Annotated in this window: 175 protein-coding genes, 1 tRNA gene, 7 pseudogenes and 5 CRISPR repeat arrays (1 of these 188 only partly in view); of the genes and pseudogenes, 90 read left to right on the top strand and 93 right to left on the bottom strand. The window is 70.8% G+C overall.

What is annotated here, in order from left to right:
- Positions 1-1,350 (bottom strand): MurL-like N-terminal domain-containing, encoded by a 1,350-nt coding sequence (locus Q2K16_RS09995; protein WP_302744922.1) that lies wholly within the window; start codon positions 1,348-1,350, stop codon positions 1-3.
- An 86-nt stretch (positions 1,351-1,436) separates the two neighbouring features.
- Between Q2K16_RS09995 and murD the strand changes: the two genes are divergently transcribed.
- A complete protein-coding gene (murD, locus tag Q2K16_RS09990; protein WP_302744921.1) occupies positions 1,437-2,786 on the top strand; it encodes a UDP-N-acetylmuramoyl-L-alanine--D-glutamate ligase in 1,350 nt (449 codons plus the stop codon).
- A 70-nt stretch (positions 2,787-2,856) separates the two neighbouring features.
- Here the strand turns inward: murD and Q2K16_RS09985 are convergent, their stop codons facing one another.
- The gene (locus Q2K16_RS09985) at positions 2,857-3,873 is read right to left on the bottom strand and encodes an N-acetylglucosamine kinase (protein WP_302744920.1); all 1,017 of its coding nucleotides are present in this window, start codon (positions 3,871-3,873) and stop codon (positions 2,857-2,859) included.
- A gap of 201 nt (positions 3,874-4,074) precedes the next feature.
- On the opposite strand from Q2K16_RS09985, the gene Q2K16_RS09980 reads away from it, so the two are divergent.
- From Q2K16_RS09980 to Q2K16_RS09950, 7 genes are all read left to right on the top strand, one after another.
- Entirely contained in the window at positions 4,075-5,022 is a 948-nt protein-coding gene (locus Q2K16_RS09980) for a MurR/RpiR family transcriptional regulator (protein ID WP_302744918.1), read from the top strand.
- Entirely contained in the window at positions 5,019-5,768 is a 750-nt protein-coding gene (locus tag Q2K16_RS09975) for a sugar isomerase domain-containing protein (protein ID WP_208570897.1), read from the top strand. Before Q2K16_RS09980 ends, Q2K16_RS09975 begins: the two co-directional genes overlap by 4 nt.
- A gap of 25 nt (positions 5,769-5,793) precedes the next feature.
- Positions 5,794-7,230, top strand: a complete 1,437-nt coding sequence (gene ngcE / locus Q2K16_RS09970; RefSeq protein ID WP_302744914.1) for an N-acetylglucosamine/diacetylchitobiose ABC transporter substrate-binding protein — start codon at positions 5,794-5,796, stop codon at positions 7,228-7,230.
- Between the two features lie 20 nt (positions 7,231-7,250).
- On the top strand, positions 7,251-8,159 hold the full coding sequence (locus tag Q2K16_RS09965; protein ID WP_088645682.1) for a carbohydrate ABC transporter permease: 909 nt from the start codon (positions 7,251-7,253) through the stop codon (positions 8,157-8,159).
- Position 8,160: 1 nt separating this feature from the next.
- Entirely contained in the window at positions 8,161-9,081 is a 921-nt protein-coding gene (locus tag Q2K16_RS09960; RefSeq protein ID WP_302744912.1) for a carbohydrate ABC transporter permease, read from the top strand.
- 109 nt (positions 9,082-9,190) lie between these two features.
- Positions 9,191-10,870: a bifunctional 3'-5' exonuclease/DNA polymerase gene (locus Q2K16_RS09955; RefSeq protein ID WP_302744910.1), complete on the top strand. Its 1,680-nt coding sequence runs from the start codon at positions 9,191-9,193 to the stop codon at positions 10,868-10,870.
- Positions 10,871-11,131: 261 nt separating this feature from the next.
- The gene (locus Q2K16_RS09950; protein WP_302746424.1) at positions 11,132-11,725 is read left to right on the top strand and encodes a nucleotidyltransferase family protein; all 594 of its coding nucleotides are present in this window, start codon (positions 11,132-11,134) and stop codon (positions 11,723-11,725) included.
- A 74-nt stretch (positions 11,726-11,799) separates the two neighbouring features.
- On the opposite strand, the gene Q2K16_RS09945 is transcribed toward Q2K16_RS09950, so the two are convergent.
- The 6 genes from Q2K16_RS09945 to Q2K16_RS09920 form a co-directional block, all read right to left on the bottom strand.
- Positions 11,800-12,450: a hypothetical protein gene (locus tag Q2K16_RS09945; RefSeq protein ID WP_302744909.1), complete on the bottom strand. Its 651-nt coding sequence runs from the start codon at positions 12,448-12,450 to the stop codon at positions 11,800-11,802.
- A gap of 219 nt (positions 12,451-12,669) precedes the next feature.
- Complete coding sequence (locus Q2K16_RS09940; protein WP_302744908.1) at positions 12,670-13,479, bottom strand: metal-dependent hydrolase; 810 nt, start codon at positions 13,477-13,479, stop codon at positions 12,670-12,672.
- A gap of 102 nt (positions 13,480-13,581) precedes the next feature.
- Positions 13,582-15,105 carry a serine/threonine-protein kinase gene (locus Q2K16_RS09935; RefSeq protein WP_489671908.1) on the bottom strand — a complete coding sequence of 508 codons (1,524 nt, stop codon included), beginning with the start codon at positions 15,103-15,105 and terminating at the stop codon, positions 13,582-13,584.
- A gap of 209 nt (positions 15,106-15,314) precedes the next feature.
- Positions 15,315-17,231: a serine/threonine-protein kinase gene (locus Q2K16_RS09930; RefSeq protein ID WP_489671907.1), complete on the bottom strand. Its 1,917-nt coding sequence runs from the start codon at positions 17,229-17,231 to the stop codon at positions 15,315-15,317.
- A gap of 139 nt (positions 17,232-17,370) precedes the next feature.
- Positions 17,371-18,702 carry a glycosyltransferase family 4 protein gene (locus tag Q2K16_RS09925; protein ID WP_302744903.1) on the bottom strand — a complete coding sequence of 444 codons (1,332 nt, stop codon included), beginning with the start codon at positions 18,700-18,702 and terminating at the stop codon, positions 17,371-17,373.
- A 141-nt stretch (positions 18,703-18,843) separates the two neighbouring features.
- On the bottom strand, positions 18,844-20,784 hold the full coding sequence (locus Q2K16_RS09920) for an amylo-alpha-1,6-glucosidase (RefSeq protein WP_302744901.1): 1,941 nt from the start codon (positions 20,782-20,784) through the stop codon (positions 18,844-18,846).
- A 45-nt stretch (positions 20,785-20,829) separates the two neighbouring features.
- On the opposite strand from Q2K16_RS09920, the gene Q2K16_RS09915 reads away from it, so the two are divergent.
- The 4 genes from Q2K16_RS09915 (at position 20,830) to Q2K16_RS09900 (ending at position 26,233) form a co-directional block, all read left to right on the top strand.
- The gene (locus Q2K16_RS09915) at positions 20,830-23,568 is read left to right on the top strand and encodes an MGH1-like glycoside hydrolase domain-containing protein (RefSeq protein ID WP_302744900.1); all 2,739 of its coding nucleotides are present in this window, start codon (positions 20,830-20,832) and stop codon (positions 23,566-23,568) included.
- Positions 23,569-23,621: 53 nt separating this feature from the next.
- Positions 23,622-24,362 carry an HAD family hydrolase gene (locus tag Q2K16_RS09910; protein ID WP_302744899.1) on the top strand — a complete coding sequence of 247 codons (741 nt, stop codon included), beginning with the start codon at positions 23,622-23,624 and terminating at the stop codon, positions 24,360-24,362.
- Positions 24,363-24,389: 27 nt separating this feature from the next.
- Complete coding sequence (locus Q2K16_RS09905; protein WP_302744897.1) at positions 24,390-25,178, top strand: DUF4184 family protein; 789 nt, start codon at positions 24,390-24,392, stop codon at positions 25,176-25,178.
- Between the two features lie 356 nt (positions 25,179-25,534).
- On the top strand, positions 25,535-26,233 hold the full coding sequence (locus tag Q2K16_RS09900) for a L,D-transpeptidase family protein (RefSeq protein ID WP_302744895.1): 699 nt from the start codon (positions 25,535-25,537) through the stop codon (positions 26,231-26,233).
- A gap of 10 nt (positions 26,234-26,243) precedes the next feature.
- Here the strand turns inward: Q2K16_RS09900 and Q2K16_RS09895 are convergent, their stop codons facing one another.
- Together Q2K16_RS09895 and Q2K16_RS09890 are read right to left on the bottom strand one after the other, a co-directional pair.
- A complete protein-coding gene (locus tag Q2K16_RS09895; RefSeq protein ID WP_302744893.1) occupies positions 26,244-26,519 on the bottom strand; it encodes a hypothetical protein in 276 nt (91 codons plus the stop codon).
- 47 nt (positions 26,520-26,566) lie between these two features.
- Complete coding sequence (locus Q2K16_RS09890) at positions 26,567-26,998, bottom strand: RusA family crossover junction endodeoxyribonuclease (protein WP_302746423.1); 432 nt, start codon at positions 26,996-26,998, stop codon at positions 26,567-26,569.
- 533 nt (positions 26,999-27,531) lie between these two features.
- On the opposite strand from Q2K16_RS09890, the gene Q2K16_RS09885 reads away from it, so the two are divergent.
- Genes Q2K16_RS09885 through Q2K16_RS09870 form a run of 4 tightly spaced genes read left to right on the top strand, consistent with a single transcriptional unit; the run spans position 27,532 to position 31,767 of the window.
- Positions 27,532-28,821 carry an ABC transporter substrate-binding protein gene (locus tag Q2K16_RS09885; RefSeq protein ID WP_302744892.1) on the top strand — a complete coding sequence of 430 codons (1,290 nt, stop codon included), beginning with the start codon at positions 27,532-27,534 and terminating at the stop codon, positions 28,819-28,821.
- The gene (locus Q2K16_RS09880) at positions 28,818-29,717 is read left to right on the top strand and encodes a carbohydrate ABC transporter permease (protein ID WP_302744890.1); all 900 of its coding nucleotides are present in this window, start codon (positions 28,818-28,820) and stop codon (positions 29,715-29,717) included. Before Q2K16_RS09885 ends, Q2K16_RS09880 begins: the two co-directional genes overlap by 4 nt.
- Position 29,718: 1 nt before the next feature.
- On the top strand, positions 29,719-30,552 hold the full coding sequence (locus Q2K16_RS09875; protein WP_302744888.1) for a carbohydrate ABC transporter permease: 834 nt from the start codon (positions 29,719-29,721) through the stop codon (positions 30,550-30,552).
- Positions 30,553-30,561: 9 nt separating this feature from the next.
- The gene (locus tag Q2K16_RS09870; protein ID WP_302744887.1) at positions 30,562-31,767 is read left to right on the top strand and encodes an ABC transporter ATP-binding protein; all 1,206 of its coding nucleotides are present in this window, start codon (positions 30,562-30,564) and stop codon (positions 31,765-31,767) included.
- Positions 31,768-31,839: 72 nt separating this feature from the next.
- Here the strand turns inward: Q2K16_RS09870 and Q2K16_RS09865 are convergent, their stop codons facing one another.
- Positions 31,840-32,958, bottom strand: coding sequence for a winged helix DNA-binding domain-containing protein (locus tag Q2K16_RS09865; protein WP_489671870.1), 1,119 nt, complete (start codon positions 32,956-32,958; stop codon positions 31,840-31,842).
- Positions 32,959-33,216: 258 nt separating this feature from the next.
- Positions 33,217-33,708, bottom strand: a complete 492-nt coding sequence (locus tag Q2K16_RS09860; RefSeq protein ID WP_302744886.1) for a GNAT family N-acetyltransferase — start codon at positions 33,706-33,708, stop codon at positions 33,217-33,219.
- 86 nt (positions 33,709-33,794) lie between these two features.
- Here Q2K16_RS09860 and wrbA point away from each other — a divergent pair, with 86 nt between their 5' ends.
- Positions 33,795-34,412, top strand: coding sequence for an NAD(P)H:quinone oxidoreductase (wrbA, locus tag Q2K16_RS09855; RefSeq protein ID WP_145920769.1), 618 nt, complete (start codon positions 33,795-33,797; stop codon positions 34,410-34,412).
- A 94-nt stretch (positions 34,413-34,506) separates the two neighbouring features.
- On the opposite strand, the gene Q2K16_RS09850 is transcribed toward wrbA, so the two are convergent.
- Positions 34,507-36,426 carry an anthranilate synthase family protein gene (locus Q2K16_RS09850; protein WP_302744883.1) on the bottom strand — a complete coding sequence of 640 codons (1,920 nt, stop codon included), beginning with the start codon at positions 36,424-36,426 and terminating at the stop codon, positions 34,507-34,509.
- A gap of 229 nt (positions 36,427-36,655) precedes the next feature.
- Here Q2K16_RS09850 and Q2K16_RS09845 point away from each other — a divergent pair, with 229 nt between their 5' ends.
- From Q2K16_RS09845 to Q2K16_RS09835, 3 genes are all read left to right on the top strand, one after another.
- On the top strand, positions 36,656-38,083 hold the full coding sequence (locus tag Q2K16_RS09845) for an FGGY family carbohydrate kinase (RefSeq protein ID WP_302744882.1): 1,428 nt from the start codon (positions 36,656-36,658) through the stop codon (positions 38,081-38,083).
- Positions 38,084-38,152: 69 nt separating this feature from the next.
- Positions 38,153-40,729: a sensor histidine kinase gene (locus tag Q2K16_RS09840; RefSeq protein ID WP_302744881.1), complete on the top strand. Its 2,577-nt coding sequence runs from the start codon at positions 38,153-38,155 to the stop codon at positions 40,727-40,729.
- Entirely contained in the window at positions 40,729-41,148 is a 420-nt protein-coding gene (locus Q2K16_RS09835) for a roadblock/LC7 domain-containing protein (RefSeq protein WP_240762273.1), read from the top strand. Before Q2K16_RS09840 ends, Q2K16_RS09835 begins: the two co-directional genes overlap by 1 nt.
- 75 nt (positions 41,149-41,223) lie before the next feature.
- Here Q2K16_RS09835 and Q2K16_RS09830 read toward each other — a convergent pair whose 3' ends face one another.
- The gene (locus Q2K16_RS09830) at positions 41,224-42,720 is read right to left on the bottom strand and encodes a GH1 family beta-glucosidase (protein ID WP_302744880.1); all 1,497 of its coding nucleotides are present in this window, start codon (positions 42,718-42,720) and stop codon (positions 41,224-41,226) included.
- Between the two features lie 894 nt (positions 42,721-43,614).
- Here Q2K16_RS09830 and Q2K16_RS09825 point away from each other — a divergent pair.
- On the top strand, positions 43,615-46,512 hold the full coding sequence (locus Q2K16_RS09825; protein ID WP_302746421.1) for a glycoside hydrolase family 48 protein: 2,898 nt from the start codon (positions 43,615-43,617) through the stop codon (positions 46,510-46,512).
- Positions 46,513-46,849: 337 nt separating this feature from the next.
- Here Q2K16_RS09825 and Q2K16_RS09820 read toward each other — a convergent pair whose 3' ends face one another.
- Entirely contained in the window at positions 46,850-47,473 is a 624-nt protein-coding gene (locus tag Q2K16_RS09820) for a DUF3159 domain-containing protein (RefSeq protein ID WP_302744879.1), read from the bottom strand.
- 320 nt (positions 47,474-47,793) lie between these two features.
- Between Q2K16_RS09820 and Q2K16_RS09815 the strand changes: the two genes are divergently transcribed.
- Positions 47,794-48,681: a phosphatase PAP2 family protein gene (locus tag Q2K16_RS09815; protein ID WP_302744878.1), complete on the top strand. Its 888-nt coding sequence runs from the start codon at positions 47,794-47,796 to the stop codon at positions 48,679-48,681.
- Between the two features lie 7 nt (positions 48,682-48,688).
- On the opposite strand, the gene Q2K16_RS09810 is transcribed toward Q2K16_RS09815, so the two are convergent.
- Positions 48,689-49,141 (bottom strand): YbhB/YbcL family Raf kinase inhibitor-like protein, encoded by a 453-nt coding sequence (locus Q2K16_RS09810; protein WP_302744877.1) that lies wholly within the window; start codon positions 49,139-49,141, stop codon positions 48,689-48,691.
- A 341-nt stretch (positions 49,142-49,482) separates the two neighbouring features.
- Between Q2K16_RS09810 and Q2K16_RS09805 the strand changes: the two genes are divergently transcribed.
- Together Q2K16_RS09805 and Q2K16_RS09800 are read left to right on the top strand one after the other, a co-directional pair.
- Positions 49,483-50,502, top strand: coding sequence for an LLM class F420-dependent oxidoreductase (locus Q2K16_RS09805; RefSeq protein ID WP_302744875.1), 1,020 nt, complete (start codon positions 49,483-49,485; stop codon positions 50,500-50,502).
- A 1-nt stretch (position 50,503) separates the two neighbouring features.
- Positions 50,504-51,313: an SDR family oxidoreductase gene (locus Q2K16_RS09800; RefSeq protein ID WP_302744873.1), complete on the top strand. Its 810-nt coding sequence runs from the start codon at positions 50,504-50,506 to the stop codon at positions 51,311-51,313.
- 184 nt (positions 51,314-51,497) lie between these two features.
- Here the strand turns inward: Q2K16_RS09800 and Q2K16_RS09795 are convergent, their stop codons facing one another.
- The 6 genes and pseudogenes from Q2K16_RS09795 to Q2K16_RS33195 all read right to left on the bottom strand — a co-directional run.
- Positions 51,498-53,864 carry a transglutaminase TgpA family protein gene (locus tag Q2K16_RS09795; protein WP_489671869.1) on the bottom strand — a complete coding sequence of 789 codons (2,367 nt, stop codon included), beginning with the start codon at positions 53,862-53,864 and terminating at the stop codon, positions 51,498-51,500.
- Positions 53,840-55,027, bottom strand: coding sequence for a DUF58 domain-containing protein (locus Q2K16_RS09790; protein ID WP_302744871.1), 1,188 nt, complete (start codon positions 55,025-55,027; stop codon positions 53,840-53,842). Before Q2K16_RS09790 ends, Q2K16_RS09795 begins: the two co-directional genes overlap by 25 nt.
- An 11-nt stretch (positions 55,028-55,038) precedes the next feature.
- Positions 55,039-56,037 (bottom strand): AAA family ATPase, encoded by a 999-nt coding sequence (locus tag Q2K16_RS09785; protein ID WP_302744870.1) that lies wholly within the window; start codon positions 56,035-56,037, stop codon positions 55,039-55,041.
- A gap of 35 nt (positions 56,038-56,072) precedes the next feature.
- Entirely contained in the window at positions 56,073-58,697 is a 2,625-nt protein-coding gene (locus tag Q2K16_RS09780) for a fibronectin type III domain-containing protein (protein WP_489671868.1), read from the bottom strand.
- Between the two features lie 184 nt (positions 58,698-58,881).
- Positions 58,882-59,373 carry a fibronectin type III domain-containing protein gene (locus Q2K16_RS09775; RefSeq protein WP_302746710.1) on the bottom strand — a complete coding sequence of 164 codons (492 nt, stop codon included), beginning with the start codon at positions 59,371-59,373 and terminating at the stop codon, positions 58,882-58,884.
- 2,220 nt (positions 59,374-61,593) lie between these two features.
- Positions 61,594-61,767 (bottom strand): annotated as a pseudogene (locus Q2K16_RS33195) (hypothetical protein); the annotation flags it as partial.
- A 209-nt stretch (positions 61,768-61,976) separates the two neighbouring features.
- Here Q2K16_RS33195 and Q2K16_RS09765 point away from each other — a divergent pair.
- Positions 61,977-62,060, top strand: a tRNA-Leu gene (locus tag Q2K16_RS09765).
- On the opposite strand, the gene Q2K16_RS09760 is transcribed toward Q2K16_RS09765, so the two are convergent.
- The 3 genes from Q2K16_RS09760 to Q2K16_RS09750 form a co-directional block, all read right to left on the bottom strand.
- Positions 62,042-62,830 carry a transposase gene (locus tag Q2K16_RS09760; protein WP_302746418.1) on the bottom strand — a complete coding sequence of 263 codons (789 nt, stop codon included), beginning with the start codon at positions 62,828-62,830 and terminating at the stop codon, positions 62,042-62,044. The genes Q2K16_RS09765 and Q2K16_RS09760 overlap by 19 nt on opposite strands.
- A 94-nt stretch (positions 62,831-62,924) precedes the next feature.
- Complete coding sequence (locus Q2K16_RS09755; protein ID WP_302744869.1) at positions 62,925-63,620, bottom strand: phosphotransferase; 696 nt, start codon at positions 63,618-63,620, stop codon at positions 62,925-62,927.
- A 178-nt stretch (positions 63,621-63,798) separates the two neighbouring features.
- Positions 63,799-64,266: a glycine-rich domain-containing protein gene (locus tag Q2K16_RS09750; RefSeq protein WP_302744867.1), complete on the bottom strand. Its 468-nt coding sequence runs from the start codon at positions 64,264-64,266 to the stop codon at positions 63,799-63,801.
- 156 nt (positions 64,267-64,422) lie between these two features.
- On the opposite strand from Q2K16_RS09750, the gene Q2K16_RS09745 reads away from it, so the two are divergent.
- Positions 64,423-65,763: a helix-turn-helix domain-containing protein gene (locus Q2K16_RS09745; RefSeq protein ID WP_302744866.1), complete on the top strand. Its 1,341-nt coding sequence runs from the start codon at positions 64,423-64,425 to the stop codon at positions 65,761-65,763.
- A gap of 40 nt (positions 65,764-65,803) precedes the next feature.
- On the opposite strand, the gene Q2K16_RS09740 is transcribed toward Q2K16_RS09745, so the two are convergent.
- On the bottom strand, positions 65,804-66,166 hold the full coding sequence (locus Q2K16_RS09740) for a hypothetical protein (RefSeq protein ID WP_302744865.1): 363 nt from the start codon (positions 66,164-66,166) through the stop codon (positions 65,804-65,806).
- A 42-nt stretch (positions 66,167-66,208) separates the two neighbouring features.
- Here Q2K16_RS09740 and Q2K16_RS09735 point away from each other — a divergent pair, with 42 nt between their 5' ends.
- On the top strand, positions 66,209-66,568 hold the full coding sequence (locus Q2K16_RS09735; protein WP_302744864.1) for a hypothetical protein: 360 nt from the start codon (positions 66,209-66,211) through the stop codon (positions 66,566-66,568).
- Here Q2K16_RS09735 and cas6e read toward each other — a convergent pair.
- From cas6e to Q2K16_RS09700, 7 genes are read right to left on the bottom strand one after another with little or no spacing between them, the layout of a single operon-like run.
- Positions 66,542-67,207: a type I-E CRISPR-associated protein Cas6/Cse3/CasE gene (cas6e, locus tag Q2K16_RS09730; protein WP_302744863.1), complete on the bottom strand. Its 666-nt coding sequence runs from the start codon at positions 67,205-67,207 to the stop codon at positions 66,542-66,544. The two genes, Q2K16_RS09735 and cas6e, sit on opposite strands and share 27 nt — an antisense overlap.
- Before the next feature lie 2 nt (positions 67,208-67,209).
- A complete protein-coding gene (cas5e, locus tag Q2K16_RS09725) occupies positions 67,210-67,911 on the bottom strand; it encodes a type I-E CRISPR-associated protein Cas5/CasD (protein WP_302744862.1) in 702 nt (233 codons plus the stop codon).
- Positions 67,908-69,032, bottom strand: a complete 1,125-nt coding sequence (gene cas7e, locus Q2K16_RS09720) for a type I-E CRISPR-associated protein Cas7/Cse4/CasC (protein ID WP_302744861.1) — start codon at positions 69,030-69,032, stop codon at positions 67,908-67,910. The genes cas5e and cas7e overlap by 4 nt, the downstream gene beginning before the upstream one ends.
- On the bottom strand, positions 69,029-69,706 hold the full coding sequence (casB, locus tag Q2K16_RS09715) for a type I-E CRISPR-associated protein Cse2/CasB (RefSeq protein ID WP_302744860.1): 678 nt from the start codon (positions 69,704-69,706) through the stop codon (positions 69,029-69,031). The genes cas7e and casB overlap by 4 nt, the downstream gene beginning before the upstream one ends.
- Positions 69,703-71,367: a type I-E CRISPR-associated protein Cse1/CasA gene (casA, locus tag Q2K16_RS09710; protein WP_302744858.1), complete on the bottom strand. Its 1,665-nt coding sequence runs from the start codon at positions 71,365-71,367 to the stop codon at positions 69,703-69,705. Before casA ends, casB begins: the two co-directional genes overlap by 4 nt.
- A gap of 31 nt (positions 71,368-71,398) precedes the next feature.
- Positions 71,399-74,230, bottom strand: a complete 2,832-nt coding sequence (cas3, locus tag Q2K16_RS09705) for a CRISPR-associated helicase Cas3' (RefSeq protein ID WP_302744856.1) — start codon at positions 74,228-74,230, stop codon at positions 71,399-71,401.
- The gene (locus tag Q2K16_RS09700) at positions 74,227-76,335 is read right to left on the bottom strand and encodes a UvrD-helicase domain-containing protein (RefSeq protein ID WP_302744855.1); all 2,109 of its coding nucleotides are present in this window, start codon (positions 76,333-76,335) and stop codon (positions 74,227-74,229) included. Before Q2K16_RS09700 ends, cas3 begins: the two co-directional genes overlap by 4 nt.
- A gap of 227 nt (positions 76,336-76,562) precedes the next feature.
- Between Q2K16_RS09700 and Q2K16_RS09695 the strand changes: the two genes are divergently transcribed.
- Entirely contained in the window at positions 76,563-77,873 is a 1,311-nt protein-coding gene (locus tag Q2K16_RS09695; RefSeq protein WP_302744854.1) for a serine/threonine-protein kinase, read from the top strand.
- A gap of 674 nt (positions 77,874-78,547) precedes the next feature.
- On the opposite strand, the gene Q2K16_RS09690 is transcribed toward Q2K16_RS09695, so the two are convergent.
- Positions 78,548-78,718 (bottom strand): hypothetical protein, encoded by a 171-nt coding sequence (locus Q2K16_RS09690; RefSeq protein ID WP_302744853.1) that lies wholly within the window; start codon positions 78,716-78,718, stop codon positions 78,548-78,550.
- 95 nt (positions 78,719-78,813) lie between these two features.
- Between Q2K16_RS09690 and Q2K16_RS09685 the strand changes: the two genes are divergently transcribed.
- Entirely contained in the window at positions 78,814-80,913 is a 2,100-nt protein-coding gene (locus Q2K16_RS09685) for an N-6 DNA methylase (RefSeq protein WP_302744852.1), read from the top strand.
- A 197-nt stretch (positions 80,914-81,110) separates the two neighbouring features.
- Here Q2K16_RS09685 and Q2K16_RS09675 read toward each other — a convergent pair whose 3' ends face one another.
- The gene (locus Q2K16_RS09675) at positions 81,111-81,647 is read right to left on the bottom strand and encodes a hypothetical protein (protein ID WP_302744851.1); all 537 of its coding nucleotides are present in this window, start codon (positions 81,645-81,647) and stop codon (positions 81,111-81,113) included.
- Between the two features lie 852 nt (positions 81,648-82,499).
- Between Q2K16_RS09675 and Q2K16_RS09670 the strand changes: the two genes are divergently transcribed.
- The 3 genes from Q2K16_RS09670 to Q2K16_RS09660 all read left to right on the top strand — a co-directional run bounded on the left by Q2K16_RS09670 (position 82,500) and on the right by Q2K16_RS09660 (position 84,853).
- Positions 82,500-83,084, top strand: a complete 585-nt coding sequence (locus Q2K16_RS09670) for an RNA polymerase sigma factor (RefSeq protein WP_302744850.1) — start codon at positions 82,500-82,502, stop codon at positions 83,082-83,084.
- Positions 83,081-83,842: a hypothetical protein gene (locus Q2K16_RS09665; protein WP_302744849.1), complete on the top strand. Its 762-nt coding sequence runs from the start codon at positions 83,081-83,083 to the stop codon at positions 83,840-83,842. The genes Q2K16_RS09670 and Q2K16_RS09665 overlap by 4 nt, the downstream gene beginning before the upstream one ends.
- A 168-nt stretch (positions 83,843-84,010) precedes the next feature.
- Positions 84,011-84,853, top strand: a complete 843-nt coding sequence (locus Q2K16_RS09660) for a hypothetical protein (RefSeq protein ID WP_302744848.1) — start codon at positions 84,011-84,013, stop codon at positions 84,851-84,853.
- Here Q2K16_RS09660 and Q2K16_RS09655 read toward each other — a convergent pair.
- The 15 genes from Q2K16_RS09655 to Q2K16_RS09585 all read right to left on the bottom strand — a co-directional run bounded on the left by Q2K16_RS09655 (position 84,818) and on the right by Q2K16_RS09585 (position 98,879).
- Positions 84,818-85,519, bottom strand: a complete 702-nt coding sequence (locus Q2K16_RS09655; RefSeq protein ID WP_302744847.1) for a hypothetical protein — start codon at positions 85,517-85,519, stop codon at positions 84,818-84,820. The two genes, Q2K16_RS09660 and Q2K16_RS09655, sit on opposite strands and share 36 nt — an antisense overlap.
- Positions 85,465-85,644, bottom strand: coding sequence for a plasmid pRiA4b ORF-3 family protein (locus Q2K16_RS09650; RefSeq protein ID WP_302744846.1), 180 nt, complete (start codon positions 85,642-85,644; stop codon positions 85,465-85,467). Before Q2K16_RS09650 ends, Q2K16_RS09655 begins: the two co-directional genes overlap by 55 nt.
- A gap of 272 nt (positions 85,645-85,916) precedes the next feature.
- Positions 85,917-86,522: a hypothetical protein gene (locus tag Q2K16_RS09645; RefSeq protein WP_302744845.1), complete on the bottom strand. Its 606-nt coding sequence runs from the start codon at positions 86,520-86,522 to the stop codon at positions 85,917-85,919.
- Between the two features lie 83 nt (positions 86,523-86,605).
- Positions 86,606-87,346: a hypothetical protein gene (locus tag Q2K16_RS09640; protein ID WP_302744843.1), complete on the bottom strand. Its 741-nt coding sequence runs from the start codon at positions 87,344-87,346 to the stop codon at positions 86,606-86,608.
- A 262-nt stretch (positions 87,347-87,608) separates the two neighbouring features.
- Positions 87,609-88,715, bottom strand: coding sequence for a hypothetical protein (locus tag Q2K16_RS09635; RefSeq protein WP_302744842.1), 1,107 nt, complete (start codon positions 88,713-88,715; stop codon positions 87,609-87,611).
- Positions 88,716-88,810: 95 nt separating this feature from the next.
- Complete coding sequence (locus tag Q2K16_RS09630; RefSeq protein WP_302744841.1) at positions 88,811-89,923, bottom strand: hypothetical protein; 1,113 nt, start codon at positions 89,921-89,923, stop codon at positions 88,811-88,813.
- Between the two features lie 138 nt (positions 89,924-90,061).
- Positions 90,062-90,865 carry a class I SAM-dependent methyltransferase gene (locus tag Q2K16_RS09625; RefSeq protein WP_302739758.1) on the bottom strand — a complete coding sequence of 268 codons (804 nt, stop codon included), beginning with the start codon at positions 90,863-90,865 and terminating at the stop codon, positions 90,062-90,064.
- A gap of 96 nt (positions 90,866-90,961) precedes the next feature.
- Positions 90,962-91,714 carry an ABC transporter ATP-binding protein gene (locus Q2K16_RS09620; RefSeq protein ID WP_302744840.1) on the bottom strand — a complete coding sequence of 251 codons (753 nt, stop codon included), beginning with the start codon at positions 91,712-91,714 and terminating at the stop codon, positions 90,962-90,964.
- Entirely contained in the window at positions 91,698-92,498 is an 801-nt protein-coding gene (locus tag Q2K16_RS09615) for an ABC transporter ATP-binding protein (RefSeq protein WP_302739755.1), read from the bottom strand. Before Q2K16_RS09615 ends, Q2K16_RS09620 begins: the two co-directional genes overlap by 17 nt.
- Positions 92,495-93,514: a branched-chain amino acid ABC transporter permease gene (locus Q2K16_RS09610; protein ID WP_302739754.1), complete on the bottom strand. Its 1,020-nt coding sequence runs from the start codon at positions 93,512-93,514 to the stop codon at positions 92,495-92,497. Before Q2K16_RS09610 ends, Q2K16_RS09615 begins: the two co-directional genes overlap by 4 nt.
- Positions 93,511-94,371, bottom strand: coding sequence for a branched-chain amino acid ABC transporter permease (locus Q2K16_RS09605; RefSeq protein ID WP_302739752.1), 861 nt, complete (start codon positions 94,369-94,371; stop codon positions 93,511-93,513). Before Q2K16_RS09605 ends, Q2K16_RS09610 begins: the two co-directional genes overlap by 4 nt.
- A gap of 14 nt (positions 94,372-94,385) precedes the next feature.
- Positions 94,386-95,600 carry an ABC transporter substrate-binding protein gene (locus tag Q2K16_RS09600; protein WP_302744838.1) on the bottom strand — a complete coding sequence of 405 codons (1,215 nt, stop codon included), beginning with the start codon at positions 95,598-95,600 and terminating at the stop codon, positions 94,386-94,388.
- Positions 95,597-96,205 carry a GTP-binding protein gene (locus Q2K16_RS09595; RefSeq protein WP_489671867.1) on the bottom strand — a complete coding sequence of 203 codons (609 nt, stop codon included), beginning with the start codon at positions 96,203-96,205 and terminating at the stop codon, positions 95,597-95,599. The genes Q2K16_RS09600 and Q2K16_RS09595 overlap by 4 nt, the downstream gene beginning before the upstream one ends.
- Positions 96,202-96,603, bottom strand: a complete 402-nt coding sequence (locus tag Q2K16_RS09590; protein ID WP_302744836.1) for a roadblock/LC7 domain-containing protein — start codon at positions 96,601-96,603, stop codon at positions 96,202-96,204. Before Q2K16_RS09590 ends, Q2K16_RS09595 begins: the two co-directional genes overlap by 4 nt.
- Positions 96,603-98,879: a sensor histidine kinase gene (locus tag Q2K16_RS09585; RefSeq protein WP_302744835.1), complete on the bottom strand. Its 2,277-nt coding sequence runs from the start codon at positions 98,877-98,879 to the stop codon at positions 96,603-96,605. Before Q2K16_RS09585 ends, Q2K16_RS09590 begins: the two co-directional genes overlap by 1 nt.
- A 336-nt stretch (positions 98,880-99,215) precedes the next feature.
- Between Q2K16_RS09585 and Q2K16_RS09580 the strand changes: the two genes are divergently transcribed.
- The 4 genes from Q2K16_RS09580 (at position 99,216) to Q2K16_RS09565 (ending at position 103,350) form a co-directional block, all read left to right on the top strand.
- On the top strand, positions 99,216-100,343 hold the full coding sequence (locus Q2K16_RS09580; RefSeq protein WP_302744834.1) for a hypothetical protein: 1,128 nt from the start codon (positions 99,216-99,218) through the stop codon (positions 100,341-100,343).
- A 77-nt stretch (positions 100,344-100,420) separates the two neighbouring features.
- A complete protein-coding gene (locus Q2K16_RS09575; RefSeq protein ID WP_302744833.1) occupies positions 100,421-101,293 on the top strand; it encodes an inositol monophosphatase family protein in 873 nt (290 codons plus the stop codon).
- Positions 101,294-101,561: 268 nt separating this feature from the next.
- The gene (locus tag Q2K16_RS09570) at positions 101,562-102,272 is read left to right on the top strand and encodes a hypothetical protein (RefSeq protein WP_302744832.1); all 711 of its coding nucleotides are present in this window, start codon (positions 101,562-101,564) and stop codon (positions 102,270-102,272) included.
- Between the two features lies 1 nt (position 102,273).
- The gene (locus tag Q2K16_RS09565; RefSeq protein ID WP_302744831.1) at positions 102,274-103,350 is read left to right on the top strand and encodes an NAD-dependent epimerase/dehydratase family protein; all 1,077 of its coding nucleotides are present in this window, start codon (positions 102,274-102,276) and stop codon (positions 103,348-103,350) included.
- Positions 103,351-103,537: 187 nt separating this feature from the next.
- Here Q2K16_RS09565 and Q2K16_RS33190 read toward each other — a convergent pair whose 3' ends face one another.
- From Q2K16_RS33190 to Q2K16_RS09545, 5 genes are all read right to left on the bottom strand, one after another.
- Positions 103,538-104,272 carry a DUF6518 family protein gene (locus tag Q2K16_RS33190; RefSeq protein WP_489671866.1) on the bottom strand — a complete coding sequence of 245 codons (735 nt, stop codon included), beginning with the start codon at positions 104,270-104,272 and terminating at the stop codon, positions 103,538-103,540.
- Positions 104,269-104,781, bottom strand: coding sequence for a hypothetical protein (locus Q2K16_RS09560; protein WP_302744830.1), 513 nt, complete (start codon positions 104,779-104,781; stop codon positions 104,269-104,271). The genes Q2K16_RS33190 and Q2K16_RS09560 overlap by 4 nt, the downstream gene beginning before the upstream one ends.
- A 106-nt stretch (positions 104,782-104,887) precedes the next feature.
- Entirely contained in the window at positions 104,888-105,328 is a 441-nt protein-coding gene (locus tag Q2K16_RS09555; protein ID WP_302744829.1) for a hypothetical protein, read from the bottom strand.
- An 836-nt stretch (positions 105,329-106,164) separates the two neighbouring features.
- Positions 106,165-106,497: direct repeats of the CRISPR family, unit length 28 nt; unit sequence GGATCACCCCCGCATGCGCGGGGAGCAG.
- Between the two features lie 372 nt (positions 106,498-106,869).
- Positions 106,870-107,193 (bottom strand): Imm1 family immunity protein, encoded by a 324-nt coding sequence (locus tag Q2K16_RS09550; protein ID WP_302746417.1) that lies wholly within the window; start codon positions 107,191-107,193, stop codon positions 106,870-106,872.
- A gap of 130 nt (positions 107,194-107,323) precedes the next feature.
- Positions 107,324-108,247: a pentapeptide repeat-containing protein gene (locus Q2K16_RS09545; protein WP_302744828.1), complete on the bottom strand. Its 924-nt coding sequence runs from the start codon at positions 108,245-108,247 to the stop codon at positions 107,324-107,326.
- Between Q2K16_RS09545 and Q2K16_RS33185 the strand changes: the two genes are divergently transcribed.
- Positions 108,240-108,590: a hypothetical protein gene (locus Q2K16_RS33185; RefSeq protein WP_489671865.1), complete on the top strand. Its 351-nt coding sequence runs from the start codon at positions 108,240-108,242 to the stop codon at positions 108,588-108,590. The genes Q2K16_RS09545 and Q2K16_RS33185 overlap by 8 nt on opposite strands.
- A 152-nt stretch (positions 108,591-108,742) precedes the next feature.
- A CRISPR array of direct repeats spans positions 108,743-109,197; the repeat unit is 28 nt; unit sequence GGATCACCCCCGCGTGCGCGGGGAGCAG.
- A gap of 402 nt (positions 109,198-109,599) precedes the next feature.
- On the opposite strand, the gene Q2K16_RS09540 is transcribed toward Q2K16_RS33185, so the two are convergent.
- The 3 genes from Q2K16_RS09540 to Q2K16_RS09530 form a co-directional block, all read right to left on the bottom strand.
- Positions 109,600-110,046: a SitI3 family protein gene (locus Q2K16_RS09540; RefSeq protein WP_302744826.1), complete on the bottom strand. Its 447-nt coding sequence runs from the start codon at positions 110,044-110,046 to the stop codon at positions 109,600-109,602.
- 15 nt (positions 110,047-110,061) lie between these two features.
- A complete protein-coding gene (locus tag Q2K16_RS09535) occupies positions 110,062-110,460 on the bottom strand; it encodes a CdiA C-terminal domain-containing protein (RefSeq protein WP_302744825.1) in 399 nt (132 codons plus the stop codon).
- A 194-nt stretch (positions 110,461-110,654) separates the two neighbouring features.
- Entirely contained in the window at positions 110,655-111,182 is a 528-nt protein-coding gene (locus tag Q2K16_RS09530) for a DUF6244 family protein (protein WP_302744823.1), read from the bottom strand.
- 609 nt (positions 111,183-111,791) lie between these two features.
- Positions 111,792-112,186: a CRISPR direct-repeat array (repeat unit 28 nt; unit sequence GGATCACCCCCGCGTGCGCGGGGAGCAG).
- Between the two features lie 1,057 nt (positions 112,187-113,243).
- Here Q2K16_RS09530 and Q2K16_RS09525 point away from each other — a divergent pair.
- Both Q2K16_RS09525 and Q2K16_RS09520 read left to right on the top strand, forming a co-directional pair.
- Positions 113,244-114,043 (top strand): IS5 family transposase gene (locus tag Q2K16_RS09525; protein WP_489671906.1). Its coding sequence is split into 2 segments (ribosomal slippage): positions 113,244-113,580 and positions 113,580-114,043, totalling 801 coding nucleotides; the frame shifts between segments, so codons are not numbered across the junction.
- Between the two features lie 193 nt (positions 114,044-114,236).
- Positions 114,237-115,607 carry a hypothetical protein gene (locus Q2K16_RS09520; RefSeq protein WP_302744821.1) on the top strand — a complete coding sequence of 457 codons (1,371 nt, stop codon included), beginning with the start codon at positions 114,237-114,239 and terminating at the stop codon, positions 115,605-115,607.
- A gap of 288 nt (positions 115,608-115,895) precedes the next feature.
- Here the strand turns inward: Q2K16_RS09520 and Q2K16_RS09515 are convergent, their stop codons facing one another.
- The gene (locus Q2K16_RS09515; RefSeq protein ID WP_302744820.1) at positions 115,896-119,432 is read right to left on the bottom strand and encodes a hypothetical protein; all 3,537 of its coding nucleotides are present in this window, start codon (positions 119,430-119,432) and stop codon (positions 115,896-115,898) included.
- Between the two features lie 131 nt (positions 119,433-119,563).
- Between Q2K16_RS09515 and Q2K16_RS09510 the strand changes: the two genes are divergently transcribed.
- Positions 119,564-119,881 carry a hypothetical protein gene (locus tag Q2K16_RS09510; RefSeq protein ID WP_302744819.1) on the top strand — a complete coding sequence of 106 codons (318 nt, stop codon included), beginning with the start codon at positions 119,564-119,566 and terminating at the stop codon, positions 119,879-119,881.
- Here Q2K16_RS09510 and Q2K16_RS09505 read toward each other — a convergent pair.
- From Q2K16_RS09505 to Q2K16_RS09465, 10 genes and pseudogenes are all read right to left on the bottom strand, one after another.
- Entirely contained in the window at positions 119,878-120,729 is an 852-nt protein-coding gene (locus Q2K16_RS09505) for a hypothetical protein (RefSeq protein ID WP_302744817.1), read from the bottom strand. The genes Q2K16_RS09510 and Q2K16_RS09505 overlap by 4 nt on opposite strands.
- A gap of 794 nt (positions 120,730-121,523) precedes the next feature.
- On the bottom strand, positions 121,524-122,468 hold the full coding sequence (locus tag Q2K16_RS09500; RefSeq protein ID WP_302744815.1) for an aminoglycoside phosphotransferase family protein: 945 nt from the start codon (positions 122,466-122,468) through the stop codon (positions 121,524-121,526).
- Positions 122,465-122,806: a hypothetical protein gene (locus Q2K16_RS09495; RefSeq protein WP_302744814.1), complete on the bottom strand. Its 342-nt coding sequence runs from the start codon at positions 122,804-122,806 to the stop codon at positions 122,465-122,467. Before Q2K16_RS09495 ends, Q2K16_RS09500 begins: the two co-directional genes overlap by 4 nt.
- A gap of 185 nt (positions 122,807-122,991) precedes the next feature.
- Positions 122,992-123,906 carry an IS3 family transposase gene (locus tag Q2K16_RS09490; RefSeq protein ID WP_302744813.1) on the bottom strand — a complete coding sequence of 305 codons (915 nt, stop codon included), beginning with the start codon at positions 123,904-123,906 and terminating at the stop codon, positions 122,992-122,994.
- Positions 123,903-124,196 (bottom strand): transposase, encoded by a 294-nt coding sequence (locus Q2K16_RS09485; RefSeq protein ID WP_302739765.1) that lies wholly within the window; start codon positions 124,194-124,196, stop codon positions 123,903-123,905. Before Q2K16_RS09485 ends, Q2K16_RS09490 begins: the two co-directional genes overlap by 4 nt.
- A gap of 106 nt (positions 124,197-124,302) precedes the next feature.
- Positions 124,303-124,636: direct repeats of the CRISPR family, unit length 28 nt; unit sequence GGATCACCCCCGCATGCGCGGGGAGCAG.
- A gap of 369 nt (positions 124,637-125,005) precedes the next feature.
- Positions 125,006-125,416 (bottom strand): Imm1 family immunity protein, encoded by a 411-nt coding sequence (locus tag Q2K16_RS09480; protein ID WP_302744812.1) that lies wholly within the window; start codon positions 125,414-125,416, stop codon positions 125,006-125,008.
- Positions 125,413-125,793, bottom strand: coding sequence for a DddA-like double-stranded DNA deaminase toxin (locus Q2K16_RS33000; protein WP_368052563.1), 381 nt, complete (start codon positions 125,791-125,793; stop codon positions 125,413-125,415). The genes Q2K16_RS09480 and Q2K16_RS33000 overlap by 4 nt, the downstream gene beginning before the upstream one ends.
- Before the next feature lie 101 nt (positions 125,794-125,894).
- A pseudogene (locus Q2K16_RS32995) lies at positions 125,895-126,248 on the bottom strand (DUF6244 family protein); the annotation flags it as partial.
- Between the two features lie 1,077 nt (positions 126,249-127,325).
- Positions 127,326-127,659: direct repeats of the CRISPR family, unit length 28 nt; unit sequence GGATCACCCCCGCATGCGCGGGGAGCAG.
- Between the two features lie 508 nt (positions 127,660-128,167).
- A complete protein-coding gene (locus Q2K16_RS09470) occupies positions 128,168-131,668 on the bottom strand; it encodes a tetratricopeptide repeat protein (RefSeq protein WP_302744809.1) in 3,501 nt (1,166 codons plus the stop codon).
- A 75-nt stretch (positions 131,669-131,743) separates the two neighbouring features.
- Complete coding sequence (locus Q2K16_RS09465; protein WP_302746709.1) at positions 131,744-132,121, bottom strand: hypothetical protein; 378 nt, start codon at positions 132,119-132,121, stop codon at positions 131,744-131,746.
- Between the two features lie 479 nt (positions 132,122-132,600).
- Here Q2K16_RS09465 and Q2K16_RS09455 point away from each other — a divergent pair, with 479 nt between their 5' ends.
- Together Q2K16_RS09455 and Q2K16_RS09450 are read left to right on the top strand one after the other, a co-directional pair.
- Entirely contained in the window at positions 132,601-137,025 is a 4,425-nt protein-coding gene (locus Q2K16_RS09455) for an AAA domain-containing protein (RefSeq protein WP_302744808.1), read from the top strand.
- An 8-nt stretch (positions 137,026-137,033) separates the two neighbouring features.
- The gene (locus tag Q2K16_RS09450) at positions 137,034-137,852 is read left to right on the top strand and encodes a hypothetical protein (protein WP_302744807.1); all 819 of its coding nucleotides are present in this window, start codon (positions 137,034-137,036) and stop codon (positions 137,850-137,852) included.
- 425 nt (positions 137,853-138,277) lie between these two features.
- Here Q2K16_RS09450 and Q2K16_RS09445 read toward each other — a convergent pair whose 3' ends face one another.
- Positions 138,278-138,622: a hypothetical protein gene (locus Q2K16_RS09445; RefSeq protein WP_302744805.1), complete on the bottom strand. Its 345-nt coding sequence runs from the start codon at positions 138,620-138,622 to the stop codon at positions 138,278-138,280.
- Between the two features lie 92 nt (positions 138,623-138,714).
- Here Q2K16_RS09445 and Q2K16_RS09440 point away from each other — a divergent pair, with 92 nt between their 5' ends.
- From Q2K16_RS09440 to Q2K16_RS09425, 4 genes are all read left to right on the top strand, one after another.
- The gene (locus Q2K16_RS09440) at positions 138,715-139,593 is read left to right on the top strand and encodes a hypothetical protein (protein ID WP_302744804.1); all 879 of its coding nucleotides are present in this window, start codon (positions 138,715-138,717) and stop codon (positions 139,591-139,593) included.
- Between the two features lie 298 nt (positions 139,594-139,891).
- Positions 139,892-141,256: a glycoside hydrolase family 6 protein gene (locus tag Q2K16_RS09435; protein WP_204959045.1), complete on the top strand. Its 1,365-nt coding sequence runs from the start codon at positions 139,892-139,894 to the stop codon at positions 141,254-141,256.
- Between the two features lie 249 nt (positions 141,257-141,505).
- Positions 141,506-141,847 (top strand): YciI family protein, encoded by a 342-nt coding sequence (locus tag Q2K16_RS09430; protein WP_204959044.1) that lies wholly within the window; start codon positions 141,506-141,508, stop codon positions 141,845-141,847.
- Between the two features lie 40 nt (positions 141,848-141,887).
- Positions 141,888-143,183 carry an RNA polymerase sigma factor gene (locus Q2K16_RS09425; RefSeq protein ID WP_368052546.1) on the top strand — a complete coding sequence of 432 codons (1,296 nt, stop codon included), beginning with the start codon at positions 141,888-141,890 and terminating at the stop codon, positions 143,181-143,183.
- Positions 143,184-143,191: 8 nt separating this feature from the next.
- Here Q2K16_RS09425 and Q2K16_RS09420 read toward each other — a convergent pair whose 3' ends face one another.
- On the bottom strand, positions 143,192-144,451 hold the full coding sequence (locus Q2K16_RS09420; protein ID WP_302744803.1) for a glycosyltransferase: 1,260 nt from the start codon (positions 144,449-144,451) through the stop codon (positions 143,192-143,194).
- A 368-nt stretch (positions 144,452-144,819) separates the two neighbouring features.
- Here Q2K16_RS09420 and Q2K16_RS09415 point away from each other — a divergent pair, with 368 nt between their 5' ends.
- The 6 genes from Q2K16_RS09415 to Q2K16_RS09390 all read left to right on the top strand — a co-directional run bounded on the left by Q2K16_RS09415 (position 144,820) and on the right by Q2K16_RS09390 (position 153,299).
- Entirely contained in the window at positions 144,820-146,247 is a 1,428-nt protein-coding gene (locus Q2K16_RS09415) for an ATP-grasp domain-containing protein (RefSeq protein ID WP_302744802.1), read from the top strand.
- 173 nt (positions 146,248-146,420) lie between these two features.
- On the top strand, positions 146,421-147,332 hold the full coding sequence (locus Q2K16_RS09410; protein ID WP_204959041.1) for a glycosyltransferase family 2 protein: 912 nt from the start codon (positions 146,421-146,423) through the stop codon (positions 147,330-147,332).
- On the top strand, positions 147,329-149,224 hold the full coding sequence (locus tag Q2K16_RS09405; protein WP_281895994.1) for an ABC transporter ATP-binding protein: 1,896 nt from the start codon (positions 147,329-147,331) through the stop codon (positions 149,222-149,224). The genes Q2K16_RS09410 and Q2K16_RS09405 overlap by 4 nt, the downstream gene beginning before the upstream one ends.
- Complete coding sequence (locus Q2K16_RS09400) at positions 149,221-151,005, top strand: ABC transporter ATP-binding protein (protein ID WP_302744801.1); 1,785 nt, start codon at positions 149,221-149,223, stop codon at positions 151,003-151,005. The genes Q2K16_RS09405 and Q2K16_RS09400 overlap by 4 nt, the downstream gene beginning before the upstream one ends.
- 167 nt (positions 151,006-151,172) lie before the next feature.
- Entirely contained in the window at positions 151,173-152,438 is a 1,266-nt protein-coding gene (locus tag Q2K16_RS09395) for a glycosyltransferase (RefSeq protein ID WP_302744800.1), read from the top strand.
- A gap of 108 nt (positions 152,439-152,546) precedes the next feature.
- The gene (locus Q2K16_RS09390) at positions 152,547-153,299 is read left to right on the top strand and encodes a VOC family protein (RefSeq protein ID WP_302744798.1); all 753 of its coding nucleotides are present in this window, start codon (positions 152,547-152,549) and stop codon (positions 153,297-153,299) included.
- Between the two features lie 518 nt (positions 153,300-153,817).
- Here the strand turns inward: Q2K16_RS09390 and Q2K16_RS09385 are convergent.
- The 4 genes from Q2K16_RS09385 to Q2K16_RS09370 all read right to left on the bottom strand — a co-directional run bounded on the left by Q2K16_RS09385 (position 153,818) and on the right by Q2K16_RS09370 (position 157,931).
- Positions 153,818-154,483 carry a helix-turn-helix transcriptional regulator gene (locus Q2K16_RS09385; RefSeq protein WP_302744796.1) on the bottom strand — a complete coding sequence of 222 codons (666 nt, stop codon included), beginning with the start codon at positions 154,481-154,483 and terminating at the stop codon, positions 153,818-153,820.
- A 409-nt stretch (positions 154,484-154,892) separates the two neighbouring features.
- A complete protein-coding gene (locus Q2K16_RS09380; RefSeq protein ID WP_302744794.1) occupies positions 154,893-155,606 on the bottom strand; it encodes a cyclase family protein in 714 nt (237 codons plus the stop codon).
- The gene (locus Q2K16_RS09375) at positions 155,603-156,844 is read right to left on the bottom strand and encodes an argininosuccinate synthase domain-containing protein (RefSeq protein ID WP_204959035.1); all 1,242 of its coding nucleotides are present in this window, start codon (positions 156,842-156,844) and stop codon (positions 155,603-155,605) included. The genes Q2K16_RS09380 and Q2K16_RS09375 overlap by 4 nt, the downstream gene beginning before the upstream one ends.
- Before the next feature lie 10 nt (positions 156,845-156,854).
- Positions 156,855-157,931 (bottom strand): TauD/TfdA family dioxygenase, encoded by a 1,077-nt coding sequence (locus Q2K16_RS09370; protein WP_204959034.1) that lies wholly within the window; start codon positions 157,929-157,931, stop codon positions 156,855-156,857.
- Between the two features lie 282 nt (positions 157,932-158,213).
- Here Q2K16_RS09370 and Q2K16_RS09365 point away from each other — a divergent pair, with 282 nt between their 5' ends.
- Entirely contained in the window at positions 158,214-159,059 is an 846-nt protein-coding gene (locus tag Q2K16_RS09365; protein ID WP_302744776.1) for a phytanoyl-CoA dioxygenase family protein, read from the top strand.
- Between the two features lie 149 nt (positions 159,060-159,208).
- Here the strand turns inward: Q2K16_RS09365 and Q2K16_RS09360 are convergent, their stop codons facing one another.
- Positions 159,209-160,306 carry an alcohol dehydrogenase catalytic domain-containing protein gene (locus Q2K16_RS09360; RefSeq protein ID WP_302744774.1) on the bottom strand — a complete coding sequence of 366 codons (1,098 nt, stop codon included), beginning with the start codon at positions 160,304-160,306 and terminating at the stop codon, positions 159,209-159,211.
- A 448-nt stretch (positions 160,307-160,754) separates the two neighbouring features.
- Between Q2K16_RS09360 and Q2K16_RS09355 the strand changes: the two genes are divergently transcribed.
- Both Q2K16_RS09355 and Q2K16_RS09350 read left to right on the top strand, forming a co-directional pair.
- A complete protein-coding gene (locus Q2K16_RS09355; protein ID WP_204959031.1) occupies positions 160,755-162,179 on the top strand; it encodes an amidase family protein in 1,425 nt (474 codons plus the stop codon).
- Positions 162,180-162,192: 13 nt separating this feature from the next.
- A complete protein-coding gene (locus Q2K16_RS09350; protein WP_302744772.1) occupies positions 162,193-163,551 on the top strand; it encodes a preATP grasp domain-containing protein in 1,359 nt (452 codons plus the stop codon).
- 148 nt (positions 163,552-163,699) lie between these two features.
- Here Q2K16_RS09350 and Q2K16_RS09345 read toward each other — a convergent pair whose 3' ends face one another.
- Positions 163,700-165,616, bottom strand: a complete 1,917-nt coding sequence (locus Q2K16_RS09345) for a PhoX family protein (RefSeq protein WP_204959029.1) — start codon at positions 165,614-165,616, stop codon at positions 163,700-163,702.
- Positions 165,617-165,659: 43 nt separating this feature from the next.
- Positions 165,660-167,060, bottom strand: a complete 1,401-nt coding sequence (locus Q2K16_RS09340) for an aldehyde dehydrogenase family protein (protein WP_302744769.1) — start codon at positions 167,058-167,060, stop codon at positions 165,660-165,662.
- 239 nt (positions 167,061-167,299) lie between these two features.
- On the opposite strand from Q2K16_RS09340, the gene Q2K16_RS09335 reads away from it, so the two are divergent.
- The 7 genes from Q2K16_RS09335 to Q2K16_RS09305 all read left to right on the top strand — a co-directional run bounded on the left by Q2K16_RS09335 (position 167,300) and on the right by Q2K16_RS09305 (position 173,568).
- The gene (locus Q2K16_RS09335) at positions 167,300-168,235 is read left to right on the top strand and encodes a 3-oxoacyl-[acyl-carrier-protein] synthase III C-terminal domain-containing protein (protein ID WP_302744767.1); all 936 of its coding nucleotides are present in this window, start codon (positions 167,300-167,302) and stop codon (positions 168,233-168,235) included.
- Positions 168,236-168,256: 21 nt separating this feature from the next.
- Positions 168,257-169,651, top strand: a complete 1,395-nt coding sequence (locus Q2K16_RS09330; RefSeq protein ID WP_204959026.1) for a preATP grasp domain-containing protein — start codon at positions 168,257-168,259, stop codon at positions 169,649-169,651.
- A 120-nt stretch (positions 169,652-169,771) separates the two neighbouring features.
- Positions 169,772-170,062, top strand: coding sequence for an acyl carrier protein (locus Q2K16_RS09325; RefSeq protein WP_204959025.1), 291 nt, complete (start codon positions 169,772-169,774; stop codon positions 170,060-170,062).
- Positions 170,063-170,141: 79 nt separating this feature from the next.
- A complete protein-coding gene (locus tag Q2K16_RS09320; protein WP_302744764.1) occupies positions 170,142-170,933 on the top strand; it encodes a hypothetical protein in 792 nt (263 codons plus the stop codon).
- The gene (locus tag Q2K16_RS09315; protein WP_302744762.1) at positions 170,930-171,610 is read left to right on the top strand and encodes a hypothetical protein; all 681 of its coding nucleotides are present in this window, start codon (positions 170,930-170,932) and stop codon (positions 171,608-171,610) included. The genes Q2K16_RS09320 and Q2K16_RS09315 overlap by 4 nt, the downstream gene beginning before the upstream one ends.
- Before the next feature lie 6 nt (positions 171,611-171,616).
- Positions 171,617-172,810 (top strand): acyl-CoA dehydrogenase family protein, encoded by a 1,194-nt coding sequence (locus tag Q2K16_RS09310; RefSeq protein WP_204959022.1) that lies wholly within the window; start codon positions 171,617-171,619, stop codon positions 172,808-172,810.
- Positions 172,807-173,568: a 4'-phosphopantetheinyl transferase family protein gene (locus tag Q2K16_RS09305; protein WP_302744761.1), complete on the top strand. Its 762-nt coding sequence runs from the start codon at positions 172,807-172,809 to the stop codon at positions 173,566-173,568. The genes Q2K16_RS09310 and Q2K16_RS09305 overlap by 4 nt, the downstream gene beginning before the upstream one ends.
- A gap of 65 nt (positions 173,569-173,633) precedes the next feature.
- On the opposite strand, the gene Q2K16_RS09300 is transcribed toward Q2K16_RS09305, so the two are convergent.
- The gene (locus Q2K16_RS09300) at positions 173,634-174,926 is read right to left on the bottom strand and encodes a type III PLP-dependent enzyme (RefSeq protein WP_204959020.1); all 1,293 of its coding nucleotides are present in this window, start codon (positions 174,924-174,926) and stop codon (positions 173,634-173,636) included.
- Between the two features lie 215 nt (positions 174,927-175,141).
- Between Q2K16_RS09300 and Q2K16_RS09295 the strand changes: the two genes are divergently transcribed.
- From Q2K16_RS09295 to Q2K16_RS09260, 8 genes are read left to right on the top strand one after another with little or no spacing between them, the layout of a single operon-like run.
- Positions 175,142-175,534: an acyl carrier protein gene (locus tag Q2K16_RS09295; protein ID WP_302744758.1), complete on the top strand. Its 393-nt coding sequence runs from the start codon at positions 175,142-175,144 to the stop codon at positions 175,532-175,534.
- A 13-nt stretch (positions 175,535-175,547) separates the two neighbouring features.
- A complete protein-coding gene (locus Q2K16_RS09290; RefSeq protein ID WP_204959018.1) occupies positions 175,548-177,014 on the top strand; it encodes a class I adenylate-forming enzyme family protein in 1,467 nt (488 codons plus the stop codon).
- 1 nt (position 177,015) lies between these two features.
- Complete coding sequence (locus Q2K16_RS09285) at positions 177,016-178,359, top strand: nucleotide sugar dehydrogenase (RefSeq protein ID WP_302744756.1); 1,344 nt, start codon at positions 177,016-177,018, stop codon at positions 178,357-178,359.
- On the top strand, positions 178,352-179,347 hold the full coding sequence (locus tag Q2K16_RS09280) for an NAD-dependent epimerase/dehydratase family protein (RefSeq protein ID WP_302744754.1): 996 nt from the start codon (positions 178,352-178,354) through the stop codon (positions 179,345-179,347). The genes Q2K16_RS09285 and Q2K16_RS09280 overlap by 8 nt, the downstream gene beginning before the upstream one ends.
- Positions 179,344-181,221: a beta-galactosidase trimerization domain-containing protein gene (locus Q2K16_RS09275; RefSeq protein ID WP_302744752.1), complete on the top strand. Its 1,878-nt coding sequence runs from the start codon at positions 179,344-179,346 to the stop codon at positions 181,219-181,221. The genes Q2K16_RS09280 and Q2K16_RS09275 overlap by 4 nt, the downstream gene beginning before the upstream one ends.
- Positions 181,222-181,270: 49 nt before the next feature.
- A complete protein-coding gene (locus tag Q2K16_RS09270) occupies positions 181,271-182,314 on the top strand; it encodes a methyltransferase (RefSeq protein WP_204959014.1) in 1,044 nt (347 codons plus the stop codon).
- A 7-nt stretch (positions 182,315-182,321) separates the two neighbouring features.
- Entirely contained in the window at positions 182,322-183,275 is a 954-nt protein-coding gene (locus Q2K16_RS09265) for a transglutaminase domain-containing protein (RefSeq protein WP_302744749.1), read from the top strand.
- Between the two features lie 50 nt (positions 183,276-183,325).
- A complete protein-coding gene (locus tag Q2K16_RS09260) occupies positions 183,326-183,781 on the top strand; it encodes a MaoC family dehydratase (RefSeq protein WP_281896029.1) in 456 nt (151 codons plus the stop codon).
- Between the two features lie 53 nt (positions 183,782-183,834).
- Here Q2K16_RS09260 and Q2K16_RS09255 read toward each other — a convergent pair whose 3' ends face one another.
- From Q2K16_RS09255 to Q2K16_RS09230, 6 genes are all read right to left on the bottom strand, one after another.
- A complete protein-coding gene (locus tag Q2K16_RS09255) occupies positions 183,835-184,110 on the bottom strand; it encodes an acyl carrier protein (protein WP_302744747.1) in 276 nt (91 codons plus the stop codon).
- Between the two features lie 75 nt (positions 184,111-184,185).
- Complete coding sequence (locus Q2K16_RS09250; RefSeq protein ID WP_302744745.1) at positions 184,186-185,346, bottom strand: DegT/DnrJ/EryC1/StrS family aminotransferase; 1,161 nt, start codon at positions 185,344-185,346, stop codon at positions 184,186-184,188.
- A 41-nt stretch (positions 185,347-185,387) separates the two neighbouring features.
- On the bottom strand, positions 185,388-186,485 hold the full coding sequence (locus Q2K16_RS09245) for a glycosyltransferase family 4 protein (RefSeq protein ID WP_281896033.1): 1,098 nt from the start codon (positions 186,483-186,485) through the stop codon (positions 185,388-185,390).
- Complete coding sequence (locus Q2K16_RS09240; protein WP_204959008.1) at positions 186,482-187,285, bottom strand: sugar phosphate nucleotidyltransferase; 804 nt, start codon at positions 187,283-187,285, stop codon at positions 186,482-186,484. The genes Q2K16_RS09245 and Q2K16_RS09240 overlap by 4 nt, the downstream gene beginning before the upstream one ends.
- A gap of 72 nt (positions 187,286-187,357) precedes the next feature.
- A complete protein-coding gene (locus tag Q2K16_RS09235; RefSeq protein WP_204959007.1) occupies positions 187,358-188,260 on the bottom strand; it encodes a hypothetical protein in 903 nt (300 codons plus the stop codon).
- A 17-nt stretch (positions 188,261-188,277) separates the two neighbouring features.
- Positions 188,278-189,192: a class I SAM-dependent methyltransferase gene (locus Q2K16_RS09230; RefSeq protein WP_302744741.1), complete on the bottom strand. Its 915-nt coding sequence runs from the start codon at positions 189,190-189,192 to the stop codon at positions 188,278-188,280.
- 166 nt (positions 189,193-189,358) lie between these two features.
- On the opposite strand from Q2K16_RS09230, the gene Q2K16_RS09225 reads away from it, so the two are divergent.
- The 3 genes from Q2K16_RS09225 (at position 189,359) to Q2K16_RS09215 (ending at position 194,177) form a co-directional block, all read left to right on the top strand.
- Positions 189,359-190,135: a phosphotransferase gene (locus Q2K16_RS09225; protein WP_302744739.1), complete on the top strand. Its 777-nt coding sequence runs from the start codon at positions 189,359-189,361 to the stop codon at positions 190,133-190,135.
- Positions 190,136-190,476: 341 nt separating this feature from the next.
- Positions 190,477-192,405, top strand: a complete 1,929-nt coding sequence (locus Q2K16_RS09220) for an ABC transporter ATP-binding protein (RefSeq protein WP_302744737.1) — start codon at positions 190,477-190,479, stop codon at positions 192,403-192,405.
- The gene (locus Q2K16_RS09215; RefSeq protein ID WP_302744736.1) at positions 192,402-194,177 is read left to right on the top strand and encodes an ABC transporter ATP-binding protein; all 1,776 of its coding nucleotides are present in this window, start codon (positions 192,402-192,404) and stop codon (positions 194,175-194,177) included. The genes Q2K16_RS09220 and Q2K16_RS09215 overlap by 4 nt, the downstream gene beginning before the upstream one ends.
- A gap of 31 nt (positions 194,178-194,208) precedes the next feature.
- Here the strand turns inward: Q2K16_RS09215 and Q2K16_RS09210 are convergent, their stop codons facing one another.
- Positions 194,209-195,072 (bottom strand): glycosyltransferase, encoded by an 864-nt coding sequence (locus Q2K16_RS09210; protein WP_302744735.1) that lies wholly within the window; start codon positions 195,070-195,072, stop codon positions 194,209-194,211.
- Positions 195,073-195,361: 289 nt separating this feature from the next.
- On the opposite strand from Q2K16_RS09210, the gene Q2K16_RS09205 reads away from it, so the two are divergent.
- The 11 genes and pseudogenes from Q2K16_RS09205 to Q2K16_RS09160 all read left to right on the top strand — a co-directional run bounded on the left by Q2K16_RS09205 (position 195,362) and on the right by Q2K16_RS09160 (position 208,447).
- Complete coding sequence (locus Q2K16_RS09205; RefSeq protein WP_302744733.1) at positions 195,362-195,832, top strand: GyrI-like domain-containing protein; 471 nt, start codon at positions 195,362-195,364, stop codon at positions 195,830-195,832.
- A 449-nt stretch (positions 195,833-196,281) separates the two neighbouring features.
- Positions 196,282-197,664 (top strand): aminotransferase family protein, encoded by a 1,383-nt coding sequence (locus Q2K16_RS09200; RefSeq protein ID WP_302744731.1) that lies wholly within the window; start codon positions 196,282-196,284, stop codon positions 197,662-197,664.
- A gap of 20 nt (positions 197,665-197,684) precedes the next feature.
- Positions 197,685-198,881 (top strand): epoxide hydrolase family protein, encoded by a 1,197-nt coding sequence (locus Q2K16_RS09195; RefSeq protein ID WP_302746415.1) that lies wholly within the window; start codon positions 197,685-197,687, stop codon positions 198,879-198,881.
- A gap of 50 nt (positions 198,882-198,931) precedes the next feature.
- Complete coding sequence (locus tag Q2K16_RS09190) at positions 198,932-200,566, top strand: GMC family oxidoreductase (protein WP_302744730.1); 1,635 nt, start codon at positions 198,932-198,934, stop codon at positions 200,564-200,566.
- A gap of 390 nt (positions 200,567-200,956) precedes the next feature.
- Positions 200,957-201,934 (top strand): annotated as a pseudogene (locus Q2K16_RS09185) (FAD-dependent oxidoreductase); the annotation flags it as partial.
- 384 nt (positions 201,935-202,318) lie between these two features.
- Positions 202,319-203,617: pseudogene (locus tag Q2K16_RS09180) on the top strand (FAD-dependent oxidoreductase); the annotation flags it as partial.
- A gap of 398 nt (positions 203,618-204,015) precedes the next feature.
- Positions 204,016-205,167, top strand: coding sequence for an epoxide hydrolase family protein (locus Q2K16_RS09175; protein ID WP_204959000.1), 1,152 nt, complete (start codon positions 204,016-204,018; stop codon positions 205,165-205,167).
- A gap of 216 nt (positions 205,168-205,383) precedes the next feature.
- Entirely contained in the window at positions 205,384-206,562 is a 1,179-nt protein-coding gene (locus Q2K16_RS09170) for an acyl-CoA dehydrogenase family protein (RefSeq protein ID WP_302746414.1), read from the top strand.
- A 64-nt stretch (positions 206,563-206,626) separates the two neighbouring features.
- A complete protein-coding gene (locus Q2K16_RS09165; protein ID WP_204958999.1) occupies positions 206,627-207,049 on the top strand; it encodes an SgcJ/EcaC family oxidoreductase in 423 nt (140 codons plus the stop codon).
- 272 nt (positions 207,050-207,321) lie between these two features.
- Positions 207,322-207,534 (top strand): annotated as a pseudogene (locus Q2K16_RS32990) (transposase); the annotation flags it as partial.
- A gap of 76 nt (positions 207,535-207,610) precedes the next feature.
- Entirely contained in the window at positions 207,611-208,447 is an 837-nt protein-coding gene (locus tag Q2K16_RS09160) for an IS3 family transposase (RefSeq protein ID WP_302739767.1), read from the top strand.
- Here the strand turns inward: Q2K16_RS09160 and Q2K16_RS09155 are convergent.
- From Q2K16_RS09155 to Q2K16_RS09145, 3 genes and pseudogenes are all read right to left on the bottom strand, one after another.
- Positions 208,436-209,668: an IS110 family RNA-guided transposase gene (locus Q2K16_RS09155; RefSeq protein WP_368052491.1), complete on the bottom strand. Its 1,233-nt coding sequence runs from the start codon at positions 209,666-209,668 to the stop codon at positions 208,436-208,438. The two genes, Q2K16_RS09160 and Q2K16_RS09155, sit on opposite strands and share 12 nt — an antisense overlap.
- Positions 209,669-210,659: 991 nt before the next feature.
- Positions 210,660-211,964, bottom strand: a pseudogene (locus Q2K16_RS09150) (IS256 family transposase).
- Between the two features lie 24 nt (positions 211,965-211,988).
- A protein-coding gene (locus tag Q2K16_RS09145) for an IS5 family transposase (protein ID WP_302746413.1) occupies positions 211,989-212,785 on the bottom strand; the annotation gives its coding sequence in 2 pieces (ribosomal slippage) (positions 211,989-212,452 and positions 212,452-212,785; 798 coding nt in all).
- A gap of 122 nt (positions 212,786-212,907) precedes the next feature.
- Between Q2K16_RS09145 and Q2K16_RS09140 the strand changes: the two genes are divergently transcribed.
- Positions 212,908-213,219, top strand: a complete 312-nt coding sequence (locus tag Q2K16_RS09140) for a hypothetical protein (RefSeq protein ID WP_302744726.1) — start codon at positions 212,908-212,910, stop codon at positions 213,217-213,219.
- Positions 213,220-213,571: 352 nt separating this feature from the next.
- Here Q2K16_RS09140 and Q2K16_RS09135 read toward each other — a convergent pair whose 3' ends face one another.
- Positions 213,572-213,943, bottom strand: a complete 372-nt coding sequence (locus Q2K16_RS09135; protein WP_302744724.1) for a hypothetical protein — start codon at positions 213,941-213,943, stop codon at positions 213,572-213,574.
- A gap of 733 nt (positions 213,944-214,676) precedes the next feature.
- Here Q2K16_RS09135 and Q2K16_RS09130 point away from each other — a divergent pair.
- The 3 genes from Q2K16_RS09130 to Q2K16_RS09120 all read left to right on the top strand — a co-directional run bounded on the left by Q2K16_RS09130 (position 214,677) and on the right by Q2K16_RS09120 (position 225,488).
- Positions 214,677-217,886: a LamG domain-containing protein gene (locus Q2K16_RS09130; protein WP_302744723.1), complete on the top strand. Its 3,210-nt coding sequence runs from the start codon at positions 214,677-214,679 to the stop codon at positions 217,884-217,886.
- A gap of 166 nt (positions 217,887-218,052) precedes the next feature.
- Positions 218,053-225,138 carry a polymorphic toxin-type HINT domain-containing protein gene (locus Q2K16_RS09125; RefSeq protein WP_302744721.1) on the top strand — a complete coding sequence of 2,362 codons (7,086 nt, stop codon included), beginning with the start codon at positions 218,053-218,055 and terminating at the stop codon, positions 225,136-225,138.
- Positions 225,139-225,146: 8 nt separating this feature from the next.
- Positions 225,147-225,488, top strand: a complete 342-nt coding sequence (locus Q2K16_RS09120) for a hypothetical protein (RefSeq protein WP_302744720.1) — start codon at positions 225,147-225,149, stop codon at positions 225,486-225,488.
- 76 nt (positions 225,489-225,564) lie between these two features.
- Here the strand turns inward: Q2K16_RS09120 and Q2K16_RS33180 are convergent.
- A pseudogene (locus Q2K16_RS33180) lies at positions 225,565-225,942 on the bottom strand (ISL3 family transposase); the annotation flags it as partial.
- Positions 225,943-226,096: 154 nt separating this feature from the next.
- The gene (locus Q2K16_RS09115) at positions 226,097-226,912 is read right to left on the bottom strand and encodes a transposase (protein WP_302746412.1); all 816 of its coding nucleotides are present in this window, start codon (positions 226,910-226,912) and stop codon (positions 226,097-226,099) included.
- Between the two features lie 512 nt (positions 226,913-227,424).
- Here Q2K16_RS09115 and Q2K16_RS09110 point away from each other — a divergent pair.
- Both Q2K16_RS09110 and Q2K16_RS09105 read left to right on the top strand, forming a co-directional pair.
- Positions 227,425-228,258, top strand: a complete 834-nt coding sequence (locus Q2K16_RS09110) for a polysaccharide deacetylase family protein (RefSeq protein WP_302744719.1) — start codon at positions 227,425-227,427, stop codon at positions 228,256-228,258.
- A 106-nt stretch (positions 228,259-228,364) separates the two neighbouring features.
- Positions 228,365-229,207, top strand: a complete 843-nt coding sequence (locus Q2K16_RS09105; RefSeq protein ID WP_302744718.1) for a glycoside hydrolase family 16 protein — start codon at positions 228,365-228,367, stop codon at positions 229,205-229,207.
- Between the two features lie 23 nt (positions 229,208-229,230).
- On the opposite strand, the gene Q2K16_RS09100 is transcribed toward Q2K16_RS09105, so the two are convergent.
- Positions 229,231-230,686 carry the 3' portion of a hypothetical protein gene (locus tag Q2K16_RS09100; protein ID WP_302744717.1) on the bottom strand. 758 nt of this gene lie beyond the right edge of the window, so only the last 1,456 of its 2,214 coding nucleotides appear in the window; its start codon lies beyond the right edge, outside the window; its stop codon occupies positions 229,231-229,233.

Genomic DNA, 230,686 nt, shown 5'->3' with positions numbered 1-230,686 from the left:
TCAGGTCAGGGTGTCCAGGGTTTTGGCGTAGGCGGCGGGGACGTGGTGGGGGCCGGCCGGGGTGAAGACGTCGGAGGTGGCCGCCGTCGACCAGGCGGCGGCGGGGACCGCGTCGACCAGGGCACGGACCACCGGGGCGTCGCGCCACTGGTCCTGGGCGGCCAGCAGGCTCAACGCCACCACCGACTCCTCCACCTCGCCGACGCACTCGAACGGCTTGTGCCCGTCCACGCCGAGCAGTTCCCGGTAGCCGGGGATCTGCGTCTCGTCGGCCAGCAGGTCACCGCCGAAGATGCCGACCACCCGCTCGCGGGTCATGAACGGGGCCATGGCGAGGAAGACGAACCGGCACTTCGGGCAGTCGCGGCACCAGCGGGCGCTGGCGTCACGCAGCTTGAACGCGGCGTTGCAACTGGTCACCACCGCGTCGTACCGGTCGATGGTGGCGAACAGCCGGGCGATGTGCAGCTCCGACAGCGGGCGCAGCAACGAGAAGTACGGTTCGGTGAGCCCCGCGTGCCCGGCCAGCGCCGCCCGCAGCAGCCCCTCGGCCTCGACCCCCTTGGACCACTGGTGGTTGATCTCGTGACCGTTCCAGATCAGGTTCGGGTCGGACGCGGAGCGCTCGTTGGACATCACCACCGGCCCGAGCCCGTGCAGCACGGCGGTGGCGACCGCGATCAGCGAGTTGATCGCGGTGACCGGGATGTGCCCGTTGCGCGCCCCGGCGGCGTTCAGGTCGAACAGCACCGGGTCGAGCCGTCGCCGGGCGGCCAGCGCCGGCAGCCCGGACGCCTCGTTCACCGCGACGATCACGTGGTTGGGGTTGACCGAGAACGGCACCGGGTCGAAGCCGCCCCGGCGCAGCGCCTCCAGGCTGACGATGGAGTCCTTGCCCCCGCCGACGGCCGACAGCGGTCGCCGGTCGGAGTCGTCGTACACCCGGGGTGGCGGGACCTCGCCGGCCGGCACCTCGGGACGCAGTTCCAGCACGTGCGGGAGTTGGTTGCGGTAGGCGTACTCGGCGAGGCCCTTGGTGTAGACGGCGGTGACCAGCGCGGTGGCGGCCCCGCCCAGCGGCGTCGGCAGCACCAGGCGCGGCGGGGCGGCGGCCTTGTAGTAGCTGACCCCGGCCACCACGTGCAGCAGTTCCAGGACCCGGCCCAGGGTGGCCAGCGTCTGCGCCGACGGCGGCGCGGCCGGCACCGGCAGCGTGATCACCTCGGTGAACCGCTGCTCGCCGTCGGGGCCGGTCAGGAGGTAGTCGAACGACGCCGCGCCGGTGGCGGGGTCGAACGAGTACGACGGGAAGGTGAAGGCGTCCATCCGCCGGAGCTGCTCGTTGGGCACACGCCATACTAGGCCCTGGTTCGTCCGGCCGGGTCCGCTGTGCCGGGAGCGGACCGGCCCGACCGTCGACATCCGAGGGAGAGTTCGTGCGCCTGTCCGATCTGCGCGGCCGTACCGTCGCCGTCTGGGGGGCCGGCCGGGAGGGCCGCGCCGCCGTGACCGCCATCGCCGCGCACGGCCCGGCCGACCTGGTCGCCGTCGACGACAGCGCGAACTTCCTCAGCGTGGCCTGGGAGGGTCCGCTCGCCGAGGCCGCGCCGCTGGTCACCGGGGAGGAGGGGTTCGCCCTGCTGGCCGCCGCCGAGATCGTCGTCCGGTCGCCGGGGGTGCCCAACACCCACCCGTGGCTGGTCGAGCTGCGGGCGCGGGGGGTGACCGTGACCCAGGGCACCGCCCTGTGGATGGCCGACCACGCCGACCGGACGATCGGGGTCACCGGCAGCAAGGGCAAGTCGACCACGTCCAGCCTGATCAGCCACCTGCTCGCGGCGGTGGACCGGCCCAACGTGCTGGGTGGCAACATCGGCGTGCCCACCCTCGACCTGCCCGAGGCCGAGTTGTACGTGCTGGAGCTGTCCAGCTACCAGTGCAGCGACCTGGCCGACTCGCCCCGGGTGGCGGTGGTCACCGCGCTGTTCCCGGAGCACCTGGACGCGCACGGCGGTGAGGCCGAGTACTACCGCGACAAGCTGAACCTGATCGCGTACGGCCCGCGCACGGTGGTGGTCAACGGCAACGATCCCCGCCTCGCCCTGGAGTTGGGCGACCGGGCGGCGGTACGCGCCGGCCTGCCCGACAGTGTGCACGTCGCCACCGGCCCGGACGGCACCGACTGGTTCCACCTCGGCGACCAGCCGCTGTTCGCCAGGGGGGTGCTGCCGCTCGTCGGCCGGCACAACGCGGGCAACCTCTGCGTGGCGCTCGCCGTACTCGACGCGGTCGGCGTGGACGTCGTCGCCCACAAGGACACCCTGGCGGTGGCGGTCGCCGGGTTCCACGGGCTGGCCCACCGGCTCACCGAGATCGTCGACCCGTCCGGCCTGACCTTCGTCGACGACACGCTCGCCACCAGCCCGTACGCGGCGATGCACGCGATCGACGCGTACGACGGGCGGCCGTTGACGGTGATCGTCGGGGGCACCGACAGGGGGTTGGACTACACGCCGCTGGCCACCCATCTGGCCGAGCGGGAGCTGACCGTGATCGGAATCCCGGACAGCGGCCCCCGGATCGTGGCGGCGCTGGCCGGGCTGCCGGCGGTGCGTACCGAGGTGGTGGACGACCTGGCGGACGCGGTCCGGTTGGCGCGGGTGGTGACCCCGCCCGACGGGGTGGTGCTGTTGTCCCCGGCGGCGCCCAGCTACGGCCGGTTCCGCAACTTCGAGCACCGTTCCGAGGTGTTCGCCGAGGCGATCCGGGCCACCGCCGCAGGCTGACCCCGCCCGCCCGCGCCGCCCGGTTGCGCCGGCCGGACCCGGCCGGGGCACGCTGCCTGACCGACAACGATCAGGGGGCAGGTCGACCGGTGGGGGGTCGGTCGGCCGACGGGACGAGGAGGGTGTGCAGGGCCACCGGGTCGGTGACCTCGGGCAGGGTGCGGGCGGCCAGCCAGGCGGCGCCCGCCGCGCCGTCCCCGGCCGGCTGGACCGGGGCGTCCGGCCAGCGGCGGCCGGCCTCGGTGCGGACCGCCGCGCCGAGCGGGGTGTGGCCGGTGAGCAGCCCGCCGCCGAGCACCACCGGGGTCGCCGCGTCGGCCGGGCGGACCCGGGCGGCGCTGTCGACCAGGTGGGCGGCGGCCCGGTGGAGCAGCCCGGTCGCCACCGGCTCACCGGCGACGGCGGCGTCGACGACCAGTGGCGCGAGCCGGGCCAGGGCGACCGGCGGCCGGCGGGTGACCGCCTGGACCACCGCGTCGACGGTGTCCCGGGGGCGGGCGGCCACCCCGGTCGCGCCGATCAGGTCGCCGAGCAGCCGCCGGCCGAGCGGGCCGGGTGCGGTGCCGGCGTCCAGGTCGGCCAGGAGCGTCCGGACCGCCTCGCGGCCCAGCCAGAAGCCGGAGCCGGCGTCGCCGAGCAGCCAGCCGTGCCCGTCGGCGATCCGGTCCAGCCGCAGGTCGCGCACCTGGGCGGCGATCGCGCCGGTGCCGGCGATCAGGATGGTGCCGTCGGTGGCGGCGGTGCCGGAGGCGTAGGCGACGAGGGCGTCGCCGTGCACCGCGTACGGGCAGCGTAGGCCGGCCTCCGTCCAGGCCCGGTCGAAGGTGGCCCGGCCGGCCGGGTCGGCGCGCAGCCGGCCGGCCCCGGCGAGCCCGATCGCCCCGGCGTGGACCCGGGCCGGGTCGACGCCGTGCAGCGCGCCGCGGAGCGCCGTCAGCAGTTCGGCGGCGGCCTGTTCCGCGCCGTGGCTGGTGGGGTTGCCGCCGCCGCCCCGGCCGGTGCCGAGGCGTTCGCCGGTGAGGGTCAGGGCGGTGGCCCGGGTGGACGTACCCCCGACGTCGAGGCCGACCACGACGGTGGCGGACATCCTGGCGGGCCTCCCCGGGGTGCGCTGGTGTGGGGGTGTCCATGCTGGTGGGTGCGGTGCCGCAGGGCAAGACCGGGGGTCGGCGGCGGGCCGTGCGGCAGGTAACAGTTTGAAAACTTCGCCCATGGTCTTGACAGGAAGGGGCCTTCAGTAAGAACTTTTACCACTAACAGTTAACACTCTTTTCCGAAAGGCGTGTCGATGGCCGAGCTCGAGACGGACACCACCGCGGCGACCGCGGTGGTCGATGCCGAGCCCGTCGACCGGCGCGGCGCGGACGGGGTGCTGGCCAGGGTCCGGGCCGGCGTCGGCGAGTTGACGGGAGCGTTGCGCCGGGTCGCCGAGCAGGTGCTCAGCGATCCGGAGGCAGCAGCCCGCGCCACCATCGTCGAGCTGGCCGAGCGCAGCGGCACCTCACCGGCGACCATCACCCGGTTCTGCCGGGCGATGGGCTTCGACGGCTACGCCGACCTGCGCCTGGGCATCGCCTCCGAGACCGGCCGGGCCCGGTCGGCCGGCTGGACCGTCGACATCGGCCGGGAGATCCAGCCCGGCGACCCGCTGGAGCGGGTGCTCGACCAGATCATGGCCGCCGACACCCGGGCCATGCACGACACCGCCAGCCTGCTCGATCTCGCCGAGGTCGAACGGGCCGCCGTCGCCATCGCCGGTGCCGCCCGGGTCAACATCTTCGGGGCCAGCGGCAGCGCGCTGGTCGGCGAGGAGATGCAGTTCAGCCTGCACCGCATCGGGGTCGCCGCCTGGGCCTGGAGCGACGTGCACGAGGGGCTGGCCAGCGCCGCGCTACTCGGCCCCGGCGACGTGGCGCTGGGCATCTCGCACACCGGGCAGACCCGGGAGACCATCGAGATGCTCGCCGAGGCGGGCAGCCGGGGTGCCGCCACCGTGGCGTTGACCGGGTTCCCGCGCTCGCCGCTTGCCGAACTGGCCGACATCGTCCTGCTCACCGCCAGCCAGGCCACCACCTTCCGGCCGGACGCGCTGTCCGCCCGGCACCCCCAACTCGTCGTGCTCGACCTGCTCTACATCGCCGTGGCGCAGCGCACCCACGACCGCGCCCACGCGGCCTTCCGGCGTACCGCCCAGGCCGTGCAGGGGCACAAGGCCGCGAAGGGGACCACCTCATGATCAGTGCCCAGGGGTACGCGCGGGCCGTCCGGCCCGTCCTCGACCGGCTGCTCGACACCCAGGCCGAGGCGATCGGCCGGGCCGCCGACCTGATCGCCACCAGCCTGCGGGCCGGCGGTGTGCTCCAGGCGTTCGGGGCCGGCCACTCCGAGGCGTTCGCCGCCGAACTGGTGGCCCGCGCCGGCGGCCTGGTCCCCACCAACCGGATCGGCCTGCACGACCTGGTGCTGCACGGCGACGCCCCGCGCGACGTGCTCACCGACCCCAAGCTGGAACGCGACCCGGCCGTGGCCCACCAGCTCTACCCGCTGGCCCGGCCCCAGCCGGCCGACGTCTTCCTGATCGCCTCGCAGTCCGGCATCAACGGCTCGGTGGTCGAGCTGGCGACGCTGGTCACCGGGCACGGCCATCCGCTGATCGCGGTCACCTCGGTCGCGCACACCGCACGGGTCGCGCCACGCCACCCGTCCGGGCGTCGACTCGCCGAACTCGCCGACGTCGTGCTGGACAACGGCGCACCGTACGGCGACGCACTGCTGCCGCTGGAGGGCGGCGGCGCGGTCTGTGCGGTCTCCTCGGTCACCTCCGCGCTGCTGGCGCAACTGGTGACCGCGGAGGTCGTCCGACGGTTCCACCAGGCCGGAGAGGTACCCCCTATCTACCTCTCCGCCAACGTCCCCGGTGGGGACGCGCACAACCTCGCCCTCGAGTCGCGGTACGCCGGGCGTCTCCGGCGGACCGCCTGACCCGGACACCCAAGGAGAGACGACGATGTCGAATACCCCCGAGACCCCCGCCGCGCTGAGCCGGCGCACCCTGCTGGGCCGGACCGCCGCGGCGGGCCTGCTCGCCACGCCGGTGGTCAGCCTGCTGGGCGCCTGCGCCACCAGCGGCTCCGACGAGACCCCCACCAAGGCCGAGGAGGGCGCCAAGAGCGCCGCCAACCCGCTGGGTGTCGCCGAGGACGCCCCGCTGGAGGTGGTCATCTTCAACGGCGGCTACGGCGAGAAGTACGCCACCGACGTGCACGAGCCGCTGTACAAGAAGGCGTTCCCCAAGGCGGAGATCAAGCACCAGTCCACCCAGGCGGTCTCCACCATCCTCCAGCCCCGGTTCGCCTCGGGCAACCCGCCGGAGTTCGTCAACAACTCCGGCGAGAAGCTGATCGACTTCGGGTCGCTGGTGGCCGACGGGCAGCTGATGGACCTCACCGAGCTGTGGGACGCCCCGTCGGTCGACGACCCGAACAAGAAGGTCCGCGACACCGTCGTGCCCGGCACGGTCGAGGCGGGCTCGTTCAACGGCAAGCCGTACGTGCTGTACTACGTCTCCACAGTCTTCGGCATCTGGTACTCGGGCAAGCTGTTCAAGGAGAACGGCTGGGCGCCGGCGAAGACCTGGTCGGAGTTCACCGCCCTGCTCGACGGCATCAAGGCCAAGGGCATCACCCCGTACGGCTACGCCGGGGCGAACGCGGCCTACTACCAGTGGAACGTGATCCTGACCCACGCCGCGAAGATCGGCGGCACCGACGTGCTCAAGAACATCGACAACCTGGAGGACGGCGCCTGGCAACAGGACGCCGTCAAGCAGGCGGCGCAGGCGTGGGAGGAGATCGGCGCGAAGTACGTCGACAAGAGCTTCGAGGGGCTCAAGCACACCGACGTGCAGCTCCGGCAGAACCAGTACAAGCTGGCCCTCTACCCCAGCGGCGACTGGCTGGAGGGCGAGCAGAAGAAGGACACCCCGGCCGGCTTCGAGTACCAGCTCATGCCGGTGCCGAGCCTGTCCGGTTCGGACAAGCTGCCGGCCACCGCCGTGCGGGCCACCGCCGGTGAGGGCTACTTCGTCTCGGCCAAGAGCAGGAACCCGCGCGGTGGCCTGGAGTACATGCGCCAGATGCTCTCGGTCGCCGGGGCGAAGGGCTTCACCGAGGTGGTCAAGGCCCCGACCGTGGTCACCGCCGGCAGCGCCGGCTTCGCCTTCCCGCCCGGCGTTGCCAGTTCCCAGGCCGCCCTCGCCGCCGCCGGCAAGGACGTGTTCAACCTGTACTTCGACGGCTGGTACAAGGAGTTGGACACCGAGGCGCGGACCGCCACCAACGAGCTGATGTTCGGCCGGATCAAGGCCGACGCCTTCGTGGAGCGGATCCAGAAGCGGGCCGACGCCATCAAGAAGGACAGCTCCGTCGCCAAGTTCACGCGCTGACCGATCGGAGAAGCGGGATCATGCGGCACGGCAAGTATCCATTCGTGATCGGGTTCCTGTTCGCCCCGGTCACGCTGTACGTGGTCTTCGTCATCGCACCGTACGCGCAGGCGTTCCAGATCTCGATGACCAACTGGCGGGGGTTGTCCGCCCCGCAGTGGGTGGGCTTCGACAACTACCGGCGGCTGCTCGACGACGGGCGCTTCTGGCAGGCGGTCCAGCACCACGGCGTACTGCTGCTTGCCCTGCCGCTGATCACGATCGCCATCGCGTTGTTCTTCGCCTTCCTGCTCAACGTGGGTGGGCGCAGCGTGGGTGGCCAGCGGCAGGGGGTCCGGGGGTCGAAGTTCTACCGGGTGGTGTTCTTCTTCCCCCAGGTCCTGGCGGTGGCCATCATCGCGGTGCTGTTCCAGATGGTGTACCGGCCCAACGAGTCCGGCCTGATCAACGGTGTGCTGATGAAGCTCGGGCTGGACCCGGTGCTGTTCCTGATCCGGCCGAACCTGGCCCTGTGGTCGATCATCGCGGTGCTGGTCTGGCAGGCCGTCGGCTTCTACGTGGTGCTCTTCTCGGCCGGGATGGCCTCCATCCCGGGGGAGATCTACGAGGCGGCCGAGATGGACGGGGCGAGCAAGGTGATGCTGTTCTTCCGGGTCACCCTGCCGCTGCTCTGGGACACCCTCCAGGTGGCCTGGGTCTACCTCGGCATCGCCGCGTTCGACGCGTTCGCCATCGTCGCGGTGCTCTCGGTGGACAGCGGCGGCCCGGACGGCGCGACGACGGTGCTGGCGGTGGAGATCTACCGCAACGCGTTCGTCTACTCGAAGTACGGCTACGCCTCGGCGATGGGTGTGGCGCTGTTCTTCCTCACCCTCACGTTCGCGGCGCTGACGCTGCGGTTGACCAAGCGGGAAAGCGTGGAGTACTGAGATGGCCACACAGACGACGCTGCCGCCGGCCGCGGCGGACACCCCGCCCGGCCGGCCCGCCCCCCGCACCCGCAAGGGCCGGGGCGAGCACCACGAGGTACGACTGTTCAGCGGGCTCGGTCAGGTGGCGCTCGCCGTCTGGGCGGTGATCGTCATCGTGCCGATCCTCTGGACGTTCCTGGCCGCGTTCAAGAACACCAGCGAGATCTTCAGCAGCCCGTGGACGTTGCCTGCGGAGCTGCGCTGGGAGAACTTCGGCCGGGCCTGGACCAAGGCGCACGTCGGCCGCTACTTCCTCAACAGCGTCTTCGTGGTGTCGTGCAGCACCTTCGGCACCATGCTGTTCGGTTCCATGGCCGCGTACGTGCTGGCCCGGTACAAGTTCCGGGGCAACCGGGCGATCTACTACCTGTTCGTCTCCGGGTTGGCCTTCCCGGTCTTCCTGGCGCTGGTGCCGCTGTTCTTCGTGGTCCGCAACCTGGGGCTGCTGGACACCCACACCGGCGTGATCCTGGTCTACATCGCCTACTCGCTGCCGTTCACCGTCTTCTTCCTGGCCGCGTTCTTCCGCACGTTGCCGAACTCGGTGGCCGAGGCCGGCATGATCGACGGCTGCTCGCACACCAGGCTGTTCTTCCAGGTGATGCTGCCGATGGCGAAGCCGGGCCTGATCAGCGTCGCGATCTTCAACATCATCGGGCAGTGGGCGCAGTACCAGTTGCCCCTGGTGCTGCTCTCCAACGCCAAGGACAAGTGGGTGCTCACCCAGGGCATCGCCGACATCTCGGTCAACGCCGGCTACGAGGCCGACTGGTCCGGCCTGTTCGCCGCCCTGACCATCGCCATCCTCCCGATGATCATCGTGTACGCGATCTTCCAGCGGCAGATCCAGTCCGGCCTGACCTCCGGCGCGGTCAAGTGACAGGTCGGGGTGGCGGGGTCACCGCACCCCGCCACCCCGCCGGTGGCCCGGAGCGCCCCGACGGGTGATCCGGGCCGGGTGTGTCACAGGGGCGGGGCACAATCGGGCCGTGGCGGTGCTGGCGGTGGCGGCGGGGGAGCGGGGCGGAGGTGTTCTCCAGCCCCTCGACGCCGCCGGTCACCCGGCCGGGCCCGGCGAGCCGGTCGACGACCTGCCCACCGCCGTGGCCGCCCGCGAGGCGGCCGAGCACCCCCGCTGGGTGTGGGCATCCGGTGCGACGCTCTACCCGGCCCTGCTGCGCGCCGGGGTGCGGGTCGAGCGCTGCCACGACATCGAGCTGACCGAGGGGCTGCTGCTGGGCCATGCTGGCCGGTGGGGTGAGCCCCGCTCGTTGGCCGCCGCGTACGCCCGGCTCACCGGGGCCGCCGTCCCACCCGACCCGCCGCCCCGGCCGGCCGCCCCGCCCGGCCACGGGCAGGCCGCGCTCTTCGAGGCCGTCGCCGGCCCGCCGGCCCCCGGCATCGACGCCCTGACCAGGGTGTACGCCGACCAGCTCGCCCGGGTCGCCGCCACCGCCCATCCCGGCCGGTTCCGGCTGCTGGTGGCCGCCGAGTCGGCAGGTGCGCTGATCGCGGTGGAGATGGCCGCCGTCGGGCTGCCCTGGCGCGCCGACGTGCACGACGAGATCCTCGCCGAGCTGCTGGGCGAGGCGTCCCCGATGGGTGGGCCGCCCCGGCGGCTGGCCGAGTTGGCCGCCCGGGTCGCCGAGGCGTTCGGCGTCCGGCAGCTGCACGTCGACTCCTCGGCGGAGCTGCTGCGCGCCTTCGCCCGGGTCGGTGTGCAGCTGCCCAACACCCGGGCCTGGGTGTTGCGCGGCGTCGACCATCCGGCCGTCCCGTTGGTGCTCGAATACAAGGAGCTGTACCGGATCTGGACGGCGCACGGCTGGGCCTGGCGGGACGCGTGGGTCTCCGGCGGCCGGTTCCGCCCGGAGTACGTCCCCGCCGGGGTGGTCTCCGGCAGGTGGGCCACCCGGGGCGGCGGCGCGTTGCAGATCCCCAAGGTGATCCGGCGGGCGGTGGTGGCCGATCCGGGCTGGCGGCTGGTGGTGGCCGACGCCGGTCAGTTGGAGCCCCGGGTGCTCGCCGCGGTCTCCGGTGACGCCCGGCTGGCCACCGCCGGGGCGGCCGGGGACCTCTACGCGGCGCTGGCCCAGGACTCCTTCGGCGGCGACCGGGCCCGCGCCAAGCTCGCCCTGCTCGGCGCGATGTACGGGCAGACCGGGGGTGGGGCGCTGCCGGCCCTGGCGGTGCTCAAGCGCAGCTATCCGACCGCCTTCGGCTACCTGGAGGCGGCGGCGCGTACCGGGGAGGCGGGCGGCCTGGTCCGGTCCTGGCTGGGCCGGACCTGCCCGCCGGGGACGGTCGGGTCCGGCGACGGTGACGACGCCCCGGTGGACCCGGACGCCGGGGCGGACCCGCGCTCGCCCCGGGCCCGGGCGGCCCGCTCCCGGGGCCGGTTCACCCGCAACTTCGTCATCCAGGCCACCGCCGCCGAGTGGGCCTCGACGCTGCTCGCCTCCCTGCGGGGGGAGCTGGCCGGGGTCGGTGGGGAGCTGGTCTTCTTCCAGCACGACGAGGTGATCGTGCACTGCCCGGCCGAGCTGGCCGACCCGGTGGCCGAGGCGATCCGCCGCGCCGGAGCACGCGCCTCGGCACTGCTGTTCGGCCCCACCCCCGTGCGCTTCCCCCTCGACCTCGCCACCGTGACCACCTACGCCCAGGCCTGACCCATCCCACCCCCTCAGCCGGCCCCGTTGCGACGCCCGCCCCCGGTGATCAAGAGGTTTGCGTCAACGCGAACGGCACATCTGACGCGAACCTCGTGATCACCGGGGCGAAACGGGGCGGGGCGAAACGGGGCGGGGCGAAACGGGGGGCGGGACGGATCGGGGAGGTGCGGGTGGTTGAGGGCATACGAGTGAAATATCCGTTTCGTGCCGACACTCATCTCTCGGGGGCTCGTTGCACCCGGTGTGCGTATCGCAGGAATGATCATCGCGGCGGGTGGGGGGCGTCGGCTCGGCGGCCCCGAGGCGTTGCTGCGCCAGGGGGGCCGGCTGCTGGTCAGCTGCATGATCGACACGATGGTCGCGGCCGGCTGTGAGCAACTGGTGGTGGTGCTGGGGGCGGCGGCCGACGAGGTTCGGGCGGCGGCCGACCTGAGTCCCGCCACGGTGGTGGTCAACCGGGCGTCGGGGGCCGGGGTCGGGTCGTCCATCCGGGCCGGCCTTGCCGCGTTGGCCGACGAACGGGTCGAGGCGGTGGTGGTGGTGCCCGTCGACATGCCCGGTCTCACCCCGGAGGCGGTCCGGCGGGTGGCCGCACTGCCGTACCCGGACGTGCTGGCCTGCGCCACCTACGACGGGCTGCGCGGGTACCCGATGCTGTTCGGCCGTCGGCACTGGGCCGGCATCGCGACCCTGGCCGGCGCCGACATCGGCGCCCGACCGTACCTGCTGGCGCACAAGGACCAGATCGTCGACATCGCCTGCGACTCGGTGGCCGACGGCAACCGGGTGGACACCCCGGAACTGATGGCGCTCTACGGCCTCACCGTGCCACCCCAGCGGGTCGGTGCCTGAGCGCTACCCCGCCCGGCAGCGCCACCCCGCCCGGCTGCGCCGGGTCGGGCGGTGGGCTGCCGCGCCGTCGACGGTCAGCCGTCGGGTGGGCGGCAGATGTCGACGGTGTGCCGGGGGCGCAGCTGCCCGTCGAACGCGACGGTGACCGCCGGCCGGTCGACCAGCGTGACCCGGACCGTCCGTTCGCCGACGAACTCGGCGTCGATCCGCCCCCGGGGGCGCTCGTAGCGGCAGGTGACCAGTTCCCGGTCGGCGTCGTGGCTGAGCAGCCCGGCCCGGGTGCGTACCCGCAGTTCGGTGTGTGGCAGGTCCTTCCAGTCGCGGGTGTCCAGCCGGACCACCGCGTACCGGCCGTCGGGGGAGACGGCCAGGGTGGAGTCCCGCTCGACGGTCGAGGCGAAGCCGGTGCGGGACATGCCCCACGCGCCGGTGCCCACGCCGAGCAGCACCGCGCAGCCGAGCGCGCCCGACCGTAGCGCCGTCGCGGCGGGCGGTTGCCGGGCGGCCAGCCAGCCGGCGAGCACCAGCGTCAGCGCGGCCAGGGCGGCGAGCCCGAGCAGGGGCAGCGGGCGGTGCAGGAAGCGTGCCGCCGGATAGAGCCGGGCGTACCCGGCGTCCCAGAGCACGCCCGCGAAGAGGGCCAACGACAGCAGCGTCAGCAGGCCGGCGAGGAGCCGTCCGCGACCGGACCCGGCGAGGGGGCGGGTCCCGGGGCCGGCGGACATGCTACGCATCGTAGGCGTGCGTGGCACTCCCGGTCCGTCCCACGTTCGGCTGGTCCCGGCGTTTCGTGCCCGCCGGGGACGACGTCCGCGCGCCGCCGGGGCGACATCCGCCGCGCCCGCGACGTCCGGAACGTCCCGGGCGGACAGTCGGGCCCGACGCCACAGCAGGCGAGATAGCGTCCGGAGGGGAAGGACGCCCGGAGGCGGAACGCCTGACGGTCAGACCTCGATGTTGAACCGTTGCAGCACCGAGGGGGCGACCAGGCCGACGGCGGCGAGCACGGAGAGCACCGTCAGCGCGGTCCGCAGCACCACCACCTCGGCCTTGCTGCCGGTACGCAACGCGATGCTGTTGGGTAGCCCGATCATCGTCCACATCCGGCGCTTGATCGGGATCGGCCAGAGGATCGGGACCCCGGCCTTGGTGATCATGTCGCCGAGGATGTGCACGAAACAGCCCACCCCGACGGCCAGCCCGATCATCGGATAGCCGCGGTCACCGGGCAGGTTGGCGAAGGTGAACCAGGCGGCGGCGGCCGAGACGAGGGTGACGATCACCCAGCCGGCCCGCTCGGCCCACTTGTCGAAGAGCCCGCGCAGGGCCAGCCCGATCATGAAGAACAGGATGCTGACCACCGCCCACTTGCCGTACGCGGTGCACAGCGTGGTGGTGCCCCACCCGACCAGCACGGTGAACGGGATGGTGTGGGTCAGGGTGCGGTGACCGTTGTTGCGGCGCGGGTCGCGGCTGAGCTTGGTGGCGTAGTAGACGCCGAGCGAGATCTTCTCCATCACCTCGGCGACGAACAGCGAGAACACCCCGAAGGTGCGGGCCACCGTCGCGCCGCCCTGGTTGCGGGTCACCTTGCCGGAGAGGTCGAGGTCGGGAAACAGTGCCCCACCGGCGCAGACGGCGGTGCCGACGGCCAGGGCCAGCGGTGACTGGTGGTAGTCGGCGAACTGGTCCAGCGCCCACGACCCGGTCAGCCACACCGCCGCGCCCGACAGCGCGTGGGACGGTCCCATCATGTCGCCTCGCCCCTCCCCGTTTTCTTGATCGACAACGCTACGCCACTGTGTCAGAACCGCCGCCGACAGGGCAACAACCCGATCGGTCCACAGGGGAGGGTGTCAGGCGGCGGCAGGGCGGAAACTCTGCCTGATCATCAGGAAGTATGTCGCGTTGACCTGCCAGTCGAACTGGTCTGTCAGCCATGAGACGGTGTAGGCCCGCTGCGGGGCGACCCGCACCAGCAGCCGGGCGGTGTGCAGCCGGGCCCCGGTCGGGCCGGTCCACTCGCACTCCCACAGCGCGCCGCCACGGAACATGTCCAGCGCGGAGATCTCCACCCGCCGGTAGCCGGTGAGCCGGCCGTCGTCGGTGAGCCGGCGTTCCTCGGCCCGCCAGTGCGCGACCGGGTCGGCCGGGGCGACGCCGGGGGCGATGCTGAGCGCCCGGGGGCCACCGGGCTCGCGCAGGCAGGTCGCCGGGCCGTCGGTGTAGCGCAGCCAACCGGTCGGCGCGGCGATCCGGAAGCCGTCCGGGTCGGTGTACCAGGTCCAGCCCGCGACCAGGCCGAACCGCTCACCCGGCGGCGGCGGTGCGGACCGGACCGGGGTGGCGTCGGCCGGCGCGGGCGCGGCGCACGGGAAGGCCGCCGGCCGGGACGCCCCGGTGCCGGCGCCACCGCCCGGCGTCGACGGCGGGCCGGGGCCGTTGCGCAGCGCGACCGTCGTCCCGGCCCAGGCCAGCAGCGTGCCCACGACGGCCACCGCGACCAGGGCGATCCGCCGCCGTCGGGGGCGCGGTCCGGCGACCGGCAACGGCGGGGTGTCCCCGCCGGCCGGCACCACCGTGGGGGGAGGCACGGCCGGGGCGGAGGGCTGCGGCGTGGCGGGCGTCGCCGCGAGTGCCACGCTCAGCCAGGCCTGCGTCTCGGCGGCGGTGAGCCGTCGTTCCGGTTCGCGGCGCAGCAGGCCCTCCAGCACCGGACGCAGCGCCCCGGCCCGACGCGCCGGGTCGGGCGGCTCGGTGGCCAACGCGCTCAGCGTCGCCATCGCGCTGCCCCGGGCGTACGGCGACCGCCCCTCCACCGCGGCGTAGAGGGTGGCCCCCAGCGACCACAGGTCGGTACGCGGGCTGGAGACCCCGTCGCGGGCGCGTTCGGGGGCGACGAACTGCGGTGAACCGAGCACCATCCCCGGCCCGGTCATCGCCCCGTCACCGCCGTCGAAGGTGGCCAGCCCGAAGTCGGTGAGCACCACCCGCCCGTCGTCGGCGACCAGGACGTTGTGCGGTTTGACGTCGCGGTGCAGCACCCCGGCGGCGTGGGCGGCGCGCAGGGCGGCCAGCACCGCCAACCCGATCCGGGCGACCCGGTGCGGGTCCAGCGGCCCCTCCGTGGTGAGCAGTTGTTGCAGCGAGCGGGACGGGACGTACTCCATCACGATCCAGGGGTTGTCCCCGTCGTGCACCACGTCGTAGATCCGGACCACGTTGGGGTGGCTGAGCCGGGCCGCGGTGCGGGCCTCGCGCAACGTGCGCAGCCGTAGCTCCTCGCGTTCGTGCGCGGCGAGCCAGTGGGGCGGCACGACCTCCTTGACCGCGACGTCCCGGTGCAGCATCTCGTCGCGGGCCAACCAGACCCGGCCCATCCCGCCGGTGCCGACCAGACCGAGCAGCCGGTACCGCCCGGCGACCCGCTGCTCGTGCACGACGTTTCCCCCTCGCTGCGCCCGCTACCAGGATATCCACGGTGACCGAGGTGTCTCGTGGCGGCGGATCGGGTGGGCCCAGGCGGGGCGGGCGGCCCGAGGGGGCCGGCAGCCGACGGCGGCGGAGACCGACGGTGGAGCGGGGCGGGTCAGGTCGGCGAGGTCAGCTCGGTCGACCGGCTCCGGAAACTCTCCCGGACCACCGCCAGCTCGTCGGTCGCGTCGTCCCAGTCCTCGTCCGCCGACGACCAGCTCAGCATGTATCCGGACAGGTCCCGGCCGGGGATCAGCCGGACCCCGTGCTCCCGGCCGCCGAACGGGGTGTCCCAACGGCACTCCCACTGGGCGCCGTCGCCGTCGGACGCCGCCAGCTTGATCTTGTCGTACCCGGGCAGGGCGCCGAAGCCGAGCTGCGTGCGTTCCTCGGCCCGGAGCCGCTCCAGCGCCCCGCCGCCACCGGCCAGGGGTTCCACGCTCAGCGTCCGCCGGCTGCCCGGGTCGCGGAAGCAGTCCACCTGCCCCTCCTGGCTACGCAGCCAGCCGATCGGGACGGCGAGCCGGTAGCCGGCACCGTCGTACCAGGTCCAGCCGGACGGGGGACGGAAACCGTCGTCCACGGTCGCCGGTCGGCCGGTGACCTTCGTACCGACCGGGTCGGGACGCAGGCACGGCAGCGGCGGCGGGGCGAGGCCCGACGCGCCGGGTGCCGGGCCCGGCCGGCCCGGATCACCGGCCGGCGGGCCGTACGGGCGGGTCGAGGGGGTGCTGTCGACGGCCACGTCGGTGTGCCGTGGCGCGGCCCCGTGCTCGTCGTCGTTGATCGCGACGGTGGTGCCGATGCCGGCCGTCGCCCCCACGGCGAGGGTCACCCCGGCCAGGATCCAGCCCCGGGCGCTCCTGGGCAGCCGGGCGAGCATTCCGGCCGGCCCGCCCGTGCCGGTCGCCCGCCGTGACCCCGTACCCGCGCCGGGGCGTCCCGGCCCGCGTCCGCCCGGCGCGGCTGCGCCCGGTCCTTGGCCGGTCACCTGCGGTCCGGTCGGCCCCGGGGCGGAACCTGCCGGGGCGTCGGCCGCAGCGCTGCCGCATCCGTCGGTGTCGCCAGGCCCCCGCAGGCAGCCTCCCGGCTCACCCGACCCGGCGGCGACCCGGCCGGGCGGTCCCCACTCCCGCTCGGCGTCGAGGTCCGCGCGGGTACGCGGTGGTGTCGGCCGGCCGGCCGGCGGGTCGTCCGCGCCGGGCGGCGGGGTCGGCCGGGCCACGCCCATCGGGCGGGCGACCGGCAGCACCACCGTGGGCGGCTCGGGCCGGGGCGTCGCCCGGGTCACCTCCTCCAGCCGGCGGGCGGCCTCGTCGTGGCGGATGCGGTGCCGGGGGTCGCGGGTCAGCAGCCCGTCGAGCACGGGGCGCAGCGGCCCGGCGTGCGGGGCCGGGTCCGGCGGGGAGGTGGCCAGGGCGGCCAGGGTGGCCATCGCGGTGCTGCGGGCGTACGGGGAGCGGCCCTCGACGGCGGCGTGCAGGGTGGCACCGAGCGACCACAGGTCGGCCTCCACGCTGGACACCCCGTCGGCGGCGCGTTCGGGGGCCACGAACTGCGGGGAACCGAGCACCATCCCGGGGCGGGTCATCAGCCCGTCACCGCCGTCGAAGGTGGCCAGCCCGAAGTCGGTGAGCATCACCCGGCCGTCGTCGGCGACCAGGACGTTCTGCGGTTTCACGTCGCGGTGCAGCACCCCGGCGGAGTGCGCGGCGCGCAACGCGGACAGCAGCGCCAGCCCGATCTCGGCGGCGCGGACCGGTTCGACCGGGCCGGTGGTGTCCAGCACCGTCTGCAACGACCGGGACAGGACGTACTCCATCACGATCCAGGGGCGTTCCTCGACCTGCACCACGTCGTAGACCCGGACCACGTTGGGGTGGTTGAGCCGGGCCGCGGTGCGCGCCTCGCGCAGTGTCCGCAGCTGCACCTCGTCGCGTTCGTCGTCGGCCAGCCAGGCGGGGGGCACCACCTCCTTGATCGCGACCTCGCGGTGCAACACCTCGTCGCGGGCCAGCCAGACCCGGCCCATGCCACCCCGGCCCACCAAGTTCAACAGGCGGTACCGGCCGGCGATCACTACCTGCTGCACCGTTCTCCTCACCATCGGCCGAGGTACACCGTAGCCAATGGATCGGGGCGGACCTATCGGTTGTCAGGTCTCGATCCGGTCAGCAGGCGGCACCGTCCCATGCCAGCAGGTTGCCCTCGGGGATGGTGATCGGTTGCCGCCCGCCGGCCAGCAGGCCCGCCGCCCGTCGGGCCTGGAAACCGCCGTGGTCGCGGCGGGCGGTGGCGTAGCTGCCCGCGGTACGCGCGGCGATGGCCGCCCAGCCGTACCGCTCGCCGACCATGGTGCGGGCCCGCCTGGCCACCCGGCGGGCGAAGACCTCGTCGCCGACGAGCCGGTCGACCGCGCCGGCCAGCGCACCCGGGTCGCTGTGCGGGAAGGTCACCCCGGTGACCCCGGGTTCGACGATCTCGGCGAGCCCGCCGGTGCTCGCCACGGCCAGCGGCGCGCCGGCCGCCGCCGCCTCCAGGGCGATCATGCCGAACGGTTCGTAGAGGCTCGGTACGACGGTCGCGTCGGTGGCGGCGAGCATCGCCGGGAGCTGGCCGGCGTCGAGGAAGCCGGTGAACCGGACGCTGTCGCCGACGTGCAGACGGCGTACCTGGTCGACCAGTTCGTCCTTGTACGGGCCGTCCCCGGCGATCACCACCCGGAGCCCCGGGTGCCGGTCGCGCAGGTGGGGTACGGCGTCGACGAGGTGCTGGACGCCCTTCTCGTAGACCAGCCGACCGGCGTAGCCGACCAGCGGACCGTCCCCGGCGAACCGGGCGCGGGCCGAGGCGACCGCCCGGGGCCGGGCCCGGAAGGCCCGGTCGTCGACCCCGTTGGGCACCACGTCGACCCGCCCGGCCGGTACGTCGAACAGCCGGCTGACCTGGGCGCGCATGTAGCCGGAGCAGGCGATCACGCGGGCCGAGGCGTTGCTGAGCCAGTGTTCGACGCCGTGGATGGTGCGGTTGAGTTCCCCGGGCAGCCAGCCCTGGTGCCGGCCGGCCTCGGTGGCGTGGATGGTGGTGACCAGCGGCAGGTCGAGATGCTCGGCCAGGGTGACGGCGGTGTGTCCGACCAGCCAGTCGTGGGCGTGGACGACGTCGTAGCCGCCGGTGTCGGCGGCCCGCAGGGCGGTGCGGGTCAGGGTGTGGTTGAACGCCATCGTCCAGGCCAGCAGGGAGCCGGTGGCCAGCGGGAAGGTCACCGGGTCCTCGGGGGCGCGCAGGACGCGTACGCCGTCGGCGTACTCCTCCAGCGGCGCCCCCTCGGCGTGCCGGGTGACCACGGTGACCTCGTGCCCGGCGGTGGCCAGGGCGGTGGCCAGGGCGTGCACGTGCCGGCCGAGGCCGCCGACCAGCACCGGCGGGTACTCCCAGGACAGCATGAGCACCCGCTGGTGTCGGGCGGGGTGGATGTCGATCACGTCGGCGTCTGGTGACATGCGGCCCCCTTCGGGTGTGTCCTGGGCGCGCGCCGGTGGGACACCATGAGGGTGTCCTGCGCTGGCCCGGGGTCGGGGCCAATCCTGCCGAGTGCTGGATAACCAGCGGAGACGCCACCGTTGCCGGTGTGTAACGCGTGCCTATCGGGCCCGTCGGACGCGGAGCAGCTCGGCCACCGACCACGCCTGGAACGGGCATCCGGTGGCGGCGTGCGGGGCGGTGGCGTCCGCCGTCTCACTCACCGACCCCAGGCCATGTTCCCCCAGATGTCCGACCAGCCCGACCAGCAAGTCGTCGGTGGGTAGCCCGGCCTTCCGGTACGCCTCGACGAACGGCCCGACCAGCCACGGCCAGACCGTCCCCTGGTGGTAGGCGCCGTCCCGCTCGGCCGGCCCGCCCCGGTGCCGGGGCGCGAACTCCGGCGCGTCGGGGGCGAGGCTGCGCGGCCCCAGCGGGGTGAACAGCCCGGCCGCCACCCGCCGCAGCGCCACCGGGTCCGGCTCCAACGGCGCGTACGGCAGCGACCAGGCGAGCAGTTGGTTGGGGCGCAGCAGGTCGTCGTCGTGGTGCGCCGCCCCACCCAGCGGGTACGCCGGGGCGGGCGCGTCCACCACGTCGTGCAGCCAGCCCGCCGGGGTGGGGAACCGCTTGCCGAACGCCTCCCGGGCCCGGTCGTGCAGCCGCCACAGCTCGTCCGGGTCCTGCCCGGCCAGCTCGGTCAGCTCCGCCAACCCGGCCAACCCGTTGATCCACAACGCGTTCACCTCGACCGGCTTGCCGACCCGGGGGGTCACCGGCACCCCGTACACCCGGGCGTCCATCCAGGTCAGCGCGGTGCCCGGGGTGCCACCCTGGGTGATCAGCCCGTCGGCCGGGTCGACCGCGATGCCGTACCGGGTGCCGGCCAGGTGCGCCCGCACCACCCCGTGCAGCGCCGGCAGCAGCTCGTCGCCCAGGTCGGTGTCGCCGGTGACGGTGACGTGCCGGCCGACCGCGTGCAGGAACCACAGCGTCGCGTCGACCGTGTTGTACTCCACCCGACCGGTGTCGGCGGTGTTCGCCAGCATCCCCTCCGACAGCGTCGCCGCGTACGCCCGCAGCAGCTCCCGCCCCTCGTCGGCCCGCCCGGTGCACAGGAACAACCCCTCGTACGAGGTCATCGTGTCCCGCGACCAGGCGCCGAACCAGGGGTACCCGGCCACCACGTCGGGCCCGGCGGGGGTACGCACCACGAACGCGTCGGCGGCCAGTGCCAGGGTCGCGTCCACCGCGTCGGCGGGCTTCGCCGCCGCCAGCACCGCCCGGTGCCGCTGCCGGGCCGCCGCCACCACCTGCGTCGCCGGGGGCGGCTCCTCGGTCAGGTCGCCGGCCCAGGCCAGCACCGACACGGTGTCCCCGGGGTGCTCCAGCGCGCCGGAGAACCGACCGGCGCACCACAGGTCCTCGTCGGGGTGCAGCCCTCGGGCGGCCTCCTCGCGGTGGTGCACGCCCAGCCACCACTGCCCCTCGGGCGTCCAGTCCGGGCCGGCGAGGCGGAACGCGCCCTCGACCACCGCGCCGCCGTCGGCCGGCTCCACCCGCGGCGTCGGCCCGTCGGCCCGCCGCTCGCCGTGCGCGTCGCGCCAGGTGCAGGCGGCCGAGAGGTCCAGCCGGACCGGGCCGCCGGCCACCAGCCGGTGCACCACCGCCACGGCGGACCGGCCGTACGTCATGGCCAGCTCCCGCTCGATCACCACGTCGCCGATCCGCCACCGCCAGCGGGGCAGCCCGTCGACCAGGTCGAACCGTTCGAGGTACTCGAAGCCGCGCGGGTCGACCACCCCGGAGTTCCACTCGTGCGCGCCGAGCCGGACCCGGGCCCCGGACGGCAGGACCACCGCCGGGTCGAGGCTGACCAGACCCACCCGGCGAGCGGCCGGGGTCTCCCCGGCGACCACCAGCAGACCGTGGTAGCGGCGGGTCCGCAGCCCGCTCACCGTGCCCATGGCGTACCCGCCGAGACCGTCGGTGACCAGCCATTCCCGGGTCGCCCCGTCGGCCAGTTCACCGCAGACCCCCGGCCCGAAACCGAACTCGATCAACTTCTTTCCTCCTGTGGCGGCGAGGTGTAACACGCCACGACGACAATGGCCGCTGTGGTCAAGTACCCCGGCGGCGTCGAAAATGTGCAGGTGTTCACCGACAGATCGCCCTCCGACGCCCCGTCCCCCGACGCCGAGCGGCTCCGGCTCGCCCAGGCCGACGCCGGGGAGCAGGACTGGCGCGCATGGGGTCCCTATCTGTCCGAGCGGGCGTGGGGGACGGTACGGGAGGACTACAGCGAGCACGGCACGGCGTGGGACTACTTCCCCCACGACCACGCGCGGTCCAGAGCCTACCGCTGGAACGAGGACGGCATGGCGGGCGTCTGCGACGACCGGCAGACGTTCTGCTTCGCGCTGGCGCTGTGGAACGGGGTCGACCCGATCCTCAAGGAGCGGATGTTCGGTCTCGGCGGCGACGGCGGCAACCACGGCGAGGACGCCAAGGAATACTGGTGGTACCTCGACAGCACCCCCACCCACTCGTGGATGCGCTGGCGCTACCACTACCCGCAGACCGCCTTCCCGTACGACGAGCTGGTCGCCGTCAACGCCCTGCGCGGCCGGGACGAGACCGAGTACGAGCTGGTCGACACCGGCATCTTCGACGACGACAGGTACTGGGCGGTCACCGTCGACTACGCCAAGGCGTCCCCGACCGACCTGTGCATCCTGATCACGGTTGCCAACCGGGCCGACGAGGCGGCCACCCTGCACGTGCTGCCGACGCTGTGGTTCCGCAACACCTGGGCCTGGGGGCCGCCCGGCGCGGACCGGGTGCCCCGGCTGGCCGGCGAGGGTGCCCGGCTCGTCGGCGAGCACTGGGTGCTGGGGCAGCTCCTGCTGGAGGGGGACGGCGAGCCGACCCCGCTGCTGTGCGACAACGACACCAACGCCGAGCGGCTGTGGGGGCTGCCGGGCCGTTCGCCGTACCCGAAGGACGGGATCAACGACCACGTGGTGGCCGGCGCGGCCACCGTCAACCCGGACCGGGAGGGGACCAAGGGCGCCCTGCACTACGTCCTGGAGGTGCCGGCCGGCGGGCAGCGGCAGATCCGGCTGCGGCTGACCCGCACCGCGCCGCCGCCCGGCTCCGCCGTGCCGCCCCCGGCGGAGCTGGGGGCCGGCTTCGACGCCGTGGTGTGGGCCCGGCGGGCCGAGGCGAACCGCTTCTTCGCCGGGGTGATCCCGACGGCGGCCAGCGCCGACGAGGCCCTGGTGGCCCGGCAGGCGATCGCCGGGCTGATGTGGGGCAAGCAGTTCTACCACTTCGACGTCAAACGGTGGCTGGAGGGCGACCCGGGCTCGACGCCGCCGGCCGGCCGCCGGCACGGGCGCAACAGCGCCTGGTGGCACATGACCAGCTTCGACGTGATCTCCATGCCGGACCCGTGGGAATACCCCTGGTACGCCGCCTGGGACCTGGCCTTCCACTGCGTCACCCTCGCCCGGGTCGACCCGGGCTTCGCCAAGGAGCAGGTGCTGCTCCTGCTCCGCGAGTGGTACCTGCACCCCAACGGCCAGATCCCGGCGTACGAGTGGGCGTTCGGTGACGTGAACCCGCCGGTGCACGCCTGGGCGGCGTTGAAGGTGTTCGAGATCGACGGCGGGCGCGACCACGAGTTCCTCGCCCGGGTGATGCACAAGCTGCTGCTCAACTTCACCTGGTGGGTCAACCGCAAGGACACCGGCGGCAACAACCTGTTCGAGGGTGGTTTCCTCGGGCTGGACAACGTCGGCCCGTTCGACCGGTCGGCCGCGCTGCCGGTGGCCGGGGTGCTGGAGCAGTCCGACGGCACCGGCTGGATGGCGATGTACGCCCTCAACCTGCTGGACATGGCGATCGTGTTGGCCGAGCACGACCGGGCGTACGTGGACACGGCGACGAAGTTCTTCGAGCACTTCGCCTACATCGCCGCCGCCGGCTACTCGCAGGGGTTGTGGGACGCCGAGGACGCGTTCTTCTACGACGTGCTGCGCCTCGCCGACGGCAGTCAGGTGCCGTTGAAGGTCCGTTCGGTGGTGGGGCTGCTGCCGTTGGCGGCCACCACCCGGCTGTCCGCGCGGACCCTGCAACGCCTGCCCGAGTTGGGGGCCCGGCTGCGCTGGTTCCTCAGCCAGCGTCCCGAGTACGCCGACGTGATCGGGGCCCGCCGGCTGGGCCCGGACGGCCGCCAGCAGCGGCTGCTGTCCATGGTCGGCCCGGAGCAAGTGGTCCGGCTGCTGGCCCGGATGCTCGACCCCGACGAGTTCCTCTCCGACTACGGCCTGCGGACGCTGAGCCGGGCCCACCTGGACAAGCCGTTCGCGGTCGACCTGGGCGGGCAGGAGTTCTGCGTCGGCTACGAGCCGGCCGAGTCGACGAGCGGGTTGTTCGGCGGCAACTCCAACTGGCGCGGTCCGATCTGGATGCCGACGAACTTCCTGCTGATCAGCGCGTTGCGTGACTACGCGGCGTTCTTCGGCGACGACCTGCAGGTGGAGTACCCGACCCGGTCGGCGCGCAAGTGCACCCTGGACGAGATCGCCGACGACCTGTCCGTCCGGTTGATCTCCCTGTTCACCCGGGACGGCTGGGGCCGCCGGCCGATCTACGGCGCGTGTCAGCTCTTCCAGACCCATCCCGACTGGCGGGACCTGATCGCGTTCCCCGAGTACTTCCACGGCGACAACGGCGCGGGCCTCGGGGCCTGGCACCAGACCGGGTGGACGGCGCTGGTGGCCGACCTGATCCTGACCCTGCGCCGGAACAACCCGGATGTGCCGGGCGGGCCGGGCCGCTAGCGTGTCCGTCGGCCGCCCGGCCGGGCGGCCGACGGATCGGGGAAGGGGCCGGGATGGGTGCGGATGAGACCGGGACGACGTCGGGTGGTGCCGGGACGGTTGCGGGTGGGCGCGCGACGACGTTGATCTTCGACGCCGACGACACGCTGTGGGAGAACAACGTCCTGTTCGAGCGGGTGATCGACGACTTCCTGGACTGGCTCGACCACCCCACCCTCGACCGGGCCCAGATCCGTACCGTGCTCGACGACATCGAGCGGGCCAACGCGGTGGCCCACGGCTACGGCAGCAAGGTGTTCCTGCGCAGCCTCGGCGAGTGCCTGGAGCGGCTGCGGGAGCGGCCGGCCACCGATCGGGAACGCACGGACATCGACCGGTTGGCCGCCGCGCTGGTCAACCACCGGGTCGAGCTGATGCCCGGGGTAGCCGACACCCTCGACGCCCTGGCCACCCGCTACGACCTGCTGCTGCTGACCAAGGGGGACCGGGAGGAGCAGCAACGCAAGCTGGACGCCTGCGGCCTGCTGCACCACTTCGGCGCGGCCCACATCGTGCCCGAGAAGGACGCCGGCACCTACCGGTGGCTGGCCCGGGAGCACGGCTTCGCCCCGGCCGACGCCTGGATGATCGGCAACTCCCCGAAGTCGGACATCCTGCCGGCGCGGGCGGCCGGGATGCGGGCGGTGTTCATCCCCAACGAGAACACCTGGGTGCTGGAGAACGACGACCTCGATCCGGCCGACACCGGGGTGATCCGGCTGGCCGCCTTTCCGGACCTGCTTGCCCACTTCTGAGGGTGTCGAGCCGGTAACGTACGGTGCGTGCCGCTCACCTTTCCCTCGCATCTGGCTCCGGTACTGCCGCTGAAACTGTGGCGACCGCACTGGTTCGACGGGGTGGCGCTCTGCACCGGGGCCGTGGCACCTGACGTCGCCTACCTGGCCAGCGGCACCCGCTTCGAGTTGGGCGCGCAAGTGCACACCCTGGGTGGTGCGCTGTGGTGGGGCCTGCCGGTGGCGTTGGCCTACGCCTGGCTGGTCCGCCGGGTGGTGGCCGGGATCGCCGGGCACCTGCCCGGCGGTCGGCTCTTCGGCTGGCCCGGGTACGCGGTGCTCGGCGGAGTCCGGCACCCCTGGCAGGTCACCGTCTGCTCGGCGCTGATCGGCGCGGTCAGCCACGTCGTGCTGGACCGGGTCACCCACAGCACGCGGTGGGCGTACGCCCTGGGAGTGGAGCCGGTCACGTTCGCCGGGCTGGGCTGGCCGCTCGTGTCCAACCTGATCAGCAGCCTGGTCTGCGGGGCGGTGGTGTGCGCCCTGGCGGTCCGGGCCGCCCGCCGGGGGCAGCTCCTCCCCGGCGTACCGCCGCCCGCGCCGCCGGTCCGGCCGGTGGTGTTCCGGACGGTGGCGCTGGCGGTCGTGGCGCTCGGGGTGCCGGTGCTGCCGGTGCTCCCCGCCGCCACCGCGCCCGCCCCGTCCGGCGTACGACTGCTGCACCTGCTGGCGCTGGGGGCGATCCTCGGCGGCTGGGCGGCGACCCGCCTTCCGGCCGGGGGCCCGGCCACTCCACCGGCCCCCCGCCTCGATGCCGAACAGCGTCAGCCCGGCTGAGCGTGTCACGCCGGGATGCCGCATTTCCACCCCGGCGTGAAACGCCTTCACGGCACCGCCGCACCGCTTGCCGGGCGACCCGGCCGCTGCCTAACCTGGCCCGACGTCGTCGACCGTTCGGGGTGGTCGGGGACGCGCCGAAGTCCGGCGCCGGGGCACCGGGGAGCTGAGTGCAGGCGGCCTGGTCCGCGTGCCGGGCCCGACACGGGCGGCCTGCGTCGCCCGTCGGGCCCGTACCGGCGAACACCGCTGCCGGGCCGGACGGCCGGCGGTCGGGGTCGGGGAGTTGCGGACCCGGCCCTGACCCGCCGGCTGTGGGACGTCGGGGAGCCGTCGGTGATGCGATCATGGCAGCGATGGAGACGACACCTGCCCTGGCGGTACCGGCACCGGCGACGGGCCGGGGGCGGCCGGTCCCACCCGCGAACCGAGCCTCCCGGCTGACCACCCTGCCCGCCGCGACCCGACAGGTCGTCCTCGTCACCGGCACCGGCTACGCCACCACGTACGCCACGCTGGAGACGTTCCACCAGGCCGGCGGCCACTGGGTGCCGGTGTCGGCCCCGCTGCCCGCCCGGGTGGGCGCGAAGGGCTTCAGCGACCAGCACACCGAGGGGGTGCCGACCACCCCCACCGGGGTCTACTCGTTCGGCTCCACCATGTACGGCATCGCCGCCGATCCCGGCGTGCGCTTCCCCTACCACCGGGTGGTCGCCGACGACTGGTGGAACGAGAACCCGAACTCGGCCGCCTACAACACCTTCCAGCACACCGCCACCAACCCGGGCGGGTACAGCGAGGCGCTGTGGCGGGAGGTGCCGGCGTACACCCACTTCGCGGTGATCACCTACAACATGCCGCCGAACGTGCCGAAGCCGGTGCCGAACGCCGGCAGCGGCATCTTCCTGCACGAGTTCAGCACCGCGACGGGTGGGCCGACCGCCGGCTGCGTCAGCCTGTCGCACGCCGACCTGGTGGCCGTGCTGCGCTGGTTGGACCCGAAGCACTCGCCGCGCATCGTGATCTGCCCGGCGCAGAACCTCGGCCGGTACTGAACCGGCCGGGTCAGGAGACCTCGTTGCGGACGATCGCCACCGCCACCCGGCAGAACTCGTCCATGTCGGGCTGGAACCCGGCGGCGATGTCCGGGTGCAGCCCCGACCGGGTCTCCTCGAGCAGCCGCTGGCAGACCTGCTCGACCGGTTCGCCCGCGTAGCCGGCCCGGACCCGGTCGGTGGCCGCCTGGAGGGCCGAGGTGAGCTGGTCCTCCAGTGGGCCGCGCAGCTTCTGCTGCACCGGGTCGAGCCCTCTCGGGTCGAGCGTGACATGTGGCTCCGACATCGGTGCTCCCTTCGTCGGCGTCCGCGGTACCCCACCGCGGACGTCGGTCAAACCACGGCTGGGGCGGCGGCCACCCGGACCTGGTACGAGAGGTTCTCCGCCGGCTCCTCCCGGTACGACAGCCGGCGGATCTGCCGGTCGTCGGTGTAGAGCGCGACGTCGACCAGGACCCCGAGGTGGGCCAGCCCGATGTTGGCCGCCCGCTTCTTGTCCTGGAGCACCGCGCACACCCCACCGAGCAGGGTGCTGGCGTCGGAGGTGCGGTGCCCGGGTGGGCACCGCAGGATCAGGTCGACCTCGACCGGCCCGGCCAACGGCGTCCAGCCGGTCTGCTGGGCCGCGGCGCAGGCCGCCTCGAGCAGGGCGCGTACCCTCGTCGCCTGCCGATGTCCGGCGGCGAAGATGGACAGCGCCTCGGTTTTCACCGGTGGCAGGCCGCTCACCTCGAACGTCAGGGCGAGAGCGCGGGTGTCCTGCACCACGGGGCACCTCCTCGTTGAGGACGATCCTGCCCGCGCCGGTGGGTGCGCAGTGGGAGTTCGCGGGAGAACCCACCGAACGGGCAGGCTGATGTCGGCCGGAGGCGTATCGACTACGACGGCGACGCGCTGGCTTGGTGGAGTGAGTGCGTCAACGCTAGTGCACGCGGCACTCCCGGGGACAGCCCACCGCGCCCGCCATCCGGACAGTCCGTGGTCGCCCGACGGGCGCGCGGGCGGGGCGGTTGACGATCGACTCCTTGGGGTCGATGTCGCGGTGTCCGCCGCACCTTGATACCGCTGTACTGCCCCAACTGGGGTCGATGTCCGGCGCGGAAGCGACCCGGACCCCGGCCCCGTCCGCCCCGGCTCCGGTTACCGGCAGGTTTCACGCCTTCGCAGGTCGGGCAGTGTAGGCCCACGGAACACCCTGGGGCGGTGTGTTTCCGCACTTCACCGGCCCGGTTCCAGCCTTCCGTGCACCGGGGCACGGGTGACCTCCCCGGTTCTTGCCGAAGAGAGGGGGAGGGGCGATGACGGACCCCGGAACGGCCCGACACGGGCGTCGGCCGGTGCTCCGGGCCGGTGCTGCCGCCGCCGCGCTGGCGCTGGTCGCGCCGCTTGCCGCGTGCGGTGCCGACGACGGTGGCGGTGGTACGCCCACGATCAACCTGTACTACCCGCCCGAGCAGAACCTGCAGAAGGTGGTCGACGACTGCAACGCCCGCGCCGAGGGGCGCTACACGATCGCCTACCGGGTGCTGCCCCGGCAGGCCGACGACCAGCGGGTGCAGCTCGTCCGCCGGCTGGCCGCCGAGGACAGCGGGATGGACGTGCTCGGTCTCGACGTCACCTGGACCCAGGAGTTCGCCAGCGCCAAGTGGATCCGCGAGTGGACCGGCCAGGACAGGGCCGAGGTCGAACAGGGCACCCTCGCCGGCCCGCTGGACACCGCCCGGTACGAGGACAGGCTCTACGGGGCGCCGAAGAACACCAACGTGCAACTGCTCTGGTACCGCAGCGACCTCGTCCCGCAGGCCCCGACGACCTGGGACGACATGATCACCGCCGCCAAGGACCTCAAGGGGCAGGGCAAGCCGTACCGGGTGCTCACCATGGGCGCGCAGTACGAGGGCCTGGTGGTGCTCTACAACACCCTGGCCGAGAGCGCCGGCGGCAAGATCCTCAGCGACGACGGCAAGAAGGCCGTGATGGACTCCGGCACCGTCAAGGCCCTCGACCAGCTCCAGCGGTTCGCCACGTCGGGCGTGACGTCGCCGTCGTTCAGCAACTCCACCGAGGATCCCGTCCGGCTCGACTTCCAGTCCGGCAACGGCGCGTTCCAGGTCAACTGGCCGTTCGTCTACCCGGCGTTGCAGGAGGCCGACCCGGAGCTGGCCAAGAAGGTCAGGTGGGCCCGGGTGCCAGGCATCGACGCGAACACCCCCAGCAAGGTCACCATCGGCGGGGTCAACATGGCGGTCAGCGCCTACTCCAGGCACCCGACGGAGTCCTTCGAGGCGGCCAGGTGCATCCGGGACGCCAAGAACCAGAAGTTCTCCGCGATCAACGACGGGGTGCCCCCGACCATCGAGGCGGTCTACGACGACCCGGAGATGGACGAGGCGTACCCGATGAAGGAGACCATCCTGGAGGAGCTGAAGGAGCCGGCGGTCCGCCCGCTGACCCCCGCGTACCAGAGCATCTCCACGGTGATGTCGGCGATCCTGTCGCCGCCGTCGGCGATCCGGCCGGAGCAGACCGCCAGGGAGCTGCGCGAGGCGATCTCCGACGCCCTCCAGTCCAAGGGGGTCCTGCCGTGAGCCGGCGCGCCCCGTTGAGCGAGAACAAGAAGGCCGAACGGAAGCTGGGCTGGCTGCTCTGCGCCCCGGCCGCGCTGGTCATGGTGCTGGTCACCGCGTACCCGATCATCTATTCGGTCTGGCTGTCGTTGCAGCGCTTCGACCTGCGCTTCCCCGACCAGCGCGAGTTCATCGGGCTGGAGAACTACGTCACCGTGCTCACCAACGAGTTCTGGTGGACCGCGTTCGGGGTGACCGTGCTGATCACGGTGGTCACCGTCGCGGTGGAACTGGTGCTCGGCATGGGGCTGGCCCTGGTCATGCACCGCACCCTGGTCGGCCGGGGCATCGTGCGGACCGCCGCGCTCATCCCCTACGGCATCGTCACCGTCGTCGCCGCGTTCTCCTGGCGGTACGCCTGGACGCCCGGCACCGGCTACCTGGCCAACCTGTTCGACGGCAGCGCCCCGCTGACCGAACGGGCCAGCTCGCTGGCGATCATCATGCTGGCCGAGATCTGGAAGACCACCCCGTTCATGGCCCTGCTGCTGATGGCCGGGCTGGCGCTGGTGCCGGAGGACCTGCTCAAGGCGGCCTCCACCGACGGGGCGACGGCCTGGCAGCGGTTCACCAGGGTGATGCTGCCGGTGATGAAGCCGGCAATCCTCGTCGCGCTGCTGTTCCGCACCCTCGACGCGTTCCGGGTCTTCGACAACATCTTCGTGCTCACCAACGGCGGCAACGAGACCTCGTCGGTGTCGATGCTCGCCTACAACAACCTGATCCGGGGGCTCAACCTCGGCATCGGCTCCACGATGTCCGTGCTGATCTTCATCACGGTGGCGATCATCGCGTTCGTCTTCGTGAAGCTGTTCGGCACCGCTGCCCCGGGCAGCGACGACGGGGAGAGGCGCTGACATGGCCGACACCACCACCCGGGCGAAGCTGCGCTGGGGCCTGATCGACGTCATCGTCGTCGTCTTCGCCCTGGTCCCCGTGCTCTGGATCGCCTCACTGTCGTTCAAGACCCCGGCCACCCTCACCGACGGCAAGTTCTGGCCCCGGGAGTGGACGCTGGACAACTACAAGACCATCTTCGACACCGACCAGTTCGTCCGCGCCCTGGTCAACTCGATAGGCATCGCCCTGATCGCCACCGGAGTCGCGGTGGTCCTCGGCGCGATGGCCGCGTACGCGATCAGCCGGCTGGACTTCCCCGGCAAGCGTCTGCTGGTCGGGGTGTCCCTGCTGATCGCGATGTTCCCGCAGGTGTCGCTGGTGTCGCCGCTGTTCGAGATCGAACGGCAGCTCGGCCTCTTCGACACCTGGCCGGGGCTGATCCTGCCGTACATCACGTTCGCCCTGCCGCTGGCGATCTACACGCTGTCGGCGTTCTTCAAGCAGATCCCGTGGGACCTGGAGAAGGCGGCGAAGATGGACGGCGCCACCCAGGGGCAGGCGTTCCGCCGGGTCATCGCCCCGCTGGCCGCGCCGGGGCTGTTCACCACGGCGATCCTGGTCTTCATCTTCTGCTGGAACGACTTCCTGTTCGCCATCACGCTCACCTCCACCGAGCGGGCCCGGACGGTGCCGGTGGCGCTGTCGTTCTTCACCGGCGAGTCGCAGTTCGAGGACCCCACCGGGGCGATCTGCGCCGCCGCCGTGGTGATCACCATTCCGATCATCGCGTTCGTGCTGTTCTTCCAGCGCCGCATCGTCTCCGGTCTGACCTCCGGCGCCGTCAAGGGATAGGTGACAACAATGGCTGACATCGTGCTGGACAAGGTGAGCAAGAGTTTCCCCGACGGCACCGTGGCGGTGCAGGACGTCGACCTGGAGATCGCCGACGGTGAGTTCGTCATCCTGGTCGGCCCGTCCGGCTGCGGGAAGTCCACCACCCTCAACATGATCGCCGGGCTGGAGGACATCAGCTCCGGGGAACTGCGGATCGGCGGGGAACGGGTCAACGACAAGGCGCCCCGCGACCGGGACATCGCGATGGTGTTCCAGTCGTACGCGCTCTACCCGAACATGACCGTCCGGGAGAACATGGCGTTCCCGCTGCGGCTGGCGAAGCTCGACAAGGAGACCATCACCGCCAAGGTCGAGGAGGCGGCGAAGGTGCTGGAGCTGACCCCGCTGCTGGACCGCAAGCCGGCCAACCTCTCCGGTGGGCAGCGGCAGCGGGTGGCGATGGGCCGGGCCATCGTCCGGCAGCCCAAGGCGTTCCTGATGGACGAGCCGCTGTCCAACCTGGACGCCAAGCTGCGGGTGCAGATGCGCACAGTGGTGTCCCGGTTGCAGAAGAAGCTCGGCACCACCACCGTCTACGTGACCCACGACCAGACCGAGGCGATGACTCTCGGCGACCGCGTGGTGATCATGCGGGGTGGCGCGATCCAGCAGGTCGGCCCGCCCCAGGAGCTGTACGACCACCCCCGCAACCTGTTCGTCGCCGGGTTCATCGGCTCGCCGTCGATGAACTTCCTGCACGCCGCCGTCGAGGACGGAAAGCTGCGGACCGCCCTGGGTGACGTGCCGATCGGCGAGCGCATCCGCCGTGAGCTGGAGGGGGCCGACGCGCCCCGGGAGCTGATCCTCGGCATCCGACCGGAGCACTTCGAGGACGCCGAGCTGATCGACGACGAGGCGCGGGCCCGGGGCATGGAGTTCACCGCCCCCGCCGAGATCGTCGAGTCGATGGGCTCCGACAAGTACGTCTACTTCACCGTCGAGGGGCAGCGGGCCAGCGCCGCCGAGCTGGAGGAGCTGGCCGCCGACGCCGGCGCGGACTTCAGCGGCGGCGGCGGCAACCTGGTGACCCGGCTGTCGGCCGAGTCGCCGGTGCAGGAGGGCGAGGACCGGCGGGTCTGGTTCAACCTGGAGAAGATCCACCTGTTCGACCCGTCGACCGGCCGGAACCTGACCCTGCACGAGGGCCGGTCGGGCGGCGCGCTCGGCGACTGAACCGCCACCCTCACCCGCCCCGGGGTCACGTGCAGCCCGGGAGCGTCGGCGGCCGGGCAGAGTGGGCGGGACCTACCAGCTGAGGTGCAGCGGCAGGCCGAGGAAGCGGGCGTAACCCGCCAGCGCCGCCTCGACCCGCTGCCGGGTCGAGACGTCCAGCGGGACCAGCGGCTGCACCGTCACGGTGACCCTGGTCCGGGCGAGGCGGCGCTTCCAGGTGCCCACCACCCGGCCGCCGCGCACCACGGTGGACTGGAAGACGCCGTTGCCGCCGGGGATCACCGCCTTCAGGTGCGCCGGCTCGACCATCAGGGCGCGGTCCTTGAAGCCGAGCAGGTACTCGTCGAAGCCGGGCAGCACGTGCACGTCGTCCACCGGCAGCCGGGGCGCGTCCAGCAGCGCCGGGTCGAGGTGCGACTCCACCCCGTCGACCCGGACGGTGGTCAGCGTCCCGGCGTCGGTGGCGACCGCGACGGCCCGTTTCGTGTCGGCGGCGGTCAGCCCCGTCCACCCGGTGAAGTCGCGCCGGGTCGTCGGCCCGTGGCTGCGGAAGTAACGCCCGGCCAGGATGCCCAGCGCCTCGTCCCGCTCGGGCCGGTGCGGGTCGGGGACCCACTCGTCGAGCAGCGCGAAGGTCTGTTCGGTGCCCACGTGCGGGGCGATGCAGGTGACGCCCCGCTGGCTGGCGTACCAGAGCAGGTGGTAGCCGCGTTGACCGGAGACGTCGACCCCGGCGGCGGCGAGGGTGTCCAGGCACTGCGCGCGGGTCAGCCGGCCGCCGCCGGCCAGCGCCGCGCCGAGCACGTCGGCGGCCCGATCGGCCTCGGCCTCGGTCAGCCCGAGCACGGCCCGCCGGGCCGGCGCGCCGGCCAGCGCCCGTACGCCGGTGAGGTCGAGCATCCAGCGGGCGTCGCGGCCGGGCACCAGGTGCACGGTGCCGCGCATCGGCCAGGTGCGCAGCGCCTCGCGGCGTTCCAGGGCGGCCCGCACGTCGGCCTCGGTGTGGCCGGGCAGCCGCAACCCCAGCGACCACAGGCCGCTCGCCGCGTCCTGCGCCTGCATCGCCCCGAACCACTCCACCACGCCCGCGACACCGGCCGGGCGGCCGGCCGGATGCTCCCGCAGGGCCAGCGCGGTCATCCGCAACGTCAACGCCTCGTCGCCGGTCAACTCCACCACGGGGGTCAGCATAGGAGCAGGTACCGACACCGGACGGACACCCCTGACCGCGCTACGCCGGTTGCCGAACCGGCGAAGCGCGGTCCCCCCGTGCGGGCCCCCCGGGGTCACCGGTGGTGGCCTCTACCCCCGGCATCCGTGCCCATCAGGATCGCCTTCCGGCCCACCCGTGGGAGCGTTCCCGGCTGGAACTTGCGCAAATCTTGAGCCGCGCCGGGATCGTCAGGTGCGACGGCCGGTCGGGGACCCGCCGCCCCGCACCGCCGCAGGTCAGCCGAGTCGGCGGTGCATCACCAACAGGTCGACCGGGCCGAGACCGGGGTGGCGGAAACCCTCAGGCACCCGGCCGACCACCGTGAACCCCAGCGACCGCCACAGCGCCACCGCCCGGGTGTTGCTGGCCACCACCGCGTTGAACTGCATCGCCCGGTAGCCGTCCCGCCGGGCCAGCTCCAGCACGTACGCCCCGAGCGCCCGACCGACGCCGCGACCCGACGCCGCCGGCGCTACCATGAAACTCGCGTTCGCCACGTGGTCGCCCGGACCCTCCTGGTTGGCGACCAGCTTCGCCGTCCCCAGCACCGACGCGTCGTCGTGCACCGCGACCACCGTGCGGCCGGGCGGGGCGACCATCCAGCGTCGGCGGGCGTCGTCCTCACCCACGTCGCGCGGCCAGGTGTACGTCTCTCCGGCCGCCACGATCTCCCGCAGGAACGGCCAGATCGCCGGCCAGTCCCCGGGGGTCGCCGCGCGTAGCTCCATGTCCGGATCATGCCACGGGCGGACGTTTGACCCGGCAAGCACCGGGTAGTCGCCGGAGCTGACCCGAACCGAGGAGGACACAGACGATGGACGGCCAGGTCAAGGTAGCGGTCATCTACTACAGCGCGACCGGGATCACCTACCAGATGGCGCAGGCGGCGGTCGAGGCCGCCGGCGAGGCGGGGGCCGAGGTGCGCCTGCGCAAGGTACGGGAGTTGGCGCCCGACGAGGCGATCCGCTCCAACGCGGGCTGGCAGGCGCACCGCCTGGAGACCCAGGACGTGATGGAGGCCGAGATCGACGACCTGGCCTGGGCCGACGTGGTCATCTTCGGTTCCCCCACCCGGTACGGCATGATCGCCGCCCAGCTCAAGCAGTTCATCGACACGACCGGCCCGCTGTGGGCCAACGGCGCGCTGGCCGACAAGGTCTACAGCGGCTTCACCTCCACCGCCACCTCGCACGGCGGCCAGGAGTCCACCCTGCTGTCGCTGTTCACGATCTTCTACCACTGGGGTGGCGTGGTGGTGACCCCCGGCTACACCGACCCGAGCCAGTTCGTCGCCGGCAACCCGTACGGCGCCTCGCACACCAGCAACAACGGAGAGGTCGCCCCGGACCACGTGGCGCTCGCGGCCACCGCGCTGACCGCCAAGCGGGCCGTACGGATCGGTGCCGCCGTCAAGCGCGGCCTCGCCGGCTGAAACGGCTGGCCGGGCCGCCGGGAGGCGGGGCCGCCGGCCGACCGGCGGACCGGGCGGCGGCTCTCGACCCGCCCGGCCCACCGGAGGCCCGCCGCTACCCGCCCACCGGTCCGCCACCCGCCGTGAGCGCCGGCCGGGCCAGCAACTGCCCCAGCAGCTCGGCCAGCACCGCCAGGCCGTCGCGGCTGAGCACCGACTCCGGGTGGAACTGCACCCCGGCGAAGGTCGCCCCGCGCAGCGCGTGCACCGACCCGTCGGCCGGGTCCCGGGCCAGCTCCACCGGCCCGTACGGCGACCCGACCCGGTCGGTGCCCGCCCGCGCGGTGAACGTCGAGTAGAAACCCACCCGGCGCGGCACCCCGAACAGCGACACCTCCCGTTGCAGGCCCTGGTAGGGCGCGGCGCGGCGGTGCAGCGTCAACCCCAGCAGCCCGCTGAGCAGTTGGTGCCCCAGGCACACCGCCAGGGTGGGCAGCCGCGCGTCGAGCCGCCCGGTCAGCAGCCCGCGCAGGGCGGCCATCTTCGGATCGTCGACCGCGCCCGGGTCGCCCGGCCCGGGGCCGACCACCACCAGGTCGTACCCGGCGTCGGGGCCGGGGGCGTGCCAGGGCCGCACGTCCACCGCCAAGCCCAGGGCACGCAACTGGTGGGCGAGCATCCCGGTGAAGGTGTCCTCACCGTCGACCACCAGCGCCCGCCGGCCGGCCGCCCCGGGCAGCACCGTCGCGCCGGGGCCGCGCTGGTCGAGCCAGAACCGGGCCAGCGGGGTGTTGCGGGCGGCGAGCACCGCCCGTACCTCCGGGTCGTCGGCCCACCGCACCGGCGGGTGCGGCCCGTCGGTCGACGCCTGCGGGCCCAGCCCCAGCGCGGCGAGCACCCCGGCGGCCTTGGCGTGCGTCTCGGCGACCTCACCGGCGGCGGTGGAGTGCCGCACCAGGGTCGCCCCGACGGGCACCCGCAGCCGCCCGGTGGGGGAGATCTCGGCGGTCCGGATCAGGATCGGCGCGTCCAGCGTCTGCCGGCCCTCGGCGTCGCGGCCCAGCAGCGCCAGCACCCCCGAGTAGTACCGCCGGCCGGTACGTTCGTGCCGGGCGATCACCCGGCAGGCGTTCTGCATCGGGCTGCCGGTCACCGTGGGGGCGAACATGGTCTCCCGCAGCACCTCCCGGACGTCGCGGGTGCCCCGGCCGGCCAGCAGGTACTCGGTGTGCGCCAGGTGCGCCATCTCCTTGAGGTACGGCCCGACGACCTGCCCGCCGTGCTCGGCGACGCCGGCCATCATCTTCAGCTCCTCGTCGAGGACCATGTACAGCTCCTCGACCTCCTTCGGGTCGTGCAGGAACCGCAGCAGCGCGTCCCGCCCGGCGGTGGCCCCGGTGTGCCGGAAGGTGCCGCTGATCGGGTTCATCATGACCAGCCCGTCGTCGACGCTGACGTGCCGTTCCGGGCTCGCGCCGACAAGCGTCCGGGTGCCGGTGTGCACCAGGAACGTCCAGTACGCGCCCCGCTCGTCGCGCAGCAACCGGCCCAGCGCCGCCAGCGCGGCGCCCAACGGGGCACCCTGCACGGTGGCGTGCAGGGTGCGGTGGATGACGAAGTTCGCCCCCGCACCCCGACCGATCTCCTCGGCCAGCACCCGGTCGACGATCCGGGCGTACTCGTCGTCGTCGACGTCGAAGGCGGCGTCGGCGCAGACCACCGGCCCGTCCGGCAGGGCGGCGAGCAGGTCGGCCAGGGGCAGCGTGGCGTGCCCGGTGATGGTCAGGTACTCCAGCGGGACGCCGTCGTCCACGCAGGCGAAGCCCCGTTCGGCGATCTGCCGGTAGGGCACCAGCGCCAGCGTGCGGGGACCCGGACCGCCCTCGGGCAGCGGCAGGTCGGCCAGCCGCCCGGCGACGTCGACCGGGCCGGTGAACAGGTCGACGTGGTCGACGCCGTCGCGGCGCAGCAGGGCGAACGGGCCCGGGTCCACGCCGTCGGCGACGGCGGCGAGCAGGTCGTAGAGGTGGTTCATCGGGTTTCTCCTCCGGGTCGGGTCGCCTCGTCGGGGCGGCCCCGGGTGCCGGGGGAGGACCGTCGGCCGCCTCGTCGGGCGGCCGCGTGGAACAGCTACGCGCGGGGGACGGCCGCCGGGTCGGCGGGCCACCAGCAGGTCAGGTGCGCGGGCATACCGACACCCTAGGCGGTGCACCCCCGACGGGGAAGGGCGTTCCCACCCGTACCGCCGGGTACCGTGACCCGCGATGAACATTCTCGCTCTCGACCTGGGCACCTCCTCGGTCCGCGGCCTGGTGCTCGACGCCGACGCCGATCCGCTGCCGGGAGCGTTGGCCCGCCGCCGGGTGCACCTGACCGTGGCCGGGGACGGCACCGGCACCCTGGACACCGCCGGCTACCTCGCCGGCCTCACCGAGTGCCTCGACGAGCTGGCCGCCGCCGGTCACCTGCGCGACGTCGGGCTGGTCGCGGTCTGCGCGCAGTGGCACTCGGTGCTGCCCCTGGACCGGTCCGGTGACCCGCTCGGCCCGGTGCTGACCTGGTTGGACACCCGGCCCACGCCGCCGCCCGGGGCGTCCGGCCCGGCCGACCCGGAGGACTTCCACGCGCGTACCGGGGCGTGGTGGCACCGCTGCTACTGGTCGGTGCGGCTGCCCTGGCTGCGGGACTCCACGGCCGGGGTGACCCGGTTCGCCGGCCTGGTCGAGTACGTCCTCGGTCGACTGCTCGACGACGCGCCCATGTCGGTGTCCATGGCCTCGGGCACCGGCCTGCTCGACCTGAGCCGGTTGGCCTGGGACGACGAGGCCGTCGCGGTGGCCGGGGCGCGGCCGGGTGAGCTGCCGGAGCTGGCCCCGATGGACTGGCAGGGCCGGCTGCGGGCCGAGCACGCCCGCAGGTGGCCGCAGCTGGCCGGGGCGCGTTGGGCCGCCCCGGTCGGTGACGGGGCCGCCTCCAACGTCGGCTCGGGCTGCGTCGACCCCCGCCGGGCGGCGGTCACCGTCGGCACCTCGGCCGCGGTACGCCTGGTCCAGCGGGTTCCGGCCGGGTCGCCGCTGCCACCCCTGCCGGCGTCGCTGTGGCGCTACCGGGTGGACCACGAGCACGTGGTGACCGGGGCGGCGTACTCCAGCGGCGGGAACCTGTTCGCCTGGGCCGACCGGGAGCTGCGGCTACCGCAGGGGCCCGACCTCGACGCCGCGTTGGCCCGGATCGCGCCGGACGGCGTGCTCCCGGCCAACCCCCGCCTCGGCGGGGACCGACCCCCCGGTCTGGCCCCGGCCGGCTCGGGTGAGCTGCGTGGGCTCAGCTTCTCCAGCACCGGGGTGGACATCCTCGCCGGGCTGATGACGGGGCTGTGCCGGATGGTCGCCGACGACCTCGCCGTGCTGGAGTCCGGTGTCGACGCACCCGTCGAGGTGGTGCTCGGTGGGGGAGCGGTGACCGCCTCCGCGTGGTGGCGTACGGCGTTCGCCACCGCGCTCGCGCCCCGGTCGGTCCGGCACCGCGCCGAGCGGGAGATCGGGGCGACCGGGGCCGCGCTGGTCGCGCTGGGTCGGGTGGCCGACGCGGACCGGCTCGCCGGCACCGGCCGTACGGAGGAGGACCCCTCACCGACCTCGGCGCTTCCAGCAGGCGGCTCTGCCCGCCCGGATGCGCCGTCGACCCGTTGACACCGCTGTCTGGCCTGGTTGGATGGACCCGGCCCCCCGTCGTGGGGACGGGAGCCGAGGAGGCGAGACGTGGACGCAGGTCCCGACCCGACACCGAGCGCGGAGTCGCCGGGTCGGAACCGGTTCGACGAACGGGTCGTGCCGCACCGGCGGCGTTCGCCGTTGCGGCTGCGGGACTGGCGGATGCGCACGAAACTCGCCACCGTCCTGGTCATCCCGTCGGTGGCGTTCCTGGTGCTGGCCGGGGTGCAGACCGCGGGGCTGGTGGGGCGGACCACCGCGCTCAACGACTTCGCCAGGCAGGTCGGCATCGGGCAGCAGATCACCACGGCGGTGGACCGGCTCCAGCAGGAACGCGACCGCACCGCCGGTGAGCTGGCCGCGCTGCGCCGGGCGGGCGGTGCCGCCGACCGGGACGCGGCGTTGGTCGCGCTCCGGCCGCTGCACGCCGCCACCGACACGGCCTTCGGGGCGTTGCGCGAGGCGGCCGGGCCGCTGGCCGACTCCGACGCCGCCTGGCAGGTCGCCTACGCCGAGGCGGTGGAGGCGTACGACCAGGTGGTCTACATCCGCTCGGCGGTGCCGCCGGCGGTGTTGAGCAGCGACACCATCCTGGGCAACTACCACCGGGCGGTGGAGGCGCTGCTCGGCCTGCTCGCCGAGCCGAGCCCGGGGCCGGACCGTCCGGAGTTGACCGACGCGGTGCTGCGTTACGTGCAGCTGGCCCGGGTCAAGGAGTTGTCCGCGCGGATCAGGGGCCAGTTGTACGCCGCCGCCCGAGCCGGCCGGTACGGCCTGGAGGACCAGGTCAACCTCACCGACCTGCGGGCGCAGCAGCTCGCCGCGTTGGGCGCGTTCCGGGTGGCCGCGACGACCGCCCAGATCCAGGCGTACGACCGGATCTCGCGTGCCGGGGCGTTCGTGGACGCCACCCGGCTGGAGGAGAAGAGCATCAGCACCGGCAGCAGCGCCCTGCCCGCGGTGCTGCCCGCCAACCAGTGGTGGACGGCCAGCGAGCAGCGGCAGGAGCTGCTGCGGCAGCTGGAGGAGCGGGTGCTCGACGACGCGGTGGTCCGGGCCGACGAGGTCAGCGGCGACCAGTTGCGCACCACCCTGCTGGTGCTGGGCGGCATCGTGGTGGTGCTGGCCCTGGCGGTGCTGCTGGCCGTCCTGGTCGGCCGGTCGATCGCGAACTCGATGCAGCGGCTGCGTGACCAGGCGTTGCGGATCGCCCAGGTGGAGCTGCCGCACGCCCTGAAGCGGCTGCGGACCGTCGACGGTGGGGTGCCGACGATCGACGTGCCGCCCGCCGTGGTCCGCTCGCAGGACGAGATCGGCGAGCTGGCCGAGGCGTTCGTGGCGGTGCACCGCAGCGCGGTCAGTGTCGCGGTGGAGCAGGCGGAGACCCGCCGTACGGTCAACGCGATGTTCGTCAACCTGGCCCGGCGCAGCCAGGTGCTGGTGGAGCGGCAGCTGGAGCTGTTGGACGACCTGGAACGGGAGGAGGCCGACCCGGACCAGTTGGAGAACCTGTTCAAGCTGGACCATCTGGCCGCCCGGATGCGCCGTAACGACGAGAGCCTGCTGGTGCTCGCCGGCACCGAGTCGACCCGCCGGTGGAACCGGCCGGTGCGGTTGGGTGCGGTGCTGCTCGCGGCCAGCGCCGAGATCGAGCAGTACCAGCGGGTCCGTCACGAGTCGGTGGCCGACCTGTACGTGGTGGGGCACGCCGTCGGGGAACTGGTGCACATGGTGGCGGAGCTGCTGGAGAACGCGACCGCCTTCTCCCGGCCTGACACCCTGGTCCGGGTGACGGCGCGGGCCGAGGGCGGTGGTGCGGTGGTGGAGATCGCCGACGCCGGTCTCGGCATGAGCCCGACCGCGTTGGCACAGGCCAACGCGGTGTTGGCGGAGCCGCCGGTGGCCGACGTGGCGGCGGTCGAGCGGATGGGTCACTTCGTGGTCAGCCACCTGGCCGCCCGGCACGGCGTCGGCGTGCGGCTGTCCGCGCAGGGGCAGGGGTTGGTCGCCCGGCTGACCCTGCCGGCGGCCCTGCTCGCCCCGGCGCCGGAGCTGGACGGGGCACCACCGACCGGGTCACCCGGGTCGCGGGCGCTGGCTCCCGTCGCTCCCGCAGCCCTGACGCCCCGGCCCGTGGGGCGGCCGTCCGGTCCGGTCGGGCCGTCCTCGGGGCCGGCCGCGTGGCCCGGTCCGGGCGTGGTGGGCCCGGCGGAGCTGCCGGTGGCCGGTCGTCGCCCGGTCCCGTCGTCGCCGAACCAGCTCCCGGCCCGCGCCGCGCCGGTGCGGACACCGGCTTCCCCGGCCGACGGCGGCTGGTGGTCCCGGCAGGGCCCCGCTCCGTCGTCGCCTGCCACCCTGGGCGGGAGCACCCCGGCGCCGCCGCTGGTCCCGGTCACCGGTGGCACCAACGAACGGGGGCTGCCGGTGCGGGTGCCGATGGCCCAGCTGACCTCGGTGACCGAGCCGGCCCGGTCGCCGTCGGCCCGGCTCCGCGAGGACCCGGACCCGGAGGCGGTGGGCGGGATGCTGTCCCGGCTCTACAGCGGAGTGCGCCGTGCCGAGGCCGAGGAGACCACCGAGTTAATCTTGCCGCCGGGTGTGCGCAGTGAGGGAGGACGACAGTGATGACACTGAGCCAGGAGGCGCGTGACCTGAACTGGTTGGTCAACGCGTTCGCCGAGCGGGTGCCCGGGGTGGCGCACGCGGTGGTGGTCTCCTCGGACGGTCTGCTGGTGGCGATCTCGGCGCAGTTGCCCCGCGACCACGCGGACAAGCTGGCCGCCGTGACCTCGGGGCTGATGAGCATCACCGCGGGCGCGGCCCAGATGTTCGACGGGGACGTGGTCAAGCAGACCGTGGTCGAGATGGGCCGGGGCTACTTCCTGGTGATGCAGATCCGGGACGGTTCGATCCTGGCGACCCTGGCCGGTGCGGACGCGGACATCGGCGTGGTGGGCTACGAGATGGCCCGGCTGGCCAAGCAGGCCGGCGAGATGCTGACCCCGGCGCTGCGCGCGGAACTCCAGCAGGCGTTGCCCCGCTGACGGTCGGTCGGCTGCCGGGCCGGACCGCCCCCACGCGGTCCGGCCGTGCCTGTGGTGTTCCGGCTTTGCGACGGCCTACAGGCCGTTGTCGCGGATGACCTGGCGGTACCAGTGGGCGCTGCGCTTCAGCACGCGCCGCTGGGTCGGGTAGTCCACGTAGACCAGTCCCCAGCGCTGGTCGTAGCCCTCGGCCCACTCGAAGTTGTCGAGCAGCGACCAGACGTGGTAGCTCTCCAGCGGCACCCCGTCGGCGATGGCCCGGTGGACGGCGGTGAGGTGGTCGCGCAGGAAGGCGATCCGGCCGGCGTCGTCGACGGTGCCGTCCGGGCCGAGGGTGTCCGGGCAGGGCAGGCCGTTCTCGGTGACGGTGATCGGGACCGGCCCGTAGTCGCGGGTGACCCGGGTCAGGATGTCGTACATGCCCTGCGGGTAGATCTGCTGCCAGTCCGCCTCGCTGGTGGGCCAGCGGGTGACGGTGTTGCCGTTGCCGGTCAGGTAGAGCGGGGTGTAGTACTGCACGGCGAGCAGGTCCACCGGGCTGGCGATGGTCGCCAGGTCGCCGTCGCGGATGCCCTTGGCCATCCGGCTGTCCGGGCCGAGGTCGGCCAGCACGTCGGCCGGGTAGGCGCCGGTGAGGATGGAGTCCAGGTACAGCCGGTTCTCGTACCCGTCGTGCAGGGTGGCGGCTGCGGCGGCGGCCGGGCTGTCGTCGGCCGGGTAGCAGGGGTGCAGGTTCAGCGCCGGGCCGATCCGGGTGTCGTAGCCGGTGGCCCGCAGTGCGCGCACGGCGAGGCCGTGGGCGAGCTGGAGGTGGTGGGCGACCAGGTAGGCGGCGTCGGCGTCCTGCCGGCCGGGGGCGTGGTGGCCCCAGAGGTAGCCGTTCTGCACCACGGTCTTCGGCTCGTTGATGGTCAACCACACCGGCACCTGGTCGCCGATGCCCCGGAAGACCGCGTCGGCGTAGTCGGCGAACCGGTGGGCGGTGTCCCGGTTCTCCCAGCCGCCGGCGTCCTGCAACGCCTGCGGCAGGTCCCAGTGGAACAGGGTGACCATGGGGGCGATGCCGCGTTCGTGCAGGCCGCCGATGATCCGCTTGTAGAAGTCGAGCCCGCGCTGGTTGGGCTTGCCGGTGCCGTCGGCCTGGATGCGGGGCCAGGCGACGGAGAACCGGTAGCTGCGCAGCCCGAGGTCGCGCATCAGGTCCAGGTCGTCGGCCCAGCGGTGGTAGTGGTCGGCGGCCACGTCCCCGGTGTCGCCGTTGCGGGTGCGGCCGGGGGTGTGGCTGAAGGTGTCCCAGACCGATTCGCCCCGGCCGTCCTCCTTGGCGGCGCCCTCGATCTGGTACGCCGAGGTGGCGGCGCCCCAGCCGAAGCCGTGCGGGAAACGCACCCGCTCCGCGGCGGGGTCGGCGGTCGGGTCGCCACCCTTCGGCGCGTCGCAGCCGGCGGCGAGGACGCCGGTGGCCGCGGTCAGTCCGGCGCCAGCGGCGGCGGCGGAGAGCCCGGCGCCGGCGGTGGCGGTGGCGGAGAGCGCGGCGCGGCGCAGCAGGCGTCGCCGGGTGAGTATCGACATGGATGTTTCTCCTCAGGGTGCGGGCCACCCCGACGGCCGGGAGCGCTCCCAGCGCGGGCGTGCGACGGCCCGGCCGCCTCGGGGGCGGACCGCCAGCCTAGAGGGCCGCGCGTGGGCGGCCGGGATGGGGAATGGCGAGTGTGACGGGCGTCGTCAGGGACGGTCGGCCGTCTGCCGAGGGGCAGATAGCGATCGAGGCCGGCCGGGTGGCGCGCACGCCTGACCCGTCGGCCTCTTTTCCCGTCGAGTACGGGGGTTTAGTGTGGGGACGGGGGAGGGCAACCCCCGTCCCCACCTGTGTTGCACACACGCACGCTCGAATTGGCGTCCGGCCGTGCGTGTCGCGCGGGAGCCGGGCCACGCGAGTGGCTCTGGTTCCACCTCCCTCCGTGATGGTGGGTGTTGGCTGGCGACGGTGTCCGGGCTGGCCCGTCGTCAGCCGTTCGGGCTGAACCCCGTGGTCGGGCGACCACGGTTGTGACCTTCACTTGTTGCATCTCCGTCGATGGAAGCGCTCCCATCGGCGATGCTGCGACTGTAACGCCCGTCACGGCTTTGTGAAAGCCCCTAAACGAGATCGAAACATCGACCTGCGTTTCGACAGAGGTAGTTGTTGTGGGAGCGCTTCCATGGCACACTGTCGAATCAACGCAGCGGAGCCAGACACGCGCGAGTGGGTCGCCGAGGGCATCCGGGTCTCCCGGACGGCACCCGAAGGAACGGCACGACGGCCGCAGCGGCCGTAGCCCGTCCCTGCCCCGGCCCACCGGCCGGACCGACCACCATTCCGGCACCTCCGTCCCCCCGCGCACCCCTGTGGCGGCGCGTGGAGGTGCCTCCGCCGGGGCCCGCAGCCCCGGCCCGGTCCGAGGAGACACCGCGCACATGAGACTCATGGCAAGACGTCGCCGCACGGCGATGCTCGCCGCCACCGCACTCGCCATCGGCGGGGTGGGCCTGCCGGCCAGCGCGGCCCAGGCCGCGCCGGCCTGCGACGTGGTCTACGCCACCAACGACTGGGGCAGTGGCTTCACCGCGAACGTCACCATCAAGAACCTGGGCGACGCGGTCAGCAGCTGGTCGCTCAAGTGGACCTTCCCGAACAGCAGCCAGCGGGTCACCCAGGGCTGGTCGGCGAAGTGGAGCCAGAGCGGCAGCGAGGTCACCGCGACCAACGAGTCCTACAACGGCAGCCTCGGCACCGGGGCCTCCACCACCATCGGCTTCAACGGCTCCTACTCGGGCAGCAACCCGAAGCCGACGTCGTTCACCCTCAACGGCACCCCGTGCAACGGCACCCCGGCCAACCAGCCGCCGACGGTCACCCTCGGCGTGCCCACCGGGCCGTTCACCGCGCCCGCCGACGTGCCGCTGACCGCCACCGCCAGCGACCCGGACGGGACGATCAGCAAGGTCGAGTTCTACCGCAACGGCCTGCTGGTCAACACCGACACCTCCGCGCCGTACGCGTACACGCTGACCTCGCTGCCGGCCGGCAGCTACACGGTCCAGGCGAAGGCGTACGACAACGCCAACGGCATCGGCGTGTCGGAGAAGTCGTTCACCGTCAACCCGGCCACCGGCCCGGTGCTGGTCGCCACGCCCTCCTCGGTGAGCGTCAACGAGGGTGGCAGCAGCACCTTCAACCTCAAGCTCAGCGCCGCGCCGTCGGGCAACGTGCCGGTCACCCTCACCCGCACCGGTGACAGTGACATCACGGTCTCGCCGACCAGCGTCACGCTGACCCCGAGCAACTGGAACACCGGGGTCACCGTCACGGTCGCCGCGGCGGAGGACGCCGACACCGCCGGTGGCACCGCCACCATCACCGCGGCCGGCACCGGAGTCGGCTCGGTGGTGGTCACCGCCACCGAGATCGACAACGACACCCCCGGTGGGGACAACGCCTACGTGGCGAAGTTCCTGGACCAGTACGGCAAGATCAAGAACTCGGGCTACTTCAGCCCCGAGGGCGTGCCGTACCACTCGATCGAGACGCTGATCGTCGAGGCCCCCGACCACGGTCACGAGACCACCTCCGAGGCGTTCAGCTACTGGCTGTGGCTGGAGGCCTACTACGGCCGGGTGACCCAGAACTGGTCGCCGTTCAACAACGCCTGGACGGTGATGGAGAAGTACATCATCCCGTCGCACGCCGACCAGCCCACCGCGGGCGTCGCCGGCACCCCGCAGTACGCCGCCGAGTACAACCTGCCCAGCCAGTACCCGTCGGCGCTGAACGCCAGCGTCCCGGTCGGCCAGGACCCGCTGCGCTCGGAGCTGCAGTCCACCTACGGCACCGGCGACATCTACGGCATGCACTGGCTGATGGACGTCGACAACACCTACGGCTTCGGCCGCTGCGGTGACGGCACCACCAAGCCGGCGTACATCAACACCTTCCAGCGCGGCACCCAGGAGTCGGTCTGGGAGACCATCCCGCAGCCGTCCTGCGACACCTTCAAGCACGGCGGCCAGTACGGCTACCTCGACCTGTTCGTCAAGGACTCGGGCGCCCCCGCCAAGCAGTGGAAGTACACCAACGCCCCGGACGCCGACGCCCGCGCCGTGCAGGCCGCGTACTGGGCGCTGACCTGGGCCAAGGCGCAGGGCAAGCAGGCCGACGTCGCCGCCACCGTGGCCAAGGCCGCCAAGATGGGCGACTACCTGCGGTACGCGATGTACGACAAGTACTTCAAGAAGATCGGCAACTGCGTCGGGGCCAGCACCTGCCCCGCCGGCACCGGCAAGGACTCGGCGCACTACCTGCTGTCCTGGTACTACGCCTGGGGTGGCGCGTACGACGCCAGCGCGGGCTGGTCCTGGCGGATCGGTTCCAGCCACAGCCACTTCGGTTACCAGAACCCGTTCGCGGCCTGGGCGATGACCAACGTGAACGAGCTGAAGCCGAAGTCCCCGACCGCGGTCGGCGACTGGCAGAAGAGCCTCGACCGGCAGCTGGAGTTCTACACCTGGCTCCAGTCCGCCGAGGGCGGCATCGCCGGTGGCGCCACCAACAGCTGGGACGGTAGCTACGCCCAGCCGCCGGCCGGCACCGCCACCTTCTACGGCATGTACTACGACGTCGACCCGGTCTACAACGACCCGCCGTCGAACCAGTGGTTCGGCATGCAGGTCTGGTCGATGCAGCGCATCGCCGAGCTGTACCTGGAGACCGGCAACACCAAGGCCAAGGCCCTGCTCGACAAGTGGGTGCCGTGGGCGATCGCCAACACGACGCTGGGCACCAACTGGTCGGTCCCGTCCGAGCTGAAGTGGACGGGCCAGCCCGCCAACTGGAACCCGAGCAGCCCGGCGGCCAACACCGGCCTGCACGTGGAGGTCAGCTCCACGGGTCAGGACGTCGGTGTCACCGGCTCCCTCGCCCGGACCCTGATCGCCTACGCGGCCAAGTCCGGCAACACCCAGGCGAAGACCACCGCCAAGGGCCTGCTGGACGCGCTCTCGGCGGCCAGCGACAGCAAGGGTGTGTCGACGACCGAGACCCGTGGCGACTACAAGCGCTTCGACGACGTGTACAACGCCGCCGACGGCCAGGGTCTCTACGTGCCGCCGGGCTGGACCGGGAAGATGCCCAACGGTGACACCATCGCCGCCGGCAAGAGCTTCCTGGACATCCGGTCGTTCTACAAGAACGACCCGGACTGGCCGAAGGTCGACGCGTACCTCAAGGGCGGCCCCGAGCCGACCTTCAACTACCACCGCTTCTGGGCCCAGTCCGACATCGCCATGGCGTACGCGGACTACGGGATGCTCTTCCCGAACGGGTGAGTTGACCCTGCCGGGTGGGTGGCGCGGCGCCGCCCACCCGGAGGCCGACCGGGCCCGGGGGAGCGGACAGCCCGGTCGGCGGGCGGCCTGATTCCCACGGTCAGGCCGGGGGTGGGTCGACCGTCCGGCCGACGCAGCGGAGCGGCCGGCCCACCCCACCATCCGCTTTCCCGCCCCGGCGGGAAAGCGGCGAAAAAAGAGCGGGCGCGGGATAACGCGACGCCCTGTGACGGAGTACCGTGTTGATCGGAGAGGCCGCTCCCCCCGTGGCGGCCTCTCCGTTAACGTCTGTGCCCCCGGCACCCCGCGCCGCATGTCGGCACCGGGCAGGCCCGGCTCACCCGGGTTCCACGGGGTGTCGCAGCCCCGGATGGCCGGCCGGCAGCGACCGACGGATCACCACCCAGCTCACCGTCAGCGCCGCCGCCACCAGCGGCCAGGTCAACGCCAACCGGGCCACGGTCAACGCGACCACCTGCCCGCCCAGCCACAGCGGCAGGAACACCGCCACCCGCAGCACGTAGGTGGCCGCCCACACCCAGCTGCCCCGCGCGTACGCCCGCAGCAGCGCCGGGTCGCGCCGCCACCGCCCCCGCTGCCGCAGCGCCGCCCCGACGACCACGCCGAGCAGCGGCCGGCGGACCACGATGCTCACCACCCAGACCAGCGTGCTGGCGAGGTTCGAGAAGACCTGCACCGCGAAGAAGTCGGCTGCCCGGCCGGTGCGCAGCGCCACCACGGCTGCCAGGCACACGGCCAGCAGCCCGATCAGCACCGCCCGGGGGCGGTCCCCGCGCCGCCACCGCCACAGCGCCACCGCCGTGCCGGCCAGCACCGCAACCGCCACCCCGCCGACGACCGACCGTCCGGTCGCCAGCCAGCCGACGGTGAACGCCACCGGCGGCAGGGTCGCGTCGACCGCGCCACCGCGCCCGCCGAGCAGACCGGCCAACGACTCCACCTGATCCGGCGTCCCCGCCGGACCCTGCCCTACCCCCGGTCCCTGCCCCGCCGCCGGTCCCTGCCCCGCCGGCTGCGCGTCGGCCGGTCCTCCGGCCGGCGGCACGGCATCGGCCGGTTGTGTGTCGGCCGGCGGCAGGGCGTCGGCCGGTGGCCGCGGGGCCGGCCCGTGTGGTGTCGCCGGGTCACCGGCCGGCGGCTGCCGGGGCGGTCGTCCGTGTTGTGGTGTGCCGGTCACCGTCACCTCCCGTGGTCCCGTGTCAAGGTATCCGGACCGCCCCGGTGGGCCCACGCGCGACGTGCCGCGCGTGCCGCTACGGTGTGCGGGTGCGTGCGACGGCAAGGGGTTGGACCGCGGTCTGGTTGGTCGTGCTGGGGTTGGCCCAGACGGCGGCCTTTCTGCTGGTGTGGCGGTTCGCCGTGCACACCGGGACCGGGCAGTGGCTCGACACGGTCGCGTTGACCGGCAACCGGATCGGCCAGGACCGCATCGACGGTCTGGTCAACCGGATCCTCAATGCCATGTCGGTGGTCTCCCTGCTGGCGGCCATGGTGGTGATCTTCTTCATCGCCCTGATCCGGGGCCGCAAGGCGCTCGCCATCTCGGCCACCCTGCTGATCGCCGGGGCGAACGTCACCACCCAGGTGCTCAAGTACGTCATCGACCGGCCCGCGCTCGGCATCGACCCGCAACGCGACGCGGTCGGCAACAGCCTGCCCAGTGGACACACCACCATCGCCGCCTCGGTGGCGCTGGCGCTGATCCTGGTGCTGCCGGCCAAGGTGCGCGTCCTCGGGGCGTTCCTCGGCACCGCGTACGCGGCCGTCGCCGGGGTGGCCACCCTCTCCGCCGGCTGGCACCGGCCCAGCGACGCGGTCGCCGCCTTCCTGGTCGTCGGGGTCTGGGCGGCGCTTGCCGGCCTGCTGCTGCTGGTGTTCCAGCACGAACAGGCGCAGGTCGCCCCCGACGACGCGCACCGGGTGGCCGCGAGCGTGCTCGGCATCGGTGGCCTACTCGCCGTCCTCGGCTGCGGACTGGCCCTGTCCGGCCTGCTCGACCAGCAGCAGGTGCCGGTGGCCGAGCTGACCCGCCGCACCCTGTTCATCGGGTACGCCGGCAGCGCCGCCGGGATCGCCGGCACGATGGGGGTGGTGGCGGCGCTGGTGCTGCTGTCCGTGCACCGCCTGGTGCCCCGCTGGAAGGGCTGACCGGACGCTAGCGCCGGTACGTCCCGACCATGGTGCCGCTGGCCAGTTGCCGACCGGCGAGGGCCGCGTGCACGTCGGCCGCCTGCGGCGCGTCCGCCAGGTCCAGGGGACGCTCCAACGCGTACAGTCGGAAGAAGTACCTGTGCGCCTCCTCGCCCTGCGGCGGGTGCGGCCCGCCCCAGCCGGTGCCGCCGAAACCGTTGGGCCACGCCCGGCCGCCCGGCGGCAGGGCACCCTCGGCGACCCCGTCCGAGGTGGGGGAGATGCCGGTGACCAGCCAGTGCAGGAACGGACTGCGCCCGGCGTCCGGGTCCTCCACCAGCAGGAGCAGTTCGGTGGCCGCCGGTGGCACGTCGGACCACTGCAACGGCGGCGACACGTTGCCCCCGTCGCGGGCGAATCGTCCCGGCAGCAGGTCGTGATCGGTGAACGCGGTGCTGCGTAGCATCAACCCGGGCATCTGGCGACCGCCCCCTCTCCTCGGCCCGCCGCGGCTACCCGGCCACGCCGCAGGCGAAACCAGCTGCGAGGCTGGAACCATGGACGCGGCGTACCCCGGTGACGGCGGCAGGCGGGCCGACCCGTCCGCACCCGCCCCCGGGCCGGCCCGCGCCCCGACGCCTGTGGGTACGGCGTTCCGTGCCGAGTGCGCCCGGCTGGCGGCGGTCCTGTCCACGCTGACCGACGCGCCCGGCCCACCAGGGGTTCGGGACGTGCCGGGCGGCTGGGGCGGCGGGCATCGCCGAATCCACCCCCGGTCCGGCCTTGTTCCGGCCGGGGCGAGCGGGCACGATCGACCGGATGACGAACCGATGGGGCTTCACCGTGCCGCTGACCGGTGTCCCGCTCGCCGAGCACGCCGCCGGTTACGCGGCCCTGGCGGAGGCCGGTTTCACCGACCTGTGGTCGTCGGAGGTCAACGGCACCGACGCGTTCACCCCGCTGGCGCTGGCCGCCGCCTGGCAACCCGGGCTGCGGCTGGGCACCGCGATCACCCCCGTCTTCACCCGGGGGCCGGGTCTGCTGGCGATGAGTGCGGCGGCGCTGGCCGAGGCCGCCCCGGGCCGGTTCGCCCTCGGCATCGGCGCGTCCTCCCCGGTGGTGGTGGGGGACTGGAACGGGGTGCCGTACACCGAGCCGTTCCGGCGTACCCGAGACCTGCTGCGGTTCCTCAGGCCGGCGCTGCGGGGCGAAACGGTCGACGGGGCGTTCGACACGTTCCGGGTGCGCCGGTTCACCCTGGAACGCCCGCCGGTCAGCCCGCCGCCGCTGCTGCTGGCCGCCCTGCGCCCGGGGATGCTGCGGCTGGCCGCCGCCGAGGCCGACGGGGTGATCCTCAACTGGCTGGCCGCCGACGACGTCGCGCAGGCCCTCGCCGAGCTGACCGGGCGCGGCCCCGGGTTCGAGGTGGTCGCCCGGATCTTCGTCTGTCCCACCGAGGACGCCGGCTACGCCCGCACCCTCGGCCGGCGGCTGATCACCAGCTACCTCACCGTGCCCGCGTACGCGGAGTTCCACCGCTGGCTGGGGCGGGAGGCGGTGCTCGGTCCGGTCTGGGCGGCCTGGGCGGCAGGTGACCGGCGGGCCGCCGCCGCGGCCGTGCCCGACGAGGTGGTCGACGCGCTGATCCTGCACGGTTCGCCCGAGCACTGCCGCGACCAGGTCCGCCGCTACGCCGACGCCGGGGTGGACGTGCCGGTGCTGGCCCTGCTGCCCACCCCGGAGGTGGCCGCCGGTGGGGCCGCCGCCCTGGGTGAGCTGATCAGCCGGCTGGGCCCACCGTCGGCGGTGGACGCCGGGCGGCCGGTGGAGCGGGGCTGAGATGAACCTGACCGACCGGGTCGTGGTGATCACCGGGGGAGCAGGGGGCATCGGCGCGGCGCTGGCCCGTCGCTTCGCCGCCGAGGGGGCCGCCGCCGTCGTCCTGGCCGATCTCGACGCCCGGGCGACCGCCGCCGTCGCCGAGGCGATCGGCCCGGTCGCCCGGGGGGTCGCCGTCGACGCCGCCGACGAGGGCCAGGTCCGCGACCTGGTCGCCGACACCGAGCGACGGTACGGCCGGATCGACCTGTTCTGCGCCAACGCGGGCGTGGCCACCGGCGTCGGCATCGAGGCCCCCGACGCCGACTGGGACCGCGCCTGGCGGGTCAACGTGCTCGCCCACGTGTACGCCGCCCGCGCCGTGCTGCCCGGCATGCTGGCCCGGGGCGGCGGCCACCTGATGCACACCTGCTCGGCGGCCGGGGTGCTGACCGCCGTCGGTGACGCCCCGTACACCGCCACCAAGCACGCGGCGGTCGGGCTGGCCGAGTGGCTGGCGGTCACCTACCGGGACCAGGGCATCCGGGTCAGCGCGCTGTGCCCGCAGGGGGTGGACACCCCGATGCTCGCCGACGGGCTGGCCACCGGCCACCTTGCCGCCCGGGTGATCGCCGCCTCGGGCCCGGTGCTCACCCCCGACCAGGTCGCCGACGCGGCGGTCGCCGGGCTGGCCGAGGAACGTTTCCTCATCCTGCCCCACCCCGAGGTCGCCGGGTACGCGCTGCGCCGCGCCGAGGACCCGGACGGCTGGCAGGCCGGCCTGCGCAAACTGGTCCGCCGGCTGCGCGCCACCGACCCACCCCCGGCGTAGCCGGTCCCGGCCCACCACCGTCCGGTCCGGAGCCACCGTGGCCCGGTTCCACGCCGCCGGGGTCCGGCCCACGGTCGGGTGGTCCCGGCCCGCCACCGTCCGGTCCGGCGGGCCTTACCGTGTGCCGGTGCCGGTGCCGGTGCCGGTGCCGGTGCCGGTGCTGCGGCTGGGGGCTGGGGGCGGGTCAGCGGGGCCAGCGCAGGGGGCCTGGGTGTGCCGACCAGAGCAGTCGCCGCCAGCGGGGCCGGGCGGCCCGCAGCGCCGTCGCGTAACCCACGGCGACGTCCCGGGCCCGGTCGGCCTGGGCGTCGGTCAGCGTGCCCGGCGCGAAGGCCGCCTGGTTGAGCAGCCCGGCCAGTTCCGCCAGCCCCACCGGGTCCGCGCCGGCGGGGTCCACGACGCCTGCGGTTTCCCCGCCGGAACCCCCGGCGGGGTGGGAACCGCGGGCCCGGCCGGTGTCCTCGGCGAGGGCGCGACGGGCCCGCTCGGCGACCTCGGTGGCGGAGAGGTCCCCGCCCACCGGTCGTCCCGACAGCCGCAGCGCGTCGGTGGTGTGCCGCCACGCGCCGCCCACCCGGGCCCCCGGGTCGCCCCGGCCAAGCCGGGCCCGGGTCTGCGCCCGGCGGCACCCGACCAGCCCGGCGAGGACCAGCCCCACCAGCAGCAACCCGCCGGCACCGAAGCCCACCAGCAGCGGTGCCGGCCCGCCGCGCTCCCCGGCGGTCCGGCCCGGCGCGGCCTCCGCCGGTGGGGTGGCCGGCGGGGTCCCCGTCGGCTCGGGTACCTCCGACGGCGGCGGGCTCGGCGGGGCCGGCCGGAAGTCGTCCTCCACCGGCCGGGGCGCGGTGTCCGGGCGGGGCCGGGGGTCGAACGGCACCCACCCCACCCCGGCGAAGAGCACCTCCGGCCAGGCGTACGCGTCGGCGGCCCGTACCGGCCCGTCACCCCGGGCGGTGAACCCGACCACCACCCGGGTCGGCAGGCCGGTCAACCGGCCCAGCACCGCGAAGGCGGCGGCGAACTGTTCCGAGGTGCCCCGCTGGCCGCCGCCACCGCGCGGCCCGAACAGGAAGAACTCCAGATTCGGGTACGCGTGGCCGCTCGGCGCGTCCGCCACCAGCCGGTAGTGCTCGGCGAGGAACTGCTCCACCGCCGCCGCCCGCGCGTACGGGGCGCCGTTCTCCTCGGCCAGGTGGGTGGCGAGCCGGCGCAGCCGTTCCGGCGTCCCGTCGGGTACCCGCAGCACCCGGGCGACCTGTGCCCCGGCCGGTACGTCGGCGGTGGCGAGCAGGTTCACGTCCGGCCGTTCCCGCGCCGAGGTGACCGTGTACGTCAACCCGGGGGTCAGCCCCTCCGGCCGGATCAACGTGCCGCTCTGCGGGTCGTACGCCACCCGGGCCCCGTCGACCGTGCGGGGGGTGGCCACCGCGGGCAGTAGCCGGCCGGTCAACCCGGCCACGGTGATCTCCTGCCGGACGGTGTCCGACGCGACCGGGTCGCCACCGGGCAGGACCCGACCGGCGGTGCGGTAGGTCGCCCCGACCCGCCAGGTCACCCCGTCGTAGTCGCTGAGCACGGCCAGCCGGATCGTGGTCGGCCCGTCGCCAGGCGTCCGGGTCGACACGTCCAGCAGCTTCTGCTGCGGCTCCAACGCCCAGCCGGAGATCCGGATCAGCGGGTTCTCGTCCAGCGACTCCACCCGGGGCGGTGGCACGTAGCGGCGCGGGTCCACCGGCCGGTCGTCGATCCGGCCGGCGAGGGCCGGCCCGAGCAGCGCGGCCGACCCGACCACCACCGCCACCCCGGCGGCGGAGACCACCGTCGCCCGGACCCGCACCGGGCCGCGTACGGCCGGTGGCAGCCCGGCGGCCGGGTCGCCGCCCGCCGGGCGGCCGGCGGCCAGGGCGAGCGCGACCAGCCCGGCGAAGACCACCGACGGCCCGACCGCCGGCTCCGCGTTCGGGCCGACGACGTAGACGGCCCCGGCGTACAACGCGGTGGCCGGGAGGAAACCGAGCAGCACCCGGCCGGCCCGCAGCGCCACCTCGGCACCGGCCAGCCCGGCCAACCAGGCGGCGACCACCGGCACCAGCACCGTGTCCGGGGCCGGTTCGACAGGGATCATCGCGGTGAGCAGTCGGGGCACCGCGTTGGCGGCGGCGTCGGCGGTCACGTCGAGGAATCCGCCAGGCAGGTCGGCGTGTGCGGCGGCGAGCCGCACCGACCAGGCCGTCGCGCCGAGCATGGCGGCCACCGACAGCGGCGCCACCTGCCAGGACGGCAACCGGCGGGCGGCCACGCTGACCAGCACTGCCGCCAGGGCCGCGCCGCACACCAGCCGGGTCAGCAGGTCACCTGCGTACACCCGGTCGAGCGCCACGCCGGCCAGGCCGATGGCGGCGACGAGCGTCACCGGCACCACGGCCGCCCGCAGCAGCCGGGCGACGAACCGGCCCGGCCCACCGCCGGTCGGGCCGCCCTCCCGCGCCCGGTCCGGTCGGGTGGCGTCGGGCCGGTCGGTCACCGTCACCATCGGCCGGTCGCGTCCCACGCGGCGGCGAACGCCGCGCCGTCGACCGCGTCGAGCACCACCGGCCCGGCCGCCGTCGGCGTCGGCCCGGCTGCCCCCAACACCCCCACCAGCACCGACGGGTACGCCCCGCGCAGCGCGCCCACCCGGCCGACGTCGTCGCGGCCACCGGGGCCGGTCAGGAAGACCAGGGTGTCGCCGGGCCGGTCGGCGCGCAGCCGGGTCAGGGTGGCGTCCAGCGCCGCGCCGTCGCGGTCACCGGCCGTCGTCGCGCCGTCGGGCCGCCGACCCGGGGAGTCGACCAGGGTCACCGCGGCCAGCCGGTCCAGCGGCGGGTCGGCCGTCAGGTCGTCGGCCGGGCACACCAGCAGCAGCACCACCGGCAGATCCTGCCGGAATGCGGCCACCACCAGCGACGCCGCCGCCTCGCAGGCCGCCTCGAACGACGCGGCCACCCCGCCGGACCGGCCCGGGTGGGCGGCGGCCCGGTTGTCCATCAGCACCACGATCCGGGGCAGGCTGGTGTCCACGTTCTCCCGCACCATCAGCTCACCCACCCGGGCGCTGGTGCGCCAGTGCACCCGGCGCAGCTCGTCGCCGACCACGTACTCCCGCAGCGAGTCGAAGGTGATCGAGCCGTGCGGCACCCCGTCCACCCGCCCGTCGAGGCTGCGCCCCGCCCCGGCCGGCACCGCCGTCAACGGGTACACCCGGGGATGCACCCGGACCACCGCCGTCGGCCCGTACGCGCGGGTCGCGGCGTACAGGCCCAGCGGGTCGCGGCGGGTCACCCGCAGCGGCCCCACCGGCAGCACCCCGCGTCGACGGGTCGGCACGTCGTACCCGAGGCCGGTGTCCCGGCCGGGACGCAGCCGCAGCACCGGCACCGGCACCGGCCGGCCCGCGCACCGGTCCTCGGCCAGCAGGCCGCCCACCCGCAGCCGCCCGGCGTTGCGGACGGTCAGCGCCATCCGGGCCGGCTCGCCCACCGCCACCCGGTCCGGGTCGGCCGTGCGGGACACCACCAGCCGGGGGGTACGGGCCGCCGCCAGCACCGCCTGCCCGACCGCCACCGCGCCCGCCGCCCCCAGCACGGCCAGCTCCGGGTAGGCGAACCGCAACCCCGCGCCGAGCAACGCGGTCGCGGCGACGAGCAGCCCGGTGCCCCGGGCGGTGAGCCCCACGCCCGGCCCGCTCAGCCGTGCGTCGGGGTCGACTGGCCCGAGGGCAGCGGCACCGGCACCGACGCCACCGCCTGACGCAGCACGTCGGCGGCGGTCACCCCGCGCACCTGCGCGTCGGCGGTGAGCAGCAGCCGGTGGGCGAAGACCGGTTCGACGAGCGCCTTCAGGTCCTCGGGCATGATCCAGCCCCGGCCGTCGATCAACGCGTACGCGCACGCCGCCCGGGTCAAGGCGATCACCCCACGGGGGCTGACCCCCACCCGGACCTGCGGATGCTGCCGGGTGGCCGTGGCCAGCCGGACGGCGTACCCGTAGAGGGGTTCGGCGATGTGCACCCGGCGGGCCATCCGGACCATCTCCCCGACGGTGGCCGTGTCGGTGACCGGTTGCAGCGAGTCGGGGGAGCGGACCGTCGCCCCGCGCAGCACCTCCACCTCGACCGCCTCGTCCGGGTACCCCACCGACAGCTTCACCAGGAACCGGTCCAGCTGCGCCTCGGGCAGCCGGTACGTGCCGTCCATCTCCACCGGGTTCTGGGTGGCGACCACCAGGAACGGCTGCGGCACCGGGTGCCGGACCCCGTCCACCGTGACCGTCCGCTCCTCCATCACCTCCAGCAGCGCCGACTGGGTCTTCGGCGAGGCCCGGTTGATCTCGTCGGCGATGACGATGTTGGCGAACACCGGCCCCGGGTGGAACTCGAACCCCCGGCTGGCCTGGTTGAAGATCGTCACGCCGGAGACGTCGGAGGGGAGCAGGTCCGGGGTGAACTGGATGCGCCGCCACTGGCCCTGCACGGTCGCCGCCACCGCCCGCGCCAGGGTGGTCTTGCCCACCCCCGGCACGTCCTCCAGCAGCACGTGCCCCTGGGCGAACAGGGCGGTCAACGCCAACCGCACCACCTCCGGCTTGCCCAGCACGACCGCGTTGACGTTCTCGGCGAGCCGGGCGGCCAGCGCGGCGAAACCCTGGACCTCCGGCTGGCTCAGCGGTGCGGGGGTGTCGTTCACGACGGCGGGATGCTCCTCGGCTACGGCGGCGCTGGTCAGCAGGTGGGCAGCACGGCGATGTCGTCACCACCGGCCAGGTTGAGCCAGGCCCAGGGGATGTAGTTGCGCCCCTTGTAGTCGACGCGCACCCACCAGGTGGACTGCTTCTGGTCGTTGTAGATCCAGGAGTCGACGTTCTCGCCCTGCCGCCGACAGTACGCCCGCAGCCGGGTGCCCGGCTTCGCCCAACCGACCTGTCTGTCGTTGTCCTGCCGGGGCACCGAGAAGACCTCGTTGCCGTTGCGACCGTCCACATCGGCGTCACAATAGGTGCGCTGGTCGCCGTCCGGCCCGTTGACGCAGGTCGCCACCCCGTACAGCGGGTCGGTGCCCTGCGCCCGGGTGGCGGTGCCCCGACCTGCGGCGTTGGCTGCCGTCACCGTCACCGTGTAGGCGGTGCCCGGGGTCAGGCCGGTCACCCGCAGGCTCGCGCAGCTGCCCGTGGCGCTTTTCCCGCCGGTGGCGGCGGTGCAGGTCGACTCCCCGCCCCCGGCGTCCACGGTGAACGTCACCGTCACCGACGTCGCGTCCGCCGACGAGCCGGTCACCGTCACCCGGGGCGCGGCCACCGTCCGGGCGGTGACGCTCGCCTCCGGCCCCGACCCGGCCTCGTTGACCGCCCGCACCCGCACCAGCACGTTCTGCCCGTCGCCCAGCCCGGTGACGGTCGTGTCGGTGCCGGTCACCTCACTGGTCCGCCCGCCCACGTCCACCTGGTAGCGGGTCACCGGGCGGCCGTTCGCCGCCGCCGCCGACCACTGCACCGCGACCGTGCCCGCCCGGTCGGCCACCGTCGCCGCCCGCAGGCCCGCCGGCTGCCCGGGGGCGGTGAACGGCACCACCGGGTCACTCAGCGGGGAGGCCACCGAGGCGGCACCCCGGTCACTGACCGCGATCACCGTGAACGCGTACTGGGTGCCGTAGGTCAGCTCACCGGCCGGCACCACCAGTTCGGTGCGACGCGACTCGCCGACCGGGGCGTTCGCGCCGGCCGAGGTGGCGGTCACCGCGTACCGGGCGATCCGGTTGCCCTGGCCGTCGGCGGCAGGCCACCGCACCAGCACGGTGCCGTCGGGGCGGGCCTGCGCGCTGACCCCGGCCGGTGGGGCCGGCACCGCCGAGGTCGGGGTCACCGGGTTGCTGCGCCGGGCCGGGCCGTCGCCCCTGCCGTTCACCGCGTACACCGTGAACGTGTACGTCGAACCGTTGGTCAACCCGGTGACCTCCAGCGAACGCTGGTTCGCCCCCACCTCGTGCCGACGCCCGGCACCCTGCACCACGTACCGCAGCACGGCAGAGCCGTTCGCGGCGGCCGGCCGCCAGGCGATCCGGGCCCGCGCGTCCCCGGCGGTGGCGGTGACCTGACCCGGCGCGCCGGGCTTGCCCCCCCGGGGCTTCGGCGGCGGAGGCGGCGGGGGTGGGTCCGGCGGCGGGTCCCCGCCCAGCACGTCGTTGGCGTACTTGTCGACGGTGCGCACCCGGTGCGCGTCGTCGACCACCCGGGCGGTGGCCGAACCCGGGGCGTTGATGAACAGGTGGTTCTCCCGCACCTCCAACTCCAGCGGGCCGGTCGCCCGGCCCGGCCGGATCGTCTCCACCAACCGCCCGGCCCCGTCGAACGCGTAGATCGTGCCGGTGACCCCGTCGGCGCAGTAGAACCGGCCGGCCCAGGCCACGGCCGGCCCGACCCGGTCGCCGCTGCCGGGCACGACGAACCGGGTGACCACCCGGCCGTCACCGACGGCGAGCACCCGCCGCTCCCCGCCGATCGTCACCGGCACCACCGGGCCGCTGGTCCGTGCCGGCACCGCGCCACCCGCGGCGGCCTCCAGCACCGTACGCCGGGTCTGCCCGCCCTGGACGGTCACCAGCGTGCCCGTGGTGCGGTCCAGCACCGCCACCCCGTCGTCCAGGGTGGACAGGGTCAACTCGTGGCTCGGCTCGGCCACCTGATGCGTCTGGACCCGCCGGGGCCCCCGGGTGTCGGCCGCCCCCGACGCCGGCCCGGCGGGCAGCGCGGCGGCGGTCACCGCGGCGACGGTGCCCTCCGACGGCACCGCGATCCACAACCGGCCCCGACCGTCGAACGCGCCGGCGGTGATGCCCGGCGGGAACAGCACCGGGTCACCCACCGGCACCAGCGAACGGGGATCGAGCTGACGCACCGCGCCGCGCACCGCGTCCACCACGAAGGCAGCGTCGTCGTGCAGCACCACGTTGACCCCGAGACCGGGCGTGGTGGGGGTGGTCGCGGTGATCTGGAGGGTGGCCAGGTCCAGTGCGCTCACCTGGCCGGTCTCCAGGTCGCGCAGGATGAGCAGCCGGTCGGTCTGGGTGACCTGCACCGGATGCTGCCGGGCCCCGGGAACCTCCTTGCGGGTGTCCACCCTGGCGGTGATCCCGTTGACCCGGGCCAACTCGCCACGGGTGCTGCTCCACAGCCAACTGCTGGCGTCGAAGCTGGCCAACGCCTCCTCGGCGGCACCCCGACCGAGCAGGGTGAGGCCCAGCGCCGCCACCAGCGCGGTCACCGTGCCGACCGTGACCAGCCCACCCCGCCACCGGGACCGTCGGCGGGACGCGCCGTCCCCGGCGCTCGTGGCATCGTCGATGCTGGCCACAGCGGGTCGCCCTCCGTCCGGTGGCCTCAGGCGGCGTGCCGGGTGCCGAACGCCCTCGCCTGAACCGTGGGACATCATAGGGGTCGATCCGGGACGAGGAAACCCGTACCGTTCCGCTTCGGACACCCAGCGTGCCGGCTCGGTGGGGTGTCCTGCCGTCGCGGCGCAGGCCGGAGCCGCCCGGTCAGCCGCTCGGCGATGGCCGGACCCGGTCGGTGCAGACCTGACCGGAGGTGGCGAACGAGTCCGTCGAGTAGACCGCCAGCACCGTGAAGCAGTAGTCCACGTCGGCGTTCAGACCGTTGACGGTGAAACTCGTCTGTCCCGGGTCGACGGTCGCCATCACCCCGAGCGCCCGCCCCGTCCGTCCACCCGCGACCATGAACGGCACCGAGCCGTCGCTCGGGTCGGACCAGGTGACCGTGATGGTGGCCGCGTCGTCCCGCAACTTCAGGTCGGTCGGGGGCGGGCCGGCCGTCTCCCGGGGCGCGGTGCCGGTCGACCGCTGCGGCCCGTCCGTGTCCTGGCCCAGGGTCAGCGCCCCGACCGTGCCCCCGGCGGTCAACACCAGGACCACCCCCGCCACCACGGCCACCGTCCGGCCCCGGCGGCGCGCCCGCCCGTCGCGCACCGGGTACGACGGCGTCAGCTCCGGATATCCCGTCCCCTCCGGCACCGGCGGTCCGTCCCGGTCGGTGGCACGCTCCCCGGCTGCCCCGGTCGACGGCCCGGTCGGCTCCGCCGCTGCCTGTGGCCCGGGCGCCGGGGTGTGCGGCGTGGGCCCATGGGCGGCGGGTGGCCCGAACCCGTGCGTGCCGTCCGGTGCCGGTGATCCGAAGCCCGGTTCCGCCCCGATCGGTTGCGTCGCTCTGGTCGGCTCTGGTCCCGCTCCCGTGGGGGGTGGTGGTGCCGGCGGAGTGGTCACCGCCGGTTGCTCGTTCCGCAGGTCGAAACCGCTGGTGGCTACGGGTGCAGGTGGGGGGACGGCTGCTTGCACTGCCGGCGGTGCTGCTGGTGGGATCGCCGTAGCCGGTGGCGGTGTGGCTGCCGGCGGGGCGTACGTCGTCGGCGGCGGGATGGCTGACGGCGGGGTCATCGCCGGTGCCGGTGCCGTGTGCGGTGGTGCCGGTGGCGAGGAATGCGCCTGCGACGCCGCGGAGGCCGGCGGGCGACCCGCAGGTGCGGTCAGGCTGGGCGGTGGATCGGATGCGGCCGTGGACGCCGGAGCACTTGTGTCGCCGGATGCTGAGCTGGGAACCGGGCCGGCCGTACCGCCGGGTGCCGCGCCGGCGGTGGAGTCGCCGGAGGTCGCGCTGGGTGATGCGCCGGCCGGGTCGGCGGATGACCCCGTGGGTGCCGGGCCGGTGGGTGCGGTTGTCGCCGGGGCCTGGGCGGGGTCGCGGTGCTGCTCCTCCAGCAGGGGGCCGATCTGCTGGACGCGTACCGTCGGCCGGTCCCAGCCCGGCGCGGGTGGGGTCGCAGCAGGGCCCGCCACGGGAGGGGGCGCCGGAGTCGCCGTCGATGCGGGTGCGGCCGGCGGTGCGGATGCCGGCGCGTCGGCGGGTGCAGTGCCCGGTGCGGCACGGTCGCCGGTCGGGGTTGACGTGGCGGTCGGAGGGTATCCCGGCCCGCCCCGGTGCGCGGCATGTTCGACGGCTGGCGGGCTTGCCTTCTCCCCGGTAGGGCGGGCGTCAGGAACCTGCGCCGATCCGGCCTGCTGCTCCGTGGACACCTGGGCGGGGCCGGTCGGCTGCTGCGGGAGGCCGGCCGGTGGGGCGCTGACCGGCCCGGCGAAGGGGCCGGCCGGGGCGGGCGGGGCGGCGGTGGGGAGGGGGCGCACCGGGTCGGCCCCACCCGGCGGGGGAGGGAGGGCCGTCGGCTGGCCGTGCCGGATGGGTGCGCCGGCCGGTGGCAGCCCCGGCTCGCCGGGGCCGGCGGGCGGCCCAGTAGGGATCGGGACCGGCCGCCCGTGCTGGGCCGCCGGCCCGGACAGCGCCGCAGCCGGCGGCCCGGAGTGCGGTGCGGTCGGGGGGACAGCCGACCGGTCGGGTCCTCCCGGCGGCACGGGTCCTCCCGGCGGGACCGGCGACGGAGGAGAAGGCTGCTGGAGGTGTGGAGGTGCCCAGGGAGACGTGGGCGGTGCGCCACCGGAGACCGGAGCGGGTGGCATGGGATGCCGCTGCGGCGGGGCAGCCGCCGGGACGGCGTCCGGCTCCGGGGGAACGGCGGGTGGCGGTGACGCGGGTGGCCCGGACTGCGGTGCGGCGGAGGGTGGATAGGACCCGGGTGCGGCGGACCGGTGGGTGGGCTGGACGCCGTACATCTGCCGGGGTAGTGGCACCCGGGGCTCGACGTCCGGAGCGGGGCCGGCCGGTGCGGGGCCCGGCCGTGGTGCCGACGGGCGTACCGGCCGGCCCGGAGAGGCCGTGTGGCCGGCGGGGGCCGGTGGGCCGGGTGCGGTGGGGGCGGGAGGCGCGGACACCGGGTGGGGCGACGGCGGTACCGACCCGGGCCGGGGCGTCGGGAGGGGCCGGTAACCCTGGTGGGGGGCCGGCGGAGCGTAGCCGGGAGCGGCCGACGGGGGAGTCGGCGGTGGGGCGGTCACAGGTGCGGCACCGGAGGCCGGGGACGGCGGCTGACCGTCGGGGATGCCGAGGTACTGACGGGCGGCGCGTACGGCGGGATGCTGCTCGCCGAGCGCGACGGGCCCGGCGGTGGCCACGCGGGTGTAGTTGCGGCGGGCCTCGTGCCGGTTGCCCAGTTCCTCGGCGACCCCCGCCAGGTCGAAGGCCAGGGCGAGCATCAGCGGGTCGGCGGGGTTCCACCGCCGCTCGCCGGCCGCGTACGCCTCCTCCAGCACCCGCCGGGCGGCGGCCGGTTCGTCGGCCTCCCGGTGCAGCCTCGCGAGCAGGTGCGCGGTGCCCATGATCTCCGGGTGGTCCTCACCGTACGCGGGACGGGCCGAGGCGATCGTGTCGGTGAGCAGCCGGCGGGCCGCCGACAGGTCACCGGCGGAACGCAGGGCGAGAGCCCGGTGCTGGACTGCGGCGAGGGGTGAGGGTACGGACACGCAAGCAATGCTGCCGTCTGAGCGGGTCCGGACGCTACCCGCCCGATCCAGCCGCGTCCTGACCTGCGGTGATTCAGTTCCCGCCGGTGGGTCGGGCGGCGATGTGCATGATCCATACGGGCCGTGTACAGTAATGCCCCGTGCGGCCCGCCAGGGCGGCTGACCGGGGTGAGAGCCGCCGGAGCCGACACGGTAGGCTGGACGGGCAGGTCCGGGTGGCGGAATGGCAGACGCGCTAGCTTGAGGTGCTAGTGCCCGTATAGGGCGTGGGGGTTCAAGTCCCCCCTCGGACACGTACAGTTACCCAACAGTAATCAGCGTCAGGCGTAGCCTCGACGCTGATTTTGTTTTGGCCGGGGTTGTAGGTGAGGGCGAGTCGTAGCTCCCGGTAGACGGTGCTCTTGTCTTCGCTGTGGGCGTCTCGCAGGGTGTTGCGGATGTCGTCGAAGCTGCCGACGAGGTGTCGGATGTTGTCCTCGGTGAGGCGGTGGGGAGCGGGTGGTTGGGCTGCCGTTGCTGTGTCGCGTTGGGCGAGGGCGGCGGCGCGTTGGGCGTTGACCTCGGCCATCCAAGCGGCGACGGTGGCGGGGTCGCCTCCGGCGTCGGCGATGGCGCGGTACTGGGGGAGTTTGGCGTCGCAGGCGGCAATGGTCTTGTTCGCGGCGGTGATCTCTGGCGCGACGTTGCCGGGTCCGGTGGTGTCGGTGATGATGCCCCGTTTGCGGCCGACGATTCTCTTCCCGGCGTCGGTGCCCTGTGTCGACAGTGGGACGTTGGTGGAGGTTTTCACGCTCTGGCTGTCCATGATGGATGCGGTGGGTGTGGTGGTGCGGCCGTGGTGGTCGCGGACGAGGCCGGTGAGTTGGTGATTGAGTGCGGTGAGGATGCCTTCTTTGTTCCAGGCGGCGAAGTAGCCGTAGACCGTCGGGTGGGGTGGGAAGTCGTGGGGTAGGTAGCGCCAGGCGATGCCGGTGCGGTTGACGTAGAGGATGGCGTTGAAGATCTCGCGGAGGTCGTGGGTGTGGGTGCGGCCGCTGCCAACCGGACTCAACGCATAGATCAGATCAAGCTACTGCGGACTGCCCTCTCACGTTTAGACAGAACGGTCCTCACGTCCGTCCAGTTATGCCCAGCCTCATTTAGTTAGGAGCAGTTAGTCATGCCGACGCACCCCGGTAGCTGGCCCAGGAGCGGGCAGCAACCGCGAGCGGCCCGCGATGTGGTGCCGTCGGGTTTTCCTGCTGGCGTTGCTCCCACAGGTCAGCGAGGGCTGCGGCGAAGGCGTCGATCGCGTCGGGTGCGGCCTGCTTCCACGCTGGGATCTGGTCGGCCCACTCTTCGGAGTCCGCCGGGCTGTGTCCGGCTCGGACGAGTCGGACGATCATCAGGGCGGTGTCGATCCACGCCGCGCCCCGGCACGGCATGGACCAGTCGACGACGTGCACCCGGGTGTCGACCAGGAAGTTGAACGGCGTGACGTCGGTATGCAGGAGGGTTTCCCCGTCGACCAGCTCAGGGGCGATGCGGCCCTCCCAGCGCTTGGTCGCCGCCTGAACTCGGACCGGCGGGCACGGGGTCAGCCCTTGTGTGAGCGCGGTCAGGGTGTCGGCGATGACGGGCAGGTCGGTGGACCCGGGGGTCAGGTCAGCGTGCCGGCCGGGCACGTGATCGAAGCCGAGAGCCAGCCAGTCGCTCTCCTCGATCGTCCATCGCAGCCTGGGTGCGATGTCGGGTAGCCACGGATTGACTCGGGCCTCGGTGCGGTGCATTCGGGCCAAGGGGTTGCTCGTCTGGATGGCCTTGCAGAAGATGCGCCCGCCGTCGGTGTCCAGGGTCGCGGCGAGGCTTGACACGGAACCGGTGGACGCCGACCGGGCTGCCCGGACCGGGCCGGTGTGGGACTCGATGGCAAGCCGAACGGTAGCTGGCAGGTCCTCCCAGTGGTGGTCGGGCATCCCACTCCCTCGCTGACTGCGGCGACCGTAGACGCATGCAGCCTACGGTCGCCGCAGCGGCGGGGTGCGGTTCAGCTCAGCGTGTCGGGCTGTCGTAGCACCCGGCGTGGCACTGCGTGCAGTCTGCCTTGCCGTGCCACAGCGGCCGGTCGATTTCGAAGCCGGCGCTGGCGATGGCGTCGATGGCCCGGGTCAGCGGGACGGCCTCGGTGGTGGGTGCGGTCGGCCACTCGCTGCCGTCCTCCGGCTCGTGGTGGATGAACCGGCCGGCGATCCGGTCGCAGAACTCGGCGTAGTCGCGGGTGTGGAGGATGAAGGTGTGCCAGCCGATGTCGACCAGGTTGGACGGGCCGATCGGCATGGTCGTCACCGCCGCAGCGGCGAGGAACGCCAGAGCCTGGTCGAGGATGCGCGCCGGCATGCCGTCGGGCAGCTCCGGGTGGTCCTTGGCGATGCGGTCGGTGAGCCGCGCGAACAGCTCGGGGGACACCACCGAGGTTCCTCGCCTCAGGGGGGTCGTCGGTTTGAGCGCGGTTGCGGTCATGTCCGCTCCTCTGTTCCGCCTTGGCTCTCTGCCAGGTCTTCACTCAGAGTGGTTGTTAGGAGACCCCTTGTGAATGAGGTGGGTGTTGCGGCAACATCGGCCAGAGTGGATGGAATTTCGCTTCCTGACCCGGCCGATGTGCCGGCCGTGCAAACCGTGTTCGGCCTTGCCTTGCGGCAGCTCCGCACCGAGGCCGGGCTGTCGCTGCGGGCCCTCGGCAAAGCCGCCCACTATGACTTCAGCCGCCTGTCCCGCGCCGAACGCGGCGAACACCTCGTCGACCCTGAGGTGGTCAAGGCCCTTGACGAGGCGCTGCACACCGGCGGGCTGCTGGCCCGGCTCCGCGCCCTGGCCCCGCCTGACCCCGCCCACAGGCAGCGGAATCGGGCAACGCGAGGGGTCGGCATTGCCGCCGGCTCCGGCGATACGGTGAGGCTGGAGCTGCGGACGGCGGACGGGAGGAGCGTGCGGGTGGCCCTGACGCGACGCGAGTTCTCTCACCTGCTGGCCACCGGCGCGCTGCGGGCCGTGCTACCGGCCGGCGTGACCGACCTCAACCAGGCCGACCGGGTGCGACGGATGCTCGACGGCCCACGCCGACCTGACCCGCAGGTTCTCGACTACTTCCGCCGGCTGCTCGCTGAGCACTACACCGCCGACAAGATGCTCGGCCCCCGGCAACTCCTCGGGCCGGTGATGGCGCAACTTGACGTCCTCGACAGCCTGCGCCGGCACATCGCGCCGGGCGCCGACCGGCCGGTGCTGCGGCTGCTGACCCAGTACGCCGAGTTCGCCGGGTGGCTGCACCAGGACGCCGGGGAACTGCCCGCCGCCTGGCACTGGTCCGACCGGGCCTCGCAGTGGGCACAGGCCGCCGGCGATGACGAGATGGTGGCGTACCTGCTCGTGCGAAAGAGCAACATCGCCACCCTTGACAATGACCCAGCAGCCGTCGTCGGCTTAGCCGCCGCCGCCCAGCGCGTACGGGGCGACGTGAGCCCGAAGTTGATCGCGCTGGCCAACCAGCAGGAAGCCCGAGGCTGGGCCCAACTCGGTGACGTCGACCGCTTCCGTAACTGCCTCGACACCGCGGCGGCCCTGCTGCGGGAGCATCCCGACGACGTGCGCCCGACAGCGCCGGTCTACTTGCACGGATACGACCTGGCCACTCTCGAAGAGCAGAGCGCCAGCGCGTACCGCAGCGCGGGCGACCCGACAACAGCGGCGGCGATCCTGGAGCGCAAGATCCAGGAGACGCCGGCTCACCTGGCCCGCGACCTAGCGCATCTGCAGGCGAAACTGGCCAACGTCGTTGTTGCCGGTGCCGATCCTGATCCGGTGCGGGCTGCCGAGTTGGGTCTTGTCTGCGTCGAGGTGTGCCGGCAGTCGGGGTCGGGACGGATCGCCGGAGAGTTGCGGGCGCTGGACAGGGCGTTGGCGCGGCGGTGGCCCGAACTGCCGGCCGCCCGGTCGCTCCGTGAAGCGTTGGCGGCTTGACCCGACGAGCTAGTCCGCAAGACGGACCAGCCGGGGCGGGTCACGGAGACGCGGCCCGCCCCTTCGCGTCGCAGTCGCCGCCCACCGGCGGGTCCGCCAGCACGTCCGGGCAGCGGCGGCACCGCAGCACCAGGTGGCCGCCGCAGCGGCACGGCCACCAGTCTCGGACCGGCCGGGTGGCCGACCCGCCGGCGTAGGCGTGCCCGGTGCGGCGGTGCGTCGGCTCGTCGCCGACCAACTCGCGGACGCGGCGATAGGGGAAGGCAACCGCGTGCGGGTCGGCGCGGGCCAGCACGACCAGGTGTCGTGGCTGGGCCGGGGTGCCGACCGTGCGCTCGACGGCCGTCGTCCCGGCCGGCGAGTTACCGGCGGAGTCCCAGCGGATGATGATGCGCCACTCCACGGTCAGCACCGCACTCGCACGTATGTTCGATTGGTTGCGGTCGTGGTCGAGCTGCTCGACATCGGTGCCGACGAGATCCCCCACGCGCAGCCCGGTGTACAGCAGCGGGGCAACAATCGCCGCGGTACGGGCGGCCTGGGAGCCGGTGTCGGCGTCGTCGGCGGCGAGCAGCGCCTCGGCCTGCGTACGCGACAGGCCGGCGGTGCTCGCCGGGTCGGGTCGGTCTTCGGCTTCTGCTTGGGTAAGGCCACCTTGCTCGACCGCTCACGACTGCTTCGACCAACCGTTCGGCAAGACGAACCGCGCGACTCTGGGCTGGTTTGGCTGCAGGTCAGCTACATCAGCGTAGATGATCCGCCGGCCGGGCGGTGGTGGTCAGGTGGCCGGGGCGAGGGTGAGTAGGCCGCATCCGTACGCCTTGGCGTGCCCGATTCCGCTGGTCATGGCGCGGCGGACGGCGTCGGCGTCGGTGACCTGGAGGATACCGTCGTACGTCACTGTGGTGAGCGTGACCGTTCCCATGCCCCGTTTGAAGGTCTGCGCCTGGCGGCGGTGCAGCCGTAGGTTGGGTAGGCCGTCGTGTTGTGGTGCGATGGCGAAGCCGTGGCGGTCGGCGCGGCTGGTCAGCCATCCGATCTGTTCCTCTTCCCGCAGGTAGCCGAAGCGTTGGGTTTCCTTCGCGTCGGCGGTCTTCCGGCCGCTGTGCGTCGGGTTGGCGGTGAGTCGGAATGCCCATTGCTGGCCGGGGCGGAGGGAGTGGAGCAGTCCGTCGTAGTCGCGGGTCACCCAGGCTTCAGTGGTGGGCCAGCCGGCCTGTTCCACGAGGTGGGTGAGGTCGGGTCGGCCGGGGCTGACGATGTAGAGGTGCACGGTCGTGGGGGCCGGGGTGTCGAGTCGCCAGAGGGTGCGGCTGCCGGCGTGCTCGTGGTCTTCGGGTGCGGCGAAGGCTGCGCGGACGGCGCCGTGCATGGCGTGGGGTGAGGAGAGTAGCTTTCGCGCGCCCCGGCGGGCGACGTTGATTCGGAACCGGGTGAGGTACATGGTCAGCCTCCCAGCAGGCTCATCGGGTCGTGGTCGGTGACGTGGGCCCGTTCCGCGAGGTCGTTGGTGACGTCCACGTGTCGGCGTAGCACCGAGCGCCAGGTGTGTTGCCGGTGGGCGGGGTCGAAGCTGACCGGTTCGTCGGGCACGGTCTCGGTGACCGGTTCGTCTGGCCGCGCATCCCGGATGATCTCCAACCGGATGGTGCTGGCCGCTTTGCGGCGGTACCAGTCCGCTGCGAGCCAGGGCCATGTCGTCAGTGCGCCGTCGAGGGTCAGGTCGTGGACGCCGAGGTTGACTGGGCCGGCGGGTGGGCAGGAGCGACGCCCGAGGTAGAGGGGGAACTGTGGGCGGCTCAGGGCTTCGGCCAGGCCGTGCAGCAGTTCCCGTTCGCCGCTGAGGACGGCGAGGAAGGCGGCGTCGGTCAGGTAGTAGCGATAGGTGAGCGGTGCGCTGGTGCGTCCGTCGAGGGAGTGGGCGGTCTGGAAGTCCCGTAGGAGCTGTCCGGGTTGGTCCAGGCGTACCCCGAACTCCAAGCCGAGTAGTTCGGTGAGCGGCTCAGTGCGGCGGATGCCTCTGGCGGCGGCGAGCAGGCCGATCACGCCACTCTTGGTGGGTGCTATCTCGGTGCCGCGGCGGGTGAAACGACTGGACGAGCCCCACGACTGCAGCGGGCCGGCGAGCCTGAGCACCAGCACGCTCATGCGGGCTGCCCGAGGGCCAGGGCGACGTGTTCCCCCACGCCGTTGACCAGTTCGCCGAGGCTGACCGCCTTGCCGAGGTCGGCCAGTACGGCGGTCTTCTCGCCGACCTGGGTGACCCAGCTGGCGGTCGGTCGCTCGCCGAAGGCGTACTCGACCGCGACGGTGTGCTTCGCCAGGGCAGCGGCGGCCAGTTCCACCCGGCCGGCGGTGTGGGTTTCCCGGATGGGCGTCTCGAACGCGCCGACCAGGTTGATCGGCTGGGAGTCACGTATCCGCACCAGCACCGCGTCGGGCAGGGTGCGGTGGGCGAAGGTGTTCTGCTTGCCGGTGGGCATGCTGCGGACGAAAGCCGTGAGGAACGCCTCGACGGCGGCCCGGGTGGCGTCTCCGTCGCCCAGGGTGCGGTGCAGGGCGTCCACGTCGAGGGTGGCATAGCGGTACAGGGTGGACGAGTTGAACTCGACCGTGCCGATCATGCCTGCGCCGGTCTCGCTGGCGTCGGCCTTGCGGTCGTCGACGGCGGTGAAGTAGTCGAACTCGTTGTCGACGGCGTGCACGCTGATGGCGTGCGCGACCTGGCAGGCGGCGTCGACGTTGATGTCGGCCATGTCGGCGACCATCCGCCCGAACAGGGCGATGTCGATCGAGTGGTCCGCATTGGCCAGCGCCTTGAACCGGCTCTTGTCCAGGGCCTCACCGGCGCGGTGGGCTTCCAGGGTGGCAGCGGCGATGTTGTCCAGTTGCCGGCGGCTGAGGAACAGCAGGTAACCGGATTCGACGTCCTTGACGTCGCCCTTCTTCTTCTCCGCCTTGGCGAGGCCGGACGCGGCGAAGGCGTCGGCTGCCAAGACGGAGGCCGCCTCGTCGGACAGGCTCGGGTCGAGGGCCTTGAGCCGGGCAGCAAGGGATTCGCCCACCCGCTTGGTGCGCTCCCCGAGCTGGGAACGGTCGACCAGGGTGGGGAAGGCCAACCGGACGGCCCGCTTCCATGCCTGGCTGGACACCCGGGCACGGCGGACACCACCATAGATGGCGGTCTTCGGCGAGCCGGTGTCGTCCCGGTTGAGGTTGCTCGGCGGTACGGACTGCAGCACGTAGACGTCGATGATGGTGCGGCTCATGACGCTTTCTCCTCAGGGTCGGGGGTGACACCGTCGGTGTCGGTGGCATCGTTGGGGTTGCTGCGGAAGAACTCCCGGCCCCACACGGCCTGCACCCGGGGCCGACCGCCGGGTTGGCGCAGGGTCTGCAGGTCGTCGGCGAGCAGGCCGTAGTCGAGCGGAATTTGGTGCTCCCGCAGCATCACGATCAGGCTGCGGAGGTGGTAGACGCTTTCGGGGTAGGAGCTGGCGGTGCCCAGTGCGGCGAAGCGACGCCGCACCCCCTCCGGTGACCTGGAGGCGCGGACGAGTGCGGCGAGGGCCTGGCCGAGGCCGTGTCCGGGGCTGTGCATGCGTTCCCGGCGCGACTGTTGGTGCAGCGCGTACAGGGTCACCGCGTCGTGGGCGGCGTACTCGGCGTCGGCCGCCTCGGCATCGTCGGCGGGCCGGTGGCCCAACAGGTGCGGGGGAACCTGAAGATAGCGCTCCAGGGTGTAGTCGAAGCCGGGCACCCGCCCGATGCCGCGGCGGAGTCGGGCCAGCGCGCTCACCGCCTCCGGGTCAGGCGCGTCGCGCAGCAGCCGCGACTGTAGGACGCCCACCGTCCGGGAGACGTGCTTGCCCAGTTCGCCGCAGGAGCGCACCCACGGCTTACGTCTCGGGGTGCCCGCCTGCTCCAGGTCGACCACAGTCATACCGTCTCCTCCTGCCGCTGCTGCGTGCGCTCGGCCGCCATGGGCAGCGCCCTGGCCAGGCCGGTCCGGAACCATGCCTCGGCCTGCGAACTTGAGTAGTGCATCGCCCTGCCGGCGCGGTCGACGCCGGGCCGGCCGACCCAGGCTGCCGGGCCGGCGGCGGCGACCAACTCGCGGCCGAGTCGGTCCACCGCCCGCCACACCTGGCGCTGCCACCAGGCCCGCTCGGCTACGGGATCACTGTCCGGGCCGAGCGTCGCCAGCCAGTCGCGGAAGGCGCGGTCGAGTACGGCATAGGCGCGCTCCGCCGCACGGTCGGCCTCACCACTATCGGTGTCGCGCCCGCCTGCGGCGCGTACCAGATTGGTGGCGAGGCGGCGCAGCACCTGGACTGCGGCTTCGGCTTCGGCGCTGGCGTCGATGACCGTCGCGCGCAGCGCGGAGTGTTCGACCAGCAGCAGCACGTTCATGGTCAGTGCGTCGCTGAACACCTCGTCAATGACCGACTGTTTCGATCCGTAGGCGACGCTGACGGCGCGGGGCCGGACCTGCATGTGGTGACTGATGACGCCGGTGACGGTCAGCCGGGCCAGCCACTGGATGACCATCGGTGACAGCCGCTCCGCTGCGTCGTCGCCGCCGCGCGGTGGCGGGGGCGGCAGCAGGGTCTGGAGTCCTCGCCACAACGCGCGGGTGTGGTCGTGGGGGCGGGGGAGGTAGATCGGGGTTCGTTTCTGTTCGCGTTCGCGTGGGCTGCTGCGTCCCCAGACGCTCATCGGTTCCAGCAGGTGCCGGTCCTGCCATTCGAGGCGGTCACCGTTGGCGATCATGGCACCGGTGATGCCGTCGGCATCGCCGAACAGTCGGATTCGCCGGGACTGCCAGGTGTATAGACTGAGCAGGCCCCAGGGGCCGCGGGTCACCTCAGCTTCCTCGGCGGCCGTCTGCGGGTGGCGTTCCCACACCGGCAGGTCTCGCTGATCGGCCCGCTGCCAGCCGGGGGCGATCGGCACCAGGTTGAGCAGCAGAGTCTCCAGCAGGGTGTCGCCCTCCACGTAGATGCCGCCGAGCCAGCCGAGCAGGCTGGCGCCGATCGGGTAGCCCTTGCCCTTCTTGGCCCGAGGGTCGCCGACCGCTCCGGTCTTGATGCCCGAGGTGTCGTACGCCTGGCAGTGCACCAGCCACCGGGCGGCCTCCGCCGGGGTGATCGACTTCAGGCCGGAGCCCGCCCGAGACGTCAGGAACGGCATGCCGTTGGGGACGTCCGCGATGAGGCGTTCCAGACCGTAGGTGTTGTCCTTCTCCGCCCGCAGCGTGGCGACCTGGTAGAAGGGGTGCTCCCGGTGCAGGAGGTCGAACCGGCCGCGGAAGGCATCGAGGTAGTCGGCGATGTCCGACAGTGGTAGTTGGCGGTCCCGCCAGAGCGACTGCCAAGCGGCCTCGCCGGGCGGGCCGTCGGTGGCCCGGTGCAGGATCGCCAGCACCAGCCGCAGGATCGCGAAGGTCTGCGAGGGCAACTCACAGGCGATCATGCGTACGGCACCGGCCTGCGCGAACAGGTCCGACAGCGACAACTCGCGGCGCTGGCCTGCGACATCCAGCACCGGGATCCACGGCTTGTCCACCAGGGAGAAGCCGGGTGGAGATGGTGAGCTGGTCATCGGCGTCACCTCCTTTGCCTTCGAAGTGAGCTCAGCGGGCTACCTGGAGCCCGTCGGTGGGGGAGTAGTGCAGGTCGAAGCCGGCCACCGTGGCCCGCCCGTCCGTGTCGAGGTCGAGGACGCGTTCTCCGGCGAGCCACTGGTTGCTCTGCCAGGCGGTGACGTCGACGCGTCGCTCAAGGTCGGCGATGACCCCGTCGATCACGTCGGCGTGAGTCATGGCGAGTGGCAGTGGCAGGGTGCAGCGGGCGATCTGCCGGGGCAGTGGCCAGTGGGGGACGCTTCCGGTCGGTATCGGTGTCCCACCGCCGTCGATCCATGGCGGTATGACCAGGCCGGCCGCTGTGCGTACCAGCAGTAGGACCTCGAGTGACTCGCTGTCGCTGTCGCGGACGTGACCCAGTGCCGTGTGGTCGTCGGCCTTGCCGACGCCGCCGGTGAGCCACCCGATGAGCGGCACCCCGTGTTCGGCGACCTCGGCCAGCCGGTAGCCGTCGGCCTGCAACTCCTTCGCGGCGACGTCGTCGCGCTGCTTCGCCTCTGCCTCGACCATCGTGGGCTGCCACGATTGCGGACCGACGGCCACGTCGCCGTAGGCGTCCTGGGTGAGGGTTGGAATGTCCGCCGGGAGGCGTAGTGGCGCGCCGTCGAGGTGCGGCAGGAGGACGGCGGCGCTGCGTAGCAGGGTCGCCGGGTGATAGACGCGGCGTGAGCCGCTGACCGGTTGCGGCGGTTCGCAGGTCCAGTCGGCGCCGGTGATCCAGCAGCGTGGCGTCGTGAGCCTGCCGGGGCGTGGGCGGGGGTGGCGGTGCAGCCGGCCGATGCGCTGCAGCACCAGGTCGACCGGGGCCAGGTCGGTGATGAGCAGGTCGAAGTCGATGTCGAGGGACTGTTCTGCGACCTGGCTGGCCACCACGATGTGCCGGTGGGGGCGGTTGCCTGCGCCTGGCGGTCCGAACGTGTCGCGCAACCAGCTGTCCTTCGCCGCACGGTCGACGGCCATGAACCGGGAGTGCGCCACCGACACCGGGAAGTCCGATCCGAGGGCCGCCCGCAGCGCCGCCGCCGTGTCGTGGACCCGGGCGACCGTGTTCCGGACGACGAGCGCGCAGCCGCCGGTCGTGAGTTGGTCGCGGAGCAGCTCGGCCAAGGTGGGTAGGTCGTCGTCCAGGGGTCTGACCTGCACCTCGGTGCTGCGGCCGGAGTCGGCGCAGCTGATGGCCCTACCGCCCCGTTCGGCTACTGATGCGGTCACCAGCGGGTAGCGCAGGTCGCTGCGTACCGCCGCGTAGTGGTCGACGACCGGCTTACCGCGATCGCGCCAGGAGGGTCGCGGTGGGGGCCCGAGCCTTCCCCGGTCGTAGGCCGCCATCAGGTCGGCGCGCCGCTGTGCCGGCAACGTCGCGGAGAGCGCCACCACCGGCACCCCGTAGGCGGCGAGCCACTCCAACGCGCGGTCGAGGAACCGACTCATGTAGACGTCGTAGGCGTGCGCCTCGTCGATGACCACGACCTTGCCGGCGAGGCCGAGGTGGCGTAGCACCAGGTGTCTGCCGCGCAGCGCTGCGAACAGTAGTTGGTCGATCGTGCCGACGACGAAGCTGGACAGCAGGGTCCGTTTCGGTCCGGCCAGCCAGGCGTGTACGCCGATGTCGGCGCCTCCGGCGTCCTGGGCGATGCCGGTCGGTAGCGTCGTGGTGCGCAGCTGGTCGTACTCGGGGTTGAGGGCTGCCTTGCCGTGGGCGAGCCGTACGTCGCGGTCTCCTCGGCCGACCTGCGCGTCTGGCAGGCGGAGCAGCCAGGACAGCATGCGGCCGAACATGGCGTCGCTGGTGGCCCGGGTGGGTAGTGCCAGGTAGCAGCCAGCGGCTCCGGTGCGGCGGGCCAGGATCTCCACGGCCGCCAGCGCCGCCTCCGTCTTGCCTTCGCCCATCGCTGCTTCGACGATCATCATGCCGGGTGTGGGCATGGTGGTGGCCTGGTCGGCGACTGTCCGCTGCACCGGTCGCGGCACGGCACCGGCGGGTAGTTCGAACCGTGCGCCGAACAGGTCGTCCACGCTGGCGGGTGGTGCGACCGGCAGCCATGGCGTGGGGAGGCCCAGCTTCTCCCAGCCGACGGTCAGCCGGTCGGTCTCGACGTCGTCGAGGGTGTAGGGGAAGAAGTCTTCGTTGCTGGCGATCCAGTCGACGACGATGACGAGGCCGGTGAGTGCGGCCTGCACCGGTTGGGACAGTGGGGCGTCGCTCCAGGCGGTGAGTCGTTCGGTGGCCCCTGCCCGGTCGGTCATCCAGGTCAGCAGTTCCTGTTGCACCTGCCGCCAGGCATGCTCGCCGAGCAAGTGAGAGCGGAAATTCACGTCGCGGAGGTTCTCATCGGTCGGTGGTATCCCGTGGTGTCCACCGACCACGATCGCGTACGGGTGCGGGTCGGTCCAGCCCTGCTCCTGCATCCAGTCGACCAGCACGATGTGCCCGGCGGTGGCGTGCGAGGCGTATCGGCGGTCGGCGCGGATCAGTTCCGGGTCGTAGCGGAGGCCCTGGTGGCGCATCTGCTCGGCCAAGTGGGGGGCCTGGCAGGCGAAGGCGGGTGTGGCCTTGCCGATGTCGTGTACTCCGGCCAGCCACACCGCGAGGGTCCGGGCGTCCGGGTCACCGCCGGGTAGCTCGTCGGCGATGCGTCGGCGTACGGCGGGGCTGAGCCAGTGGTCCCACAGCCTGCCGGCGACGTCGGCGGCGTCGGCCAGGTGTCGCCACAGCGGTAGCCAACCGACGGGGGAGGTGCCCTTGCGGTCGGTCTTGCCCCAGACGGACCGTGCCGCCTCGCCGAGCTGCGGGGCACCGGTGGCGAGCTGCGTGCTCACTGCGCGACCGCCGGCAGCAGCGGGCTGGGCGTTCCGCTGTGCGAAAGGTAGAGCATGTCGCGGGCCCGGGTCAGTGCCACGAACAGTAGGCAGCGTTCACGTTGCAGGTCCTGTTTGTGGGCGTGGGGGTCCTCCGCGGCCGAGGTGATCGCGTGGGGGGCGGGTAGCACCCCGGCGTCGAGGCCGACGATCGCGATGCACTGGAACTCCAGCCCTTTCATCCGGTGCATCGTGGCGACCCGTACGCCATCGATGCCCCGCTTGTCGTCGGCGACGGGGATGTGAGCTTCACTCAGGGTCCTGCTGATGGTCTTGACCAGTTGCCCGGTGCGGGCGGCGACGCCGATCGCGTGGGGCTCGACGTCCTGCTCCAGCCACGTTCCGACCCGTTCGATGAGCGCTTCGAACTCGTTGTCCCGGCTGCCGTGCGGTGACAGAACGGGCGGCTGGCCACGGGTGATGGACCGGTAGCCGCGCAGGCTGTCGCCGCCATCGTCCAGGCCGGTGGCGGCTTCGCCGCTGAGGACCCGGACCGACAGAGCCAGGATCTCGTGGGTGGTGCGGTAGTTGACGGTGAGCCGCCGAGTCCGCCCCCGCACCTCGATGCCGAGTTGGGCGAGTGACACCTGGCTGTCGTAGATGCGCTGGTAGGAGTCGGCGAGCAGGAACATGTCGTTCGGTCCGGGCGTGACGAGAGCCCGGAGCAGCCGCCACTGCGCCGGGTGGAGATCCTGCCCCTCGTCGACGACGACGTGTCGGTATCGCGCGGGGGACTGGCGCGCGATCACGGCCGCGTCGTCGGCGAGCTGGGTGTGCGTCCGTAGGCGGCGCTTCGCCAGGTCACGTTCGGCGGCGACGATCGTCGCCCACACCTGCTCGCGTTGAGCCGCCCGCAGGCCTTCGCCTCGTCCCTTGCGGGGGGCGTCGCGGTACGCCTCCAGCGTGGTCAGCCGCTGGGCCAGGACCACCTGCTCCCATTCCCGCCGGAGGAAGGCGCTGCTGAAGGTCGTGACCCGGCCAGCGCGGTTGACATAAGTCGGCCCGTTCTTCGCCGCCATGTCCCAGAGTTGGTCCAGCACCTCGGCTTCGGCGACCGCCACCTTCCGGCCGCTGCGGGTGACGATCTCGTACGCCAGCTTGTCGACGCTGACCACGTCGATGCGGGCCCGGACCATGGGATCGTCGGTGAGTCGGTAGAGCTGTCTGTCGAGTGCCTCGGCGAGCGCACGGGTGAACGTGGTCAGGAGCACCTTGGACCCGTCCTGCGGTAACCGTTGGGCGAGGAAGACCGCCCGGTGCAGTCCGGTGACGGTCTTGCCGGTGCCGGCGCTGCCGGTGACCAGCGCGGGGCCGTTGTAGGTCTCCCGGTAGGCGACATCGCGTTGCGTGGGGTGCAGGAAGGTGCGCCACACGTCGAAGGGATGGGCGAGGATCGCGGCCAGCTCCACCGGACCGGAGACGAAGGCGATCCGTTCCGGGGTACGGCGGGCCGCCGCCACGAGGTCCTCGGTGTCGACGCCCGACACGATACGGTCGGCCACCTCCGCCCAGACCTCCTCGACGGCCATGCCGCTGGCCAGCCCGTTGAGGACGTCCAGTTGAACCTCGGGCAGGCGTCGACCGAGGCTTTCCAGCTGCCGGTCCGTGCTGATGAGGCGCAGCAGGGGCAGCAGGTCGGCGTCCACGCCGAGGCGGAGGAGGTCGGCGGTGGAGATGCCGTCGAAGAGCCCGTCGGTGGGCGGGCGGGACGGTGTCGTCGAGGCGAACTCTTCGATGCCGGCCTGGTCGCGCATCTCCAGGACGCCGAGGACCTGGTTGACGGTGAACCGCCGGCTCACCGCGAAGGCGATGGCGTCGTCGTGGGGGAGGACGTCGAGGAGCACGTACTTCTGCTCACCGAGCGCGAACACCACGCCCTGGTATGCCTGGTCGATGGGAATGAGGTGAATCTTGGGGTCCCGGGCTCCGGAGAGCTTCTCCAGGTGCAGGCTGGAATGGGTGTGTTCGGCGAACTTCCGGATGGCCGCGTCGACGGCACGTTGCACCCGGCGTTGCAGCCGGGCATAGGCGGGAAGAAACCCCCGATCGACGGCCAACTCGGCCATGCGTCCCTCCGTCGTTCATCGCCTGGGACACGCCAGGGCGCCAGTTCCCGGCGCGATACAGGTAAGGCGGCTGCGGCCGGCCTTGACCCGCGCGAGACGCGGAAGAAGGGTCGTCAGGTGGGCCGCTGACGCCGACGCACAGTGAAGCAGCTTGTGAAGCGTGTTTGCAACGTTTATCTTAGTGTTGTCGGTTCACCGACACTCCCGTGGTCTCGAAGGCGGTCACCATGGCTAAGCTCAGCGCCGTGCTGACGGCGAAACGTCTCAGGAATCGGTATGTGTTGGGCCGCTATCCCCTGCCGGGCAGCGGGATGGGTGAGGTCTGGGTGGCGCGGGACACCCGACTTGAGCGCGACGTCATCGTGAAGTTCGTCCAACCCGCGCAGCTCGACGTGGAGCTGATCCGTCGGTTCCGGCGGGAGGCACTCCTGACCGCCCGACTCGACCACCCCGGCGTGCCCGCCGTCTACGACCTCGACGAGCACGACGGCCGGCCGTACGTCGTCCTGGAGAAGATCGACGGGATCACGCTGTCGACCCTGGTCGACGAGCAGCATCCGGTGCCGATCGGCTGGGTCGCCGCCATCGGTGCACAGATCAGCAGCGTTCTGATCGCCGCCCAGCAGATCGGCCTGGTGCACCGGGACATCAAGCCGAGCAACATCATGCTGGACCCGAGAGGTGCCGTGAAGGTGCTGGACTTCGGCCTGGCCGTCATGCGCGACGACGACCGCTACTCGCGGATCACCGAGACGGGGCAGAGCCTCGGTACCGTCGGCTACATGGCCCCCGAGCAGATCCTCGGCGAGCCCGTCGACCACCGCACCGACCTGTACGGCCTGGGCGGCACCCTGTTCCACCTCCTCACCGCCCAGGTGCCCTTCGACGGCGACACGACCACCACCACGCTGCGACACCAGCTCGACGACCCGCCGCCCCGCGCGGCTGAGCTGCGTCCCGAGATCCCGGCCGTCCTCGGCGACCTCGTCGACTCGCTGCTCGCCCATCGACGTGAGGACCGGCCGGCCGATGCCAGCGAGGTGTACGCCGCGCTGGCGTCGTTGGCCCTGGACCGGCCGGCGCTGCCGGGGGTGGTCACCGACAGCGTCGGTGCCGTACAGGGTTACGCCGCGGTCGTCGGCGGGACACCGCAGCCCGCCCACCGCGCCGTGAGTCCGGTCCCACCATCAGTGCTCGACCCGGAGCAGGTGGCGCGGCAGGCGGAGCAACTGTTCGCCGCCGGCGAGTTCCGGGCTGCGGCACGCCTGTGGCGGAGCCTCGTCGAGCACCATGTGCAACGCCATGGCGACAACCACCCCGCGGTGTTCGGCTTCCGCCTGAACACCGCCCGTGCTCATGACTTACTCGGTGAGCACGGGCGGGCACTACGTCAGCTCAACGACCTACTGCATGACCAGACCCGGTTGGTCGGTGCCGGACACCCGAGCGTGCAGCAGCTACGTCAGGAGATCGAAGCCCTGGAGGAAAAGTCGGCGTCCTCTCCCCGCCCTCGATCCGTACCGAGCGCGGGTCGCTGAACTCCCGGGGCAGCAGTGCCGCCTTCTGCTCCGGGAACCGGCCGCTGCCGTAGTGGAAGATCAACGCGCAGTTCTGCCCACGGGTCTCCGTGGTCAGCGCGCGCCGGGCGAGTGGTGAGTACATCAGGCTGTGTTTCCACCAGGCGGCCTCCTCGCCGTGGCGGTCGAAACCACGGCCACTGGCGGCATGTCCGAACGCGTCGTGCACCGCGCGGAACATGTCGTTCTCACCGTCGCTGAGATAGGGGTGCGCGTTGCCGCTGGCGGCGCTGGCCCACACCTTCAGCCGGCGCTCCCGCATGTCGTCGACCATGGACTCGACGCTCTGGTACGGGTCCTCGTCGACGATGCGTACCGCCACGCCCAGGCCGCCGAACTCGACGCGGCCGATCAGGAAGTGGTACTGCCGCACGGTCTCCTGGCAGAACCTGGCGTACGAGGGGTAGGCCCGCTCGTCCCGGCTCGGCGCTGCCACGTACGCCGCCGCGATGGCGGCACCCAGGGCGGGGTCAAGGCGTACTGCGGCGTACACATCCGCCGGGACGGCGCGGACGCTGGGCCGGTACCGCAACGCGCCGTCGTGCAGGTATCCGACCGGCGGGAACGTCGTGGGCGTGGCTGCGAGCAAGGGTGTTCATGGTCCTCCTTTGGTTGTGGTGGATGGGGCGGATCAGTCAGCGGGTGATCTCGGCCTGACGTACGTCGAGCATGTTCAGGTCCTGAATGGCCGTCGACCGCTGCTCCGCCCGGAGCAGTTCCCCGAACATGCGGATCTCGGAGACCCGACGGTCCCGGTGGATCTTGGCGAACTTGCCGATGGTGGTGCTGTGTCCACGGCGCGGCATGGAGTCCTCCTCGGAGGTCGATGGAACGGAGACGCCGAAACAGTAGCGCCTGTGAACCGAGTACACAACATGAGATCTCATGCTAGTGTTCACGTGTGACAGCGGAGCGGAGCACGGCACACGGAGCGGCGACCCTGACTGCCAGCGGCATCGCGCGACTGGCCAACGTCGGCAGAGCCGCGGTGAGCAACTGGCGTCGGCGATACACCGACTTCCCCATGCCGGTGGGTGGCACCCCGAGCAGCCCGTTCTTCGACGCGCACGAAACCGAGCAGTGGCTGCGTCGCCACGGCAAGCTGCACCAGGCGGCCACCGAGCAGTGGGCCTGGCGACACATCGAGAGCTACCAGCCAGCGGCGCAGATGACCGAAGCGCTCGGCATCGCCGGCGCCTACCTGCTCGCTAATGTGGATCAGGCTCCCGCCGCCAGCGAGGACCTGTTGACCCCGAAGCAGCTCGTGACCCGCCTGGGTGCCCTCGACGCCCGGCTGGCCGACATGGTCGGCCGCGTGCTGCCGAAGCAGTGGACCCCGCAGCTGACCGCAGTGCTGCGTACCGTCGACGAACTCGGTCGCGAGCAGAACGCGGAGACCGCCTTCGAATACCTGCACCACCAGTACGTCACGTCGGCGCACTCGATGTCCGGCCTCGCCGGCACCCCAGACACCGTCGCTGAGGTGATGCTGGCGCTCGCCGGCTCCGGCGCGTGCACGTTCGACTTCACCAGCGGCACCGGCTCGATCCTGCGCATGGCCGCCGACCAGGCACTGCAGCGGGGCACCGTGACGCACTGCTACGCCCAAGAGATCAACCCCAAGTACGCATTGATCACCCTGCTGCGTCTGTGGTTCGTGCACCTGCGGGCCCGACGTGCCGGGCAGGAGGCGGCTCCGCCGGTCGTGCACGTGGGCGACAGCCTCCTCGCCGACGCTCTGCCCGACCTGCGGGCCGACGTCGTCGTGGCGAACTTCCCGTTCGGTATCCACGACTGGGGCCACGACCGCCTCACCTACGACCCGCGCTGGACCTTCGGCCTACCCCCGCGTACCGAACCCGAACTCGCCTGGGTGCAGCACGCCCTTGCCCATCTCTCTCTCGGGGGCACCGCCGTCGTCCTGATGCCCCCGGCCACCGCCCTGCGTCCGGCCGGGCGGCGTATCCGTGCCGAACTCGTCCGCCGGGGCGCCCTGCGCGCGGTCATCGCCCTGCCTGTCGGCCTCATGCCACCGACCGGCATCGGCCTGCACGTCTGGGTGCTGCACCAGCCCGACCCGCGACAGGCACCCGCCACCCCGGGGCTGTTGGTCGTCGATGCCACCGCCATGACGAAGGACCACACCCTCGCCGAGACCATCGGCGGGGTGTGGCGAAGCCATCTGGCCGGCGACCTCACCGAAGCGCCCGGGGTGCACCGTGTCGTGGACGCCATCGACGTGCTCAACGACCAGGTGGACCTGACGCCGCAGCGCTACCTGCCGCACGCCGCCGAGGACTCCCTCGACCCGGTCCGCATCCTCGCCACGATCGACGACTTCGGTCGGCTCATCGACGACGTCCGCCGCAGCCTCCCGCTGGTGCGGGAGTCAGCAGCCGAAGCCCTCCACGCCGCGTCCCACGCCGAAGTCGCCGACCTGATCCGGGCGGGCAGCGTCGCCGTGCACCGGGCGGTGACCCGTAGCCGGGCGAAGGGCACGGGCACCGACCGTCCCGTTCTCACTTCCAGCGATGTCCTGGCCGGCCGGCCGGCGACCGGTACGGCTACCCACTCCGCGACCGAGGACACCGGCCCGCGGGTGGAGGACAGCGACATCCTCATCCCGGTCATCGGTCGCGAGATCGTCGCTCAGGTGGCTACCCCGGAGCAGGTCGGTGCCGAACTCGCGCCGGGTGTGCAGCTGCTGCGCGTGGACAGGGATTTGTTCGACCCGTGGTTCGTCGCGGGGGTCCTCTCCCGCACCGACAATGTGAGGGTTGCCGGCCGGGCGTCCAGCAGCGGCAGCGGGGCGCTGCGCATCGACATCCGACGGCTTGCCATCCCCGTGGTGCCGCTGGAGGAGCAGCGAGCGTACGGGGAGGCCTTCCAGCGGCTTGCCGAGTTCCGTACCGGACTCGGTCGGATCGCTGCGGCGGGGAACGCCCTGGCCCGCGACATCAGCGACGCACTCACGTCGGGGGCTCTGACCATCACGCCTTGACCACAGGGGTGAAACTGAGGACCGCGATCGTGATCTGAATCGAGCGGACCTACCACCGCCGTCGACGCCAACGGTCCCTGTCCCGGTTGACCCCCATCGAGTACGAGACCATCATGACCCCACCGGCCAGCCAGGCCGCGTGACTGAAACTGCCACCTATCGGTGCAGCAGACCCATCCGGCCGGCCGGTCCGTTGGCTACAGGTCATTCACAGCCTGCTCAATTTTCGTTGAGGCAGATGGCTTCACCTTCCCCGACACCCGCACCAGCACTCGCCCCTCGTCCGCCCGATAGTGGTACTCGGTGCCGAGGATTGGCATCGACTTCAACGACTCCTGAATGAACTTCGACCGCCGGTCGGCGTCGTCCTTCGTCGGGAAGACCTCAATGACCAGGCCCCTATCGATGCCGTACTTCTCACCTTCACGGTTGCCGCCCGGCAGATCGGCGGAGGCGCGGGAAATGTAGCCGTTGGGCCGACCGAGCAGGTCGTTAGGGTCGGTGTCCTCGTTCTGCACAGCGCCACCGGTGAGGCCAATGCTTGCCTCGATCAGCTTGTCGAGGACGACCTTGGCGTCCTTCGGGGTGGCTGGTGCCGGAGGACTCGTTGACACGGTGGACTGGGGCGCGGGTGCACTGGCGGGCGCGTTGTCGCTGCTGCTACCGCTGCAGCCGGCGATGGCAAGGGTTGCGGCGGTGGCGGCCAACATGAGAACGCTGGTTCGGGTACGCATCCGAAAGATGATGCATGCACGCGTAAGCGCAGGGCTGCAGCCGTTGCCGAGAGGCGGTGTCGCATGAATGACACACCCGCCTCCGATCTACCGGTTCGCGTGGTCTGGCGCGGCGGCGATCGGCCCGGTCATGGCCGCGTGATAGCCGCACCAGTACGCAGAACTGAGATCTTGATTATCCAGCTTCGACGTTGTCGTGGCAGGTCAGCAGGATGGAACGATCGATAACGAAATGCGGGGCCCCTGGGGTAGGCGTGTTGGACGGTCGGTCGATTTGTCTGCATGGGTTGCCTTGCCTGGGCCGGTGTCTGCCCTCACAAACTTACGGCCGGTGGGATCTACCTTCGGAAGCTCTTCCGAGCAGAACGGAGAACGATCATGGGTCCGACCACGAATGTCCCGCCTCCTGCGCCAGCCTCTTCGACGGCACCGTGCCCACCGCCGCGCTCGGTCTGGATCGTCTTGATCCTGCTCGCCGCAGTGATCGTCGGCGCGGGTGCTGCTCTGGTCGCATACGTCGGAGGCGCTAGCATTTCCACAGCGGTGCTCACTGGTGGTGGGGCGTTCGGGGGCGCGGCACTGCTGCTGCTTGCTCTGCTGAACTTCGGCTTGAGTAAGCCAGCGTAGCTGGAGCGCCGAGTCAGCCAGCGTCGGAACAGACGTCACTGCTGGTGGGAGGCATGCCCCCGCCTACCTTCTCGTGTTCAGGGTCGCGTCGTCGCGATCGGGAAGGTAGACGGCTTAAAGAATCTTGGCTGGCTTGCTCACATCCGTCGGCTCTGCGGGATCTATGAGTAGAGCCGGCAGCAGGGGTCTTCCGGCAACCCTAGACGGATCGGAGGTGGCGCCCGAGTGGACGCCGACAATCCCCCATCACAACCGAGGGGCACTGCGCCGCCAGAGCTGGTCGCATTTCTCAAAGGGAGTTACCGTCCGCTGATGAAGGCTGCGATGTATGCCGGTGCTAGCAAGGACGAGGCGCACGACGCGGTGCAGGACGCGTTTCTCAAGCTCGTGAAGCGCTGGGGCGCGATCAGTGAACCTTTGCCCTACGTGCGAAGGGTAATGATCAACAACGTAAAAAAGGCTTGGCTGTCGAGGCAACGCTGTGCGGATCGGCAGAAGAAGTATCAGGCGATGAACTTCGAACGCCCGCAGGACACTCCGAGCATCTGGGACAATCGCGCAGCGGTCGAGAAGATATTGAGCGAGCTCACCCCCAGTCAGCGGGACATTGCGTGCTGTCTGATGGAAGGCCTTAGCCAGACCGAGATCGCCGCCCAGCTCGGACGTTCGTACGACGCTGTACGCACCGCGTTGACCGAGATGCGAAAACGCCTGAGAGTGGCCGGGCTGGGACCCATACCAACAGCCGAGAATCCCGATGACGCCGGTAGGTGCGGCAGCGAACCCTCAGAGAGGGAGGAGGACCGATGACCACCAACCAACCCGATCCGCAGCGAGACAAGCCCGATTTGCTCAGTAGCCTTCTCCGGGAGACGTTCGACCTGGTCGACGAGGTCGTCGCCGACATCACCGACGAGGAGATCGACGACCGGCTGCGGGCCATGCTCCGTAGCGCGGGCTACACCGACATGGACGACTCCGACGCTGACCAGCCACTGTCCGCACCCGCGCGGCCACAGGATCAACCTGCGGATCAGAGGGACGTTAGCGCCGGGAATGGCGGCATAACTGAGCTGACCCTTGACGGGGTTGCGGCATTGGCGACCAAGGCCCACGCTGGTGAGTTGGAGATGTACGGGGGGCCGTACGAAGGGCACCTTCGGACAGTAGCGAGGGCAATGAGACCGTTCGGCCGCAACATGGAGATGGCCGGCTGGTTGCACGACATTCTGGAGATGACCGACTGGACCGCCGATAAACTGCGTAGGGCCGGTGTCCCTGAGCCGGTGGTGAGTATCGTCGAGCGGGTGACTCCGATGCGTGGCAGTGACTACCTGGACTCGATCCGCCGCATCGCTCAGGACCCAGAAGCCACTCTGGTGAAGATAGCCGACAACGCCGACAGTATCTATCCAGACCGCACCGCCATTGTCCCGGACGCGGACAAAAAGCTTGCGGAGTTCGAAGAGGCCCGCCCCATCCTCTGGTCGGCCGCGTCACGAGAGAACGTCATCGTAATCGTCAGCCAGGTCAATCCCCCTCTGCTTAGACACTTGCCTACGGTGTGAGGACGAGCATGGTGACCAGGGCGAACTTCGAGCGGCCGAAAGCCGGGCGGCACGTCACTCAACGTCCGGCTCGACGTCGCGATTGGTGGTGATGCGCTGCCACGCGTCGTGCGCATGCTGACGGAGATACTCCGGCACGGGCTTGCTGCGGGGCGTTGGGCGGGTTTCGTGGACGGCCTGGACGCGGGCCGTGGTGGTAGATACCGCATCGGCGAGGCGAGTGTTGCGACTGACGGCACGCCGGGCTTGCTCAGCGGCGGCAGCAAGCCCGGCGTACCGCGCGGGGAGAGCCCCGTCGTACCAGCGCTTCCATACAGCGTGGTCAGCCTCGACGATGGTTACCCGTTGCCTGAGGCCCAGAATCTGACGATCGGCGGTGTCGAGCTCCCCTTGCAGGTGACCTACTTGGGTTGCGACCGTGGTGGCGTAGGCGCTCAGACTGCGCTGCGCCGCAACTCTTCGAGCACGTGGCGCGCCACGATGCCACCAGCGCGGCTGCAACCGCTGGACGTGGCTGCCGGCAGCGCGGTGGTTCTCTTCGACGGTGACGAGGTGCTGCGCGAGGTCGTAGCGGTGGCGTTGGGCATCGGTGAGCGCCCGGTGACTGACACGCAGTTCATCCCCGACGTACGCGGGTGCTGCGCGATCAGCGGCGTGCAGTGCCCTGACGAGACGGGTGAGTTCGGCGTCGGGTGCGGTGGTGAGTCGTCCGGCGAGGGTGGCGGCACCGAGGACGAGCCGGGCGCGGTGCCAGGCGTTCCACCGGGTGATGTCGTTGCTGGGTGGTTCGGGGCCGATGGAATAGTCGCTGCTGAGTCGGTAGGTGTCGCGGTAGGAGGCGACGACGCCCGCCCGGGTAAGCCATTGGCATCGGCCGGCGTCGTCGGCGGGGATCTCGCCGAGGGCGAGACTCCAGGCGGGCCGGGTCTCGGCGGTGAGGTGGGCGCGCTTCAGCGCGGCGATCGCAGACTGCGGCTACCTGGCGTAGTGCATCACCGACCTCACCGGTGAGACCGTCAGGAAGCCGTTCGGTGTAGGTACGCCACTGTCGGCGCGCTCGGCGATGGTGGGGTCGGCGGTGGTGTGCCGCATGAGCTGGTCGAGCCGCCAGCACAGGACGGCGGCGATGTCGTCGGCGGTGTCCAGCTCGCGCACACGCAGGATACGGCGGAGCAGTTCGTGAGGTTCGTGGCCGGCGGTGGCGTAGGTGGTGAGCTTGCTGATGAGTGCCGGCAGCGCGAGGTCGCGGCTGAGTCGTTCGGCGAGCGCGGGGCCGTGGAGCTGCCGGACGGTGGCGAGGTACGCGGGCATGTGGGCCCGTGCGAGCAGGTCGTCATAGATCGGGGTCCAGCTGTGCAGCGCGTCGGCGTCGGCCCAGAGTTGTTGTTCGGTTTCGGTGGCGGAGCGGTCCGGCAGCACCCGGCGCATGATGTCGGCGAGCACGGCGACTCGGGCGGTCGGTGGGGCGGGTGGTGTTCCTTCGCGCGGTTCGTCGTCGGTGACGACGTACGCCTCGTTGAGCGTGCGGGCGCGGGTGAGCATGACGTAGACCCGGGCCAGGTGCGCCCAGTCGTCACCGGAGTCGAAGACGTACGCGAACTGCTCGCCGTGACCCAGCCGACTCAGCTTGGGGTCTTGGTGCTGTCGACGCTGTGCTCCGGGGCCTCGCCGTCCCACAGCTCAGGGGGAATGATGGAGGTCTTGTTAGCCAGAGTGAACATGTGCAGGTGGGCGAGGTCCCAGCGGGCGAACGCCAAGTCGATCGCCTCGGCGAACTGAGCGAAGGTGCGCGACCGGCTCACCGCGAAAACCCTGCCGGATCGGCTGGCCGCCCAGGTGCGCCGGGGGATCACCCCCGCATGCGCGGGGAGCAGACTTCTTGACCTGGGGCGCTAAAGATCAACTACTCGGTTTTCATTCACCTTGGCTGACGGCCCGTTCATGCGGTCGGTCCTGCCTCCGCTGGTTGAGGTTCCCGCTGACGTACAGCATGGTAGTCAATATGGATCCGCTGATGGCGTCGGTGCGGCGGGGGCCAGCCGGGCCGAAGCCTGGCTGACCCCGACCGACAGGATCAGACGACGGGAGCCGAACCGACAAGCGCATCCGCTTCGACCCCAGGCGAGCCGTCGACGGCCGCGCTGCGTTCGACGGTGTCCGTCTTGGGCGTGCCCGGACGCGGCGCGGACTGCGATACGGCGGCCGTGACGTCAACATGCTGCTTTGCGCGCCCGTCGACGGTGTCGAGGATGAGCTGTTCGACCTCGCTGAGTTGGAAGCCGTTGGTGACGCACCACCGCAGCCAGTTCGCGACTCCTGGGTCGGCCACCCGCCACGAGCTTCTGCTGATGCCGCTCTCGTTCGCGGCGGCGATGGCGGCGAGGGAGATCACCGCGTACCGCCCGTCGTTGCCTCGGGCGGGAACCCGCTTCATGCCGGCCCGCTTGGCCTTGCCCGGGTAGAGGAGTTCGTCGAGCATCTTCCGGCCGCCGTTGATCCACGTGGAGAGGATGTATCCGGAGTCGGCGAGGGCTTCGGCGAGCAGCTTCGCGGTGCCCTTGGGTGGGATCTTGGCCGTCAGGAACGTGGTCAGCCACTCGCGACGTGCCGTGTTGGCGATGTCTATGGCCTTCTTGTTCTCGATCACGCGGCGGCGTTCTGCCTTCTCCTGTTCGATCATGGGTCCGCTGCGGGCCGATGGCGCGAGGTAGGCGGGCAGGGTGTGGCCGTTGGCGTGCCAGTTGGTGCAGTAGGCGGTCTCGGTCAGCTCGTCGTGCTGGATCGACAGGAAGACGGCGTGGCCGGGACACGTGAGGTGCGCTTCGGCGTCGATGCGCTGCCCATCGGCATCGCGTAGATCGACGACCTCCTTGACCGTGCTGTCGGTGTAGGCGGGTCGGGCGCGGCGAGGATGCTGATCCCGGCTTCGGTGAGTGCGGTGTGGCGGCTGGTCTGAGCATCGAGGGCGGCGCGGGCACGCCGGGTGCGTTCCAGCGCGCGGGCGAAGGCGAAGGGGCCTTCTTCGGCTTGCTCCAGGAGGTGCTCGATCCAGTCGGGCCGGTCGGTGAACTGGGCGAGGGCTGCCACCTGGGTCAGGTCGAGGCCGAGGGCATGGGTGCGGTCGGTGGTGTTCTTGTCCAGGGTGGCGACTTTCCGTCCGGCCCGTACCTCTTCGCGGTCGTAGCCGGTGCGGCGGGCGATGTCGTTGTCGTCCATGCCGGTGAGGGCGAGTTGTTGGATGCCCCGGGCCTGCTGAGTTGCCGTGGGGTCCTTGCGGTGGACCTGCCGCAGCATGCTGATGGGGGAGGTCTTGAGTCGCACGGTCTGCTGCGACCTGCCAGTCAGCTCTGCTGCCCCCGCGATGTCGGTGTGGGGGCGGCCGTCGATGTCGTGGATCTCCACGCCAACCCCCGCCTGCTGGTCACGGTTGACGGTTGAGGCGGCCGGGACATCGTCGGCAAGCCGGCGATGCGGCAACCCCGGCCGCCGTTCTTCAACCAACACCTCACTCGCGCTGTACACCCCGAAATGGCTTCGGGCGCGACCGAAGTTTCGGCGATCTCACCAGCGCAGGAGCGATGGGCCGTTCTCCGCTCACGGGAAGTCGCTGTTGGGTTGATCTCGACACGGTCCTCAGGGGTGGCGGTGCAGAGTCATGGGCTCGACGGTGTGTTGAGCTTGTCGAAGTGGAGATCAGCGGTGAGGAGGCGGCAACGACCTCATCGCCCCTCCGATGGCACCCGGCCCCCAACCCTCTCCGGGCTTGTCATGCCCGACATTCAGTGGCAGACCTGACCAAGGTCGGGGAGGAAACAGTCTGCTGGTGCCGCAGACGGTCGAGGTGGTCGGTCATGCGGGTGGTGGCGGGGTGCCCGGGGTGGGCGTGGCGGTGACGATTGATGACGTCAGCGAGCAGCGTCCGGGCCGCGTCGTGGTGGCCGAGGTCGTGCAGGACGAGGGCGCTGGTGGCCCGCACGGCGAGAGTCCGGTGGGCGTCGGCTCCGACGGTGTCGGCCAGCTGCTCGGCGAGTTGCCGGAAGAGGCGGTACGCCCGCTGGTGGTGGCCGGCCTGGCGGTGGGCGGTGGCGAGGGTGTGCGCGGCGGTCAGCGTGGGCGGGGCGGTGGGGCCGTGGAGGTGGGTGAGGCTGCGGTGGGCGTAGTCCGCCCAACGGATCGCCGCGATGCCGTGCAGGAGTGTGGCGAGCAGATGGGCGGCTTCGGCGTGGAAGGTGCTGATGGGCGTGGCGGCCGGATCGACGCCGGCGAGGATGGTCTGCAGGAGGCGGTGAGCGCGCGCCGGGTCGGTGGTGGCGAGTTGGTGGGCGAGGCGAAGCTGCTCGGTCAGGGCATGGCGGGGGCGGGCGGTGGCAGGCCAGGTGACACGCAGGTCGGCGGGGTGCCTGCCGGCGGTGATCCGGGCGATGAGTCGGTGGGCGTGTACAGCGGCGATAACCGCGCGCTTGGGGTGGGTGGGGGTGGGCACGAGGTGCGCGGCGTGACGGAGCACCACTTGTCCGACGGCCTCGGCGACGGCCACCGCGTTCAGTGGGGGACGGCGGCAGGGTGGCGGGCAGTCGTAGACGAGCCCGACGGCGGTGAAGGTTGCGGTCATGGGCTGCTGGCAGAACAGGCAGTGGAGCAGGCCGTCGGGCAGCACGACCAGGTCATCATCGGCACGCGGCGTGGCGGACGGTACTGCGATGGCTGCTCGGGCGCGGGCTTTGGTGACCCAGTTTTGGAGTAGTCGACGGTCGAGGTGGAGTTCCCGGGCGACGGTGCTGATCGGGCCGCGTCGTCCCGTCGCGCGGGCGGCTTCGACCTGGCGTACTGCGTCGGCGATGATGTCGGAGGTGTACTTGCGGGGCTTGGCCACAGGAGGTTGGTCCTCGACAGGCTGGGGATCCGGGGGGCGATGAGGTGTTGGCTGGCCAGAGCAATCGTCGGGGCGGTCGGAGGGGCTGCGGCGTCTCAGATGTCGATCTCGGCGGTGACGGGGTGACGGTCCGAGGTGTGCGGTGGCCCGTCGGGGATGCGAGGAGTCGCCGGTGGCTGAGGATCGGTGTGGCGCCTGTTATCGCTCATGGCGGCGAGGTGTTGCTCTGCGTCGGCCGTGCGGGTGGGCTGTTGGCAGCCGGCTGCTGGTGTGTGGGTGTTCGGGGTGCGGCGGCTGTCGACGTAGAGCCGGTAGGTGGCTGCCTCGGCGACGATCAGCGTCGGGTAGTCGGGTCCCAGGCGCGGATCCTGGGGCGGGATGGGGCCGGTGATGACGCTGCGGGCGGCGAGCAGGACGCCGCTGTGTGCGTCGATGGTGAGGATGTCGCGTCGCGGCACACCGGAGCGGTCGGTGTAGGGGAGGATGAGGTCCGTGCCGGGCCGCTGGATGCGGTCGGTGACGCCGGCTTGCGCCAGGAGGCCGGGCTGCTGCGCGAGGAGCTGCAGGACCGCGGCCCGGACCGGACGGGTGAGCGCGTGGCGTTCGTAGAGCATCGCGACGCCGCCGACGATGTCCTGCGGACGGTTTTCCCCAGGGCCGCCCGCGATGAGCAGGTGGCTGCGCAGGGCGTCGGGTTGTCTCGGTGGGGGTTGGTCGAACCGGTTCCCGGTCCGGCCAGCCCAGCTGCCGCTTTCGTCGTCGTCGGGGGTGCAGCCGTGGGTTTCGAGGTGCACGCTGACCAGCCGGCCCTTGGCGGCATCGTCGGTGCGCCACAGGTGGTCGACGCGAATCCGTTCGGGCCACCCGGTGGGGCCGGGCGGACCGATGAGCTCCCGGTGCCAGGTGCGGCGCTCGACGTACTGGTAACCGCCACGGGTGGTGTCGGCGGGTGCGTCGGTGAGGGTGGCGGCCAGGCGGGTCAGGACCGGTCCGGCTGGCACCGGCGGCGCGCTACTCGCAGACGCCGTCGGCGGCGGTGGGCCGGGGTTCTCGTCGGCGGACGGTCCGGCGCAGGCTGCGAGGAGAAGCGACGTGGCGAGCAGCGTCGCGCCGGTGCGGGTTCGGATCATCGTCGCCGGCGGTGAGCTGGGGCAGTTGGTGTCGCGGGTGAGGAACCGGACCGCAGTAGCGGTGGGGATGAGGGGCATGGGTTGTCCAAGGGTCGTGGCACGTGTGGGCGGGAAGGAGGGATGAGGTGGTCGTGGAGCAGCGTCAGGGGGAGGCCTGACCTTCGTTTGGTGTCGTGGTGGCAGGCAGCAGCCACTGGGTCGATCAGGTGGGGAGGCTCAGGATGGTGGGGTGGGTTCGGGTTTCTGGGCGTGCACGGTGGTGAACTGGTAGCTGGAGACGACGACGTAGGGGTCGGCCATCAGTTCGGTGAACCGGGCGAGGTCTTCGACGGTGAGGCCGGTGTCGGTGAGGTGGTCGTGGAGTTGGTGGGTGTTGTTGGCGTAGAGGGCGCAGCCCGGTCCGCCGCCGGTCCAGGTTTCGGTGTGGCTGCGGGCGTGGACGTGGTTCATGCCGGCGGCGAGCAGTAGCGCGGGGGTGGTTTCGCCCCAGTGCAGGTCGACGCCGTGGTCGGCGAGGGTGTCGAGGACGCCGTGTATGACGCGGGTGATGAGGCTTGCGTCGGGTTCGGTGGGGGCACGGTGGACGATGATGCGGGAGTAGATGATCTCTCCGAGGACGAGCCATCCGCCGGGGCGCAGCAGGTCGATCGCCTGTCGGAGCAGGTCCATCCGGTTCGGCAGGTGTTCGAGTAGGCAGCGGGCGTGGATGACGTGATAGCCGTCGGGGGTGGTGGGGATGGGCTGGGTGCGTAGGTCGCGCTGGTAGACGTCGATGCTGCTGGTGGGGTTGAGGAGTTGGGTGTCGAGGTCGACGGCGGTGACGTTGCCGTCGGGTCCGACGAGGCCGGCGAGGTGGCGGGTGATGGAGCCGGCGCCGGCGCCGATGTCGAGGGCCCGCATACCGGCTTTCACCCCGACCCGGGCGAGTTCTCGGATGGTGTGGGGGTCGAGGACGTCCTGGAGGGGGTGGAGCTGGTGGGGGCTGTTGCGGAACTGGTAGTGCTGGCCGGTGGTGGTCATCGTGGGCTCGCTTTCACAAGTGGGCAGGGTTGTGGGGTGGGGGCGGTCCACCGGTTGCGGGGGCGTGGTGTCTGCGCGGCTGGGCTGGCCGGTGGCTCAGTCGTGGTGGTGGGTGCCTCCCACCAGCGGCGGTCGGTGCGGGTGCGGGTGGCTACTTCGGGTGGGCGGGGGTGAGGGTGAGGGTGGTCGTCCACCAGCAGGTCGACCTGCCGGCGGGTCACCGAGCTGTCCGGCGTTCAGCGTGTGGACGCGGTCGGTGACGGCGGTCGCGGGGTGGGCTTGTGGGAGTGCGACGAGCACGGTGACGCCCCGGTCGGGTAGGTCCCGGAGTACGGCGGTGACCTGGCCGGCGGTGTGGGGGGAGAGTCCTTCGGTGGGTTCGTCGGCCAGCAGCAGCCGTGGGTTGGTGCGGAGGGCGCGGGCGATGGTGAGCATCTGTTGTTCGCCACCGGAGAGTTGGTGGCCGTGGTGCCGCCGTCGGGCTGCCAGTGGTGGGAACAGGTCGAGCAGCTCCTCCACCCCGAAGCCGGCACTGTTGACCGGGCGGGTGATGGTGAGGTGGTCGAGGACGGTCAGTGACGGCCATAGCCGTCGGCCCTGTGGGGCGAGCGCGATGCCGGCGCGGGCCATGTGGTGGGGGCGGATGCCGGTGATGTCCCGCCCGTGGAGGACGACCCGGCCGCTGGTCGGGCGGAGGTGGCCGGCGAGGGTGTGCAGCAGGGTGGTTTTCCCTGCGCCGTTGGGGCCGACGATCGTGTAGACGCCGGGGGTGGGCAGGTGGAACGACACCGATCGGACGACCGGGGTGTCCGGGTGGTGGCCGGCGGTCAGGTCACGGACGTGCAGCATGGCCGGCCTGCGCGCTGTCGAGGTGGAGGGCGCGCAGGGTGGGGTCGGCGCGGATGTGGTGGGCGGGTCCGTCGAGGTGTCGGCGGCCGTGGTGCAGCACGGTGATCCAGTTGGCGAGGGCGGCGACGAGGTCCATGTGGTGTTCGACGAGGATCACCGCCATCCATCCGGGCAGGGTGCCGAGGATGTCGAGGAGTCGGGTGAGGTCGGTGTCGGTGAGTCCGGCGGCGGGCTCGTCGAGCAGAAGCACCCGGGGTTGTCCGGCCAGGGTGACCGCGAGGTCGAGCATCCGGCGGTGCCCGTGCGACAGGGTGGTGGCCGGATCGTCGGCCCGGCTGGCGAGGCCGACCAGTTCGAGGAGTTCCAGAGGAGTCCGTTCCGGGTGGTGGCGGTGGTGCCAGCCGCCCATGCGTACGCAGTCGTGGGCGGTCAGGTCGGGGTAGACGGTGGGGTGTTGGAAGGTGCGGCCGATGCCGGCGCGGGCTCGCCAGGCGCTGCCTCGGCGGGTGATGGTGTGCCCCTGGTAGGTGATGGTGCCGGTCTGTGCCCGGGTGCTGCCGGCGAGGAGGTTGAGCAGGGTGGATTTGCCGGCGCCGTTGGGGCCGATGACCGCGTGCCGGTCGCCTGGTGCGATGGCGAAGGAGTCGAGGTCGAGGACGGTCAGCTGTTGGTGGGCGTGGCGCAGGCCGGTGGCGACCAGGCCTGCACCGTGGGCGCGGTCGATGTCGGCGGGGTCCCGCAGGGAGGGAAGGTGGTCGACGGCGTCGACGTGTTGAGTGGTCACGGGGACCTCCGGGAAGCAGATGGCAGCGGTGCGGGTCTCTCGGCCTCCTGGACCCGCCGCACCCCCTTGTGAAGACGGGCGGGGACGGCGGTCAGGCCACCGGGGAGCAGGTAGACCGCGGCGACGAACAGGGCGCCGAGGAGGAGCGGGGCGTGGCCGGGCCAGTCGGCGGCGGCCACGTCTCGCACGCCGAGGACGAGCACTGCGGCGATGGCGGCTCCGGGTGGGGAGTGTGTGCCGCCGATGACGGCGGCGAGCAGGGCCAGGGCGGCGGTGTCGAAGCCGATGTCGGCGGGGGTGATCCACTGGTGGGTGTGGATGAGCAGTGCCCCGGCGGTTCCGGCGATGGCTCCCGCGCCGGTGTGCACGAGCCACAGGTAGGTGGTGACGGGGTGGCCGCTGGCGGCGGCGCGGGTTTCGTTGCCGCGTACGGCGGTGAGGAGCAGGTGGTGTCGGTGCAGTAGCAGCATCGTGGCGGCGGTAGTGGCGACGGTGACGGCGGTGGCGTAGAGCAGCACGGGTCGGTCGGCGGTCAATGCTGGTGTGCTGGGTAGCAGGTGTGGGGCGGGGATGCCGGCGAGGCCGTCGGTGCCGCCGCTGAGTGTGCGCCACTGGGTGGCGGTGATTGTGGTCAGTTCCGCCACGGCGAGGCTGAGCATCAACACCACGGTGCCCCGGTGCCGGACCAGCAGCATGCCGAGTAGTCCGGCGGTGGCCGCGCCGGCCAGTGCGGCGGCGGTGAGGTGCACGGGGGCGAGGGTGTGGCCGGCCAGGGCGAGGCGGGCGGTGGTGTAGGCGCCGGCGGCGTAGGGGGCGACCTGCCCGAGGGTGGGCAGCCCGGCCGCGCCGGTGACGGTGGCGACGCTGACCGCGAGCAGTGCCAGGGGCAGCATCCGGGCGACGGTGGCAGGCCAGTAGCCGTCCGACGCCGCCGCCAGCACGGTGAGGGGGAGCAGCCAGGGCACCCATCGCCGTAGGTCGTCCCAGCTGTGGGGGAGCGGGAGGCGGGCGGTCATCCGGGCATCCCGGGCAGGGTCCGGCGGCGGGTGAGCAGGAGCAGGGCCATCGCGCCGAGCAGCAGGTACGGGGCGAGGGCGGGGATGGTGATCACGCCGATGGTCTGGACCAGGCCGACGCCGATCGCGGCGACCACCGCGCCGGGCACCGATCCGAGGCCACCGCAGACGACGATGACCAACGACAGCAGCAGCGTTGTCGGCGCGGTCCCGGGTCCGACCCCGAGGATCGGCGTGCACAGCGCCCCGGCGAGGCCGGCGAGCGCCCCGGATGCGACCAGGACCACGACATTGACGACGCGGGGGTCGACACCGATACCGGCCACCATGTGGCGGTCGTCGACGGTGGCGCGGATGAGCCGCCCGGCGCGGGTGCGGTGCAGCACTCCGTACCCGATGGCGGCGATAGCCACGGCGGCGGTGAGGGCCGCGAGCCGGTCGGCAGGGTAGGGGTGGCCGGCGATGGTCAGGGTGGTGTCCAGGGCGGCGGGTAGCCGGGGGCGTCGGATGTCCGCGCCGAAGACGGTGGTGAGCAGGTCTGCGCCGATGAGGGCGATACCGAAGGTGAGCAGCGCCTGGTCGAGGTGGCCTCGTCCGGCGAGGGCTGCGGTCAGAGCGGCGAGCACACCACCGCCGACGGCGCCGACTACCGATGCCGCCAGGATCGCCCAGATCAGACTCGGCCAGCTGCCCGTGCTGGTGGTGGCGGCGACGTAGCCGCCGGCGGCGATGAGGGTGCCGTGGGCGAGGTTGAGTACGCCGCCTGCGCCGAAGGCGAGGGTCAGTCCGGCGGCGGCGATGGCCAGGAGCAGCCCGTAGGCGATGCCGTCGAGGCCGGGGATCAGGTAGGTGCCCATGCGAACCACTCCCCTCAGGTGGCGGGCAGAGTGGTGAGGTCCTGTACGAGCACGTTGGACAGCACCGGGCCGTCGGCGCGGACCTCGCGCAGGTACCAGCGCTGCACCGGTCGGTGTTCGGTTGGTTCGAACTGCCAGTCCCCGCGCGGGCTGGTGACCCGCCCGACCTTCCCGATCGCCTCGTTGAGTTTCGGGCCGGTCACGTTCCCGGCGACTGCGGCGAGGGCGCGGTCGAGGACGGCGGCGGCGTCGTAGGAGGCCATCGCGAAGGTGGTCGGTGGGCTGGAGTTCCCGGCGGCGGACCAGGCGGCGATGAACGCCTGGTTGGCGGCGTTGGACAGGGTGGGGCTGTAGTTGAGGACGTTGCGGATGCCGGTGGCGGCCGGGCCCTGGGCGGTGAGGACTGATCCTTCGGTGAGGAACCCGGCGGCGTAGAGCGGCACGTCCTTGAGGTCGGACTGGGCGTACTGCTTGACGAAGGCCACCGCCGCCGCCCCGGCGTAGAAGGTGTAGACGGCTTTCGGGTTCGTTGCGGCGGCCTTGTTGAGGTAGGGCAGGAAGTTCTCCGTGGCCGGGAACGGCGTGAACAGCGCCTTCCCGTCGGGGTTCGCGAGCTTCCCACCGAGGCGGGTGAACGTGTCGGTGAAACCGCGCAGCTCGTCCCAGCCCCCCTGGTAATCGGGGCCGATCGCATACACCGCACCGTCACCGACCTGGGATCTGACGTGCTCGGCGATGGCGATGCCCGGCTCGTCGGAGTTGTAGGAGGTGTGCCACGTGTAGGTCAGATCCCGGGGCTTGCTGCCTTCGGCGGTGAAGGCGGGGCGGGCGTTCGCGCCGAGCAGGGGGATCTTCCGGGCGGTGGTGAGGGTCTGCACCTTGTCGACGGTCGCCCCGCCGACGAGGCCGGTCAGGGCGACCACCCGATCGCGTTCGAGGAGTTTCTGCGCGGCCGGGACGGCGGTGGCCGGGCCGTCACCCTCGTCTCCCACCACCAGGTCGACCTTCCGGCCGCCGAGCCGACCACCGTGGGAGTCGAGGTAGAGGCGGAAACCGGCCTGCATGTCCTGCCCGACGGTGGCGTACGTGCCGGACAGCGACACCAGCAGTCCGATGCGCACGGCGTCCGGGTCGGCAGGGGCGCTGGCACAGGCGGCGGCGGTCAGCAGAGCGGCGGTGGCGGTCGCCGAGGCGAGTCCGCGTCGCAGCCGGCTACGGAGACGGGTCATCGTGATGCTCCTTCAAGGGGCTGGGTGGGCCGGGTGCGGGTGAGGACGTGTTCGATGAGGGTGATGAGCAGCCGGCGGACGCTGTCGCGGTCCCGGGCGTCGATGTCGACGATCGGCACGTCCGGCCCGAGGGTCAGCGCCTCGCGGATGGCCGAGAGCGGGTAGGTGTCGGCGTCGGTGAAGTCGTTGACGGCCACCACGAACGGCAGCCGGGCATGTTCGACGTAGTCGAGGTGCCGGAACGCCTCGGCCAGCCGCCGGGTGTCGACCAGCACCACCGACCCGGCCGCACCCCGGACGATGGCGTCCCACATGAACCAGAACCGTTCCTGGCCCGGGGTGCCGTAGACGTAGACGGTCACCCCGTTGACGTCGAGGCGGCCGAAGTCCATCGCCACCGTCGTGGTGGTCTTGGCCGGGGTGTGGGAGACGTCCTCGGCGGCGGCTGCCGACATGCGGACCTCGGTGGTGACCGGGGCGATGTCGGACACCGCGCCGACCAGCGTCGTCTTGCCTACTCCGAACGGGCCGGTCAGCACGATCTTCACCCCCTGCGGCGGTGCCGCCGTAGGGGCAGGGCGGGGGAGGGTGGGCGCTGGTGTCATCGGCGTCCCGCCCCGACCAGGGTGGTGTGGAAGCCGGGGGTGAGCTGGTCGCCGACCTGGTCGGCGAACCGGTGCAGTTCCTCGGTCACGAACGCCAGGTCCGCCTCGCGGGTGACCAGGGTCAGCAGCGACGCTCCGCCGCTAAGCGCGGTCAACAGCAGGTAGCCGCTGGCCAGGTCGACGATGGTGCCCTGCACCCCGCCCGCGCCGAAGTCTCGGGCCGCCCCGTTGAGCAGGCTGCGTAGCCCGGCGGCCACGGCCGCGAGCCGTTCGGCGGCGGCCCGGTTGAGGCCCTCGGTGCGGGCCAGCAACAACCCGTCGACGGACACCGCCACGGCTTGGCTGACGCCGGGCACCCGGGTCAGGTTGTTCGACAGCAGATAGCTCAGATCACTCATCACTGGCCTTCCTTCGGCTGGGGAGATCGGTGGCCCAGGCCCCGCTGGTACGCCCGCGCGGTGCCCACCAACCCGTCGGGGCGGCGACCCGGCGGCCCGGCGGACACCGGCGGCGGGGCGAAGGGGGTGCCCATCGGCTGCCGCTTGGGCAGGCCGTTCACGGTCGTCGCGGCACCGCCGTAGGGGGTCGGCCCGGCGGGAGGCAGATGGACGGTGGCCCCCTCGACGAACCACGGCGACACGGGCGACTGCCGGGTCGTCTCCTCGTAGACCGGGGTCGACTGCCGATCCAGCGGCGGGCGGGGTGCCGGGATCAGCGGCAGCGCCTGCGTCGGAGCGTCCACGCTGTGGCCGCGCGGGCGGCGGGCCGGCAACGCCGGCACCACCGGTGGTGGTGCGGCGATCAAAACCGCGCTGACAGGGATCTCCACCACCGCGACCGTCCCCTGCGGTTGACCCGCCACCAGCCGCACCCGCAGCCCGTGTACGGCGGCCAGCATCGCCACCGTCGCCACACCCTGCCGGCGAATGTGCTCCACGGCGATCATCGGGGCCGGCGCGGCCAGCTCCGCGTTCAACCGGGCCATCAGGTCGGGGGTGATGCCCGCACCGGTGTCGATGACCTGCACGACCACCTGGTCACCGAGCAGATGCCCACTGATGACCGTCTCGCCGGGGCTGTAGCGGGTGGCGTTGTCCAACAGCGACGCCAGCAGGTGCACCAGGTCATCGATCAACGCCGGCGGCACCGACACCCGCCCGTCGACCGACCCCACCACCACCCGCCGGTACTCCCGAATCCGGCTCAACGCCGCCTGCGCCACCGTCACCAACGCCACCGGCTCCGCACGCACCGAGCCGAGGGCACGACCCGACAACACCAGCAGACTCTGCGTCGCGTGCAGCAACTGCGCGGCCAGATTGTCCACCGCGAACAACGTCGCCAACGTCTTCTCATCGGCCTCGTCGCGTTCCGCCCGGTCCAACTCCCGCATCAGCAGATGCGCCATCCCCTGACACCGCCGACCCACCGCCTCCACCGCACCCGCAGCGACCAACCGCTGCCGCGCCAGATCAGCGGCCGTCTCGTACACGGTCAGGGCGAGCGCGTCGAACGCGGCGGTCACCTCGTCGATCTCGTCCCGGCCACGGCCGGTCGGGGCGAGTGCGGGTGGAGCCGCCGGCATCGCCGACGGATCACCCGGATCGGTGGCGGAGACCCGCCGCACCAGGTCGGGCAGGTCACGCGACGCCACCCGGGTCACCGCGTCGCGGACCCGCCGCAACCGCCGCGCCAACGCCCGCCCCTGCCACACCGTCAACACCCCCGCCACGACCACCAACGCCAGCGCCGCACCGGTCAGCACCGCCGTCGTCGCCCACTGCGCGGCCCGCCGCCGGCCCACCTCGGCGACGATGTCGGCATCCACCCGGGTCTGCACACCATGCAACCGATCCCGCCGCTCCCCAGTGGCCCGCACCCAGTCGGCAGCGTCGACCCGCAACCGCGACCCCACCCGCGCCCGGGAAACCACGTCGTCAAGACGCTGTGCCGTGAGTACGCCCGGCCCGGTCAACGCCTGGTCCAACCACGACCGCCACCGCCCCGACGACCCGTCGGCCACCGTCAGCAACGATTCCTCGTAACCGGCACGGGCGGCGGCAAGCTCCCGCTGCGCCGCCTGGGTCACCACCACGCCATCGCCGGCCAGGACCGCCGTCTGCTGGACACCCGCGTACTCCGACGCCCGCGACAACGCCGCCGCCACCCGCAACTGCTCGGCGATCTGCGCGTCCGCGCCACCGACCTGCCCCACGGCCTCCCGTACGGCCAACCCCTGCGAGACCGCCACCCGGTAGCGCACCAGCATCGTCGTCAACGACACCGACCGGCCCCGCACCTGATCCCGCAACGCCGACAACTGCCCGAGCTGCCCATCGAAGGCCGCGAACAACCGCCCCGCCTCGACATCCCCGGCACCGAACCGGCCACGCCGCAGCCGGTAGTCGGCGACCACCCGATCCGTACGGGCCACCTGCGCCAACAACGGATCGACGCTCGCGGACGAACCCGCCAGGAACTGCGCCGCCACCAGACGCTCCCGGCTCAGCTCATCGACCACCTCACCCGACACGGCCGACACCGCCACCAGCGCCTGAAGCCGATCAGCGGCACGCGCCCGCTGCCCCGTCGACGCCACCCCCCACGCCGCAAACAGGACGGTCGCCACCAGCGGCACCACCAACAGCAACGCAAGCCGCCTGACAACAGGCACAGCAGTTCACTCCAATCGTCTTTGCGAAGCGCCTTCGCCTTCAGTCGACTCGGGGGCACATCCACGGGAGCCGGCGACCGCTATTGACCCAGCGCGCCAGACACGTACGTCGACCTTGAGCGCCCGAGCAGATACCGCAGGCGTCGCTTCCAAGAGAAGACTGCCCGGATGGGCCAAGAGGACGCACCTGCCATCACGGCCGTAGACGGCCGGGCCGGTGGGCAGGCTTGAACAGGCAAAACGTGTCGCGGTGTCACCGATGCCCATTCGAATGGGTATGGTGTTCCGATCGCCGTCCATCACAGCGTCTAGCGCCCGACCCGCCGAGGGGGCATCATGGGCATCTCAACATCCGCTGGCCAGAGCATGAGTCCGCAGGCGCGTGGCCGGGAGTTGACTCGGCAGGGCAAGCAGCTGTGGCAGCAGTTGGCATCAGTCAAGGCCGTGGCAGCCGAGTTGATCAGCCGGAATCCGGACGTCCCCAGCATTCAGGCGTTCCGCTATGCAGCGGGACTCTCGCAGGACCAGGCGGCCATGCGATACAACGAAGTGACCGAGCATCAGACCAGCCTCGGGGGAACCACCATCAACGCATGGGAAACCTGGGCGCGTAGTCGAGGAGCAGGTTCGCCGCCACCATTCTCCAGCCTGCTCATCCTTGCTGAAGCCTACGGGCGAGGGCCGCTCGGAGTCACAGTCGAAGATGTTTCACCAGGCGATTTAGTCGCGGAGGCATATGAGCGACTACCCGCGGAAGATCAACTCTCGCTCAGGAGATGGTCAGGTAAGTCGGGTCCTCGCTCGAACCGATCTTTCCTCAGCTCAATCGGGATACCGGATCAACAAGAAGCCGATCAACTCGAAATAGGGCCGGACTTTAATCTGACGGTGCCGACGATTGGTTACGCAAATCCCGAGATATGCGCTTTCTCGCTGCCTAACCCTCGGCCAGGAAATCTGCTCCATCTCAACTGGGAAACCTTTGGCTTTGGAATCGAGCGCTTGATTCGTCAGATCAAAAATATGGGCTGGCGTCTTGACATCGATATCTGCTTCGGCGTAAATGAGGCTGGTCTTACTATGGCCACCTTCTTGGCGTCCGCCCAGTTCTCCCGGTGTGCTATCGGGTACCTCCGCTGCAACAAGGTAAGGGACAGTGTCACTCTTGCGCCGACATCCTTCTTCCCGCAGGTCGGCGAGGCCCCCTCGATCCTCATCTGCGACTTCGAGGTCAAGCAGGCGGACGTCGTCGGGTTCCTTGCTGGCGAAATCCGGCGTAGATACCCTCAAGCCCTCCTATACTTCGCCGTTTTCGGAGCAATGACCAAGGAAATGGACTTGGAGGTTGACGGCTTCGATGATCTGACCGGAGCCCAAATTATGCGTGCCGCAGACTTCTCGGCAGTATTTATAGCTGCGACAATGGGTCCGCCCGGTATCGAACCACCCCTCGAACTACGGTAGCACTCGGAGGTCCAATGATTGGCGTAAATCGTTTGCCCGAGCTTGCTAGTAAGACGGCGGAAATAGTTGACACCCTCATGCTGGAAGTCCGCCCCAAGCTCATGGAAGCTGCCTTTACGGGCAGGGTGGGTGAAAGTGAGAACCTTCGACATTCCGATAACTTCTTGTCGGTTCACGACCTGTGGATGCATGAGCGCTACCGCGAATTGATGAGTCGTCACCTCGACTCCTTCGTGTATGCCTCAGAGGAGGGTGAACCGCAGATTGTCGGTACGGACGAAGATCCGGATCTCTGCGTGCTCGTTGATCCACTCGATACCAGTGAACTAGCAGTACGCGGACTGCTCGGGTATACGCACGTCATGATCTATTCGCGTGCACTCGCCCGCCCAATCGTTTCGGTGGTGGGCGACATCTACCACCATGTTCGGCTCTATGTAGCGGCACGGCACGACGACGGGAAGGACTGGGCTTACGCATTCACCGCCGATGGCCAGTCTCGTACGCTCAGTCAACGGCCGCACAAACGCCTATCGGAGTCGCTTCTCACGAACTTTCTCATGAAGCCGGGTGAGCGACTGGTTCCCTTGGCTTCCCAAGAGCGGCTGATGAGCGGCCTTGATGAGCCAGACGAGCACGGCAAGAGTCGCGGAAGAATCGGGGTCGACTTTGGCTCAGTGAGTCTATGTCATGTGGCCGCAGGGTTCACCGAAGGTGTTCTGGAGTTCGCCAAGGGTTTCGCTATTTGGGACCTGGCACCGGGCCACTACATTCTCCATGCAGCCGGCGGAGCTGTCATCGACCTGGATGGCCAGCCGGTTTCCCTCGACTACCACCTGCAATCCCTCCCAGACATCGCCAAGGCAATGGATCGAAGGCAGCAGTTCATCGCCGCCGGAAATTATGCGCTGGCGCAAGAGGTGTTGCGTCATCTCGACATACCTCGGTGAGCTCCAACCTTGAAGAGCATGCGCGGGGAGCAGTCCATGGACGCCTTGATCGGGGCGTAGTAGGCGGGATCACCCGGGGAGCAGTTCGGGCTGGGCATGACGAACCCGGTCCCTCGCGCTGCGCGACGTCGAGCAGCCCCGGCTGCTGGAAAACCGACTCGCGTGGCACCTCGCTGGGGTCGACTGGAGCCGGCCCCATCGGGCGCTCACCTTCACCACCGGCACGTACTTCGGTGGTGTCGACGTCTCGGAAGCGCTCGCGCACGAGATGGCGATGTACCACGTTGCCGGCGATGGGAGCGGCATCCTGCCGGCGTCCTGGCGCAACCTCGGCTTCCGGCGACTCGTCGGCGATCCGTTCACGCCCAGCCGCCGGGCCACGGCACCGTCAACCGACACGCTCACACTGCGAGTGGACGACGATGGAGTCTCCTTCGTGCTGCACAACCGAGCGGCCGGCAACGTGGCCGTAGCCGGAGGAATGCTGCACATTATGCCGGCGGGAGTCTTCCAACCGTCGAGCGTTCTACCGGCCGCCCAAGCGGCCGACTTCGACCTGTGGCGCAACATGATGCGCGAGTACAGCGAGGAATTCCTCGGCAGCGCGGAGCACGGCGGCGACGGCGAGCCAGCCGACTACACCGCCGAGCCGTTGGCGTCCTACGACCGCGCCCTGACCGTCGGTGGGGTACGGGTCTTCTGCCTCGGTATCGCACTCGACGCGCTCACCCTGTGGAGCGAGATCCTGACCGTGGCCGTGTTCGACGGCCCCACCTATGACCGCCTGTTCGCCAACATGGTCAGCGCCAACGCCGAGGGGACCGTAGTCAAGACCGGGCGGATACGGCCCACCTCGGCGCTGCCGTTCACCCGCCACACCATCGACGAACTGACCGCCAGCGGGCGGCTGGCCCCGGCGGCGGCCGGCTGCATCCAACTCGCGTGGGAACACCGCCGCACCATCCTGGGGAGAGGCTGACGTGCACGTACTAGTAACCGGTGGCCTGGGATTCCTCGGCCACGCCGTCACCCGCGAACTACTCGCCACCGGCCACCGGGTCACCGTCATGACCCGGGGCCGCAGTGACCGCACCCCGCCCCCTGGTGCCGAGCTGGTGACGGGAGACATCCGCGACCGTGACCGCGTCGCCGACATCGTCCAGCAAGGTAGGTATGGCGGAGTCGTGCACCTCGCCGCACTCACCAGCGGCCGGGACTCGTTCGCCGACCCACTCGGCTACTTCGACGTCAACGCAACCGGCACCCTGAACCTACTCATGGCCCTGGACGCCGCACGAACGACCACCGGGCCGGCCGCGTTGGTCTTCGCCTCCACCAACATCGTCTACGGATCACAGCACCACGGGGCACTCTCCGAAGACCTCGACCCACACCCCGAAAGTCCCTACGCGGCGTCGAAAGTCGCCGCCGAGCAGATGGTTGCGGCTTACGCGGCAACCGGGGCAATCGGCGCGATCACCGTACGGCCCTTCAACATCGCCGGAGCCGTCGACGGCGTCACCGACACCGACCACGCCCGGATCATTCCTAACGTCTTCCGCGCGATCACTGGCCAACTCGACCACATCACTCTCAACGGCGACGGATCAGCGGTGCGGGATTTCGTACACGTCGGTGACCTGGCCACCGCCGTCCAACTCGCCTTGGCCGCCTGCACCCCCGGGACTTGTCAAACCATCAACCTCGGCTCCGGAGTGGGAACGAGCATGGCTACCGTAGTAGCGACCGCCGAGCAGATTACCGGCCGTCCTGTTAAGATCCTGCGCCAGCCGCCCAAGCCGGAGCCACCAAAGCTGATCGCGGACATCAGCCGCGCCCACGCCATACTCGACTGGGCTCCGAAGAGGGCAGAACTTGGAACCATCCTCATGGACGCGTGGGAGGCATGGCTCAATTTTCAAGTTGGTCGAGACTGGGCTGCCTCGTCGAGAGCTGTTGTACCTCTATCATCCGAGCCTTCATCGGGTGGCACCTTGGGTTTTCGCCATCCGAAACGGGCTCGGGAGGGCAGCCTGGATAGAGATTTACGAACCTGATATTGAGCGATGGTCTGCAATAATGCGGTGGTGAACTGAGGAAGGAAGCGACCCGTTGCGGCAAGCATCTTGGGGGTCGGGCTTGCTCCGTGCGTGGGCTCGCAGTCAAGTACAGAGAATGGTAGCCAACGCGGCACCTGGCAACGGCCAGCCGGTTTGTCAGCATACAAAATATCGAAGCACTTAATTATAGGCTGGTCCGTACAGTCTGGATGACGTGCCAGATCGCAATACCTGCAAGCGTGGATGCTGTGGCAACTGGCAGGAAGGTCGGCAGGAGGGCGGCTCGGCGGAGTCGTAGTACGGCGATTGCGAAGAATAGAGCGAATGCCAACTGCATCGAGGCGGATTGAAGGCGATCCCAAGTAAATGAGCTCATGGGGCCAACCCAGATAAAGAACGCATGAAAAATAGTGTACGATGCCTCCCCGGCAAGCATTCCGAACGCCAGTCCGCATGCGACACCAGCAGTACGGGTCGAGCCTGTTCGGGTGATGTGCGCTAGAACTCCCAGCGCCATGCCTCCCAACAACGCACCAACCAACCAGAACCCTGCAGCGCGAGCCACCGGAAATAGACTTTCCGCCTGTTCCCACCCTAGGTCCGAAGCGCTATCCTGATGACGCCACCGATCGCTGAATAGAACAACAAGTCCGTAGTATGTTGAAGCCGCGAAAGCTAGGGCGCTAATTGCCCCGACGACGGCGGACCTAGCCGTTGGAGCAACGTACGCGACCGCAAAGGCTGCCACCCCCCAACCGAACCCTGAGCTAACTACCGGGGTGATAAACCTATTCGCTGGGTCAGATAGAAGGTCGCTGCCGTATGCTGCAACCCCGAAGCTGATTCCCGCGGCTGGGGACAAGAGCCATTGAGCAGGCAAGGTGCGACTGGGCAAAGTTGATAATTCCAGGCGGTTCATTTAGAGGACACCGGGCAATTCAACTTGATGGTTTGCTCGAAAAATTCAGTATTTCCCGTCTTTACATCACTTAGCATTTGGTCATTTCGCCGACGCTCCACGTCGTCCGAGCCCCATCTATAGAATGCGGATTCACGGATTTCGAGCACATTCATGAGTGCGGCCTTCCGTTGTGTTGGATTGGTCTCCGACAGAAACGTTCGCGCCCAAGAGCAATGCCAGTACCATGCCGCCTCAACTCGGCCGGTGTTGACCTCATATAGCTGGTTGTTTCCGTCTTCGTCCTTGTCGGGGTAGTTCAGTTCGGTAGGCCATGACCAGCCAGGTGCTAGTCGTAAGACTTTTGCTTCATCACGATACTCTGCAGCAACTTGAGCGCCGTGAATCCAATGCTGAGGCACTGGGTCCGAGTTGCAGGCTATCAAGAGGGGGGACATGATCAAGGTTGAAACGCCGAGCAATCTGGCGAGGAACCCAACCGGAGTCTTGCAGAGTTCGATACGCGACACGCCATCCAAGTGAGAAACTATCCGATCTTATCGGGCTCGCCCGGCGTGCAGCCAAATAGCTGCACGCCGGGCGAGCTACCAAAGTGCCGGCCTCTGGATCATCGAATTAGTAATCCATGTTCCCGGAGAAGTTGTGGTTGCAGTTATTGCAGGTGGTGCCACGAGCGAATTTGTTTCGAAAGTAGGTTCCAGGGGGGCCGAAGTACCCCATGTCGGTCCACGCGGAGGGATCCTGGTTAATGACCTTGACCGGGGAGTCGTTAGGGGTAATGTAGATGATCCACTTCATGTAGTCCGCTGAGCCATTGCTGAGCTTGGGGGCACTGTCCAGGTTTACGTATACGTTGCCGTTCCTGTCGAGTGTCACCTTCCGGAACTCGGAGGACAGGTAATACGTTGTTGAGCTGCTGTAGGTGCTGCCGCTAATGGGGGTGTTAAGTGTCAGCACGCCAGCCTGGGCGGGTGATGGAATTGCAATAATCGCCAAAGATGAAGCTGTAAGTGACGCAACAGCGCGCATCTTCCCTTTGGTGGTCAGTTTCAACACTGCAGTTCCTCCCGCTTGGGCTTTGTGGCCGTGAGAAAGATTTTTGGACTTTATCATGGTCAATACTCTGAGTCAACCTAGCAACTACCCAGCGTGACTGTCGCGCTTGCTGACCTGCTGAGGCGACACAAGACCCCCGCAGCCGTTCTGCGGACCGAGCGACCTCGCGGGAGATGATTCCCGGCTGGCAGCCGTGTAGGCCGCCATTAAGGGTCCGGAGTTTCACCGCACTCCGCCACGGTGCAAACCGGACAAACCGATGCAGTTGATCAGCATCCGATCATGGAGGGCTTCCGCCGCCGTACGAATGCCTTCTACCTGCCTGCGAAGATGCGCGACAGCGGAATTGCGCCTCAATAGCTTATGCCTGCCCCCCGCCCTGGGTTCGGCACTGTCTTCATTCACAAGGGTCGTGACCTGGATCGGCGGATTGTGTGTGGGCTGCGAAGTGGGTAGACGAAATGCCTGACGGTCAATCGGCGGGCGTCGAGGAATTCGAGGGAACCCGGGACGAGGCTCTGAGGTGGGCGAGGTTGCGTCCGGCGGCGGGTCTCGTTGTGCCGGTAGAGAGAGAACCATACTGGATTCCGGCACCCGAGAATGACGACGAGATTGATCTCTGAGTTCGGCCAGACTGTGTACGGGGATCGATGCAGGTCCGGCGCGGGATAGCCCCGCAGGCGCGGGAGCAGCCGTACGCGAGACCGACCTCGCCGTATAGCTGGGGATCACCCCCGCATGCGCGGGGAGCAGGCGCCCTGGTCGGGCTGGAACCGCCTGTAGCGGGGATCACCCCCGCATGCGCGGGACCGTCCGCCGACATCCACCGCATTACGGGATCACCCCCGCATGCGCGGGGAGCAGTTTCGGGATCAGCTCTTGGCCGGTCGGCCCGGCGGATCACCCCCGCATGCGCGGGGAGCAGGACCCGCCGGACGACCGGGTGACGGTGACGTCGGGATCACCCCCGCGTGCTCGGGGAGCAGCACGGCACCGCTTCGCTGGCCCTGTCGCGGGAGGGATCACCCCCGCGTGCGCGGGGAGCAGGTCATCGGCCGGGACTCGTCCGGCTCCAAGGCGGGATCACCCCCGCGTGCGCGGGGAGCAGGTCATCGGCCGGGACTCGTCCGGCTCCAAGGCGGGATCACCCCCGCGTGCGCGGGGAGCAGACTTCTTGACCTGGGGCGCTAAAGATCAATTACGTCGTTTTCGTTCACTTTGGCTGACAGCTCGTTCATGTGGTCGGTCCTGTTTCGCTGGTGGGGGTCCGCAGTTGTGTATGGAGGATGATAGCCAACGCGGAGCCTACCGATGGCGTCGTGAGCGGCATCTTGGTCGTGATGGTTGCAGGCTCGTCTCGGTCTGCTCGTCGAAGTGCCGTCCCGTGTCCTCGGCGTCGGTCAGCTCGGTGGGGTGACCATGGTTGTTGCGCAGGCGGCAGTGTCCACGGGAGACCCTCTCCCGATCACATGGGGCCTGTGCGACGTGGCGTACGTGACTGGGTGTGTCATCGGCTGGCCGCCCTACGATTCGCGCCCGCGCTACTTCTTACGCGTGGTCGCGTCGTCTGCCCATCGGACGAGCGATGGGCGTTGACCGGTGGCGATGTACTCAATGACTGCCCGGTGGGCGGTTTCCACCGACAGCACTGCCAACTCGGCGGGGATGGTGACCAGAGGGGAGTCAGACGACTCCAGCACCACGATCGGTTCGGCCGGTGGCTGTTCCACCGCGTGACCGCCATCGGGCAGCCAGCGCAGCGCTGCCCTTTCGTTGTCGTAGTCGATGTCGAGGCGCAGGACGTCGTCAGCCCCGCTCGGTGCGAACCAGAATGCGTACGCCCGGGTGCCGTGCGGTTCGATCATCACTGCTCAAGCCTGCCTCGATCTTGCGGCTTTCAACGCAACGGAGCCGTGAGGTGTGGTTCGATGCCCTGTGATCCGGGTCCTCGCCTTGGTCGCCGTGGCCGTACCCCTACCATTTCTCGCCTGCTCATCAGCAGTCTGAGACGCTGAGATCCGGCGGCAACTTTGTCGTGGCGTCAACCGTGACGCACGGCGTCTGCTGCAGGAAATTGTGCTTCGCGCCCGTCAGGTCAGCGGCCCGTAGATCGGTGTGTTCAAGCTTGGCGCTGGTGAGGTTTGCTCGGGTGAGCCTCGCGTGACTCAGGTTGGCGCTACCAAGATTGGCGAGGGCCAGATTCGCCTCGGTGAGATCGGCACCAGCCAGATCCGCCCCGTACAGGTTCGTCAGTCCAAAGTTCGAGCCAGCGAGCTTTGCCGTACCGAAGTTAATTCCCAACAGGTTCGATCCGGAGAAGTCCGCGCCAGCAAAGTTGCTTCCCTGCAGGCTCACACCTCTGAGGAACACTTGACGAAGATCGATCCGCACATGACCGTCCCGTCCGGGTTGGCGACGGCCGAGAACTGTCAGGGCAGCCTTCACGTCCACGGCCGTACCCACATTCTCGTCGAATCCGACCGGGGGCCCCACTGGCGCCGGCAGGCCGCCTTCTCCGCCGGCGTGTGTCCGCACATGGGTGCTGATAATCTCGACGATGTTCGGCTGGTCATCGGCCGAGTCGCGCATAATTCGTTCGAGGGCGTAGATCGCGCCGAGTCGTACATCAAGCTTCTCCGACCCGAGTTGCTCGATGGCCTTGCTGAACCGGTCAGTTATCAACTGCTGTCGGGCAAGTGCCAACTCGTCGCGGGTCGCCGCGTTCTGTTCGCGGCTGGCCATTGTCTCGGCCCGATTAGCTGCATTCGTGAAGAAAAGGCCGATTGCCACCAAAAGCACGGAGACGATCCCGCCTAGGGTGGTGAGGGTCTGCCGCCAGTCCGCCTGCACCTCCAGGTTGACAGGCTCGCTGAGGCTCAGGCTGACGCGCCTGCCGTGAGGACGCAGGCGGGTGATCATTGTCCGATCACCGCTGACGCGGCGCGCGCCGGAACTGCCCGGCCTCGGGGACCCGACCTCGGAAAGCCGCTCATTCGACGGTGGCATGCCACTCATTCCAGCGGACCCTGTCAAAGTCGACCTGCGCGGCCTGTCGTCGCCCGACGGGGCGGTGCCCCGTGTTCACCTCTCGGTATTGAAATCGCTGATCAGGGCGGCTTCCCTCGCGGTCGCCCTGGTCGGGCTCACGGGGGGTGACGCCCTGTTCCGCGACGATACCCAGCCCCCGCATGCGCGGGGAGCAGCCCGAGAACTTGGCACCACCGAAGACCGGGTCGGGATCACCCGCATGCGCGGGGAGTAGACGGTCGCCCTGCCCATGGTCGGGATGACCATGGGATCACCCCCGCGTGCGCGGGGAGCAGCAGACCTCGCGTGGCAGCACGGTGGAGACCCAGGATCACCCCCGCGTGCGGGGAGCAGGGCAGGCTGGTCTCCGGGCGGAAGAGCAGCACGGGATCACCCCCGCGTGCGCGGGGAGCAGAGCGGCTACCGCTCTGGTGCCACGTAGCTTCCCGGATCACCCCCGCGTGCGCGGGGAGCAGCCCAAGATCAGGCACGGCTCACCGAAGATATAGGGATCACCCCCGCGTGCGCGGGGAGCAGGTCGACAACGGGGCCGGCCAGTGCGTGATCACCGGATCACCCCCGCGTGCGCGGGGAGCAGAGCAGGTCGCGGGCGGTGCTCTGAACGACGTAGGGATCACCCCCGCGTGCGCGGGGAGCAGAGCAGGTCGCGGGCGGTGCTCTGAACGACGTAGGGATCACCCCCGCGTGCGCGGGGAGCAGAACGGGTTCGGGTTCCGCCCGGGGCATGGCACGGGATCACTCCCGCGTGCGCGGGGAGCAGGTGCTCACCACCGGTGGGACACGGCAGGCCACCGGATCACCCCCGCGTGCGCGGGGAGCAGACTTCTTGACCTGGGGCTCTAAAGATCAACTGTGATGTTTTCGTTCACTTTGACTAGCGGTTCGTTCATGGGGTCGGTCCTGCTTCCGCTGGTTGGGGCCGACGGTTGACGTACTGCGGATGGTAGTCAATGCGGACCCGGCATTGGCGTCTCACAGGCCAGCGGGTTTCCAGGCCGGCCGGCCCGTGGGCGAGCCTTTTGCTTCGTGGCGTTTGAGAGCGGCCCAGCGGCCGCCGTGGCCAGCACACATCGGAGGAGGCGGTGGGCAGCTTCGTCTGGCTTGCCGTACTGCCGACCGTCGGCCCCGCCGTGTCGTGGTGGTCGCTCAGCGGCCTCAACGGGTGGGTCCTTCGCGGGTGCTGGTGTGGCACGGTGCCGCCGCGTGGGGTCACCGAGGGTGCTTCATAGGAGGTCATCGAGGTCGTAGTTGTTCCACCAGGAGGGTCGGTGTTTGTGGAGTGTTCCGGCTTTGCGGGTGAGTAGTAGCCAGTTGCCGTCCAGGGTCAGCGCGGCGTCTTCTGGGCGGTCGGCGAGGAGGTGGGTCACGGCGGTGACCATGTGAGGTGTGGCTGTGCGGGATAGGGCGTCCTTCGGTAGGTGGAAGACGATGTTGACGAACGTGTCGGGTTCCCACTCCCACTGTGAGCCGTCGTCGTCTTCGGCATCGAAGTAGCCGTTGCTGCCGCCGTAGATGCTCAGCGTGTACCCGCGCCTGTCTCGTAGGTCCGCGCTGAGCAGCCGGGGGTATCCGGGCAGTGCCGACTCCTGGACGCCTTCCGGCGCGACGAGTTCGGCGACCTGCTCCAGCGGGATGTCGCCGGCCAGAGTCAATCGGTACTCGATAGCCACCTGCTGCCTGCCCTCTCAGTCTCTCCGTACGATCTGAATGATCTCACCGCTGCGGGTCACCGCCGCGAGTTCTTTGAGCTGGTGGATCGGCCAGTCATCGAACTGCTTCTGCAGGGCACCGAGATCACCGCGCCAGTCCTGCAGGTTCAGTACCACTCGTTGAGTTTGCTGACTGGCCACTTTCCCCGACACCTCTGTCCAGACTCCACGCACGGCCTTGCCGGCCGTGGGCGAGTAGCAGTCGAAGACGTGACGCTCGATAAGGTAGTCCGGTTCCTTGTCCGGGTTCCCGACGTCACCGGTGGTCCGCCGCGCCTCGGCGATTTCCTGCTTCGTCGGGTTCTGATGGACCCGATAGCCCCTGCTGGCGACCGTGTCGGCACACGCGTTCTCCAACTGCAGTGACCGCTGCACGCCGTCGTCCTCGCTCGCTGGAATCCGGGTTCGCCGGCCGGTCGGAGACCCGCCGAGAACACCGGACGGCTCTCTGGACCACGGGGTGAGGCCATGTCCCCCTGCGATGTCACCTTCGTAGACAGGAGTTGGTGTGGTTGAATCGCCGGCTTCGGAACGGGTCGGGCTGGCCGGCACATGACCGCCAGCCCCGATCAGTTTCCCGACGGCCCCAATTGTCGAGCCTCGATGACCGCCGCTTCGATCTGCTGCCGGGTGGCGCCGGTACGCTGAATCATCAGCACCACAACCTGCTTGATGCTCTCCAGTGCCTGCAACAGCGGTCCGGGCTGCCCACCGTGCAGGACCACGGTGACCAGTTGCTGTGCCTCGCCGACCTGACTGGCAATCCCGGTCGCTGCATCGCGGATGGTGTCAACGGCAGCTTGTACGGGTGCCAGCCCGGAGGTCGTCTCCTGTGGGGTCGCTCGGTCCGGGACGGCCGCGGTGGCCTTCTTCGCCTCACCGATCGAGCCGGAAAGGCTACCGAGACCGCCCTGAACGCCCGTGATAGCGCTGCGGACCCGGACCATTCCGGCTGACACTGCGGCAAAGCCAGCCCCAGCAGCGCGTAGGGCCACCTCCTGCGCCTGGCGGTCCGCAGCGCCGGCCAGTCCCTGAGCGCGTTCGACCCCCGCCATCAGCGCACTCAGTTCACCGGTGATCCTCTCGATGTACGACATCTGGCCGACCTCCCGATCGAAGGACGCGAACTAAAGGTTGTGACGTGACTGCTGGACAAGCTGTCAGCAGGCCCTAATGGACACACCTCGGGAATCGCCTGCGTACCTGTCTGCTGGCAATCGAGCGGCAGGTCGGCAACGATGCCGATGGCATTGGAGGGCCCGAGAAGATGTCTCGACTGTCGTGGATGATACTCGCGCTCAGCACGATTGACCTGTCCGCGCCCGAGCCGCATCAGTTCCATGTGTGCTGGCTCCGCCGCGATCAGCAGGACCAGTGCGTGGCCGAGAAGCAGGTAGGACGGGCTCACCCCCGCGTGCGCGGGGAGCAGGCCGAGGAGGGCGGGACGCACCTCACGATCGGCGGATCACCCCCGCGTGCGCGGGGAGAAGGTGTGGACGCAGGAGCGGCCGTCGTCGGCGGAGGGATCCCCCCTGCATGCGCGGGGAACAGGGCGGTGCGGTGCCGAGCGGCTTGGGCGCGGCCGGATCACCCCGCGTGCGCGGGGAGCAGGCGGCGACGATCGCCTCCAACGCCTTGTTTCGGGATCACCCCCCGCGTGCTCGGGGAGCAGCTGATGGCGACCAACGCCGGGGACACACGTACGTAGGACCACCCCCGCGTGCGCGGGGAGCAGCGACGACGATTGACCCATCGGGGGCCGAATACAGGATCACCCCTGCGTGCGCGGGAAGCAGGGTCCGGTGATGCTGGCCAGCAGCAGCGGCCAAGGATCACCCCTGCGTGCGCGGGGAGCAGCGGGCGGACCCGCGCGGCCGGAGGCGGTTCCGCGGATCACCCCCGCGTGCGCGGGGAGCAGACGAACACATCAGGCGCCCGCCACACGGTCACGGGATCACCCCCGCGTGCGCGGGGAGCAGTAGCTGCTCCCGGGCAGCCTTCGCGGCGAGGCGGGATCACCCCCGCGTGCGCGGGAAGCAGCGGTCGTACCACGCGCTGAAACGAGCCGTCGACGGATCACCCCCGCGTGCGCGGGAAGCAGACTTCTTGACCTGGAGCGTTAAAGATCAACTCCGCTGTTTCTGTTCACTTTGGTTGGTGACCTGTTCTTGTGGTCGGTCTGGTTGTTGCTGGTTGTGGCCGGCGGTTGACGTACGGGGGCATGGTAGTCAATGCGGGTCCGGTGATGTCAGCGTCATGCGGGTCGGTCGTACCGGCGTTGTCCAAGCGGCCTGGGCCGTCGACATCACGGGCGGCGGGTGCGTTGGCTGCTTGACGGTAGCTGCGCCGCCGAGCGGCAACGCGACACACCATCACCGTGTACGGGTCACCCAGATACCGGTCTGGTGGAGCTCTCTGCCGATATCGCGCGAGTGGCCCCAGCCGCCGCCGGACCGCCGTCGTCGAATACGTCATCACCGGCCAGCGCCCCACCAGCATGCGCTGGCAGCACGAGGAGCAGTGTCAAGCCCGTGTCGGGGACCACCCCCGCGTGCGCGGGGGAGCAGCGGTATCGGTACGGACTCGGCCACACTCACCCGGGATCACCCCCGCGTGCGCGGGGAGCAGGGCCTCACCTATGGGATTCCCGGCGGAGGCGTGGGATCACCCCCGCGTGCGCGGGGAGCAGACTTCTTGACCTGGGGCGCTAAAGATCAATTACACCGTTTTCCTTCACTTTGACTGACAGTTCGTTCATGTGGTCGGTCCTGCTTCGCTGGTGGGGTCCGCAGTTGTGTGAAGGATGGTAGCGAACGCGGAGCCTGCCGTTGGCGTCGTGAGCGGCTTCTTGGTCGTGATGGTTGCAGGCTCGTCTCGGTCTGCTCGTCGAAGTGCCGTCCCGCGTCCTGGGCGTCGGTCGGCTCGGTAGGGTGACCGTGGGTCTGCGCAGGCGGCAGTGCCCACGGGTGATCCTCTCTCGATCACCTGGAGCCGTTGCAATCTGCCCCATACGTGACGGGGTGTTGGGCTTGACCCGTTTCGACGGACAGGGTCGATGTGTTGATTCTACTACTCCTAACTCAATGAGGTTGGGCGTTTCCAGGCGGACGTGAGAATCGTTCTGTCTGAACGTGAGGAGGGGGGCGCAGCCGCCGTGGATCGTCTCGGACGACCTGTGGGCCGAGGTCGAACCGCTGCTGCCGCCCCGTCCGCCTCGCCGGTACCGCTATCCCGGGCGTAAGCCCCTGGATGACCGCAAGGTGCTCTGCGGGATCCTGTTCGTGCTCCACACCGCGATCCCCTGGGAGTACCTGCCCCAGGAACTCGGCTTCGGCTCGGGAATGACGTGTTGGCGCAGGTTACGGGACTGGAACGACGCCGGTGTCTGGCAGCGGTTGCACGAGGTCCTGCTCGGTAAGCTCCGCGCCAGCGGGCAACTCGACCTCTCCCGGGCGGTGATCGACGGCTCCCACGTCCGGGCGCTCAAGGGCGGCCTAAAAGCGGTCCGAGGCCGGTCGACCGCCGTAAACCAGGCTCGAAACACCACGTCATCACCGACGCGGGCGGCATCCCCCTCGCCGCGAGCCTGACCGGCGGCAACCGCCACGACGTCACCCAGCTCATGCCCCTGGTCGACAAGGTCCCCCGCATCAGGGGCATCCGCGGCCGGCCACGGCAGCGACCACAGTGGCTGCACGCCGACCGTGGCTACGACTACGACTGCTACCGCCGCCAGCTTCGGGCGAGGGGCATCACCCCTGTGATCGCCCGACGCGGCTCCGGCCACGGCTCCGGCCTCGGCACCCGACGATGGGTCGTCGAACGCACCATCGCTCTGCTGCACTGGTTTCGCCGCCTCCGCATCCGCTGGGAGATCCGTGACGACATCCACGAAGCCTTCCTCACCCTCGCCTGCGCCATCATCTGCTGGCGCCGACTCCAACACTCAAAGAGTTAGGAGCAGTAAGAAAGCCGACACCGCGGCGCGTACGACAAGTCGATCGGCAGGTACGACCCTGGAAGCCGAAGCAGGAGAGGTAGTCATACATCACCGTGCGTCATCATCAACGATGAACGCCCCTCGCGGAGCGGCATATGAGTGCGGCGCACACCGCTGCAGCATGAACTAGCCGTGTCGGTACAGTAGGTCTGTGCAGATTGGACTCTTCCGGACGTGGTGCCGCGAAAATCGCCTCTTGTCGGAATACTTGGAACGGCGATTCAGTGGTCCGCTCCTGGGGCGCGTAGGGGCGCTTTCCGCCGCCGAGTTGGAACAGGAAGACGAGGAGATAGTCGAACGATTTATCGCTGATAAGCGCATTGATCCACCTCGGCTTCTCGGGCAAGGCAAGGCTGCCGTAAGAGATGGCGATGGCAGTCGACGGCCGACTCCGGGTGGGATGCGAGCTCAAACATCGAGGCATTACATTGCAATCCAACTAGAAGGTGAGGAGGAGCTTTTGGAGTGCTGGCCGGATGCCGCAACTTCGAGCTTGCAGCCTATCGATCACGCCTTCTTGGACGACCATGGGAATCGAGATGGCTTCGAGGAGCGCATGCGCCAATACGAGTATGGCTTGGCGCAGGAGCGTTGGTCCATCGGCCGTCGCTCCGAGGAAGGACCCGTCGCCCTTTACACATTCGTAGACCTTACTCAGGAAGACGAGAATGCCGTTCTGCAGGGCACCCTCGACATCCGGTCGACAGTTGATGCGATGCGAGCTGAAATCGCGCCGATTGTCTCTGCAATCGCGGAGCAGACGCGGACGTTCTTTGAGAACGACTTGCCGTCGCGTCTGCTCAGTGCCCTGCAGACGCGACGGCAACAGGTAGCTTCGCGTCGTGCAGTGGAGGAGAGCCTGTCCTGGCCAGACGGTTGGAAGTACCCAGAACCGCAGGTAGAAGTTGTAGTCGACTTGCCTCCGCCACAGCCACCGGTGTCGAGTAATTCTGCCGAAGAGATTCATTTTGAACCTCGCTCTCGGCTTGCACCTGCGACCTTCGGCGACGTAATGCGCACAATGCGCGTCTGGGCAGACGCCGTCGAGCGACACCCGAAGGCCTATGCCAATCTGGTAGAGGACCGGATCAGTGACCTCCTGACGGCCACCCTTAACGCCGCATTGCCTGGCGCGCATCGCGAAGTATACAGCCGCGGCGGCAAGTCGGACATTTACATCCGAGCTGAGGCCATCAATACGGGATCGGGGCCTGCGAAGATCTTCATTTGCGAATGCAAATGGTGGAAGGGTGCGGCAAAAGCGTCGGAGGCGCTGGATCAACTCCTCGGATACTTGGAGTCAAAGGACACGTCAGCCGTTCTTATGTTTTTCGTACCACTCGCCAAGCCGCAAGTCGCAAGAACTGAAGCGCATACTACCCTCGCAGATCGCGAAGAGTGTCTCAGGGTCGAGGACGGTCCGACTGGGTGGCCGATCATGCATTTCAGCGTAGAGGGCAGGGAGGTGGCAATCTGCCTCGCTTTCGTTGACTTGCCGAGAAGTGGCACATCGGAGGGCTGATCGCGGCTGTCGAATGGGAGGCTATCCGAGAGCCCGATGGCGCTTCGGGCCGACACTCGGATTCACTCCGCTCGGCAGTTCAGGATGCCCGCTGGACTCAGAGGCAAGCTACCCGCGGTGCCGCCCTTGATCGGTCAACCCGCGGACGGCGGCATGTGAGTTGAACCGATCATGGGGTTTGCTAAAGCGCTGCGAGTCACTAGCGGCATTGGGCGAATTCGCGATCAGCAAGGTCAATGGACGGCTGCCTACAGACACGTCTGCCCCTGCAAGATCAGGCGGAAATGCTCAATCATCGACATCCGCGATGGTCACCGCACCATCGAGAACGGCCTTGACCTCTGCCTCCAGTTGAAGGTTCCCCTTCGCGCCGAGATCGTTCATATACGCCTCCGCAGCCGACTTCAGAGCAGGGTCTCCAGCCGTCATAGCGCTCGCAATTACCACTGGCACCGCATTCCGTGTGAGGTCGTAGGAAACCATGCCGCCCTCGTCACGCCTGTCTAGGAGAAGTTTGAGCACCGCGAGAGCAGTCGCCGGGTCGACCGTAGAGGCTTGTGCCAGGTCCTTGCCGATCATGTAACGCTCCGTCGCAATCGCGGGCTCCAGCTCCAGCGCCTCCCTCAGCCGTGGCAACCACCATTGCACCGGAAACTTGTCGCTCTTCGCGATCCAGTAGAAGCCCATCAGCTCTTCATGGTCCTTCGGATGATCCCTGACGTGCTGGAAGCGCTCGTCCCAGAGGTCTCCGAACCGATCGCGGATCTCATCGTCAACACGGCTAGCGTCGAAGAAGGACCAAGCGATAGCGCCGAGTGCCTGGCCGCGGATCTTGGCATCGGCCGTGGTAAAGAACGCTTGGACAACCGGATCGTCGACCGACTTATGGCCGTATACCAGTGCATCGACGACCCATTCGCCAACCCGTTGTACCGGATTGGACTCACTACGCCATCCAGGGACGATCGCATCGCCGACGTCAATCGCAGCAATCATCGGACCGCTTAGCAGATCGTACAAATCGCGGTGGTAGTAATGCGTTGCAAGAGCCGTGGTCAAAACAACCTGCTGCTGAACGGATAGGCCATGTTCAGAACCGAAGAACTCTTCGAGGTGACCCTTCAGCCAATCCAGCGAGTCAGCAAGGAAGCGGCCCATGCTCTCGCCAAGCACTGCGCGACCAGCACCGTGTCTGTCATCTCGCGCGAGCTCTCGTTCGATCGCCGCCATCGCGCCCGGCTTCCAGGGCGCTTGCTTGGCCCGGGTCGCCAGGTAGATCAATGCCCGCAGCCGGGTAGGCCACTGCCAGTTGAGCGACATGGTGAGTGGATCCCAGCTGTTCTCGCCCACCTCATACGCGTCGTACTCCGCCCAAGCTTCGTCGTCCTCGGCGCCCTCGATCAGCAACTTCGCAAACTGAGCTACTGAGTAGTCCGGAATCGTCACGCCGTCGCGCTTCTTGACGAGTTCCTCCAAAAGCCCAACTGCGGCTCTTTTGACCCCACGGAAGTCTTTGTCGTCATCCATCGTCCCGCCCTCGACAGGGAAGGGCGACTCGTCCTCGTGCGCTAGCACGTCGCGAATCAGCCCGGCGACCTGTGACCAATCGAGTTCAATGTCCGCCTTGAGGGCCGCCTCCCACCCCTGAAGGATGGCGCGCAGGTAGGTCGGCCGGAGCTGCTCGATGAGATCCGTGACTCCGGTAATGGCGTTCGGGTTCGTGGTCAAGAGCCCGGCGAGCTCTCGTCCTTGACCTTCATGAGAGGGCTCAGGTCCCCAGCCGTCCCCCGTGTCCCTCCAGCTCGTAAGGTGAGCGACAAGCTCGGTGGGACTCATTGCCGCCATCTCATCTTGGGTGCTGTACGGGTTTGGCCCAGTCCAGCCGGTGATCATGCCCGAGGGAGTGAGCGCTCCCTCAACCGTGCCGTTGCGCGCATCCAACTCGGCCAACTCAGTGCGCAGCTGGGGCGGCAGAGCGTCAGCGCCAATCGCAGACAGCCAGCGATGCTTGTAGCGGTCAGCGCGCTCCTGAACCTGAACCACGGCCTCTTTCTCGGGCTTGTCCGGATCGACGAGGTGTTCCCGCATCCACTTCAGATCTTCGGCGTGTGCGTAGGCGATGAACCTGTTGATGACGTTCAGAGCGCTCGAATCGACCGTCGCAACCGCCTGTGCAAGCTCGGCGTACTCGACCCGCAAGTAGTCGTCGTCGGACGCCTCGTCGCCGAGGAGCCGTTCGGCGACGCCAAGCAGGTACCCTGCGTCGGCGCCTGCATCCATGCGTTGGCGGATCGCCTCGGCAACAGCGAACATCGCTATCTTGCGGAGCAGTTGCACCCCCGAGCGGAGGAGCACCTCTAGAGTCGGATCCGGGTCTTCCAGCACAGCCGGTATCGCCAGGTCTCTGACCGCATCGATCAGAGCGTGCTCGGGACTGGGGTAGGAATTTTCGCGTGCCCGAATTGACGGCCGAATCATGCCGCTGAAATCGTGCTTGCCCCCGGTGTGGCCAGAGAACCTCTCCAAGTTGGAGAGCCAGCCGGCAACTGCCTTGAGTGCGTCCGCACCGAGCGCTGGCACCAGGCGCGGCAACTCCTCCTGGTACCAGTAGTCGTCCAGCGCAAGAACTGGCTTCCGTTTGAAGGGGGCGTCAGAGACAGAGGGTTTCGGTGCGAAAAGGTTGTTTGCCAACCAGCGACCCGTCTTGTTCTCACCGCCTTCAAGAAGCGTGATCGCAAACGACACAAGCTCCCTCGGGTCCGTTCGCCACCCGAACCCTCCGGGCGTCGTCGTCCACGCTTGAAGGAGCGGCTTGAGGCAGGCTCCCTCCGCAGCGGGAACCTTCGACCCGATCTCAAAGGCCGCGCGCCGCACCCACGCATTGTTGCTGTTGGTGAGAGAGAGCAAAACATCGACCACGTCGGTCGGGGCCTCTGGCGCCACCCGAGTCAGGTATGAAATCTCGGGCCAATAGATGTCGCGGATATATCCGTCGTCGGTGTTCTCTGGCTCAGGGGGGTTCCCGAACGCTTTAGCCTCGAACAACGGCCGGACCCACCGAGGATTCTTGAGACCTTCGTAGAACACCCTGCGCAGTTGGAACGTCGGTATCTTCAGGAGCACCGCTTGGACGTCGGCCTTGCTCGGCGTCTTGTAACTATCATTGCCGACCTCCTTCAGGGAGTTGATCTCGGCTAGCAGATCGTCTATCGAATGGCGAAGTGTGAAGAATGCAGCAATGACTGCGTCGAAGAGCTCATCGAAAACTGCCATATGCTTACGCATAAGGTTGTCGCTCGGCAGCTTCGACAACTCGGGTTCGTCATCATTAAGGTGGGCCCATCTTACGAAGAAGTCGCGGGACTCTACCCAGCGCTTGACGACGAGGTGCTCACTGTTGCCGTCGTCAGTGAGCAGAGAGGCGACATCGTCTCGGCTGCGCCGCTTCTCTTGCACTGCCGTTTTGATCAGATTTTCGAAGATTTCTGCAACGGCGCGTGGAACGGGGATGGACTCGCCGTCGGCGTCAAGAGCCAAGCCCGGAAACCTCGCCAGCAAGTCCGGTAGCTCCTGGACCTGCTTTCCGCTTGACGGTTTGATGCGAGGGCTCGCCGTGGTCCCCATGGCGCCCATGACCCGGTTCATGACTTCGCGCATTGAATGACAGATGTGCGAGATTCGCGTTCGCTCGTCGCCGACCTCAGGTGGCCTCGATAGCAGGATCAAGGCCGCCCGATACATGCTGGCGATGTCAGAACGTTTCTCGGCTAGTGCAGTGTAGATTCGCTGCTGCCGCTGATCCATGAATGCGAGGTCGGGAACCACTAAGGCGTCACTCCCTTGCGCTGCTATGACGTCTGGGGTGGGCGTAACTGTTCGAATATCGGCTGGCGGGTGAGTCATTCGGCGCCGCAGGTACTCAGTCCGAAGGACATACCGAGGCGGGTGAGCGTACGTTGCTTCTGCTCGCCGTGGTTACCGGCTGCGGAAAGCGCGAGGATCTTGGTGCCGGCGGTGGGGACGGCACCGTTGCGGAATGCGTGGTCAATGGAGGTTCTGGTCGCTTCGGGTTGGGAGTTCTTAACGACGATGATGGCGTCGAGTTTGGCGGGACGCTGGGCATCGACGTAGGCGCGCCGCTCCTCGTTGATCTCGCCAGACGCGGAGACGCGGTCATGAATTCCAAGATTACGTCCTTCTTGTTGCGCAACGTCGGACTGGAGTCGACGGCTGCGGAGTTGGAGCGCGACGCGCAGGAATTTTGCATCGGCTAGTGGGGAGCCCTTTCGCAGAAGAGCGAACCGCCACGAGCCAACGGGCCCGCTACATCCCGCTCGTTGGGCAGCTCGGGGCAGATGAGTCTGATATTGGCCGTGTGGAGAGCTCTAACAACACGATCCGCCAGCGCACGACGTTCGGCTTCCTCGTCGTGTCCATCCAAGCTCAGCGACAGCCGGAGCCTGTTGTCACTTCCCACGATCAACCTTGGAAATGACGATACTTCGTCCGTCGATACTCCCTCTGCGGTCAGGACATTCTTGGCGTCGGCACCCAGATCGACCGCGTTGCGACGGTCGACCGCGCGGGCAGCGGTATACACGGCATCCGTGAGTCGAGCGACAGCGCCGGCAACGGCAGTTACCGAGATGGTGTACGGGCCGAGAGAGATCGTCTCTACGGCGGGGTCGTATGCGAAACCCCAGAACTCGCTGGCGACTTCACGGGCTGGAGCGCCGCCGGCGACGCGCCGCTTCTGCGGGCCATGGCCAGTGCCGAGCGCCCACGCCTCGAAGTGCGTCAGAGCGTTTCGCACCTCGGTCAACCCCGGCAGGGCTCGCTCGTACTCTTGCTTTGCCTGCCTGAGAGCGTTCAGAGCCTGATCGAGCTCGAGCTCCTGCAACCGGCCATCTACAAGCGAGACTGCGGCAAGAAGCTGCCGGAGAGCAAGGATGAGCTGGCGAGCGTCGATCTGACGCGAGCTGAACCACGAGATGCGGTGGTCGTCGGAATCGTGCATGCGCAACAAGGCAAGCTCTGCAGTACGCTCCCACCACTGGATCTCGGAGACCGCGATGGCCTCTGGATGGTCTGCGGGCGACCAGTCGACAACCGGATTCGTCACGGTCGGATTATCCTCGTATCTACCTTCGACATGCCACCCGAAAAGGTTGCATGGGGAGTCGGCCAGTCCGACGGCATCCGCTCATCGGCTAGATCCGGGCACCGGGCGGCGCGGCGCTCGGCGTCCGATCGCTACGTAACGTCACCTACTTCGAACATCGCCAGGCTGGAGATCCAGTCATCGGAGGCAAATCGAACTTGGCGCGGGTGTGCACGTTGCAGCCGTACCTCCCTCGGCAATCAGACCTGTACGCCAACAGGGATCTCGTGGTGGCTGATCACCAGGGCTGACGGATCACCCCTGCATGCGCGGGGAGCAGCATCGGTCGCGCGGCTGGCGCTGTCGCCCCTGGGGATCACTCCCACATGCGCGGCGAGCAGGGTTGGTTGCGCAGCTGGTCCGTGTTGAGCCCGGGGTCACCCCCGGATGCGCGGGGAGCAGGACCGCCAGCCGAGCTGGCCGTAGTTGGCCGCGGGATCACCCCCGCATGCGCGGGGAGCAGTGCCGGTCGAGGAAGCCGTCGAGGCCGGGACCGGGAACACCCCCCGCATGCGCGGGGAGCAGGACGAACAGATCGGCCGCAGCGTCCTAGCGCACGGAACACCCCCGCATGCGCGGGGAGCAGACTACTTGACCTGGTGCGCTAAAGATCAACTGCGCGGTCTTCATTCACTTTCGCTGACAGCCCGTTCTGCTTCTGCTGGTGGAGGCCGTAGCTGGTGCCACACAGCATGGTAGCCAACACTCACGCCGGCGGTTGCGTCGTGAGCCGCCGCTTCGTCCATGGAGCTCGATCATGTTCTGTTGGGCGAAGAGATGGAACTGCGCGATTTGTTGCTGAGGAGTTCGAGGGCGGTGGCGGCCTGGAGTTGGATCGCGTCGAGCGTCTCGGTGCTGGGGTTGTCGGTGGTGAGGGTGGCTTGGTGGAGCAGGGTTTCCGCTGCCCAGATTCGGTGCCAGGCGAGTGCCCAGGTTTCGGCGGGTAGGCCGGCGCGGTCGAGGAGGGCGTGTGGGTGGCCGCCGGCGTGGACGTAGTGGTTGAGGAGGCGGCGTAGTCGGGGTGGGTCGGGTGGGTTGCGGGTGCCGTGCCAGGTGGCGAGGTCGAGGATGCCGGGGCCGTTGAAGGCTTTGGCGACGTCGAGGAGGTGCCAGCCGTGGCGGGTGATGTGCAGCGACGTGGGATGTAGTTCGGAGTGGCAGATGCCGAACGGTGGGATTTCAGCGCCTGCTGTGCGCTGTGCGGTGGCGTGGTCGAGGGCCTGGAATAGCGGGGCGAGATCGTGCTCGCCGGTGAGTCGGCCGGTGTCGGTGAGGCGTTCTACGTACGCCAGGCTTCGGGCGGGCAGGGCGCATAGGGCGGTGTCGTCGAGGGTCGCGAGCCGTGGTGCGAGATCGAGGGCGTGCAGCCTGGCGACGGCGACGGCGGCGTCGTTCTCGCTGGCGTCACGGGTGGCCGGGCCAAGGTCCTCGATGAGCATGCCGAGGGTGCCGTCGATGGTGACGGAGCTGTGGACCTGCGGCACGGGGATGCCGTGAGCGGCAAGGTGTCGCAGTGTGCGGTCTTCGTTGGTGAACGGGCTGGTGGCGTACTTGAAGACGATGGTGGTGTCGTCGGCCAGGTGGAGGCGTTCGACGCCGCTGAGCTGCCAGATCCGTATCGGCTCACGGCGGACGACCTCCATGCCGGCGGCATGGGTTAGCGCGGCCAGGAGTGCGTGGGTGACCTGTTCGGTGATCACGGGCCGGGCTCCTGGAGCCGGGTCCGGGTGGTGGCCGTGTCTCGGTGAAGCAGGTCCAGGACGTGTCCGAGTTGGCCGGTCATCCTGGCGGGCACGCGTCCGGTTGCGGCCCGGTGAAAGTCCTGGAAGTGCGGCAGGAGTCGGAGGAGACCGAGTCGGGCGGTGAAGAAGGCGTCCGGGTCGCTGCTGGAGTGGGCGCGTCGTCGTAGCGAGGCGAGGGCGACGATCTTGTCAGCGGTGGAGGCGAGCAGGACGGGTCGGTCGTCGGTGGCGATCGGTGGGTCGGGCTGGTCGAGGGCGTGGTGTTCGACCTGTAACGCGCGGATGATTCGTGGCACTTCTGGGCCGTAGCGGGCGGTGAGGAGAGTGTCGAGGTCCACGTCGGGTGGGGCGAACTCCGGGGCGTCGTGCAGGAGCGCGGCGGCGGTCAGCTCGGGGAATACGTCGGGTAGGTGTCGGGTGAGGGTGACCGCGACCTGGACGGCGTGGACGAGGGCCGGTCGTTCGTCGATTGAAGTGACCCCTATTGGCCGGACACCTCGATGTGTGTCAGGGACTCTCGGTGGATCTTCTCGTAGGTGTCGGGGCTGACGTTACCCAGACGGCTGTGTCGGCGGCGAGGGTTGTAGAAGCCTTCGATGTAGGAGAAGACCTCCATCTCCAGTTCGTGACGGCTGGGCCAGGCGCGGGTGTAGACCAGTTCGGTTTTGAGGGTGGCGAAGAACGTCTCGGCCATGGCGTTGTCGTAGCAGTCGGCGACCGAGCCCATCGAGGCCAGGACGCCGCAGGAACGCAGGGTCCGGCCGAACTCGAACGACGTGTACTGGGTCCCGCGGTCTGAGTGGTGGATGACCTGGTCACGGGCAGGTCGGCGGTGTTGGATGGCCATGCCGACGGCGTCGAGGATCAACTCGGTGCGTAAGTGGTCGGCCATAGCCCAGCCGACGACGCGGCGGGAGTAGGCGTCGACCACGACGGCGAGGTAGAGGAAGCCTTCCCAGGTGCGCAGGTAGGAGATGTCGGCGACCCACAACCGGTTCGGGGCGGTGGCGGTGAACTGCCGCTGGACAAGGTCCGGTGCGGTCGCGGTCGACGCCGCTTTCCGGCGGGGCTTGCCGCGCCTCCGACGGTGGGCGCCTTCGATCCCGGCCAGGCGCATCAGCCTGGCCACCGCCTTGCGGTTCCACCGGTGCCCGCGCTCGTTCAGCTCGGCGGTGAGCCGGCGGGCGCCATAGACGCCGCGGTGTTCTGACCACGCCTGCCGGGTGACCTCGACACGTGCCAGGTCGTGGCGTTCCCGCTCAGCGGCGCGTTGCCGGCCGGCGCGCAGCCAGTCGTAGAAGGCGCTGTGGCCGACGCCAAGGAGCCGGCAGAGCAGACGGACCGGGTAGGTGGTCTTCTCCGCGTCGATGAACCGGTACACGTCGGTCCGGTTCACCGCTCCGTCTCGCGTGCGAAGAAGACCGCGGCTTTTTTCAAGATTTCCTTCTCCAACTCCAGCTGCGCGACCTGCCGCCGCAACCGGATCAGTTCGGCCCGCTCGTCAGCGGCCAGGTCGCTGGGCCGACCGCCGTCGCGTTCCTGCCGCATCCGGTCGACCCAGTTCCGCAGCGTCTCGTGGTTGACGCCCAACTCCCGGCCCACGTCCCGGATCGTGCGACCGGAGTCGAGCACCAAGGCCGCGGCCTGGCGTCGGAACTCCTCGGGGTACTTGCTCTGTCGAACCACAGCGGTTTCCTCCTCCTCGGCAGGATGCCAAGTCAAGAGGTGTCCAGCCTCAAGGGGTCACTTCAGCGGGGAACGGCACGGGGCCGCCGATGGAATGCCCATGCCCGGATCACCCCCGCGTGCGTGGGAAGCAGCCCGTCTCGATCGGCGCACGCACGACAGCCTGAGGATCACCCCCGCATGCGCGGGGAGCAGTGGGGCGGCGGCGCAGCAGACGCTCTACCTCGGGGGATCACCCCCGCATGCGCGGGGAGCAGGCACAGCGCCTCCGTCGTGCCGTCGTCGCCGAGGGATCACCCCCGCATGCGCGGGGAGCAGTACGCGCCCCGCGACCGCACCGGCATCGCCCGGGGATCACCCCCGCATGCGCGGGGAGCAGGACAGGTGCCCGGCATCCCCGCGGGGGGTGTTGGGATCACCCCCGCATGCGCGGGGAGCAGACTTCTTGACCTGGGGCGCTAGAGATCAACTGTGTCGTTTTGCTTCACTTTGGCTGACAGTTCGTTCATGTGGTCGGTCCTGCTTCGCTGGTGGGGGTCCGCAGTTGTGTATGGAGGATGGTAGCCAACGCGGAGCCTACCGATGGCGTCATGAGCGGCCCCTGGGGTCATGGTTGCAGGCTCGTCTCGGTCTGCTCGTCTGTCGAAGCGCCGTCCCGTGTCCCCCGGCGTCGGTTAGCTCAGCGGGTTGACCGTGGTCGTTGCACAGGCGGCAGTGTCCACCGGTGATCCTCCCGATCACATGGGCTGTGACTCTGCCGTACGTGACTGGGTGTGTCATCGGCTGTCCGCCCGCGATCTGCGCCCGCGCTACTTGTTACGCGATGCCGTGTGGTCTGCCCATCGGACGAGCGATGGGCGTTGACCGGTGGCGATGTACTCAATGACTGCCCGGTGGGCGGTTTCCACCGACAGCACTGCCAACTCGGCGGGGATGGTGACCAAGGGGGAGTCAGACGACTCCAGCACCACGATCGGTTCGGCCGGTGGCTGTTCCACCGCGTGACCGCCATCGGGCAGCCAGCGCAGCGCTGCCCTTGCGTTGTCGTAGTCGATGTCGAGGCGCAGGACGTCGTCAGCCCCGCTCGGTGCGAACCAGAATGCGTGCGCCCGGGTGCCGTGTGGTCCGATCATCAGCGTCTGCTTGTCGAGGAACACCCGGGTGGCCTCCGCGTCAGGTAGCTCCTGCTCACAGATGTCGAACACCACGCGGTATGTCATGGCCTGATCCTCTCACCCGTGCCTGTGTAGGTTTTGGTCCACCAGGTTCGTCCGCCGTCCTGTGTCGCCCACACGGTCAGGCGGGCACCGGCGGGCAGGACCGGGGGGAGGAGTTTGTCGCAGGTCAGCGGCCAGTCCCGGTCGAAATCCCGAGTTCCGCATGTGGTGTTGTTCAGTACCAGCTCACCCTTGCCGAGTGCGTCGCGGCGCATCCGCGCCGCGACGTGGCTTTCGACGTGGCTGACCAGGACGCGTGGCCATCCGCCTCCCCGATACGGGTGCAGGTCCGCGACAGAGGCGTCATCGTCCCGGCTGACAATGGTTTCGCCGTTGAATACCCCAGTGGTCGGGTCCGTCCGCTTGTTGCGGACCGGCAGATTTCGACCGGTTTCTTCGACGTGTACGGGTGGCTGGGGTGACGGCGATCCCTGCCCGGGTACGCCGCCACCCGCGGTCGTTTTCCCGCGTCACCGGCTGCCCGCGCCTCGCCCAACGCGCCCTCGACGAGGTGCTTCGCAGCATGGCCACGCTGCCCTACGCGTTCGAGGACCTGCTTGATCGCCGCCAGTTGGGACAGCATCGGACCCTGCTGCCCGCCCTGCAGCACGGCGGCGGTGAGATGCTGAACCTCGCCGAGCGTGGCGATGGCGGCCGCGACTGCGACGTTGGCCGCGTCCAGTGTGGCCACGGCCCGACCCAACACCGCAATCGTCTGCTGCGGCGACTCCTGGCTCGCGGCGGCACCAACCGCGCTTCGCGCCTGCGCGATGTGGCCGCCGACCGACGCCACGCGTGCCCGGATCTCCTGAGTCCCGGTCTGAACCGCGCGCATACGCTGAGCGATCACGGTGAAGCCGGCGGCGGCTGAACGGGCGGCGACCTGCTCGGCCGCTGTCGCAGCCGCCGCTGCGGTCTCGACGGCTCGTGCGGTCCCCTCCGCCATCGACTGCAGCTCGCCGCTGATGCTGTCGGTAAGTGGCATGTCCTGCCCTTCCCGCGACCGACGATCGGCACCTGCCGATTCATCGAAGCGTATGGACGCCAGGTCAGCCGCACAACCGTCCTACGCTCTCGGTACCGCGCCGCGCTTCGGCCGACACGCAGCCCAGTCCGACACTGCATCTCTCTCGCTTCCCCCGGCCCCGTTGAGGCCGCCCGCATGCCCATGCTGTGGGCGCTGTACGCCCCGGCACGACGCGAGCTGCACGACCTAGTCCCGCAGCCGATCCAGCAGGACGAGTACCGCATCGAGGAGCCCCGTTGGGCCGCTCCCAGCCGGGGTGCTCCCGCATCGCGTCCGGGATCTGTGCCGCCCGTCGCCCGACTGCCTCCGGAGCCGGCATCCGCTTCGTCGTCACCGTCGTGGCCTTCCCTTCCCGTACGTTGGGCGTGGGACACGGGGGCCGAGCACCGCTTTGCGTCGACCACTCCCCCCCCCCGCATGCGCGGGCAGCAGAGCGCCGCACCACCAGTGCAGGCAGGTCCGGGGATCGCCCCCGCATGCGCGGGGAGCAGTTGGCGGCCCCGTCGTACCCGACGGTCAACGAGGGATCATCCCCCGCATGCGCGGGGAGCAGACGATCTCCGCCTGCAACGCTTCGGCCGCGCCGGGATCACCCCCGCATGCGCGGGGAGCAGGCGGCCCCCCGGTCCCGAGTGGTGGCGACGGATCACCCCCGCATGCGCGGGGAGCAGCTGATCAAGCGGGCCGAGCGGAAGCAGACCCGGGATTACCCCCGCATGCGCGGGGAGCAGTTCGTCGGCTACGACGCCGAGCCGGGCCAGACGGGATCACCCCCGCATGCGCGGGGAGCAGAAGACCGCCGGAACCTCCGGCGCGCCGGACACGGGATCACCCCCCGCATGCGCGGGAGCAGTCCGCCAACGGGGCGTCCGACGCGAGGTTGAGGGGATCACTCCCGCATGCGCGGGGAGCAGTTCCCGGCGGTCGTCGTTTCCATGGTGGGTCCCGGATCACCCCCGCATGCGCGGGGAGCAGCACGTCGACCATGTCGTCTACGGGTCGTCCGTCGGATCACCCCCGCATGCGCGGGGAGCAGGTTGCGCACGATGTTCGATGTCCTCTCCGCTGGGGATCACCCCCGCATGCGCGGGGAGCAGACAAGAGGGGTTACTTCAGAGGGGTTACACAGAGGATCACCCCCGCATGCGCGGCGAGCAGGCGTTGACGTGGTGGGAGTGGTCGAGTCGGAACGGATCACCCCCGCATGCGCGGGGAGCAGACTTCTTGACCTGGGGCGTTATAGATCAACTACGTCGATCTTATTCACTTTGGCTGACGGACCGTTCATGTGGGTGAGTCCTGCTTCGGCTGATTCGAGCGCGCAGTCTGATGCACAGAGCATGGTAGCCAACCTGGACCCGGACGGTCGCGTCGTGAGTCACTCCCGCAGTCATGGTGTGGACCGATGGGTCGGTCGGTGATGAGCTTCCCCCGCTTTGATGGAGCGGAATTCCATAAAAACGGGGGAAGCTCACCCGTGAATACGTCGAGATTCTCACCATCGCATCAGCCAGGACGCTCAAGCGGCTCTCCGCTGAGCACAGCGTCGTCGTCTAACAGTAACGAAACACACGAGTGTGCTTCCGAGTACTTGTTGCCATCGTTGTGTTGTGTAGACAGCTTGGCTGATGCTGATCCCCCGGTGAAGAACCGCTCTTCACCACAGTCAATCGTGCACGAGGTCATCAAAAAGGGCGAAACGGCGGGGCCCCTTTCTCGCCGTACTGCTAGCCTGGATGGGGCCTGGCTCGGGTGGCTCTGTCACTCAGCATGTGATCGGCGATGGCCTCGACAGCCGCCGGGCAGACCAGGGCGAGTAGGTCGAGAATCTCGGACAGGCGCCCTTGGCGGATGGGTGATACAAGGAATGGCTTGGCCCGCGCGGGCTCGATCTTGCGTGCGACCGCGATCGACGCCCGAGCCCGGGTGAACCCGTCCTCTATGCTTTGGAGGGCCCGCTCGGCCGCGTCGGTGGCTTCCTGCTCGACGAAGATCTCGGCGAGTTCCTGTAGGCACTGGCCCCGTTGATAGGAAGTACCGCCGGTCCGGGCAAGCATGTCAGCGCGGTCACCGTGGCCGGCTCGAGCCAGGGCCACAACGAGCCGCGTTCGTCCTTCTGCCTGACGATGCGGGTCCACAATCGAATTGACCAGCGCCTCCGCGCGCGTGAAGTTTCCGGCCCGGGCCACGGCATCGACCGCTTCGGTCAGAGCTTGGTCACGTGCCTGAGCCGCCTGCGAGGTCTTCCGCTCAGTAGTGCTACTGAACGCCGGCCAGTTGGCCGGCGTGGTGACCGAAGACGAGGGCTTGCTGGTGTATCCGTTGCCGACCATCCAGTTCGCCAGTGATTCCGCACGTTCGTCCTCGCCGAGTACCCACCACGCGGTCAAGATCTTCTGCATCGCGTGGTGGGGGAGGACCTGTTCGTTCTTGGCGGTCTCTTCGGCGGCGGCCAGTGGTCCGATGGCGAGCCGGAGTCTGTCGGTTCCTTTGGTGGATGACGCCAGTTCGATCAACATTGCCGCTTGGCGCTGCGGTTCGCTGATCAGTCCAGCGGCTTCCAGGGCCGTCTCGAGATCTTCTGCCAGGGCTGCCCCGCGGGCGAGTTTCTCGAGGTCTAAGTTGCTTGGACTCGTCTTGTCACCCATCCGGAAGAGTGAGGTGGCGCGCCGAGCAGTCTTGCGGGCGAACTCGAAGAGGCCCAAGGTAACGAGTGCCGAGACCAAGGGCACGAGAAGCTCGAGTTCGGTTCGGGAGTCGTTGATGGAACGGCTGATCGCCTCGGCACGTTCGGCAAGATCGGTCGCGGGTTGCATGTCGCCACGCCTCGCTACGCGAAAACCCCAACTAGTCAGCGCGGCCGCCCGCTTTCGGCGGTCGGTGATCGCGTCTATCAATCCGGTCAGATCTTTGTCGTCGACTTCCTCGGCTGCTCGGATGATGATCCTGCCGTACGCCTGGTCTTTGACGTCGGCGTCGGGAAGGGCGTCAGCGAGCCGTCTGGCGTAATCAAGATCGCCCGCCTCGGCAGCGGATCCGATCAACTCAAGCATGGCCTTTGCCTGATCAGAGTTCTCCGCGATGGAACTGACCACCGCTGAAGCACGTTCGGGGTCGCCCGCTCTGTACCAAGCCGATCCGATGGCGGCGACGAGCCCCCTCACTACGTGATCTGGAGGGGGTTCCCTCTTGTCTCGGACGTCGGTCAGTGCCGCCTCGGCAAGGCTGGCAAGGCTCGCCAACTCGGCGCGGTCAACGATGGTCGCCAGATGCGGACCGATCTTCGTCAGCGTGTCGATGCGCTGCTGCGGTTCGTGCACACGTGCGGCTTCCCGAATGGCGCGGTCCGCGAGTCGGCGAGCCCGGTCCGGCCGACCCGAGCGGATGAGTCTGTCCGCCAGGTAGCCGTAAACGAGGGCCTTGTCGCCGATGTCTGTCAATGCGTCAACTTCAGCCACAGCGCTGTCGGCCAGACGGTCCGCGAGGCCGGGTTCGCCACGGCGGGCAGCCTCCTGTCCCAGAGTGCCCAGCGCCTGGGCTCGCCAGTATGGCATCGGAGTCTGCCAGACCAGTTCTTCCGCCTCGGCCAGGCTTGCGCCGGCGCGGGCAACACCGATGGCGACTCCGGCGAGTGCCCGCGATTGCCAGAAAGGCGCCGGTGCGCTGAGCGCCACCCGGAGCGCTCGCTCACGTTCACCGCCTTCGGCGATGCGGCGGGCGACTTCGCCGATCGCCTTGCCAGGCTCATCCTCGGCTACAAGGAGACGAGACGGTACTAGGCCGACGAGCCGTTCGGCATGGGCGTGGTGGCCTGCCGCCGCCGCTTCGGGCGCGAGAAGCGAGAGCGCGCCACCGCGCATCCCACCGTCTTCGGATATCGACCGAACCAGTGCCTCGGCACGCGTGACGTTGCCGACGGCGGCCCACAGGCGTGGCAGGTCAAGGGGTATGTGGCTGTTGCGCCTCTCAAGGTCGGCGCGGCGCAACGCCAGCCGGCACAGCGAAACCAGGTCACCGTCGTCGGCCGCCGACAACGCCTCCTCAGCGAGCGCGACCTCGTCCAAGGCAACGGCATCACCGCCGGTATGGTCCAGCATCCGGTCGTGCCGCCCTGCGTCGGTGGCCTGCTGCACCATCCGCGTGTGGTCGCCCTGGTCGGAGAGCATCCGGAAGTAGCCGAGCAGGAGGTACTCCGGGGTGTCGACGGGCCAGCCTTGCTCGCGATAACGGTCAGCCCACTCGTGCAGCCGTTGCCGGTAGTCGCGTAGGCGCGACGGGCCGAGGAGCTTCATCGCCGTGGACTGCAACTCCTCGTGGGCAAGCACGTAGGAATCACCCGCCCGGCTGAAGGTACGTCCAGTGAAACTGGTCAGACAATCTTCCACCACCCACTGGTCCTCGTCGGCCAGTTCCGCAAGGTCCGCCACGGACAGACCACTGGACGCAGCGGTGATCAACCCGAGGATGGCCCGTTCGGTGCCGTTGGTGTACATGATCCTCTTCAGTTCCCGTTCGGCGTCGGCCCGTACCACATCTGCGTAGGTCGACTGCCCGAGCTCATGGACTACGCATCGAACCCGCAACGGATGGTCGGACGACACATCGGGGGGCAGCGGCGGGTCCGGCCGACTGGACACGACGACACGCAGACCGCTCGGTGGGTGTCGAGGAAGGGTCGCGGCGATGCTGTAGGAATCAGGCCCGCCCGTGACCCCCCGATCCTCGTCCAGCCCGTCGACCAGGAGGATCAGCCGCTCATCCGCCGCTTGGCAGGCGGCCGCAGCTGAACTGAGCATGTTCAACAGGTGCGCCTCCTGCGTCGATTCGGTCAGGCCGACGGGAAGTCCTCGATGTTCGAGCAGGTCAGCGAGCTGTTCGAGGGCGTTGTCGAGGAACGCCCTACGGTCGTTCTGCTGGTGATGGCGTGCGGTTACGAAGAAGGAGACGATTCGGACTCCGACCGGCGGGTGTAGCACGAACCACGACATCAGCGCAGACTTGCCGGCCCAAGCCGGGGCCCGCCACCACGCATAGCGGTAGTCGGATTCGCCTGTGCAGAAGGCCCCGAGCTCGGCCAGTTCGGCGTCCCGGCCCTTCAGATCGGGCGGGACGATCCGGCGTACCTGCTCGACGTAGGCGGAGCGGACGACCGGCGGCACGTAGCCGTACGAGTTGTATTGCGTGTTGTTCGCGCCAACCTGCACGCCGTAGGCGTGGTCCGCGTCCAACCCGACGACCGTGCCGTTCCGCCAACCGGGTGTCGTGTCCGTCATTGTGTTGGAGGTGGCTGCCGAGGCGGTGGCTCAGTTGAATGTGTTGGTCTGGGTGTTGTGGCTGCCAAACTGAACACCCTTGGCATAGTCGGCTGACACCTGGTAGCTTGCCGCCGCTACTCCGTCTGGCTCTGCCAGGCTCAACAAGCGGCGCGCTGCGGTGATCACTTGCTCGTCGGCGGCAGCGCCGGATTCTGCTAGGTCTGCACTGAGCAGCGCCTGCCATTGATCGGATTCGACTTCCGCTGCGTCGAGTGCTTCCTGCGCCCGATCCCGACCCAACAGGCGTCGTCGCAGCAGGTTCTTCAATCCGGTGTAAGAATCCGAGATTGCGGATTTCGTCACGTCCGTCGAGCCCGCCGCCGCACCGGCAGCAAGCGCTGCGACAATTAATTCCACACCCGTCACAGCACCCATCCTATGACAGCAGAGCCTCACGGGCGTACACCTGATCAAGCGCAACTCGTGGTCAAGCACAGTCAAGTCTCGGACTACGAGCAGGAGCTTCAAGATCTTGAGCGGGATGATCGCTCGTTCACCGCGGAGGTGGACCTTCGCCTGAACCCGGGTGACCGCCTTCTGCCGGCGTGACAGCTTCGGCCGGAAGCGGTGCGCCTGCACAGCGGCGTGGAGGCAACGGCAGGACCCTTGCGGCCAGCGGTGGTTCTGTCTGTCGGCTGCAGGGGTGACTGTCTAGTCCATCCTGGACGGCCCTGCAGGGTCACTTCGTGCCCCGCTGGCTCCGTTCGGTGCTCCCGAAGGCGGGCGGTCTCGATCTTCGCTCCCGAAGGATGTTGCGTTGCGTGGTGGTCTGCGTGCATCCTGTTGGGCTGCGCTAGCCCCGAGGAGGCAGTGTGTCGGAGCCTGTGTCATTGATGAGTCCGGACGTGAAGCGACTGACCCGTAGCCTTGTGGCCTACCTGTTGGAGCAGGTCAAGACCTACCGCCAGCAAGATCGGAATCCGCTCGACGATGGTGTCGTCTACTGGTTGGGTGCCTTGCAAGAGCCCAGAGTGCAATCAAGCGGGCCCGTGCTTGTGGAGATTGACTCCCCATCGCCGTCCGACCCTCCCGTCCTGCCGACGGCCCTGCGGGGTCTGATCGATGAGACGCAGTGGATCAACCCTGAAGGCCCCGCGCCCCAGTTGAGCGATGGGTTCAGCGGTACGGTATCCGCTGAGTCTGTCCAGTCTGACTCCGTGAAGCGAGCCTACGACAGCGTGCTCCTCCGCTGGATGAGGTGGGCTGAGCATGAGCGTGGCACGCGTGCGAAGCGTGCGAGGTACGACCTGCTGGAGCGGCTCGAACGCGAAGCTCTGCAGCGAATTGACACCGAGGAGTTGGTTCTGGGTGTCGGCCTTCTCAGCTCTTGCTTCGAGGGGCGGTGGGTTATTCGTCGCCATCTGCTCATCTGGAACGTAAGGATTGCCCGCAATCCGGAAACCGACGCACTGCAAGTTGTTCTTTCCGTCGACCAACGGGTGAAGGTTGAGCACCAGGATTTCCTCACCGCCGATGACGGCTACAAGGCGAGCCGGGGCCGCCTGCCCTGGTCCGACACCGAAGCCGGCGGGCTGCAACCGTTTTCGCCACAATTGTCTCAGTGGTTGGCGGGGTGGAAACGGCGATTCTGGGACCGACCGCTTCAACTCGCCGCAGATCAGTGGGAGCCGCCGCCCCTCGCCGAGGGCGACGAAACCCGGTTGACAGTGGCTCCTGCACTGTTCCTGCGCCCTCGCGACCGCAGCGGACTGGAGAGGTTCTACAGTGCGATCGCGGACAGCCTCGATCGGCAGGACAGTCCGGCACCGCTCGGACTGGCGCAACTGGTCACCTCCATTGAGCCGGAACATCGTCTGACCATGCTGAAACATGCAGGCAGCGGTGACCGTCCGAGCGTCAGCGGTGATCCGTTGTTCCCCCTCGCCAGCAACCGCGAGCAGCGTAGGGTGCTCGAGAAGCTAAGTGCTGACACCACCGTCGTCGTGCAGGGCCCGCCAGGAACGGGCAAGACGCACACGATCGCGAATTTGATCTGTGCCCTGCTGGCCGACGGTCAACGTCTGCTGATCACAAGTCAGAAGGATCAGGCACTTCGGGTGCTGCGAGACCAGCTCCCACCAGCCGTGAGGCAACTCTGTGTCCTCATGACGGGAATGCAGCGCGCCGGTGCCAGCGAACTCGAGCGCAGCATCACCGCTTTGTCGGAACTAGCCGCAACTGTCAGTCCAGATGAACTCCGCCGAGACATCGCACAACTGCGCGACCGACGCGACGACCTCACCGTCGCGCTCACCCAGGCAGTCCGAGACCTACGGTTCGTCCGCGAGCAGGAGTACCTGACGCATCCTTCGGTAGCCCCGGGATACACCGGCACCTTGGCGACACTCGTCGAACTGATCGCCGCAGGACGCGATCGGCATAGTTGGATCGACCCGTTGCCTGCCAGCGCTGGAGGGGATGCGCCCCTATCGGACGGCGAGGCCCGAGAGTTATGGGACCTGTTGACCTCGGCTACGCAGGAGCGCATCGCACGGGCCCGCCAACGTGTTCCTGGAGCCAACCTGGTCCCGCCTGCGGCTGAGATCATCGCGTTGACTTCGAAGATCGAACAGGCGGAGCGGATTCTCGGCCCCGACCATGCCGGCACCGCTTGGGTCATGGCGACCCTCGATGACGCCGCCCTAGCCGATATCGAGAGACATGTCGACACCGCAGCCGACGCCCTGGCAATCTGCGGCTTGCCCGACTCTATCTCGGACTGGGAGCAGTCGGACTGGCGGCGCAGCGCCGCAGACGCGCTCCTCGCGCGCCGCAGTCCTGCATATTGGGACGCACTGTTCACGGAACTGCGAGATGCTGAGCCACACGTCCGTGCACTCGCCGCACTCAACGGCAGCGACATCGACCTGGGCGCCACGCCGCTGACCGCAGCGAACCTCAACCGTCTCGCTGGTCAAGCCAAACGCCTGCGTAGCCACTTCTCCAGGGGAGGTCGACTCCGCCGGTACCTACCTGCCCGCGCGCAACTCAACGCGACGGACCTGCTGGAGGTGTGCACCATCGACGGCGCTGCACCGTCGACGGCCAGTGAGCTCGCCGCACTGATCACCTTCTTGAAGGCCGAGGCTGCCGTTACCGCCGCGCTGGAGGCATGGGTGCCGGTCGGTGTGCCCGTCGTACACGGGCCGCTTCGCCGACGGGTAGCGCACCTCGATGACGTCTCGCACAACGCCTCCGCCCTGCGGTCACTCGTCGTCGCCCGCGACGCGATCGAGCAAGTACTGCGCCGCCACCACATCAGGTACGCAGTCCGCACCCCTGAAGACTGGGACCTTCTGGTCCGCATCGCTCGAGGCCGATCGGTCATCGCTGGGGCACGGCACGCTACCGAAACCCTGACCCGCACCAGCGAAACAGTGCGGACCTGGTCTCTGCAGGCTGATTCAGCCCCTGAGGTAACCGAGATCGCTGCAGCGCTGCGCCACCGGGATGTCGACCGTTATTCCGTCGCTCGAGCGGCCCTCGACCGCGCCAGGGACGACAAGGAAGCCCAAGATCGCAGCGACAGCCTCTACCAACGGCTCGCCGACGCCCATCCGGCCTTAGCTCAGGAGTTGACCGACAATCTCGACGACCCGATCTGGGGCCAACGGCTCGATGAGATCGAGGCGGCGTGGGCCTGGGGCGCGGCGGCCACCTACCATCGGCTCGTCCGGCAACCCGACGCCGACCGCACCCACGAGCAACGCATAGACGATATAGAAGTCCAACTCAGCACTGCGACCGCGGAACTGGCGGGCAAGCAAGCCCTCCTTCAATGTTTGACTCGTATGACGGAGCGGCAGCGGCAAGCGCTGCAGGCGTACAAGACCAACATGAGTGGCCTCGGTCGCGGCCAAGGAAAGAGCAAAGATCGCTATCTCGCGGCAGCTCGAGAAGCGATGCAGGACGCCCAGCAGGCCGTCCCCGCATGGGTCATGCCCCTGGCGACCGTCACCGACACCATCACGCCGCGCCCGGATATCTTCGACGTGGTCATCGTCGACGAAGCCAGCCAAGCCAGCATCGATGACCTCTTCCTCCTGTGGCTGGCGCCACGAGTCATCGTTGTCGGGGATGACAAACAATGTGCCCCCGGCCTCAAGGGAGCAACCGAACTGAAGGTCAGGGAAGAGAACCTGGACCGTCACCTCGCCGACATGCCTCTGAGTCTGCGCAACGGCTTCAGCCCCACCTCGAACCTTTACGAGCTGCTGTCTACGCGTTTCCCTGACGTGGTCCGGCTATCCGAACACTTCCGATGCATGCCCGAAATCATCGGATGGTCCTCCGCGCAGTTCTACGACAACCGCCTGATCCCCCTTCGCCAGTTCGGCGCCGATCGACTTGACCCCCTCAGGGTGGTTCATGTCGAAGATGGTGTGGAGATAGGACGCGACTTCGCCCTACGAAACCAAGTTGAAGCTGAAATGGTGATCGACTACGTCGCTAAGATCATCGAAGATCCCAGGTACCGTAACAAGAGCATCGGAATCATCGCGCTGCAAGGTGGCAAACAGACACAAATTCTGGACCAGCTGCTCAACGAGCGCATCGATTCCACAGAGATCCGACGGCGAAAGATCCGTGTGGGCCAACCACCGGAGTTCCAAGGAGACGAACGCGACATCGTCATGCTCTCGATGGTCGTCACCAAAGCCAAACGCGCCCTGACCAGCCGAACAGAGCAACGCCGGTACAACGTCGCCGTGACCCGCGCCCGGGATCAGCTGTGGCTTTTCACCTCCGTGCATGCCAGCAGCCTCAACCCCGCCGACCTACGCCACTCCCTGCTGACCTACATGCTGCACCCGCCAGCCACCCTCACCATCGACCCTAACCTCGACGACATCACCGCCGACACCCGCGCGGAACCCTTTGACTCGCTACTGCAGCAGCGAGTCTTCCTCGAACTGCGCCGTCGCGGCTACGCCGTCGTGCCCCAGTACCCGGTCGACCACCGCACCATCGACCTCGTCGTCGTCGGCGACAACGGACGACTCGCCGTCGAATGTGACACACCCAGCCGACCCCTACAGCCTGACGAGGTCGAGCAGGAACTCCACCGCGAACGCGAGCTACGCCGAGCCGGCTGGCAGTTCATCCGCCTCCGCGACAGCGAGTACCTGCTCGACCCGACCGCGGCGCTCGAACCCCTGTGGCAACAGCTGCAACAACGAGGAATCGAACCGCGTTCACTGCCCGCAGCTCCCCGTCAGGAAGCACGGTGGAGACCGACCCTCCTGTCCAGCGATGAAGACGACTTCTAGGAGACGCTGTGCTTGAAGGCATTGACGACAACACCCTCGACGAGGTCGCCCGCGTCGCCTGCGGGGGAGACGACTACCCGGTCTACCGGCGCGGCGGAGAACTCCCCAAGCTGCTGCAGCAAGCTGGCTGGGACAACGTAGCCCGCTACAACAACGAACCACGCCGCGCCTGGCTCACCAACCAACTCCGTGCTCGCCGGCACGTGCCCGGGGCGATCGACGCCTTCGTGTGCCGCCTCGCCGACCGGCGAGAGTACGTTCACCGCAACGAACCTCTCGCCGCAGCGGAAGTCACCCAACTACTCAACACGATCCTCGCCACTGAAGGCTTCGAGATCGCGCACAGCCAAGGACGACCCATCATCCGGCCCTACAAGCCGCCAACCGACCAGGAACAGCAAACCCCAGACGTGATACTGCACGTCGCCATGGCCGACCTCGTCCGCGACGCCGACCTTGCCACCGTGCTCGAAAGTCGGCTCAACGAAGCCCGCATCTGCGACCGCAACGGCGCCTACGCCAGCGCCGTCATCATGCTCGGCAGCCTCCTCGAAGGCGTGCTGCTCGACGCGGTAAAAGCCCGCATGCCGGACTCCGAAAAACCGCTTGAGCGGTGGACGCTGCATGACCTCATTGAAACGGCCCACCGAGAAAAATGGATTCAAGCCGACGTCCGCGGCTTCGCCGGCAAATTGCGGGAGTATCGCAACCTCGTCCATCCGAACGCGCAGGTAAAGATTGGCCACGCTCCAGATCGGGATACGGTAAGCATGTGCTGGCCCGTGATCAATGCAGCCTTGAACGACCTCGCGGCAACCGCCACATGATCGATGCGCAACCGAAGGGTGCCGGGGCCGGCTGAGCGGACATCGGCGGGGGAGAGGTGTGTTACAGCCGAGTACGGTAGCCGACGCTGTGGACCCTATTGGCCTACGGCCGCCCGGTCACCGCGCGCAGGCCGGAAGCCTGATCAGCGTGCAAGGTGGCCGGGCCAGGTATTCGGCGAGCCTGCGCACGCTCCACCGGGTGAACGGCTGGTCGCGGGCGGGCGGGTGGTGGCCGACGTGACGATGAACGCTTGGTCGCCCTCGCTGGTCCGGTGGGCACAGCCACCCACCCAGCTGCCACCCCAACACCCTGACCCTCGACCACCACCAGACCGCGAACGCCGACCGGCGTGTCACCCAACCCGGCCGACCTCCCCCAGCACTCTGAAGGTGTCGAGGCTGGAGCGTCTCGCTCAGGTACGCCGCTAGATCAACGGGATTGCCGTCGACAGCATCGGGACCTGTTGGGTTTTGGTTTGTGTTGCCCCTCGGACACGTACAGTTACCCAACAGTAATCAGCGTCAGGCGTAGCCTCGACGCTGATTTTGTTTTTACCGGGGTTGTAGGTGAGGGCGAGTCGTAGCTCCCGGTAGACGGTGCTCTTGTCCCTGCTGTCGGCGTCTCGCAGGGTGTTGCGGATGTCGTCGAAGCTGCCGACGAGGTGTCGGATGTTGTCCTCGGTGAGGCGGTGGGGAGCGGGTGGTTGGGCTGCCGCTGCTGTGTCGCGTTGGGCGAGGGCGGCGGCGCGTTGGGCGTTGACCTCGGCCATCCAAGCGGCGACGGTGGCGGGGTCGCCTCCGGCGTCCGTGCTGGGCAGCGGTCTGCGCCGTGGTCGCCCACCGTGCCAACCGTCGGGATCTGGTGCTGCCGATCCTGTCGAACAACCGATTCGAACACCACCTGACGGGCTGTGTCGGCTCCCTGGTCCAGAGCACGCTCGCCACCGTCGAGGTCGGCGACAGGGACTTCGACGAGCTGGTAGGCCACACCTGGGCTGCAGTGATGGAGGCCAGCCGCCACGCCAGGTACGACGCGGCCAAGCGATCCGCCGTGGACGAACTGGTCGAGCACGAACGCGGCCTGCGCATCAACTACGATCCCTTGTTCAACAGCCTCGTGCCCGAATCATGGTCCGGGCTCACCGGGGGCGTTGGCTTCCAGGCCGGGCGGATCGACGCCGCGCTCGCCCAGACCCGGCTGCTGCGGCGCCCGATGCCGCGTGCCGGTACACCGATCCGGTTCAGCCTCAATCAGCTCGACGGATGCCTGCGGCTCGACGCGTGGAGCTCCGACTTCGGCCTGATGCCGCGGGCCGAACTCGAATCGGTGCTACTGGCGACCGAACGCGTGCTGGTCGCCGCCGCACCCGGTGACCTGCCCCGCGCTCGGACGCCTGAAGTCATCGGGCTGGAGTCCATCACGGGCATGCCGGACCGGATTCTGGCCGACTCCTGCTGGGTCGACGTGGCCGACGTGCAACGCCTCGTGGGGGCGGCGGTCGCGCCCGCCGTGGCACACGTCTTCGCCGAGGTCGGCGGCCGCCCGCTGGTCGCTCACCTCACCGCCACCGCTACCGTCCGTACGCCGGAACAGGCGCACGCCCGCTGCATGGCCATCCTCGCCGACCACCCCACAGCCATCACCCCACGCCAGTACGTCATCTGCGACGCCGCGCCGTCCGATCCGGCCGATCCCGCGGGCTGGCCGGCGCCTTCGGCCACCGGCTCCGGTCGCCGTTGACGGTCGCGGATCAGGGCCGCCTATGTCCTACCCGCATTGATCCGTCACGCCGATCGCCGTCGAGATGACCATCGACGAGACCGTTCGCGCCCAGCAGCGGCATGCGACCCTGGGTCCGTCGCGCCCGCCCGGCTTCTCGCACGGCAGGAGACGGTAGGGCGTCACCGGCCGTGGGAAGGTGAAGACGCATCCAGGGGCGGCGGTCGATGGCCGGACCGGTCGTCGCCGTGCGCCACGGTGCCGCAGCCGTTCCGGGAGCGGTCCTGCGTGTCGACCATCTGCAACCTCAGGAGAGACCATGGTCCGTTCCGCGCTCCGCCGCGGCCTGCCCGCCGTCGTCGCGGCCGTGGCTGTCGTCCTGTCGGTGGGAGCCGCCGCCCCCGCCGCCCAGGCCCGGCCGGCGTCGCTGCCCTCGACGACCCGGTTCTACACGCCGCCGCCCCCGCCGGCCGCGATCAGCCAGATCGCCGACCTGGCCCGGTCCGGCCACGGACGGGACGCCCTGCTGTTGACGCGGATGGTCACCACCCCGCAGGCGGTCTGGTTCACCGGTGGCACCCCCGCGCAGGTGCGGTCGAAGGTGCGGCAGACCGTGACGGCGGCGGCCCGGCAGAACAGCGTCCCGGTGCTGGTCGCCTACAACATCCCCTTCCGGGACTGCGTCCAGTACGCCGCGGGCGGCGCCCGGAACACCGCCGAGTACTTGGCGTGGATCGACGCCTTCGCCGCCGGCATCGGCGGTCGACGTGCCGTCGTCCTGCTGGAGCCGGACAGCCTCGGCATCATCCCCTTCCACACCGACCTGTGGGGCGAGCAGGAGTGGTGCCGGCCGACGGACGCCGCCGGGAACCCGCCGCCGGGCGCCTCCTCCGCCGAGCACTTCGCCGCGCTCACCGGCGCGGTGGACCGGCTGACCCGCCAACCCCACGTCAGCCTCTACCTCGACGGCACGCACAGCGACTGGCTGGGCGTGGACGAGAGCGCGTACCGCCTGGTGAAGGCCGGCGTCCAGCGGACGCAGGGCTTCTTCCTCAACTCGGAGAACTTCCAACCCACCGAACACGAACGCAAATACGGCACCTGGATCTCGCAGTGTGTGGCGTTCGCGAACAACCCGGACGACGGCGGCTGGCGACTGGGCCGTTACGACCGCTGCGGCAGCCAGTACAGCCCCGCCGACCACACCGACTTCAGCACCTGGGTGCTGACCGACAAGTGGTACGCCGAGAACCTCGGCCGGGCGGTGCCGACGACGAGGTTCGTCATCGACACCAGCCGCAACGGCAACGGCCCCAACATGATGGGCGAGTACGCCGGTGCGCCCTACCACCAGCCGCCCGCCGTGGTCGACGCGCTGGCCGAGGGGAACTGGTGCAACCCACCCGGTCGGGGCCTCGGCCTGCGCCCGACCGCGAACACCGGCGTGCCGCTGCTGGACGCGTACCTGTGGGTGAAGCCTCCCGGCACGTCCGACGGGACCTGCGACATCGCCGGTGGCGCGCGGGCCTGGGACTTCAGCCGGTACAACCCGTGGCGGGTGACGCCGGAGCAGCAACGCCGCTTCGACCCGCTGTGGGGCGTGGTGGACCCGCCCTTCGGGCAGTGGTTCGGAGTCTCCGCCCTGGAGGTGGCCCGGCGGGCCGACCCGCCGCTGACGCACTGAGCCCGGCCCAGGCCCGGGCCGCCCGCGACACACCGCCGACCGCGCCCGTCACGTCCGGTAACGACGTGGCGGGCATGGTCGTTTCCGTGGGTTGGGTGGCCGGCGGGCAGGCCCGGTGCGAAAAGTACGGGCGGGTGTGTCCATCACCGGGTATCCCGTTCGTCGTATGCAGGAGAGGGCCGACCGGGACCGGTCACCGGCCCCGGCTGAGGCCGCGGTGGTGGCACGATCACGACTGGAGGAATGACCATGAGGTACATGATGCTGATCTGTGAGGACGAGTCCGTCGCCTTCACCGAGGAGGAGGACCGGGCGACGATGGCGGCCATCGACGTCTGGGTGCGGGAGATGAACGACCGTAACGTCCGGGTGCAGGGCAACCGCCTGCGGCCGGTCAGCGACGCGACCGCCGTTCGGGTACGCGGCGGCGAGGTGCTCCTCGCCGACGGGCCGTTCGCCGAGGCGAAGGAGCAGATCGCCGGATACGACATCATCGACTGCGCCAACCTCGACGAGGCGATCGAGGTGGCGGCCAAGCATCCGGTGGCGGCCTTCGGCACGATCGAGGTGCGGCCGTTGCTGCCGGAGTGACGGCGCAGCCCTGCGCGACAGCACAGACCAGAGGCTCGGTGTGACGGCAGAGACGATCGGCGAAGCGGTCCGGGTGGCCGTGCAGGACACCTACCGCGAGCAGTGGGGGCGCATCGTCGCCACGGTGATCCGCCTGACCGGGGACTGGGACCTGGCCGAGGAGTGCGCCCAGGACGCCTTCGCGCAGGCCCTGGAGCGTTGGCCGCGGGACGGCGTGCCCCACCGCCCCGCGGCCTGGCTCACCACCACCGCCCGCAACCGGGCCCTGGACCGGCTGCGCCGCTCGGCGGTCGAGGCGGCCAGGCTGCGGGAGGTGGCGGTGCTCACCGAGGAGAACCTCGACGGGATCGGTGCGACAGCGGACGCCAGCGGCATCACCGACGACCGGCTACGGCTGATCTTCACCTGTTGCCATCCGGCGTTGGCGCTGGAGGCCAGGGTCGCGTTGACCCTGCGCACCCTCGCCGGGCTCACCACCGCCGAGATCGCCCGCGCCTTCCTGACCAGCGAGGCGACCATGGCCAAGCGCCTGGTCCGGGCCAAACGCAAGATCCGGCACGCCGGCATCCCGTACCGGGTGCCCCCGGCGCACCTGCTGCCCGAGCGGGTCCACGGCGTGCTCGGCGTGCTGTACCTGATGTTCAACGAGGGCCACACGGCCAGCGCCGGGCCGAACCTGGTCCGGCAGGGGCTCTGCGACGAGGCGATCCGGCTGGCCCGTACCCTCGCCGGGTTGATGCCCGACGAGCCCGAGGCGCTCGGGGTGCTCGCGTTGATGCTGCTGCACCACGCCCGACGCGGGGCGCGGCTCGACGGCGCCGGTGAGCTGGTCACGCTGGAGGAGCAGGATCGCTCCCGCTGGGACCGCGCCGCGATCGCCGAAGGGCTGGCCCTGCTGGACGAGGCGATGCGGCGGGCCCGGCCCGGCCCGTACCAGATCCAGGCGGCGATCGCCGCCTGCCACGCCTCCGCGCCCCGCGCGCAGGACACCGACTGGACCCGGATCGCCGCGCTCTACCAGCGGCTGGCCGGGCTGGTGCCGTCGGCGGTGGTGCAGGTCAACCGGGCGGTGGCGGTGGCGATGGCCGAGGGACCGGCGGCCGGCCTGCGCCTGGTGGACGAGCTGACCGCCGACGCCGCCACCTATCGACTGCTGCCCGCCGTCCGGGCCGACCTGCTGCGCCGCCTGGGCCGGCACCGGGAGGCGGCGACCAGCTACCGGGAGGCGCTGGCGTTGCCGGCCAGCGAGCCGGAACGCCGCTACCTTACCCGGCGGCTGGCCGAGCTGGGGGAGGAAGCGGCCGGCCCGCCGCCCGGCGTCGTCGAGCGTGGCTGAGCCTCGGTTCAGTACGGCAGGGCGCGGACCTGCCGGGCCAGCGCCTCGGTGAGGCGTACCGAGCGGCCGATCCGGTGCGCCTCCGTGAGCAGGTCCGGGCCCCAGCGGGGCCAGAGCCCGGCGAGCCGGGAGGTGAGCAACACGGTCTCCACCGCGTCGTCGGCCAACGACGTGCGCAGGCCGATCGCGTGGTGTGCCGTGTGCGGGCTGCCGGAAGCGGCCTTCGCCAGCAGGTCGGCGTCGAAGTCCACCAACGCCGCGCGGCGCAACCCCGCCGGCAGGCGGCCGCCCGCGCCGAGGATGGCCGTCCCGCCCGCCGGGTCGAGGTGGGACAGTTCCCGCTCCACCTCGGCTGTCACATCGACCGCCCGCACCCGCTCGGCATGGGCGAGCAGGAACCGGTAGTTGTCCTCCAGATCCAGCAGATTGGTCCGCTGCATCAGCTTCCAGATGATCTCCACGGGGGGCTCGGGATGCTTGGTGAGGAACGGCTGCACGTTGGCCTTGCCGTCGACCATGTTCGCGTCCCGGTCCCGGCCCTGGGGCGCGTGCAGCCCCCATGCCGTCCGGGTCAGGCGGAAGCCGACACCGTCCTTGAACAGTCGGTAGCCGAGTTCCAGATCCTCCACGCCCCAGCGGCGGAACTCCTCGTCGAAGCCGCCGACCCGCCAGAAGTCCTCGGCGCGCACGGAGCAGTTCAGCGACCAGAACAGCACCCACGGCGTGGCCAGCAACCCCAGGTCGAAGTCACCGGCGGCGAACTGTCGGTGCCTCGGGTCGGCGAAACTCGGCACGTCGCGGTACCGGGCGACGACGTCCTCGGGCAGCACCCCGTCCATCGCCTCCGCCAGGCCGGGCATCGTGCCGTCGATGTCGTAGCCCCAGGAGTAGCCGATCAGCGCGGTGCGCCCGGCCCCGGCGTGCTCGGCGAGGAGGAGTTCCAGGAAGTCCGGGGCGACGAAGGTGCCGGTGTCCAGGAAGACCAGGATCGGCGCGCGGGCCATCCGGGCGCCGGCGTTGCGCGCGGCCCCGGCCCGGAAGCCGTCGTCCGGCTGGAAGTGGTAGCGGATGGGCAGCGTGGCCGCGGCGTCGTTCACCACGGCGCGGGTGTCGTCGAACGAACCGTCGTCGGAGACGATGACCTCGAACATCTCGGTCGGCATCCGTTGCCGCGCCAGGTGCTCCAGCGTCTGGCGCAGCGTCTCGGCGCGGTTGTAGGTCGGGATGACGACCGACAGGTGCGGCTCGGTCGAGATGGGACGTGACATGGGCACCCTTCCGGTTTGGGCCACCGACGACAGTCTGACGACCGGCGGTGGCCGGCACATCTCCCAGCTTGCCGTCCTGTGCCGAAGGGCGGCGACGGCGGCGAGCGCATGTACGAAGATGCGCCCCGGGCGGCCGCGCCGGCACGCTGGGGCGGAGCTTCGTCGCCCGCCTGCCGCTCGGCGCGGGCCCGGACACCGGCACTGTGGCCACCGTGTCGCCGGGCGCGTCACCCGGTCGGACTGGCGTGCCGAGCCTCCCCCACCGCCGTCGAGCAGCGCCGGGGTGGGTCCGTTGCGCGTGATCGTCCCGAGGCCACCGTTGCGGTGCCGCCGACCCGCTGTCACCGGAGCCGACGAAAGGGTGACCCATGCCTGGCCCGATCGATCTGGTCGTACCGAACAACGGCGAGTTCAACGTCCGTAATCCGCGCGTGGACCTCGGCCCGCGGGCCACCGGCGGCTACCTCGATTTCGGCGCCTACCTCGCCGACCAGGCCGTCTTCTGGAGCACGGCGGACCGCGTGCTCCTGCTGCCGGCCGGCTACGACCCGCTGTGGTTCGCCGACGTGCACGAGGCGCTCGGGTCGGCGCCGCCGCCGGTGGTGTCGCCGCAGCCGCGTACCGGCCGGCTGTTGAGCGACCTGATGCACGACGCGGCCGCGCTGGCCACCCTGCGCCAGGCGCTCGGCGGACGCCCGGTCCGGCTGCTGTCCTGGGGCGCGACACCGGAGTTGTTCCTGCTGGTGGAGACCATCCGGAGCTGGGGACAGCGGGTGGACGTCGACGGTGTGACCCGCGAGAACGAGTGGGCCAGCCGCTACCTCGACTCGAAGCTCAGCTGCCTGGACCTGGCCCGGGACCTCAGGATCCCGACGGCACGGTCGGTCATCGTGGCCGACCGCGACGAGTTGCGCGGCGCGCTGGCCGCGACCCTGCGCCGGCACCCGCGGGCCATCGTCAAGAGCCCGTACGGGGTGGGCGGGCAGGGATCGGCCGTGGTGGACTCCGACGACGACAGCGTCGCCGGCTTCTGGGACCGGATGCACGACGACCCCTACTTCCGTACCTACCCGTTGATCGTGCAGGAGTTCGTCGCCCACGCCCCGGGCCTGGGCTGCCCCGCGCTCGACTTCCGGGTCGTCGACGGTGGCGTCGCCGACCTCGTGCTCAGCGCGGTGACCACCACGCGGGGGCACCTCTTCCAGAGCGTCAACGTCGGGGTGGGATCGCTGCCGACCGAGGTGGCCGATCGGATCGTCCCCCTCGGCCACCGGCTCGGCGCGGCGGCCGGGGAACTGGGGTTCCGGGGCTGGCTCTGCGTGGACCTGATCGCCGGCGCGGACGGGGAGATCTACCTGAGTGAGATCAACGCCCGCCGCAGCGGCGCCATGCACTCGATCGGCCTGCTCACCGCCTGGCGGGCGGAACGGGACCTGACCCTGTCGTCGCACGACCTGAGCAGCGTCCGCGGGCCGGGCCCGGTCTCCTACCGCGACCGGGTACGACCGGCCTTCCTGCGGGCCTGGGCGGCCGGGTTGCGGGTGTACCCGACGGCGGTGCGGGGGCTCGCCTTCCCGGAACCGATGATGGCGCTGGTCGCGGCCGGCTCCAGCGCCGCCGAGGCCGAGGCCGTCGTCCGGGACGTGCTGGCGCAGATCGACTCGCCCCCGACGCGCGCCGGGACCGGGCCGGGGGCGCCCACCCCGACGAGCTGCCCGACGCCCGCAGCCGGCTCGTCCGACGAGCCGCGCGACGCCGGCGGACCGCCCGGTCAGATGGCCGCGGCCGCCCGATGAGGACCGTCACGACCACCGGAGAATCTGTTAACCTCGATCGATTGCCGCGCATGTCGCCCGCGCGGATTCCGGTTCCCGGCACTGCTGCCCACCCACACGTGGTGACACGTGTGGGCGGGGCGGGCACCGCCGGGGCCGGGCGTCGGTCGAGCCGCTGACCACCAGGAGACAAGATGGCCAACTCGCGGCGCTGTAGCGTGGTGATCCCGACCTACGACCGGGCCGACCTGCTCGCCTACACACTGGAGTCGTTGAGCCGGCAGAGCCTGCCGACCGACCGGTTCGAGGTCCTGATCGGCGACGACGGGTCCACCGACCACACCGCGTCGGTGATCGACCGGTACCGGGACCGGCTCGACCTGCACCACCTCTTCCAGGAGCACGACGGCGTCGGGGTCACCCGGGCCCGCAACCGGTGCATCCGGCGCGCGACGGGTGAGATCTGCGTGCTGCTCGACTCCGGCGTCATGGCGCACTCCGGCCTGCTCGCCGCGCACCTGGCCCGCCACGAGTCGACGCCCGACCCGCTCGCGGTCATCGGCTACGTCTACGGCTTCACCCTCGACGGCGACGACAGCGAGCTGGAGCGGATGATCGACCCGTGGGACGCCGACGCGACGATCGCCGGGTTCGCCGCCCGGGGTGAGCATCCCGACGTGCGTGACGAGTTCTACCGTCGCTACCACGACGACTTCGCCGACCTGCCGGCCCCCTGGATCATGTACTGGACATGCAACGTCTCGGCGCGTACCAGCCAACTCCGCGACGTGGGGATGTTCGACGAGAGCTTCCGCAACACCGGTGGCGACGACCTGGACCTGGCCTACCGGTTGCACTGCGACGACGCCCGCTTCGTGCTCGACCGGGCCGCCAGCGCCGTGCACTACCCGCATCCCAAGGACTTCGCGCAGAACCTGAAGAGCATGATGGTCAACTACCACTGCATGATCGAGAAGTATCGCTCCCCGGTGATGCCGTTGCTGCTGGCTGCCCCGACGATCCACCCGTTCAACATCAACGACGTGATCGCCGCGCTCCGCCTGCCGCCTGCCGCCACCCGGATGGACGGGAAGCACGCCCGGTGACGACCTGGTGGAACACCGCGCTGGCGGAGCTCGCCAAGCGGTGGAGCATCGTGAAGATCCTGCCGCGCGCCGGGATGGGGCTGGTCGTCGGCCTCGCCACGATCAACGTGCTGCTGGGTGTCCTGCCGGTGGTCTTCGTGGTCGCCACGAGCGAACTGCTCGGCCGGGTGCCCGAGGCGGTCGCCGGCGGCACGGGCTCGGCGGTCTGGCGCACCGTGCTGGCCATCTTCGCGGTGGCCGCGGCGGCCTTCGTCGGCCAGCAGATCGTCGCGCCCTTCCAGGGCTCGCTCGGCGAACTGGTGGCCCGCCGGATCGACGGGCAGATGTTCGACGAGCTGATGGCCGCCGCCCTGCGCTCCCGGGGCATCGCACCGCTGGAGGACCAGGCGGCGCTGCAGGACCTCAGGGCGGCCGTCGCCGAGGTGCAGTACGGCTTCCAGAGCCCCGGCCAGGCCTGCGCCGGCCTGCTCGGCCTCGGCGCTCGGTACGTGCAGTTGATCGGCTACGCGGCGGTCATCGCGCTCGCGTTCGCCTGGTGGGCGGCCCTGGCCCTGGTCGTGGTGGTGCTGCTGTTCCGCTACGGCCAGCGCAACGGCATCCGCCACTACTCCCGGCTGCGCTACGCCCTCGACGGGCCCGAACGCAGGATCGACTACCTGCGTGACCTCGGCATCCAGCCGGCGGCCGGCAAGGAGATCCGCGTCTTCGGGCTCGCCGGCTGGCTGACCTCGACGCTCGAAGAGGCGTACCGGTCCTGGCTGGCTCCCCTCTGGGTAGCCCGCCGACGGCTCTATCTCTGGCCCTTCTTCCGGTACGCGGTGGTCGGGCTGGTGCTCACCGGCATGGTCTTCGCCTTCACCGGGACGGCCGCGGCCGAGCAGCTCACCCTCACCGGGTTCGCGCTGGTCATGCAGGCCAGCCTCGGTGCGCTGCGGCTGTCGGAGTTCTATCCCGAGGCGGACAACCAGATCGCCGTGGGAATGACCGCCTACGATGCCGTCGGGCGGTTCGCGGAGCGGGTCGACGCGTACCCGGCCGAGGTGCGCGACGGGGATCCGGCCCAGCCGGCCGCGGTCGCGCCGGCCGCCGTACCCGACCCGGTCGCCACAATCCACTTCGACCAGGTCTCCTTCTCCTACCCCCGGCAGGACCGGCTCGTCTTCGACCAGCTCGACCTGACGATCCCGGTGGGCCGCTGCACGGCGATCGTCGGCCTCAACGGGGCCGGCAAGACCACCCTGGTCAAGCTGCTCGCCCGGCTCTACGAGCCGACCGGCGGCGCGATCCGGGTCGACGGGGTCGACATCCGCACGTACCCGGTCGTGCAGTGGCGTCGCAAGCTCGGCGTCATCTTCCAGGACTTCGCCCGCTACGAGATCTCGGCCGCGGTGAACATCGGCTACGGCGCGATCGAGGCGGCCGACGACCGCGAGGGCATCGAGCACGCGGCCCGGGCCGCCGGCATAGCCGACGACCTGGGCCGGCTGCCCCGGGGGCTGGACACGCCGTTGACCAAGCAGACCGCCGGCGGCACCGACCTGTCCGGCGGGCAGTGGCAGCGGGTGGCGCTGGCCCGTGCCCTGTTCGCGCTGCGCCACGGCTCACCCGTCGTGGTCCTCGACGAGCCCACCGCGAGTCTCGACGTCCGCGCCGAGGCCCGGTTCTTCGACGAGTTCGCCGAACTGACCCAGGGCGCCACCACCCTGCTGATCTCACACCGCTTCTCCACCGTGCGGCAGGCCGACCACATCGTCGTGCTGACCGACGGCAAGGTCGCCGAGCAGGGCAGCCACGACGAACTGGTCGCTCTCGACGGCCGGTACGCCCGGCTGTTCCGGTTGCAGGCCGACAGGTTCACCGGCACCGCGCAGCCCGAGGAGGTGGCGACGTGATCAACGTACTCGCCGGTTGTCGGCAGCTCCTGGGCACCGCCTGGCGGATGGACCGCGCCCGCACGATCGCCTCGATCGTCCTGATGGCCTGCGGCGCGGTCGCGGCGCCCCTGCTCGCCGTCGGCCTCGGCGCGATGACCGACGCCGTGGTGGCGGGGCGCTGGCGCGACGGGGCGCTGTACGGCGTCCTGGTCGCCGTCGCGGCCATCGTCTCGCTCACCTTCAGCCACTTCGCCCACGTGCTCTACTTCGAACTGTCCGAACTCGCCGAGATCGACTTCGACCGCAAACTGATCGCCCTCTCCAACGGGGCTGTCGGCATCGCCCACCACGAGCAGGCCGAGCAGGCCGACTCGCTGACCGTCCTGCAACACGAGGGCCGCCGCTTCCGCACCGGGCTGGAGGCGCTGTTCGGCGGGGTGAGCCTGGTGCTCGCCATGGTGGTGACCGCCGTGTTGCTGGCCCGGCTGCACCCGCTGCTCCTGCTGCTGCCGCTGGCGGCGATCCCCCCGCTGTACACCGGGCGGCTGGCCGAGCGGCGGCTCGACGCGGCCAAGACCGCCAACGCCGAGTCCGTCCGCCTCTCGCTCAACCTGTTCGGCCTGGCCACCTCCTCCCGCCATGCCGGCGAGGTACGGGTCTTCCGGCTGGAGGAGCAGCTGCGCCACCGGCGTGCCGAGTTGTGGGCGAACGCCACCGCCGGGCTGCACCGGGCGCGGACCGCGGCCGCCGTCACCCAGGTGGCCGGGCAGCTGGTCTTCGCCGCCGCGTACGTGGGCGGCGTCCTGCTGATCCTGCGCGACGCCACCACCGGGCGGCACAGCGTCGGCGCGGTGGTGCTCGCCGTGGCCCTCGCCGCCCAGGTCAACCAGCAGGTCACCACGGCGGTCGCGCTGATGCAGGACCTCTACCGGATGGCCAGCACCTACCGCCGGCTGGAACAGATCAGCGCCACGGTCGCCGGGCCCGACCCGACGTCCGCCGGTCACCCCCCGCCGGAGCGGCTACGGGCCGGCATCGTCTTCGACGACGTCGAGTTCAGCTACCCCGCCAGCGACGCGGTCGCGCTGCGCGGCGTCGACCTCGCCCTGCCCGCCGGGTCCGTCGTCGCGGTCGTCGGCGAGAACGGAGCCGGCAAGACCACCCTGGTCAAGCTGCTGTGCGGCTTCTACCAGCCGACCCGGGGCCGGCTGCTGGTCGACGGCGTGGACCTGCGCGAGCTGCCCATCGAGGCCTGGCGGCAGCGGATCGCCGCCGGCTTCCAGGACTTCGTCCGCTACGAGCTGCTCGCCCGGCAGGCGGTGGGCGTGGGCGACCTGGCCCAGATCGACGACGCCGCTGCGGTGCGGGCGGCGCTGGACCGCGCCCGGGGCGCCGACCTGCTCGACCACCTGCCGGACGGGCTGGAGACCCCGCTCGGCAAGAGGTACGCCGACGGCGCGGAACTCTCCGGTGGACAGTGGCAGAAGCTGGCGCTCGGCCGGGCGCTGATGCGCCAGACCCCGCTGCTGCTGGTGCTCGACGAGCCTACCTCGGCGCTGGATCCGGAGGCCGAGCACGGCCTGTTCGAACGGTACGCCGAACAGTCCCGCCGGGTCGCCGCGGTGACCGGTGCGATCACCGTGCTCGTCTCGCACCGGTTCTCCACCGTCCGGATGGCGGACCGGATCATCGTCGTGCGCGACGGCCGGATCGCCGAGGTGGGCAGCCACGCCGAGCTGGTCCGCGCCGGCGGCCAGTACGCCGAGCTGTACGCGCTCCAGGCCAGGGCCTACCAGTGACGGTCCGGCGCGTGCCGGCCCGGCACCCGGTGGGCGTCGCCGCCCGCCGCCGCGCCGCGGTCGGGGTTCTCCGCCGCCGCGGGTCGGCGCAGGACGGCAAGCTGCGAGATGTGCCGGCGGAGCCCGGTCGACAGACTGGTGACCGGTGAGCCAACTCGGAGGGTGACATGTCGACCTCAATCCGCAACGGCGCGCACCTGTCGGTGGTCATCCCCACCTTCAACCGCAGCCGGATGCTCCGGCAGACCCTGGGAAACCTGGCGCGTCAGCGGCTGCCGACGGACTCGTTCGAAGTCATCGTCGCCGACGACGGGTCGTCCGACGACACCCGTGCGGTGGTGCGGGAGGCGGCGCGGACGCTGCGCATCCGGTACCACTTCCAGCCGGACGAGGGCTACCGGGTGGGTGCGGCGCGTAACGCCGGCGCCGGGTTGGCCACGGCCCCGATCCTGCTGTTCCTGGACACCGGCGCCTTCGTCGGACCGGACTACCTGGCGGGTCACCTCGCCGCGCACGTCGGCGGGGAGCGCACGGCGGTGGCCGGCTACGTCTACGGGTACGACATCGGCGGGGTCACCACGCCCGGCCTGTCGTCGGCTGCCGCCGAGCTGCCGCCCGAGCAGGTCGTCGCCCGGTTTACCGGCGACCCGAGCTTCGCCGACACCCGTCAACCGCAGTTCGTCGACTGTGACTTCGACCTCGGGCGGCTGGCCGCGCCGTGGGTGCTCTTCTGGGGGATGAACTGCTCCCTGCGCGCCGACGACTTCCGGCGGCTGGGCGGCTTCGACGAGGACTTCCGCGGCTGGGGCCTGGAGGATCTGGAGTTCGCCTACCGGATGTTCAAGGACGGCGTCGGCATCCGCCTCAGCCGGCAGGCGTGGGCGCTGCACGCCCCGCACGAGCGGGACATGGACGCGCTCATGGCCGACTGCATGGTCAACCTGCGTCGGCTGACGGCGAAGCACCCCGAGCCGCCCATCGAGATCGTCTGGCGGCTGATGCAGCGCGCCAGCCCGCTGGACCTGGAGCTCAGCTACCAGGTCCTGCTCTCCTGGACGGATCGCGCGCGCCTGATCGACGTCGCCGACGAGCTGGCAACCGAGCTGCCCCGTCTGGACCTGACCGGCCGGCCGGTCGTCGTCGGCGCGGGTGGCCGGGTGCCGGCGGCCCTGCCCGCCGCGACCCTGCTGGACTTCGACGCGGGCCTGCTGGCCGAGGCGACCGCCGGCACCCCGCACGTGGGGCACCACACGATCGGCCTGCGTACCCCGTTGGACGACGACGCGGCGGACACCGTGGTCCTCACCTCCCGGCTGGCCGGGCTCTGGCCCCGCTGGGGTGAGGCCCTGCTGGCGGAGGCGCACCGCATCGGCCGGTCCGTCCACCTGACCGACGCGCTCGCCCGGCGGACCGGTGCCGCCGCACCGGGTTGAGCTGAGCCGTCCCGGCCCGCCCCCGCGCAGCGTGGTGCGGCGAGAACCTTCCGCGTTCGTGTTATAGACGCAGCAGAGGACCACAGGGAACGTCACGAGGAGGAGCACATGGCACGACTTCGGCTCGGCAGCATCCTGCTTGGCACCACCGATCCCGAACGCCTGCGCGCCTGGTACGTCGCCGCCTTCTCCCCGACGGTGACGCCGTCGGGGTTTCTCGACTTCGGCGGGTTCGACATGCTGGTGGACGGTCGTGACGACATCGCCGGCAAGAACGCCGAACCGGGTCGCATGATCCTCAACTTCGAGGTCGACGACGCCCGTGCGGTCGCCGCCCACCTCGACACCATGGGGGTGGTGTGGCTCGCGCCCCTGGAGGAACGCGAGGACGGGCTGTTCGGCACGCTGCTCGACCCGGACGGCAACTACGTCCAGGTCATCCAGCTCAGCGAGGAGTACCTCGCGGCACAGCAGGGTGACCGGCCGCCGGCGGATGAGGCGTTGGCGCTCTCGCCGGCGTTCAACGGATTCTCCGTCGACGACATCCCGGCGGCGAGGAGGTTCTACGGCGAGACGTTGGGCCTCGATGTCTACGAGGAGTACGGCATGCTCCACCTGCGGCTGGCCGGCGGTCGGGAGGTGCTCGTCTACCCCAAGCCCGAGCACCAGCCCGCCACCTACACGATACTCAACTTCCCGGTCGACGACATCGAGCAGGCGGTGGACATGCTGGTCGGCCGGGGCGTGCGGTTCGAGGCGTACGACCACGTCGACGCCAAGGGGATCTACCGGGGCGAGGGCCCTCCGATCGCCTGGTTCCGCGACCCGGCCGGCAACATCCTGTCCGTGTTGCAGGAGTGACCCGGCGTGACCATCCGCCCCGGTCGGGACGGGCGCGACGCGCACCCGCCCCGACCGGGGTGCCGTCACTCCGCCAGGGCCTTGATGCCGTGCAGGCAGCTCCATGTTGGTGCGTGGCTCGCCGAGACGGGACGCGACGATCGTCTCCTCGTGCTCTGGAGCCTCGTCGATGACCAGGCTCAGCCCGGAGCGGCCGGGGTCGATCCGCACCGAATGGCCCAGCCGGGTGCCGGTCGACTCGGGCGTGAGCGCGAAGAGCTTCCACCCGATGCAACTCGGGGCTCAGCCGGGGTGGGAGGTGGCTGTCGGTCACCAGCCCCAGAGCTGTGCCGGGCTCGTCTCGACGTAGACCTCGCAGGTCAGGCTCGGTCCATCGGGATACCGCACTGTCGCTGCCACCTGTCCGCCCCCGACCCGTCCTGGTCGGCCTGACCCGGTGGTAGAGGTCGAGCCGGTTCGGCACCACCGGGTGCGGCGCGGATGGTCGCTCGGGTGTCGACCTGGCACGGCGCCGGGCGCTAGTCGCACTGCACCAGGCCGGCCCGGATGGCGTTGATCGCGGCGGTGGTCCGGTTGGGCGAGTCAAGCTTGAGCATGATGCTCGCCACCAGCCGCTTCGCGCCGTGACTGGAGATGGACAACCGGCGGGCGATCTGCTTGTTGCTCAACCCCTTCACCAGCAGGGTGAGGGCTTCGGTCTCTCGGGCGGTCAGGTTCACCGTCCGGGTACGGGTGCCCGGCCCTGGCTCGTCGGCCCGGGCGAGCAGGGCACGGGTCAGCGCGGGCGGCATCGGCAGCTCTCCGCGACGACTGCGCCGCAGGGTGTCGCTGAGCAGGTCGGCGGTGAGACGTTGCTGGGACACGAAGCCGTCCACCGGCATCGAGGCGAGCTGGGTGACGTTGGTGGTGGTCGCCTCGTCGACCAGCAGAATGACGTGGGTGCTGCCGCGAACCGCCCGGCCTTCGTTCTCCAGCCAGTGCGCCTCCGGCGGCGCGACGATGAGGAAGTCGATCCCACCGAACCGCGACAGCGTCTCGTAGTCCGCCCGCGACCCGCACCGGTGCACGGTCGACACCTCCGGCACACTGCCGAGCACCGCCTCGATGCCCCTGCCGAAAACCTCGTTGTCCACCAGTACCGCGACGGTCATCGTGTCGTGGTCGACCTCCAGCATGCCGTGCATGTCATTACCTCCACTGTGTCGCCAGAGATGTGCTGAGGCCGGCGGCGGACGTCGTACCCTCGCCGATCGGCTAGGCCCGATCGGCGAGGCGGCGGCGCGGGGACGCCTGGACTAGGGTGGTAGTCGCGTCGCCGAACGCGCCCGCCCCGGCCCGTGCGAGCCGCGGCGGCGGACGAGCCGGGCGTCCGCCGGCCCTCGTGCGTCCGGGTCGCCCCCGCACGTCGACCCCCGCCGGATGGCGTGAGTCGTCTCCGCCGACCTCCATCGGCTACAGACCCATCGTGCTATCGGCAGGCGGGGACGCTCATCTCCTGACTTGCGCAGTGACCGACCAGCGCCCTGCCGCGTACGCGCCGGTGGGCCGCCATCCGTCACGGATGGCGGCCCACCGGCGCGTACGCGGTCCGGATCAGACGGGGTCGACCAGCGCGTACGCCCGGACCGGGAAGGTGCCCATGCCGGCCACGGCGACCGGCGCGGCGTGGAAGCGGAAACCCTCCGCCGGCAGCGCCGCCAACCCGCACAGGTGCTCGACGATCGGGATGCCGGTGGCCAGCAGGCCGGTGTGCGCCGGCCGGTGCAGGTCGGCCATGTCGTCGATGTTCACCGAGTCGATGCCGACCACCGCCGGCCCCTGCGACACGAGCCAGGAGACCGCCTCGGCGGTCAGGAACGGATGACCGGGCGCACCGTACGCCTCGGTGCCCCAGTGCCGGTCCCAGCCGGTGCGGATCAGCACGGCCCGGCCGCTGACGGCGCAGCCGGCGAACGCGTCCGCGCCGATGCCCGGCGTCGGCGCGGACCCGACGTCGACGAGCACGCCCGGCACGTCCACCAGCCGCGACAGCGGCACCTGGGACAGGTCGCCGCCGTCGGCGAAGCGATGGAACGGCGCGTCCAGGTACGTCCCGGTGTTCGCCACCAGGGTCACCCGACCGATCTGGAACTCGGTGCCCGGCGCGTACCGGGCCCGGGACTCCTCCCGCGACAGGTGGTCCTCGATGTGCGGGCCGGGCAGACCCGGGTAGGTCGTCATGCCGTGCCGCACCACGTGCGACAGGTCGACCAGCCGGGCGGCGGACCCGGCTGCGGTCGGGGACGGCTGCGGTGCCGGTGTGTTCATCGACGTTCGCTCCGATCGGGTGCGGTGCCGTCGACCGCGGTGCGGGCGGTGTCGGCGAGGGTCATCAGCTGGTGCCAGGAGCCGTACCCGTAGTCGTCCATCCAGTGGTGGAAGTCGACGCCGAGCCGGGCGTAGTGCAACCCGTGCGGCGTGGCCAGCTTCAGCACCGTCACCGCACCCCGGTACAGCCGCAGCTGCACGGTGCCGGTCAACGGCTCGTCCAGCTCGGTCAGGCACCGCCGCAGCGTACGCCCGAGGTGGCTGAACCAGCCGCCCTGCACCGCCGTGGTGGTCCACTCGGTGGAGAGCTGCGCCCGTACCGCGTGTTCGCGCGGGCCGAGGACGGCGTTGGCCAGCGCCCGGTGCGCGGTCGTGATGACCGTCGCCGCCGGTGACTCCCGGACTTCGTGGTTCTTCACCCCGAACGCGGTGTCCTCCAGCCCGGAGTACCGGCCGACGCCGTGCCGGCCGGCCAGCTCGGTGAGCCGGGGCACCAGATCGTGCAACGGCAGCGGGGCCCCGTTCAGGGCCACCGGCAGCCCAGCCGCGAAGGCCAGGGTCAGCTCGGCCGGCTCCGCGGGGCAGTCGACCGCGTCCCGGGTGAGGGTGAACACCGACTCGTCGAGCCGGTTCTCCGGGGTCTCCAGGCTGCCGTTCTCGATGACCCGGGCCCACGGGTTGACGTCGACGCTGTGCACGGCGTCGGGCAGGGTGACGCCTGCCTCCGCCAGCCGGGCCTGCTTCTGCGCCCGGGTCACGTTCGAGCCCAGGAACGGCGCGACGACGTGCAGCTCCGGGTCCAGCGCGGCGACCGAGCGCCCGATCCGGGCCGTGCTGTTCTGCATGTAGGTCGCGGTGTGCCCGACGGCGTCGCCGCCGACCGTCCGGGCCACCCGGACCGCCGCCCGCGCCATCAGCGGTCGGCTCAACGTGGACCCGACCGGAAACTGGCCCTGGTAGTAGGCGTCGGCGTGGATCGCGGCGGGCAGCGCCTCGGTGAAGAACTCGTCGGTCACGTCGGCTTCCTGGTATGCCGCGCCGAACCGGGCGGCCAGCTCCCGGGCCCGGCCGTCGCCGTCCGGCGCACCGATGCGGACGTTCAGCGCGGTCGTGTCGACCGGCGCGTCCCGGAGCAGGTGCAGCAGGTAGGTGCCGTCCAGACCACCGGAGTACAGCAGCACCAGGTGCCGGGGCGGTCGGGCGGTCAACTCGTCCAGCGTGGTGATGAAACGACGCATCGTGGACCCTTCATGCCGAGATGGTCGAGCCGGTGCCGCCGGACAGCGGCGCCGGCGACTGCACGGGCGACCGGTCAGCCAGGATGGCGGTCAGCGGCGCGAACACCCGCGAGCCGGCTGCCCGGACCGCCCGGGAACGCCGCAGGTCGGCCACCGCGAAGCACCGGCGCAGCCAGCGGTCCGTGCCGTCGTAGCGGGCGGTGAATCCGGTACGTCCGTGCACGGCCCGCCAGTTGTCGACCACCAGCAGGCTGCCGACGTCCAGCGCCACCGAGGTCAGCGACGCGGTCAGCACGGCGTCCAACTCGTCGAGGGCATGGCGGGCCGTCCGGGTCATCGGTTCCATGGCGTGGAAGTCGGCGGTCAGCTCCAGGTCGTCCGCCGGGCCGGACAGCACCGCCACCGGCTCGGAGTAGCCGGTGGAACCGAGCTGGGCGAAGGAACTGCTGAACTGGATCCGGAACAACGGCTGGCGCAGCACGGCCACACAGGACTCGGAGAGCCGGGACCGCACCCGCGTCGCCGCTCCGGTAAGCGTCTGACCGCTGCGGTCGTGGTCGGGGCGCAGGCACAGCAGGCTCAGGAAGTCCGGCTTGAACGGGTGGAAACCGTTCTCGGTGTGCAGCTCCAGGTAGGCCGAGCCGCTGTTCTCCTGCTGGTGTTCCGCCCCGGCGATCGGGGCGACGTCCTGCACGACCCGGCCGCGCTTCTCGTCGGCGTACCCGATGATGTTGCCCAGGTGGGACATGACCATCAGCTGGGCGGCCGTCGCGATGCCGGCCGCACGCCAGTCCGGCAGGTAGCCGTCGGTGGGTGTGGTGGGCAGCCGATCGTCGACCGGCACGTTGCGCACCAGCAGCGCGCCACCCGGGCTGCCGACGCAGCGGAAGGTCACCAGGGCTGCGACCAGGCGTTCGGGCAGCCGGCAACCGAGCAACTCCACGGTGGTCATGGTCGCCTGGGTGCCCAGGTCCGCGTTGCCGATGGCTTCGACGGCCTCGGCGCACAGGCCGCGCATCAGGGCGGCCTCGTCGTCGGTCAGGGTGACCTCGTCGAGGTCGCCGGCTTCGAACTCGGTGCTGCTCATCGGACTCACTCTCCCGGCGAGATCGTTCAGGCATCGGCGGACCGGCAGGCCCCGACGCGGCACGTTTCCACCCTGTGCGTGCCGGCCGCCCAGCGGAAGCGCAGGAGGCGCGCGCAGTCGACCTGCCCAGCTGACCAGGTCGCAATGAGGAGCAGACCCGCCGCGACGATGGAGGTTGACTAGCGGGGATACCGGGGCCCGCCACGCGGTGGCCGGGCCCCGACCAGCCGGACACCGCCGGACACCGGCGGGGTTCCGTTCGCATACGAGAAGGGAGCGCAGATGGCCGGGATCGATGCCGCGCGGCCCAGTGCAGAGCCCACGGCGCTGACCGCCGAGATGGTGGCGGACTATCAGCGCGACGGGTTCCTCCTGCTGCCCGCGCACCACCTGCCCGCCGATCTGCTGGCCGAACTGGTCGAGGCCACCCCCCGGATCCTGGCCCAGGAAGGGCCGCAGCGGGTCCTGGAGCGCGACGGGGTCACCGTCCGATCGGTGTACGGACCGCACCGCACCGATCCGGTGGTGGCCCGGGTCAGCCAGTCGGCGCAGCTGGCCGGGGCGGCCCGGCAGTTGCTCGGCGACGAAGTGTACGTGCACCAGTCGAAGGTCAACCTGAAGGCGGCCTTCGCCGGCGACCAGTGGGAGTGGCACCAGGACTACATCAACTGGCGGGACCGTGACGGGATCCCCACGCCGGACCTGGTCAACGTCACGGTGTTCCTGGACGAGGTCAACGAGTTCAACGGCCCGCTGACGTTCATCCCCGGCTCGCACCGGCACGGGCTGCTGGCCGGCACCGACACCGAGGGCATGCCGGCGGGTTACGAGGACGGACCGAACTGGCTGGCGACCCTCACCGCCACCGAGAAGTTCCAGGTCGACCGGGCCGTCATCCGCCGGTTGGCCAACCAGGGCGGGCTGGTCAGCCCGAAGGGGCCGGCGGGGTCCGTGCTGATGTTCCACCCGAACGTGCTGCACGCCTCGTCGCCGAACCTGTCACCGTTCGACCGGGCGATGCTGCTGATGGTCTACAACGGCGTCCGCAACGCGCCCCGGCCGGTGGCGAGCCCGCGGCCGGACTTCCTCGCCGAGCGGGAGGTCGTCCCCATCCCCCTTGCCGCCTGAGGACGGACCGCTGATGGCCGCCACCCGCCCGTGCCCGAGCGCGGTGCGGGCGGCGGCCCCGGCTGGTGCATCGCCTGCGCCTCACCCGGAAGACCCCGGTGCCGTCCCGCCCGCCGGCCCCCGCCCGGTCCGGCCCGAGCCGGTGGGGGTCAGGCCGGCGGGGTCGGCGGGTCGACGCAGAGCACCACCTTGAACGCCTCCTGCCGGTCGAACAGCCGGTAAGCCGACCCGGCGTCGGTCAGCGGCAGCCGGTGTGTGACGATCCGGCTGGGATCCAGCCGACCGGACCGGATCAGCGCCAGCACCGGTGCCCGCATCCGGATCGGATCCCCGACGGCGAAGCGCACCGTCAGCTCCCGGGCGAAGGCGAGCCCGGTGGGGAAGGGCATGGCGGTGGAATGGTGCGCGCCCACCGCGCAGACGGTGGCGTGCGCGGCGGCGGCCCGTACCGCGCAGTCGAGCGCCCCATCGGTGCCCACCGCCTCGATGACCGCGTCCGCGCCGCGGCCACCGCCGGCGCGTACCGCCTCGTCGAGCTGCTCCGGGGCGACCGCGGTGAACCCGAAGTCGGCCGCCCGGTCTCGCCGGGCCGGCGTCGGGTCGGCGACCACCACCCGGGCGGCGCCGGCGGTCACCGCGCAGAGCCCGGCGAGCAGCCCGACCGGGCCCGCGCCGACCACGGCGACCAGGTCACCGGGGGCCACCCGCGCGCCGTGCACCGCCGCCAGCCCGGTCGTCAGCACGTCACCGACGAAGAGGGCCTGCTCGTCGGTGACGTCGTCGGGGGTGGCGGCGAGCACCACGTCGGCGAAGGGCACCCGGACGAACTCGGCCTGCCCGCCGGCCAGCGGCGTGCCCACCACGTCGGCGTACCCGAACAGGGTCACTGCCGGGCACTGGTAGTGCCAACCACGGGCGCACGCCGCGCAGCGCCCGCAGGCCACCACGTCCGAGGCGAAGACCCGGGTGCCGACGGCGAAGGGGGCCTGCGCCCCGGCCTCGTGGACGGTGCCGGCGAACTCGTGCCCGAGCACCGTGCCGGGCGCGAACCCCGGCAGCTCCCCCCGGTACGGGTGCAGGTCGGTGCCGCACACGGCGGTGCGGGTGACCCGGACGATCACGTCGCGCGGGTGCTGCAGCCGCGGCAGTTCCACCTCGTCGACACGTACCGCTCCCGGGCCGTGGTAGACGACCGCCCGCATGGTCGGGCGGCCGGGCTCCGGGGCCCGCGTTCCTGGCATGGTCATCGGCGCACCTTCGCGACTGGGCCGGGACGGGGTGCCGCGCCGGCGCTGGTGGGGTCGCTGCGATCCTGGGCCAGCCGGGCCGTCGCCGACCAACCGCCGACGGCCGCCGTTGCGCCCTGCCCCGACGGGCGGCCCACCGACCCTGCCCCGACGGGCGGCCCACCGACCCTGCCCCGACGGGCGGCCCACCGACCCTGCCCCGACGGGCGGCCCACCGACCCTGCCCCGACGGGCGGCCCGGGTTCCGGTCCGGCGGGCAGCCGGTCGTCCGCCGTCCGGCCCCGCTTGGCCATGGCCGATCGGGGGCTGAAGAGAGGGGTGCGCGCGCCCACGACCGGCGCGAAGACTGGGCGGGCGACGACCTGACGACGACAGCGGAACGAGGTGGCGTACGGTGCCCGATGCTGGACAGGCTGGCCCGGATCCGTGCTGGTGGTCGGCGCGGCAGGTGGCCGACGCGATCGCCGCGCGTCGCATCTCGGCCCGGGAGTGCCTCGACGCCCAGCTTGCCCGGATCGACCGGCACAACGCCGGGCTGGGGTTGGTCGTCACCATCGACGAGCGGGCGCGGGAACGCGCCCGACAGGCCGACGAGGCGACCGCCCGGGGGGAGCGGTGGGGCCCCCTGCACGGGGTGGCCGTGACGATCAAGGACTGTCTCGCCACCGCCGGCCTGCGTACCACCGGGGGCCTGGCCGACCTGCGTACCTATCAGCCCCGCGAGGACGCCACGGCGGTGGCCGCGCTGCGGGCCGCCGGGGTGGTCGTGTTCGGCAAGACCAACGTGCCGACCGGCTCGGGTGACCTGCAGTCCTACAACGAGCTGTTCGGCGTGGCCCGCAATCCGTGGCATCCGGGGTACACCACCAGCGGGTCCTCCGGTGGCGCGGCCGGTGCCGTCGCGGCCGGATTCACCCCGCTGGAGCTCGGCTCCGACGTGGCCGGCTCGATCCGGGTGCCGGCCGGCGTCTGCGGCGTGTTCGGCCACAAGCCCAGCTACCGGGCGGTGCCGATGGTCGGCCACGTGCCGCCCTACCCGTTCAAGCCCCGGGAGGCCGACATCGCCGTGGTCGGCCCGATCGCCCGCACCGTGGAGGATCTGGAGACCGCCCTGACGGCGATCGCCGTGGCGCATCCCTGGGACGCCGCGGCGTGGCGGCTGTCGCTGCCGCCGCCGCGTCCGGTGCGCCGGGTCGCGGCCTGGTTCGACGACCCGTACTGCCCGGTGGACACCGAGGTCCGGGCCGCGCTGCGGGACGCCGCCGACCGGCTCGCCGACAGCGGCGTCGTCGTCGAGGAGGCCCGCCCCTCCGGGGTACGGCTCGCCGGCAGCGACGGTGTCTTCCGGCGGTTGCTGGCGTCGGTGGCGATGCCCGAGCACTCCGCCGAGGACGTCGACGAGATCGCCGCCGGGCGGCGTTCGCCCAGCGCGGTCCTCGGCGGCGAGCACGTCGCCCAGCGGTACCGCGACTGGGTGGAGGCCGACGACCAGCGGAACCGGCTGCGGGCCCGGTGGCGGCAGTTCTTCGCCGGCTACGACGCGATCCTGCTGCCGGTGGCGCCGAACCTGGCCGCCCGGCACGACCACCGGCCGTTCGGGGAGCGCACCGTCACCGTCGACGGGGTGATCCGCCCCTACTGGGACCAGATCGTCTGGGCCGGCCTGACCGGGGTCAGCTACCTGCCGTCCACAGTGGTGCCGGTCCGCCGCGACTCGCGGGGCCTGCCGATCGGCATCGCGGTGGCCGGTGACTACCTGCAGGACCGCACGACGCTGGCGGTGGCCCGCCGGCTCGCCGCCGTCCTGCCGCCCATCGGCCACCCCGAACTGACCGCGGTGACCGCCGACGACCTGCCGGTACGGCAGCCCTGACGGGAAGGTGCGCATGACAGAGCCGATCGACGTCGTCGTGCCCAACGTGGCCGAGTTCAACACCCGCAACCCGACCGTACGGCTGGGCCCGGCCGTCACCGACGTGGTCACCCGGGTCGCCGGTCACCTCGGCGACTACGCGGTCTACTGGAGCAGCGGCCGGCGGGTGCTGGTGCTGCCGCAGGGCCACGACCCGCACTGGTACGCCGACGTGCACCGGCTGCTGGACGAGCCGACGCCGCCGGTCGTCTCGCCGGTCCCCGCCAGCGGGATGGTGGCGAGGGACCTGCTGCGCGACGGCGCGGCGCTGGCCCGGCTGCGCGCCCTGTTGACCGGCCACGACGAGGTACGGCTGGTCACCTGGGGGGCGACGCCGGAGGTCTTCCTGCTCGCGGCGGCCCTGCGCGGCTGGGGCCTGACGGTGCGCCTGGACGGGGTGCCGGAGCGGGACTACTGGGTCAGCCGGCACCTGGATTCGAAGCTGAGCTGTCTCGACCTGGCCCGGGACGTGCCCGGGGTGCGGGTGCCGTCCGGGCTGCTGGTGGTCGACGACGTCGAGCTGCGCGGCGCGGTCGAGCACCTGTTGACCCTGCACGACCAGGTCATCGTGCGCAGCCCGTACGGCGTCGGCGGCGACGGCTCGGTGGTGCTGCGCCGCGACGCCCCGGGCGTCGGGGCGCTGTGGACCGCCGTGGAGCGGGACCCCTTCCTGCGCACCTTCCCGCTGCTGGTGCAGCGGTTCGTGCCGCACCGCCCGGGAATCGGCTGCCCGGCGGTGGACCTGCGCATCGACGACGAGGGGGTCCGGGAGATCGTGCCCACCGCGATGGCGGTGGACGTCGCCCGGGTGCAGGGGGTGCACGTCGGACCCGGCTCGGTGCCCCGGGCGGAGGCGGACCGGATGACCCGGATCGGCCGGAGCATCGGGGTCGCCGCGCACGCCCGGGGCTTCCGCGGCTGGATGTGCGTGGACTTCGTCCTGGCCGACGACGGCGCCTACCACGTCACCGAGATCAACGCCCGGCGCAGCGGCGCCATGCCGGCGATCGCCCTGCTGGACCGCTGGGGGCCGGCGGAGCGCGTGGTCTTCTCCCACGACGCGGTCACCCTCGGCACCCGGGGGCCGCTGTCCTACCTCGACGACGTGCGGCCGGTGCTCGCCCGGCTCTGGGCCGACGGGGTGCGGATCTACCCGACGTCGGTACGCGGGCTGGGGTTCCGCCAGCCGGTGCTGTCGTTGCTGGCCCCGGGGGCCGACGCGGCGCACGCGCAGCAGGTCGTGGCGGACGCCGCCCGGGACCTGGCCGCCGCCGTCGGCGGTGGTGGCCGGCCCCGCCGGTCGAAGACCGCCGCCGTGCCGACGACCGGCTGAGCCGCCCGCTCGTCCGCTGGCCGGTGGCTCGCTGCTCGGTCCACCGGTCCACCGGTCCTGCTGCTCTGCGGTCCACCGGCTCTGCGGTCTGTCGGTGGGCGGCGTCGTGGGCCGGGGAGCGGTGTCCCCGGCCCACGACGCCGCCGGGTCAGCGACCGATCACCCCACCGTCGCGGCGACGGATCGCCACGGTCGCCGAGCGGGGCCGCCCGTCCGGGTCGGCGTCGGGCCAGTTGCTCACCGCCCGTGGGTTCTGCGGGGTGGGCCGGTCCATGGTGGCCACCGCCTCACCCGGGTGCTGGACGTTGACGAACATGGTCCGGTGGTCCGGGGTGAAGGAGATCCCGGACATCTCGCAACCGCGCGGCCCGACCGCGAAGCGGCGTACCTCCCCGGTGACCGGGTCCGCCGCCAGCACCGCGTTGTTGCCCAGATTGACGTAGTACGTCCGGGGGTTGTTCAGCGACGAGTTGGAGATGTCGCTCTGGATCCACAACCGTCCGTCGCCGTCGAAGGCGAGCCCGTCCGGTGAACCGAACATCCCCGCCGCGTCGAGCGGCACGCTCGGGTCGAAGGCGGGGTCACCGGCCAGCAGGAAGATGTCCCACTCGAAGGTGGTGGCGGTGGCGTCGCCGTGCCGCTCGCGCCACCGCACGATGTGCCCGAACGGGTTGGGCTGCCGGGGATTGGCCGCGTTCGGGAAACCGGGGCCGTTGCTCAGCGTGGCGTACACCTCGTTGGTGTGCGGGTGCACCGCGATCCACTCCGGTCGGTCCATCGGCGTGGCGCCGACCGCGTCGGCGGCCTGCCGGGTCCGGAGCAGCACGTCGGCCTGGTCGCGCCAGCCGTTGGCCACGGTCAGCGGGCCGGTGCCGTGGGCCAGCGCCAGCCAGCGACCGGTGCCGTCGTCGTCGAACCGGGCGACGTAGAGGGTGCCGTGGTCCAGCGGGTGCCGGCCGGTGGCCCGCATCGTCCGCCAGCGGCCGGCGCTGACGAACTTGTAGATGTACTCGCCGACCTGGTCGTCGCCGGTGTAGACGACCACCCGTCCCCGGGACTCGGTCACCGTGGCGGTCTCGTGCTTGATCCGGCCCAGCGCGGTGCGCTTCACCGGCTTCGCCGTGGGGTCACGCGGGTCGATCTCCACCACCCACCCGAACCGGTTGACCTCGTGCGGGGTGGCGGCGAGGTCGAAGCGCGGATCCCCCTGGTGCCACCGGTAGCCGTAGCCTTCCCGGGTCACGCCGTAGCGGGCCTGCTCCGGCGTGGGTACCCAGCTCGGGTCGTCGGTGGCGAAGTACTCGTTCCAGTTCTCCTCGCAGGTGAGGTAGGTGCCCCACGGGGTGGCGCCGCACGAGCAGTTGTTCAGCGTCCCGCGCGGCTCGGCCCCGGTACGCAACGAGGGGTGGTCGCCGGCGACCGGGCCGGCGAAGCGTACCGGGGTGGCCATGGTGACGCGCCGGTTGAGCCGGGAGTCCACCAGCTCCCACCGCCCCCGGCGCAGCGCCACCTCCACCACGCTGACCCCGTGCGCCGCCAACGACTTGGCGACCTTCTCCGCCGTCATCACCGCGTCCCCGTCGGGGAAGAGCAGCAGCTGGTCGGCGTACTCGTGGTTGAGGACCAGCAGGCCACGGTCGGGGCCCAGGGGGAAGAACCGCATGCCGTCGTGGCTCATGCCGATCTGCTGGGCCTGCTCGGCCGCGGTGTTGGCGGCGTCCCGACGCCAGGCCGGCCCGTTCGCGCGGATCGGGGTGCCCCAGGGGATGAGCACCTGCGCGGTGTAGCCGTCGGGAACGGTGAGGGTGTCCGCCGAGCTGATCTCGACCGGCTGGAAACCCAGTAGCCGCCGACGCTGCCGCGCCCCGCCGGCGGCTGCCGCCTCGCCGCCGGCCGCGCCAGCGCCCAGGAAGCCGGCCGCCGCCACCACGCCGCCGGTGAGCGCGGTCCGGCGGGAGAGCCGGACGGTGAGGACGTCGGCGAAGAGCCGGTTGCCCGACGGGTTGGCGCTGATGTCGTCCGGTTCCGGCAGCGGGCCGGGGGACGGGGTGACGGGGCGGGACATGGCTGACCTCCAGGAGGATAGGCCGGCGGCGGCACCCGTCGGTTCAGGGCCGCCGCACGGTGTGGGTGATCTTGATCTGGGTGTACTCCAACAGCCCCCAGTGGCCGTACTCGACGCCGACGCCGGAGTCGCGCAGGCCACCGAAGGGGACGTCGTGGCGCAGGTCGCCGTGGGTGTTGACCCAGGCGGTGCCACAGTCGAGGCGGGCGGCGACGTCCCGGGCGACCGCCGGCTCGCCCCAGACCGAACCGCCCAGGGCGAAGCGGGTGCCGTTGGCGCGGGCCACCGCCTCGTCGAGGTCGTCGTAGCCGATGACCGGTACCACCGGCCCGAACTGCTCGTCCTGTTCCAGGTCGGTGCCGGGCGGCAGGTCGGTGACCACGGTCGGTGGGTAGAAGTGTCCGGGCCGGGGCAGGGCCGCCCCGCCGGTCACCACCCGGCCACCGGCCCGCGCCGCGGCGTCCACCAGCCGGTGGACGTGCTCCAGTTGGGCCCGGCTGACCAGCGGGCCGAGGTCGGTCCCGGGGTCGCGCCCGTCGCCGACGGTCACCGCCGCCGCCTCGGCGCGCAGCGCCTCGGTCAGCTCGGCGACCTGGCCCGACGGCGCGTACACCCGCTTGATGGCCGCGCAGAACTGTCCGCTGTTGACGGTCGCCCGGCGGAAGATGTCCCCGACGACCCGGCCGACCTCCGTGCCGGGCAGCAGGATGCACGGATCGTTGCCGCCGAGCTCCAGGACCACCCGCTTGAACGAGTCCGCCGCGCAGCGCGCGATGGCCCGGCCGGAGCGGATCGACCCGGTGAAGGAGACCATCCGGATCGCCGGGTGCGCCACCAGCGCCGACCCGAGGTCACCGTCGCCGCTGACCGTGCTGAACACCCCCGGCGGCAGCACCTCGGCCAGCAGCTGACCCATCCGCAGACTGGCCAGCGGCGTGACCGGCGACGGTTTGAGCACGACGGTGTTACCGGCCAGCAGCGCCGGCGCGATCTTCGTGACGGCCAGGATGACCGGGTAGTTGCTGGGGGCGATCGCGGCCACCGGGCCCACCGGCGTCCGGTCCAGGGTGACCTCGGTGGCCTCCTCGGCGACCAGCCGCTGCCGGGACAGCGACAGCTCGGCAGTGTGGCCGAACCAGTCGGCGGCGAGCGCCACCTCCGCCCGGGCCTGACGCAACGGCTTGCCCTGCTCGGCGGTGAGTAGTTCGGCCAACTCGTCACCCGCCTGCGCCAGCACCGAACCGCAGGCCAGCAGCGCCGCCCGCCGCCGGTCCGCACCCGACCGGGACCAGGCGTCGAAGGCGTCGACCGCGCCCACGACGGCGTCGTCGAGCTGCGCGGACGTGCAGCGCGGCGCTTCGGCGAAGACGTCGGCCGTGGCCGGATCCTCCACCGGTATCCGCCCGGGGGAGCGCGTGGAACGTCCCGCGATGGTCATCGGCATGAACACGGACCCTCTCCCCACTGACCTGGCCCATCCGGTTGACGGACCAGGTCAGTCTTCGCGCCGACGCCAGGGCCCAGAACCCCCGCTTGCGGGCATGCTCGTCCGGCCAGGGTCTTGGTGCGCCCGTCGGCGGCTCCCGGGTGCGGCCGGGGCGCGGGAGGGTCGTTGGCGCAGGGCGGTCCCGACCCGGGACCGTCGGATCGTCGGACGACCGGTGACGGCGGGAGGGGGCCGAGGTGACCTCGATCGAGGCGGTGCACACCTACCTGCCACCGAACCGGGTGTCGGCGGGTGACTGCCTCGCCGCCTACGGTTTCTCGCCGGCCCAGATCCGGATGCACGAGCGCTTCTACGGCTTCCGTGAGGTCCGGCTCGACCCGCAGGGCAGCCTGGCCGATCTGCTGGTCGGCGGGGGTGCCGGGCTGGCCGCGCTGCGGGGCCGCGAGCAACTGGTCCGCTACGTCCTGCACGCCCGGACCATGCCGGTGGTGGCCCCCTACCCGGTCAACCCGGTGCGGGAGGCGGCCCGCCGGCTGGGCCTGGCCCACGCCACGACGTTCACCGTCAGCCAGCATGCCTGCGCCTCCGGTCTGCTCGCCGTGGACCTGGCCGGCACACTGCTGGCCGACGATCCCGACCCCGCCGCGTTGGCGCTGGTGCTCACCGGTGAGAAGGCGTTCACCGCCTCCGCGCAGGTCATCTCCGGCACCGGGGTGATGGGGGAGGGCTGTTCGGCGCTGCTGGTCAACGCGCACGGCCAGCGCGACCGGGTGCTCTCCTACGCGGCCGGCACCTACGGCCGGTTCTCCGCCGGGCCGTGGATGTCGGAGCAGGACGCGGCGGCCTTCCGTGACGACTACCCGGTCATGGTTGCCGAGGTGGTCCGGGCGGCTGTCGACGAGGCCGGGCTGGACCTGGACCGGATCGTGGCGATCCTGCCGCACAACGTCAACCGGGTGTCCTGGCTGCGGGTACTGCGACTGCTGAACATCCGCAGCGCCGAGCGGCTGGTCCTGGACAACCTTCCCCGTACCGGGCACTGCTTCGCCGCGGACTCCTTCGCCGCCTACGAGCTGGCCCGCGCGCAGGGCCGGCTGAAACCCGGCGACCCGTACCTGATGACGTCGGTGGGGCTCGGCGCCACTGTCTCCGCGATGGTCCTCGTCCATTGATCCCCGAGCCTGGAGCGACACGTGCACCCGCACACACTCACCGGTGACGTCCTGGCGTCGCTGCGTACCGCGCTGACCGGCGCGGCCGACCGCCCCCTCGTCCTGCTCGGCAACTTCGAGGTCGAGGAGCACTGGGCGCGGGGCGAGCCGGGCCTGCCGGGAATCGTCATGCCGGCCAGCCGGGCCATCGTCAACCGGATGGACGAGTGCGCGCTGCTGCTGGCCGGCCCGGACGACCACGTCGTGCTCAAGTCGCCCCCCGACGAGGAGTACCTGCGCTACCTCGGTGACCTGGGCGTGGCCCTGCCCCGGGTGCTGACCGTCCGGGACCAGCAGCCGCAGCGCACGGTCAGCGAGGACGCGGTGGCCGATCCGCAGCTGGTCGCCGCGCTGGGCCGGTTGGCCGGCCTCGGCGCGCGGCTGTGGCCGCACGGCGTGTCGGCGGTCGAGGAACGGCTGGCGGAGCTGGCCGGCCTGCCCCTGGCCGCACCGGCGGCTGCCGTCTGCAAGCAGGTCAACAGCAAAATCTACAGTCGGTTGCTCGCCGACGAGGTGGGGCTGCCGCAGGCCGAGGGCATGGTCTGCCGCGACGTCGACGAACTGGACCGGGCCGTCCGCCGGGCCGGCGGCTGGCTCGACACCGGACGCCCGATCGTGCTCAAGGACGCCTACGGTGTCTCCGGCCGGGGCATCATGGTCGTCCGCGACCGGCGACGCCTCGCCCAGTTGCATACCCTGATCGCGCGCCGGGCCCGGCGCAGCGGTGGCCGGGTCGGCGTGATCATGGAGGAGTGGCTGCCCAAACGCCACGACCTCAACTACCAGATGACCGTCGACCGCACCGGCGACGTGCACTTCGACGTGGTCAAAGAGGCGATCACCAGCGACGGCGTGCACCAGGGCCACCGGATGCCGGCGCGTCTGACGCCGGGGCAGCACCGGCAGGTGCGCTCCGCCGCCGAGGCGATCGGCCGCCGGCTCGCCACCGATGGGTACTTCGGGGTGGTCGGGGTGGATGCCCTGACCACCACCGACGACCGGCTCTACCCGATCGTCGAGATCAACGCGCGCAACAACATGTCCACGTACCAGGAGCGGCTGCGCCGGACCTGGTACGGCCCCGGGACGGTCGCGCTCGCCCGGCAGTACCCGCTGCGGCTGACCAGGCCGCTGCCCTTCGGTGAGCTGCGGGCGCTGCTGGACGGCGTGCTCGCCGACCGGCCGGACCGACCAGGCCTGGTGATCAACAACTTTGCCACCGTGAACGCCGCCGGGACCGCCGGCGGCGAGGGCGGCAGCTTCGGCGGCCGGCTCTACGCCATGGTGGCCGCCGAGTCGGACCGGCAGGTCGTCGCCATCGACCGGGAGGTCACCGCCCGGCTGCGGGACTGCCCCGCGACCGTCGGGCAGCCCTAGCCGCGACCCCGGCCGGCCCGCCCCGGGCCGGCCGCGCACCGCCCGGCCGGTGCCCCCCGCACCGGCCCACGCCACCGGCCCCACCCGCCCGGGGGGACCGTGACCAGACAGGGAGACGACATGAGCGACACGACCGTCGGCGGTGCCCCGCCGGCCGCCACCAGCGACATCACCGGTGTGGTGGTCGGCGCCCTCGGGCAGATGCTGGGCCGCGACCCGGCGGGCATCTCGCCGCAGCTACGCCTCTTCGAGGACCTCTCCTTCGACTCGACCAGCGTGCTGGAACTGCTCATCCAACTGGAGGCGGAGCTGGGCGTCGAGTTCGACACCGACACCCTGGAGCCGACCGACTTCGAGACCGTCGGCGCGCTCGTCACCTACGTCACCGGCCAGGTCGAGGAGAACGCCTGATGTACGTCACCGCCCCGGGGCGTCGGTCGGCGACCGACGCCCCGGCGGGGAACCCGCGCCGCTCGGCCTGGCTCGGGCGGTGCACCAGGTGTTCGGCCCCGGCCGGCCGTTCGGCAACGACGACCACGTCTACTACCCGGACCTGATGCGCTCCTACGGCACGACCTGCCCACCCGGCGCGTTCGAGGGGCGACGCAACTCCTTCACCGACATGGTCGTCGCGGTGCTGCCCCAGTTGCGCCCCCACGCCGACCGGTTCGACCTGGCGGTGCTCGCCGCCGCCACCCCCGACTCGCAGCCGGGGTTCCCGATGTGCCACCTGAGCACCCTGGTGCCCGACGCCGGGCTCGCCTTCGCCGTGCTCGACCAGGGCCTGATCACCGCGTTCACCGCCCTGCAGGTGCTGGCGAACCGGGCCCGCCGGGACGCCGCCGGCCGGCTGCTGCTCATCGCGGTCGACCAGTCGGCGCTGTTGCACGAGCTGCCGGTGCCGCAGCGGCTGCGGGTGGCGCGCGACGCGGTGGCGGCGCTGGCGTTCGACCCGGCCGCCGACGGCGGCCGGCTGTACCCGCCGCGCAGCGTCCCGACCGTCTCCCGGCCACCGGAGGCGGCCCTCGTCGAGGCGCTGGCCGAGTACGGCCCGCAGGTGCTGGTGACCGGCGCGGGTCTGGCCGGGCGGGTGCCCCCGGTACCGGCCGGCACGCGGGTGCTGGCGGCGCAGCCCGGCCAGCCGGTCACCGGAGTGTGGCGGGAGGTGGCCGCCCGGCTACCCCGGTGGCAGGTCGACGGGGCCCGGGTGCTGATCGCCGACCACGACCAGCAACGACTCGCTACCTGCCTGCTCGACGTCCCGGCGGCGGGGCAGCGGTGACCACCGCCACCGACGGCTGGACCCGGCCGTACGACACCGCCCGGTCCGGGGGCGTCGAGGCCGCCCTCACCGCCCTGTACGACCAGGTCGCCGCAGGGGCGCTGGTCGCCGGTCCCGCCGGGCAGGCGCTGGCGCCCGGCGACGTCGGCCGCGCCGCCGACCGGGTGTGGCCCGGCGGGACGCCCCTGCGGCAACTCACCGGGGTCACCGCCGTGACCCTGCCCGCGCCGGTACGCGACGCCGACCTGCTGGCCGTACGCGGCCTGCCTGGCCCGGACGGATCCGGGTGGGAGCCGTACCGGACCTGGCTGCTCGGCCTGGCCTGGCTGCGGTTGGGCAGCTCGGCGGGGCTGCTGGACCGGGCCCGCTCCCAGCTGGCCGGCCGGCGGGCCGCCGGTGGACCGCTACTGCGCCAGCAACTCGTCCAGGCCACCCTCGCCGAGGCGGTCACCGACCAGCTGACCGTCCGGGCGCTGCTGACCGACCCGGACCCGGCCGTCGACCTGGTGCAGGCACACCACCAGCTGACCGCCTCGGATCACGTGCTGCTGCCGGTGCTCGGCGCCGCCGGTTACACCGAGGACGGCCCCGGGCGGGCGGTGTACCTGTCCCACCTGCTCGCCGACGTCTACCTGCCGGCCCGCCACGAGGTGCGGCGCTCCGGCGTGCGGAGGTGACCGGCCGTGCCCGAACTCGACGACCGGCTGCGGCTGCTCCGCCGGCAGGCCCGTGGCTGGGCCGCCGAGCTGCGCCCGTACGCCCTCGACCTGGACCGCGACCCCGACGTGGTGCTAAGGCTGCTGGACGCCCCGGCGGTGACCTGCGCGGCGCACCTGCAGATCCCCGCCGCGTTCAACCCGACGCCGCTGGTGCTGGCCGGTGAGCGTTTCCACCTCACCGCCGCGCGGGAACGGGTGGTGTTCTGCGAGGAGATCGCCCGCGGTGACCTGGGCATGATGCTGGCGCTGCCCGGCGCGTCGATGTCCGGGGTGCTGGTGGCCGCCATCGGTGACCGTGCCCAGCAGGAGTGGTTCTACGGCCGGCTCCTGGAGCGGCCCACCTGGACGTTCTTCGCCCTCACCGAACCCGGCGGCGGGACCGACGCCGCCGGCCTGCGCACCCGCGCCACCGAGTCGGCCGACGGCTCCGGGTGGCGCCTGACCGGTCGCAAGCGCTACATCAGCAACGCCCTGCGCGCCTCCGTCGGGGTGGTGTTCCACCGCACCGGCGACGGGCCGCTCGGCCTCGGCGCGGCGCTTGTCGACACGTCCAGCGCCGGTTTCACCGCCGTCGCGGTGCCGACCCTCGGCGTACGCGGCGCGCAGCTCGGCGCGCTCACCCTCGACGCGGTGCCGATCACCGACGGGCAACTCCTCGGTCGACACCTCTCCCCGATGCGCCGGGGCAGTTGGGGTTGGCAGCGGACGTTCAACCTGCTGCGCCCCACGGTGGCGGCGATGGCCGTGGGTCTCGCCCAGGCCGCCTGCGATTACGTCCGGGAGCACCGCCGCGCGCTGCGCCCGGCCGAGCGCGACGCGCTGGCCCGCACCCAGGGGGAGATCGAGGGGGTACGCCGGCTGACCCGACTGGCGGCCGTCGCGGTCGACTCCGACAGCGGCAGCGGGCACCTCGCCTCGGCCGCGAAGCTGCGGGCCACCCGGCTGGCCGCCGACGTCTCCCGCTGGGCGCTGCGCTGCTTCGGGCCGGGCGCCCGCCTGGACCAGCCGCTGCTGGACAAGTTCGCCCGCGACGCCGCGGCGTTGGAGTTCATGGAGGGCACCGGCAACGTCCAGCGGCTGGCGGTGGCCGCCGCGCTGGACCGGGGCGCCTTCGCCGGATATCCCCCCGGCGTCGACGGGCCGGCGGTCGACCGGTGATCGGCCCCGGGGTGGTCCACGTCTGGCGGCTGGGGCTGGCCCTGCCGCCGCCGCTGGCCCGGGTCCTCGACGAGGTCCTGACCCCGGCGGAACGCGCCCGCCGGGACAGCTACGCCGAACTGGCCGTACGGCGTCGGTTCCTGGCCGTGTACGGGTCGCTGCGGGTGATCCTCGGCAGCTACCGGGGGGAGCCGCCCGCGCGGGTGCCGCTGCGTACCGGTCGCTGGGGCAAGCCGCTGCTCGGCGACGGCACGCTGCGTTTCAACATCTCGCACTCCGGCCGGTGCGCGCTGCTGGCGGTGAGCGCCGGACGTGACGTGGGCGTCGACGTCGAACAGGCCCCCGCCGGCCGGTCGGTCGAGGTGTTCTCCCGACGCTACTTCCCGCCGGCCGAGGCGCGGCTGGTCGCCACCGCGCCGCCCGCCGACCGGGCCGCCGTCCACCTGACGCTCTGGACCCGCAAGGAGGCCTGCGTCAAGGCGGCGGGGGACCGGCTGCTCAACGGGCTCGACCTGCCGGTGGCCGGCCCGGACGGGCTGCTCGTGCACCGGCCCGGCGGCCGGATTCCGGGCCCGTGGCGGGTACGTGACCTGCGGGTTCCGCCCGGCTACCGGGGTGCTGTGGCGCTGGCCGGCACCGAGGCGTTCGACGTCGGGTACCACGTTTGCCGCCCGGTGGACCTCGCCCGCGCGGCGGCCGGTTCCCGGCCGCTGTCACCCGGCCGCCCGTTCGACCCGGGCGGACCGGTCGCTGGCTGATGCCGCCGGCGCCACCGTGGTCGGTGGCGTCCGGCGGCGTCGACCCGGTCGACCGGGGCCCGCCCTCAGCGGGCCGGCACGGACGTCCGGGCCCGCAGCGCGCCCGGCAGGTGCTGGCGGCGCATCATGTCCTCGGGCCGGTCGCGTTCGCGCACCAGGTACGGCCGGCCGTCGTGGACGAGCACCTCCGCCGGGTAGCCGTGGCTGAGGAACTGCACGGGGGAGGCGGTCGGCCCGTACGCCCCGGACCGCAGCACACCGAGCAGATCGCCGGTACGCAGCGGTGGGAGCAGGACGTTCTTGCCCAGCGTGTCGTTCGGGGTGCAGAGCGGGCCGGTCACGTGCCACGGCTCCACCGCTCCGGTCGCCGCGCGCAGTAGCCGCATCGGGAAGTTGCGTTTGACGTAGGAGCCGATGCCGACGGCCGCCATGTGGTGGTGGGTGCCGCCGTCGGTGACCGCGAACCGTTGACCGAGGGAGGTCTTGAGGTAGCGGACCCGGACCACGTAGATGCCGCCCGGGGCGGTCAGGTAGCGCCCCAGCTCCATCACCAGCCGGGTGCGCGGGTGCCGGGCCCGGAACTCGCCGAGGATCGGGTTGAGCAGCCCGGCGAGGGCGTCGACGTCGAGGTCCTGCTCGTTGTCGAAGTACGCCACGCCCAGCCCACCGCCGACGTCGACCAGCTCCAGCGGGAACCCGAGCCGGGTGGAGACCCGCTCGGCCAGGTCCAGGACGCGCCGGCTGTTGTCGGCGACCACCCGGGCGTCGAGGATGCGGGTGCCCAGGTAGACGTGCACCCCCATCAGCCGGACCCCGGGGTGGCGGCTGCCCAACCCGGTCTGGCTCATCAGCTCGTCCTCGTCGATGCCGAACTGCCGGGGCCGGCCCCCCATCGTCAGGCCCGAACCCTTGACCGTGAAGTTCGGGTTGACCCGCAGCGCCACCGGTGCGACGGTGCCCGCCGCGCGGGCCAGGCTGTCGATGAGCCGCAGCTCGCCCAGGGACTCGCAGACGATCGCGTAGATCCGTTGGGCCAGGCAGGCCTGCAACTCCTCGGCGCTCTTTCCCGGGCCGAGGAAGATGATGTCCTCCGGGCGTACCCCGGCCCGGCGGGCGGTGAGCAGCTCCGTCAGGGACGACACCTCGGCGCGGGCGCCGAGGCCGGCGAGCCGGGCGCAGACCGCCACGTTGGGGTTCGCCTTCAGCGAGAAGAAGAACTCGAGCCGCCGATCCAGTGCCTCCCGGAGCCGGTCGAACTGGGCGCCCAGCACCGCCGAGTCGTACACGTACAGCGGGGTGCCGTACCGCGCCGCGAGTTCCTCGAACCGCACTCCCTGCACGCCGACGTCGTCTGTCATGCCATCGCCTCCCGGTTCTGCCGTCCCTGGTCAGTCTGGGCGCTGCACGGCGCGGGACAAGCCGCCAACGGGCGCTCCGACGGTCAGGGCGGGCAGCTACCGGAACACCGGTCGACGCACTGCGCCATACCCGTTCGCGCAGGGCACTGGGGCGCTCGGTCGCGCCTTCTGCCCGGGGCCGGCACCGGGTGAACCTTGGTGGCACGGCGGCCGGGGTGAGTCCGGCACCCGCCCGGCGGCGCGGCGTGCCCGCCCGGCCAGCGGCGTCAGCCGCATCCACCCGCCACGAGCTGATCGGGGACGACATGGGCAACGGGCTTTCCGACGTCAGCGCCACGATCGGTGAGCTGATGGGCACGGCGCTGATGCGCGGCCCGCTCGCACCGGACGAGGACTTCTTCGACTGCGGCGGCGACTCGGTCCGCGCCGTCGACGTGCTCCAGCGACTCATCGACGTCTACCGGCCAGCCGGGGGGCAGAGCGCCGAGGCGCTGCGGTCCACCCTGCTGGAGACCATCTTCGAGGACGCGACCCCGGCCGGGTTGGCGGCGGTCTGCGCCGCGCACGCGGCGGTGCCGGCCGTGATCGACGGAGGGCCGCGTCATTGACGGGACCGGCCCGGTGCCCGGCGGGCTGCTGACCGAGCTGCGCCGCCGCCGCGACGAGCGCCCCGACGCGGCGGCGCTGCGGACCGCGACGTCGACCGGCGGACACCTGGCCACCTGGGCGCAGCTGCACGACACCGCCCGCGCCGTGGCGGCCGGCGCGGCGGCCCTGCCCCGGGGTGCCCCGGTGCTGGTGATCGTGGACAACACCCCGGACAGTGTCGCGGCGCTGATCGGGTTGACCGGCGCGGGTGTGGACGTGCTGCCGGTCGAGCAGGGCAGTTCAGCGCTGACCGACCTGCTCGCGCCGGCCCGTAACCCGGGGGTGCGGACCGTCGTCGGCCCGGCCCGCGCCGCCCGCGCCGCGCCGGCGGGAGTCGACTTCCTCAGCTACGAGCGTTGCCGCGTCCATCCCGTCGGGGCCGCCGGAACCCCCGCGCACCGGGCCGGCGAGGTGCTCCAACTGACCTCCGGCTCGGCCGGCGAACCCAAGATCGTCCGCCACTCGTCGGCGAACGTGTGGCACGGCGGACACACCTACCGCCAGCTGCTCGGGCTGACCCCGGCCGACGTGGTCGTCGCCGCGGTGCCGCTGGCGCACTCGTTCGGCTTGGTCGGTGCGCTCACCGCTGCGGTCGTCTCCGGCGCCGAACTCCGTACGACGCGGCGGTTCCAGCCGGGCCGCGTCGCCGACGCGCTCGTCGCCGACGGGACCGTCCTGTTCGGCACCCCGCTGGTGTACCGGCTGCTCACCCCGGTGCTGCGCAACCGCGCGACGCCGGCCCGGCTGCGGGCCGCCGTGTCGTCGGGTGGGCCGCTGCCGGCCGAACTCGGCCACCAGGCGCGCGCCGTGCTCGGGGTGTCGGTGCGCCAGTTCTACGGCAGCACCGAAACCGGACTGATCAGCTACCAGCCCGACCCCGGCGACGAGCCCGACACGTCGGTGGGGGTGCCGGCACCCGGGGTGCACCTGCGGCTGACCCGCGCCGACCCGGACGACCCCGCCGGAACCGGCCACCTGTCGGTGCGCACGCCGACGCTGTTCCACGGCTACCTGGGCGCGTCCGGCCCGGTGAGCACCCCGGACGGCTTCTACGACACCGGCGACCTGGCCCGCGTCGACGAGGCCGGCCGGCTGCACCTGCTCGGCCGCAAGGACACCTTCGTCAACGTCGGCGGTCGCAAGGTCAACCCGACCCGGGTGGCCCGGGTCCTCGACGAGCACCCCGGGGTTCGGGAGGTCTTCGTCTTCGGCGCGACCGACGCCGACGGCGAGCAGCGGGTGCACGCGGCGGTGGTGCTCGCGCCCGGTACCGGGCCGGCGGAACTCGCCGCGCACTGCCGGGCGCGGGGTCTCGCGCCGTACGAGGTGCCACACGAACTGCACCCGCTGGCCCGGCTGCCCCGTACCGCGATGGGCAAGGTCGACCGGCAGGCCGTCATCGCCACCGTGACCACCGTTCCGATCGGAAGCGAGGCTTGAGATGACCGACCCCACACCCCCGCCGACGCGGGCTCCCGCCGACGGACCGGGCGGTCCCGTCGCCGTCATCGGGCTCGGGTACGTGGGCCTGACGCTGGCGGTGAGCCTGGCGCAGGCCGGTGTGCCCGTCGTCGGGGTGGAAGCCGACGCGGGCACCCGGGCGGCGCTGCGGGCCGGCACCCCGACCCTGTTCGAACCCGGTGTCGACGAGCTGCTCCGCAGCCTGCCGGCGGATCGGCTGACCATCACCGACACGTTGGACGGCGTCACGCCGGCCGCGGTCGTGATCTGTGTCGGCACCCCGCTCGACGACGGCACCGGCCGGCCGGACCTGCGCCACTTCACGCTGGCCGCGCAGACCGCGGCGGCCGCCGCCACCGCGGACACCCTCGTGGTGGTGCGCAGCACCGTCCCGGTCGGGACGACCCGGCGGACCCTGCTGCCCCTGCTGCGCGAGCGGGTCGACGAGCCGTTGCTGGCCTGCTGCCCCGAACGCACCATCCAGGGCCGCGCGCTGGCCGAGCTCGCCAGCCTCCCGCAGGTCGTCGGCGGGCTGGACGACCGCTCCGCCGACCGGGCCCGGCGACTGTTCGCCCGGCTCACCCCCGAGCAGGTCGTCACCGCCGACCTGGAGACGGCCGAGCTGGTGAAGCTGGCCTGCAACGCCCACACCGACCTGCTGTACGGCTTCGGCAACGAGCTGGCGATGATCGCCGAAGCGGTCGGCGTGGACGCCACGGAGGTCATCGCCGCCGCGAACCGGGGCTACCCTCGGCCCGACCTGGCCCGACCGGGATTCGTCGGCGGGAGCTGCCTGACCAAGGACCCGTACCTGTTGGTGTACTCGGCGGGGACGGCCGGATACCATCCACCGCTGGTGGCTGCCGCCCGCGCCGTCAACGAGCAGATCCCGCACCTGGTGACCGAACGGGTGCTCAAGGCGCTGGCCGCCACCGGTCGGGCCCCGGCCGACGCGAAGGTCCTGGTCTGCGGGATGGCCTACAAGGGCCGGCCGGAGACCGACGACGTGCGGGGTTCCGCCGCCACCGTCGTCGCCGACGTCCTGCGCGAGCGGGTCCGGCTGTTGGCCGGCCACGACTACCTGGTCCCCGACGACGTCACCGCCCGGCTCGGGTACGCCCCGGCGTCCCTCGCCGACGGTCTGGCCGACGCCGACGTGCTGGTGCTGCTGGTGGACCATCCGCGTTACCGCGCCGACCTCGACGCCGCGCTGCTGCGCCGCAGCATGAACCGCCCCGCCCTGGTCGTCGACGTCTGGGGCGACCTGGCGTCGGCGCTGTCCGGGGCGGCCGACGTGGACTACCGGAGGCTGGGCCGTGGCTGACCGGATCCTGATCACCGGTGGCGCCGGGTTCGTGGGCCTGCACCTGGCCCGCCGGCTGCTGCGCGACGGCGCGGACGTGACCCTGCTCGACGACCTGTCCCGTGGCCGGGCCGACCGGGACCTCGACGAGGTTCGTGCCGAGGCCCGGCTGGTACGCCACGACCTGACCACCCCGCTTCCGGTGGACCTGCTCGCGGGGGACTTCGACGAGGTCTACCACCTGGCCGCGGTCGTCGGGGTGCGGCAGAACAACGAGAACCCGTCCCGGGCGCTCAACGTGAACCTGCGTGCGGTGCTGAACCTGCTGGACTGGTGCCGACGCCGCCCGCCGGGGCGGGTCTACCTGAGTTCCACCAGCGAGGTCGCCGACGGTGCCACCCGCCTGGGTCTGGCGCCGTTCCCGGTGCCGGAGGACGTGCCCTTCGTGCTGCCCGACCCGACGCTGCCCCGGGCGTCCTACGGGCTCAGCAAGATCGTCGCCGAGACGCTGCTGCGCCAGTGCGCCGACCTGTTCCCGGTGCGCATCGGCCGCTACCACAACATCTACGGCCCGCGGATGGGCCACGACCACGTGATACCCCACTTCGTGGCCCGGGCGCTGGTCCGCCAGGACCCCTTCCCCATCTACGGGGCCACCCAGACCCGCGCGTTCTGCCACATCGACGACGCCGTCGACGCGACAGTCGGGCTGACCCGGCTGCCCGGCGTCGAACCGGTCGTGGCCAACATCGGCAACGACACCGAGGAGATCGTGATCCGGGAACTTGCCGAGCGGGTCTGCCGGCTGGCCGGCTACACCCCCACCTTCGAGGTCTTCGACCCCCCACCCGGTTCACCGGACCGCCGGCTGCCCGACCTCGGCCGGCTGCGGCGCACGATCGGGTACGCACCCCGCGTCGACCTGCTCCGGGGGCTGCGACAGACCTTCGACTGGTACGCCGCAGACCAGGCGGCCGCCCCGCCCGCGACCACCGGGGACCGGGCATGACGTTCGAGATCCGCGACGGCGCACTGTGCCGCGACGGGACGCCGTTCGTCGTCGCCGGAGTGGACTACCACCCGTCGGCGGCCGGCTGCCGGATCTGGACCGACTGGGATCCGCAAGCGCTGCGCCGCGACTTCCGGGCGATGGCCGACGCGGGCCTGAACACCGTCCGGATCTTTATGTTCTGGCGGGACTTCGAGCCGACACCCGGGCACCACGACCCGGTCGTGTTCGACCGGCTGCGTACCGCCGTGGACCTGGCCGACGCCGCGGGGCTGGCCTGCGTGCTGTCCCTGCTGACGATCTGGATGAACGGGCAGCGGCTGGATCTGCCCTGGCGACGGGGGCGCAGCCTCATCGACGACCCGGAGCTGCTCGACCGGCAGCGGGCCTACGCCCGACGGGCGGCGATCGCGCTCCACGGCGCCGGCAACGTGCTCGCCGTCGACCTCGGTGACGAGATCGCCAACGTCGACCCGACCGCCGCCCGGCTGCCCCCCGAGACCGTGGCGGCCTGGCAGACCAGCCTGGCCGAGACGTTGCGCGCGCACCTCCCCGGGCTGTTGGTGACCCAGGCCAACGACCCCTCCGGGGTGCTCGGCGCCGCGCCGTTCGGCCCGGACAACGCCGCCGGGCTGGACCTGATCGCGCTGCACGGCTTCCCCACCTGGGCGCCGGTGTCGATCGAGTCGACCAGTTCCTACAAGGCGAGCAACCTGGTGCCGTTCCTGGTCCGCTACGCGCGGGCATTCGGGGTGCCGCTGGTCGACGAGTTGACCAGCTACGGCACCGACGAGGCCACCACGGCGGCCTACCTGCGGGCCGCCACCGCCGCGGCCCTGGGCAACGGCGCCGCCGGTGTGCTGGCCTGGTGCTGGCAGGACATCGCCTCCGCCGAGGAGCCCTACCAGCAGCGCCCCGGCGAGCGTTTCGTGGGCCTGCACCGTCTCGACGGGACACCCCGTCCGGCGCTGGCCGGGCTGCGGGAGACGTTGCGCGCCGCCCCCCGGATGCGGCCCGGCCCCGGTCGGGCCCCGGTCGCGCTCTACCTGCCGCAACGCGTCCGGGCCGACGGCGGTTCCTACCTCGACACCGGGGTCGGCACGGCGGCCACGTTCTACGCCTACCTGCTGCTCAAGCGCGCGCACCTGGACGTCGACATCGTCGCCGGCGACCCGACCGGCTACCGGCTGGTGGTCTGTCCCTCGGTCGGCCACGTCACCCTGACCGACCTGACGCGGCTGGGTCGCGCGGCCCGCCACGGCGCGACGGTCTACTACTCGATGGCCGACCACCTGCACGGATTTCCGGGGCCGGAGCTGGCCGGCGTGGAGCTGGTCGACTACACCCTGCTCACCGCCGGGCACGATGGGGTCGAGTGGGACACCGACCGGTGGCCGCTGGACTGGGCGGGCGCCGGGGTCCGCCCGTCGGTGCTGGCGGCGACCACCGGGCAGGTCCTCGGCCGGTACCCGAACGGCACCCCGGCCCTGGTACGCAACCCGCTCGGCCTCGGCCAGGTGGTGTTCTGCGCGGCCCCGTTCGAGCGTCAGCTCGACGTGCCCGGACGGCTCACCGCCGCCGCCTGGGAGCGCCTCTACCGGCGGGTCGCCGCCCTGGCAGGGCTGTTTCCCGAGGTGGACTGCGCCGACCCGGACGTGGAGATCCTGCCGGGCCGGGCCGCCGGCCCGCACGAGGTACTGCTGGTCAACCACGCGCCGACTGCGCGCCGCGTCCACCTGCGCTGGCGTACGCCCGACGGCGCGCACCTGCGGTGCCAGGTGGCCCTGGACGGCAAGGACTGGCGGCTGGTCACCCGCCCGAGCCCCGCCGGGGTGCGCCACCGCGCCGTCCCGAGCACCCGCGCCCTGCCCTGACCCCCGCCCAGCCTCGCCGAACGGCGGGGCACATCGATTGGAGAGCAGTATGCCCATCACGCTTCCGGGTGCCGAGCGGTCCCTGAGCGGAGCCGACAACGCGGTGCCGGCCTTCATGTTCGACATGCTCTCGGCCTGGGGGTTCCGGGCCGTCACCCTGGCCTTCCGCACCGGCGTGCTGGCGGCCCTGGCCGAGGAGGAACTGACCAGCGAGCAGGTGGCCGAGAAGACGGAGCTGGATCCCCGTGGCATCGCGTTCCTGCTCGACTGCCTGGACTGCGTCGGCTACGTCCGCCGCGCCGGGGACCGGTACGGGGTCACCGACACCACCCGGGAACTGCTGCCGATGATCTCGATGGGCATCCCGTACTTCGAGAAGATCGTCTTCACCGACTGGGCGAACCTGGAAGGCCGGCTGCGCGGCGAGCTGCCCCTGCCGTTCGGGCCGGACCAACCGCGTACCCCGCGCTGGCTGGCCCGGCAGTGGCGGGTGTTCCAGGACGGCATGGTCGCCCTCACCAACATGAACATCGACGAGGTGCTGGAGCGGGTGCCGGTGCCCGACCCGGCCGGGCACCTGCTGGACCTCGGCGGCGGCTACGGCCTCTACAGCATCGCGCTGTGCCGCCGGCACCCGCAGCTGCGGGCGACCATCTTCGAGATCCCGGAGATGCAGCGGCTCGCCGACCGGGCCATCGCCGAGAACGGCATGGCCGACCGGGTCGACTTCCGGGCCGGCGACTTCTTCACCGACGAGCTGGGCAGCCCGTCGATGGCGCTGCTGTTCAACGTCATCCACTCCAAGAGCGCGGTCCAGAACCGGGAACTGGTCGCCCGGACCGCCGCCGCCCTGCGGCCCGGCGGCTCGCTGGTGATCCTCGACCAGTTCCCCGCCCCCGAACTGGGTCCGATCGGCCGCAGCTTCGGCGCCATGATGGCGCTGAGCATGTTCAACAGCGTCGGTCAGCAGACGTACCCGCTCGACGAGGTGCGCGACTGGCTGACCGACGCCGGGCTGGTCGACGTGGACTTCCAGCCGGTGCGCAGCGCTCCGGGCAACGGGTTGTTCCTGGCCCGTAAGCCGGGCCGGTAGGCCGGCGGTGTCCACACCCGTGCCGGCGTCCGCGCCGGCGACCCCCGAGGCGGTGGTCGGCCAGGTCCGCCTGGTACCCGACGGCCACCGCGACTTCGACACGTCGCTGGAGCACGCGACCCGGTTCCACCGGCTGTCCCGGGCCTGCCTGGAGCGACTGGTGGAGCAGGGTCTGCCGCACTCCTCGGACGCCACCGGCCTGCTGTTCGACCGCTACGACCTGCGCAACGTGGCGCTGCTGCTGGGCGTACGGTCACCCCAGCGGGCGACGTACGAGGCGATGGCGGCTGCCCTGCGCGCCGGCGGGGCCGGGGCGGCGGTCCGGCGCACCGTGGTCGTGCGCGCGTACTGCCCGGACCGGGAGCACTGCGCCGGCTGCGCCTTCGTCCTCGACCCGGTGGTGACCTCCGCGCCGGAGGTCGTGGCGGTCCGTCGCCCCGGGGCGTCCCGGTTCGAGGTGGACGTCCTGCTCGCCGCAGCCGCCGCCACCCCGCCGCCGACCCCCGAGCAGCGGCGTCTCCTCGACGAGGCCGCGGGACTGCGGTTCCACCTGCTGCCGCCGGGCCTCACCGCGGACCTCGGCTTCCTGCGGGAGACCGGCCTGGCCGACTGCACCCTGGCCGTACGCCATCTGGTGGCGCGCGCTGGTGAGCTCGGCGTGCCGGCCCGACCGGCCACCGGCCTGTGCCTGTCGCGCCCCTTCGCCAACCGGCACCACTGGCTGGAGCTGCGTGACGTCGAGGGCCGGTGGTGGCCGGCCGATCCGTTCTTCCTCCGGACGCTGGCCGGTTGGGGGCTGCTCGCCGACGGCGACTGGCCGGCGCACCGCCGCCCCGTCGGCGCGTACTGGCGGGTCGACCTGGACCTGGACGTGCCGATGCTGCGCCACCGGGGCGCGGGTGGGGCCGCCGGCGGGTCGCCGCCGGAGCGGCTGGGGCCGGCGTACTTCCTCGTCCAATGAGCCCGCCGCCCGAACCCGTCGCCCCCGCACCCGCGCCAGGAGAGGTCGGCATGGTCGTCGTCGGTACCGAGGTCGAGCCCCTGCGCGCACTGGTGGGGCAGCACCTCGGCTTCAGCGACTGGATGCTGATCAGTCAGGAGCAGGTGGACTGCTTCGCCGCGGCGATCGGTGACCACCAGTGGATCCACGTGGACCCGAAGCGGGCAGCCGACGGCCCGTTCGGTGGCACGGTCGTCCACGGCTTCCTCGTCCTCGCGCTGACCTCCCGGGTCCTGGAGCAGGTGCTCGTCGCCGATGGCGTTCGCCTCAAGGTGAACTACGGTTGCGACCGGGTCCGCTTTCTGGCCCCGGTGCCGGTCGGGTCCCGCATCCGGGCCGGGGTGGTGTTGCGCGGGGTCCAGCCGTTACGCCGCGGCGTCCAGCTCGCCCTGAGCCTGCGGTACCAGGTGGAGGGGAGTCTGATGCCGGTCTGCGTCGCTCAGGTGCTGGTGCACAACTACGCGTGAGTGGCGTCGGCCCCGGCAGACGACGCTGCCGGGGTCGACGCCGCGGGCGGCGCTCAGGACCGGGGCGCGAGCCCGGCCGACCGGTCGGCGACGGCCACCGCGAGGTCGTCGACGGTCTCCATGTGCAACCAGTCCACGTGACCGACGATCCGCAGGTCGAACTCGTCCTCCAGCCGCATCAACAGCTCCAGGATCCGGGACGAGGTCAGACCCAGCTCCATGAAGATCCTGGTGTCGCCGGTCAGCGACGCCGGTTCGTGGCCGGTCATCTCGGCCAGCAGTCGGACGATGGTCGCAGTGGCCGTGGCGGCGGATGGTGGGGAGGTCATGACGTGCTCCGTCCAGTCGGTGCGGGGATGGTGGGGTCGGGCGACGGCGGTGGCGTTCGCCGTGGGCCCCGACATTCAGCGCTGCCGCAGGCAGCGCAGGAGCGCCGCGGCGGCAAGCGCGGCGTCGTCGTCGGACATGCGGCTGTGCAGCGGCAGGGAGAGCAGGCGTGCAGCCACCGCGTTGGTGACGGTCAGCGCCGAACGGCCCGCGCCCGGGCTGCTCCGGTAGGCCGACAGGTGGTGCACCGGGGGATAGTGCACCGAGGTCTGCACGCCGGCGGCGGCGAGGCCCTCGCGCACCGCGCCCCGGTCGGTCCCCGTCGGCAGCACGACCGGCATCAGGTGCAGCGCGGAGTCGCCGGTCCGCCCGGCGAACGGCAGCACCAGCTCGGGCGCGGCGGCGAGCACCTCCCGGTACGTGGCGACCAGCGACCGGCGTCGCTCCCGGTCCAGCGGGAGCTTGCCCAGCTGGACCCGACCCAACGCGGCGGCCACCTCCGTCGGCCGGTAGTTCAAGCCGAAGCCCGCGACGTCGTAGCTGGCGTCACCCGAGCGGAGCCGGTCCCAGGTGGACGTGGTCAGGTGGTGCGAGCGGGCCAGCCGGATCCGGTGGCGCACCGCGTCGTCGCGGGCGACCACCATGCCGCCCTCACCGGCGGTGACGTTCTTGGTCGCGAAGAAGCTGAAGCAGCCGATGTCGCCGTGCGTGCCGAGCATCCGCCCGTCGTGCTCGACCATCGGCGCGTGCGCGGCGTCCTCGATGAGGACCGCGCCGTGCCGGTCGGTGACCGCACGCAGCGCGGCCAGGTCCGCCGGGTATCCGGCGTAGTGCATCGCGACCACCGCCCGGGTCTGTCCGGTTACCAACCGCGCCACGTCCACCGGATCCACGGTGAGGTCGTCCGGGGCGCGCACATCGGCCAGGACCGGGATGGCGCCGGCCAACGCCACCACCGCGGCACCGGCCACGAAGGTCAGCGCCGGCATGATCACCTCGTCGCCGGGCCGCAGGTCGAGCGCCATCATCGCCAGGTGCAGCGCGGCCGTGCCGCTGCTGACCGCGACCGCGTCGTCGGTGCCGATCCGGTCGGCGAACTCCCGCTCGAAGGCGGCGGTCTGCGCGCCGGCCGAGAGCCAGCGCGAGCGCAGCACCTCGGTGACCGCGGCGATCTCGTGCTCGTCGACGGTGTTGTCGGCCAGGGTGATCCGCCAGTGCCGGGCGGGCGGTGCGCTCATCGGTGTGTCCTTCCTCGATCTGGGCAGGGTCGGTGGGCCGCTCACCGTGCCGGCGCGGGCGGCGGGGCCAGGCCTGGCGAGGAGGCGTAACCGGACTCGTAGGCGTCGACGACCCGTTCCCAGCCGAACGACCGCTCGGCCCGCCGCCGCCCCGCCGCACCGAGTTGCCCCCGGCGGACGTCATCGCTGAGCAGCTCGATCAGCGCGGCGGCCAGGGGCGCTGGACCGGGCGGGACGACCAGCCCGTCCACGCCCTGCCGCACCACCTCGTACGCGCCGGCGAACGCCCCGCTGACCACCGGCTTCCCGCACGTCCACGCCTCGACGAAGACCAGCGGGAACACGTCCGCGACACTGGGCAGGCAGAGCAGCTCGCAGGCAGCCAGGGCGTCGTGTTTGGTCTGTTCGTCGACCGTGCCCAGGTCGTGCAGGCGCGGGTCGGCCCGGGCGGTGAGGTGCCCGGCGACCTCCGGGTCGACGTCCGGGCCGACGAAGACGAACCGGGTGTCGGGCAGTTGCCGCCACACCGGGTCCATCGCCGCCAGCAGCGTCTGGTACCCCTTGCTGACCGTGCGACGCCCGACGAAGAGCACGAACGGCCCGTGGATGCCGTACCGGCGTCGGAAACCTGGGGTGTCGACCGGGCCGGTGAGGTCCGAGGCGGACGGGAGACGCCGGATTCGGGTGGCCGGCACGCCCACGTTGCGCAGCGCGGCCACCTCCGCGGCGGACAGGGCGAAGACCACCTCGGCGGCGCGGCAGACCTCGCCGGCCCGAACCGGGTCGGGCCACACCTGCGGCGACGAGCAGGGGGTCAGCACCAGGCGGGCGCCGTAGCGGCGGGCCAGCCGTACCGCCTCGACCGGTGCGTCGGGGCGGGCCAGGTCGAAGGTGTGCACCACTGACGGGGCGAAGTCCGGGCGGGCCCGGTGCAGCTGCCCGACGTCGGTGAAGAGCGGCACGCCGGCCGTGCGCAGGCCCGCGACGGTGTCCGGATGTGCGGCGGTGACCAGCGCGGTCACCCGCCGGGACCGGGCCGCCAGGCCCTGCGTCGCGCGCAGCGCCATCCGCTCCGCCCCTGCCTGTGTTTCCCCGTAGCCGGCGAAGACCACCAGGACGTCGCCCACCTCGCCCCTCACGTCCACATCTCGATCGTGGCACCGCCCGGTACGGGCTCGTCGAGGAAGAAGACGTCGAGTTCCGGGCGGCAGCGCTGCGCCTCGTGCGGGGACGGCGTCAACCGCAGGTACCGGTCCGGATCCGCCAGGAAGTCGGCCCGCGCCTGCTCGTAGTGGGCCGGTGTGCCCACGTCGTGCCAGGACTCGGTGAAGGCGTAGCCGTTCACCGGTCTGCCGGCATCGGTCAGCGCATTGATGAGGGTCGGCATATCGGTCGGTGTGCTACGCGGGATGTGCGCGCGGACGTCCGGGTCCGCGACGTAGATCCCGCAGCAGACGTTCCACTCGAAGGTCGGCTTCTCGTGCACCCGCCGGATCCGGTCGCCGTCGGCGCGCAGCAGCCCGACCCCGGTGGAGACCCAGTGACGCTGGAACGCCACGGTCAACCCGGCGTCGCCGGCCACGTGCCGGCGGTGCAGGTCGCCGAAGTCGATTGAGGTGAGCAGGTCGCCGTTCATCACCACGGCGGGTTCGGTCCAGTCCGGGACGAGCAGCAGCGGCGCGGCGGTCCCCATCGGACGCTCGTCGACGCAGTAGTCGACCTGCAGACCGAGCTGGGATCCGTCGCCGAACGCGGACCGGATCATCGAGCCCAGGTGCGAGACGCACAGCGTCGCCCGGGTGAAGCCGCAGGCCCGCAGCCGACGCAGGCTGATCTCCAGCAAGGAGTGCTCACCCATCGGCACCAGCGCCTTCGGGCGGTTGCTGGTGTGCGGCATCAGGCGGGTGCCCCGGCCCCCCACCAGCAGGATCGCGTGCATCGGATCAGTCTCCCGTCCCTCGGACGACGACCGCGCCCGCCCGCGGACGCGGCCCTGCCGTACCGCCGTTTCTCACGACCGGACCGCCGCCCGCAGTTCGGCCTCCAACCGGGCGAACGTCGGGGCGAGCTGGCGCATCGTCGCCGCCGCGGCGGCGTAGTCCCCGGCCACCAGCGGGTACTCCATCGATCCGATCAACCGGGCCTGCTGATCCAGCACCTCCGCCACCCCGGTGTAGCCGTGCCGGGCCAGCACCACGGCCGCGTCGTTGCGGCGTCGTGCCCCCACGCACACCATGAAGTCGGCGAGGTGGAAGAAGAGGAAGGTGGTCAGTCCGCCGTCGAGCACCTTCGCCGCGCCCTCGGCCGCCGCCGCGGACGCCTCCGGGGCCACCATGTCGGCGGCGATCGGCAGCAGCCGGCGCACCGCCTCGGCGGTGTCCACCGCGCGGACCCGCTGGAAACCGGTCCGCAGGTTGAAGTCCGGCACCCGGTAGGACAGCGTCTCGGTACGCCAGGCGGCCAGCAGCTTCTCCAGCGGCAGCACGGTGTACGGGTGGGCGCGCGGGTCGTGGATCACCACGTTCCCCCCGTCGAAGCCGACGACCACCAGGTAGTGGTCGGCGCCGATGGGCTGACCCAGCCCGGGGTGGTGCGGCAACAGTCCCATCTCCACCGGGCCGGCCACCGCGCGGTGCTGGTCGTCCACCTTCTCCAGCGCGGCGGCCACCTCGTCCGGGGAGCCGCCGGTCTGCTCGCACGTCCAGCCGAGCAGGTCCAGCATCATGTTGATGCCCTTCTCGGGGTTCCAGCCGGCCGGGGCGAAGAACGGGCGGCCGTCATGGTGCAGGTACATGCCGAAGGCCGAGCCGGTCAGCACCTCGACCACGGTCTCACCGGGGCCCTCGTCGCCGAAGGCCATCTGGAGGGAGTCGGAGAAACAGCCATGCGTCTCTCCGGAGAACTGAACGGGCATCGGGGCCAACTCCTGTCTCAGCGATGGTCGCCCGACGCCGCGGGGGCGTCGTCGGGCGGTGGTCCGGGCCGGCCGGTGGGCAGGCCGGCGGTGGCGAGATAGCTGCGGGGCAGGTTCGGGAAGTCCGCCGGCACCCCGCCCTGCGGCCAGCGGCCGTAGTTGGCCCCGGCCGCGCCGGGCTCGGTGATCCGCTCGACCGCCCAGCCGGCCTGCCGGAGGAACTCCGCCGGGGTGTCCGTGCCGAACCGCCACGGGCTGCCGGCCCGCGCCAGTTTGTCGAGGAAGGGTCGCATGTAGCGCAGCCGGAAGATCCCCGTGCCGATGAGGTCCACCGCGATCCGGCTACCCGCCGCGGAGAGCCGGGCGGCCTGGCGTACCGCGGCGGCGGCCCGCGCCGCAGGCAGGTAGAACAGCAGCCCCTCGGCGAACCACACGGTCCGCGCCGCCGGGTCGAAACCGGCGTCGAGCAGGGCCGGTTCCCACTCACCGGTCAGGTCGGTGGCGACCGTCCGGCACTCGCAACGGGGCACGGTGCCGACCCGGGCGAGCCGCCGCCGCTTGAACGTCAGCACGCTGGCCTGGTCCACCTCGAACAGCACGGTGCCCGCCGGCCAGTCCAGCCGGTACGCCCGGGTGTCCAGTCCGGCGCCGAGCCCGACCACCTGGCATCCCTCGGTCACGCTGTCGCGCAGGACGTCGTCGAACCAGCGGGTGCGGATGGGCAGCACCGGGTTGCCGTCGGCGGCGGCCCGTCCGGTGTGGAAGTGCCGCAGCAGCGCCTCGCCGTCCGCGCCGGCCAGCAGGGCGGCGTACGGGTCGTCGAAGAGCCGGTCCGGTCGTGCCGTCTCCCGTGCCCGCGCCGCCGCTGTCCAGCGGGCGGTCCGGGCGACGCCGGACAGGTCGTCGTCCGTGGCAGCCACCTCAACCCTCATGCCCCTCAGTGTTTCCATCGACGCGGGTCGGGGACAGCTCACCGTGCGGGCGTACCCATGCGGCCAGCACCAGCGTCGCCCCAACCGGTGGGGTCGCGTCCGGACCTCCCGTCGGTCCGGCCGGTTAGCCTGGGTTGGTACGGCCGGCGACGACGGGGGTGGCGGTGTGGACGAACCAGCTCGCGGCGACGGGTGGGCCGCGCTCGCGGCGTGGGCCGGGGTGAAGCTGGTCCGTCCGTTGCCCGGCGGGCACCGCAACGAGGTGCTGCTGGCCGAGCGGGCGGGGGTGCCGCTGGTGGTCCGCCGGTCGGTGCGCCCCCGTGCCGCCCTGGAGTGGGAGCTGGACCTGCTGGACCATCTGCGCGGCTGCGGGGTGGCGGTGCCCGAGCCGGTGCCCGCCGACGACGGCCGCCGGCACGTGGACGGGGTGCTGGTCACCGGCTTCGTCCCCGGCCGGTATCCGGCCGACGCCACCGACTGGCGGCGGGTGGCCGACCAGCTCGCGGTGCTGCACGCGGCGACGACCGGCTGGCCGCAGCGCCCCGGCTTCGCCGCCAGCGGGGCGCTGCTCGCCGCGGACCGGGGCGGGGACGTGCGGCTGGACGCGATGCCCGCCCCGGTGGCCCGGATGGTGCGCGCCGCCTGGCTGCCGGTGCAGCACGGGCCGCGCTGCGTGGTGCACGGCGATGTCGGCCCCACCAACGTGCTCGTCGACGGATCCCGGGTCACGCTGCTGGACTGGGACGAGGCGCGGGTGGACGTGCCCTGGTTCGACTACGCCTTCCTGCCCGACGGGGTGCCCACGCCGTGGCCGGGTGGGCGGGCGTCGTTGCACGCCGCCGGCCTGGCCTGGGAGACGGCGACCTGCTGGCGGGCCGAGCCGGTGTACGCGCGCCGCCGGCTGGCCGAGCTGCGCCGCCACCGGCGGGACACCGGAGCCTGACGTCGGGTCGCCTGGGTCAGGCACGCTGGGAGATGCGCCCCTGGTCCCCCGCGTCCAGCATGGACGGGGAGCCCGCCGCGACCCGCTCCGAGCGCCCCCGGCGGCCGACATCGTCGGCGGGGCTGGGCGATCGGCGTGGTCGGGGTGGTCGGGCTCGTGTCGAGGCCGACCCGGTGACGACGGCCGGGGCGGGCCCGGGTTCGGCCGGCCCCGCCCCGGCGTGGTCCGGCGCATGAGGGCGGCAGGTGGAGCGGCGTGCCGTAGTCCGGCGCATGACGCACGTGCCGCCGGAGCGCGGGTGGACCAGGACCGACGCGGGAGGTGTGGTGGGCGATCACCGGATGGATCTTCCGGTCGAGGTGCCGTTGGACGAGAGCGCCGACACGATGGCCAGCAGCCCGGCCAATCTGCTGCGCGCCCGATGGCAGACCGTGCGGCTGCTGCGCCGGGGCGGGGCCGGCCTGGTCACCGCGCTGGTGGTGGCCAACCTGCTGCTGGGCCTACTGCCGGTGCTGTTCGTCGTGGCGACCAGCATCCTGCTCGGCCGGGTGCCGGCGGCGGTCGCCGGGGGCCTGAGCTCCCCGGCCTGGGACTCGCTGGTGAGCGCCTTCGTCGCGGCGGCGCTGGCGTTCGTCGCACCACAGGTGATCGCGCCCCTGCGGGCGTCGCTCGGGGACCTGGCGGGCCGCCGCATCGACCAGCAGGTGCACGACGAGTTGATGGCCGCGTCCCTGTCCCCGGTCGGTGTCGCGCCGCTGGAGGACGAGGAGAACCAGGACCGGCTGCGGGTGGCGGCGCTGAAGTTGCAGTTCGCCGTCCAGACCCCGGGCGACGCCTGCGGCGGCCTGCTCGCCCTGCTGGCCCGCTACACCCAGCTCCTGGCGTATGCCGTGCTGATCGGGGTGGCGTTCTCCTGGCTCGCGGCGGCCGGTCTGGTCCTGTCGGTGCTGCTGGTGCGGCACAGCACCCGGGGCGGCCTGAGCCGGTACGCCGAGGCGCGGCAGCGGTTGAGCCGGGCCGAGCGGCGGGTGCACTACCTGCGGGCGCTCGCGGTGGAACCCGCCGCCGGCAAGGAGATCCGGGTGTTCGGGCTCGCCGGCTGGCTGACCGCCACGTACCGCCGGGTGCACCTGATGTGGCTGCGACCGTTGTGGGCCTACCGTCGGCGGATCCTGCTCTGGCGGTACCTGGTCTTCGCCGGGCCGAGCCTGGTGATGGCCGTCGCGGTGTTCGCGGCGGTGGGCGTGGCCGCCCCGGCGACGTTGACGCTGACGGAGTTCGCCCTGGTGGTGCAGGCGACCCTGGGCGCGATCGCGCTGGGTGGCTACTACGCCGAGGCCGACATGCAGACCGCCGTCGGCATCTCCGCGTACGACGACGTACGCCGGTTCGTCAGCCGCCTGGCGGCGACCGCGCCCACGTCCGGGCCGGTGCCGCCGCGCCCGCTGCCGCCGCTGCGCGAGGAGCTGCACTTCGACCGGGTGAGCTTCCACTACCCCGGCCAGGACCGCACCGTCCTCGACGAGCTCGACCTGCGGATTCCGGTCGGCAAGTGCACGGCGATCGTCGGCGTCAACGGTGCCGGCAAGACCACCCTGGTCAAGCTCCTGGCCCGGCTCTACGAGCCGACCGGCGGCGTGGTCCGGGCCGACGGGGTGGACATCCGCGCGTTCCCCGTCGCCGAGTGGCGGGCCGCGATCGGCATCATCTTCCAGGACTTCCTGCGGTACGAGACCTCGGTCGCCGACAACATCGCCTTCGGCGCGGTCGACCACCGCGCCGACCGGGCCGGGTTGCGGACGGCCGTCGCGTCCGTGGGGCTGACCGAGCCCCTGGACCGGTTGCCCGCCGGCCTCGACACCCCGCTGGCCCGTCACCTCACCGGTGGCGCGGAACTCTCCGGTGGCCAGTGGCAGCGGGTGGCGCTGGCGCGGGCGCTGTTCGCGGTGCAGCACGGCGCGCCGATAGTGGTCCTGGACGAGCCCACCGCGAATCTCGATGTGCGCGCCGAGGCCCGCTTCTTCGACCAGTTCGCCGAGCTGACCAGGGGCGTCACCAGCCTGCTGATCTCCCACCGGTTCTCCACCGTCCGGCATGCCGACGTGATCGTCGTCCTGGAGCAGGGCCGGGTGGTCGAGCGGGGCAGCCACGAGGAGCTGATGGCGACCGGCGGCCGGTACGCGCGATTGTTCCGGATGCAGGCCGACCGGGTGCTGGGCCCGCAGGACAACCCGTCGGACGACGTCGACCCCCAGGAGGTGCTCAGGTGAGTGCGACGTTCGCCGGCTGCGGGAAGATGCTCGTCACGGCGTGGCGGGTGAACCGCGGCAGGACGGTCACCGCGATCTTCTTCGTCGTGGCGGGCGCGGCGGCGGCCCCGCTGCTCGCACTGTCGCTGGGCCTGATGACGGACGCGGTGGTCGCCGGGCACCGGGGTGTGGTGCTGCTGACCGGACTGTTCGTCGGGGTCCTCGCGTTCGCCACCGTCACCTTCGGCCACTTCGGTCACCTCGCCTACTTCGAGCTGGCCGAACTGGCCGAACTCGACTTCGACGAGCAGCTCATCGGGCTCTCCAACGGCTCGGTCGGCATCGCCCACCACGAGCAGGCGGCGACCAGCGACACGGTGACCGTGCTGCAGCGCGAGATCCGGCAGTTCGGTCGGGGGCTGGAGGCGCTGCTCAACGGTCTCGGTCTGCTGATCGCGGTGGGCATCACCGTGGTGCTGCTGGTACGGCTGCACCCGCTGTTGCTGTTGCTGCCGTTGGCGGCGGTGCCGTCGTTGTATCTCAGCCGGCGGGCCGAGCACCTGGTGGACGCCGCCAAGACGGACACCGCGGAGACCACCCGCACGGCGCTGCACCTGTTCGACCTGACCACCCGACTGCCCGCCGCGGCCGAGTTGCGGGTGTTCGGGCTCGCCGACGAGCTGCGCCGCCGGCACGCCGGGCTGTGGTCGGACGTGACGGCCCGACTCCTGCGGGCCGACCTGCGAGCGGCCGCGCTGCGTACCGCCGGTCAGGTGACGTTCGCCCTGGCCTACGTCGGCTCGGTGCTGCTGCTGGTCCGGGCGGCCGTCGACGGCCGGCGCGGGGTCGGCGACGTGATCCTGGTCGTGGTCCTCGCCGCGCAGATCAGCGCGCAGGTGACCGCCACCGTCACCCTGCTGCGCGACCTGCAACGGATGGCCGCGCTGTATGGGCGGATGGCGCAGTTGCGCGCCGCCGTCGTGGACGACGACCCCGGCGACCTGGACCCGCCGGACCGGCTGCGACACGGGATCACCCTGCGGGACGTGTCGTTCTGCTATCCCGGCACCGACACCCCGGCGCTGCGTGACGTCACCGTGACGCTGCCGGCCGGCAGCACGGTGGCCGTGGTGGGGGAGAACGGCGCCGGCAAGTCGACGCTGGTGAAGTTGCTCTGCGGGCTGTACCGCCCGAGCAGTGGCCGCATCCTGCTCGACCACCTCGACCTGCACCGGCTCCGGCCGGATAGCTGGCGCGCACGCATCTCCGTCGCCTTCCAGGACGCGGTGCGCTACGAGTTCCGGACCCGGCACGCCGTCGGGATGGGCGACCTGGACAGCGGCTTCGCCGACCAGCCGGTGCGTGACGCGCTGCGCCTGGCGCGGGCCGACGACGTGCTGCGCCAACTGCCCGACGGCCTGGAAACGGTGCTCGGCAAGGGTGGCAGCGGCGCGGAGCTGTCCGGTGGGCAGTGGCAGAAGGTGGCCCTCGCCCGCGGGCTGGTGCGCCCGGCGCCGATGCTGTTGGTGCTCGACGAGCCGACGACGGCCCTGGATCCGGAGGCAGAGCTGGCCATGTTCGAGCACTACGCGGAGCAGGCGGCCCGGGTGGGCCGGCAGACCGGGGCGATCACCGTGCTGGTCTCCCACCGGTTCTCCACCGTCCGCACGGCCGACCTCATCGTCGTGGTCCGCGACGGGAGGGTTGTCGAGGCCGGCGACCACGCGACGCTCAGCGCCGGTTCCGGCCCGTACGCCGAACTGGTCGCCATCAACACCCGGGCGTACCGGTGACCGGGCACCGCGGCGGTTTCGGGTCAGCCGCTCAGCTCGCCGCGGTGGCCAGCTCGTTGAAGTCGAGGAACCGCTTGGGCGGCAGTTCGGCCAGGAGCCGCATCAGCGCCGTGCCGTACTTCTCGGCCATGTAGCGGTAGTTCTGCGTGGCGCTTTTCATCAACTCATCGAAGGGCTTCGCGTGCGGCACGTGCAGGGCCTTGGCCTGTCGGTTGAGGACGAAGCGCGCGCCGGCGCGGTGCAGTCGGTAGCCGAGGTCGATGTCCTCGCCGCCCCAGGTGCGGAACTTCTCGTCGAAGCTGCCGACGGCGCGGAGCTGGCGGGTGTCGGCGGAGACGTTGGCGGTCCAGAAGATCTGCCAGGGGGCGGGGACGCGGGTGAGGTCCTCGCCGTAGCGGTCGTAGAAGAGTTCGCGGATGTCGCGGCACTCCCGTTTGGCCTGCATCCGTTCGATGCTGGCGTCGATGTCGTCGAGGTCGAGGCGTTCGGTGACCACCTCGATGTTCGTGTCGTCGCCGGAGAAGCCGTACAGGTACGGCAGCACGGCGGTCGGACCGGGTGTCGCCTCGTGGCTGGCGACGTGCTGGATCAGGTTGTCGGCGTGCAGCATGACGCCGTCGTCGGCGAAGACGCAGATGGGGGCGCGGGCGTCGGCGATGCCGATGTTGCGGGCGGCGGCGGCGCGGAATCCCTCGTCGGACTGGTAGTGGTAGCGCAGGTTCAGCCGGCTCTGGAAGCTTGCGGCGACGTCGGCGGTGTCGTCACAGGAGCCGTCGTCGACGACGACCACCTCGAACTCGTCGGCGGGCATCCGTTGCCGGGTCAGTGACTCCAGGCTGTGCCGCAGCAGGTCCGATCGGTTGTAGGTCGGTATGACGACGGTGCATCTCGGCACGTCGGGCACGATGCCTCCCTGTGGGGTCGGGGCGCGGTTCGCGTCACGACGCGCGACGCGTGGGACGGGCCGCGGCGGGGGCCGGGTGCACGACGGGGCCGGCCCCGCTGAAGGCATCGTGGCACCGGCTCGGCGACCCGGCATCTCGGTGATTGCGCTTCCTGACGCGCGCTCCGACCGGATCTTCCACCGAATCCGAAGCAATTGAACCTAGACTATGATTGTCGATTTGACGACGGCCTGGTGAGGCATGTGCCGGCGATCTCGTACCACAGCAGCGGAGGTTCGGATGTTTCTGATTGAGCGGCGTGAGGTGGCGGATCAGGTGGTGCTCTGCGAACGCCATGAGCAGGTGCGCCAGGGTGATCTGGCCGATCATCTGCGCGCGGCGATGGGCCGGTTGACGCAATTGGCCGAACAGCACGGTGGGGTGGCCGGCCCGACGTTCACGATCTACCGGGGTGAGGATTTCGACCCGGAGAACATCACGGTGGAGACCTGCGTGCCGATTCATCAGGAGCCGGCGGGGCCGGTGGCCGCGCTGGTGCGCCGGGAGCCGGCGCACCACGAGGTCTTCGTGCGGGTGACGAAGTCGCAGTCGGTGCCGCCGCAGGTGGGCGAGGCGTTCGCGGCGGTGGCCGCCCACCTGGAGCAGCACGGTCTGGTCGAAGCGGACGCGGCACGCGAGGTGTACTTCACCGACTTCACCACCGCCGGGCCGGACGACCCGGTGATGGACGTCGCGTTCGTTGTGAAGTAGGTGGCCGGACCGGTGGCGCCGGATCCGGTCCGGCGCCACCGGTCCGGCCCCGGAAACCGCCGCGCGGCTGACGACGTCGGCCGCGCGGCGCAGGAACCGTCGGCGCGTCTCGGCGCGCCGGACACGACCTCTCCCTCGTAGACGCACGGTGCGGCCCCCCGGTAGCGCGGCCCCCGCGGCGCGGCCGTCGTTGGTGCGGCCCCGTTGGTACGGACCGGTGGTGTGCCCCGTGCCGCGGTCCCCTGCGGCATCTCCCCGATCACGCGCGCCGGCACCGCAACATGAGAGGTGCGACCGGTGCGAGGCACGGCCAAGGATGGACCTGCCGGCACGCGCACTCCGCCCACGCCCCGGCCGACGGCGGTGTACCGCGACATCCCAGGTGGTCCGCGCCGCGTCGTTCGGCGAACCCCCGTGCCGATGGCTGCCCCGTCCCGAAGGAGAGCTCTATGCCGATCGTCAACGATGTCCCGGCGGTGACCCGGTCCGCCGGTGACCTGGAGGAGCTGGACCGCCGGGTGCTCCTGCACCCGCATCAGAGCGGGGCCCGCGGGGAACGCTGCGTCATCGTGCGGGGATCCGGCTGCACGGTGTGGGACGCGTACGGCACGGAACTGCTCGACCTCATGGGTGGCGGCAACTGGGTGGCGCAGGTGGGGCACGGCCGCAGCGAGTTGGCCGACGCGGCGGCCCGGCAGCTCGGCAGGCTGGAGTTCTTCACCGGCTTCGACATCTTCTCCAACGACCGGTCGCTGGAGCTGGCCGAGCGCCTCGTCCGGCGCTCGGCCGACGGACTGGACCGGGTGTTCTTCACCAACGGCGGCTCCGAGGGGGTGGAGAGCGCTATCAAGTTCGCCCGGCTCTTCCACCACCACCGGGGCGAGCCCGACCGCACCTGGATCCTCTCCCGACACGCCGCCTACCACGGCAGCACGTACGGCAGCGGCACCACGACCGGCATCCCGGGCATGCACGCCGGCATCGGACCGGGGCTGCCGCACGTGGAGAAGGTCTCGCCGCCGTACCCCTACCGGGCCGCCGAGCTGTACGGCGGGGCGGAGATCACCGACTTCCTGCTGCGGGAACTCGCCGAGACGATCGACCGGATCGGCGCGGGCAACATCGCGGCGATGATCGGTGAGCCGGTGATGGGCGGAGCCGGCATCCTCATCCCGCCGGACGACTACTGGCCCCGGGTACGCGAACTGCTGACCCGGCACGGCATCCTGCTGATCGCCGACGAGGTGGTGACCGCGTTCGGCCGTACCGGCGCGTGGTTCGACTCGGCGGCGCGGGGGATGGGGGCCGACCTGGTGGTCGTGGCGAAGGGACTCACCAGCGGGTACGCGCCGCTGGGCGCGGTGCTGCTGCGGGACGAGATCGGCGAGACGGTCGCCGGCGGCAGCAGCTACCTCTTCCACGGGCACACCTACTCGGGTCATCCCACCGCGTGCGCGATCGCGCTGGCCAACCTGGACCTGCTGGAACAGGAGGAACTGGTGGCCCGCGCCGGCACCGTCGGCCAGTGGTTCCGGGCCGCCCTGGCCCCGCTGTCCGGGCTGCCCCGGGTCGGTGAGGTGCGGGTGGCGGGCGCCACCGTCGGCGTGGAACTGGTCACCGACCGGGACACCCGGGCGCCGCTGCTGGCCGGGGCGGTCGCCACCGAGCTCCGCGAGGCGCACCGGATGGTGGCCCGGGACTACGGCAACACCCTGGTGATGGCCCCGCCCCTGGTCATCGCCGAGGAGCAGGTGGGCCGGGCCGCCGAGGCGCTGTACGAGGTGGTCTCCCGGCTCGACGCGGACGGTGGGCTGGCCGGGCGGCCCCGGTGAACCCGCCGACGGACGAGTCGATCCGCCCGTTCCGCGTCGAGATTCCCCAGCGGAGCCTCGACGACCTGCACCGCCGGATCGCGGCCACCCGCTGGCCGGCGGAGCCGTACGGGGGCGGGTGGGCGCGCGGCGTGCCGGGGGCGTACCTGCGGGAACTGGCCGACTACTGGCGTACCGGCTTCGACTGGCGGGCGGCCGAGGCCCGGCTCAACCGGTACCCGCAGTTCACCACAACCATCGACGGGGCGACCCTGCACTTCCTGCACGTACGCTCGCCGGAGCCGGACGCGCTGCCGCTGGTGCTGACGCACGGCTGGCCCGGCTCGGTGGCGGAGTTCCTTCAGGTGATCGGCCCGCTGACCGATCCCTGCGCGCACGGCGGCGACCCGGCCGACGCCTTCCACCTGGTCATTCCGTCACTGCCCGGGTACGGGTTCTCCACCCCGCTGCCCGGGACCGGCTGGGACATCACGCGCATCGCGCGGGCCTGGGCCGAGCTGATGCGCCGCCTCGGCTACGACCGGTACGTCGCGCAGGGCGGCGACTTCGGCTCCGCAGTCTCCCTCGACCTCGGTGAGGTCGACCCGGAGCACGTGCTGGGGGTGCACGTCAACATGCTGCTCACCGGCCCGTCCGAGCCGGGTGAGGTGGCCGAGTTGGACGAGGCGGACCAGGCCCGGATGGCGCTGGTGCCGCGGTTCAACGCCGACCTCGTCGGCTACATGGCGGTCCAGGCCACCCGGCCGCAGACCCTGGCGTACGCGTTGACCGACTCGCCGGTCGGGCAACTGGCCTGGATCGTCGAGAAGTACCGGGAGTGGACCGACTCGACCGACGTGCCCGAGGACGCGGTCGACCGTGACCAGATGCTGACCACGGTGACCATCTACTGGTTCACCGCGACGGCGGGCTCCTCCGCCCAGCTCTACCGGGAGGTGGTCGAGCTGCTGCCCTGCACGGTGGTCGGTGCCCGGCCGTACCCGAACCCGGTGCCGTTGGCGGTCGCGGCGTTCGGGCGTGACATGTTCCTGCCGGTACGCCGCTTCGCCGACCGGGACTTCCCGAACATCCAGCAGTGGACCGAGTACGACCGCGGCGGTCACTTCGCCGCGATGGAACAGCCGGACCTGCTGGTGGCCGACATCCGCCGGTTCTGTCGGGGCAGCCGGGTCCGGCCGGCGACCGTTCGGACCCCGGACGCCGCCGGCCGGCGCTGAGGGTCACCCACCCGCCGGCCACCGGCACGTCCCGCCAGAAAGGAAACGAGATGGACGGCGACGAGCGCCTGCCTTCACCGGGGCCCGACGGCCCCGATCGGGCGACCTACGACTACGTCATCGTCGGCGCCGGTACGGCGGGTTGCGTCCTCGCGGCGCGGCTCACCGAGGATCCTGACGTCACGGTCTGCCTGGTCGAGGCCGGCCCCACCGACGACGTGGAGAACATCCGGGTCCCGGCCTTGGGCGGCAAGTTGTGCCGCACCCGGTACGACTGGGACTACGACAGCCACGACGAGCCGCAGCTCAACGGCCGGCGGCTCTACCTGCCGCGGGGCCGGGTGCTCGGTGGCACCAGCGCGATGAACGGCATGGTGCACATCCGGGGCCACCGGACCGACTTCGACGACTGGAACCAGCCGGGCTGGACCGGTCCGGAGCTGCTGCCGTACTTCCTGCGGTGCGAGGACAACGAGCGCGGCGCGTCGCCGTACCACGGGGCCGGCGGTCCGCTGCCGGTGTCGGAGAACCGGTCGCGTAACCCGATGTCGACCGCGTTCGTCCAGGCCGCGATCGAGGCGGGCTTCGCCGCCAACGACGACTTCAACGGCGCCGAGCAGGACGGCTTCGGCTACTACCAGGTCAACCAGCGTGACGGCCGGCGGTGCAGCTCCGCGGCGGCGTACCTGCATCCGGTACGCGGGCGGGCGAACCTGACCGTGCGGACCCACCTGCAGGTCCACCGGGTCCTGGTGGAGCGCAGGGTGGCCACCGGGGTGCTCTGCCAGCAACTGGACCGACGGGTCGAGCTGCGCGCCGCACGGGAGGTGATCGTCGCGGCCGGGGCGTACAACTCCCCGCAGTTGCTGATGCTCTCCGGTATCGGACCGGCCGACCAGCTCACCGGCCTCGGTATCCCGGTGCTGGTCGACCAGCCCGAGGTCGGGCGCAACCTGCAGGACCACCCGTCGACCTACCTGGTGTTCACCCACGACCAGCCGGTGAGCCTGCTCAGCGCCAACGAGGAACGGTACGTGCGGCAGTTCGAGCAGGAGGGCACCGGGCCGCTCAGCTCGAACGTCCCCGAGGTGGGCGGCTTCGTCCGGACCCGGGACGGGTTGGCCGCGCCGGACGTGCAGTTCCACGCGCTGCCGGTGACGTTCGTCGACTGCGCGCTCGGCGTGCCACCCGGGCACGGCATCTCCTTCGGGCCGTGCGTGCTGCGGCCGGCCAGCCGGGGTGAGGTCAGCCTGGCCTCCGACGACCCCACCGCCAAGCCCAGGATCCGGCACCGCTACTACGACGACCCCGACGACGTCCGGGTGATGCTGGCCGGGCTGCGGATCGCGCTGGCCATCGCCAGGCAGGCCGCCCTGCGCCCGTACACCCAGGGGCGGTTCACCCACCCGGCGTCGGACTCCGACGCCGACCTGCGCGCCTTCGTCCGGGCGACCACGCAGTCGATCTTCCATCCGGCGGGCACCTGCGCGATCGGTACGGTGCTCGACCCGGAGTTGCGGGTGCGGGGGGTCGACGGCCTGCGGGTGGTGGACGCCTCGGTGCTGCCGCTCATCCCCCGGGGCAACACGAACGCGCCGACCGTCGCCGTCGCGGAGCGGGCGGCCGACCTGATCCGGGGCCGCAGCGTCGGGTCGGAACCGGCCACGGCGGCCGGGGTCCGGTAGGTCGGCGTCCGCACCCCCGGCGGGGAGCGACCCCGGGCCCGCGCGGGGTGCGCGGCTCCGGCCCCGCCCGGCGTAGTGGGCCGTCCCGGTGGAGTGGGCCGTCCCGGTGGAGTGGGCCGTCCCGGTGGAGCCGCCCGCCCGTGGCCGGGTCGGCTCTGTCCGGTGGCCGGGTCGGCTCCCGTCCCGTCCCCGGAGGTCGGCGGCACGGCCACCGCCGCGATGTCGAGCTGCGGCGCGGAACGCACGACAGGAGGTGCGGTGCCCGGAGCCGCTGCCGACCATAGGAGACACACGCCGGGCCCGCCGATCGAGCGGTTTCTCGCCCGTGACGTCGTTGGTGCCCTGTCCGATCGGACAGGAGTTCCCGTTGCACAGTGGAGGTAACCCCGGATGCGTGAACACCTTGGCGCGCGAGCCGTCGTGCTCGGCGGTGGAATGGCCGGGCTGCTCGCGGCTCGGGTACTGGCCGACCGGTACGGCGAGGTCGTGCTGGTCGAACGAGACGCGATCGTCGACGTCACCGAGGCCCGGCGGGGGGTGCCGCAGGCCCATCACGCCCACGCGTTGCTGGCCCGGGGACACGAGGTGATCGAAGGGCTCCTACCCGGTCTGCAGGCCGAGCTGACCGCGCACGGGGTGCAGACCTGCGACCTGTCCGGGAACCTGCGGTGGTACTTCAACGGGCGACCGTTGCAGCAGGCCTACTCCGGCCTGCTCAGCGTCAACGCGAACCGGCCGACGCTGGAGGCGCACGTGCGGGCCCGGGTCCTGGGCCTGCCCAACGTGCGGCTGCGCGAACGCACCAGCGTGCAGGGCCTGACCGCCACCCCGGACCGCAGCCGGGTCACCGGCGTGCAGCTCAGCGGTGAGCCGGGGCAGCCGCAACCGGATCCGCTCACCGCCGACCTGGTCGTCGACGCGACCGGGCGCGGGAGCCGTACCCCGCTCTGGTTGGCGGAGCTGGGATACCAGCGGCCGGAGGAGGAGAAGGTCAAGATCGACCTGGCGTACGTGTCGCGTTACTTCCGGCTCGATAGCGACCCGTTCGGCACCGACCTGGCGATCAACTCGGTCGCCTCGCCGGCCAACCCCCGGGGGGCGTTCTTCGGCAGGTTCCCGGACAACGTCGCCCTGCTCTCGCTGACCGGGATGCTCGGCGACCACCCCCCACGGGACCCGGAGGGTTTCCTCGAGTACGCCCGGAGCCTGGACGCGCCGGAGATCTACCAGGCGGTGCGTACCGCCGAACCGTTGGGCGAGATCGCCGGTTTCAAGATCCCTGCCAGCGTCCGTCGCCGCTACGACAAGCTGGCCCGGTTCCCGCAGGGGCTCCTGGTCATCGGCGACGGCGTCTGCGCGTTCAACCCGGTCTACGGCCAGGGCATGACGGTGGCCGCGATGGAGGCCGCCGCCCTCGGCGAGCACCTGGACGCCGGCCAGGTACGACCGATCGAGTACTTCAAGGCGATCCGTCCCGTCATCGACGGCCCCTGGGAGACGTCGGTCGGCGCCGACCTGGCCTTTCCCGGCGTCGAGGGGCCGCGCACGGTCAAGGACAAGCTCGGGGGCGCGTTCATGGGACGCCTGCACACCGCGGCTCAGCGCGACGGACGGTTCACCAGCGCGTTCTTCCGGGTCGCCGGCCTGGTCGACCCGCCGACGGCACTCATGAAGCCCGGTCTCGTTCTCGGCGCGCTGCGTACCGCCCGCAAGGCCGACGCCGACGCGGTGCCCGCGACCGGTGACGGTCCGCTGGTCGGCCAGCGTGCGGTGGTGCTCGGCGGCAGCATGGCGGGCACCCTCGCGGCCCGGGTCCTCGCCGACCACTACCGCGAGGTCGTCGTGGTGGAGCGCGACGAGGTGCTCGGCGTCGCCGTGCCACGGCGCGGTGCCCCGCACACCGGGCACGCCCACGGCCTGCACGGTCGCGGCTACCTGATCCTGGCCGAACTCTTCCCCGGGCTGCGGGGTGACCTCCAGGCCCGGGGGTTCCCGGTGGGTGACATGGGGGAGATGCGCTGGTTCTTCGACGGCCGTCGACTCCAACCGGCCCGTACCGGCCTGCTCTCGATCACCTCGCCCCGCCCGGTGCTGGAGGACTACCTGCGGACCCGGGTCGAGGCACTGCCCAACGTCACCTACCGGCAGCTCACCGAGCTGACCGGGCTGCGCGCCGCTCCCGACAACAGCCGGGTCACCGGGGTCTCGCTGCGGGACGTGACATCGGGTCAGGAGAGCATCCTCGACGCGGACCTCGTGGTGGACGCCACTGGGCGCGGCTCCCGTACTCCGGTCTGGCTGCAACAGCTGGGCTACGACCGGCCGGTCGAGGAGAAGATGAAGATCGGCCTGACGTACACCACCCGGATGTACCGCAGCCGGCCGGAGATGTTCGACGGTGCGCAGTCGATCAACCCGGTGGCCTCGCCCGCGCACCCCCGGGGCGCGTTCTTCGGGCAGGTCGGCCCCGACGAGTGTATCGTGTCGCTGACCGGCATCCTGGGTGACCAGCCGCCGACCGACCCGGACGGCTTCGTCGACTTCGTCCGCTCGCTGCCGGTGCCGGACGTCTACGACGGCATCCGCGACGCCGAGCCGCTCACCGACCCGGTGAGCTTCACCTTCCCCGCCAGCGTGCGTCGCCACTACGAACGGTTGACCCGGTTCCCGGAACGGCTGCTCGTGCTCGGGGACGCGGTGTGCAGCTTCAACCCGGTCTACGGCCAGGGCATGTCGGTCGCGGCGATCGAGGTGATGGCGCTGCGGCGGCTGCTGCTGCGCGGTACCCCGCCGGACGCCCGGGTCTTCCTGCGTGACATCGCGCGGGTCGTCGACACGCCCTGGCAGATCTCCACCAGCGGCGACCTCGACTTCCCCGAGGTGCCCGGTGACCGGCCGGCGAAGGTCCGGCTGGGCAACGCCTACCTCAACCGGGTGCAGTACGCGGCCACCAAGGACGCGGCGGTGACCACGGCGTTCATGCGGGTGGCCGGTCTCATCGAACCGCCGACCGCGCTGATGCGTCCGAGCATGGTGCGCCGGGTGCTGCGGCTCTCCCGCGACCGGCGCGCGGCCCGCCCGCCGGCCCAGCCCGCCACCCCGACCGACCCGCCCGCCACCCCGGCGACCCCCGCCCCGACCTCGGCGGCCACCACTGCGGGAAACCTGACGCCGGCGACGCCGGCCGCCGGCCGCCGGCCGCGGCGCAGGGCCCCCGGCCGCGACGGCGTCTGAGTCCACGTCGGCGGCCCGGCATCGTGGGCGGGCCGCCGGCGTCGGGACGTGCCACGACGCGCCGCTGAGCGCGGAGCCGCTGATCGGTCCCGCCCCGACCGCCGCCACCTCGGGCGGGGTGCGCCGCGCTGCCCGCCGCCGGTCGGGCGGCCCCGGACCGGGTGCCCGCGCGACGGCGTCGAGTCCGACCTGCCAACCCCAGAAAGGGCCAGCCCATGCGACCGTACCGAATCGACATCCCCCAGGCCGACCTCGACGACCTGCAGCACCGGCTGGCCGAGACCCGCTGGCCGGCCCCGCTCGCCGACGACGGGTGGGACCGCGGCGTACCGGTGGGGTACCTGCGCGAGCTGGCCGAGTACTGGCGTACGACGTACGACTGGCGGGCCGCCGAGGCCCACCTCAACCGGTACCCGCAGTTCGTCACCGAGATCGACGGCGCGACCGTGCACTTCCTGCACGTGCGTTCGCCCGAGCCGGACGCCCGTCCCATGATCATTTCCCACGGCTGGCCCGGTTCGGTCGTCGAGTTCCTGGACGTCATCGGCCCGCTGACCGATCCCCGCTCGCACGGTGGCGATCCGGCCGATGCCTTCCACCTGGTCATTCCCAGCCTGCCCGGCTTCGGTTTCTCCGGGCCCGCAGCCCCCGGCTGGCGGCCCGCCCGGATCGCCCGGGCCTGGGCGGAGCTGATGCGCCAGCTGGGCTACGACCGCTACCTGGCCCAGGGCGGCGACGCCGGTGCCGTCATCTCGATGGAGCTGGGCCGGGTCGACCCGGAACACGTCGCCGGCGTGCACGTCAACATGCTCATGACGTTCCCCTCCGGCGACCCGGCCGAGCTGGTCGACCTCACCGCCTCCGACCAGGAGCGGCTGGGCCGGATGGCGCGCTTCGACGCCGAGCTCTCCGGCTACATGAAGTTGCAGGCGACCAGGCCACAGACGCTCGCGTACGGGCTCACCGACTCCCCGGTCGGGCAGCTCGCCTGGATCGTGGAGAAGTTCAAGGAATGGACCGACGCCGCCAAGGTGCCCGAGGATGCCGTGGCGCGGGACCGGCTGCTGACCCTGGTCTCAATCTACTGGCTGACCGCCACGGCCGGCACCTCGGCCGCGCTGTACTACGAGGACGCCGCCGGGCTGCGTGACATGACCGCCGGCGTCGCACCGGCCCCGGTGACGGTGCCGATAGGGGTGGCGGTCTTCCCGCAGGACATCTTCCTGCCGCTGCGCCGCCTGGCCGACCGGGACCTGCCGACCATCGTGCACTGGAAGGAGTTCGACCGGGGCGGGCACTTCGCGGCACTGGAGGAGCCGGACCTCTACACCGCCGCCGTACGGGCGTTCGCCCGCGTCGTCGGCTGACCGCGCCGACCCGTCGGTCCCGCGCCGGCGCCGCAATCCCGAAGGTGCGCCGCCGTGGGGGCGGCTGCGATCGTCGGTGGGGCGCGGTGACCGCCCGCCCCCTGGTGCCCCGTCCGATCACCCCGACCACCGCCGGCGTCGCCGGCGTCCGTGCCCATCGGCTCCGACCCGGGCCGCGGCTGCGGTCCCGGTCGATCCCCCGAGGAGACCATCGTGTTGCAGACCGCCGTTCCCACCCGGGAACAACTCGTCCAGCGGGCAGCCGATCTGTTGCCGGTGCTGCGCCGCAACGCGGAGTGGGCCGAGCAGCACCGGCGGCTGCCCGACGAGACGATCGAGGCGCTGGCCGCGGCCGGCTTCTTCAAGCTCCGGACGCCGCTGCGCTACCGCGGATACGAGGCCGACACCCGGACCCTGGTGGAGGTGGCCGCCGAGCTGGGGCGCGGCGACGGCGCCAGTTCCTGGACCACCTCGGTGTACTGGATTCCCACCTGGATGGCCTGCCAGTTCCCCGACGAGGTGCAGGACGAGGTCTTCGCCACCCCCGACGTGCGGATCTGCGGCACGCTGAGCCCGACCGCGATGGCCACCCCCACCGCCGGTGGGATCGTCGTCAACGGCAAGTGGGGTTTCATCAGCGGCGCCCTGCACAGCCACTGGCAGGAGATCATCGCCGTGCTGGTCGACGGCGACAACGAACCGATGCCGATCATGGCCCTGGTGCCGATGGCGGACCTGCACGTGGTCGACGACTGGCACACCTCCGGCCTGCGGGGCACCGGCAGCGTCAGCACCGTCGCGGAGGAGCTCTTCGTCCCCGCCGCGCGGGTGCTGCCCCTCGGTGCCGTCCTGCAGGGCCAGTCCGCGTCCCACCACAACGCCGACTCGGCCATCTACCGGCCGCCGCTGCTACCGGTGGCGTCGGCCTCGTCGGTGGGCACCGTGCTCGGCCTGGCCCGAGCAGCCCAGGAGACCTTCCTGGAGCGGTTGCCGGACCGGAAGATCACCTACACCGACTACGCCAGCCAGGGCGAGGCCCCGTTGACCCACCTGCAACTGGCCGATGCCACCATGCGCGCCGACGAGGCGGAGTTCCACGCCCTGCGGCTGGCCGACCTGGTCGACGCCAAGGCGGTCGACGGCAGCGACTGGAGCCTGCTGGAGCGGACCCGGGCCCGAGCCGACCTCGGCGCGGCCGGCCGCCGGGCCCGGGAGTCGGTGGAGATCCTGGCCGCCGCCTCCGGTGGATCCTCCATCTACAGCTCGGTGCCGATGCGGCGAATCCTGCACGACGTGCAGGCGGTCGGCCTGCACGCGCTGATGAACCCGGACACCAACGCCGAGCTGCACGGGCGGGTGCTGGCCGGGCTCGCCCCCAACACGCTCTACCTCTGACCCACCCGGACCGTCGGGCCGCCTGCCCGGGTGGCCCGCCCGCCATCGCAGAAGGAGCACTCGAATGACCCCGCCCCGCACGTCGGCCGCTGTCGCGCCCACCGCCGAGGAGCAGGCGGCCGTCGCCGCCGTCCCCCTCCAGATCGTCGCTGCCTGGCAGCGGCACGACGCCGACGCCTTCGCCGACGTGTTCACCCCGGACGGCACCATGATCCTGCCCGGCCTCTACCGCAGCGGGCGCGACGAGATCCGGGATTTCATGGCCACCGCGTTCGCCGGGCCCTACCAGGGCACTCAGGTCACCGGTGAACCCTTCCACCTGACCTTCCTCGGTGCGGACACCGCCCTGCTGCTGACCAAGGGCGGTGTGCTGGCGCCCGGTGCGGAGACCGTCGCCGAGGATCAGCAGATCCGGGCCTCCTGGCTGCTCACCAAGCGGGACGGTCGTTGGCTGCTCGCGGCGTACCAGAACACCCCCGCGCACTGACGCAGTCGGTGGCCGGACGCCCGCGCCCGGCCACCGACTGCCAGAACATCCAGTTCATGCAGACCATTCATTGGCGGGGGCTGCCGTGGACAACACGGTCTGTCATGAGGTTCGAGACGCCGACATCTCACGCGTCTTCCATTCGACAACCAGCTACCTGGACCGGACTCCCTGCTCGACCAGGCTGCGGCTCGTCTCGTCCCGCTCTGAAGTGACCCCTTGAGGCTGGACACCTCTTGACTTGGCATCCTGCCGAGGAGGAGGAAACCGCTGTGGTTCGACAGAGCAAGTACCCCGAGGAGTTCCGACGCCAGGCCGCGGCCTTGGTGCTCGACTCCGGTCGCACGATCCGGGACGTGGGCCGGGAGTTGGGCGTCAACCACGAGACGCTGCGGAACTGGGTCGACCGGATGCGGCAGGAACGCGACGGCGGTCGGCCCAGCGACCTGGCCGCTGACGAGCGGGCCGAACTGATCCGGTTGCGGCGGCAGGTCGCGCAGCTGGAGTTGGAGAAGGAAATCTTGAAAAAGCCGCGGTCTTCTTCGCACGCGAGACGGAGCGGTGAACCGGACCGACGTGTACCGGTTCATCGACGCGGAGAAGACCACCTACCCGGTCCGTCTGCTCTGCCGGCTCCTTGGCGTCGGCCACAGCGCCTTCTACGACTGGCTGCGCGCCGGCCGGCAACGCGCCGCTGAGCGGGAACGCCACGACCTGGCACGTGTCGAGGTCACCCGGCAGGCGTGGTCAGAACACCGCGGCGTCTATGGCGCCCGCCGGCTCACCGCCGAGCTGAACGAGCGCGGGCACCGGTGGAACCGCAAGGCGGTGGCCAGGCTGATGCGCCTGGCCGGGATCGAAGGCGCCCACCGTCGGAGGCGCGGCAAGCCCCGCCGGAAAGCGGCGTCGACCGCGACCGCACCGGACCTTGTCCAGCGGCAGTTCACCGCCACCGCCCCGAACCGGTTGTGGGTCGCCGACATCTCCTACCTGCGCACCTGGGAAGGCTTCCTCTACCTCGCCGTCGTGGTCGACGCCTACTCCCGCCGCGTCGTCGGCTGGGCTATGGCCGACCACTTACGCACCGAGTTGATCCTCGACGCCGTCGGCATGGCCATCCAACACCGCCGACCTGCCCGTGACCAGGTCATCCACCACTCAGACCGCGGGACCCAGTACACGTCGTTCGAGTTCGGCCGGACCCTGCGTTCCTGCGGCGTCCTGGCCTCGATGGGCTCGGTCGCCGACTGCTACGACAACGCCATGGCCGAGACGTTCTTCGCCACCCTCAAAACCGAACTGGTCTACACCCGCGCCTGGCCCAGCCGTCACGAACTGGAGATGGAGGTCTTCTCCTACATCGAGACATCTCACCAACGGTGGCTGTCAAGCAGTTGAGGTTGCGGGTTCGGCGAAAGCCTTGCCGGAGTCGTAGAGGGTGTTGTGTCGTAGGCAGTGGTGCAGCTTGCCGAGCATGAGGTGGAACAGCCGACGCAGGGCGGCGACGTGCCTGTCGCCGGCGGCACGGCGGGATCGGTAGCGGGTGTTCCACTGGGAGTCATGCCGGACCGCGGCCAGCGCCCACACGTATCCGGTAGCGGCGATTCGGTCATTCTTGGCGCGGCGAGCGTGCACGAAACTGCTCTTGCCCGAGGAACGGGTCACCGGCGCGGCACCGGCGAAAGCACGTAACGCGCGGGCGTCGGCGAAGCGGCCGCGGTCGTCGCCGATCTCGGCCAACAGCCGAGCGCCGAGCTGCACGCCGAGACCGGGGATGCTGGTGACGATCTTCGCGTCGGGGTGGGCGGTGAACACCTCGTCGATGCGCTGCTCCAGCTGCTGCAACGTCTGGCAGACCGCGTCGAGTTGCCGCACCAGTCCTTGAAGATGCAGGCCCATGGCCTGCTCGACGGCTGCTGGTTGACGCATCTGCTCGCCGCGGAGGATGCCGTGCAGCTTGTCCGCCTCGGCGGCGATGCCGCGTTGGCGGCCAGCGCAGCGCAGCAACGCCGCGAGCTCGGTGGAAGCCAGCGCCGCCGCGGCCGCGGGCGTCGGCGCTGCGGCGAGGATCACCCGGGCGGCCGGCGAGTCGAGCCGGTGCCGTCCGCCGCGCTCGAACGCCGCCAGGGCGGCGGGGAAGAACATCCGCAGCAGCGTCCGGATCCGGTTGGTGAGCGTGACCTGGTCCCAGGCGGCGTCCTGCTGCGCCCGGGTCAGAACCCGCAGCGACTGCAGCAACTCACTGTCGGCGGGCAGTGGCCGATGCGCGGTCGCATCGGTGCGCAGGATGTTCGCCAGCACCATCGCGTCGAACGCGTCCGACTTGCCGCGCGAGGCCCGATACCGGTCCCGATACCGCGACACCGCCAAAGGATTGATCGCGAACACCTGTCGACCCGCGGCCCGGAGACCAGCCACCAGCAGTCCCTGACTCGTCTCGATCGCTACAGGCAGTTTCCCGCCGGTCGGATCATGCTCGGCCAGCAGCGCAAGGACCTGACTGAGGCCGGCAGCATCGTCGTTGATCCTGACCGATGCCACCACGACGCCCGTCTCGCCGACGACAGCTACATCATGGTGATCCTGGGCCCAGTCGATGCCACACGCCACCGCTACCACCGTTGCTCCTCCCTGTCATGGACCACAGCGAGGCGCGACGCCCTAATGGACAGTGCTTGCCGCACGACATCTCACGAGCCGTTCGCCTCGCCACCGGCGGCGCCCGAACTCGCGCAAGGCTCCAGGCCTGCGACTGACCAAGGCTCAGCCCGCCGGCGAACCACGAAACGATCATCCCCGTCGATCGCCGTGACCGCCACGCGCCCCTCTCGATACCCAGGGTCAACGCCCCGCCACTTCTACAGGCGTCAGCAGCGGCCACGATCCTCAACGAGGCGCCGCTCTCGATTCCCCGACTCGACGGCCATCGGCTGGTACGGGCGTCCTCGGTTGCCATTAAGGCTTCTACAACCCTCGCCGCCGACACAGCCGTCTGGGTAACGTCAGCCCCGACACCTACGAGAAGATCCACCGAGAGTCCCTGACACACATCGAGGTGTCCGGCCAATAGGGGTCACTTCACTCGAACGAATGAAGCAGGCCACGCCCCGGCCCATCCGGCTACCGAAACCCCATCGATGAACCCCGCTCAGCCTTGGGGTGGGGCCGGGATTGACCACCCAATGCCGAGGTGAGACCGGGTTCGACGCAAGGGCACAGACGGCTATGCCGAGGGTTCAAAATCTACGAATATCGCTGCTTCGGAAACCGCCCCACGTGGGGCTGTGGTATCGATCCCCCCTCGGACACAAGTACGTTTCATCTGTGCACCGTATGACGTAGCGGTGGTCAAGTATGCTTGACCACCGCCTAAGCTCCCACGACACCGCCGCTGGCGCTGCCCCTCGTGGTAGGCCCTTTGAGGCGAGAGCTGCGACAACACACGCCAGCTCGGCTGTCATCCCCGCTGTGGCCTTGCCTGGTCAGCAGATCAGCGCACGTGGTGCTCCTGGTCCTCCTGCCGCAGCGATGAGGCGACCTCCGCTGCCGCTTCCAGCCCTCGCCGCCACTGGGTCTGTCAAACGAACGGTGTAACTCGGGTTGTTGAGGGTTACTTGCGGTTTGCGGTCAGGCGTCCTTCGAAGGCCATCTCGAAGGCGTTCAGGGCGGGTTTCCAGCGCATGGTCCATCGTCGGCGGCCCTGCCCAGTCGGGTCCAGGCTCATCACCGCGAGGTAGACGCACTTGAGTGCGGCGCCCTCGTTCGGGAAGTGGCCGCGGGCTCGGACGGCTCGGCGGATCCGGGCGTTGACGGACTCGATGGCGTTGGTGGAGCAGATGACGGTGCGGATCTCGGCGTCGAAGGCCAGGAACGGGACGAACTCGGCCCACGCCTGTTCCCACAGTCGGATGGTGGCCGGATACTTCGTGCCCCACGCCTGCGTGAACTCGGCGAAGCGTTCTCGGGCGGCGGCCTCGGTCGACGCCGTGTAGACAGGCTTCAACGCCTTGGCGATGGCGTCCCAGTGCTGCCGGCCGGCGTAGCGGAACGACGCCCGCAGCAGGTGGATGACGCAGGTCTGCACGACCGCTTCGGGCCAGGTCTGCCCGATCGCGTCCGGCAAGCCCTTGCGTCCGTCGCAGACCACCATGCACGCGTCCGCGACACCCCGGTTCTTCAGCTCGGTCAGCACGCCGAGCCAGAACTTCGCGCCCTCACCGCCGTCACCGGCCCACAGCCCGAGGATGTCCCGGTTGCCGTCGACCGTGACGGCCAGGGCCACATAGATCGGCCTGTTCGCGACCTTCCCGTCGCGGATCTTCACGTGCACCGCGTCGAGGAAGATCACCGGGTAGACCGAGTCCAGGGGCCGGTTCTGCCACTCGGTCATCCCGTCGACGACCCTGTCGGTGATCGTGGAGATCGTCTGCCGGGACACGTCCGCGCCATACACCTCGGACAGGTGGGCCTGAATCTCCCCGGTGGTCAATCCCTTGGCCGACAACGAGATCACCATGTCCTCGACCCCAGAGAGCCGGCGTTGACGCTTGCGCACGATCGGCGGCTCGAAGCTGCCGTCGCGGTCACGGGGCACCGCGATCTACACCGGGCCGACCTCGGTCAGCACCGTCTTGCCCCGCACCCCGTTGCGGGAATTCTGACCGTTGTTCCCGGCCGGGTCGCCCTTCTCGTAGCCCAGGTGGTCAGTGATCTCACCGTCCAGAGCGGCCTCCAGGACCCGCTTGGTCAGCTGCTGCAGCAGCCCGCCCTCGCCGGTGAGCTGCAGACCCGCCGCCCGGGCCTGCTCCACCACCTGAGCGACGAACTGATCGTCGACCCCGTCTCCCACCGGCCCCGCCGGCCCACGCTTCCCCACCTGGCCAGTATCGACCTCGGTGATCACGACATCCATCATCAGGTGCTGCTCCTTGATCAGGAGTTACACCGTTCGTTTTACAGTCCCTCGGTACGTGATGATGCAGGTGGCGAGGGCGAGGAAGGCTTCGTGGATGTCGTCACGGCGTTCCCACCGGATGCGTAGGCGTTTCATGCCGTGGTACCAGGCGATGGTTCTCTCGACCACTGACCTGGATACGCCCAGACCGGAGCCGTGGGGTTGACCGCGGCAGGCGATCCGCGGCCGGATGCCCTTGGCGCGTACGGCCCGGCGGTACGTGTCGTGGTCGTACGCACGATCGGCGAAGAGCTGGTCGGGACGCTGGCGGGGTCGGCCACGGCGACCCCGGACCGGCGGGATCTTGTCGACCAGCGGGAGCAGTTGAGTGACGTCGTGGCGGTTGCCGCCGGTCAACGCGACGGCCAGGGGGATGCCGGCGCCCTCGGTCAGGACGTGATGCTTCGAGCCCGGGCGGGCGCGGTCGACCGGGCTCGGGCCGCTTGTGGGCCACGCCGGGCGGCCCGCACACGCGAGGAGTCGATCACGGCGCGAGACCAGTCGAGTTTCCCGGCCGCCTGCAGCTCGGCCAGCAGCAGCTCGTGCAGCCGCTGCCACACTCCGGCCCGGTTCCACTCCTCCAGGCGCCGCCAGCAGGTCATCCCCGAGCCGAATCCCAGCTCCTGGGGCAAGAACTCCCACTGGATGCCCGTGTGCAGCACGAACAAGATCCCGCACAGCACCTGCCGATCCGGGATGCGCCTGCGCCCCGGGTGCCGAGGATTGCGCTCAGGCTTGGGCAGCAACGGCTCGATGCGCTGCCACAGCCCGTCCGGCAGAATCCACGGCGGCTGCTCACCACGCCTCACGGCCCGACATCGCCGATCGTCCTCTACAGAGGACGAAATACCCAGAGATCATTTTGTTAGGACCTCTAAGTGTCCGTTGGGACGCCCTCCGCAGGGTGGCCACGCTGCGCCTACAGGAACTCATGGGCGATCATTCCATCGTGCCGAGTCGCGTGATGGAGTACTCGAGCAACGAGCTTGAGCAGGGCAGCCTCTACATCATGGACGCGAGTGGCAGACTACATGCGCTCCGCCCTTTTCTCATCTGGAGAAGCTGCACTGCATGTACACAGTGGTCGACGTTCCACGTCGACCTGAAACCTCGCGAGAACGACGTCGTTCTGAAGAGCCTCGAACACGGCCACACGATGAACGACGATAGCATCCGCGAGCCCCTGCGGCAGGTAGGACTGCTCCCGCCGGAGTGACTCCCTGATCATTTCATCGGTCTTCTAGCCAAGGGGCGGCGACTGCCATGATACCGTTTCTGCTGAGTCTGCAGATGGTGGTCAGCGCGATGGCCGCACCGACCAGTCTGTGTGAATTCGGGATCCTCCGCATCACGGAAGCGCGTTCCGCTTCGGTGGCATCAGCTGTCAATCGCGGCGCGCACCGCGATCCCCACGGCGAGCGCCACCAGCGCCATCGAACGGCGATTCCCCACGAGGCGGCGCTGCGCGCCCATGGTCCGCCGAATCCTCTGCTACTTAAGGCAGAGCGGGCGTCTACAGGGCTGGTCCCACTTGGCGGTGCGCTTCCGGTGCAGCTGCAACTGGAGCATTAGGAGTTGTTGGCCCTGCAGGTGGCGATGGCGCTGGTGAGGGCTTCGCGGTTCTTGACGACAAAGACCCCGGTCTGCCCTGGGGCGAGGTCGACAGTGATTTGAGGTCGTGCGCCAGCCGGGCCGTATCGTCGCACGCCCTCCTTGCCACCTGGCGTCTCGGTCACCTTGCGGATCGCTTGGGCGTCGGTCTGCCAGGTCCGACCGCCGGTGAGGCGGTCGAGACGATTGGGTTCGAAGACGACGCGGCTGTCGGTGACGACCAACCTGCCGCCGAGGGTGCGGCTCGGTCCCAGTAGCTGGTTGGCGATGGTCTGGTGCAGGCGTTGTTCACCCGGGTTCAACTGCGGGTCGACGAACCAGATGCCCATGAATTCCCTTTCGGGGCGCGATCGTGGATGTGGTGACAGGTGATGGTAGCGATGCCGCCGCCCAGCGGTGCGCCCGCACTCGATGCGAATTGCGGTCGAACGTATGAGGCTGGATCGATCAACTAGAGCGGCTTTGCGCATGATTTGAGGGGTTTCGTTAAAAAGTCTGGCGCTTAGCTTGTATTCGATGAGATTTCAGTCTGGTCTTTCGGCGTTCATCGCCAGAGTTCTTGACAGATCGATCTTCTGTAGCTGAATGTATCGATCAGATTGCTGAGCGTCAGACGGAGGAGCTGTGGCCGAGCAAAATCTGTGGGGCTGGGTCCGCCTCCGAGCGAAGGTGACGGAACGGCTCCATCCCTCCATGAGGGTGGTCGGTGTGCATGCTCCAGCAGGACGACCGACCTCACCTCGTTCCGCGGCTGCCTCAACCGTCGTAGCAGTGACTCTGCTCCTGGGAGCGGCGGTCGTGCTCGGGCCGATCGGCCAGGACTCGGCGAGTGCAGCTACCAGCTGTGCGGTAGAGGCTCCGGACGAGTCGGCAGCTGCCGAGATGGCAGCAAGGTGTGGTGCTGCAGTAGAGGCCTTATCGGGCAGGACGGACCGGTCTCAGGTCTTTGTGGAGCCCTCCGGCGAGCGGCGGTTGCGAACTTCCGTCGCCCCGCAGCGTGTCCGCAGGTCCGATGGTTCATGGACGCCGATCCTGACCCGGCTGACTCCACGAGCAGATGGCTTGTACCACCCAGAGGCGACCCTCGCGGATGTCGCCCTTTCCAGTGGCGGCACGGGACCGCTGGTGACGTGGCGGGAAGACGGTTCCACTTTCACCCTGTCGTGGCCCACCCCGCTGCCTCCGCCCACGATCGATGGCGCGACTGCCACCTACGAGTCCGTCCTGCCGGACGTGGACTTGCATGTGATCGCGACGGCCGATGGATACCAGCATGCGGTAGAGGTCAAGAGTGCGGCTGCGGCTGCCACCGCCGAGGTGCAGACGTTGCGGTACAAGAGCGGTGGAGACATGCGCATCGTCACGGCCGACGATGGTTCGGTACGCATGTTGACCCGGACCGGACGTATGGTGGCGCTGAGCCGTTCAGCGTCGATGTGGGACTCCTCGGTACTGCCGATCACCGGTCAGGCGAATGCCATGCCCAGCAGGGAAGAAGGCGCTGCCGAGCCGGCTACCGCCGCTGAACCGGCAGTCACCTCGCGAGTCGGGCAAGCGGCAGTCACGCTTGTCGACGGCGAGATGCGGGTGTCTGCCAACCAGGCAATGCTGGCGGACCCGGGGCTGACATATCCCTTGTTCATCGACCCGCCCTTCGAGAAGCTGCGCAACAAGTGGTCGTATTCGACCAGCAACGGTGAGAACAACGACGCCACGGCGGCGCGGGTGGGCAAGCAGCCACCGGACCAGTACAGCAGCAACGGTCAGCTGTATCGGTCGTACTACGGGTTCGACGTGAACGGCCTGAACGGCAAGCACATTCTGACCAGCAACATTCGGATCACCCTGGACCACTCGGAGTCGTGTACCCCGACCTGGGTGCACCTCTTCCGCACCTCCGCGATCACCGTGGCGTCTGGGTCGAGAATGGCATGGACCACGCGACCGCTGCCCAGCAGCGTGTGGTTGGACTCCTGGGAAGGCAACGCGAACGAGTCCGGTGGATGCGGCAGCGTCCAACCGGACAAGGACGCCGAGTTCACCAGTAGTCAGCTGACCTCGGACCTCCAGCTGTACGCCAACTCGAACTGGGATGTGTACACCGTCGGCCTGTGCGCCTGCAACGAGTCGGGCGGCTACGAGACGGCCTCCGACCGGTGGAAGAAGTTCTACACCAACAAGGCATGGCTCGAGGTCACCTACAACACGGTGCCGGGCAAGCCCGCCAACCTCACGGCTGCGGGCAAGCCGTGCGGGTCCACGATCGGAACCACCGTGGTCAAACTCAAGGCCCAGTACATCGATGCCGACGGCGCCGCGAACACGATCAGGGGCTGGTTCGCCTACAAGGAGGCATCCGCCGCGACGCACGTGTCGGTGGCCGACCCGGTCGCCCGTCCGGCCAACAACTACGGCGAGGTCACCATCGACCTGGGGGCGGCGGCGAACGGGAAGACCTACACCTTCCACGTCCAAACCAAGGACTCCTACAACGACTCATCTCCGTTGTCGGGGTGGTGCAACTTCACGATCAACACGACTGCCGGAGCAGTGAAGGTCACCTCCACGACCTATCCCAGTGACGACGCCGCGCACGGCGGCCCCGGCGTACCAGGCACGTTCACCTTCCAACCCGAACCCGGCGACGCAGGCGCTGCCAACATCGTCAGCTACACCTTCGGATGGGTCGGCTCGACGCAGAAGACCGTCTACGTAACAGCCGGGGAGTCGCATTCGGTGCAGTTGACCCCACCAAGGCACGGGCTCAACGCGTTGACGGTGGTGGGCCGAAACGCCGCCGGGGTGCCGGGGGCGTTGGAGACCTACCAGTTCCTCGTCGGATCACCGTCGGCGCCGATCGCCCACTGGCCGTTGACGAGCGTGGGCGGAAGCGGCCTCACCGATCAGATCGGCGCTGCCGACCTGGCCATCGACGCTGCGGCTACCGACGTCGCTTGGACGCCTGACACCTGGCTCCTGGGCGAAAGCACGCTGCGACTGGACGCGACAGCGGGAGGCACCCGGGGATCGGCCAGCGCTGCGGGCACCGGTCTGGACACCTCCGGTTCCTTCAGCGTGGCGGCCTGGGTGAAGCGGCCCGCTGTCACCTGTTCCGGCAACGAGACGGTGGTGTCGGTCGACGGGGCCAACACCAGCGGTTTCCGACTCAACTACGACTGCACCACTGGAAAGTGGCGGATGCGGATACCCCAGCTCGACACGGGCAGCCCGGTGTTCGCCGATGCGTGGGCGAGCGCGGTCCTTCCTGTGGACCGATGGGTGCATCTGGCGGGAGTGTGGGACGAGACCGAGCAACGGGTCCGGCTGTTCGTCAACGGCCAGCAAGCCGCGGACAGCACCCCCGATGCGTCCTGGCTGTCCTCCCGGGGTGCCGGTTGGAAGGCAACGGGCAAGGTGGTGCTCGGACGAGACCGCACCTCGACGACCGACACCGATCCGTTCACCGGTGAGGTCCGCGACGTGCGGCTGTGGAACCGTGCGATCGCCGCTGACGACATCCTCGGCACCGACAAAGACACCGGCAACGGCACCGAGGACTATCCGGGACTGCTCTCCGCGCAGCAGGTCGCCCGGTGGACGCTCAACGACGGCCTGGGCATGTGCCCCGACCCGATGAGCGACGGCACCTACTGGTCACCCATGCCCGAACTCCGTCTGCAGGGCTGCACCGACCCCTACACGTCCGGGCAGACCATCGGCTACACCGAGGAGGCGCACGACGGGGACGGCGCTCTGTGGTTCAACTACCCGCAGACCGAGGGATACGGCAGCTCGGGCAACGGCACCGGCCACGCCGTCACCGACGGCCCTGTCGTACCCACAGAGCAGTCGTTGACCGTCAGTGCCTGGGTCCTCCCCAATACCGTGAGCACCCAGGAGCAGGTCATCGTCCGACAGGCAGACGGCGCCGTCAAACTCAGCATCGGCCCCTCGGGCAGGTGGCAGTTCGCGGTCAAGTCACCGACCGGTACCTGGTACACCGCAGTCTCCGACGGCTTCGCCACCGCCGGCGGATGGGCACACCTGACCGGGGTCTTCGACGGCGCGACCGGCACCGTGCGGATCTACGTCAACGGCTGCAAGCAGGCCAGCGAGGGGAGCGGCGCGACCGGCAGTGCGTCGTCCACCGTCATGTATGTCGGCGCCGGCAGCGCCACCACAGCACATTTCAAGGGTGCGCTCGACGACATCAGTGTCTACGCAGGCGCAATGACCGAGCGAGAAGCCAGCCGTACCTGCCAGAACTTCTGATCCCGCGACACCGCTTGAGGGTCTGAGCCCTCACTGGCCGACCCGAAGCTCACACTCCGATCCCACCCATCCTGAGCAAGCGTGTCTGCACGACGGAGGTTGTGTCATGCTCGTTTTGTCCCCGCGAGGTCGAGGCCGCTCACCTCGTTACTGGCGACTCCACCGCATGATCACCACCGGCTGCGGCAGGGCACGCGCCGGCCTGGCGGCGACACTCAGCCTTGCCCTCACTGCCACGCTGTTGACCGCCGTTCCCGCTCGTGCCGCACAACCTGCTTCCGTCCGCCTCGGGGTGCAACGGCCGGATCCGGTCCGTGCCAGACCGGTCAAGGCGCAACCCCGGCCGAAGGATCTCACCCAGGGTGCGAAGAGCAAGCCGGAGCCGGCACCGGTATGGCCGGCCGGTGGTTCCGCTCAGGTCACCATGGGTGCCGTCAATGCGGGGCAGGAACAGACCCGCCGCACGGGCGAATCGGTGACGGCGAGCATTCGAGCGGGCTCGCTTCCGGTATGGGTCGGCAGTCCAGGAGCCGCAGCTCCGCAGGCATCAACCGCGAAGGCATCCTCGGTGGAAGTGTCCTCAGCACGGGTGCAGGTGTTCAGCCGAGCCGCCACACCCCGCAGATGGCAGGACGGACTTCTGCTCCGCCTGGACCAGGTCAAGGCCACGACCAGCCGCGGCCGGGTCAGCGTCGCCGTCGACTACTCGTCGTTCGCCAATGCCTTCGGTGCGGACTGGTCAACCCGCCTCCGGCTCCTCCAGCTACCGAACTGCGCACTCGACGACGAGCCTGTCGCCGAGTGTCGACCCCGCCCACTGCCCTCGCGTAATGACGTGACCCGGCAGCGTGTGTCGGCCGACGTCGATCTCGGTGCCACCGCCACCTCCGCGACCGCCGAAGCCCCTGGAGTGCTGCTCGCGTTGACGTCCGCGCCGTCGGGCAGCACCGGCGACTACTCAGCAAGCTCGCTGCAAGCCTCGTCGAGCTGGTCGGCCGGCGGATCCTCCGGAGACTTCTCCTGGTCGTATCCGATGCGCACGCCGCCATCGCTCGGTGGCCCAGCCCCTGACATCACACTGGCCTATTCTTCGTCGGCCGTCGACGGTCGTAGTGACGCGTCGAACAACCAACCCTCCTGGATCGGCGAGGGTTTCGACTACTGGCCTGGATACATCGAGCGCCAGTACAAGCAGTGCGACGAGGACAAGGGCGGCTCCGCCAACAACACCAGTGACACGTACGACCTGTGCTGGGGGACCGACAACGCGGTGATGTCCCTCAACGGCTCGTCGGTGGAGCTGGTCCGCGACGGTACCAGTGGTACGTGGAAGCCCAAGGTCGACGACGGCTCCCGCATCCAGCGGCTCACCGACACCGACAACGGGGACAACGACAACGAGTACTGGAAGATCACCGACGCAGAGGGCGTGCAGTACTTCTTCGGCCTCAACAGGTTGAAGGGCTGGACCTCGAGCAAGCCCACCACGAACTCCACCTGGACCGTTCCCGTGGCGGGCAACAACACCGGGGAACCCTGTCGTAAGTCCGCCTACCTCGACTCGTTCTGCGATCAGGCGTGGAGGTGGAACCTCGACTACGTCGTGGACCTGCACGGCAACACCATGTCGATGTGGTACACGCCTCAGAGCAACAAGTACGCCCGCAACATCACCGACACCGACGACGTGAGCTACATCCGCGGCGGCACCCTGAACCACATCGACTACGGCACGGACAACCGCACCGGCACCGACACGGTGTACACGACCACCCGACCGCCGATGCGGGTCGTCTTCACCGAGGGCGACCGCTGCCTGAGCGCCTGCGACCAGAAAGCCAACTGGAAGGACACCCCCAAGGACCAGGAGTGCACCGGCACCAGTTGCGCGGGCAAGTACAGCCCCACCTTCTGGACCACGAGCCGACTGGCGAAGGTCACCACCCAGGTGTGGGACGCGACGAAGTCCCCTGCCGACTACAAGGACGTCGACTCCTGGACACTGACCCACACCTTCCCGCCCAACGGCGACTCCAGCCGCGACGGCATGTGGCTCGACAGCATCGTCAAGTCCGGTCACGTCGGCCTTCCCGCCGGCACGGGAGACGCGCTCCCTGAGGTCAACTTCGACTTCGTGCAGAAGCCCAACCGGGTCGACGTGCTCGGCGACGACACCCCGCCGATGAACTGGATGCGCATGGGCGACATCTGGACCGAGTCCGGCGGCAAGATCTCTGTCACCTACTCCGACCCGCAGTGCGTCAAGAACGTCACCATGCCCACGTCCCCGGAGACGAACACGCTGCGCTGCTACCCGGTCCTCACCGAGGACCCCTACACGCACCAGACCAAGACGGAGTACTTCCACAAGTACGTCGTCACCCAGGTAACCGAGGCGGATCGCACCGGCGGCGCCACCGACAAGATAACCCGCTACGAGTACCTCGACGGGGCGGCATGGCGGCACACCGACGACGACGGGCTGACCAAGGACAAGTACCGCACCTGGGCCGACTATCGCGGCTACGCCCGGGTCCGCGTACGCCAGGGAACGCCCGGCCAAGACACCCTCACGGAAACCCGCTACTTCCGGGGCATGCACGGCGACAAAAGCTCACCCACCGGTGGCACGCGCACCGTCACCCTGCCGGCCGTAGACCTGAACGGCGACGGTGACACCCTCGATGCCGCCGATGCGCCGCAGAGCAACGACGAGGATGCCTGGGCCGGAATGGTCCGACAGCAAACCGTCTACAACGGAGTCGATACCGACGCGATCTCCACCGCCGTCACCAAGCCTTGGCAGTCGAACCCCACTGCCGCCCGCGACATGGGCCAGACGACCACCTATGCCCGCTTCTCGGGGGCCGACACCGACTGGTCGGCGGTCAAACTCGACGCAGGCCGCGGCTGGCGGGTAACCCGGGCATCCACGACCTACGACCCCTACGGTGCCCCCAGCAAGGTCGACAACCAGGGCGACCTTGCGGTCAGCGGCGACGAATCCTGCATCACGACCACGTACGCGCGCAACACCAACCTCAACCTCCTGGCGTTGACAGCCCGCGTACAGACCGTCGCCCTGCCATGCGCCCAGAGCCCCACCACCGCGGACGACATCATCGGCGACGCCCGAAGCAGCTACGACGGAAACGCCTACTACGCCGACGGACAGAGTGGCGGCACCGCACCCACCACCGGCAACCTCACCACCGCCGAGGAGATGAAGGGCTGGAGCCCGTCGAACGGCGGCACCACCACCTGGCTGACCACCAGCCAAACCACCTATGACCCCTACGGCCGCCTCTTCGAAGCCACCGACGTCCGCGGCAACAAGACCACCACCACATACACCCCCACCGCCGGTGGACCCGTCACCAAGGTCGACACCGTGCAAACCTTCGGCACCCAGACATGGACCACCACCGCCGAGATCGAAGGTGCCTGGGGCAGCACCACCGGCAACATCGACATCAACCTCAAGCGCACCGACCTCACCTACGACGCCCACGGCCGACTGACCAAGGTGTGGCTTCCCAACCGGCCGAAAGCAAACAACCCGAACTCACCGTCATCCGAGTTCAGCTACACCCTCCGCAACGCCAACGGGGTCAACGCCGTCACCACCAGAGCCCTCAACCCCGCCGGCAACTACGTCAGCACCTTCTCCCTCTACGACGGGTTGCTCCGCGAACGTCAGACCCAAACCGCGGCGAAGGCCGGCAGCGGCACGATCTTCACCGAGAAGACCTACGATGCCGCTGGCCGAGTCAGCACGACCACCGACCAGCACTACGACAACTACCTGACCCCCGGCATCAACCTCCACACGATCGACGAGTGGCGCATCAAGGGCCAGACCGTCACCCAATATGACCGCGCAGGACGCGTCACCGAGACCATCCTCCGCTCCTCGGTGAACAATGCGCTCACCGAAAAGTGGCGTGCCCAAACCCGCCACGGCGGCGACCGAACCTACGTCACCCCACCGGCGGGTGGCACCCCCACCACCACGATCGTCGACGCCCGCGGCAACACCACCGAACTACGCCAGCACCTCACCAGCGGCACCTCATCGGCCTACGACGCCACGTTCTACACCTACAACCGGAAGAACCAGCTGGTTCAGGTCAAGGACAGCGCCGACAACCCCTGGAGCTACGAGTACGACATCCGGGGCCGGCAAACCTCCGCCACCGACCCCGACAAGGGCCTGACCACCACCAGCTACAACGACTACGGCGACATCACCGAGGTCACCGACGCCCGTTCCCGCGCCCTCAACGAAAAGCTCGTCTACCAGTACGACCTGCTCGGCCGACGTACCGGCCTCTACGACAACACCATCGCCAGCAACACCAAGCGCGCCACCTGGGTATACGACCCGAGCGGCGCCAAGGGTCAACTCGCCTCGACCAGCCGGTGGACCGGCACCAGCCGCACCGACGAGTACAAGATCCGCATCCGCGGATACACCGCCCTCTACCAGCCCACCGGCGAGGACTACGTCATCCCCACCGCCGAGACCGGGCTGTCCGGCACCTACATCTTCACCCGCCAGTACAAGCCCGACGGCAGTCTGGACACCGAGACCTTCCCCAACGCCGGCGGACTCGGCGGCGAGACGCTCACCCACACCTACGACCCCGTCACCGGCCTCCCCGAACAACTCACCACCAACTACCCCAGCGCTGGCCAGTACGTCCTCGACGCCACCTACACCGAATTCGGTGAACTCGGACTGATCCGCTACCAGCAGACCGGCCAGAACTACGTCGACCGATCCTTCGAGTACGAAGACGCCACCAGACGACTCAAGCGCGCCACCACGGCCCGCCAAATAGCCCCCCAGTACGTCTCGGACGTCCACTACGACTACGAGGACGCCGGCAACATCAAACGGATCGCCGACACACCCGCCGGCGGCACCACCGACGTCCAGTGCTTCAACCACGACCACCTGAGACGCCTCACCCAGGCATGGACCCCCACCTCCGGCGACTGCACCGTCACCCCCCAGGCCAACCAACTCGCCGGGCCAGCGCCCTACTGGTCCACCTGGACCTTTGACACGGCAGGCACACCCACCGCAGGCAACCTCCGCAGCGACCGCACCATCACCCCCGCCGGAACCACGGACCGCAGCTACACCTACCCCTCGGGGACGGCCCGCCCGCACGCCGTCAGCGCCATCACCATCACCGGGCTCGGCGCGGGCACCAAGAACTACCGGTATGACGAGAACGGCAGCACCACCTGCCGCCCAAACGCCACCGCCGCCGCGAACACCTGCCCACCAGGTGCCGGCAGTGAAACCCTCACCTGGGACATCGAGGGCAACCTCACCGGAGTCACCGACAGCGGAAAGAACCACAGCTACCTGTACGACGGCGACGGCGACAGACTGATCGCCCGCGACCCCACCGGCGCCACCCTCTACCTGCCCGGCACCGAAATTCGCTACACCACTGCCACCCAGCAGAAGACCGCCACCCGCTACTACAGCTACGCCGGCCAAACCTGCGCCATGCGGCAGAACACTGGCGTCACGTGGATCATCGGCGACCACCAGGGAACCCAAGAGACCGCCATCAGCGCCGGCAACCAGACTGTCACCAAACGCCGGCAGAACCCTTACGGTGCACCGCGCGGCACAAGCCCCGCCTGGCCCAACGACAAGGGCTTCGTCGGCGGCGACATCGACGGTGAGAGCGATCCCACCGGACTGACCCACATCGGAGCACGGTCCTACGACCCCGCCATCGGCCAGTTCATCAGCGTCGACCCACTCATCGACTTCACCAACCCCCAGCAAATGCAGGGGTACTCCTACGCCTCCTACAGCCCGGTCACCTTCGCCGACCCCACCGGCGAGATGATCATGAACGACCTCCCCGGCGTCCACACCGGCGACGGCGCGCCCCCGGCGACACCGCCGAAGGAGAAAAAGAAGAAGAAGAGCAAGTGCGGCATCTTCTCCAGCCTTTGCAACAAAGCGAAGAAGAGCGTCGACAACAGCGTCAAATGGGCCCGCGACAACGCCAAGATCGTGGGAACGGTAGCAGGGGTCGCCGCTGGAGCACTCGCGACCGGCGTCTGCCTCGGCGCGACCGCCGGCATCGGCTCAGTCGGATGCGCCGCGATCGGCGGAGCTGTCGGAGGCGCAGTTGCCTCACTGGTCGAAGACGCCGTCGACCGAGAAGACGACACCTGGCAAGGCATGCTCGGCGGAGCGCTACTAGGCGCCGCCGCAGGAGCCGTCATCGGTGCGGGCGTAGCGGCGGTCGGTGCAGCAGCCTTCGGCGCCTCCGTCGCGCTGAGTAGCGGGATGGGAGTCAAATCAGCTGTCCAGTTCGGCGGAGGGGCAATCAAATCAGCCCTGTCCCGCACCGCCGGCAGCGCGGCCACCGCCGCTCCCAAACCCAAGATCCCAAGCCCGGGGAAGGGCTGCCACAGCTTCGACCCCGCAACCCCTGTCCTACTGGCCAACGGCACCTCTCGCCCGATCGGTGAGATCCAGTTGGGGGACGAGGTCCTCGCCCACGATCCCGAAACCGGCGTCACGGCAAGCAAGGCCGTCGAGCAACTTCACCTCAACCAGGACACCGAGCTCACTGATCTCACCGTCCAGACCGCTGATCGCGGCGAAGTCGTCCTGAAAACCACTCAGAACCACCCCTTCTGGAGCCAGGACCGTGCAGCCTGGGTCGAGGCCAAGGATCTCCAGCCAGCCGAGAAGCTGCTATCCGACGAGGACACCACCGTCGTTGTCGGCACTGTGAACTACCTCGGGTCGCGCCCCATGCGAGACCTCACCATCGCAGACATTCACACGTATTATGTCATCGCCGGTAGCAGCCCGGTGCTCGTGCATAACTGTAGTGGTAAGGCAACCGTGCGTTGGGATGTCGACATGGAACACGCCACGATTAAGGTGGAGGGTGGCGGCAGGTCACTGGAGACCGAACAGGTAATCCTGGGGTCGAATGGGCCAGGAGGTTTGAATGGTCTCCCGACAACGGGAGCGCGAGCGGAGCCGCTTGGTCCGAATGTAATTGAGCGAACCTTCGATGTTCCTGACGCGGGGGCGGCCATGCGGGCCCAGCAAGGCTCAATTGGGGCGGACCTCGGCGGTTATGATGGTATTCATAATAGTTGTGTAACCTATTGCGTGTCGATTCTGCGGGCTGGCGGCGTGGATATACCAGCAGGGGCGCGAGGGATGATCGCACTCAAAAAGACTCTAGGTTAGGGGTTGAATTGCTGGGTCAAGAGGGGCATCACGATGCGGTTCTTGCGGATATTCTCTTAAGTAAGAGGGTTGGTCTGACGCATGTCTACCTTGTTGGAAACATTATTTCGATCAGGGCTCAGCTAAGCATGCTCCTGCAGGGCAGGCTCGGTCTTTCATTCGACCAGCGAGTAGAGATTGTTGAAGAAGTTCTTGGTCTGGAGGATGCCTACAAGAATGCGTGGGAAAAGGTTTCCTCCGACTCTTATGATCAGAATCGAGTGGAGTATCTTGCGGATCTTGACCGTGCCTTAAAGGCTGCCCTGGAGGGTATTTCTGACATTATCGGACGGATTGGTGGAGGTCGATAGTGTGGCATCGAGGTGTTCGGAATGAACTCTTCGGGGCATCTCAGGCGGGTATCGCAACTCTTTTTACGGGGGACGGCCAAGAGGTGACAGCGGCGGTGGTGCGGCCTCCGACTTGGGCGAGCAGCCTTGGCAGACCGCGGAAGCCGACGTGCTATTGGTCTGTGGTCGTGGTCCAGTGGATGGGCCTGGTCGGTCCCAAATTTAGCGGGGCTTGCCGCTGAGGGCCTCGTCGATTCCGAGTACCGTGACGGGCTCTGGCTCGGCCGACAGGTTTCGTCAACATGCGTGGTGAACGTGGCCGAAGCGATCGGTCGGGAGATCCCGTGGTCGTCGGCCGCCCGCACCCTCGTGCGCTCGCCGTCGGCTATAGCCGCCCCGGCTGTCTGCCCCGCGGCTCACATGGACAATTGGAGTAGGCAGGAACCTGGGTGACCTGCTCTGTAAACGACCGGCGCGCGTTAGTGGCTGAGAGCTTCGATATTTGATGAACAGGGCGTAGCAGGGAGTATTAAGCACGTCCTGGAGTTGAGGGGTTCCGCCGCGAGGTGTACGGGCGTAGCCTTACTGAATGCACACCTTTTGTGTGCAGGGATGCTTCGCGTGGGGGTTCAAGTCCCCCCTCGGACTCGTACAGTTACCCAACAGTAATCAGCGTCAGGCGTAGCCTCGACGCTGATTTTGTTTTGGCCGGGGTTGTAGGTGAGGGCGAGTCGTAGCTCCCGGTAGACGGTGCTCTTGTCTTCGCTGTGGGCGTCTCGCAGGGTGTTGCGGATGTCGTCGAAGCTGCCGACGAGGTGTCGGATGTTGTCCTCGGTGAGGCGGTGGGGAGCGGGTGGTTGGGCTGCCGTTGCTGTGTCGCGTTGGGCGAGGGCGGCGGCGCGTTGGGCGTTGACCTCGGCCATCCAAGCGGCGACGGTGGCGGGGTCGCCTCCGGCGTCGGCGATGGCGCGGTACTGGGGGAGTTTGGCGTCGCAGGCGGCAATGGTCTTGTTCGCGGCGGTGATCTCTGGCGCGACGTTGCCGGGTCCGGTGGTGTCGGTGATGATGCCCCGTTTGCGGCCGACGATTCTCTTCCCGGCGTCGGTGCCCTGTGTCGACAGTGGGACGTTGGTGGAGGTTTTCACGCTCTGGCTGTCCATGATGGATGCGGTGGGTGTGGTGGTGTGGCCGTGGTGGTCGCGGACGAGGCCGGTGAGTTGGTGATTGAGTGCGGTGAGGATGCCTTCTTTGTTCCAGGCGGCGAAGTAGCCGTAGACCGTCGGGTGGGGTGGGAAGTCGTGGGGTAGGTAGCGCCAGGCGATGCCGGTGCGGTTGACGTAGAGGATCGCGTTGAAGATGTCGCGGAGGTTGTGGGTGGGGGTGCGGCCGCTGACGCCGGCGTCGGTGCGGGCCTGTCGCCAGGCGGTGAGGCGGGGTGCGATCAGGGCTCATCGGGCGTCGGAGAGATCGGACGGATAGGGTCGCCGTTCGGTCATGCAGCAGGCGTACGGTGTTGGTGCCCGGGTTCGACGGACGTCATGTCCGTCGATGTGTGGGCGAAAGCGAACCAGACACGATCCCGGGGCGAAATCTGCTGAACTCGGTCCGGTCCACGTCCGCTGATATGGTCTTTTTCTGGGTCAGGTCGGACATCTAGCGCTACCGAAGTCGGGGGCGCGAATCGGCCATTACCAGCCCGAAGGCGAAGCAAACGTCCAGTTAGAGGGTGGTTCGGAGGTTTTTGACCGTTTCGAGGTAGGGGTGGAATTCGAGGGCTCATCCCGACAAGGGGCTGACGGTGACTGCCCGCTTCAACCTCGGCCGCAGCTCTCCCGACCCACCCCCGGCGAGGGCGTCGCAGGGCGACGGCCTGGTCGACTCCAGCCCGTCCGTCCCTGATCCGCGGCAAATCGGTCGTCTGGCGAAATCGCGTCAATAGTCTCGATAGAGTATTTTGGTGAGCTATCGAGGACTTGGGCGTCATCCGTCCGGAGCACGCCTGCCGGTGCTGATGTACCACTCCGTCTCCGAGCTTGCGATAGGCCCGCTGCGTACCCTGGCGGTACCACCCCGGCGCCTGGCTGAGCAGCTCGGTGCCCTGGTCGGGGCGGGGTACCGGTTGGTCGGGCTGACCGAGGCACTCGACCTGTTCGAGGCGGCTGGCGAGAGCCCGTTGGTGGCGTTGACCTTCGACGACGGCTACGCGAACTTCCTGACCGAGGCGGTGCCGCTGCTGGCCGAGGCGGGCGCCTCAGCGACCCTCTACCCCTCGGTGGGGCATCTGGGCAACGGTCCGGCCTCCTGGCTGGGGCGCTGGGCGGCTTCCTTCGGGCCGTTGCTCACCTGGTCGCAACTGCGCGAGGTGGCCGCCAGCGGCCGGGTCGAGATCGGCAACCACGGCCTGCACCACCACCCGCTCGATGTCTTGCCGACCGGGTCGCTGGCCCACGAGGTCGCCGCCAGCCGCGACCGGCTCGAGCAGGAACTGGGCACCGAGACCCGCTCCTTCTGCTATCCGCACGGCTACCACGACCGGCACGTCCGCACGCTGGTACGGCGAGCCGGATACCAGAACGCCTGCGAGGTCGGCCGGCGCAGCTACCAGCCGACGGTCGACAACCGCCTGGCCGTCCCCCGCCTACAGCCCACCCCCGACCATTCCGGAGCGGATCTCCTGACTCTGGTTCGGGGCGGCGGTCCGCGACTCATGCCGCAGGTCAAACGGCTGGCCCAGCCGGCCTGGCGGATCACCCGTCGGGTCGCCCGCCGATACGGGCGGCAACTGACCTGATCAGCGGCACCGACGAGAACGGGAGACGCCACTGACCCCGCACCGGCCTACCGGCACCGGTCGGCGCGCTCGACGATGGGGCCGGGCCGCTGCCGTACTGCTCGCCATGACGCTGGTCGGGACGGTCGCCTGGCTGGCGGTGGGTCGGCCGCTGGCACGCTTCGACAGCGGCGCCAACCGGCACGAGTCGCACCGGATCCCGGCACCCGGGCCGGCCACGCCGACGCTGAGCGCCCCGCCCGCGCCCGCCGCCGGCCCTCCCTCAGGAGTACGTCTGCCCCAGGGCGACCTGCCCGGATGGCGGCAGATCTTCACCGACGACTTCACCGGCCCGGTCCTCGATCACCGGTGGTTCGCCTACCAGGGCCAACCCGATGGGGATCCGGGCGGGTACTTCGATCCCACCCACGTCTCGGTGAGCGGCGGCGCCCTGATCATCGGCGGTTGGCCCGAGCCCAGCCGTGGTGGCCTGTATGTCACCGGTGGCGTCTCCAACCGGCACGTGGTCAGCCGGACGTACGGCCGGTTCGACATCCGGTTCCGGATGGATCGCGGCACCGGGATCGCCTATGCGCTACTGCTCTGGCCGGCCTCGAACGACTACCCGCCCGAGATCGACATCGCCGAGGACAACGGCCGGGACCGAAGCCGGATGTACGGCGTGCTGCACCCGGTCCAGGGTCGGCCGGTGGAGCGGAACGTGCCGGGCGACTTCACCCGGTGGCACACCGCCGGCCTGGAATGGACACCGGACCGGTTGGTCTTCACCCTCGACGGGCGCCCCTGGGCCACCCTCACCGGTGACCAGGTGCCGGACGAACCGATGGCGCTCGCCCTGCAGAGCCAGGCGTGGTACTGCGGGCACACCTGGGAGGCCTGCCCGGACGAGACGACCCCACCCCGGGTCGACCTTCAGATCGACTGGGTGACCATCTACGAGCCGGCCTGACCTCGACCGACCCCGGGCCGTGCTCATCCGGTGAGCTGGTAGACGCTCACCCCGTCCCCGCCCTGGAACAGCACCACCCATCGGCTACTGGCCCGCAGCGCCGCCTCCAGTCGGTCGAGTGCCCCGTCGGGCAGGTGGCCGAAGTAGGCCGCCTGCCGACGCATTCCGTCGCCGATCACCAGATAGGTCGCTGTCCCCCCGAAGCTGCGCAGATAGCTCTCGATCGCCGGTAGGTGCTCGGGACCGAGCGCGACGCCACGCAACCCCGCCCCCTCGACCAGGTCCGGTTCGCCGACGGGGACGCTCCGGTTGAAGTCGGGATAGGCGGCGGTCAGCCGGCTGGGGAAGTTCGCAGTGGCGAGCGCGATGGTCGACCCGGGCGCCGCCTCGGCATACAGCTGCCGTGCCGCAGCGACCTCGGCGGAGTCCTGCCGATCCACCACGAGTTGGCCGTGCCGGCCCTGCACCGTGCCGAGCACCGCCACGGTGAGCGCCAGCCCGAGCAGCACCGGCCGAACCCGGGACCGTCGGCCGGTGGTGCCGGTGCTGCGGCCGGCTGAGGACGGGTCACCGTCGAGGGTGTCGGATGCGGTGTCGACCTCACCGGCCGGACGTGGAGCGAAGACGGCGATCGCGATCAGCAGGACGCACCAGGGAGCGGAGAAGAGGAAGACCCGGTAGATCGCCTCACCGCCGTAGCTCTGCCCGACCAGGAGCAGGAACGGGGTACCGGCCAGGACCATCGGCACGAGGACCGTCGACAGCCGGCGCCGGGACCGTAGCACCGCCAGGGCGGCCAGCCCCCAGACGCTCAGCGCGAGGCACCGGACCACGATGGCGGAGACGGCCTGCCCGGTCGATCCCCAGCCGTCGGCGTTACCGGACGCGTTGGCGAAGATGTTGATCCCCTCGAAGACGCCGAACGAGCCGGCGACGAGGTCGTAGCGGGGCAGCAGGTAGGCCACCAGAATGGCGCCCATCGCCACGACGGTCCACCAGGGCCGGATCTGGCGCAGCAGCGTAAGGGCCCCGACCTGGGCCAGGACGAGATACGGCGAGAGCTGGTGGGTCGCGGTGAGCACCGCGAAGACCACCAGCAGGGCGGCGACGGCCAGCGCCCGCCCCCGGCGGGTGCTCCGGTCGGCGCCCTCGGCGGCATCGGGTCGACGCAGCCGGTGCAGCAGCACCAGGAGGACACCGAGACTGAGCAGGAAGGCCAGCGCCTGGGGTGCCAGGTAGTCCTCCTCCACCCAGTTGACGGCGACGAAGCCGAAGACGGTCAGCTCGGCGACCCGCCGGTCCGGTGAGAGGGTCCGGACGACGGCGGCGAGCAGCAGCGCACCGGCCAGGTTGAAGAAGACCGCCGACCAGTCGGCCAGTACGGCGGCCGGCTGGCCGGAGAGGTCGGCGAGCTGCGCGGCGCTGGCGAAGAGGGTGGGCCACTGCTGGTAGATGTCGGTCGGATCGCCGACCGAGCCG

The organism is Micromonospora cynarisoli (genome assembly GCF_030518815.1).
Lineage (GTDB): Bacteria > Actinomycetota > Actinomycetes > Mycobacteriales > Micromonosporaceae > Micromonospora > Micromonospora wenchangensis.
Note: the sequence above shows the minus strand (reverse complement) of the source record. Positions and strands in the feature narration are given on the sequence as shown.

Coding starts and splice junctions, on each gene's coding strand:
- Q2K16_RS09985 (WP_302744920.1), bottom strand. CDS start 3,873: ATGTCCGCCACCGTCGTGGTCGGCCTCGACGTCGGGGGTACGTCCACC.
- Q2K16_RS09980 (WP_302744918.1), top strand. CDS start 4,075: ATGGCCGAGCTCGAGACGGACACCACCGCGGCGACCGCGGTGGTCGAT.
- Q2K16_RS09975 (WP_208570897.1), top strand. CDS start 5,019: ATGATCAGTGCCCAGGGGTACGCGCGGGCCGTCCGGCCCGTCCTCGAC.
- ngcE (WP_302744914.1), top strand. CDS start 5,794: ATGTCGAATACCCCCGAGACCCCCGCCGCGCTGAGCCGGCGCACCCTG.
- Q2K16_RS09965 (WP_088645682.1), top strand. CDS start 7,251: ATGCGGCACGGCAAGTATCCATTCGTGATCGGGTTCCTGTTCGCCCCG.
- Q2K16_RS09960 (WP_302744912.1), top strand. CDS start 8,161: ATGGCCACACAGACGACGCTGCCGCCGGCCGCGGCGGACACCCCGCCC.
- Q2K16_RS09950 (WP_302746424.1), top strand. CDS start 11,132: ATGATCATCGCGGCGGGTGGGGGGCGTCGGCTCGGCGGCCCCGAGGCG.
- Q2K16_RS09945 (WP_302744909.1), bottom strand. CDS start 12,450: ATGTCCGCCGGCCCCGGGACCCGCCCCCTCGCCGGGTCCGGTCGCGGA.
- Q2K16_RS09940 (WP_302744908.1), bottom strand. CDS start 13,479: ATGATGGGACCGTCCCACGCGCTGTCGGGCGCGGCGGTGTGGCTGACC.
- Q2K16_RS09935 (WP_489671908.1), bottom strand. CDS start 15,105: ATGGGCCGGGTCTGGTTGGCCCGCGACGAGATGCTGCACCGGGACGTC.
- Q2K16_RS09930 (WP_489671907.1), bottom strand. CDS start 17,231: ATGGGCCGGGTCTGGCTGGCCCGCGACGAGGTGTTGCACCGCGAGGTC.
- Q2K16_RS09925 (WP_302744903.1), bottom strand. CDS start 18,702: ATGTCACCAGACGCCGACGTGATCGACATCCACCCCGCCCGACACCAG.
- Q2K16_RS09915 (WP_302744900.1), top strand. CDS start 20,830: ATGGCCGCTGTGGTCAAGTACCCCGGCGGCGTCGAAAATGTGCAGGTG.
- Q2K16_RS09910 (WP_302744899.1), top strand. CDS start 23,622: ATGGGTGCGGATGAGACCGGGACGACGTCGGGTGGTGCCGGGACGGTT.
- Q2K16_RS09900 (WP_302744895.1), top strand. CDS start 25,535: ATGGAGACGACACCTGCCCTGGCGGTACCGGCACCGGCGACGGGCCGG.
- Q2K16_RS09895 (WP_302744893.1), bottom strand. CDS start 26,519: ATGTCGGAGCCACATGTCACGCTCGACCCGAGAGGGCTCGACCCGGTG.
- Q2K16_RS09885 (WP_302744892.1), top strand. CDS start 27,532: ATGACGGACCCCGGAACGGCCCGACACGGGCGTCGGCCGGTGCTCCGG.
- Q2K16_RS09875 (WP_302744888.1), top strand. CDS start 29,719: ATGGCCGACACCACCACCCGGGCGAAGCTGCGCTGGGGCCTGATCGAC.
- Q2K16_RS09870 (WP_302744887.1), top strand. CDS start 30,562: ATGGCTGACATCGTGCTGGACAAGGTGAGCAAGAGTTTCCCCGACGGC.
- Q2K16_RS09865 (WP_489671870.1), bottom strand. CDS start 32,958: ATGCTGACCCCCGTGGTGGAGTTGACCGGCGACGAGGCGTTGACGTTG.
- Q2K16_RS09860 (WP_302744886.1), bottom strand. CDS start 33,708: ATGGAGCTACGCGCGGCGACCCCCGGGGACTGGCCGGCGATCTGGCCG.
- wrbA (WP_145920769.1), top strand. CDS start 33,795: ATGGACGGCCAGGTCAAGGTAGCGGTCATCTACTACAGCGCGACCGGG.
- Q2K16_RS09850 (WP_302744883.1), bottom strand. CDS start 36,426: ATGAACCACCTCTACGACCTGCTCGCCGCCGTCGCCGACGGCGTGGAC.
- Q2K16_RS09845 (WP_302744882.1), top strand. CDS start 36,656: ATGAACATTCTCGCTCTCGACCTGGGCACCTCCTCGGTCCGCGGCCTG.
- Q2K16_RS09835 (WP_240762273.1), top strand. CDS start 40,729: ATGACACTGAGCCAGGAGGCGCGTGACCTGAACTGGTTGGTCAACGCG.
- Q2K16_RS09830 (WP_302744880.1), bottom strand. CDS start 42,720: ATGTCGATACTCACCCGGCGACGCCTGCTGCGCCGCGCCGCGCTCTCC.
- Q2K16_RS09825 (WP_302746421.1), top strand. CDS start 43,615: ATGGCAAGACGTCGCCGCACGGCGATGCTCGCCGCCACCGCACTCGCC.
- Q2K16_RS09810 (WP_302744877.1), bottom strand. CDS start 49,141: ATGCCCGGGTTGATGCTACGCAGCACCGCGTTCACCGATCACGACCTG.
- Q2K16_RS09805 (WP_302744875.1), top strand. CDS start 49,483: ATGACGAACCGATGGGGCTTCACCGTGCCGCTGACCGGTGTCCCGCTC.
- Q2K16_RS09800 (WP_302744873.1), top strand. CDS start 50,504: ATGAACCTGACCGACCGGGTCGTGGTGATCACCGGGGGAGCAGGGGGC.
- Q2K16_RS09750 (WP_302744867.1), bottom strand. CDS start 64,266: ATGACCGCAACCGCGCTCAAACCGACGACCCCCCTGAGGCGAGGAACC.
- cas6e (WP_302744863.1), bottom strand. CDS start 67,207: ATGTACCTCACCCGGTTCCGAATCAACGTCGCCCGCCGGGGCGCGCGA.
- cas5e (WP_302744862.1), bottom strand. CDS start 67,911: ATGAGCGTGCTGGTGCTCAGGCTCGCCGGCCCGCTGCAGTCGTGGGGC.
- cas7e (WP_302744861.1), bottom strand. CDS start 69,032: ATGAGCCGCACCATCATCGACGTCTACGTGCTGCAGTCCGTACCGCCG.
- casB (WP_302744860.1), bottom strand. CDS start 69,706: ATGACTGTGGTCGACCTGGAGCAGGCGGGCACCCCGAGACGTAAGCCG.
- casA (WP_302744858.1), bottom strand. CDS start 71,367: ATGACCAGCTCACCATCTCCACCCGGCTTCTCCCTGGTGGACAAGCCG.
- Q2K16_RS09700 (WP_302744855.1), bottom strand. CDS start 76,335: ATGGCCGAGTTGGCCGTCGATCGGGGGTTTCTTCCCGCCTATGCCCGG.
- Q2K16_RS09695 (WP_302744854.1), top strand. CDS start 76,563: ATGGCTAAGCTCAGCGCCGTGCTGACGGCGAAACGTCTCAGGAATCGG.
- Q2K16_RS09690 (WP_302744853.1), bottom strand. CDS start 78,718: ATGCCGCGCCGTGGACACAGCACCACCATCGGCAAGTTCGCCAAGATC.
- Q2K16_RS09675 (WP_302744851.1), bottom strand. CDS start 81,647: ATGCGTACCCGAACCAGCGTTCTCATGTTGGCCGCCACCGCCGCAACC.
- Q2K16_RS09665 (WP_302744849.1), top strand. CDS start 83,081: ATGACCACCAACCAACCCGATCCGCAGCGAGACAAGCCCGATTTGCTC.
- Q2K16_RS09645 (WP_302744845.1), bottom strand. CDS start 86,522: ATGATCGAACAGGAGAAGGCAGAACGCCGCCGCGTGATCGAGAACAAG.
- Q2K16_RS09630 (WP_302744841.1), bottom strand. CDS start 89,923: ATGCCCCTCATCCCCACCGCTACTGCGGTCCGGTTCCTCACCCGCGAC.
- Q2K16_RS09625 (WP_302739758.1), bottom strand. CDS start 90,865: ATGACCACCACCGGCCAGCACTACCAGTTCCGCAACAGCCCCCACCAG.
- Q2K16_RS09620 (WP_302744840.1), bottom strand. CDS start 91,714: ATGCTGCACGTCCGTGACCTGACCGCCGGCCACCACCCGGACACCCCG.
- Q2K16_RS09610 (WP_302739754.1), bottom strand. CDS start 93,514: ATGACCGCCCGCCTCCCGCTCCCCCACAGCTGGGACGACCTACGGCGA.
- Q2K16_RS09605 (WP_302739752.1), bottom strand. CDS start 94,371: ATGGGCACCTACCTGATCCCCGGCCTCGACGGCATCGCCTACGGGCTG.
- Q2K16_RS09600 (WP_302744838.1), bottom strand. CDS start 95,600: ATGACCCGTCTCCGTAGCCGGCTGCGACGCGGACTCGCCTCGGCGACC.
- Q2K16_RS09595 (WP_489671867.1), bottom strand. CDS start 96,205: ATGACACCAGCGCCCACCCTCCCCCGCCCTGCCCCTACGGCGGCACCG.
- Q2K16_RS09590 (WP_302744836.1), bottom strand. CDS start 96,603: ATGAGTGATCTGAGCTATCTGCTGTCGAACAACCTGACCCGGGTGCCC.
- Q2K16_RS09580 (WP_302744834.1), top strand. CDS start 99,216: ATGGGCATCTCAACATCCGCTGGCCAGAGCATGAGTCCGCAGGCGCGT.
- Q2K16_RS09575 (WP_302744833.1), top strand. CDS start 100,421: ATGCTGGAAGTCCGCCCCAAGCTCATGGAAGCTGCCTTTACGGGCAGG.
- Q2K16_RS09570 (WP_302744832.1), top strand. CDS start 101,562: ATGGCGATGTACCACGTTGCCGGCGATGGGAGCGGCATCCTGCCGGCG.
- Q2K16_RS33190 (WP_489671866.1), bottom strand. CDS start 104,272: ATGAACCGCCTGGAATTATCAACTTTGCCCAGTCGCACCTTGCCTGCT.
- Q2K16_RS09550 (WP_302746417.1), bottom strand. CDS start 107,193: ATGATCGAACCGCACGGCACCCGGGCGTACGCATTCTGGTTCGCACCG.
- Q2K16_RS09545 (WP_302744828.1), bottom strand. CDS start 108,247: ATGATCACCCGCCTGCGTCCTCACGGCAGGCGCGTCAGCCTGAGCCTC.
- Q2K16_RS09530 (WP_302744823.1), bottom strand. CDS start 111,182: ATGTCGTACATCGAGAGGATCACCGGTGAACTGAGTGCGCTGATGGCG.
- Q2K16_RS09480 (WP_302744812.1), bottom strand. CDS start 125,416: ATGACATACCGCGTGGTGTTCGACATCTGTGAGCAGGAGCTACCTGAC.
- Q2K16_RS09445 (WP_302744805.1), bottom strand. CDS start 138,622: ATGGCCGAGGTCAACGCCCAACGCGCCGCCGCCCTCGCCCAACGCGAC.
- Q2K16_RS09435 (WP_204959045.1), top strand. CDS start 139,892: ATGGTCCGTTCCGCGCTCCGCCGCGGCCTGCCCGCCGTCGTCGCGGCC.
- Q2K16_RS09430 (WP_204959044.1), top strand. CDS start 141,506: ATGAGGTACATGATGCTGATCTGTGAGGACGAGTCCGTCGCCTTCACC.
- Q2K16_RS09420 (WP_302744803.1), bottom strand. CDS start 144,451: ATGTCACGTCCCATCTCGACCGAGCCGCACCTGTCGGTCGTCATCCCG.
- Q2K16_RS09415 (WP_302744802.1), top strand. CDS start 144,820: ATGCCTGGCCCGATCGATCTGGTCGTACCGAACAACGGCGAGTTCAAC.
- Q2K16_RS09410 (WP_204959041.1), top strand. CDS start 146,421: ATGGCCAACTCGCGGCGCTGTAGCGTGGTGATCCCGACCTACGACCGG.
- Q2K16_RS09395 (WP_302744800.1), top strand. CDS start 151,173: ATGTCGACCTCAATCCGCAACGGCGCGCACCTGTCGGTGGTCATCCCC.
- Q2K16_RS09390 (WP_302744798.1), top strand. CDS start 152,547: ATGGCACGACTTCGGCTCGGCAGCATCCTGCTTGGCACCACCGATCCC.
- Q2K16_RS09385 (WP_302744796.1), bottom strand. CDS start 154,483: ATGCACGGCATGCTGGAGGTCGACCACGACACGATGACCGTCGCGGTA.
- Q2K16_RS09380 (WP_302744794.1), bottom strand. CDS start 155,606: ATGAACACACCGGCACCGCAGCCGTCCCCGACCGCAGCCGGGTCCGCC.
- Q2K16_RS09375 (WP_204959035.1), bottom strand. CDS start 156,844: ATGCGTCGTTTCATCACCACGCTGGACGAGTTGACCGCCCGACCGCCC.
- Q2K16_RS09370 (WP_204959034.1), bottom strand. CDS start 157,931: ATGAGCAGCACCGAGTTCGAAGCCGGCGACCTCGACGAGGTCACCCTG.
- Q2K16_RS09365 (WP_302744776.1), top strand. CDS start 158,214: ATGGCCGGGATCGATGCCGCGCGGCCCAGTGCAGAGCCCACGGCGCTG.
- Q2K16_RS09360 (WP_302744774.1), bottom strand. CDS start 160,306: ATGACCATGCCAGGAACGCGGGCCCCGGAGCCCGGCCGCCCGACCATG.
- Q2K16_RS09350 (WP_302744772.1), top strand. CDS start 162,193: ATGACAGAGCCGATCGACGTCGTCGTGCCCAACGTGGCCGAGTTCAAC.
- Q2K16_RS09345 (WP_204959029.1), bottom strand. CDS start 165,616: ATGTCCCGCCCCGTCACCCCGTCCCCCGGCCCGCTGCCGGAACCGGAC.
- Q2K16_RS09340 (WP_302744769.1), bottom strand. CDS start 167,060: ATGCCGATGACCATCGCGGGACGTTCCACGCGCTCCCCCGGGCGGATA.
- Q2K16_RS09325 (WP_204959025.1), top strand. CDS start 169,772: ATGAGCGACACGACCGTCGGCGGTGCCCCGCCGGCCGCCACCAGCGAC.
- Q2K16_RS09300 (WP_204959020.1), bottom strand. CDS start 174,926: ATGACAGACGACGTCGGCGTGCAGGGAGTGCGGTTCGAGGAACTCGCG.
- Q2K16_RS09285 (WP_302744756.1), top strand. CDS start 177,016: ATGACCGACCCCACACCCCCGCCGACGCGGGCTCCCGCCGACGGACCG.
- Q2K16_RS09275 (WP_302744752.1), top strand. CDS start 179,344: ATGACGTTCGAGATCCGCGACGGCGCACTGTGCCGCGACGGGACGCCG.
- Q2K16_RS09270 (WP_204959014.1), top strand. CDS start 181,271: ATGCCCATCACGCTTCCGGGTGCCGAGCGGTCCCTGAGCGGAGCCGAC.
- Q2K16_RS09260 (WP_281896029.1), top strand. CDS start 183,326: ATGGTCGTCGTCGGTACCGAGGTCGAGCCCCTGCGCGCACTGGTGGGG.
- Q2K16_RS09255 (WP_302744747.1), bottom strand. CDS start 184,110: ATGACCTCCCCACCATCCGCCGCCACGGCCACTGCGACCATCGTCCGA.
- Q2K16_RS09250 (WP_302744745.1), bottom strand. CDS start 185,346: ATGAGCGCACCGCCCGCCCGGCACTGGCGGATCACCCTGGCCGACAAC.
- Q2K16_RS09240 (WP_204959008.1), bottom strand. CDS start 187,285: ATGCACGCGATCCTGCTGGTGGGGGGCCGGGGCACCCGCCTGATGCCG.
- Q2K16_RS09235 (WP_204959007.1), bottom strand. CDS start 188,260: ATGCCCGTTCAGTTCTCCGGAGAGACGCATGGCTGTTTCTCCGACTCC.
- Q2K16_RS09230 (WP_302744741.1), bottom strand. CDS start 189,192: ATGAGGGTTGAGGTGGCTGCCACGGACGACGACCTGTCCGGCGTCGCC.
- Q2K16_RS09220 (WP_302744737.1), top strand. CDS start 190,477: ATGGATCTTCCGGTCGAGGTGCCGTTGGACGAGAGCGCCGACACGATG.
- Q2K16_RS09205 (WP_302744733.1), top strand. CDS start 195,362: ATGTTTCTGATTGAGCGGCGTGAGGTGGCGGATCAGGTGGTGCTCTGC.
- Q2K16_RS09200 (WP_302744731.1), top strand. CDS start 196,282: ATGCCGATCGTCAACGATGTCCCGGCGGTGACCCGGTCCGCCGGTGAC.
- Q2K16_RS09190 (WP_302744730.1), top strand. CDS start 198,932: ATGGACGGCGACGAGCGCCTGCCTTCACCGGGGCCCGACGGCCCCGAT.
- Q2K16_RS09175 (WP_204959000.1), top strand. CDS start 204,016: ATGCGACCGTACCGAATCGACATCCCCCAGGCCGACCTCGACGACCTG.
- Q2K16_RS09165 (WP_204958999.1), top strand. CDS start 206,627: ATGACCCCGCCCCGCACGTCGGCCGCTGTCGCGCCCACCGCCGAGGAG.
- Q2K16_RS09135 (WP_302744724.1), bottom strand. CDS start 213,943: ATGGGCATCTGGTTCGTCGACCCGCAGTTGAACCCGGGTGAACAACGC.
- Q2K16_RS09125 (WP_302744721.1), top strand. CDS start 218,053: ATGATCACCACCGGCTGCGGCAGGGCACGCGCCGGCCTGGCGGCGACA.
- Q2K16_RS09105 (WP_302744718.1), top strand. CDS start 228,365: ATGACGCTGGTCGGGACGGTCGCCTGGCTGGCGGTGGGTCGGCCGCTG.